Origin of the sequence: Paenibacillus sp. USHLN196 (genome assembly GCF_037144955.1) — a bacterium.
GTDB classification, from domain to species: Bacteria; Bacillota; Bacilli; order Paenibacillales; family Paenibacillaceae; genus Paenibacillus; species Paenibacillus xylanexedens_C.
The window spans coordinates 1-230,686 of the sequence record NZ_JBBCYH010000004.1; the positions used below are offsets into that span (position 1 = coordinate 1).

The following is a 230,686-nucleotide window of genomic DNA, read 5'->3' on the forward strand; positions in this document are numbered from 1 at the left end:
GGAGCGTTCGCTTCATTTAATCAACCATCGCCCCCGAAAATGTCTGGGCTGGAAGACCGCTCACGAATCTTTCACACAGGAACTGTCGCACTTGGCTTGACAATCCGTCTTAAGTTAAACATTAATGTTAAAGAATTTAATATAGCATTTGAACAAGTCATAGGAATAAACGAACCTTAAGGCTCATCAATATCGGATAACAAAGTGTTTATGATGTGGGAAAGGTATCCTTTTTGTTGAAAATAGTGGTGTTTTTCTTAAAGGAGGATCTTAAATAATGAGAAAACGACATTCTATTGAAAAAGCGGAGTGGTCAGAAACAAGAGAGAACCAGTATCACAAAGACTGCAAGGATATGGTATTTGCATTTGGCGATGGACTCATTGAAGTGGATGGAACGGTATATTTGAAACGAAAAGAAGTCGAGATTAAGGTAATAAAACCTCTTAAACGAAAAACATTCTGGTATGAAACTTGGCTAAAGATCAAAGAAATCTACAGTACATAGTCTAATGAAATTCAACATGATCGCTTAAGAGCCAGTGAAGGTTGATTAATCATTTTGTGAGTAATATTTGGAGGTAATTGAATGACGATAATTTGTCTCGAAGGTGCTAGTTCTGTAGGTAAAAGTACCACTTGTCAGCAGTTCGCTACACAATATGATGCATTTATTGTTCCAGAAACAGGGCTTCTTTTTGAATCTCCTCAACTTGACGGTAAGGAACTTATGATGTGGTTGCTGGAGAGACAAATCGATAGATGGCATATAGCATATGAGAAGAATCAACAACATGAGTATGTGATTTTGGATGGCGATGTATTTAAGATTTGGTACAGCTGGATATATGGTTATGAGCACCTATCTCTAGATGAAACAGCGAACTTTTAAGAGAGAAGTTATTGAAGAATGAAATATCATTACCGGATGCTTATGTACTATTCTGGGCTGAAGAAGATGAGCTGCGCAAGCGAAAGGAGATGGATCAGACAAGATCCAGAAGAAATTTTGACAAACATCTGCGCATGATTGAACCTCAAATGAGATACTTCCATTACCTTAATGAACTGGTACCAGGATATGTAGGGATTCATAAAGCAGAGACTGTAGCAGATAATATACATCATATTGTAAAGCATAGCGAGACATTACCGGACATAAAAAAACGAGAGAGCGAGATCTTTGATAAAATAATTGATTTCTATAAAAGTACTACTCCTTAATCTTAGTGTGATTTTAATAACAGATTCCAAAGCTACTCTAGTTGTGTCTTGGATAACTGACCAAATACTGCGATCAAAGAAAAAGAAATATACGAGGGTGCGTTATGGGCGTAAGAAAAAAATATAAACGTAAAATCGTTCGCTCCAATCGATTATTTTATTGGTATGTTGATCCGGATATTGACGATGAAGGGATAATCAAATTACATATTGTTTCTGAGGATAAAAAGTTAATCGTCACTTATGAAGTTGGACAACACAGTATTAAGAACAAGCCCCCATATATAGTCATCATTGGAGAAGAATTCGAAGGCTGGACAACAGAATATATAGGATACAGAAGAGTATTAACACCGCAATGGAGCGATGAGATCATCACGCCAAAATTGATAGGTGAAATCATTGATTGGTGCCTCTTGAAAGATAAAGAAATAAACATCGTGAATTGGAAAGGTGAACTTCTCCGACATCTCTCCTAAATGGAGTGTAATTGCATTGGAGAAATAACTTAGATTCGTGTGGACTCTTTTGAAAACGCATACGTGAAAACAAGAGAATGTAATTAACATTTAAAATAAAAGGAGAGAAGCAAATGCAGATGAATTGTAGACATCACACGGTAAACAAAGTAATCACTTGTGTTCTGTCATTCATATTTATCATTATGGCAATAGCGGTACCTGCCCACGCTGAAGAGAAACAGGTGGAGACTACACCATCCAGGATTCCTTTATCCAAGTTAGAGGAAACGATTGATGCTTATGTTGCCTCGTATGAGAAGTATACCGCTGCCGTTTCGGTTGTGGCTATCAAAGACGGTGAAACCATTGTGAATAAGGCATATGGTTACGCAGATATTGAGAATCAGCGAAAGGCGGATACCTCTACTGTGTTTGAATGGGCTTCCATCTCTAAACTGTTGGTCTATACGAGTGTGATGCAGCTTGTCGAACAAGGAAAGCTTGATTTGGAGACGGATATCCAAGAATATCTGCCAGAGGGATTTTTCAAAAAGTTGAAATATGATGATCCGATTACGCTAATGAACCTGATGCATCACAATGCCGGTTGGGAAGATCAAACAGCGGCTGAGGTATTTTATTACTCCAAGAATGAAACGTTAGAATTGGGAGGAACGTTGCGTAAAAATGAGCCGAAACAGATATTTAAACCAAATAGTATAGTCGGTTATTCGAACTATGGCGTTGGTCTAGCCGGTTACATCGTGGAAGAGATAAGTGGCCAACCTTTTTATGAGTATGTCAACCAACATATCTTCGAACCGCTTCATATGAACGACACTTCAATTCATCCAACGGGGCAAGATCATCCAGACCTAGCACAAAGAAGAAATGAGATTGAAGGGTATACAAAAGATTTGAAACTGATCCCTGAGAACAGAGTATACGTAACGTTTTATCCTACAGGGGCAGCGATTGGGACAGCAGAAGATTTAGGCAAATTCCTTGCAGCACTGATGCCAGTAGATGATAGCAATGTATTATTTAAGAACAGGGATACGTTAAACGAAATGTTGTCAACAAGTCTATATTATGAAGGTACTTCTACTCCGCGATTTGCGCATGGGTTCGTTGAGATGGAATACTGGGTGCCTACACTGATGCATGAGGGGAATCTGAAAGGGTTCTCAAGTAAAGTTGTCTTTGATCCCGCATCTAAATTTGGGATGGTCGTCATGACAAACCAGTCTTTTGAGGAAATTTATTATTATGGACTTATTAAAGAAATTTTCGGTGATAACGTCAATTCTAATAGAGTTACTTCGGAGGGGGGAGGATTTTTTCAATCCGCACGACGGCCTGCCTCTAGATTTACCGATTTATTCAGGCAACTTGATATAACAAAATTTTCAAAAGCTGAGTTAAGTAGTCTTTATAATGTGGTCGAGCATAATGGCGTTGTTGAGAAAATTTCCTTCACTCCTTACATGGATTACTTGCCTGTATCGAAATGGAAGGTGAACTTAATTGTAATATCTTTTATTCCTGTCATACTAGCCATCCTTTTCAGTGTGACTGCTTTGCTCGTCTATTGTATCCGGATGCTACTTTACAAACTAAATAAACGAGGAAATCCTCGGATAGATTTTAATAAATATCATCTTGCAATTAATGTTGCAGGTGCGGTACTTCCTCTTAACCTTTTAATCATACACACAAGACTTCCAAATTATCCCGCTCATTCTTCGATAAGAATTAATTTAATGTTTAACCTACTTTATGTGGCTCTAGCAGTCGCGTATCTTGGCTTGCTTATGTTCAAACTGCGGGAGAGCAGTTACAGCAAAAAGCAAAAGGTGATGTACATTATGTCTGGCATCTCGGCTGCTATCTTGGCTGCTTTTATAGTGGGATGGAATTTGTATGTTTAGAACGGTAAACGCTGAATGTAGATATTTCAAACATTACAAAGGCTAGCGGATGACTACATCATTGATATATTAAGTGGGATCAATTAGAAGGAGTAAAGGCAGCAGTTCCTTATCGAGGACTGCTGTCTTTGTGTTAGTACGTCCGTCTTTTGGCAACTTGTGCCTCGGCATATTAAAGGAGGGATCAAGATCATCCTATTTTTTGTCTCTCAAAAAAAACATTCTAAAGAAACTGTAAAAAGTCTAAGTTTTCAATAGCATAGTAGGAAATTAGATTTCCTATATGAAGGTCTTTCTTTTTTGCTTTTATAGTGTAGGCACACCGCGTATTTAATCCAAACAAAGGAGATTTTGCGATAGACACTATTGAAACCATCGCCCCCTACATCATCGGGCTGTATGAGAGTTCACGAGCCAGTTTAATTTAGAGCATAATAAGGTTACCCAGGAGTACGGTGCTACAAGGTGGCGGCATAGTGTTAATATATTTCAAGTCTGTTTAGGAATTAAGAACTAAACTTGGTTCCTGAGTCATATAAATTCCTTTCGCATATACCACAATATGGGTTATTATGTATGTAGTTTAGAAAAACACAGTATTAAGCGGTAAATGCATAGATCGTGTACAAGATTTTATAATAAACTTGTAGAAAAATATGGTGGTGTACATAATTATGTAAATGTATGGTGATTAAAGAATGGAGTATTACAACAGATATGTGACCTTTCTTAATTTATCTTACAAAACCCACTAAGTATCAACTACCTTACACATTTGTGTAGCAGGTCTATTATAGAGGAGCCTTTTATTAGATCTTGACAGAAAAAATTGATATTAACATAAGTGTAGATTTAAGGGATTAGTCAAAAGAAATATCGAATGAGGTGGGTGAGAAGTTTGATAAGAATTGAAATGTTTCCTGCATCTTATGGTGATAGCTTCTTAGTGACATGTGTAGGCAACGAAAATACTTATGTTCTTATAGATATGGGATTTATGTCAACGTACTCAAATAGCATTAAAGATAAATTAGTAGAGATAAATAATAATAATGAGAGTTTGGCTTTATTAGTCCTCACTCATGTTGATGATGATCATATTAGTGGGGCAATAAGATTCTTTGCTGAGAATGGAAATTCAAAAAAGCCTTCTATTATAAAAGTCAACAACATTTGGTACAACAGTTATAGACACTTACAATTTGATAAAAGAAAAGCTAGTTTTTCACATGATGCAGCGTATGAATTAGTCAATATTGAAAAGAATAAGGAAATTTTAGAAAGGATGAAAAAAAACCGGCCTAGAGAGCGAGGGGCTGTAGAGAAATTGAATATTAGCACCTTGCAAGGTTCAACTATAGCATCTTTACTGTTCTTCTATGATTATATGGATTGTTGGAATTCTCACTTTAATCATGAAGCCGTAATTACAGAGGAAATGCAAGATAATGACGGGATTCTCCAATTAAGACAAATTAAACTGAGTGAAGATGTAAATGTTACAATTCTATCGCCTAATCTGAGTAAGCTTCGCTTGCTGCATGATCTGTGGAGAGAAAAGCTAATCTCGGAAGGATATGAAGGAGTAATAATAAATGATGAATGGATGGACGATGCCTATGAAGTATTTATGGCGAACATGAAGGAGGAGAAAACAAAAACCAGAAAATTATATAAGATTGCAACCGAGAACAATATTACGGGGTTAATGAATGAGGAATTTGAAGCTGACAGTGCACCTGTAAATGGAAGCTCTATTGCATTTATTTTAGAGTTTAAGAAAAAGAGAATTTTATTTTTGGCAGATGCCCATACAGACATACTAATTGAGAGCTTAAAAAAACTAGCTAAAAAAGAGGGGAACACGAGAATTTATTTTGATGCAGTTAAAATTTCGCATCATGGAAGTAAACATAATACTAGCAAAGAACTACTAGAAATTATTGATACAGAAAGATATATTTTTTCTACTAATGGAAGAGGAAAGGGATTCATACATCCTGATATTGAGACTATCTTTAGAATAATTACAACTAATACGGAGAGAAAGAAGACTTTGATTTTTAATTATAAACCCTTGCATATCATAAAAATGATAAACAATGAAGAATTAAAAACAAAATATAATTATGACATTGAATATTCAAACGACTTATCTGGAAGAAAATTAAACGATATAACTACGGTTGAAATTTGATATCAAAAGGAGGGAGTTCTTATAAATACCGTCAAGAAGATTTATAACATAACATCTATTGTATCCTGTGGGGTTAAAGGCACTGCTTTTTTCATTGATGAAGATCATGCCATAACAGCTAAACACTGTGTGGAAAAGAATCTTTCTAGTGGAGAAGACATTATATTATTCTTCTACGATGAGTTTAGGACATCTAGGAGTACACACGCTAAAATTGTAGACTTTGATGATAATTTGGATATTGCTTTGCTAAAATTGCATAATCCTGTGTCTCACATACAAGATTGGATCGAAGTGTGTAATGATTTGGTTGCTCAAGGCGATAATTGGGAAACAGTTGGTTATCCAGAGGACTGGAATGAGGCCGAGGAAGGTACAGGACATTGCTATATCAATGGAGATATCCATTATATTGATAATTTTGAAGGGAAAACATTATATGATATCCACCTTCATAGTGAACTCATCAAAGAAGATTGGCCTTATTCGTTAGGTGGACTATCGGGTTCGCCTTTAATTGTTAACGGTAAAATTACTGGATTCATTACACGGGAAGAAAATAGTGTAATCAAATCGCAGCTAAAGGCTGTCAGCTTTAGTAAAGCAGAATCTTTTCTAGTTAAAAATAAGACCCAAATAAATTCATCTTATATTAGTAATCACTATTTGATCAACGGACGAATGAAAAAACAAAAATTAAATTGCAATAATCTATTTCAGAGAATTGAAACTCCTTTATTAAATCAGAATTCCAGTTTAAGTATTGATTCTTATTATTTGAAATATAGTGAGCAGGGAGAAAGTAAAATTAGTGAACTAGCTAAATACTTAGCAGAGGCACTAAACCAATATGTTTGTGAATTGAGTGAGATTAAGGAACTGACTATAGAACCAACAAAGTTAAATGAAATTTATAGGAAAACTAAAATTGCTGTTCAAGAAATCTATAAAAAAGGTAAACTTGGATCAATTATTTTATGGATGATTTTGGAGGGAGTATTAGAAACCCCGAAGTTCTTCAAGAGAATTAGTTTAAGTAGTAGCAGTGAAGATTTTGGTGAAGTGCATATTGGTATGCGTAACAGTAAATTATTATTTTATTTAGGTGAAGGAAAACTTGCAAATGATTTTAAAGAATGCGTTAAAGTGTCAATTAAGCAGTTAGAGGATTTTGGGGATTTTAAAGAAGATATCTTTACCTCTGATGAAGAGATGTATAAGGATTGAAGGTCAGGACATTTCAAATCATTAATAGACAAATTTATAAATAACGAAACCAGAGAATGGGATGATGTGACCATAGAATTAACTATTTTCACTGGATATAATTCGCTTCAATTAAAAAGTTTTGAGAGCGCAAATCATCAAAAAAGGATTGAAAATATTGTTAAACAATATTTTCCAAAGGAATTCAAGAGTAACAATGATTTTATTATTGATGAATTACAGAACCCATTTAACGAAAATATCAGTAAAATTAACTGGTTTATACTTCCTTTTAACGATATAGATGATTTTGAGAAATTAGTACTAAAAGAATTCGATTAGTGTTTGTGAGACTCCTCTTTATTTGAGAACAAGTGTTTGGTATAATTTAATAGGAACTAGTGTTCTTGTTATATGGTGTGAAGGGGGACGGATATGGAAACTATAATTACTAGAGTACAATCTAAAGAGATGATTAACGAACTTCTCAAAAAAATCAAAATTATTGAAGTGCATAGTGAGTTTTTTCAACAATCAATACCAAAAACTGAAGAGGTTACCTTGAGTGAAATCAAAGTATTATTAGAGGTTGCAAATATATTAGCTTCTTCTTCATATGTTGAGAATAGGAAAAAAGCATTACAAATTGCTACGACTTTACCTTTAATTAATCATTCTAAGGGAGTCAGCTTAAGTTCTTTTTTGATATTAAGAAAACTGGGCAATTACCCTGCAATTTCACTGCTGCAAAAAAGAAAAGAAATATCAGATTATAAAAGTTTATTAAGCGGTTTATCTACCCTTGAGGCTTTTGTATTAGAAAGTACAAATACTAAGGTTTTTTTTGAAAAAGAATACTTACTAACTAATTTCCAAAAAAAAATAACTGATTTAGTTGATAAAGGGAACGGAATTAGTGTATCTGCACCAACCTCTGCAGGTAAGTCTTTTATTTTTTTGAAAATTCTATTGGACAAAATCATCAAAAAACCAGGCACTACCGCAATATATATAGTACCTACAAGAGCCTTAAGACAAGTTATGAATGATTTTTTAGAATATATTCAGGATTTAGGGCTCAGAAACTTAAATGTAAGCTGCTCATCTGAAACAGAAGTTTTAATAAAGAACAATGAACGTTCAAATATCCTCGTGTTAACACAAGAAAGGCTATATCACTTATGTGCTGATTTAGAATCTTCAAAGAAACTGAGAACATCAATAATTGTTGTTGATGAAGCACATAATATACAAAGTGGAGGTAGAGGGGTTTTACTGGAGAATGCTATTAAATTTGCACAAACAATATGGCCTTCAGCAAAAGTTCTATTTTCTAGTCCTTTGGTTGAGAATCCCGAAAAATTGTTGGAGACTTTTGAAATAGAAGATGGTATTAAAGAAAATGAAATGTTTCCTCTTGTAAGACAGAACCTAATAAAAGTAAACTTAACTAGAGGGAAATTAATAGTAAACACTTTTTTCGAAGAAGATGAAGATGAGCGGGAAGTAGGTCGAATTGATTTTTCGAGAGATGGAAGTGCTGAATATAAATTGCTTGCTGACATTACTTCAGCTCTATGGAACAATCAGACTTCTATTGTTTATGCAAATGAGCCAATGAGGTCTACAGATATAACACGAGTTCTTGCTAATAAAAGAGGGTTTGATAAATTAAATAATGAAAAATTAGATGAATTTGCAGATTTCATTGAAGAATATATCTCAAAAGACTATGAATTAGCCGATTTTGTGCGCAGAGGTCTAGCATTCCACTTCGGCTCATTACCTCCAATAATTAGATCGGGTATTGAAGATTTATTTAAATCGGGGGATCTGAAAATTGTAAGTTGTACATCTACTTTACTCGAAGGAATGAATATGCCTGCAAAAAATATTTTCACTTATAAGCCTGAAAAAGGAAATAACGAACCCATTGATAAGTTGAATTTCTGGAATCTAGCTGGTAGAGCAGGAAGAATGGGAAATGATTTCTCTGGAAATATTATTTGTATTGAAATGAGTAAGTGGAAAAGTAATCCTATAGAAGGAGATAGAACACAGAAAATCGTTCCTTCAACCGAGAAGAAATTGAAAACAGAGAGTAATGATTTTAAAGAATATTTATTAAATAGTACTTCTGCATCAAAATTAGATGATTATAATGAGCAAATGATCTCTGTTATATTGAATGATAGAGTAAGAGGGAAAAAGTTAGCAGGATCAATATATGAAGATGAAACTAACGTAAATACTTTATTAGAGATTGATAAAATTGCTGAATCTATGTTGAATAGTTTCCTACCACCTGTGGGATTAATTCAAAAAATCCCAGGTATAATGCCAGAGAGAATTAATAAATTGTGGAATTATTTTCAGTCAACTAATTCTATTGAAGAGTTATTTCCATTGTATCCTCTACGCACATATGGAGAAACTTATACTCGATTCAAAGAGATTGTTCGTATTTGTGGGGAATATTTTGAAAATAACGGATGGAATGAGGCCTTTATAAAGAAAATATCAATTAATGCTTTTAAATGGATGCTAGGTGATCCACTCTCCACTATTATCTTCTATGACTCTAACTCATTGTCAAAGAAAGATAAGCAATTGACCAGTTTAGTTAAATCACAAGTTGAATTTTTGAATAATACAATAAGATATAAAATTGTGAAATACACTCAGGTATACACTGAAGTTTTAAGAGAGTATTTACTTTCAATAAATAAGAATGATGAGGCTGATAAACTTATAAATCTACCTGCATATTTAGAATATGGAGCGAGCACGGTACCTGCTCTTGAGTTTATGGCAATTGGCCTACCTAGGGAGGCTGCTTTAGTATTATCTAATAAACTTGGATACTTAGAAAATTATACAGCAGAAATCTGTCTAGAATGGTTAAGAAAACTTGATGTTGAATCTCTTAATACAACTACGTACTTAAAAAAACAAATTAGCAAGGTTCAAAGTGGTATATAATTCATTCTTTGAAATCGAGCGTTAAGCTGTTTCAAGAACAAGAATTATTGCATTATAGTGAGGAAAAATAATCGTTCATATGAAAGGGACAAGGCAGGGGACACTGACTTGTCCCTTTTTTTTGAAATTTATTGGTTGTATTACTTAGTTTTGCACTGAAGATTTATCTTCTACTTTACGGTCGCTCGCAAATTTCCACGATAATTTTAGTACCTCATCTATCATAGATCGAACGGACGTTTGATAAGGCCTATAACTTTTGAATTGAAATATTTTTAGGTAGTTTATTCTTTTTAATGCGATTTACGCATTAATAGGAACATATTTTCTCGTATAATTTAAGAAGAAGTGAGAAGGTACACATTATTAAGAAAGATAAATTTATCGTAAATTAAGATCACATCTAACATTAACAGAACATGATCAGTTTAGACCCATCAGAGAGGTGGATGTATGAGCCGGTTGCTTGACTTATTGGAAAAGGAACGGCGCAAGCTTAATCAGCTTGGAGAGGCATCCTTGAAGCAAGCGATTCCGTTGTGGGACAACCCTGAGGTTCAGGAACAGAGCCGAAGAGTGGATGAACTGGTAGCCCAAGTGAGTGAAATGAAGGCGAGACATGGCCCAGTGATAAGATGATGAGTGGGGTACATAACGTGTAGGGGAGGAGAAGCTATGGACTTTCCACCGTGGTTGGAACAAGCGATTCAGGTGAGGCTAGATGAGGTGACTGCCCAAATCGAGCATGATCCTAAACTGAGTCGTGTACGTGAGGAAACAGACGAAGCATTTGAAGCTTTGTTTGAAGGAGAGGATGTCGAACAGACACCTGAATATGCTGAATGGGAGAATCGTTATATTGTCAGCAAAGGCATAGAGAATGAGCGGTTGTACATGCAAGGACTGAGGGACGGCATTCAGTTCACTGTTTCCTTGCTGGGTCAGTTGATGTCGGAGGAGACCAATACAAAGACTGATCAAACCATTAACGCGAACCCATAAGTCAGGGGGAGCGACCTTATTCTCTACCTAAATAAAACCAGCCGAAGCTTATATCTATCGCTTCGGCTGGTTTTTTAACGCTCTACTTTTCCCAAAATCCAATTCTTACTTCGCACTTACCGATTTAAACCAATCATTCACTTCTTGCGTGATCTGATCTCCGCCATTGGATTTCCAGTTAGCGACGAATTGGTCAAAGGCATCAATAGGCAGTTTGCCGTAGATGATTTTGTTGAAGGTTTCCATCTCGGACTGGCGGAGCAGGTTCCATTTGGATACCATGGTTGGTGTGGCTGCGCCAGTAAAGTAGTTTTGTTTACGAATGTCGATCTGGGACATAACGACTTTACCTGCATACCAGTTTTCCGGTTTGCGGAATTCGGCCATTTGTTTCTCGTAAGGTGTTTCAGGCTTCTCGCCGTTGGCCAGCTTCACGAGTGTTTTCATGTACAGATCCGGGATACGTGCTGGGCCGGTCAGGAAAGGGAATTCGTTGGAGAAGTCTTTGATCTTCTCTTTGTCACTGGTCGGTTGTCCGTCAATGATATCCCAGTCGTAACCTTTGGCGAAGCCGTATTCATACTCACTGCCCGCTTTCGGGTTCGCAAGGTTATCCAGCAGGTAGTTGTAGTACAGGAAGATGGCTTCTGGATGCTTCGCATCCTTGTTAATCATGATACTTGCGTTGACACCAGAGTTCTGCCACTTCGTACCGATCTTGCCGTCTGGGCCAGCTGGAACAGGGTAAGCTTTATACTTTGAGCCAGGTACGTTCTTCAGCAGGTCAGGTGCAGGCCAGTCCGGTACCCAGTTTGCGCCAGGCAGAATGCCTGCTTTGCCAGCTGTCCAGCTTTCAGCGGATTTGCCTTCGTCCCACAGAGCGGAGTCAGCGTGGATATAACCTTTATCCATCCATTCAGCCAGCTTGGCAAGGGCTTGTTTGGCACCCGGGTTAACGGAGCCGTACTCGAGGTTGCCGTTTGCGTCTTTGTTCCATTGCTCCTCGATTGTGCCGTATGCACCGAACAACCAGTCGAGCTGACCCATCCAGGTGTTGGTGTTATTTTTCAGCGAGATCGCCAGCGGGAATACTTTGTCTGGAGACAGACCGTCCGGGTTCTCGTTCTTGAATTTGTCCATGATGTTCTCAAGGTCTGCAATGGTTTTCGGAGCTTCCAGGTTCAGCTTCTCCATCCAGTCCTCGCGGAGCCAGAGCAGTGTATCATCGTTATCGGTGTACTCCATGATCGGCATGTTGTATTTCTTGCCGTCCTTGGTGAACGGATACCACAGTTCAGGATGTGCTGCTGCGTGATCTTTCAGAGTCTGACTCGCGTACTTGTCGAACAACTCATCGATGGCGATGAATTGACCGGAGTCGATCAGCTGATTGGTTAGTACCGCATTGGTGGGTACGGATACAAAATCAGGCAGCTTTTCGCCAGAGGCGATAGCCAGTTGCAGCTTTTGTCTGTATTGATCGTCATTGGCCGGATACCAAGTATCTTTATGCTTCATACCCAGCGTTTCGAGCATCCAGCGATCGTGCACGTTATTTTCTTTGGTATCTCCTTGCACGTATTTCTTAGGCATTAATACCGAACTGAACTCGATGGGTGGATCATATTTTCCTTTAGCAAAAGCAGCTTCTGCTTCAGCTGAGCCGACAGTTCCCGGCGTATTATTGGTACCATTGTCACTGGCTGTCTCGCCACTGCCGCACGCAGTGATCGTGATGAGCGCGATAACCATGAGCAGTGACCACCATGTTTTGAATTTGATCATTGTTCAATCCCCCTACGGTGTATGATCTTTACAATGTAACTGTACCAATTTGTGCGGGAGTGCATCTATATGAGTTTTTTAGTTTTGATAGGACTCTATTAGTGAATGTTCAAAAAGGTCGGTTTTCAGTCATGTTATTTATGCTGGTCTCTGTATTCTTGCGGTGTAACGCCAAATTGGCGTTTGAACACTTTGATAAAATAAGCCGGGTCCATATAACCAATCTCCATGCTGATTTCATACACTTTTTTGGTGGTCGTGACCAGCTTGTGACAGGCCCGATCCATGCGCAGGCGCGAGATATAATCACTGATGCCTTCGCCTGTTTCGATCTTATAGATTTTGGACAAATGGGTCGGGTGCAGATTGACATGGTCAGCAAGCACACGCAAAGACACATCCAGATGTAGGTTCTTATCCGTAAAATCTTGAATCTTCTTCACATACTCGGAACGGATGTCCTTGATCTCGTTGGACGTGCCTTCCTTGAGTTTGCCCAGCACACTGAGCGACCATTTCCGCAATTTACTGATGGTAGCGAAAACTTCCCCACTTTGCAAATCCTCGACATCATTGCCCATTAAAGTGGTCAGAGTTAGCTTGTTCCGATGGGCGATGTTGGTGAACGAAGCCGTGATAAGAAAACCTGCCTCCATGCAGTGCTCCCAGGATTCGGACCATTTTTCATCCAACTCCGCGCAGACCGCGAGGATTTTCTCTTCCGCGGCATCCCACTGTCCGCTCTCTAGCAAACTAATAAAGGTGGGCGGGGTGTAAAGGACATCCAAGGGGCCTTGCGCCGCAGGTGTCTCGACATCGCTGACACGCATGACAAATTCGCGTTCGTCTCCGACGATCTGCCGGAAATAGGCTGAAGCCTGACGGAAACGATCGTAAAGCTGATCCGGAAAGGTGAACCACTCGGTGATAACGATGGAGAGGGAGCCTTTCAGAAATTGTTTTACTTTGGATTGAAGCTGAATGGACAGCTTCTCCAGAATGGTTTCTTTACCAATATCGCTTTTCCGTTCTTTCAACTGAAGTAAAAACACCAGATATCCGTGCTCCTCCTTGACGCCCCACACTTCCATAAACTCACCCATAATCTCTTCCGCCATGTTGATGATTGCATATTCGATCAGGGTCTGATCATTGCTGTCATAGTGTCCGAATTCTTCTTCCAGCCGTACCAGCATTAAAGCAGCATCCCCGGTATGAAAGGGCAGAACGTAATTAGCGAGCTTCCGATCCCATTCCGCAGCGGCGATTCGTTGTCCCTGTAAAGCTCCTAGGAGCAATCGTCCCCGCAAATGGGGGAGATTCTCTCGCAAGGTAAACTGCGTTCGTGTCAGTGAACTGACAAGTTCCCATTCGTTATTCAATTGATCGATGGCCTTCTGAACAGCACCCATTAATTCATCGTCAGTGGGGGGCTTCAGCAAATAGTCTACGGCTTCGAACTGGATGGCTTTTTTGGCGTAATCAAATTCGGAATACCCGGATAACAGAATACATTTTATCTTTTTGTCCCGGATGCGGATGCGTTCGATCAGTTCAATGCCTGTCATTTCGGGCATCTGAATGTCCGAGATCACGATATCGATGGGGTGGGTGTCGATCATTTGTAGTGCTTCGTGTGCCGAGTATGCTTTATGCACATGTTCGATCCCCAGCGTGTGCCATGGCTTGGTCATGGACAGGTTATCGACCCAGTGTGCTTCGTCGTCAACGATCATCATTTGCATTATAATGTCTCCCTTGGTGGTTGAACTAAGGCATATTTACACTTGCCACTCCGATGACAGAACAACCTTCCGATCGCTGTTCAAGCCCCATTTTCTGACTTAGATGATTATAAGGTTAAAATGGTGCTTGAAAGGCGAACACTTCGTTTCTTCAGGTTTTTTCTGTCCTCTGCGTTCACGTGTAAATGGTTCGTTCAAAATCAAATGTCAACTTATCGTTAGTAACAATATCAATTCGTATCGGTATTACCTTTATCGGAATCGGTGTCCTCTTTCGGTAACTCCCAGATGATTTCGGTTCGGAATCCGCCTAGTGGCGATGGGCCGAATAGGAGGTAGGAATGACTGCCGAACAGGTGCGTGATTCGTTGGTGCGTATTCCAAAGGCCGCAGCCCATTTCTTCTTGTAAAGGTTCCTGCATCTTCAAGTTTAGCGCTTCGTACTGTTCCGGGCTTAGGCCTGGACCATCGTCGTCGATGTATATTCTGCCAAAACCATTCAAGCGCTCCCCGGTAATTCGGATTTCCCCGGATGAATAGGACTTCGCCACGCCGTGTATCACGGAATTCTCGACCATCGGTTGAAGCATTAATCGTGGCACCGACTGGGCAAGCATATCTTCAGGGATATCGATGTGATACTCAATGCGACCATTGCGCAGCTTCTGGATATCCAGATAGTTGATCAGCAGCTTGATCTCTTCTTGTAGCGACGACGTCTCCCGTTCCATACGGGTGGTGTAGCGATAATACGCACTTAGGTTATGCGCCATGGAGACGACGGCTTGCTCGTCCTTCATTTGGGCCATGTTGATGATATAACCAAGACAATTATATAGGAAATGCGGATTGATCTGCGCCTGTAATTGCTTCAGCGTAGCTTCCCTGGCTCTAATTTTCTCATGGAATACATTTTCGATCAGATCTTGAATCTGATGGGACATATCGTTGAATCGGCGGAACAGGAATGAGAACTCATTCTGGTTTTTGCTATGCAATCGGACAGAATAATCGCCTTGCTCCACGCGGCGTAAGCCTTTGATCAGCTGTTTGATCGGATATTGCACATTCCGGTACAGCAGGATGGAAGCCGAAATGCCCACCACCAGCAGCAAGATCATACTGGTGTAGAACAGATTTTGACTAAGCGAGATAGGTTTCAAAATCTGATACAGCGGGATCACATCAACCAGATGCCAATCCAGATAGGTGGACTTCACGGAGCTAACCAGATATTTCTTTCCGTTCAGATCGACCACGTCCTGTGTGGTATCTTCGGGAGAATTCGTATCCAAGTACTGAATGAGTTCTGCGGATAACTGCTTGTCTGCGCTGCGATTCAGAATGGGTGAATTTCCTTTGTGATATAAGAAAGGATCGCCTTGTCCGCCTGCTTTATACGTATCCAACATATTCTGAATGTTCTCATAGCTGAAGCTCGCTTCAATCACCAGATTGCTTCCAGTGAGCATTCCTGGTTGGGCAAGGGAGTCCGTAAAGAACCAATAGAAGGATTTCATCTCATCTTGTGATTCCGCACTTTGGTCCCCATAGGTCCATTGTCCGCTCATATTTTTTTTCAAATACGCCTCATCATATCCTGTAGTTCGGTTGTAGTTGGCGATGACATCCTCATTCTGCTGTGAATACACCGCATATCGGGTAGGCCATATATCGGTAACGCTCGTCTGAAGCGTCATTTTCTCCTGAATTACATAACGGGTCTGCATCCGGTCATATCGATCATCCCACATGTTCAGGCCGTTGAAGGCTCTGACATTCGGATCACGGGAGAGAATCAGGCTGAAATCCATCATCTGATTGATACGGGAGTCGATCTGACTGGACAAGAACGTGAGCTGCTTCGTGTTGGAGATTTGCAATTCTTTGCTGACGACATCATAAGTGACGTTGTTGGAGTAGGTGTACATGATCAGAATGGGGATGAACAAGACCACAATTAACAGATTTATTTTGGCGAATAGACTGAATCGGGATGTGGTTTTATTTTGAAAAGGCATTAAGCGCTTCCATATATACATGAAAAGTCTCCTTCTAATTCGTGTGTAAACAACTTCTTCTAGGATGGCCCTAACAAAACACTATCAAGCCTAACAATGTTATATAGCAGACCTCAGTATGGCTTGATACTATTTATATCAGAGAACCCCATCACACACAAAAACTTTTTTTGGGAACAGGAGCAGTGCTATGGAGGCTAAATTGGAGGGTAAGCGGGTCCCGCAGGCAAACGTTGGGAACAAGCTGGAAAAAAAGAGAAAAAAACGCTACAAACAGCCATGGATTCTGCACTTCATGGTGTTGCCGGCGGCCATTATGGTCTTTATATTTTCATACATTCCGATGTCCGGGATTTTGATGGCATTTCAGGATTATAAACCTGCACTGGGATTTTTCAATTCCGAATGGGTAGGACTGAAGCACTTCAGGTACATGTGGGAAAATGATTATTTCCTGCAAATTACGTGGAACACGTTGTTCTTTGCCTGTTCTAAGATTGTCATGAACCTGATTATTCCGTTTGTATTCGCCTTATTACTTAATGAGGTACGGAAGATGGCGCTGAAAAGAACGATTCAAACGCTCGTGTATCTACCACACTTTCTGTCATGGGTAACGTTATCCGGTATCCTGATCGATATTCTGGCCCAGACGGGTATTGTCAATCAGTTCCTGGTCTCGGTATTCGGTATCAAGCCGATCTTCTTCCTGGGGGATGGCAGCTGGTTCCGATTCACGATTATTGCGAGTGATGTCTGGAAAGAGTTTGGATTCAACACGATCATCTTCCTTGCGGCATTGTCCGGCATTAACCCGGCACTTTATGAAGCGGCTGAGGTGGACGGCGCAGGACGCTGGAAGCAAACGATGTATATTACCATCCCGGCTCTTATTCCGATTGGGATCGTCATTGCAACCTTGGCACTGGGGAATGTGCTTAACGCCAACTTTGACCAGATCTTTAACTTATATAGTCCGTTGATTTACCAACAAGGAGATATTATCGATACGTTTGTGTATAGAGAAGGTCTGCTTAGTGGACAGTTCAGTTTCGCTACCGCTGTGAATCTGTTCAAATCGGTCATCAGCCTGATCCTGATTGTGATCTCGTACCGACTGGCTTACCGATTCGCCGGATACCGAATTTTCTAGAGAGGAGGACGAACAAATGTATCATAAAACGATGCCTTACCGCATATTTAGCATATTCAACAATGTATTTCTGACCATTCTTTCACTGCTCTGCTTGCTGCCTTTGTATCACTTGCTCATGGTATCTCTTAGCGCATCTGCACCTGCGAATGCTGGTCTCGTCACGTTCTGGCCGATTGGATTTACACTGGAGGCGTATGCGAAAACATTTGCCAATACCAACTTCCTCTCCTCCTTATGGGTATCCGTGGAGCGGACGGTACTGGGTACAGGACTTGCGTTAATCGTTAATACGATTGCAGCCTATGCGCTCTCCAAGGAGACGCGGGTGTTCCGTGCACGTAACATCTATCTGTGGTATTTTGTCATCACGATGTTGTTCAGCGGTGGCCTCATTCCGGGGTATATCCTGATTCTGAAGCTGGGACTGATGAACACATTGCTGGCTTTGATCTTGCCAGGATTGGTTGCGGTGTTCAACATCATTCTGTTGCTGAATTTCTTCCGTACCGTTCCAAAGGATCTGGAGGAAGCTGCATTTATCGATGGCGCAGGACATTTCCAGACGTTTATCAAAATCTATCTGCCGGTCTCCGTACCTGTTATTGCAACGGTTTCACTCTTCATGATGGTTGGGCATTGGAACGCATACTTTGATGGGATTATCTACATCCGTGATGCGGAAAAGCTGCCACTTGCGACTTTCATGCAGACGATCATCGTGCAGGCCGACATGTCGAAGCTTGATCCAGAAGCGGTGAAGAACCTGTCCCAACGGACCATTCGGGCTTCGCAGATCTTTATTAGCGCACTGCCGATCCTGCTTGTATATCCGTTCCTGCAACGGTATTTTGTAACCGGGATCGTGGTTGGTGCTGTTAAGGAGTAGTTGAATGTAGGGGTTAGAATAGGGTTGTGAAAAAGGAGTCACTGAACTGGGGAAGGCCAGGGAGGTGGCTTCTTTTTTGTTATGGAATAGAAGTATATTACCTTTAATTGAATAAAATGGTACTATGAGAGTTGATTAAGAGCATGAGTCATTTACCAATAGGAGGATGTGGACAAAGTGAAGAAGATTATGGTTGTTACCCTTGCTTTGACGTTTTTGAGCGTATTCATGACTTTTACAGCCACAAGCGCACCGAAAAAGATCAATATATTACTTAATGAAAAAGAACTAAAGACTCAAGCAGGCGCTGAAGCTCCCAAGAAATCAATTGAAGTTATGGTTAACTTGGAAACATTTCAATTAGTAGAGGCAAATGATTATATCATCTCTGACGGCCACATACTCGTTTCGCCAGCCTATATTACGAATGTACTAGATTTCGATGTGCCTGGTAAAGGGATATGGTGGGATAACGAAGCCAAAAGTGTAATATTTGCATATGTCGACAAAGATGATTATCCAAAACCAAGGTTAACTTTTAAGGTGGGGGAAAGCTCTTTTACCGAGTTCGACAAGCAAATTGAACTAAAGAGTAAAGTATTAATGGTAGATGGAAGAGTTTATTTGCCGTTAAGAGCAATTAGTGAAGCATATGGTAAGGAGGTTCATTGGGAATCCAATAACAGCAAGAACATGGTTCGAATAACTGCGAAGATTAACTTGCCATGACTTTTATGCAGAACAACAGGTTTTGAAACGATTTCGTTAAACTGGAAACATCCAGGCTCGATCTCAAATATTCGTTGAAGGGTAGGAGGGTATATGGGTTCAAGAATAATGCATCTGATAATTGCAAATAGAATTGCTGATAGCCTATCAATCAAAGATAAGACGCCTTTTTTACTTGGAAGTATCGCTCCGGATGCTGTTTCATCAAAAGATTCGTCACATTTCTTTGCTGGTGAAGTACAAGACTTTTCAAGAAACGTTGACTACAAAGGCTTTATACATAAATATAGATCGCAAGCAGAAGACTTATATGTACTTGGTTATTTTACACATTTGATTGCTGATGATATTTGGTTGAAAGGTTTTAATCTGCCTTGGTTAAAAAACAGAATGGATGCAGACGCTGGATTATATAAACTGTATCATAATGATTTCAGAATATTGAATGTGAAGTTATTAAAGCATTATGGATACACAGATGAATTAAGAAGGTCGCTGAATTACATTTCTACATTGCCTGAATTAGATGAGGTTAAATCAAAAGATGTTGAAAAATTCGTTCCATATGTATTGGGTGATATGGAATATGATAACGCAATATTGGATGAAAATCTTAATGTTTTTACGTTTAACCAGATCGTTGGATACTTAGAGACATCAGTCGATATGGGATTATTGAATATGAGGTATGTAAAGATAAAGTATAATTTGTAGGCTATATTTCTGAAAAGTGGAGATCGGAACGAAGCCCGTTGCCCATACACTCCCAATCCTGTTATAATTCCGGTATATCTATCGTATTGGGGGTTATGACGTGGCAATATGGATGATGCCGGATTGCTCGTTCGCTAGAAAGCCTTACGCAAAGCCTGAATAGGGGCGGACTTTGTGTAGGGCGCGACAAAATGAGATCGTATGCCCTGGAATCAACATAATGGTTCAACCCGCAGGCTTTGCACCTTACTTTATTTTCCTAATAAAAATAAGGGGCTGAAAGCCATGCAAACACCATTTATTTATAATCATCAATTTAATTATATTCAAAAACAAGCTGATTTCCTGCTCAAAACGCTGCGCTCGGTCGTGGACCCCAAAGTGTTGGATACGGTCCGTTATACCGTCAGCACGAATGCCGTTGGCATCTTCAATGATCTGACGCCGGAACAAAAGCAACTGCTGGAGCAGTTATCCACGTATGAGAAGACAAATGAGTTGCAGACCTATCTGAACCAGCTGGAAGCATATCTGATTCCATTTCCGCAAGTATCCGCGAAGCAGATTCAGAAGCTGTTTCCCAAGGTAAAGAAGCTCAAAGTGCCGGATCTGGAATCCATCGATTACGCACGTACAACTTATCTGAGATGGACCGACATTGCTACCGATCGCTTGTTCATCGTGTATCCGCACGAAGGCAGATTCCTCGGAATTGAGGGGCGGCTTACAGCCACGAACAAGAAAGGGTATTGCATGTTCTGTCATCGCCATCAGGAGCTCGGATTCTTCAACGTGAAGACCAAGAGTTATACGCCGGACAACATTTCTTCCGTGGCCCAGTACGTATGCATGGATAACACAGCTTGTAACCATAGCATCACCGATACTAGTATGTTGGAGAAGTTTCTTCTCTCGACCGTAAAATAATTGAATCTAAACAAACAGGGTCGCTCTTTGGAGCGACCTTTTTGCTGTGTTCAAGCGGAATTGGGACGTCATAACCATGCAGCGCTATTAATATCTTTATAGCGTCGAAGGATCGTTGGCATAGTTCAGTCCCAGGTTATGCGCATGGTTCAGCAATGCCTCATAATGCTCAGGCTTGGATTCCAACGTTTCATATAAAAACTCAACCCTGGATCGGGACACGCCGCAATAATCGGCAATTCCCACATTGAGCAGATTGGCGATTGATTCACCATAGTTGCGCTTATGCATCTGTTCTTCCGTCACGCCCGAAAGAGCGATCCACAATATCTGCTGGTGAGGAAGTTTGTTCGTGCCGTAGGCAAACCCGTTGTTCATGACACGATCCACATAGCCTTTCAGCATGGCTGGCAGATGCCACCACCAGAGAGGAAACACAAAAGCTACAGCATCGTGTTTCTTCAATCGCTCCATCTCTGTTTCAACCTCAGGCGAGAACACCTGATTTTCTTGAGTATAGTCTGGTTCATCCATCTCTCGGAGAATTGGGTCGAAGCCAATCCCATGCAAATCCAATATCTCATAACCGTGACCGGCATCGGTAAGACCCTGTGCAAAACGTTGAGCTACCTGAAAGGTCAAGGAGTCTTTTCTTGGGTGGGATACTACAACGAGTACGTTCATCTTATCTTTCACTACCTTTCTGGATTGCAGTCTTGTAGCCATAAATCAGTGGCTGATGCTATTATAAACAGGTATGAAAACATCTGGAAGTACGCACTTTGATGTTCTATAGGAAGAATGAAGTACCATAGGAACATCAAAGTACCCTAAATGGATGCCTCGAAATGGGCTTAAATAATAGAAAGAAGAGCAGCAAAAAGTTTATATTTTCACTTGGGATACAGCCTGATTATGGAGGGGTTCAAAAATGACAGAACATGGAGAAACGAGTGCTCCAAAAAAATATAAAGTAGGCGTGGAAGCTGCCTTGGAAGTAATGGGTGGGAAGTGGAAGCCTTTGATTATTTATCACTTGATGACAGGACGGAAACGCACGTCGGAGCTTCGACGATTAATCCCCGACATTACGCAGAAGATGCTGACAACACAGCTTAGAGGTCTGGAAAAGGATGAGATCGTACAGCGTAAGGTATATTCGGAGGTACCTCCCAAAGTGGAATATGAGTTAACGGACTACGGTTGGGGATTAAAACCTGCTCTGGACCATTTGTGCTATTGGGGAGAGGAGCATCTGGAGAAGGTGCACGGGGATAAGTTCAAGGTTCTGGAGGACTTCGATTCTGAAGAAAAGGGGGCGAGAAGTTGAATGGTGCAGAGCACGTGAAACAGGCAGTTCCCATTCGTTGTGAAGGCGTGGCTGTAGTTCTATTGAAGAAAAGCCTCGATCAATACCGTGTACTGATGCTAAAGCGGGCTGGTCGTATGTTGCATAACGAGTGGTGTTATGTTGGCGGCGGGATAGAAAAGGGCGAGAAGGCATGGGAAGCTGCACTCAGAGAAGTTCATGAGGAAACAGGTATTACGGAAGTCCGGTTGTATTCTGCCAATCAATTCGAACAATATTATTCACCCATGGGGGAGTATATCTATACCGCTCCCGTATTCGCAGGATATGTGGACGAAAGCCAGGTTGTCCGGTTAAATCATGAACATATCGAGTACCAATGGATGACGTTTGACGAAGCCAAAGAAAATGCTGCTTTGCCCGGGATTGATGACATTTTGGATTTTGTTGAAAAGCATTTTGCCAGAAAAGCCCCTTCCGAGTGGCTTCGGATTAATGGAGAGAATGATTAGGAGGTGGAACTCATCACATACAAGACGATTTATCCAAGAGCATGGTTGAGCCTACTATGTATGTTGGTCATTGAAGCTATGTTTTTCAGAAATATTATTTATGATGAAAATGGTATTATGAAGTACTTCCTGATCGTTATATTGACCTTTATTCTCGGTTATATCGTTTTTCTGCTCTGGCGTTTGTTTTTCACTAAACCCAGTATTACGCTGGAAAGCGATCATGTGATTTCTATGAAACATCAGAGATATGATGCATCTCAGATTGAGTGTATTTATATGAATTACAGACGGATTGGCATCAAACTCTATGGTAAACGTTTAGTGCCGATGGATCTATGTTTTTATTTTCAACGAGGTCAGGAGTCTGCAGGCGTAGAAGCTGTGCATGAATGGGCGGCGCGAAACGACAAAGAGATCAAACATAAATTGTTTCAAACCGTGGGGTAGAACAGTACGCCTGTTGAATATAAGGAATCGTTGAGTCTGAAATTTTTGGAGGAGTAGCGATGAAAACAATAGAGCAATTCCTAACGAGATCGATCTGAAGTGGTCGAGGTGCTAGGCTTTACGAGATCTGTTATCGCTAACACGATCATTGAATATGATATTGTCAAAAATCATCCTAAACAATTAACAGCATATTTTAAACGTACACAAATTCCAGATGCAGCTAAATTCTCGTCACAAATTAAAGCTCTATGCTTCAATAGCATAGTAGATTCTAAAAATTAGCAGGAGAGATGCATATGAGATATCTAACGAAAGAATGGTATGAGATGTGTCAGCAGACACATCTTCATTTTGGTTTAAGAGTACATAGCGGAGCTAACGAGTTCGATGAGAATCTATTTCTAAGGCTGTATAAAAGAAAGGAAAAAGCGCATGTGAAGCAGGAGCGAGAGTTATATAACTTGGACCCACGTTTCATGCTGGAGCATGATGGTCAAGTGCTTACTCGCGTAGACAAAGCTTTCAGTGGGGAAGAAGTGTCAGATGAGGATCAGATCGTATATCACATGCCCCCAGAAGAACGAGCGCATATCGAGAAACTCATTGCAGAATATGATGTTCGTCCTCCTTTTGACGAGAAGAAATGCAAGGAAGAGTACAAAGAATCGATGGAGTGGAATATCCAATACAAGGCGGAGAATTTGCCACAGGAAATCGTTGAACAAATTGCGGATATTCGTGTGTTTACGCTGGGATATTGCACGAGAGAAGTTATGCTCCAGCTGAAGAAACAGAGTGCGGAAAATAGGAGATATGTGGTTCACACATCGAAAGAATTTAGAGAAGTGATGATGGCACAGGATATCCCCGATGAAATACATAGCCGGGTTCAATATCATGATTGTACAGTGACGGAACTACTGACGGGAGATGAAGTGGTCATTCGTTTTGACACTCGTGGGGGCTTCACCAATATAAAGAGACTTACGCTGGTTGCACCCGAAATCATCAAGCAAGAGGGTGATATTGTAGGCAGTTACTGGCTGTATCAAGAGTTGTATCGAATCGATAACGGATATGAACTTCATGTTCTATTTGGTGGGGAGAATATGCCTGAACTGATTGTTCGCTGTGCTGATATTCTGGTGGAGGAAGAATGAGAGAGAGGATGATGTTGTGATCTGGAGAGACTTCCTATTGAATGACAAGGAATTACAGGTAGGCCCGTTTTATTTTGGGTGGGAAAATTATAAACAGGTGATTGAAAATACGTTTGGTACGGCGGGAATTCAGTAAGGAAAAAGGGGTTGGACAACAATATGGAATTTATCTGGGCTTTAGTCATATCACTTATATGTTTAATTTTCGTTCTTATCTTTGCTGCAATTGTACGTTATGCGATAGATTCATCTAAAACATCGCAAAAGCTGGATGTACTAATCAAAGAAGTACACTATCTGAAAACTGAAATTAAAAAATTGCAACACCATAAGCAGCAAGATGGTAGCAAGCATAATATTGATGAGAAAGTTTAGATGAACGACACGACTTGAAATTTTTCTAAGAAGGGAACAGACCATGATGAAACCACAGGGAAACGTACAAGCTGTTTTTATAGACAGAGATGGAACCATCGGTGGTACAGGTCATTTTATTCATCCGAGAGATTTCAGATTATACCCAAATGCTCAAGAAGCAATTATGCATTTAAAACGAGAAGGAATTATGGTACTGGCTTTTACGAATCAATATCGAATCTCACGTGGAGAAGCCAGTCTTGAGGATTTTGAAGAGCAATTTCGGGAGTTCGGATTCGATCACTCCTATATATGTCCGCATGAGCAAGAATGCAGCTGCAGAAAGCCTAAACCCGGAATGTTATTACAGGCCTCAGAGGAACACGATCTGGATTTATCCAAATGCATAGTTATTGGAGATGTAGGAGATACAGACATGCTTGCTGCCCATGCTGTAGGAGCGACCAAGATCATGGTGAGAACAGGCTGGGGGGAATCTTCATTAACCAAATTCAGAGACAAATGGACGGAGACCGAACCTGATTATATCGCAGAGGATATTTGGGATGCCGTACAATGGATCCTTCATGGAAGGGAATTCAGAAAATAAAAGACAGGAGGTAACTGTGTATGGGCATGTCAGACTATTACAAAAACCTCAGGGAAAAGATCGGAAACGAGCTTATTTTTATGCCGGGTGTAGCTGGGATTATCCGAAATGAACAAGGGGAGATCCTGTTCGGTCGTAAACATAACGAATCAACCTGGGGGCTGATTGCTGGAGCAATTGAGCTTGGTGAGACACCGGCTCAAGCGATGGCAAGAGAGGCACTCGAAGAGACAGGTCTGGTTGTAGAACCGGAGAAGATTATCGGAGTATACGGGGGTGAAGCAAGACGGTTTACATACAGTAATGGTCATCAGGTTGAATATTTGACTATCGTATTTGAATGCAGGATCAAATCTGGGCAGCTCACGCCCGATAATGAAGAAATGAAGGATCTACAGTTTTTCTCCGAGGATCAGCTTCCACCCATGGCAAACCAGTATCCAGACTATATTTTTAGTTCCAATCAAGAAGAACGAGCCCATTTTGAAAGATAAGCCACTGTGCAATTTGAATCTAAAACTTAACTTATGCTTACCAAATGAATCAAGATCCTAGTTATATGAGGAGAACCATATGTTAATTAACCCAACGATAAATGAGATAAATAATCTTTTCAAGGTGCATCATATCAACGAAGAAATATCTGAAATTCAAAGTTTGTCAGGTACCACCGCTGGACGTGTTTATCGGTTGAGTACGAATCTGAATAAGCATTATATTCTGAAATCGGATGAACCTGAGCAGATTCACATCGCCCAGCAGTTTTTGGACACGTATAAGAATTCTCCGTTATTGCCTGAGGTTCTGTTGACTGATCCGGACAACGCTTATTTTATTTATACGTATATGGAGGGCACGACCCATTTCAACCGGGGACTGAAAAGAGAATGGTTAACTCATCTGGTGAAAGAGCTATTCAATACATATGTGCGTTCTTCAGATACGAAATCATGGGGCAGAATAGAGTTCCCACAGAGGACCTGGAAAGAATTCAATCAGATTAGTATTCAAGAAGCAAAGATGAATATTGGAAGTGTTTTAACAACAGATGATTATAATCTGGTTCAATCCAAAGTGGATCGTCTCTTTCATGAAGAAGAAGAGAAGTTTCTTTTACATGGGGATACGGGGGTTCATAATTTTGTATATGATCAAAATGAACTCATCGGTGTTATTGACCCATCTCCAATGGTTGGACCTATCCTCTATGATTTCTTGTATGCGTTTAGCTCCTCGCCAGATGATATCAACACCGAAACATTATTTGCTACATTGGAACTTCTGGAACAGGTGGAAATGGAAAAATCCAGATTAATAGAGGAAGCTCTGGTCCATCTATATTGCCGAATTGGGCTTAGTAACAAGCATCATCCGGATGATCTGCCTGAATACTTAAAGGCATGGCAGGAATGGAAGCGATTATGTCAGGAACTTTGAACTAGCAAAGTATTTACAGCTATTGCAAATGCCTTAGTTCAGACTGTACAAGACAGGAGAGATATCACAAGTTGGATAACAAAAGTTTTTTGAATCGTCCGAATGCTTGGACGATCACCGATGTACTTCATGGCGACTTACTTGCCATTAAAGAACTTATCTATGACAAGTGTGGCTTTGGTTGCTCTCAACCGCATGAAGAAGCACAAAATGCTGAATATGGGGCATATGTGTTCACCTTACATTCTCTGTCCATTCGATTTCGCGTTGCCAAAACCACCCCAACTAAGATTGGACAATTTGTTACCCTGTGGCAGCGGGGTGGGGATGGATCGTCACAGCCATATGATGTATCAGATCCAGCAGATATGTATGTCATTAGTACGCGCACAGGTAGCCACTTTGGGCAGTTTGTGTTTCCAAAGCATGTATTGTTACAGCGAGATATCGTATCGGATCAAGGCAAAGGTGGCAAGCGCGCAATACGTGTATATCCGCCTTGGGACAAACCAACAAGTAAACAGGCTCTAAAAACGCAACAATGGCAGCTGGAATACTTCCTGGAAGTACCTTTTACCGAACCATTGAATTGTGATCAAGCCCGAGTACTTTATGGCACTCAACGATTGATGTAAGCGAAACAGTAGTCGGCATCTCCAAACTCTTCTCCTCTGAATATCAGCTTTTCACCGATCTTTTTGGCATACCTCCTCTATTCGTTATTTCTCAGTACTGAAGCGTGTGCTATGTCCTCCATTTGTTAAAAAATAGTGAACGTTAGTTCATTTCATTTTTTTGAAATTTGTGCTTGCCTTAATGTGAACATTAAGCCTTAGGATGTAAAAGAACCAGCTAAATGCATCCAAAAATGAACATAAAGGAGGAGTCAGCAGTATGGCTTTCTCGATAAAAGAAGCTTCGGAGCGGCTGGGTTGTCCTGCACATAAAATTCGTTACTACGAGAAGGAGGGACTGCTCCCTTACATTCAACGGGATCAACATGGAAATCGGATGTTCGAGGAAGAACATCTGGATTGGATGAGACTGATGTCCTGTTTCCGGGCAACGGGTATGAAGGTATCTACACTGAAACATATGGTTAGTTTGGCGATGGGTGGTGATTCAACGATTCCACAACGGAAAGCGATCCTTCACGAATATAAAGAAGAATTACATCGCCGCCAACTTGAAATTGCCGAAGCACTTGCAGCGGTGAATAACAAATTGACCATCTATGAAGACATAGAGACAGGAAAGCTTCCTTCAGAAAGCAAGTTGCTAGACCAAATGGAAAGCATCGGCAAAGACTAATATTAACGGATGGAGAGATGGAGATATGAAGCAAAGAGTGCTGGGAAATAGCGATATCGTCGTATCTTCAATTGGATTGGGAATTATGGGCATGTCTCCAGGGATGTACGGGGAAACCAATGATGAGGAGTCAATGAAGACGATCCATCACGCGCTGGAGATTGGTGTTACACTGCTAGATACAGCTGATGTGTATGGTAATGGTCATAATGAAGAACTACTGGGGAAAGCGCTGAAGGGACGTCGGGATCGGGCCATTATTGCTACCAAATTCGCGTATACCCCAAACTATGAGACGTTGAATGGTCATCCGGATTACGTGAAAAAGGCTGTAGAAGCAAGTCTACGCAGGCTGGACACCGACTATATTGATCTATACTACCAACATAGGGTAGATCCTCAGATTCCGATTGAGGAAACTGTTGGCGCGATGGCTGACTTGGTTAAAGAGGGGAAAGTCCGCTGCCTTGGCTTGTCGGAAGCATCGGCTTCCACTTTACGCCGTGCAAACGCCGTTCATCCAATCTCTGCGTTGCAGAGCGAATATTCCCTGTGGAGCCGGGATATTGAGGACGAGATTCTACCGACTGCGAGAGAATTGAATATTACTCATATTGCATACAGCCCATTAAGCAGAGGGTTTATCTCAGGTGAGATACGGAAATTCGAAGATTTGGATGTTAATGATCTGCGCAGATATATGCCGAGGTTCCAAGGAGATAATTTCGCCAAAAATATAGAAGTTGTGGATAAAATCAAAGAGATTGCAATGGAGAAGAGTTGCACGCCTGCACAATTGGCTTTAGCTTGGACAATGGCTAATAACGCATTGCCGATTCCGGGAACGAAACGAATCAAATATTTGGAGGAAAACGCGAAGGCTGCAACGATTGAACTGACTCCTGATGACTTAGCCCGCATTGAAAAGGTAAGTCCCCAAAATGAGGTCCATGGAACACGTTATATGAAAGAAATGATGACTCAGCTTAACGGGTAAAAATGAGGCAAAAAAGGAAGTATGATTTAGTGGCATATCCTGTATAATTTAGAGAACAATCAGGTTTGTATTTCTATTGAGAATGAAGGATATACGATTGGAAAATAAGGTATCCCTATTATGGGAGTGATTCTACTGCCACTTTGAATACTGGAGTGTGGTCATGATTGTATTGACATCGGCAATCGTATTCACCGTCTTGATTCTGATCGTTATTCTGTTTCAGGTTGCGTTGGCTGTAGGTGTGCCCTGGGGAGAGTACGCCATGGGTGGGAAGTTTCCCGGGAAATACCCCCTATCCATGCGTTTTGCCTGCATAGTTCAGATCGCAATATTGGCATTCATGGCGATCATTGTTCTGAGTAAAGCAGGATTGCTTTTGCCTGGATGGTCTTCGTTCTCAGATATCGCAATTTGGTTTATCGTTGGGTATTTGGTGTTGGGGGCGATTTTGAATCTGATCACGAGAAGTGTATGGGAACGAAGAATCTGGGCGCCTGTAACGTTGTTGATGCTGATAACCAGTATAATCATTGCCATTTCATAACAATGAGCACAACGAAATATACAAAACTAGAGCCCTGGCATGTATGCCAAAGGGCTCTATGAATCACTGCCGTTCCTCATTTATACTAATGATAGTTTAATCCTTACATAGAGAAGATCAACGGAGAGGAGCGGTTTTATTATGCCGATCTACTACTACCTTGCGGCAGTTTTATTAGTTGTAACAGCCTATTTGGTTCGACGTAAGTTCAAGATTTTCCGTCCAGCAGGAAGACGCAGAAAACAGACGAAAGTTACGTACAGACGAAAAAAAGCACCATTGAATCTTGGACTTCGAGAAGAAGTCTCCTATCAGCAAACCATTCTTCAATTGGAGAAGAGTTACAATAAGCATTTTGCCAATAAACTCAAGATCCGAATTCAACAAGAATATCCTCACATGAAAACGCTGGAGTATCGGTGGAAATTGATAGAGCTTAAGCGATATTTCATTATGGCTTCGTTACTTAAGCAGGTGCCCATGTTCAGTGATGAAGTTGATGATTTGTGGCATGAGATGCTGATGTTTACGAAATCTTACGCTGATTTTTGTGCAGAATTCATGGGTTCCACGGTACACCATGAGCCGGCAATCACCCGCCGCGAAACGCCAGGAGCGCGTGCATGGTTTGACTGGGTGTACTGTCAATTATTCGAGTTTACCCCCTACAGTGCTGCAATCTGGGGTGATTTTTTCACTTACCCATTATCCAGTGATGTACAGAAGCTGATCGCACAAGGAGACCAATCTGAACTGGTGAATGAACTGTTTCATGCCAGACGCATGCAGGAGGATCCTGAAGCTGCTCAGGTGATTGCCTACTTGATTGATCAACTACGTAGATCGGCAACGCTAAGTGAAGAAGAGCTATCTCCAGCATCTTCCGGAAGTAGCGATGTAGCTCTCGTCATGGCTAGCGCCATGGTGTATTACTCCATGCATAACGAGGCGACATATGGGTTACACATGGGGCGGCTGGAACAGGAAATTCTTCCACAGGAAAAGGCAGCTTATGGTTCCTCGTCAAGCAGTGGCTGCACGAGCAGTTCCAGCTGTTATGCGGACCAATGTACCGACAGTAGTAGTTCCTCGGGAGAATCCGGATCATCCTCGGGGTCATCTTCCGACTCTTCTTGCAGCTCATCCAGCTGTTCATCTTGTGGTGGTGGCGGAGATTAATGAAGTTGAGTATTTGGGCTACAGTGACTCTGTAATCTTGAATGAAACAGCCACTAGACCAATGGAGATTGCCGGAAAGGAAGATCATATGCGAAGCGACAAATTTACACCGTATTTAAGTTTTATAGGTTTTGGTTTAGTCATTCTGACCCTGAGTGTGCATATAAGTTTCAAATTAGGAATTGAGAAAGGCTTGGATGAAGTCCAAGCTGGAACGCGGAAAAATGAATAAAGATGAGTACTTGGATCAGATCAAGAAAGTTAAGACCAGTTTGGGAATCAACATCAGTTATATTGTTATCCTGCTGTTCCAGCTGGGATACGTCATAGTGAACTGGGACGAGGTTAATATTTAGTGTTCTGACCGACCTTTCCTGATTTTGAATAGCAACGTACATAATCTCTAGGAGGAACATTCATTGAAAGCATTATCGATCATCAGTCTTATTTGGTACGTACTTAATTTTTTCTTTTTAGTAGCTTTCTTGGAAAGTTCGGAAGCCGCAGCAGGAATGGGAATTTTGGCTGTCCTGTATGGTCTGCTTTTCTCAATTCTAGCTCTAATCATATCTAGCAAGAAAAAAAAGCCCCCTGTGAATGTGCATGAACAACTGCTACAGTTAGGTGAATTAAAAGAGAAAAATATCATATCAGAATATGAATTCGATCAGAAGAAAGAGAAGTTACTCTCCAGATACAGGTAGTCCAAAGCCTGCTGCGATAAGGTAAAGGTCATTCCATTTTCTATTCATGCAAAAAATGAAATTCTCTAAACAAAAAAACAGGGCGTTCCCTTTAACGGGAATCTGCCCTGTTTTTGTTATAACTATATTTTATTACCCATCTCAATGGTGATGATGCGCATGAGCATCGGGTGCGTCGCCTTTGACCGTACATAATACTGAGGTGTCATGCAGATGTTTCTCAGACTCTACTTGGAGCGTTACATGTTTGATTTCTTTATGCTCCAGCATATGTTCAATTTTTTGAACCAGGATCTCGGATGCATAAACATCCATCGTTCCATCCACCACAATATGAGCGGTCAGCGCATTCAGGTTACTGGTGATGGACCAGACATGCACATCGTGAACACCTTTGACGCCATCAACTTGTTTAATAGTCTGCACCAGTTCATTCACATCCACATTGGCTGGAGTGCCTTCCATCAAGATATGCAGGGAGGATTTGGTGACATAGAAACCACTTCGCAATACCAGTGCCGCGACAATTACACTCGCAAGTGGATCGGCCCAACCCCAGCCAAAAAACATCATAAGCAGGGCTGCCGCAATAGCCCCAACGGATCCCAGCATGTCGCTGATGACATGGAGATAAGCACCGCGCATATTCAGATTATTTTCCGTATCGCTACCACGCATCATGATCCAGGCCACCAGAATATTGATGAGTAATCCAACGATGCTGATGATTAACATACCTACGGTTGCAACTTCCGGCGGATTGATAAAACGCCCAATCGCTTCGTAGAAAATGTAGAGCGCAATGGCGATTAACGTAATTCCGTTTAACGTAGCGGCTAAAATTTCAAATCTTCTGTAGCCGTACGTTTTGCCGGTATTCACCGCTTTTTCACCAAAGGTGAACGCCAGCAGAGCGATCCCGAGTGCAATGGAGTCAGACAGCATATGGCCTGCATCCGAGATAAGTGCGAGACTGTTGGTGATGAATCCACCAATGGCTTCGACGATCATATAAATGGTAATAATAATGAAGGAAAACAACAGGACTTTCTTGTTATTGGTGGTGTGAGCGTGGTTGTGTCCATGATCGTGCCCATGGTTGTGACTGTGATGATGTCCGGACATTTAAATCCTCTCCTTTGGAGCGAGGCTCCCTTATGTAATATGATTTCTAGTGTGACTATAAATGAGCTTAAGCAATGTTTAATCGCCTACAAATGAATATATGAGCGCTTGTTCATATGTTATGGTTTTATTATAGTTGCGCCACATAATAGTGTCAACCAGATTTAAGAAAATATAAACATGTCCAAGGTGTCTCCATGCATGTGCTGGCGAATGAGATTGCTTTTATGCTACCATCTGTGCAGGATCAAAGTGAGATGTACTCGCTACATAGAAGGGCGGACAACGATATGAAACATCTGTTGCTAGCAGACGATGATGCGAATATTCGAGCACTCCTGCGGCATGTCATGACCAAGGAAGGGTATCGGGTTCATGAAGCGCAGGATGGATTGGAAGCGGTCAGACTGATGCAAGAAACGCCGATCGATCTGGCGATCCTCGATGTGATGATGCCGGGCATGGACGGACTGGAGTTATGTGATTTCATTCGGCAGCACTACGATATTCCCATTATGCTACTGACGGCACGTGATCAGCTATCTGATAAGAGAGATGGTTATTTGAAAGGAACGGATGAATATGTGACCAAGCCATTTGAACCGGAAGAGTTAGTCTATCGGGTAAAGGCGTTATTTCGTCGGTACCATCGCACATCCAGCGATATTATCCGTATGAACCGGATCGTCATTGACCGTAACAATGTAGAGGTTACCGATGGGCAATCCATTCTCTTTTTGCCGATGAAAGAATTTGAATTACTCTCACAGCTTGCCCAGTATCCGGGCCGTTTGTTCTCGCGAGATGAACTCATTCGGCTTGTATGGGGGGCAGATTATGAAGGAGATGACCGTACCGTTGATGTACATATCAAGCGGCTACGTGATCGGTTTGCTGATTATACGGATGATTTCGTTATTCAGACTGTCCGGGGCATTGGTTACAAGATGGAGGTGAAAACGCCTTGAGGACCTTGTATGTCCGGGTATTCCTCATTACGGTTGGAGTAATTATGGTCAGTGGCATATTGGGTTTTCTTATGTCGAATATCTACTATCATACGAAGCTCAAGGATTTTAATGATGAGAAGCTGGTAGGTATCGCGACGCAAATGAAGCAATTTGTGGAACAGCAACCCGGCACGATGGAGGATTATCTGAACAATGCCGCCGCACTCGGGTATGAAATCTATGTGACGGATGGAAAAGGCAGCGACCGATTCTATGGCCGCGAATTCCGTGAGAAAGATCTGGACAAGCAAGCTGTAGAACTGGTGCTGAATGGTGAGGTATACCATGGAGTCGCCCAGTTTCCAAGCAAACCGTTTATTACCGGGTTCTTCGATAATCAATTAAGCAATACCGTGGGTGTTCATCTACATTTGGGCAATGCCAATTACGCTCTCTTTATGCGCCCGGATGTAATTCTGCAATTCGGTGAGCTGCGCATCTTTTTTGCATTGATTGGAGCATTGACGATAGGCATTAGTATCCTGATCTTTCTGATCAGTACCCGCTATCTGGTCAATCCCATTGAACGTCTGTCCGAGGCGACCAAGCGCATTGCTCAAGGAAAATATAATCTGAAATTGCCTACCGCAAGGCGGGATGAGATTGGACAACTGGCACAGCATTTCATGACCATGAGTCGTGAATTGGAAAGGGTAGATCAGGCGCGACAGCAGTTTGTATCGAACGTATCCCATGAGATTCAATCACCGCTGACCTCGATTCAGGGTTTTGCCCAATTGGTGGCGGATCGGGATCTGCCTGAACAAGAACGGGAGCACTATGCATCGATCATTGAGGAGGAGAGCCGCCATCTCTCCTTGCTCAGCAAACAACTGCTTCTACTGTCCTCCCTTGAACAAGGCAACGAAGATCTGTCCAAAGTAAAGTTCTCTTTGCGAGATCAATTCCGGCAAGCAGTTCAGGTGCTGCAATGGCAATTGGAAGAAAAAGAACTGTTGCTTCGGATTTCGGTGCCCGAATCCATCCAGCTGATTGGCAATGAAGTGCTGCTCATGCAAGTTTGGATGAATCTACTGGGCAATGCAGTGAATCATCTGCCACAGGGAAGAAGCATCGAGATTCATGCCGAGCAGACAGATAACCAGTGTGTGATTCAGATTCGGGATACAGGAGACGGGATTGCTGCGGAGCATCTGCCTTTCCTGTTTGATCGATTCTATCGGGTGGATCGTGCGAGGGAACGTTCTTCTGGACGAACCGGACTTGGACTTGCCATTGTGCAGAAAATTATCCGAATTCATGACGGTACAATCGAGGTTTCCAGTTCACCTGAGGGTACGGTCTTTATCGTGACACTTCCGCAGATGTAATCTGTTATTCATTTGCCGTTCATTTTCGCCTCCTATACTTGGGTTATCAAGAGGGAGGTCACAGAACATGTACTTGGCTATTCGGGAAATGAGGTATGCCAAAGGGCGGTATGCCTTAATTGCTACAATCATGGTGCTGGTTTCATTTCTGGTACTGTTTGTTACAGGTCTTGCACAGGGGCTCGCTTATGATAACGCAGCTTCGGTCAAAAATATGGCAGCAACCCACTTTGTGTTGGAGCAGGATTCGAATCATCGGTTTACCCGGTCACAAGTGGATCAGGATCAACTTAATCAAGCTCGCTCCGTAGTGGGGCAAGAGAACGCTGAGCCACTCGGTGTGAAAATGACAACCGTCAGTCCAACCGGCGACACAAAAAAGATCGATGTCACGTTGTTCATGGTTAATCCGGAAGGTTGGCTTGCTCCAACCGTTACCGAAGGGTCTCCGATTACGGATCAGACGAACGGGCAGGTTGTGGTGGACCATAAGCTGTCTGAATCTGGTGTCACAATTGGCACCGTCTTGGTCGATCAAGCTTCGGGAGCGGAGTGGACCGTTGGTGGATTTGTACAAAATGAATCATTCAGTCACTCCCCAGTAGTGTTCTTGAATGAACAGGAATGGCTTACGCTTCAAGGAGGTTCACGAACTTCGCAAGGTTCAGCCGACACCAATGCTAATGCTCCGATATACAATGCCATTGCGATCAAAGGTGCAGGCGAGCAGGTGGACGAACTTAGTACTGCATTACCTAATACGGAAGTTATTACGAAGTCGGATGCCGTATCGGCCATTCCTGGATATAAGGAAGAGCAGGGATCGTTGCTCATGATGATCGCTTTTCTATATGTTATTTCGGCGTTTGTGCTTGCGGTATTCTTCTATGTCATTACAATTCAGAAAACGAGTCAATTCGGTATATTGAAAGCCATCGGAACCCGGAATGCTTATCTGGCGGGTAGTGTTTCGTTACAAGTCTTGGTCCTGTCGGTAGGCAGTCTGGTGATTAGCGTACTATTGGTTCGACTGTTCGAGTCTATCTTGCCAGCATCGATGCCGTTTCAATTAGGCTTATCCACCCTCGCGCTGACCTGTGTGTTATTCATACTCATGTCTGTGGCGGGTTCATTATTCTCTGTGTGGAAGGTTACCAAAATTGATGCACTTGATGCGATTGGGAGGACTGCAGCATGAGAAACCGATTGGTATTGCAGGGAATTACACAGACCTTTGAAGATGGCGGCAGCAAACGCACGATTTTGGACAAACTAGACCTTGAGGTAACAGAAGGGGAACTTGTCGCTGTAATGGGGCCTTCCGGCTCGGGTAAAAGCACATTCCTGTCCATTGCTGGCGCACTTCTTGAACCTACGGAGGGGCAGGTTTTACTGGATGGGGCTTCTATTATGGGCAAAAGCAAACAGGATATATCCGATATGCGGCTTCAGCAGCTTGGTTTTATATTTCAAAGTGCCAACCTCATTCCGTATTTGAAAGTAGAAGAGCAACTCATGGTGGTTGCGAAGCTCGCCGGAACGGATAAAAACAAGGCGGAGAAGAGAGTGGATGAGCTATTAGACACGGTGGGGTTGACCCATCGACGGAAGGCATATGCGGAGAAGCTGTCTGGTGGGGAACGACAGCGGGTCGCCATTGCAAGGGCGTTGATGAATGATCCCGCTGTTCTGCTCGCGGATGAACCGACAGCTAGCCTGGATGCGGAGCGTGGGCTGGATATTGTGGGCATGATTGCACGGCTCGTAAAAGAGCAGGGCAAGAGTGCAGTGATGGTTACGCATGATGAGCGGATTTTGCCGCTCTGTAGCCGGGTTCTTTTTTTGGAAAAGGGGAAGCTGGTGCAGCATTAGAAGGAGCATGGTCTGAGAGTCTGGAGAGAACACTGATCCAAGGCTTAAGGGCAGAGAGTATAAGATGAGGGTCACATATTCCCGGTGGGAAGGTGGCCTTCTTTCTGTGTTTTCGACTATAATTGGAAGAATAGTGGAATTAGATAGAGAGGATCGGGTGCGGATGAGCAGCTTGAGTGCGGAATTATTTCCGGCGTTGAGTACGTCGATTCATTGGGGAATTATTGAGGCAGAGTTCAGATTAAACGACATTGTGGATGAAACGTTGGTGAGCAATATTAGCATCATTCCGTTTGTCGGGGATCAATGTGTTGTATTCCAACTGGATAATGGAGCTTGGGAGCTTCCTGGGGGTACGCTTGAAGCGGGTGAGCATTACATGGATGGACTGAAGCGCGAATTGATGGAGGAACTTGGGGCTGAAATGCGGTCCTATCAGATTTTTGGCCAATTCTATTGCACATCCAGTGCGTTGGAACCGTATCGACCGCATATCCCGCATCCCCATTTTGTACGAATCATCGGATATGGAGACGTTGAACTTGTTGGTGATCCGCTGAATCCGGAGGATGGAGAGCAGGTGGTTGCGGTGGAAGTGGTAGAGATTGATGAGGCGATCCGAAGATTCCAGGAACAGAACAGATATGACATTGCGGAGATGTACAAACTGGCTTATGTACTGCGAGATGAAGCGAAACAGTGAGAGGTGATGGTTAGGTATTCTAATTCCAGATAGCCTACGGAGGTAATGATGGTTCGAGATAAAATTAATGAGTTGCTGGATACTTTACCCGAATTGGAACTGAACCGAGCATATTGGGGGATTGAGCGTATCCATCAGGAATATATGTTCAAGAAGAACTTGCAGGATAAGGGAGTTATCGTGTCCGAACTGTACGACGAATCCGAAGGGATTGTACAGCAATGGGACAGCGTATTTGCCCATAATATCGATGATGTGGTCAAAGAGTCTATCCATTATAGCCAGTATAAGTGGCATTTGTTCAGTTATGAACAACAGAAATGTCGGACACATGATGAAGCACGAGATGCTTTCAATGCCGAGCCGAAAGATGAAGTATATGTGATGTATGAAAGTGGTGGTTGGGTGCTTTTATACGAAAACGCGAATCGGATTATTGCAGCGGATTTTGATTCGGAGCAGGATATCTACATATTCAACAGAGGGTTTACATGGACGTACGTGCATACACACGAATCCATGTGTGGTCCTTATTTTTATAAAATAGAACAAGCATGATTCTGAACAAAAAAGGGTAACAACGAATTAAATAAACTTTGCCTTGGGAGTGATATCTAATGCAGGAACTTTTTAAGAAGATCATCAGTACAGAAGTCAAACCCGTATTTGCCAAACACGGCTATTCGAAGAAAAATCTGAATTTCTACAAAGCGGATGGAAACCTCGCATATAAGTTCAACATTCAAAGAGCAAAGTATAACACCAGTAGTCAAGTCCAGTTTTATGTTAATTGTGGTGTTCATTCCAACGAACTTGCGGAGTTGCATTCCGTTGGATTGAATGGAGACATATTGGAGTTCGTATCTCATTTCACCTGCCGAATCAGAGAAATAGCCCCTGCCGCTCCGGCCCACTATACCTTAACGCCTGATATCGATCCAGACGCTTTATCGAAAGAACTGGTGTCACATTTGGAAGAGGGCATGTCATTCCTACACTCGCTAACAGGGGCCAGAGATATAGTCCATTATTATATGGACAAGACAGCGCTACATTTAAGCGAAGTAACCTTCCGCTTCCTGCTAAAAGCCGGCGATACGGAAGAAGCCAAGCATTATTTACAGCAGCTGCACGCCAAATACGGAGCCGAAAAGCGCTGGACGATATTAGAAAAGAAATATGCAGCCGTTTTTGCCGAGTACGGAATGTAATCTTTGATTCAGGAGTGATGCCCATATGGCCAACGATAAAGGAACACTCAGAACATGCGAACAAGGACATTCGTATTATAAAAAAAGTGATTGCCTAACCTGTCCGACGTGCGAAGCTGAACGTAAACCGACAGAAGGATTTCTAGCCTTGCTGTCAGCTCCCGCCAGACGTGCCTTGGAGAATGAAGGCATTACGACACTACTGCAACTTGCGGATTACACAGAGAAAGAAATCCTGAAACTGCACGGAATCGGACCATCTGCCATGCCTAAACTTCGAAACGCATTGGAAGAAGAGGGATTGTCTTTTAAGAAATAACCCTCTTCATGTGGTTTCACTAATCCAAACCAGAAGCAGAAGTAATCTCCTCCATCGTTACCCGATACAACAAGTTACCTTCACTAAGTAGCAGACGATGTTGACGAAAATCCTGCCGTGCCTGCTTGAAGGGCTGATCATCTTCATTTAATAAATCAATCTTCTGCCCCTTGCTTAATCTTCCGGGCTTCTCCAATTTCTTAAGCACAAACGTCCCATGTTTACCGTACCCGCCATCGAACAAGTAATGATAACCATCTGTACTGAAGCCTGAGGAACCGGAGATGTTCGGGTTCATGAATTTAACGTTGGCTTCGCTGGTGCCCCCTGTGATACAACCCAGTTCAAAATCGGTATAGAAGTAGAACCAGACCTGGTTATCATTTACGACATTGAGTGCGTAACAATCCGCAATGTCTGCTGCATGGTTTTCGTACACTTTATTACCGTGCTTATCCCAGGCCAACAGACCGCTTGATCCAACCGGATTGCTCCATCCGTAGTTACCAAATATCCCTTCATCAAAGTAGCTGGTCCAAATCGTTCCCTTCTCTGTGACCTGTACACTCTGAATACCGTCTCCCAGCAGAAACTCGCGAATTGTATTTCCGTCTAAATCACACACTTTGGCGTTTAGATCATACTTTTCATTCCCGTAATTGGCACATCGTGCTCCGACGAGCAGCAGATGATCATGCAATGGTTGTACGTAATGATAATTGAACGTCTGTCCCCAGATGACAACTTCCTCGATATTTTGATCTGTCACAATGAGAACTTTGTACGTATAGCTTTGCTTCAATTTACTCTGAACGAACATACCTCGTTTTCTTTCGGGGATCTGATTCATCAGCAGCACATAGACAAGGCCATCACCGCCCCACTGGGTGGAAACGATATCGAAGCCCTCGACATAATTTGAAATGTCGGCGAAAGGCAAAAGTTTTACTTTGGGATTGGGCATATCCATATCCTCCTTCGTAGTCGAATACAGTGTCACCATCTGCATCTGTATAAGAGGATTATGACGTACGTGTACTTTGCTGAACATGGCGGAAGTATAGCGAAAGCCTTATTTGGTTTTTACTGTATGAGTATGATTTGAAATGGCTGCTTCGTCCTTGACATATGTAGTACAATAAGGAAGTTGTGTAAAATTCCATATAATAGGAAGGCGGAGAGATCGCTATAAGGAGAGTATGAAAATACATACAACGCACGTGAAGTAAGGGGTGAGAATCACCCATAGGTTCAATGTGTAATATTAAGATGAAGACTCATCTCAGAAAAACAAAACTGGCTAAGGAAGTGTTACGAAATGGAACCACATATTCAAGAGCAAAAGGCAGATTACCGTCCACTAGGCGTCTCGGGATTGGGTGGTTGGCTTATTCTCATCCAGATTGGATTATTTCTAACGGTAATACTGCTTGTAGTGCAATTATTTCAACAGATAATACCCACATTCACAACGGAGACTTGGGAAATGCTAACCTCCAAACAATCGGACTACTATCACCCGTTATGGGGTCCGGTACTTATTTTTGAGATGGTGTACAATACGCTGTTTTTATTATTCAGCGTCTACACAATTTTTGCGTTTTATAGCAAGAAGGCAATATTACCCCGTCTGATGATCATATTCTATGGTCTCAGTCTAGCTGTTGGTATCATTGATTACCTATTATTACTCCAGATTCCGTTAGCAAAAGAATTGGAAGATGGAAGCTCGATCAGAGAAATTGCTAAATCTGTAATCACTTGTGCCATCTGGATTCCTTATTTTATCAAATCAGAGCGAGTTCATAACACATTTGTGAGATAAATGGTAAGCAGGAAATACTCGTTCTTGGATAGAAGCTATCTGAGGTCGGGTTTATTTTATATATGCCGGGCTGTCATACAGTGTAAAGGATATTGTTCATTATAGAAGTGAAAAGGAGGAGAGATCTTGAAAATTTACCTCGTAAGGCATGGGATGGATGAGGGAGGGTATCGAGGCGGATGGAGCGATCGTGGACTTACGGAGCAGGGAATCAATCAATCCAGGAAATTGGGAGAGCATTTGCATCATCATGCTGAGGAGTACAACATACATACGATTATTAGCAGTGATCTGCCTCGTGCAGTGCAGACTACACGGGAAATGGAGAAGAGATTAAACATGCAGGCTAGCCTAATGAAAGATTGGCGGGAGATGAATAACGGAGATTTGGCAGGCATGCTCCATAAGGATGCTGAGGAGCATTACCCAGGGATTTATTTCAATACTCTTGAGATGGACTCCCCGTTTCCGGGAGGAGAAAGCCCAAGGGATTTTTATAGCCGGATAAGTACAGCTTTCGAGAGTCTATTCAGGGGTTTAGAGGAGAAAACAGTAGAGTCCAATGTTCTATTAATTACTCACGGCGGAGTGATTAATATTCTGTATTATCTGCTTGAGAAGAATGAATGGAGCAATAAGTCCAGCTTCTATCCCATGGACAACACCAGTGTACATACCGTTGAAAAGGGAAGGCATGGTTGGAAACTTAGCAGCGTAAATGTGTTAAGTCATCTAGATTAGTTGTTTTTCCATGTTAAAGAGAAGATGGAGCGATGACATGAGTGATAAACCCATTGAACTGCTACAACGTTTGAAGTCTTTATCCGGCCCATTTCCAACGTGGGATATGGGGCAGTTACCGGATCGGCCCGGGAAGCTATTTTTGGAGTGGTTGAGATTGGCGGTTGAGAATGAAGTGAAAGAACCTCATGCCATGACGATTTCAACCGTGGATCAAGACGGTTATCCTGATGCGAGAGTATTGATTTTGAAAAACGTAATCGACGAAACGTTTTATTTTGCCTCCAGTTCGGAGAGTCGCAAAGGGCAGCAGTTGAAGGAGAATCCTCATGTCGCTCTGACATTCTACTGGCCTTCCCTTGGAAGACAGATTCGGATAAGGGGAATTGCCGAGGATAGGGGAGATGAAGCGGGCGCTGATGATTTCCGCAAACGTTCAGCTGGAGCAAGAGCAGTTGCTATGACAGGGCATCAGAGTGAGGTTTTGGATAGCGAGGAATTACTGAATAGTTCCATTAAAGCTCAGAAAGAAAAGATAAGACGTGACCCTAGTGTTGTTACACCTCATTGGCGTTTATATGCCGTGAATGCACAAGAGGTGGAGTTTTGGCAGGGAGATTCGGAGCGCAAGCATGTACGAGTTCAATATGTAAAGCAAGATGGGCAGCAGTGGAAGACACTCAAATTGTGGCCTTGATTTTACAACAGATGAGCTAGGTAATACGGACCGAACCGCTGTGTGTTTCTTTTTCCTAACAATCTGAGGGAGGATAAATCTATGAAAACGATTGAAAGCTTCTTCGAACCATTTCCGATATTAGAAACCGAACGAACGCTGCTCCGACCGCTTAGCTATGATGATCTGGAGGATATGTACAGCTACTGCGCTGTACCTGCTGTCTCGGAGTTCACCACCTGGGACGCGCATCAGAGCAAAGAAGACACCAAAGCTTTTTTAGATTTTGTCATGAGTCGGTATGAGGCGGATCTGATAGGCCCATGGGGGATTGAAGATAAACAAACGAAGAGGCTGATTGGTAGTTGTAACTATTTAGGGTGTGATAGCGATAACAGGAGAGTTGAGCTGGGATATGTGTTATCTGACCAATATTGGAATCAAGGCATCATGACCGAAGTCGTGAAACGAATTATCCAATTTGGGTTTGACGAAGTGGGGCTTGAGCGAATCCAAGCCAGATGTTTGGTGAATAACACAGGCTCTGCCAAGGTCATGGAGAAGGCAGGCATGCAATTTGAAGGTATGCTAAGGAAATACATGAAGGTAAAAAATGAGCTTCAGGATCTGAAGATGTATGCTATCGTAAAAGAAGACTTCTACTCGTGTTAAATAAAGAACGTGTTATTGAAAAGTCGTGTGTCATTTATCATGCTGGAGAGCCATGGATTTTCCTATAATCCTGAATTTATCAGTGTACACAATAAAAGCAGAAGTAAGAAAGAGCTTGAATTGCTGCATCAAAAGGTCAAAGGTATCGTATTTTATATTGTCTAATTCATAATTCAATAATCATATGCCAAGCTTTGGCCCATTCCCGATCATTAAAGAAATGGGTTTTGTTTTTGTTTTCAGCAACCAACGTACATAATGTCATATCGTCAACCTGGTGCCATCCGCTATAATCTTCAAGTTATCCAAATGTGGATTGAATGAAGGAACCAGGAGGTACAACGAATTGATAGCCAAAAACAGATATAAATCACTCGAACTGGAGACCCTCGGCGTATATGAGCTGGAAGGGCTTGAGGTGGGAGTGACATCGAACTGCAATTATAAATGCGACTATTGCTGCGCCTACAATCGGGATGATGGAGCGTGCATCAATAGTCAGGAAGTTATCCGTATTATTAGTGAGCTTCCTCGTCTCAAGAGAGTGCGATTGTCAGGGGGAGAAGTTACTCTGAAATATCAGGATTGCCTGGAGATTGTGACGTACTGTGCGGCACATGGCATCGATACACAATTGAACAGTAATGCCAGCCTGCTGACAGAAGAACGGATTCTTGCGTTGCGTGATGCTGGCTTGTCCAATATTCATATCTCGTTCAATTATACAGATGCGGAGGCCTATGCTGCGTACTACCGTGTGCATCCTCGCATGTATGAGAGACTGGAGCAGAATATCCGTTTGTGTACGGAAGCCGGTCTGGAGACGGTATTGGAAACGTTACTGTTTGAAGGTAACCAGGCGAACATGCAGGCCATTAGCGATAAGGTGTATGATCTGGGTGTGCGCATCCATGAGATCCAGAACAGCATTAAGATGCCACATACGGATTGGAGTCAGATTGTATCCAGAGAGTCGCTTATTCGATCTGTAACGGAGCTGATTGAACATAAAAAGCCGGATACAACGCTCTATTTTACCTGTATGGATCGGTTTGCTGAACAGTTGAATTTGCGCTCTCAACCTGGGGTGTATTTCTCTAATTGTGTGGATGGGACGAAACAGCTGCACTTGCACGGCAACGGGGATATTCTTATCTGTGAGTTATGCCACCCTGTTGTGATAGGTAACATCTATAATGGAACGTCGTTGAAGGATATCTACGCTCAGCAGCCACCGGCGTTAACAGAATTCCTGGAAAAGCGGCCTTGTCCCGCGTACGATGCTCTTTTTGTAGACGCATAACAGGAAGACCTGTTGAAGATATGTGATATGTATGTTGAACGAAATATGTACACGGTAATAGTGACCTTTAAGGTTGTATAGATTGAAATCAAGGTGATCTGATTTCCTCAATGGGAAAACGGATGGCCTTTTTTGCATTTACACAATAACGGAGAGGACAGAAAAAACCTGAAAAAGCGAAGCGTTCGCCTGAAAGCTTTCTGAGAGAAAGCTGCATCGGAAGCATACGCTATCCCCGGATTTTCCCCTCTAGAAAAGGGAATCAAAAAAATCTGGGGGTAACAGCGATTGGAAGGTTGTTCTGTCATCGGAGTGGCTAGTGTAAATAATCTTTAGTCCAATTGATATGGTTTCAGATTCATTTAAGCTACTCAGCCTAATATGGCCTTAAGAACTTAGATGAAGAGGTGAGCTTCACATGATGAAGATCTATGAGAAACCAACCCGGAAAGAACCACATAAACGACCGATCTCTCCAAGAAAGCGCCAATGGCTCATCATCTCACTTGTCATCGTGCTTGCGGTAGGTGGAATCCTGTACAGCCTTGCGGACCGTTACCTGATCCGGCATGTGCAGGTGGTTGTAGCAGATGAGAACACGGCAACGACAGCAGCGGGCAACGTCAATGATTCCAGCAGTACTTCGACCATTACGACTGAAGTGAATGCAACGTCAGATGATTGGAATTACTCGAGTGATGATATGAAGGTCAGTATTGAAAAGGTACAGACCGGTTCTGGCTCAGATCAGATTACGTATTATGTCGCCGATGTTCAGCTAACAGACACAAGCAGCCTGCGAACCGCGCTGGCGGACAATAGTTTTGGAACGAACATTACCGAAAATACGTCAGAGATTGCTGCTGCAAATCATGCGATCTTTGCCATTAATGGTGACTACTACGGATTCCGTGAAGATGGTGTCATTATCCGAAATGGGACTTTGTATCGAGACAGTCCGACGCGGGACGCACTTGCCCTGTTCAACGACGGTACGATGAAAACATATAACGAGAACGAGATTTCTTCCTCGGAACTGCTGGCCGAAGGTGCAACCAATACACTATCCTTTGGACCGATCCTGATTCAGAATGGCGAGATCGTCAGTGATTTTAGCAGTGTGAAAATCGATAACAACTTCGGTAACCGATCCATCCAGGATGCGAATCCAAGAACAGCGATCGGCATGATTGCTCCGAATCATTATGTCTTCATGGTGGTGGACGGACGGCAGGATGACAGCCGTGGTATGACCTTGGCAGAACTGGCCGATGTCATGAAAGGCCTCGGAGCAACCGAAGCCTACAATCTGGACGGTGGCGGTTCATCCACGATGTATTTTATGGGCAGAGTCGTCAATAACCCGCTGGGGCGTAGCCAGGAACGTGGCGTAAGTGACATTCTATATCTGACGGAGGGACAAGGATCATGACGATATTAATTCCATCATATGAACCCGATGTACGTTTACTGAATCTCGTTATGCAACTGCAAACATTTAAACTTGGTCCCATTGTGATTGTGAATGATGGCAGTGGCCCAGGGTATCGTGGGATTTTTGAAACGGCAGAAGCCTATGGCTGTACGATCCTCACACATCCCGTCAATCTGGGCAAGGGAAGGGCCTTGAAGACTGGCTTTCAGTATATTAAAGAGTATGGACCTCAGGGTGGTGTGGTGTGCGCAGACAGTGACGGACAGCATCTGCCACATGATATTAAGCGTATCTTCGAAGTGCTTCTCGCACAAGCGACACCAGGAATTGTACTCGGCAGCCGTCGCTTCAGCGGGAAAATCCCAGCACGCAGCCGTTTTGGCAACACAATCACACGGGCGGTCTTTTCCCTCACAACAGGTACCCAAGTATATGACACACAGACGGGTCTACGCGGTTTTCCATACTCCATGCTGGACTGGCTGAACCAGATTCCCGGGGATCGGTTTGAATACGAGATGAACATGCTGTTAACGGCACACAAGGAAGGGTATGAGATTACGGAGGAGTTTATTGATACGGTATATCTGGATCACAATGAGTCGTCTCATTTTCGTCCGCTGGTGGATTCATTCCGGATCTATATGCCAATCCTGATGTTCAGCACATCTTCGGTGCTGTCCGCTCTGATTGATTTTGGATTACTGTTCATTATCCAGTATTTCACGCATAATCTGTTTTTGTCGGTTGTTGCGGCAAGACTATGCAGCTCCATCTTCAACTATACGATTAATCGGAAGTACGTATTCTCTGCTGGACAGGCCTCGAAGGTTCGGCAGTCTTTGCCCAAATACTTCTCACTTGTTCTACTGGTGCTGCTATTAAACTACGGTTTATTGTATTTTTATAATGAAAAACTGATTATCCCGCTGCTCGCAGCCAAGCTGTTGACCGAGGTATCCATATTCCTGTTCAGCTATTGGGCGCAGCGCAGATTTGTCTATTAACACAGAGAGAGTGGGCATATAGCTTGCTCTCTTACTTTCAATCAAAACCGTTTCAAAAGAATATCCTGTACTTCTTGGTTAACAAAAAAGGTCGAGAACAGGGGTAAGCATACCCTTGCTCTCGGCCTTTTAAACTCACAGGAGAACGAGCGTTACATCAGCTTCTTAATCTCATCCTTGAGGATTTCGGACTGGGTGCCGAAGATGACCTGCACAGCTCCACCACCGAGCCTCATGACACCGGAAGCGCCAAGCTGTTTGAGCGCCCGATCGTTGACGGCTTTGTCGTCCCTGACAACTAGCCGGAGGCGAGTGATGCAGGCGTCAATGCTCTCGATATTATCTGTTCCCCCGATCTCGGCGAGCACTTTGCCAGCCTTGGTGTCGGCAGACGCTGCCATGGCTGAAGTATTAGTGGGGGTATCGGCATCATAAGTGTCATCCTCGCGCCCCGGCGTTTTCAGGTTGAACTTGATAATCATGAACCGGAACAGGAAATAATAGACGACCGCAAATGCGAGTCCGACCGGGATCATGAGCAGCGGATTGGTCGACAGCTTCATGTTCACGAGGTAATCGATCAGACCTGCCGAGAAGGCGAAGCCCAGCTTAACATTCAGCAGGTACATGATCAGGGCCGCCGCACCGGTAAGAATAGCGTGCACCACATACAGCAGAGGCGCCGCGAACATGAAGGAGAACTCGAGCGGCTCGGTAATACCCGTTAAGAACGAAGCCACCGCTGCGCCGATAAAGATCGAAGCGACCATTTTGCGCTTTTCAGGCCGGGCTGTATGAATCAAGGCTAGCGCCGCCGCCGGAAGAGCGAACATCATAATCGGGAAGAAGCCAGACATGAACATGCCTGCTGTAGGATCTCCGTTGAAGAAGCGGGTCAGGTCGCCGTGCACGACTTCCCCGGCTGCATTGGTATAATCTCCGATCTGGAACCAGGCGATGGAGTTGAGGACATGATGCAGACCGAGCGGGATGAGCAGGCGGTTGGCGATCATAAACACCATGGAGCCAACGCCGCCAAAACCTACAATCCAGGCGCCAAAAGCGCCGATGGCATCCTGAATCGGGCTCCAGACCATGCCGAACAGGATGGCCAACACCAGCATGGAGCCGGCGGTGACCATCGGCACAAAGCGTTTGCCGGAGAAGAAGCCGAGCCAGTCAGGAAGCTTGATATTATGGTATTTTTTATACATATAGGCTGCAAGCAGTCCGGCAAATATCCCGCCCAATACGCCCATATCCAGCTTGACATCGTCAGGAATATAGCCGAATACACCTGGAACGGCTCCCAGAATCCGCGTCAGCACCATATAAGCGATCAGGGCGGAAAGCGCGGCGACCGCATCCCCCGCCAGTCCGATTGCCACCCCAATGGCGAAGATGAGCGCAAGGTTGCCGAAGATCGCCCCCGCTCCCTCATTCAGGAATGGAACTACATACTGATTAAGAAATCCCCCGATCACGGGACCGAGCGGAATGTCCTTTTCATAATTAAGAAGACCGAGGCCTTGAAGAATACCTGCCGCAGGCAGGGTTGCTACAGGAAGCATCAGGGATTTCCCCAGCTTTTGCAGTGATTTCAGCATATTGTTCTTCCTTTCTTTTTTTGATTTAGGTTATTTGGACAAGCTGACTTTCATGATAGTTCCCTTGCCTGCTTCTACGCTGCCATACTCCGGGTGCGACTCCCACGGCTGTTCTGCCGCATTCGCAACGATGACAGGGGTGATGACCGGATAACCGGCCGAAGTGATCGCATTCAGGTCAAATTCAATCAGGGTCTGACCGATAGTGACCTGATCCCCGGTCTGCACTTGGGGGGTGAAGCCCTGTCCTTTCAGGCTGACAGTATTCATACCGATATGCAGCAGCAGCTGCAGCCCGGAAGCATGCTCAATCATTACGGCATGGTGCGATTTGATCAGGTGCACCACAGTGCCGTCGATAGGGGCGACCAGCCTGCCCTCCTGGGGAATCATTGCAACTCCCGGTCCCATAAGTCCTTGCGCGAACGCTTCGTCAGGCACTTCTTCCAAACTGACGCAGGTTCCGGTGAGCGGGGAGGCGACGGATATTGTTTCAGATGTTTTGGCAGATTTGTTGTTTTTCCATTTCCAGATCATTGTGTGTTGTCCTTTCTGTTGTTGGTTTTGGCATGGGTTTGAAAAAGCCGGTATAAATGCATTGCGAGAAAAGCCGTTTCTTCCTCGGGTACTTCTGTACCCAAATCCTCGGCCATTACAGCGCTCAGTTTTCTGGCCAGCTGGTATTCGGACGGATATTCATTTTTCACATATTGTGCGAAGGTGGGGGCCGTCATCGACTGCTGATACAGGCGTTCCATGGAGAAGCGCAGGTGTATCATGAGTCTTGCCTGGCTAAGGCTGCCCTGATCAAAGCGAACGCCGCCCTCCTCTTCAATAATCGACTGAAGCTTGCTGATCACATTGGATACCTTAACCAACTGTCCGACAGGGACGTGATTTACGGAGGAGTACACATGGTAAGTCAGGAACCCGGCCTCATCCTCCGGTACCTCTACGCCAAAGGCCTCTCCGATCATGGCCGCCGCTTCCGAGGCGATTTCGAATTCTTTCGGAAAGCTGAGCTTTGTCTCCGTAAGGAAGGGATTCAGAATCTCCATCCCGTTGCGGATACGATATAAGGTGAACTGAATATGACTCGGAAGAGCAAGGTAGATCTTGTCATTCAGCTTGCCGGGAAACTGATCAGCGATGAGGTGGATAATTCGGTCAGAGATGTCGATGACATTGGGATCCAAGTCTTTCATCAGCTCCTGAGCCTGCCCCCATTCCTCCCGGTCTTCCAGCCGGAACCTTTTCTCAATCCGCGGATCATCGGACTGAATGGTGCTTTCCACCTTGAACGCAAATCCCAACCCTTTGCCAATCAGTACGTACTCCTTGGTATTCTGGTGCGACCGGGCCAGAACAATATTGCTGCCGACGACCCGCTCCACCTGCAGAATCATTCCTTTACTCACGGTTCACCGCCTCCTCGTTTCTAAAGTTAACGCTTTCATGCCGCCGGAACGCAAAAAGAGCCAAGAAGCGAGTATAGTCTCATGTTCGCTTCTTGGCTCATGCCCTCTGGGGTGGTAACACGCCAATTCATTTTATGTTTTTATCAGAACGTTCTTCCTACATAATATATAAGCTGATCTGTCACCGTCAACCATAATTTTGTCATCCACCTGTTCGTCGTTTAATATAGGGAATGTGTAAACGAAAAGGTACCTGTCATAGATGGAGCCAAATCTAACATGAATAGGAGTATGCCTATGTATCTTCGAAGTGTGGAACTCTTGTCGTCTAAGATCGAGAATCGGGACCTATATCCTTTTGACATCCCCTCGATCCGGTCCTTGGAACGGTTGGAGCTCACGAATAACGTTACTTTTTTTGTAGGTGAAAATGGTTCAGGGAAATCTACGCTGCTGGAAGGCATTGCTCATCAATGTGGATTCAATACCGCAGGGGGCGGCAGGAATAATACCTATGAGACACATGCTTCGGAATCCTCGCTCGGGAATTATCTCAGGCTGGCCTGGTTGCCCAAAATAACGAATGGCTTCTTCATGCGCTCTGAATCGTTCTATCAATTCGCATCGCATGTCGATGAGATGCCGGCATCGCTTCCATATTATGGCGGGCGTTCATTGCATGAACAATCGCATGGGGAGTCTTTTCTCAGTCTGTTCGTCAACCGCTTCAGTTCCAAAGGCATCTATCTGCTCGACGAGCCCGAAGCCGCATTGTCCCCAGCAAGGCAGCTCTCTTTATTGCGGATTCTTCATGATCTGTCAGGCACTTCACAATTCATTATTGCGACGCACTCACCTATTCTGCTCGGGTATCCGGGGGCGGAGATTTTAAGTTTTGACGATAACCATATTCAAAAGGTAGTCTATGAGGATACCGATCACTACCAGATTACCCGCAGCTTTCTGGAAAACCGTGACCGGATGCTGAATGAATTGTTTAAAGACTAAATTGAATTTTGTGATACCAAGATTAAAACTACATTTTGTATGAGGAGAGATTGGATGAAAGTAGGATTCATAATCATTGATATGCAAGAGAGTATTGTGCGGAAAAAGATGGATCAGAGCTCGATAGACCATGCTTGCGAGTACATTAACCATGTAGCTAACGTGCTGCGCTTGAATGATCATGTGGTCGTTCACGTCCAGGATGTGGAGGGCATGGAGGAGACACCACCGGAAGAATATCGTATTATTCCCGAGGTAGATGTGAATGAGAAGGATATCTTAGTTACCAAGGAAGCTTCCAATGCTTTCTGGCAGACGAACCTGGAGCAGGTGATGAAGAGTCACGGAATTGAATTAGTGATTATTGCCGGGTTTGCCGCAGAGGAATGTGTTCTATTCACCTACAACGGTGCGATGGAGCGAGGTTTCCGGCCGGTGATGTTGCAAAACGGAATTCTCAGCACTCATCATGAAGCGGTAACTTCAACGTACAGAGATCGCAATGTGATCTCATATCCTGTGGTTGATTATCTATATAAGTTCAACTAAAGAGGTTTACACTGAGCACTCCAATGACAGAACAACCTTCCGATCGCTGTTATCCCCAGATTTTTTTGATTCCCTTTTTAAAGGGAAAATCCGGTGATAAAGGCGAACGCTCCGCTTCTTCAGGTTATTTCTGTCCTCTCCGTTTTTGTGTAAAAAGTTTAGTTGAACCTATATAATTCAATAATTATTAGCTAAGTGCTAATGGATACTTGGTGAAAAGTGAAAATAAGACCAATAATCGGACTCTGTATGGAGTCTTTTTTTTGCACAAATGTACATCTCACTCGAGAGTTAAGGTTACTTCACGATTTAAATCAAACTTTGCCTATATCTGCCGTGTTTGAAACGATATATTGAGATCAGATTACAGCAAGTGCGCTATAGACATTGGTAAGGTCTTGTATGGATCACTAACTAACTAATTAACTAAGGGAGATGTGCAATGAAGATGAACGTACAAATCACGAGTATTTTGGCAGAACAGAAGGAACTGTTCCTCAACCTGTATAACTTGTATTTATATGACCTGTCCGAATTTTCGGGTGAGGATCTGCTGGAGGCGGGCACATATGATCCAACGAATACGTATCTCTATCTGGAACGCGATGAATTACATCCATTTTTGATTCAATATGATGGGGAAGTTATTGGATTCGTGTTGGTGTGCTCGCCCCCATATGTGCCAGAAGCTGTGGATTACACGGTGCAGGAGCTGTTCCTGATCAAAAAGTATCGCGGACAGGGGCTAGCAGCACAAGCGATTGACTTGGTGTTTGCTCAATTTCGGGGTACATTCAAAGTGGGACAGCTCGCTAACAATGCGGCAGCTGTTTCGTTCTGGAAAAGATATTATGAGCAACATCAGATTGAATATACTGAGTCTGAATATAACATTGAGATTGACAACATCGCTGGCAGCCACCGGATTTTGTCTCAGACTTTTGTGCGTGAAAGAGAGAAATAATATTTAAATTAGAAGGTGATTAGTATGTTCATTATCTTAGTAACCAAGGGGAGTATGAAGTGGGTCTCAGGTGTATTTCAGGCAGAAGAGGTAGCTAGAAAGTATATGGATCTCATACCTGATGAGCTTAAGGTGTACCAGGAATTGATTCAGATCGAGAACATCACATATCCTTTTTATATTATAGAGCGTCAGGATTCTCCATTTAGGTTTCTTGGTAAAGATGAAGTGATTTCACTTTTTGATAAAACAGATGTGTCAGAGGATGAAGATGAGGTGCACTTCAATATCTACACGATTGATTCAGATTATAGACCGAAGAAACCAGGTACAGATTATATGGGTATATTGCGGCATGCTCATGTGACCAATGACGTTATAGAGAAGTACCGAGAAGAAGGAACATCATTTCTGAATAACGAAGATTTTTTAATATAACGAATGTATTATCAAGATTTTATTTGCTTCTCCTGAGTTAGGAGGTGGATAGGATCTTTTTCAATTTCCATTTACCAATACATGGGTTATGATGAATTAAGAGGATTGAACAGATATTGAAGCATGGGTAAGTGTAACGGAGGTGCGGGTGTTGCCGAAGCATCATTTTGTTATCGAAAACAAATCGCAAGTAGACGGGAATATTCATACCTCCTACTCATGGGATTCAAAAGGGAGAATACATCGAAGTGGATTAACCACAGAGAATCATGCGACCTTGGAAGACGAATTCATTGCGTACATCTATGATTCCCTTTGCTGGTTGGATACATGGAATCCATCTACCTGTATGAGATGTAGTGGACTGAACAACTATGGAATAACCGTTATTGAAGAGCAGGATGCTTTGTTGAAGTTTCATCAACTGATTCGAGCCTGGATGGATCTATTTAGCCATGCGACGGATCCGATCGTTCTTACAGGGAATTACAGCATTGCTGGAGGCGAACAGAAGGGCTACTACGAGAAACTCGTATACAACAAAGTCGAAATAATCAACGAATTAAACAAGCTTGCGAACATGGCAAAGTACGCTGAGGTAAATGGGAAATGCATTGTGCATTTTGGGATATAAATCAATAGAGAAGTTTCCTGATAAAAATTATGATCTGTTGAGAAGCAACCTAACAGAAAGGAGCAAGAGTAATGACTAGTCGTATTGTAGTTACGGGTGGAGCTATTATTCGAGATCATATGGGGAGGGTTCTGCTGCAAAAGAGATCAGATTATGGAGATTGGGGGTTACCCGGTGGAGGTATGGAGCCAGGTGAACGAATTGAAGAAACCATGATTAGAGAAGTGAAAGAGGAAACAGGGCTTGAGGTGAGTTCTTATGAATTGGCCTCCATATACACGGGCGAGAGGATGCACTATACGTATCCGGATGGAAATGAAGTAGTATTTGTAATGTTTTTATTTGACGTTATTGCGGAGTTGGAAGGAAAACTCTGTGATGATCAGGTAACTCTTTTATTTGAAGATGAACAAAAGGAGTCATTACAGCTTGTTTTTAAAAGTCTGGATGAGATTGATATTTCCACAATTAACAATGTGCAGAAGCCTATATTTTTAGACTTGAAGCAAGGAGAGTCTAAATTGCTACGCGAGTGACAGCATTAATAGAATAGCTCAAAATGAATAGAGGTAGATCATGATGAAAAACATGGACTTAATTCAACCTTTTATTCCAGCATTTTCTGTTCAAAATTTGGAGTGGGTTGCTGGGTTGAATCTGTATATAAAACAAGACAAATATTATGACAATATTTCGATAGCAGATATTACATTTTTAATGAAATACTCCAATGTTACATATGAATTACTTTTTAGATTCACCAATATTGAAAGTTTTCATTATAAGCCTCATGGTGTTTTAGTTAAGATAATTGGGTTTAATATTAAAGATTTAAAAGATCACGGATATCATCCGATGAAATATTTCGTTGAGGACTACGAGAACGGAATATTAGGATTTTATTGTGAGGATATTGAATTGATTCATGTACAAGAGAGTGAGCACTTAGCTTTGTAAATCATAGAACATCATAGTTGAGCCTTTTAATAAAGAAAGGAGTTTTTATATTGCCTTGGCCGATGGTTCATTTTGCAATTGCATCCGAATTGATATCCAAGCCATCCCCTGAGTTGTTACTGGGAAGCCTCGCTCCTGATTCCATTCACGTAAGAACTAATCTTCGTACTGAGAAGGCAAAAACCCACCTCATGCCAGAGGCAGGAAGGTTCGCAACAGACGAAGAACTTAAAGAATTTTTTGAGTCCAACAAGAAGTTAGCTTATAGGGATCCCAAATTCATGCAATATCTGTGCGGATACATCGCCCATATCTATACGGATCGCGTGTGGACTTTCGATATTTATCCTGCATATGAAGTCCACCCCAATGGAAGAAGCGTGTATACACAGGATGTCACGAAGCTGGAGTTTATGATTCTACGGAATTGGAACGGGGCCCATGAATGTTTAAATGAGCTGAACGTGGGAAAAGCATATGGTTTAGGTGGATTGCTGGAATCTGAGGTGTATCAGTATAGGGAAGAGAAGCTTGAGTTTTTAGCTAATCCTGACAACGAAACCTTAGGTGACTTAAATATTTTATCCATGGAAGCTATGGACAAGTTCATACATACAACAGGATTAGCGCTAAAACAATTGTATACAGAATGGAATGTGTATAAAGATTTACGCAGCAGTGTGTAAGTAAGGGAGGGATTTACCTGAAGGTATACAGGAAAAAAGTCCGCAAAATTGTAGTGAATGATACACTGTTCTTATATGTTGTGGATGAGCAAGCATACGATATTGTTATTCGGATTTATTCCAATACACATAAATCTACATTTATAGAGTTCGATGTTGCTTGGGAAGATACATGGGATATATTTGTCTATGAACCAAAACTGATATCCAACCTTATTCAATATGCTATAAAACAAGAGTGGGACTACCAAGAGAAGAATAACAAAATGAAATTTAACAATGCGACCAGCATTGTAAGAATTCTAATGGCAGAGAAACAAACACGATCATAAGGAACTTGAACACAAATTGAAAGCAGGTCTACTGCTCTACAACTCAAATTAGAAGATATATGTACTGAAAGGCATAATTTCCAGTTAATCTTGCATCATAGAATCACATAAAGGAGGAAGGACATGGACATCGTTATGACGCTTGAACCGCACGGATGGCTGGATATCCTGGTTAAACCTAATCAAGGAGGACAGATAGAGATTCCGGTTTCTTTTTTGTCGGATGCGGTTGAGGAGATAGCACGTCAATTCGTTGCGTTGCACAAGGGAGCCACAGAGGTAACCATGACCATGCAGACCGAACCTGGAGAATATCGTTTCTGGATCAAGAAACGTTCACAGGTAATCGTTCAATTTATGGTGTATGAGATGAGTGATAACTTTAGCACGGAAGCCGTTACAGAGGGCCGTTTACTTATGTCCGAGGAGTTAACCTTGGTCAAGTTGACTAAGCTGTTCTACAGAGAGCTAAGCAAATTGAAGGAAATGGGACTGGAGGAATATCACAAACGGTGGAGTTTTGATTTTCCTCTGGATGCCTATGAGCGGATAGGAAGGGTTGTCCAGATCCGATGAAATCGATTGTTTTTGTCGAGAAGGAGGGGTGATGTGGCAAACATATATAAGGGAAGATATTCAGCTCAAATTGAGGGAGAATTTGTTGTGTTTATCATCGGAATGAGGGTCAATCGTTTGTGGGCTATACACAAATGGCTGCCTGTCTTTAAGTCCATGGGCCCGATGATTAAAGAACTGTATACGAATCCGGAGACCGGATTTCTGAGTACAGAGTATTTTATAAGCTGGCGCGGGGTGACGTTACTACAATACTGGCGCTCTTACGATGAATTGGAGAAATACGCACGAGGTGGACTGCACTTGGAAGCTTGGAAAAGATTCAACCGCTCCATTGGTTCCGATGGAACTGTGGGGATCTACCATGAGACATACAAAGCTCAGTCAGGTTCCTTCGAGACCATATATGCCAATATGCCAAAGTTCGGATTAGCTAAAGCGTCTGAACATGTGCCAGCGACAGGCAGGATGGAAACATCCAGACGCAGAATGGGCGGAGAGAATGACCCGGCAGTGGAAGCACCAGAGAATCCTTAAAGCGTTGAACAGAGAGGGGAATGTTATGAAGGCTAGAGTGCGAGCAGAAGATATACATTCAAAGCAACTTAGCTGGTTGTGTATTGAACCCATGCTTGTTTCTGTACGGGGCAGAGATATGGCGGCCAAAACAGAGATATACCGACAGTTAAATGAAGGGCAACAAGCCTTATTTCTGTTCTATTCCTATCATAATCACACAAAGAGTCTGGCAGAATTTTATTGGTTTTCGGCGTATAACATCATCGAGATCAAGAGTTGGAATGGGATTAAAAAAGGGATGCACTTTTTTCATTTAGATGAGATGGTGACTGTATTGGACCAGATTGAAAGTCTCATTACGGACAAAAATAAAGTGGGTGAAGAGTGGCGTGAGGTGTTAGCAACGGATCTGGAGAAGGACCCGATGTTACTCCAGAGAACAGAGGCATTGTATGCTGCATATCAGACTGCGGCAGAAGCAGCTATAACACACATGAACAAGATGATCCTGCAAAATCAGGAGATGTATCTGGAGGTTGAGTAGGTTAAGGCAGCACCTTGATAAAAAAGAATAGCTCATGCCTTGAATACCCTGGATGAGTACATAGAAGAACTGCTCCTATGGAGTGGTTTTTTTATTGTCTACGTAGTGCCGATGCAACAAACCTGCAAAATCATGCAACAAAACGCAATACAGTGGGATAGTCATAACTATGCTTGTAATATGAGTTGTGAGAGGAGGGCAACACGTGAAAGTCATTTTTGAAGAGAACACAGCAATTGAAAAAAGGGTGGTCAAAGTCGTTACTCATCCGGAGGAGAGGTCGAAGTGGGATCGTATTGAAAAAGCGATTGGCCAATCGGAAACCCAACTAACGGTCATCCATGCCAAGAACAACCGCAACGTACAGATTCAATTGAGCTCGGTGGTCGCCATTGAGTCAGAGGATCGGATGTGTTGTGTACGTGTGGTTACAGGCGAGAGGTACCTGCTTAACAAACGCTTGAAATTTGTGGAAGAAGACCTGGATGACATTCATTTTGTGAAAATTAATAATCAAACGATCATCAACACACGGTATATCACCGCATTCTCTGCAACAGACCATGCTCGGATTAAGGTAGATCTGAGCGATAGCTCCAGTTACTTTGTCAGTCGATTTTATATTAAAAACTTTAGGGGGAAATTATCATGATGATGCAGCTTAGGCTTTCCTTTTTTCAAGTATTCACCGTTACTTCACTCTGGGTGACCTTGCTATTGACCCTATTCTATAATGATCAACCCATCGAAATGGGCTATTTGTGGAATATTGCCGGCATTTCAGCAATTGCCGCTGTATTATTTGGTGTGATGTACAACGTACTTTGGAACTATTTTACGTTGAAACCGATGTGGAATATTGTTATATCTTCTACCTTTAGCATTACAGGAGGCATGGGGATCGTATGGTTATTCTCCACGGATATGTTCCATTTGATTGCTCCCTGGTTCCCCGGCATGTGGTTGTTATCCATTGTGCTGCACATCATCGCTTTCTATTTTTATGCTAGAATGGATAGCAGGAAAAAAGCGGAAGAGTTAAATAACATTCTCAAGTAGGTAAGGAGAACAAGTATGAACGAGGAAGAACTGCTGCAGTTGTACGGATTGGAGCATAGAGCCATATGATTTTGTTGATTTCTCCAAAGAGGAATGGGTCGCAAACTATAAACAATATTACGGTGTTTGATATATGAGCATACGGCATACTGAAGGAGTGGTACTATGCCAAGTTTGCATGACAACATCATATTAAGCTACGAAGTCGATTTAGAGAACGAAAGGATCAGGATGCGGACTCGTTCAAGTCATGATGTGCCGAAAAATATGGATGTTTTATTCTCTGGTGTAATGGCGCATTCGTTTGATACACCGCTAAATGGTAGCATTATTTTGGATCTGGATGAGTGGGATATAGAGCATTTTATTCCTTATAATCGAGAGTTGTTAGAGTCGGGAGTGGGTCAGGGATGGCCTGTCAATTATGATTCGTATGGCGAATTACAAACGCGGCTGATAGAGGAGAAATACAAGTACATGGTGATCTCATCCTCGTATGGATTGAGTGGTTGGGTTTTGGCGAAGAACGTAGAGATTTCTGTTCAAGAAACGGGTGAACAGGATGGAAGGATGAGAACCCACAGCATGGTGGCAAGAGTGGGGCAGGACTAAGAACGGGCATTGTTGTGTTTGTTGTTCTGTTCGTTATTCTGGTCATGACCAATCCAAACGAAGAGAAATTTGTTGCATGGCTCGCAAGTAAACATGAGATCCATTCTTCGTATAATGTAAATGAAGGCAGGACGTTTACACAAACGATCGAAGGTGCGGAAAAGACACTTCACTATAAAGGTGGACATATACAGCATAGGGGGATCTTTTCAACATATAGTTACCTTTTTTCGGATAATGAAGAAAAAGAGATCCAGAATGAAGCGGTCGGCATAATGAATATGCTATTTAGTAGATAGCTAGATTGATTGTGGACGGTTACAAACGTTAGATGAAAGTTCTGCTGATATCCGCGCTCTTTGCATGATGTAACTCGTGCAGAGAAGCGTGTTTTTTGCATGAAAAGCGATAGAAACAGAGATGGTTTACTTCGTTTATTCGCAAATTCCACATTATGGGTTATGATGTACCTTGAGAGAAAATTTTACATACATAGGAAGTCTTCGTTCTAAATTAAAGGCATTTAAGGCCTCTACCAGTGGAGTGTTATCGATGATTAAATGGAGGGCTGACTTTGAAAAAGTTAACCGTAGTTTCATTATTATTTCTACTTCTGGTGGCCTGTCAGAACCAGGAAAACACTGAAAACGCACAGCAATCAATAGCCCAAGAGAAGGAAGTCATCCCACCAGAGTATCTCGATGAAACAAACTATACCGGTGACAAATTGGAAATCGTCAAACTTATGAATGCCCGTATGCGTTATTTATACGAAGAGGATGAAAAGCGATATATGAATCTTTTTGATCCAAAATCTCCTATATCAGGTATGGGAAGATACAAAGTTCTCAAGGTTACTTCCATGAGCAACATAACTATACAGGAGCAAAGGAAGCTCTATCAGGCAGTGGTGACGGTTAACGAGTTAAAAGAGAATGACGAAGAGTATAGCAATACGATGGTGTTTTGGAAAAAGAAAGCGGATGGCGATAACGCGCAATGGATTATTGCAGATATTGATTGATAACATAGTTTCTGATACATGGAAAATCCATAACATCACACAAAATAAAGAATAAGGATGATGTAATGATGGCAAGGCGATTAATACTCATTGAAGGATTGCCAGGTTCGGGCAAGTCTACGATTGCCAAGATGGTATCCGAAATCCTGATAGGTCAAGGCAAGCAGGTACAACTATTTCAGGAAGGAAACCTGGATCACCCTGCTGATTACGAAGGCGTTGCTTTTTATCATGCTGAAGACTTCGAGGCCCTACTAACCACGTATGAAGATTACAGAGAGATTCTGGAAAGTAATGCGATTGCCTATGATCAAGGTGTTCTGATCCCATACCGTAAGATGAAAGAACAACGGGGAATAGAGCTTCCCGATCAGGTGGTGGGGGATATATTTAGCCGAGATATTTACGAAATTTCTTTTGCACAAAATGTTAAACTGATCACCGAGAAGTGGCAGAATTTCACCAAGAACGTGTTAAGCACGAATGATGACTCCATTACGATATTTGAATGTTGTTTTATCCAGAATCCACTGACCATGGGCCTTGTTAAATGTAATCGATCCAAAGAGCAGAACGTGCAGTATGTATGGGGCCTGGGGCGTATCATTCATGCTCTGAATCCGCTTCTCATCTATATCGATCAGAAGGATATATCATATACCTTTGATAAGGCGATCAGTGAAAGACCAAAAGAATGGTCAGAGGGCTTCATTAATTATTATACGAATCAGGGCTTTGGGCAAGCGCAGGGTTATCAGGGTGTTCAGGGTACGGTACAGATTTTGCAGGAAAGAAAGAAGCTGGAGTCCGAAATCTATGGCTTACTTGAGATGGATAAGGTATGGCTGGATAATTCGGATTATGACCTCGAGGCTTGTAGGCGCAAACTAGAAAAGATTCTGTAATAACCTTAATGAAATACGAATACATACCGGAGGTCAGTTTTATGACATTTTATGAAGTAGCCTTAATTGCAACAACCGCAATCTTAATTATTATAGGTGTTCGAAGCAAACGGAAAGTAATTCTTAGATGTGGCATAGCCAGTTTAATTTTATTGCTCGTACTCATCATTCCGTCATTCATCATGGGATTCATGGATGGATTGTCCGATGGATGGTCAGCGAGATGAGTAATTCAGAAAACAAAAATATATCGTATGAGCAAAATAACAACAAATTCAACTTTCGTGTGGCTGGTATTGTGATAGACAAAGGAAGAGTTCTTTTGCATACGACTGAACAGGACGATTTCTGGAATCTGCCCGGAGGGCGGGTGGAATTGAACGAGACAACAGAAGCGGCTATTGTGCGAGAGATGGCGGAGGAACTGGGTGTTCATGTAGAAGCGCAAAGGCTCGCATTTGTTAGTGAAGATTTCTTTGAATATGATGGCCTGAAATATCATGAAGTTGGTTTTTATTATATCATCACATTGCCGGAAGCCCATAAGCTATATAGTGAAATTGAATTCAAAGGTCTAGAAGATAACGGTAAGTTAATTTTCAAATGGTTTTACTTGGACGAACTAGAGCAGATGGAAGTTTATCCTGTGTTTTTGAAAAAGGAACTGAGTAACCTTCTTGATGCAAAAGGCATCAGACACTTCATTCAGAAATAGAGGGCGTATGAACATTACATTTATTCGTCATGGTCATGGTGAACACTTGATAGATTACCCTAACCGATTAAATTGCCTGCACCCTGGCCTCACTGAATTGGGAAAAAGTCAGGTTATAGCATTGCGTAAACAAGTCGTTTTTGCGCCTGAAGACGTCATTTTGGTTAGTCCAACGAAACGTACGATCGAAACAGCACTCCTTCTAATCCCTAACAAAAATCTTGCATTCTTCAGTCCGCTGGTTGGGCCAAGAATGTTTCCTCAGAATCCGGAGTTTGTTCCTTTCGTCTGCGATCAGATCTATACGAAGGAAGAACTCAGCAATCAGTATACTGACATAAGAATGGTTGAATTGGGATTGGACTGTTGGGAAGAAAGTATTAATCAGATGAATGCACAACGATTCGGGATATTAGCTGAACAGCTTCTTGAATGGTGCAGGAAACAGAGTGGCAATACGTTTATCATTTCACATGACGGTACGATATCGAACTACAGGATTTTACTCGGAGAAAAAGGGTTACCAAAAGTGATTTTCTTGGTGAAGCAGGACAGTACACGATCAGGAACTTTTAATGATTAAAGGAGAGCCCGTCATGACTCATTTTCCTAATTTAGAGACTGAACGATTGTACCTCAGAGAGTTAACCCTAGCAGATCGTCAGGTTGTTTTTGAGCATTTCGCTGAACCAGATGTAACCCGGTTTATGGATATTGAGCCTTGTCGTGACGTAAAAAAGCAGAAGGAATCTGTTTTGTAAGGAACTATAACTGTACTCAGGGGGACTTTCAATGAAGTTATCGGATTATGAATATTTAACTTTGGCTCTGGAAGAAGCAGAACAATCACTTGTTGAAGGCACGTATCCGATTGGTGCGATAATTGTGGATGTGGATGGGAATGTCGTGAGTAAAGGCCGGAACCGAGTCTTCTCGGATTGCGACCCCACCGCACATGCTGAGGTGGATGCCATTCGTCAGGTAGGAAAACATTTGCTGGATGTAGACAATAAGAAGAGATTCACGAAGAAAGACCTGACGCTCTACACTACCTGTGAGCCTTGTCCCATGTGTTCTGGTACCATTTTAATGTCGGGGATTAAAAATATTGTATGGGCAGCGGATGATGAAGAGTATGGAGGGCTTCGACGTTTCAAGGAAGGACCTCATTTTATTCATATGTTTGACACGTTATCCTGTGTTGCAGCACCGTATCTTGATCTGGAAAACAGACAGAGAGCTTTGCTTGCCAAATGGAACATTGGTAGAGGTTTGCATGATACAGAGTGGGAGATTCCTAAACAATGAAATCTATTCCGTTTTCCATACTTTTAGCCAGTGTCATTTTGTGTATCTCGTTTATTATTGGCTGCATATTGTTAACGACTCAGGAGAGAAATAGTAAACTGACTCAGGCAGTAGAACAAGAAGTACCGAACGATAAAGTATTATTGACGATTCAAGAAACTGCCGAGTATCTGAGTATGACTGAAGAACAGGTGATGAGTATTATTAAGGCTGAACAAGGGAGTTTCACGGTGTCAGGTTTCTTTGATGGGAGAATGTTTCCGTTCATTAAGGTTCAGGATAAATTTTTTGTTAGTAGAGTGGAGTTGGATTTGTGGGTTCAGGAAGCATCTGCAAGTCACAGAAGATATATTAATGGGCAAATGCAGTAGTTTATGGGAACGATGGCATAATCCAAAGGGGATGAATTCACATGGAATTCGTGGGACAGAAAATTAAAATAACAACAGTCACAGAGCAGGACCTCGACTTCATATGTCAACTTGAATGTGACACAAACATTTGGAGCTTTGAGGAAACTGTTGAAACGGATGAGGAAAAGGTCCGTGAGAAATATCGCAGTCATTTTGCTGTCGCAGATGAGAAACCGTATGCCTATGATTTCGTTATACGCCGCTTGAGCGATCCGGAAAATACACCGATTGGTATCGTTCAAATGTGGAGTTATGTGGATTACCGAAAAAGCTGGGAACTTGGATTCGCAGTACTTTCCGAATATGCAGGGAGAGGATACGGGAGTGAAGCCACCCGACTTTTATTACAATTTGCGTTTCAAGAATTACAAGCTCATAAGGTCGTCGGCATGTGCAATTCACAAAACGTTCGCTCAGCCGGACTGATGCAGCATGTGGGTATGACACGGGAGGCTGTCTTCAGTGAAGAACTATGGTGGAACAACCAGTGGACAGACCAGTATTTTTTCTCGATTTTGGATAAAGAGTTTAAGCTAGTCTGACATATACGGAGGAAATAAGATGACTACGTTGGTTCTGCTAAGTGATTTGGTTTTCCAATCTAACGAAAAATTAGATCAGAGAATAATAAGCTTGAATGATATGAAAGCGCTGGGGCTCGTAAATTTTGAATTTGCACCGCACTGGGACGGTTCGGAAGAGACTCTGAATTCATTAAGAGAATACACGCTCGTTAACAGTAAGACGGTCTATGCGTGCCAAGATGGTGGCGGGATTGTAATTGACAGTGAAAGTGTAGAGTTATATGGAAATGTGCATCTCGTAGATTACAAAGAAAGTGGGCCTTTTGATGAGTGATATTACGGTATATCATTATGATGCTTTCTCTACAGTTCCCGGCCAAGGTAACCCGGCAGGAGTGGTTTTTAATGCTGATCATTTCAGTGAGACGGCGATGCAGCAGATCGCTTATCAAGTTGGATTTAATGAGACGGTATTTGTGTTGAACTCTGAAATAGCTGACGTCAGATTACGTTATTTTACGCCAGGACATGAGATTAATCTGTGTGGTCATGCCACAATGGCATCACTGTATGGTTTGAAGACACGTGGTATGTTGGGTGACAAAGAGTTGATCACGATTGAAACCAATGTAGGCGTATTACCTATTCAATTTGAGCGAAATGGAGACACCATTTACATGGAGATGAAGCAAGATCAGCCGCGGTTTAACCCGTTCCAGGGTGATATCGAGAAGCTGCTAAGTACAATAAACTTAACTCTGGATGATATGGACCTCTCTATTCCGATCGTTTATGGAAGCACTGGAACCTGGACGCTATTAATCCCAATCCGTGAACTGAACTCTTTTGTTAAAATGAAACCGGATTCTTCTTTATTCCCTGGTGTTTTGCTTGAGAATCCTAAAGCTTCGCTACATCCCTTTTGTTTTGAAACCCGTGATACCGATGCGATGATGCATGCTAGACATTTCTCCTCACCATATTCAGGTACTACGGAAGATCCAGTGACTGGAACAGCTTCGGGGGTGATGGGTGCATATTATTTAACCTATGTGAAACCGGAGATGGATGAGGTACAGTTTGTGGTAGAACAAGGGCATGAGATTGGAAGAGATGGAAAAGTTCAAGTGAGTGTGATTCGGGATGGTGAGGATATGGATGTCAGAATTAAGGGGACAGCTGTTTTTGTGCGTGAAATGAACGTTGCATTGGAAACCTGATCTTCTACATAAAGGAGAGACTCTTGTTGAATGAAAAAACTGTTTTAGATAGCGTTACTCGTATGTTGAAAGAAGAATTAACGGATGCCTTGGTGGGAATCTATTTACACGGTTCTATGGCCATGGGATGCTTTCATCCGAATCAGAGTGATATTGATATATTGGTCGTTAGCCGGGAAAAGCGATCTGCCGATACCTATCGAAGGATTGCAAAAAAGCTAATGCATATTGAAGATGAGATGCACATTACGAAAGGCTTTGAACTCAGTATTGTACTGGAATCTACGATTGTTGCCATGGCATACCCTACTCCTTTCGAATTTCATTACTCTGCGTATCACCGGGAGAAATATCGAACGGATGAGCAATATCTCTGTGGCGGATATGAAGATCCGGATCTGGTAGCACATATGGCGGTCATCTATGATCGAGGTATTGTGCTGGATGGTAAACCAATTAAAGATCTGTTCCAACCGGAAAATCGTGAACATATGATTGCCTCAATTACATCGGATACGAGTTCAGCTATGGACGAAATTGTGGACAACCCAGTCTACTATGTATTGAATCTGTCCCGGGTTCTCTTGTATGTGAAAGATTCAGTCATTCACTCCAAGCGAGAAGCAGGAGCATGGGCGCTCACAGAGCTACCCGCTAAATACACGGACGTCATCTCACAATGTCTTGCACAGTACAATGGTGAACTGGAGAATGTGAATTTGAGTGAAGCATTACTTCTGGATTATGCGGAATATATGTTGAATCAGATCCAAGTGAAGGGAGAATAACATTTTGCAAATTATTGATATTCGGCAGAAGCCGGACGTGCTGCAAGAAGCAGTACAGTATTTCTGGAAACAATGGGGCTCAGAATCAAGCTTCCATTTCTATCGGGATTGTATAGAGCGTTCTGTGGATACAGAGAGTGATGTGCCAAGATTTTATGTGATGTTGGACGGAGACCGAATTATCGGTGGGTACGCTTTGTTGCGAAGCGATCTGAATAGCAGGCAGGATCTCTTTCCCTGGTTTGCGTGTCTTCATGTTGATCCAGAATATCGGGGCCAGAACCTGGGTGGACAACTTCAGACTCATGCGATGAATGAGGTGAAAGCAAAAGGGTATGACAAGCTGTACCTATGTACGGATCTGAACGATTATTATGAAAAAAGTAATTGGACTTATATCGGTAAAGGATACCTGCTTGATGATGAAGAGACGAGAATCTATGAATATCAGATTTGATTGAGATCATCCATGCTTTAGGGCTCTGTCTCGAATTTGGGAGGAATGAACCAATGATAACCGAGATTGATAAACATGACTTCCACAAAGTAAAGCATCTCACGGATTCGTGTCAGAATATTGAAGTTAAGGCTGTGGTATCTGGCTTGAATCCGGGACGGATCTATGTCGATGATGCAGAGAATATAACTGCAGCTTTAATTTGGGTACAGGGACAATCTGGTTTTCAGTTGATTGGAGACTCTCGAAGTGGCCCCTTTCTGAATGAATTGAAAGAGTTCATGCAGGAACATATTGAACCTGAGTTATTGAACTTACATATTCATGCCGTTGAGATTGGTGTGGTGGACGAAGCCTGGGAAGATGTTCTTCAGCATATCTCCGGGAAAAGAGAGATCTCCAGTGATATTCAACATGTATTCCAATTGAATCCAGATCCTATAAGTCATCAAGTACCTATCGATATATATGCTTTTCAGGACGAGGAAGTCAGAATTCTCAGAATAGATCAAGTGCTATTAGGAGAGAAAAGGTATAACAATTCCTCTTTTCTGAAAGATAAAATCTCTCACTTTTGGACGACAATAGATGATTTTTTACAACATGGCTTTGGCTACATTGCAGTGCATAACGATGATATCGCGAGTGTTTGCTTTTCGGCATTTATTGCAGATCAGACACATGCGGTTGATATTGAAACGGTTGAAGTCTACAGAAGAAGAAATTATGGTGCGATGGTGGCAAAAGCATTTGTAGAAGAATGCAGTCGCGTAGACAAACATCCGTATTGGGATTGTTCTCCGGACAATGAAGGCTCAATTCGTCTGGCACAGGGTGTGGGCATGTCACTGGACTTTAACTATAAAGTCTACTGGTATGACCTCTCTATATAGATTCGGTATCGAATATGAAGGAGGATATACTGTTGAACGACTCATTACAGGATCAGATTCATTTTCTCATTGAAATTGATAAACTAAAAACGATTGAACGGAGAACAAGAATCATCCATGGGGATAGACTTGAAAATGATGCGGAGCATTCCTGGCATCTGGCGATGATGGCTTTGGTTCTACAGAGTCACGCCAACAAGGATGTGGATATCCTCAAAGTCATTAAGATGCTTCTTGTTCATGATCTGGTCGAGATTGATGCCGGAGATACATTCGCTTACGATACGGTGGGACACACGGATAAATATGATCGTGAAATCAAAGCGGCTCATCGGCTGTTTGGTATGTTGCCTAAGGAACAGGCTGAAGAACTACTCCAATTATGGTTGGAGTTTGAATCAAAGCAGACGCCTGAAGCACAATTTGCTTCATCTCTCGACCGGTTGCAGCCTCTAATCCACAATCATCAGAATGAGGGAGATACGTGGCAGAAATATAACATTACAAGTGATCAGGTATTAAACAGAAACCGTGAGATTGCGAACGGTTCCGAAACATTGTGGGAGTATACGCAGCAACTTATTCAGAAATCCGTGGATGAGGGAATCCTGACCAAATCATAAGGAACGTTTTAACGTATGCAATTTGAAGATGGGAGAGGAGCATGTATGGGATATATCATGGAACTAAGAAAACTGGTGGGCCCTCGTCCTCTAATTATGGCGGGCTCATGTGTACTCGTGTTCAATGAGGAAGGCCACCTGCTGCTGCAAAAACGTACAGATAGCTTGGATTGGGGGACACTTGGGGGTTCAATGGAGCCCGGGGAGTCACTGGAGGAAGCAGCTGCGCGGGAATTGTATGAAGAAGCCGGACTGAGAGCGGAATCGTACAAACTCATTAGCGTTTTTTCTGGTGAGGACATGTACTATCAGTATCCACATGGTGATGAAGTTTACAACGTCATGGCTGTTTATGAAGCTGCAGGCATCAAGGGCAGCCCAACCATTATGGATGATGAAGGGCTGGAGCTCCGATATTTTGATCTGAATCAGCCGACCCCTGATATCAATCCGTTTACGGAATATGTATTGAAGAAGGCAGGGTATATCAGAACTAACTAGTAAGAGGAGGGATGTTATGACGGAGGACTTTTATTGTGATGAGGTGCTGAGTGGTAAAACTCAAGTCAACGTTGTCATGGAAACAAATAACGTTATGGCTTACCATCACACTCGGCCATACTACAAGCATCACATTGTTGTGATTCCCAAGATTCATATTCAGTCCTTCATTTCAGAAGAAGAAGAGAATAATGATGAGCTACTCTTAGAAATGATGCAGGTCATTAAAAAAGTAGCTGCTGACTTGTTAGCTCAGACAGGAGCATCCAAGATTGTGACGAACCTGGGCAACTATCAAGACTCGAAGCATCAACATTGGCACATAGTCAGTGGTGAACGAACTTAGGAAACTGTATACCGGATTATAAATCTTCCACCTTTCTCGTACGGGTGTGGAAGATTTTTCGTTTTTCGACCGATAAGCACGCTAAATGCCTCTTACATCTACCAGAAAAGTTAACTGAGGAAAAATATGCTAAAATAGGGAGTGATAATTCTATCATTACAATATTAGCAATGTTGATTAATGTATTGTTATATGGACTGGGTGTGTATGCGCTGATCCTGTTTATTAAGCTTGCCCAACGTGGGATTCAGGCACTGGATATCTACCTGTATGAGAAACGCGGAGAGCGATTCTAACGTTCACCATTTCATACTCGAACAGAATTATCATTTTTCTCTCAGTGTTTTATCTTTCCTGTTCTAGTATGATTAACGCATCATCCCAGTAAAGAGAGGGTTAATAACATGGAAGCTTTTTTAGAGCAAATTAACGAGTTAAACGAGCTTCAGAAAGATTTGGTCAGCATACATCCTTTATTTGCAGAACATTATCCAGTGGTTGTAGCCTATGAGGCTTTATTATATATCTATGATTATTCGTCCAAAACACAACAATATGAGTGGGTGAAGACGGTTCCAGATGATTTATATATTCCAGATGAATGCCTTGCTGCGATGCCTGTGCATCATATGGATGGACGAATGTGCGCGATTGTAACGGATGCAGCTTTTAAAGATCTGGAGCAGAAAGTCTATCTATTCCACGAATATGTTCATTGTTATGTATATGAGAAATATGATGAACGGATCGTGAACCGTCTCCAGATTAAGCATAAAATGGACCAACTGAAGCGTGTAACATGGGAACTGGATTATGAGTTTCCGTATGAAGATGAAATCGTTGTGGAGCGGATTAACTCATTATTGTCTGCGTTGAAGAGTAAGGACCTAACGGAAGTGCAAACAGCTAGAAAGGCACTGTTCGGTTCATTAAATGAAGAACAAGCCGAGTACTGGAGCTGGCTGGAATGGAACGAAGGTTTCGCAAGGTATGTTGAGAATCTGATTCGTGGAAAATTTGGACAGGAAAGCAATCATTTTGGAGATACAGCTCCGTTTAATCGTCTGGTATTCTATGAGTGTGGGTCGGAATATATTAGTCTGCTCGCACAGGAACAGCCGGAGTACCATACGGATCTGGAGCAGCTGTTTGACCGGATGCAATTGGAGAGAATCAAGGGTTAATTACTTTTTCCTAAGTATAGTAGAATATTCCCGATAAAAGGAGATCATCTCTATGCCGCTACCTATGGTTCATCTCAATATTGCTAATCGAATTGCAGACTCTCTGCAAGTGCAGACTGATCGAGGTTCATTCTATCTGGGGAATATCGCCCCGGATTCCATACATATGCGTGAAGGCACAACCAGAGACGATAAGGAGTACACCCATTTCAACCCAAAGGATGAAGGAGATCACGTTGGTCGACTGCAGGAACTCTACTCATCCTATATGCAACAACTCATCGATGAAGGATGGAAGTGGTTTGTGCGTGGGTACTTTATGCATGTGCTGACAGACTATTACTGGTTCCGAAGTGTGCATCCTGAATTCGTCGAACGGGTCAACAAGGTAGACCAACATAGAGGCATTAGCAGATCGAAGGATGAACTGGCGCGATTATATTACCAGGAGACGGACCAGATCGATTTCAATCTTTATCAAGGTTCAAGTTGGAGTGAAGAGGTATGGCATGTGCTCAACAGTTCACCAGGTTATGACATGACGGATCGTTTAACTGCTGACGAGATTATTCGCTGGCGGGACCACACGTTTTCTTTTCTGAATGGGGAAGAACCGGGAATTACTCCTGAGTTCATCACGGGTGCTAGGGTTCAAGTATTTGTGGAAGAGACCGTACAGAGACTGACCGCTCTGTTGTCTTCGTGGGACCCAGAGTTACGTAACTTGACATGACTACTGATAAATAGTTCAGTTTGGTCACTAGATGCTGTAATCATTACGTCTCTATCCAGTACGTCTCTATTCATTACGAAGTCAGGGAGGCAGGTGGTATGGTGAAATATGTAGGTTTCTTGATGGTACTCGTCATTGCTACGTTCATGACAGGATGCAGTCAACCGAATGAACCGGAATCGGAAGAAGGGCTTCCTGTGCTGATCACCTTAACCTGTAATCCAGACTTCACTTTTGAACCATGCCAAGATGTTATGTTTGATCGATCTGACGAGATACGGCACATGATGGAGGCCATACATAAGGCAGAGCGTTTGCCGGGCAATCTGAATTATGGCACACAGTACAAGATGAGTATAACGAATGCGGATGGCTCGGTAACGCGGTACGATTTTTCATTAGGAATGGACTCCGAGATGCAAGGTCTGTTAGTAAACCAGGAAGACACCTCAACGGGATATAGCATATCTCTTGAGGATTCGAATCAATTAAGAAGATTGATCCAGCGACGTACAGATTAAGAAGGTATATGGAATGGAGAAGAACCTGTGGATGACAGAATGATCATTAAACCTTTGACGCAATCGGATGCAGAGGGAGCGTATCAGGTGTTCGAGACAACCATCCCCGCGGCATTCAAACAGGAGGGTATAGGCTCCCTTAAGGATGATATCCAGGATGAAATAGCGCATAAGAAAGCATTGATTCACACTGCATTGCAGTCAGATCACAACAAGGAAGCAAGGGTATTTTTCCTCGTGGCCAAAATGGGTAAGTCCATTGTAGGCACAATCTCGTATGGACCTTGTGGTGAGGAGATACGAGAATGTACAGATCACCGGCTGAACGATATCGGAGAACTGGGTAGCTTGTACGTTTTGCCCGAGGTTCAAGGTCAGGGGATTGGTTCGGCGCTTATTCTCGCACTGGTTACTGAACTGCAGCGGCTGGGAATCCAGCAATTCTGCCTGGATAGCGGCTATCGAATCGCACAGAAGAAGTGGCAACGCAAATTCGGTGAACCCTATGTCGTGGCGAAGAACTACTGGGGCGAAGGAACTGACCATATGGTTTGGCTGTGTGAAGTACACGATTTTATAGTAAAATAAACAATAGAGATGACGACCTGTATCACACAGGGGTCATCTCTTTTACTAACTAACGGAATCTTTCTGCATCGATCGTGGACGATTGTTCGTAGAGTGTATTATGTGTGTTTTTATGTACCCGAGGAAAAAAGGAGTGAACATATGTCAATCCAGTGGAATACACCCGAGCAACGGCTCTCCCCTCATGCGGTAAACTTGTGGAGAATTAGCGCCATCATATGGAATGTGATAGGCTTTCTGATACTTGCCGTACTGTTAATACTCGACTCCATCTATGGATGGAAGACGTGGATTGGTTGGATTTTGTGGGGCGTTACGGCCATATCTGTGCCTTATGCGGTGTGGGATATCTTCATCCAGCCTTCATGGTTATACAAGCATTGGTACTATGATGTGAATGAGGAGTTCCTGCAACTGAAGCATGGGGCGCTAACCAAGGTACATCAGATCATCCCCATGGCGAAAGTGCAATCGGTTACAACGAATCAGGGACCTTTGATGCGAAAATATGGACTCTATTCCGTATCGGTGGGCACGATGGGTTCATCGCATGACATCCCGGCATTGCCAGAGGAAGTAGCGCTTTCACTCCGTCATCAGATTGCGTCCTATGCGCGGATTAATGAGGTGGATGAATGATCGATATGAAGCGACATCATCCATTAACCATGCTGTGGAGTTTGTGGAAACTGGTGAAAAATTCGTTTGCGATCATCCTGTTTTTGTTTATTTTCCGTCAGGGCTCAGAGTCCCAATGGGTTTTCTATGGAAGAATCGCCTTTTACATCGGGATATCCATCAGTATTATTTCGATTATCTTGAAGTGGTTCACCTCGCGTTACACAGCAGATGATACAGCCTTTCATATCTATAGTGGTGTGTTCAACCGTACTCGAAGAACGATACCTTATACCAAGGTCCAGAATGTGAATCGTCATACGGCGCTGTTTCATCGTTTGTTCCGGGTGACGTCAATTCGATTCGAGACCGGAATTAAGGGAGAAGATGCTACCTTTCAGTTACACGTTGTTTCACTTTCCGGAGCGGAACAGCTGGAGAAAATTGTAGCAGGTCACATGGCTGAAGAAGCAGAGGAACATGTTACGATAGATGTAGATGAGTCCATCGAAGAGGGAGAGGAGCAATCTGAACCTGTTGTAACGGATGAAGTCATGTCACTACCTGCCAAAGAAAAACAGGAACGGGTTGTTCATTATCATTCCACTCGCAGGGACATATTGAAAGCATCCTTTACGTCGCTTAGTTTTCTCGTACTGATTCCGGTCCTGGCTACGCTCTATTCGTGGGTGAAGGACTTCTTCCCAGATGAGGAAGTAACGGAAAGTTTGTTATTAACCTGGCTCGATTCCTGGTGGATTGCCGGTTTAATGATTGTAGTTTTATTGATCATATCTATTGCTCTGGGCATTGTCAGAACGTTTGTGAAATATGGAAACTTCCAGATTACCTCGGATGCCAAGCGGATCTATATTACGAAAGGCATGATGGAGCAAACGTCATTTTCAATCCTGAAAGAGCGAGTCCAAGCCGTGAAAATTACACAGTCTCCGATGAAAAGGCTGCTTGGATTAGCCGAAGTAGAATTGACTACTGCAGGTAGTTTGGGAGAATCCGATCATGAGGTGAACTCGCTCTATCCATTCTTGCCTGTGAAGCAAGCCTATACCATGATAGAGGAGATTCTACCATCCTATCGGGTCACACAGGAGATGGAAAAACTTCCGAGAATATCATTATGGCTGCGCCTGCTCAAACCAAGTTGGGGATGGATCATTATCACGGGTTTACTGTGGTATTTCAAACCATTCGTGTTAGGACAGAAGCATGCCTGGTGGATGATTTCGGCGATTCTTTTAGTGTGGATTGCAACATGCAGAGTGGTGGACTTTTTCCATACCAGATACACTCTGAATCAGAATTTCATTCAACTTCGGAGCGGCGCGCTCACGTCAACCCTCTTCATCTCCAAACGTGAGAAAGTCATCGAAGTGCAGATCACCCGTAATGTGTTACAGCGATGGTTCGGTGTTGCGTCCATTCATACGGTAAACCGCGCCAAACCTGTTCTGCATCATCGCGCACATGACATCCCCTTGGATACGGCGGAATCATTTCAATCATGGTACATGGGACGTACCCAAGATGTTCAGACCCGTTAATCACAAGAGCAAGTGCAGGAAGACCGCATCAGGTTATTCTGTACTTGCTCTTTTTACTTGAAGAAAGAGGAGGAAGAATATATTGATTAAAGCTGTGTTCTTTGATGTGGACGGTACATTGCTGAGCGAAGTGGATCGGAGTTTATCACCTCATACAGCAGAGTCGATCAAGGACTTGATTCGTAATGGTATTCACGTCGTACTCGTCACAGGCAGACCCCTTAATTTATGTGAAGAATTCCGGAGTCTCGGAATCGATATAATCATTTCGGCCAACGGAGCATTGATCAAAGCAGGTGATGAAGTGATACATAAGTCAGTTCTTTCTGCACAGATGGTTAGAGAATTTAGCGAGTTTGCCGAATTGCAAGGGCGTAGTATTTCATATTTTACCGAGTCCTTCGAGATGAACGGGTTGTGTACAGCAGATGGTCGTGTTGCTGATGCATTGAGAGATACGCTTGGACTGGCGGATTCCCCACAGAAAATCAGCACGTTAGAACAGGACGTATATTGCATCTGCTTATATGCTGATGAGGCAGAGACGGAGAAATTTCAATCCAGATTTCCTTCCTTACGATTCGTGAGATTCCATCCGTATGTAGTGAATGTGCTGGAAGCGAGTGAAGTCAGCAAATCTATAGCAGCAGGGAAAGTTCTCGATTATCTGAAGATATCCAGAGATGAGACGATGGCCTTTGGCGATGGGGAGAATGATGTGGATCTGCTACTGTATGCGCGAATCGGAATTGCGATGGGAAATGGCGGAGAACGAATTAAACAAAGCGCCGATTATGTTACCCTGCGGGCAAGTGAAGACGGAGTCACCCATGCGTTGAAGCAATTTAAGATTTTATGAGAATGTACGGATAAAAAAAGATGAAGGATATCCCAATTGTGGATTTTCATGTAGAATGATATAGCACGTATTAAGCCCTAAAGCATAGGGTGTTTATCGAAGGGTGACTTATGAAAAAGGTTGTTATTGTAATCCTGTCTCTTGTCGTGCTTGTGGGTGTATCCTCTTCCGCTTATGCTCATCCAGGCAGACTGGATAAGAACGGTGGACATAACTGTTCAGCCAAATCCAAGCAAAAGGGTCTATGCACGGGTTATCATTATCACAAAAAGAAAAAATAAGCACGGCTTCTCATTATTGGACTGGGGGAAAGAAGCGATGGATCATATTAAAGCGGTTATTTTTGATTTGGACAATACAATCCTGAACAGAACGATGACCTTTGACGTATTCACGCAGAGCTTGATTAAGACTTATTTTGGTCATCTAGAATCAACCGAAGATATCAGCAAGCGGATTATTGAACTCGACCAGGATGGTTATAAGGACAAACCCCTTCTTTTCAACGAGTTACTACATGAACTTCCTTGGGCAGAGCATCCGCCACATGCAGAACTGATGGAGTTCTATGGCAGAGAGTATGTGCGAAGTTCAGTTCTGATGGAACAGGCGCGAGAAGTTGTTCAGCATCTCAGAGGAAAATATCAAACCGGGTTAATCACCAATGGGCAAACCGATATTCAGTATGGGAAAATCGATCAACTCGGTATCCGGGAGGATTACGACCATATTATTGTTTCAGAAGAGGCTGGAGTCAAAAAGCCCGATCCTCGGATCTTTCAGCTTGCGCTCGATCATTTCGGTCTCACTCCCGAGCAGTGCATCTACATTGGCGATCATCCGGTGAACGATATTCAAGGAGCGGCAAGCGTTGGCATGAGTACGATCTGGATGAAGGTTAACCAGCCATGGCAGGACACCATTACGACTGGTCCTTTACATACGATTGAGCATCTAAGTGAGCTAAAGGAATTGCTTTAGAAACGGTTATATAAATTGAATATAACATTTACACCAAACGGAGAGGACAGAAAGAACCTGAAGAAGCATAAACCTCGCCTTTATCCCCGGATTTACCCTTTAGGAAAGGAATCAAAAAAATCTGGGGATAACAGTGATCGGAAGGTTGTTCTGTCATCGGAGTGTCTAGTGTAAATATTCTTTAGTTCAGTTTATATAGACAAGTAGATTACTATAGTCACAGTTTGGAAAGCGAGGTACATATGGAGATTAGACAGATGGCTACAGCATTTTTGAGCAATGGCTCAGACATGCTGATGATGAAGAAGGCGGGTAGCAGATTGTTTGATTTTGAATTCTGGGGTGGCATTGGCGGACATTTGGAACAAGGGGAACTGAACACGCCCATGACCGCCAGCTATCGGGAGATTGAAGAAGAGACCGGATTCAAGCAAGCGGATGTCGAATACTTTCGGCTTCGATATATTCTGTTGGAAGTTAACGGTGGTGAGATTTGGCAGCAGTTTGTATATTTCGGAGAGACGAGCCATCGACATTTTGTGCCCTCCGATGAAGGAGAGTTATTCTGGATACCACTGGATGAGGTGCTGGACTTACATTCGTCTATTCTGATTAAAGCAACGCTCAGGCACTATTTACAACACCCGGGAGCAGAAGACATCTGGATTGGCAACGTTCAGAGCGGAACAGACCTAAAGGGCACTCCACAGGTAATATGGAACAGAATGCAGGAAACGAAATCATTTGAGCCAAAGGGGGTTATCAATAATGTTGAAATATAGAACTGGAATAAAAAAATTGAGATGGATAAATTACCTGTTGATCACTGTACTGATTGCTATCATTCTTCCGATTAATCATGTAGAGGCAGCAAGCACGATTACAGTGAAAACGAAGATCCAGTATTACAAAGGACAGCAATACATACATCTTACAGGTGGTAAGAAATCTGTGACGGATAAGCTGAACAAGACATTTAAACTCCACGCAGTCAAGGCAGCTAGCCTGGACAAAGAAGACAAGAAATTAAACAAGAATTATTCCTTCACTACCATGGCCAGTGTAAAATACAATGCAAAAGAAAAGATATCTGTGGTGTATGAAGATCATATGTACGCTGGGGGAGCGCATGGAATGGATGCGACAAGGTCATATAACTATGACTTAAGAACGGGGAAAGAACTGAAGCTAAGCGAGTATGTTAAAGATGATATACAGATGAAAAAGGTAGAAAAATCAATCTCAAACAGTCTATTAGCCATGTATAATGCAGGAGTTTCTATTTTTGAAGAAAATATTTATGATTTTCAGCTTGATCAAACATCTGAATTTTTTTTATATGATAAAGGGATTGTCATCCGATTCCACCCTTATGAGGTTGCACCTTACGCTAAAGGATTTGTAGATATCAAAGTCCCGTTCAGTAAATTCAACACATAGATCGTATGCAATAAAAGGCATGATTCAGTTCAAGGAGTCATGTCTTTTTTCTATATGACGGATTGTAATATGAAGTGCGACACCTTACTGAAATAAAAAAATGGCTCACAGCCTGATTCGTGTAGAATGAAAGTTACCACACCAGCATTCACACAAGGAGAATCAGTCCATGAGTTATTCACATCTTAGCATAATCGAACGCAGCAAGCTAGAAATCCTCCACAGACAAGGCAAAAGCTCAAGAGCTATTGCAAAAGAACTGAGGAGACATTCGTCCACGATTTGCCGCGAACTAGATCGTGCTAATTCATCTATCCCTATCAGGCAGAACACGCTCAGAACGCTTATGAGAAGCGTCGTCAATCCTCTGTTTCTTCAGGTAAATGGTCAAGCACCTTAGCTGCTTCACTGGAGGAAAAACTGAAGGCAACGTGGTCTCCGGAACAGATCAATCAACGCTTCCGTACCGAAGGCTTGCCAGCAGTATCCTTCAAAACGATCTATCGCTGGATCTACGCAGGTCGACTGGTTCAAGGCACGTTACAGGTTCTTCGGCACAAAGGAAAGCGTCAGAAACCCGCAGAAACTCGCGGTAAATTTGCCATTGGCAGATCCATTTCGGATCGTCCCCAAGAGGTTCGTTCTCGTGAAACGTTTGGGCAATGGGAACTGGATACCGTCGTATCTAGTCGTGGGAAAAGTAAAGGATGCATAGCCACGCTCATTGAACGCAAAACCCGTCTATATACCGCCATTCTCATGCCTGATCGCACTGCTCTGTCTATGGAAATTGCGCTTGGTGTAGCCATCTCACAGTATCCCACAGGCACTTTCCTCACAGCCACGGCTGACCGGGGAAAGGAGTTTGCATGCTATGCCAATCTGGAAACAAGCCATGACCTGCACGTTTATTTTGCTGATCCATATTCGTCTTGGCAACGCGGTTCCAATGAGAATGCGAATGGATTGCTTCGAGAGTTTTTCCCGAAAGGCACCGATCTCGCTCAAGTCGAGGATGAAGATCTTGCCAGTTCACTAGATCTAATAAACCACAGACCACGAAAATGCTTGGGTTGGAGAACCGCTCACGAATCTTTCACAGAGGAACTGTCGCACTTGGTTTGATAATCTGTCGTAAGTATAGTTTAAATTAAATTGTTTATTACATATTTCCAAGCTTTTACTATCGTTATAATAACATATAAGAGAAGTAGTTAATTTACTTCATAAAAATTGCAGGGGGATAACAAATGAATGATTTTTTTAGATTTGATACTGATGAAGAACGGCGGGCGTTATTAATCAGAGCAAGGAAAGTCGCTTTATCTGCAATTCGAAAGTATGACGTAGAATGGGATAACATCCAGTTTATTCAACTATCCGGCGATACGATCACGTATAAAATTGAAACCAGTACAGATAACAATTATTTACTTCGCATTCATTCGGACCGATTAAGCAGAGAGGAAATTCGTTCGGAACTCCTACTGTTACAAGCACTGAACAAATCGAAAGATCTAAAAGTACCAGAAGGGATGGCAAATTGTGATAGTATTTATGTATTGGACATCGAAACAGAGACAGGATATAGGCGCCCTTATATAACGATGATGCGATGGATAGAGGGTGAAAAAGTTGTAGGTGAATTTACAGATAGTCAAGCATATAATATAGGTGTATTGATGAGCAGGCTCCATGAAGCAGCAAAGGATTTCAATCCACCTTCTGATTTTGTAAGACCTACTTGGGGAGTAGAAAGTTTTAAACGTGAAATGGCTAAGTTGGAACGTTACTATGAGCGTTTTTTATCCGAAGAGGGATGGAGGCTGTATCAAGATGCAGCTGAGAAGGTTGTATCCCAACTTACCACGATGCATTTAAGTGAACATAACTATGGGCTCATTCATGCTGATTTACATACCGGTAATATGGTTTTTGAGGATAATCAACCCTATCCGATTGATTTTGGAAGATGTGGGTACGGATATTATCTCTACGATATGGCAGGCACCATATTGGAGCTTTGGCCAAAGCATCGATGGATGCTTATCCAAGGTTATGAGAGTATTAGGAAGTTGGAAACCGACTATATTCGGGATCTGGAATGTTTTTTTGTCATGTTCATGATCGAGAACTGCTGCCATCACGCCTCTGATCCAAGAGAAACAACCAGTTTAATCGATGAACAAAAGTATGCCCAAGCATACATAAGAGAATATTTAAATGGTAATCCATTTTTATTCGAAGTGATCGAGCCTGTAAATGTGGATTAATACTAACCGATACCGGGCTAAAATAATGATATCTTATGGTGATGATTTACAATAGGTCGCTGTTTAGAGTGTTTGTTCATAACATGCTATGCCAATCTGGAAACAAGCCATGACCTGCACGTTTATTTTGCTGATCCATATTCGTCTTGGCAACGCGGTTCCAATGAGAATGCGAATGGATTGCTTCGAGAGTTTTTCCCGAAAGGCACCGATCTCGCTCAAGTCGAGGATGAAGATCTTGCCAGTTCACTAGATCTAATAAACCACAGACCACGAAAATGCTTGGGTTGGAGAACCGCTCACGAATCTTTCACAGAGGAACTGTCGCACTTGGTTTGACAATCTGTCATATACAATCATTCAAAATATTTTAAATAATTCCAATAACTGCGGCTCTATGTGTCTACATACCGTGTAATAGCTCAACCCATTCCAAGATGCAGGTTTTGTTATGAAGTGTATTGGAAACATGTTTCAGGCCGACTGTAGTAGCGTGCACATGCTGCTACGGTCGGCCTGAACGGGGCGAACCAGTTTAACTTAACAGAGGGCAGAGGCGGTTATTATGGGTTGTTGGAAGAAGCTGATTTCATCAGACTACGCTGTAATAATTCGATCTTTCGTTCGTCTGTTCCGATGTTCGATAGCCTCCTCATAATCCCCGATCAGTGTATCAAAAATATGCTCCCACGACCGCTGCTCAGCCAGCTTTCTGCCTTCCAATCCCATCATTCTTAATTGGTTCCCGTGATCTCCCCAGAGACAGATCTCCCGAATCAATGCATGGGCCTGACCTGGCTCAAATAACACACCATTACGGTGATGGGCTACCAGATCCTTTACACCTCCGGCATTGGCCGCCACCACAGGAAGTCCTGAAGCCATCGCTTCCAGCACCACATTTCCAAATGTCTCCGTAGAGGAAGGAAACACAAACAGATCTGCCGAAGCATACATAACAGCAAGTTCTTCGCCATGCATATATCCTGTAAAGGTGACATTCGGTGGGGATTGCAGACGCATTTTGGGGAGAGAGGGACCATCGCCAACAATAATCCAGTGTACACGGGACTGCATTTCCTGTGGCAATTGCTGCATGGTAGTTGTGAGCGTAGCGATATCTTTTTCTGGGGCAATGCGTCCAACGTAGAGAAAAATAAGGGGAGCAGTGATGTGGTATCGTTCACGGATATCCGAGCTGCGTTTATCAGGAGAGTACAGGTTGCAATCAATCCCGCGAGACCAGAGCTTCAGACGCTGAATGCCTTGGGCTTGCAGGGTGTTTAACGTTTCCTGCGATGGAGTCAGTGTTGCATCACAGGCACGGTGGAACCATTGGATATATTTCCAGTAGAGCGGAATCATGCTTTTCAACCGGTAATATTCGAGATAACGATCGAAGTGGGTATGGTAGGAGACAACATGCGTAAGATGATGTTTGAGCGCATACCTCAGGCCAAGCAGCCCCATATTAAAAGGCGTAGCGATGTGCAGCAGATCGGGCTGAAAGGCTTGTAGCTGTTTGTGTGTGTTTGCTCTGTTAGGTAGAGCAATGCGGCATTCGGGATACAGAAAAAAAGGAATGTTAGCAACCGATCTGACTAGAGTCTCATGGCTTCCTTCAATGACGGAGTTCGGAGTAAACAGCAGATGTTCAATTCTTCTTCGGTTCAGATGGTTACTCAAGCGGTGGAGCGTGCCAGCAACGCCATTGGTTTCCGGAAGATAGGTGTCTGTGAACAAGGCCAGGCGCATCATTACCCCTCCCAAGACTCGTGATGCCAAGATCATAACAGCGGAACATTTTCCAGAGGTCAAGTGCACGTTAACTTGACGATATTCCCTGTAAATTTGATAACAGGATACACAATACCAACTTCTATATGTTCAACTTATATAGCGTATTCTGCTATGATGTAATAACGTGTCGGCGTAGTGAACTGGAAATTTACACGATAACGGAGAGGGCAGAAAAAAACTGAAGAAGCGAAGCTAAAAGCTTTCTGCAAGAAAGCTGCTACGGAAGCATACACTTCGCCTTTATCACCGGATTTTCCCCTTTAATAAAGGGATTGAAAAATCTGGGGATAACAGCGATCGGAAGTTTATTCTGACCGCGTAGTGGTCCAGTGTAAAAACATTCGTTCAAACTATTCAGATAGAGAGATACAGGAGGCAGAGAAAGATGAACAAGTTACAAGAAGAACTGCAGGAATTGTTACCACTTGGTCAGCTTGAAGAGATGTCGGGTGAAGAAGTGGTGGGCAGTATTGCCATGGACCTTTATCGAGCTGAATTTGCCACGATTCGAGAAAGCGGACCGGAACTTCCACAAGTACTGCGAGATACCATTCTAATCATCGATTTGGATACTGAACTGTCCATGAACGGCATGACCGGTTTCCTTGAGAATACCAGCGGGCAGTATCTGGGTGAGACAATAGCAGCGATGGAGCGGATCGGCAATGACGGAGATACCGTGATCCTGAAAAAGATAGAGCAGATATTGTCCGAAAGCGGGGTAACGCACGGACAATTACGAGATAATGTGAATGGCCTGTCTGAAGATGACATCACGACAACCCTGCAAACACATGGGGAACAGATTCATGAGGTATTGCAGCAGATTGAACTGGAAGCCGCGAATTTGAGCATGCAATCGGATAACGAAGAAAGCTTCGACATGCTGTATCAATATGTGGATGAAAATAAAGATCGTTTAAAACAGGAAATGCAGCACATCTTGTCTAATTGAATGGGAAGAGACTTCGTATAAAGTAATTCTTCACAACCACAATTAAGGAGGCAAAATGGCGAGCATGAACAAACGATTAGCGATGGAATCCGTTCTGGTTACCCTGTTATTCATCATTGGTTATGCAGCTTGGAACGTCGTTCAAGGCATGATCATGACTATGAATTACGTACCTGATCTGACGAATACCGCTTCTTCCGGTACCCCATTTCAATCCAAGGTTGCTTTTGGAACTATTGTTCGATGGAATTCTTCCATGGTAATCGTTGGCATAGGCGCAGTTATCCTGTTTGCAACTGCTTATTATGTTATCCGCTCACAATTCCAGCAACGGAAGCAGCGCCCCTAGTCGATAGTAATCTCGTAACACATGTTTCTTTATACACTAAAAAGAGCCCTTATTGTCAGATCACTGATAATAGGGCTGCTTTTCGTTAGCCTCATATATTAAGAATGCCGGCCGCAGCCTTCTGACCAGATATCACAGCACCTTCCATTGTGGTGAACATGGGCTGTTTAGTGTAATCCCCAGCGAGGTATAACCCTTGAATTGGAGTCACTTGTTCGGGTCGCTTGGGCTCATTGCCTGGTGAGATCCGATAAAAGTTTTCATTCCCCCGAACAATCCGGTAATCCGTTACGGAAGACACACCTTCGGCAAGTCCGATATCGACCAACCCTTGTTTGGTACGCTCCCATACTTCCTCATCGGGCAGATCAATGAGTTCGTCGGGATTAACCAGAATGATTGAAGCTCTGCCAGGACGCCCGCGAAACGTTGTTCGGGATTGCTCCCCAAATGAACCGATGTCGGTGCCTGGCCCAAAGGTTGTACGGTCCTCGGGAAGGAGCGGCAGCTCTGATTCGAACTGTGCTGTAACGTGTGGCATGGAATCCAGACTCAAAAAGGGCTGAAACCATTCATGTTCACTGAAGTGCTCTTCAAGTAATTGTTGGGAACGTCGGATATTGGTAGCTACAACAACACGTGTAGCGGAGAGCTGTTCACCATTTTCCAGTTCAACACCCTTCAGACCCTCCGAATCATAGAGTAGTCGGATTACTGGGGCGTTGATTCGTACTTGTCCCCCTTTTTGCGTGATGGCAGCAGCCAAAGGTGCACACATGACATCCGTCATACCGCCAGTAAAGGCACCAATGCGCATTTTATGAATCCGAGGAATACCCGGCAGGAACAGGCCAAAGAAGGCATACGCAGAATATTTTTCAAGTGGCATGAAAAAAATGCCTGAAGATAACGGTTCAACGATTCGTTGCAGAGCCTGTTCGCTTACCCCGTGCTGATTCGCAAAATCAAGCACCGATATTGAATCGAGTTCCTCGGGGCTGGATACACACTCCTTGAAGCCAGCAGTTAAAAAAGGAATAAGTGAAGCCTTGTCGGCTGGCGTGATGAAATTATTGTTTCCCAGCACACCTGATAGTGTTTTGAGTGGAGCATGAATAACATCAAGTCCAAATTCACCATGCTCATCGGCATCAGGGTGACGAACCTCCATCGTGGTTTCCCATACCAACATATCATCCAGGTCAATGCCAGCACGTTCAAGCAGATCTGGCAGTGCTTTGTAATATCCAATGAATTTGTGGAACCCGGACTCCACCTCCATTCCCCGCTCATTCCAGTTCCCTGTGCGTCCGCCTACATAGGGGGCAGCTTCGAGGACCAGTACAGACTTCCCCTGTTCTACAAGTTCAAAGGCACAACTCAAACCGGCGAGCCCTGCACCAATGACAATGACTCGATCTTCGTTCATCTGAGAATTGTTGGGTTGTGTAGACAATCATATTCCCTCCTTTTATATCTAATATACCCATTAATTCCTGTCCAAAAGCTTCTATACATGATTGAGATTGAGTTATCGTAGTACAAAAAAACAGCTCTTTGACACGGATGTGCCAAAGAGCTGTTGGGTACAGATAACAATCAGATATGTTTGGATATAACTTCTTCCAGTCCTTGTGCAACAGAATGCGCACCCCGCGCCAGATGTCTTTCATACAGATGCAGGCGGACGAAACTCTCATCCGTGCCCATCGCTTCCGAGAACATTCCACTGAGTCCGCGAGCGCGGCGATCAATCTGTAATAGTAGCTCCAGTGAATCGCCCATCGGATAGAACATGACTTCCAGCTCATCCAGATGCCCACGGAATTTGTTGGTTGGCACATATTCGAATTCCTGAACAAATGGCAGATTGCCGCCCAGTTTCGGTGCATAATCGTTGGTCACTTCACGCAGTTTGAAGCCGAGGATATCCATTGCATCGAGCACGGTGTTCATGTCTTTGGTAGGAACGACATGCAGTCTGTCCCGGTCTGAGGGGTCCACGGCGCTTGAGATATCGAGGCCCGTTTCTACCCACACCTCTGCACGATGTAGCGTAATAGGCAGGTTTTCTGGCAGGTCAAATGAGAAGTCTTTCTCCAATTTGGCTCCAGGCTGCAATGTGAAACCTTCGGTGAGCAAATATTTGGCTATAACGGCTGTTTCTTTTACTTTGCGATCATCGCGCTCCCGTATGTAATGGGTTTTGATTGAAAGATAGATTCGATCTACGTTCTGTTCCACATCCCCACCTTCAATGTACACGACCCCCGAGATGATTCCTCCAGGCGTGACCTCAGGTGTATGCAATTCTGTATTCACTTTGGCTGCTCCAACACCTACACTGGCTAACATTTTCTTGAAAAATGACATGCGCTCGACCTCCAGATCAGATGGTTTACTATTGGGGATAAATATGACTTCGACCTTAATACGGGAATTGGAAGAGATGCGTTTCAAATTTTAGTAAAGATATATCGCGAATTAAACAGGAGAATCGACTTGTTTATGTCGAATGTTTTAAGTTAAGGAAGTTTTTGTCAGGAGGACCTCTAGACACAAGTATATTTTGCAGGCCATAAGGAGCTGAAGGCGATTGAACACAAAATCTTCGGAACATAAAACTGGTGAGACTGGTGTCAAAACCAGCTTTGAACAGATGGCGAACGGGGAACAGAAATATAAAATGACAGCCGAGGATGGCAGTTATTATTGCAGAACGGTTGCCTTATCTCAGGGAGCTTGGCAAAACAGTCATGTACATGCCAATGTAACGGAGTTTTATGTGGTGCAAACCGGATGGATTGCTTATGCCAGTTATGGAGATGATCAGATGCTTTCCATTCGAGTGATACGTGAAGGAGAGCACATTATTGTCCTGCCGGGAGTTCATCACAATATATATATGTCTGCCAATAGTGTCATTCATACGATCAAGTATGGAGCAGATACCTCCAATGATTGGATGCCATCACCTGAGTTGGATAGGTTAACTCAATCTTTAACGGAGAAGGTACTATTTCAAAAGTATGGTTAAGGAGTATGCAGAATGATGAATGTATATGAATCGAATGAAATCGTCGTACGCCTCTTGGAGATTGAAGATGAACATCATCTGGTGAAGTGGCTGTCTGATCCGGAAGTCCTTCAATACTATGAAGGCCGTGATCGGCCGCATGATCTGGATATGGTGAGAGAACATTTTTACAATCAGGATGATGATGCTACTCGTTGTATCGTTGAGTACGGAGGAAATCCGATTGGATACATTCAGTTCTATGAGCTTGAGGATCAAGAACGATCGGAGTATGGTTATGGAGACACGGATGAGATCATTTATGGAACGGACCAGTTTATTGGTGAGATAGACTACTGGAATAAAGGGATTGGAACACAGTTGATGCAGTCCATGCTGGCTTATCTGATTAATCAACAGCAAGCCAGTAAAGTGGTTATGGACCCTCAGGCTTGGAATCATCGAGCGATATCCTGTTATGAGAAATGTGGTTTCCAAAAGATCAAACTGTTGGAGAAACACGAGCAGCATGAAGGACAGATGAGAGATTGCTGGCTCATGGAATATACTTCCTCGAGCAGCTTAAGTTATAGTGAATAACACACACAAGGAGGAATAATGGATGGATGAAAGATTTCCGATAGGAACATTTGAACACACAGGCGAGGTTACGCCTGCACAGAGAGAGCAGTGGATTCAGGACATTGCTGAGTTGCCTGAACGCGCCCGAGATGCGGTTAAAGGACTGAGTGAAGAGCAATTAAGTCTACCGTATCGAGAAGGTGGATGGATGCTCAAACAGGTCATTCACCACATGGCAGACAGCCACATGAACAGTATGATTCGTTTCAAGCTGGCGCTGACAGAGGATACACCTACGATTCGGCCTTATTATGAAGAACGCTGGGCTGAATTGAGTGATTCAAGAGACCTGGATATCGAATTCTCGCTGCAAATTCTGGATGCGCTGCATCGTCGCTGGGTGTTTCTGTTAAACGCGTTGACGGATGCAGATTATGCCAAACAATTCTATCATCCCTCATCGCAAGAAACGACGAGACTGGATTACAATCTGGGCATGTATGCTTGGCATGGCAAACATCATGTTGCCCACATCACATCGCTTAGAGAAAAACTAGGAATATAAAGAATCAACAAACCTGTTGTAAAGGGAGAGTGCTGTGATGAAAATACATATACGCCTCTTGAATGAGAATGATCCACTTGTAATCTCGCAGGCTTTTCAAGCGCAGGGATGGCAAAAATCTGCCGAGCAGTATCTTCATTACCTGACCGAACAGCAGAATGGGGAACGTGTGACCTTGGTTGCGGAGTTGAATGGAGAATTTGCCGGTTACGTCAATGTATTATGGGCATCATATTATCCAGCATTCAGGGAGCAGGGGATTCCTGAAATCAACGATTTTAATGTGCTGAAGAAGTACCAGCGTCAAGGTATTGGTTCACGGCTTATGGACCGAGCAGAGGAAGTTATTCTGGAACGAACAGATGTGGCAGGCATTGGTGTAGGCGTGTTTTCCGACTATGGCAAAGCGCAAATTCTATATGCCCATCGCGGATACATACCAGACGGTCACGGGGTTCACAAGCACGATCATTACATTCAGCCGGGTGAAGAAACGATAATGGACGATGATGTTGTACTTTATCTTACGAAGAAGGTAAAAGCCGCGCAAGAAATGTAAAGTGTACATGCTAAAAAAGATGATAAAAAAGCCGTCCTGCATGTTATACTCTATTGGAATTAAAGGAATGATCAGCAGAATGTTGGGAGATTACTTAATTAGAGGAGTGAATGATGCATGTTTAGCAAAGTCGGCCAGATAATGTTGTATGTCAACAATCAAGATGAATCACTGGCATTTTGGACGGAAGTTGCGGGATTCCATATTGTGGATGAAGTAAACCTGGATGAGGGCATGAGATGGATTGAGATTGCGCCTACCCCAGATTCGCAGACGAGTATTATTCTCCATGACAAGGAGTTCGTGGCGCGGATGTCAGCAGGTGTAAATCTGGGCACACCTTCGTTAATGTTCTTCACTGAAAATCTGGATCAATTATATGCCGACTTATCTAGTAAACATGTAACGTTGGGAGAGATTGTCGAGATGCCAACCGGGCGTGTCTTCAACTTTGCTGATAACGAAGGGAATTACTTCGCCGTCCTGGAACGGGCAAAGTAAATTACAACTGAAAACAGATACTATTTCAAGCGATCGACATCCCATGTCGGTCGTTTTTTTGTTGAGAGTATACCTGTATTTATGAGTGAAAAAGCACAAGAAAAATAGAGAACTACTGGGTAAAAATGTTATAATTGAGTGTGGCTGATTTCATGCAAATAACGAGGAATGAATAGTTAGAAATGAAGATTGGGATGCAGAACTTAAGGAGGAATGTGGTTGTGGAAAAGACGATTAAAAGTGTACAGGATCTATATGATATGCTCGATGCGGACTTCAGATCTGCCAAGCAGTTTTGGGAACCTTTCTATGAGGATCGGAACAGACCTATTCCCTTTTTTCCAAACAAACCGGATGAGAATCTGGTAGCACATGTGAACGCAAGTTTGTTACGTGGTGGCAAAGCACTGGAACTGGGGTGTGGGCCGGGCAGAAATGCGCTGTATCTGACCCGCCAAGGATATCAGGTTGATGCTTATGATCTTTCGGAGACAGCTATTGCCTGGGCTAAAGAGAGGGCTGCAGAAGAGCAGCTGGACGTGCATTTTGAATGTCGATCGGTGTTCGAACTGGCTCCGGAGCAAGAATATGATCTTGTCTACGACTCGGGTTGTCTGCACCATCTACTACCACATCAGCGTATTCCCTACATAGAGATGATCCACAATGCACTCCGGCCTGGAGGATACTTTGGAATGACTTGTTTCGCTCCGGGTTTTGGTGATATTGGTGGGCCGGAGATCGTTATGAATGATTGGCAGGTGTATCAAGAGAAGTCGATGCGAGGTGGTCTGGCGTTCACGGAGGAGAAGCTACGATATATGTTGGAAGATGGCTTCGAATGCGTAGAGTTCCGTGCAATGAAGGCGATGAAGCAGCATGAACCGTATTTTGGTGTACCGTTTCTATGGGCTACGTTGTGGAGAAAGAAAGATTCGTAAGCTTATATGGTATGGCGATATGATCGATTGAAAATAGAGGAGGCATGGTATCGGAATGGGAACAGGAAAAAGACACTTTATCATTACAGGTACATCGAAAGGAATCGGTCTACAGCTTGCAGAGTTGTTATTAGCCAAGGGTGACTGGGTCTACGGTATTTCACGCGGGAGCTCGGATCTGTTGCAATCAAGCGAGGAATGGAGCGGGCGTTATCAACATATTCAGTACGATCTTGCCGACCTGACCGGGATTGACGATTTGATTACACGCATATTGGACCAAATACCGCTTCAGGAAGCTGAATTCATTGGACTCATTAATAATGCAGCGATGCTGGAGCCACTAAGACCTATAGATCAATGCAGTGCGGCAGAGATAAGTCAGAGTCTTAACATCAGTCTTGCAGCCCCAATGATATTAAGTTCCTCTTTTATTCAACACACGAATCACCTGTCCGCTAGACGTAAAATTGTTAATCTCTCTTCAGGTTCAGGAAGTTATCCCGCGCCTTCCATGACAGCGTACTGTACATCCAAGGCAGGCATGAACATGTTCACTCAATGTGTATCCTTGGAGCAAACGGGAAAGCTGAATCCTGTTGAGATTATTGCTTTTGATCCGGGCATGGTCGACACAGAGTTACAGGCTGTTGCACGCGGAAAGAGTGCAGAGGAATTTGCGCTATCCGGGCTATTCAGTCAGGTATATGAGGCTGGCCAATTAAGATCGCCACAAGATGTAGCGAAGCAGTTGATCGAGCGGATCGACGAACACAGTGATGCAAGCCATGTTATACACTCCACCGAGAGTTAATATCGTATACTTCATTTTGCTCGTTTTCTTGTGGATTTCCCTGTACACTGGTAACAGCGATCGGAAGAACGATTCATAACGATATCGGTCACCCGTAATAACGGAGTCTAATGACTTATTCAACCTTAGAAGATCAGAAACGTAGGTGAAATCTTTTGTTTAAAATTATGCTCATTGAAGACGATGAATCGTTATTCAGTGAAATCAAGGAACGTTTGTCCCAGTGGTCGTATGACGTGTACGGTGTGCAGGACTTTGGCAAGGTATTGCAAGAGTACAGCAGGATTCAGCCGCAATTGGTCATTATTGATATTCAGTTACCTCAATATGACGGATTTCATTGGTGCCGGATTATTCGTTCGCACTCCAATGTGCCGATTATCTTTTTGTCCTCACGGGATCATCCCGCGGATATGGTCATGTCCATGCATTTGGGTGCAGACGATTTTATCCAGAAGCCTTTTCACTTCGATGTATTGATTGCCAAGATCCAAGCGACTTTGCGGAGGGTGTACAACTATAACACAGAGCATACTGAACTCCGAACCTGGCGCGGTGCTGCTATTGAATATGTGAAAAATACGTTGACCTGCGGGGATGAATCTGTCCTGTTGACCAAAAATGAGATGTTCATCCTTAAAGTGCTGGTCGAGCACAAAAATCAGATTGTTACCCGTGAAGATCTCATCCGGAGTTTGTGGGATCACGAGCATTTTGTAAGTGACAACACGCTGACGGTTAACGTTAATCGGTTACGGAAGAAACTTGAACCCATTGGATTGGACGGTTACATTGAAACCAAAATAGGTCAGGGCTACATGGCAACGGAAGAGGCGGAAGCATGATCGGCAAGTACATACGAGAAAAGGCTAGTTGGTTGGGGCTACTGGTAAGCATGCAGCTTATTATCTTATTTGTGGCCTACATGGACTCGTCCATTCCATTCAGATCTGTAGCGTATATCGTAGTACTCAATGTGGTGGTATGTCTTGTTTTTATCTGGGCGAGATACCCGAAAGAGTCCCGTTTCTATAAAAAGTTAAATACCTGGGATCATACCTATGATCTTGGGGAGCTTGACATCGCCGAGAGTCCGTATGAACTCATCGTACACGAGGCGATTACCTCCCAGACGCAGCGTTATCATAAGGAGTCATCACATCATTTTATCGCTCTGGAACAGGAGAAGGATGAGATGTTGTCCTGGATTCATGAGGTGAAGACACCCCTGACTGCGCTGCAACTCATGATCGAGCGTTTGCCAGATGACAAGCTACAGAGCCAAATGACATATGAATGGCTACGAATCCATCAGTTGCTGGATCAGCAGCTTCACCAGAAGCGGATTCCATTTATGCACAATGACTTGTTCATCGAAGAGACGGAACTTGAACCGGTGCTGAAGGGCGAGATTCGAGCCCTGAGATCGTGGTGCATTTCCAAAGGCATTGGCTTTGATGTCTCGCTCACGGATACTCGCGTGCTGACAGACAGCAAATGGTTAGGATTTATTATCCGGCAGTTGCTGAGCAATGCGGTGAAGTATAGTGATTCATCCGATATTCTTATTGAAACGCGGGAACAGGATGGACATATTGTACTGATCATTCAGGATCACGGGCGAGGGATTGAGACGCAAGATCTACCACGTATATTTGATAAAGGATTTACGTCCACCCGAGGCAGAATGGATGGGGCGGCTACCGGGATGGGGCTATATTTGGTTCGTCAGGTGGTCCAGACGCTTCATATGAACATTCATGTAGAATCTTCTCCTGGCGAGGGCACAACCGTCACACTTACTTTTCCGCGAAAAAACGACATGGTGCATCTTGCAAGCGTGTGACAACAATGTCACATGCTTTTTGGTTTTGTTCGGTGAATCGCACGATAACACTGCACATCCCGATTATGATATAGACATGAGCATTTTGCAGAAGATCAAAGAGGAGTGAGTGGGATATGTGGATACTGGAAGCCAAAAAAATTCATAAAGTCTACGGTAATAAATTAAATAAACAGGAAGTGCTGAAGGGGATTGATCTCGGGGTAAGCAAGGGAGAGTTTGTCGGTATCATGGGGCCTTCGGGTTCAGGCAAAACAACACTGCTTAATGTACTTTCTTCCATCGATCGGGTGAGCCAGGGCACGATTGATATTGAGGGCAAGGAATTTACCGGAATGAAGGAGAAACAGCTGGCTGAATTTCGCAAGCATCATCTGGGCTTTATTTTTCAGGAATACAATCTGCTGGATACGCTAACGGTGAAGGAAAATGTATTATTGCCGCTCTCCATCACGAACATTCCAAAGCAGGAGGCACACCGGAAGTTTGAACAGATCGCCCGTGAACTGGGAATCTACGAACTGAAAGACAAGTATCCATCTGAGATTTCAGGGGGTCAGAAGCAGCGGACTTCGGCAGCACGAGCATTTGTCCACGAACCAAGTATCATTTTTGCGGATGAGCCGACAGGAGCGCTGGATTCCAAGTCCGCTTCGGATCTGCTCGGCAAGTTAAGTGATATGAACAGTGCACGAAAGGCAACCATTATTATGGTTACCCATGATCCGGTTGCCGCAAGTTACTGCAGCAGAGTGATCTTCATTCGTGATGGTCAGATCTATACCCAACTGAATAAAGGAGACGAGTCCAGGCAATCGTTCTTCAACGACATTATCAAAACCCAGGGCGTGTTGGGTGGTGTGCAGCAATGAGCTTGAGTTATATCATCTTCCGCAATCTCAGGAAAAATCTAAAGAATTATTATCTATATGTATTTGCACTTGTGTTCAGTGTGGCCTTGTATTTCTCCTTTGTGACGTTACAGTATGATCCTTCCATGGATGAGGTGGCTGCTTCAACGAAAGGTGCGGCGGCTATAGGTGCATCTTCAGTACTGTTAATCGTCATTGTCGGCATCTTTTTGCTCTATGCCAATACGATCTTTATCAAGCGGCGCAGCAAAGAAATTGGATTATTTCAATTGATCGGACTGACGAAGGGCAGAATTTTTGGCATTTTGAGTGCGGAGAACAGTATTCTCTATTTTGGCTCCATGGCCATTGGTGTGTTGATTGGGTTCCTTGCGTCCAAGCTCGTATTGATGATATTGTTCAAAATTCTCGGTGTAGACGCGATTACGAAACTGTATTTCTCTCCGATGGCGCTGATGCAAACGGTGATTGTCTTTACGATGATATATCTGCTCATCATGCTGATGAACTACACCTTTATTAAGAGACAGAGCATTCTCTCGCTCTTTCGGGTATCGGCCACTTCGGAGCAGCAGGTACAGAAGATGTCTGTCGGACAGATGATTATTGGCGTCTTGGGCATTGCCCTCATTGTGTATGGATACTTCTTGTCTGCACGGTTATTCAGTGGTGAGGCAATGGATATGCAGCAGTTGATGTATACGATGATCCTGATTCTCTTCTCGGTCATACTGGGGACATACCTGTTCTATAAGGGTTCGGTAAGTTTTATTTTTAATCTGATTCGCAAAAGTAAAAACGGATACCTTACCATTCATGAGGTGTTGTCTTTATCTTCAATCATGTTCCGCATGAAGTCCAATGCATTGCTGCTTACAATTATTACAACCGTGTCGGCGCTTGCTATTGGCATGCTGTCACTCAGTTACATTTCGTATTATTCGGCAGAGGCTCAGGCCAAGGAAAGCTTGCCGGAGGATTTCTCTTTTGCTCAGGCGGAGGTGAAAAATCGCTTTGTAGCGGAGTTGGAACACAAACAGATTCCATATGAAGAGAAGCATAGACAGCCCATTTACATTGAAATTGATGCACAAGCAGTGATGGATGAGTCCATGACGGAACAATACCTGTTCAGTAGTGTAGTCAGTGACAATATGGTAGATAACATCGATCTGCAACCAGGTGAAGTGGTCTTCATGGGATACGGAAATGCCATTCAGCAGTTGATTTCCATTCAGGAGACAGGTTCAATCGTCTTGCATGGGTTGAAGCAAACGTTGGACCAACAACTGATCGGAACCACCAAACAGGGAGTGCTTCCTTCGTACTACACTGGGGGTACGCCAGTTGCGGTAGTGGATGAAACGGTATATCAGCAGCTGCGACAGGATATCGATCCCAAGCTGCAGAAACCCGAGCGGATTGACTACTATGGTGTGCGTATTCTGAACGAGGGGCAGGCTGAAGCGGCGTATGCCGTATATAAGAAACTGGAGTTGGAAGCGCCAAGCTTCTCCCAGATTGAGTTCAAAAACAATCAACGTAACAATATGGGCTTGATTATGTTCATTGTTGGTTTCCTTGGTCTAACATTCTTAATCACATCTGGATGTATCCTGTACTTTAAGCAAATGAATGAGAGTGAAGAGGAGAAGGACAATTATACTATTTTGCGAAAGCTCGGATTTACGCAAGGTAATCTGTTGCGGGGAATTCAGATCAAGCAATTGTTCAACTTCGGTATTCCGCTTGTGGTGGGACTGACCCATAGTTACTTTGCCGTGAAATCAGGTTGGTTCTTCTTTGGTACGGAGCTGGCGACACCCACGGTCATTGTCATGATAGTCTATACATTGTTATATTCGATTTTTGGCCTGTTGTCTGTGTGGTACTATAAGCGGGTGATTAAGGAAGCCTTGTAGAATTGGGTTCAGGAACATACTGATATAGCAAAATAGGTTGAGTAAAGGGCATCTGTATTGTTTACAGACTGCCCTTTTTCTTACAGAAATGAATAGCGCAAACTGAAAAAAAAGGATGATTATGGAATCAAGTCGAAATGATGATAGAGTCCATGATTCTGATTCATGTATAACGGTGAAACGAGGGGAGTGAAGTAGCGTGCCTGGAGTTCTTTATGCATCGAAGAATGAGTTAAGTGAGACGATTCGACGCACCTATGTATTGTTTGAGGGTGAATTCAATGACATCCATAACAGTGACAAAGATAAGCGGGTTGAAGGTGTGGATAAGACCCCTGCCCAGATGATTGCCTACCAGCTGGGATGGATGAACCTGGTGATGGACTGGGAGCGCAATGAACAGTTGGGACATGAAAGTCATATGCCGGCACCAGGGTATAAATGGAACCAATTGGGGCCGTTAAATGAATCATTTTACGAAAAGTATTCAGGCTATACGCTGGAGGAGCTGCGCTCTTTGTTTCGGGAGACAGAACAACAGTGGCAGAACTGGATTGACTCACTGAGTGAAGAGGAATTATTTGTACAAGGGATGAGGCAGTGGACGGGAACGAAGCCCGGGTGGGCTATGGTGAAGTGGATCCAGATTAATTCGGTAGCCCCTTTTAAATCTTTTCGGACCCGAATTCGTAAATGGAAAAAAGGTTAGTTAGCCAACATGGATGTGAGGAGTGGAGATATCTAATGAATCTGGCAAATAAAATCACGTTGGCTAGAATCGCGTTGATTCCATTGTTTATGATCTGTTTTCTCAATCAGCAAAGCGTGATGATTGCACTAATTATATTTGCAGTAGCGGCAGGTACGGATAAATTGGATGGATATGTGGCGAGAAAATATAATCAGATCACGAATCTGGGAAAGCTTCTTGATCCGTTAGCAGACAAATTATTGATTGCGGTCGCGCTGGTCATCATGGTTCAGGAGAATATGATCAGTTCATGGATTGCTGTAATCATTATTGGACGTGAAATTGTCATTACAGCGTTACGGATGGTAGCGACAGAGCAGGGCATTGCTCTCGCAGCCGATCGGTATGGTAAGATCAAAATGGTGCTTCAGGTGGCAGCCATCATTGCGATTTTGTTGAACCATGTTCCGTTTAGTTTGCTAACTGATATCAGGGTGGACTTGGCATTATTATGGATTGCAACGTGTGTTACTCTCCTATCGGGGATGAATTATATTATCTTAAATTATAAACTACTTAGATAAAAGGAGTGTAGGAGATGTTTAAAGGGAATATAGCGCCAAGTACAGCGCAAGATTCGGAATATGTTCGCCAGCAATTAGTCGCATACAATGCGACCCATGTGAGTGAGGAATTAAGGAATCGGTACGAAGAATTGAATTTTAATATCAAAAATGAGGCTGGCGAAATTGTTGCAGGAGTGCTCAGTACACTTTGCTGGAACTGGATCGAACTTGATATTCTCTGGGTAGATTCTGATCAGCGGCATCGGGGTTACGGCTCCCAATTGCTACATGAGGTCGAACGTCTTGCGCACGAGAAATCCTGTGATTTTGTTATGTTGAACACCTTCTCGTACCAGGCACCAGAATTCTACAAGAAGCACGGATACCAATTGATCACAACGATAGAGAATGCACCAAGAGGGCATCATCACTACTATTTCAAGAAGGACCTCACTTAAGATAGAATAATAGAACACCAATTAGATAGAACGTCAGGGGGAGAGGTTATGGTTACAATCAAGGCCATTGAACTGCAGGATTTATCGGCTTTAAGCAAACTATATCATGAGTTAATAGGAACGCCGTCGAACGAGCAGCAGATGCAGAAAATGTTTCATTACATACAGCAGAATGGTCATTATCACGTTCTGGGTGCATTTTACAATGGCGAACTTGTCGGGTCTGTTATGGGGATTGAGTGTATGGATCTGGTAGGCCAATGTAAACCGTTCATGGTTGTGGAGAATGTGATTGTATCGGATCAGGTACGAAGACAGGGAATCGGTCAGAAGCTTATGCTCCAGATTGAGCGGATTGCGAGAGATCTCGAATGTGAATACATGATTTTGGTGTCTGGCGATCAGCGTAAGGAAGCGCATATTTTCTATGAGAAACTCGGTTTCAAGGATGAGAAGGTTCAGGGGTACCGGAAGCATCTTAATTGACCATTCTTTCTGTTTTCGTGACCGAAAACAGCGATTGTTATTAGCTAACACATCGACGTGGAGTTATGGTGCAGTTGACCAAGGTAAATAGAGACACGTAAGTTGGAAAACAAAAAAAAGAGAGCTGGCAGCTCTCTTTTTATATTTATTCCTTGCTTTGTTCTTTGGAGCCGGATGAGGATGATCGAATATATTGCGGTGGATGAACATCATCAATCATTAAAATGCCGTCATACTGATCGCGTGGGACAAAACTCTCAGGGATCATGCCCCAGCTGTATGCAAATCGTGGTTCGAACATCCATGAGTTGCCTGTTTCCCTGTTCTGATACCGCAGGTCCAGAAAACTGTAGGGTGTATTCGTTGCTGACATGATGCCTTCAATGGAACCGGGTTTTGCCGGCTCAACGGCATGAAGTCCGCCGGAATTATCGGCCGTTTGACCGCTGGATGCATACAATCCCAAAACATAACTTGATTTTTTCATTTCTTCCGAAAGTTTTTCTCCCATCATGGTTATGGGATAGGGCGAGCCCATGACTTCGCTATGCGCCTTTCTTATGTGATCGTTATGTCCCCATACAATAAATTTTTCGTTGGGATACACTTCGGTAGCGAGCCACATGAGATTGTCATGCATCGCCTGATCACGCCACTCCATGGAATCAAAAAACGACTCATATTTTCCTTCATTCATTTCAGCCGTTGCACGGATCGAAAGATCGACATATTCCCTTGCTACACGAATTCGATCACTGAGGCTTCGCTCCAGCAGCATGGAAAGTTTCGGTTGATCCGGGTATTCTTTTTGCAGATAGGCCTGGTTAGATTTGGATTTCAGGGATTGAAGGACATCTTTGTATACCTTGATAATTTCATTTTTCTCAGCGCGATAGGCTTTCAGATCCGTTCCGGCAGAGAAATTGGACATCTTTTGTTCCGTTTGTGTGAGTCGCTTGGCGAGCTCTTTATCCTTCAGCCAGTTACCGTCCAACAGTGGGAATTGCAGTTGCATGTCGAAAACGGTTAGAATCAGGGGTCGTTCAGTCTGTGCGCTCGTTTTGAGATAATCGAATAAAGGCATGATTTCCTTGGACCACCAGACGCCGAAGATGGAGTTTTTCATCGTTTGTTCGGGAAGTTGCTGTTTTACCATGGCATTAGCAAGCGATGTGTTGGAAAGACCGCTTTCAAAGGCAAGAATGTTGTATCCCATTTCCTGATGCAAAAACTGGATCAGCCGGGTCTTCGCCAGATTAAATTCGGCAACCCCATGGGAGCTTTCACCCAGAAACACAATTCGCTTGTCATAGAGTAGAGGTTTCAGCATCTCCAGATCCGAGAAGGAATCGGGCTCCTGACCTGTCTTCACAGGCTGGATGCTATCCAGTCGATATGCGTGATCTCTAGCCCATTCGTTCCATTCTGCAATTTTCTCATCCGACGTTTTCGCGGATTGCACCTGGGTTACCTGCCCCTGAATGGTCTCCATGGTAGCTGATGCTGCAGCACCTGCATGTCCGGCTGGATAGAGTGAATTGGCCAGTATGGCGGTAGTCAGAGCAAGTACAGCACCCGTTTTTCTTTTCCTGAAATAGTTCAAAATAATGCCTCCTTCATCATATGCGTGATAATAAATGATTTCGTAATGGAACCATCCGGCTTATGTCTGCTCTTCGTCCCAGAACAGGTCATTCAGTGTTCTTGAGAGTGCCTTGCATATGGCAATACATAAGCTGAGGGACGGATTATACTTTCCCAGTTCAATGAGACCAATGGTTTGCCTCGATACACCAACGATCCGTGCCAGATCGTCCTGCGATAGATCCTTTTCGACCCGGGCGACTTTCAATCGTATATTTTTCATGCTCATTCACCCTTGTATCCTTTCTATGAATCCCACTGATCTTTTCGAGCGGCTTTTTGACTCGCCTTGTTTGCGAAGTGATGAACGATGACATTGAATCCTGCAAAGAGCGGAATATAAAGCAGCAGTGAAATAATAAAAACGAGGAAGAAAAACCACCACTTCTCATTCGCTGTTTCGGCAAACAAAACGGAACTTCGTATGCCCAGGAACAAGGCCATAGAAAAACCGATAATCAGACCCGTAATTATGTTGCGCAGGCTATATGAAATTTTGCTCGTCTGGTCATGGACCTCAACTTCATCCGAATAAATGCCCAGCATGACGGAACGAACCCCGAAAAAGATACTTCCTGCGAGAAGGATGATCACTTCCGTCAGCATGGAGTAAGTCTCCCAACTGAGAAAGCTTTTGATCAGGATGGAGATGCCGCAGATCCACATGATTAAAGTGTAAGCTTCCTTATACACCTTGTTTTTCAGATTGACGATACGCTCATCCTGATTGCCATTTGTTTTAAACCATTTCATGATTGACCTCTCCTTCATAGAGATTGAAAATAATGTGGTAAATATTTCTTATGAGCTTCATGATAATATTATTTGAGTCTTTTTGCAATATATATATGTCATTTTGTTTGGTATAAAATACAATCTGTGAAAATAAAACAAATCTAAAGTTACACAATAACGTACAGCGACTGGTAGAGGACACTGCAATCGAAGTGGCATTGTGTATCATCCGGCAGGAATTGATTTACTGCCCATACGGCATAATTTTTGGTAATATATACAAAGTGTTTGATAAGACAGGAGGTTTATATAGAGTATGAGAATCGTGGATAACATTAAAGTCTGGGGGGAGCCGCTGGAGAACGCCGTAAGTCAGGCGGTGACTTGCTCGCAATATGGAGATGTACTGGGTGTGGCTCTGATGGCCGACCATCACAAAGGCTACTCACAGCCCATCGGTGGTGTGGTCGCTTACCGGAATATGATCAGTCCGTCAGGTGTCGGATACGATATTGCCTGTGGCAACAAGGCTGTGCGCACGAATCTAATGTGGGACGATATTCGAAATCAGATCGCAGAGATCATGGATGACATCAATTCGACCATTTCTTTCGGCGTGGGCCGCAATAATCCAACTCCCGTGGATCATGAATTGTTTGATGATGCGAGCTGGAAGTTGTTGGATACCATTGAACCGGGATTACAGCATAAGCTGAAGACACTAGTACGCAACCAGCTTGGGACTGTAGGCAGTGGCAATCATTTTGTGGATATTTTTGTAGAAGAGGCAACGGGAAAGGTATGGATCGCGAATCATTTTGGCAGCCGCGGGTTCGGTCATAAAGTGGCGAGTGGGTTCCTTAACCTTGCCGCAGGGCGTCAGTTCAGTGGCAAAGCTCCTGGCGAATCGATGGATCAACCGCCAACGTTGTTTGACCTGAACAGCGAAATGGGTGATATGTATTGGGACGCAATGACTTTGGCGGGCCGGTATGCCTATGCAGGACGAGACTATGTCATTGAACAGGTGCTTGGAATTCTCGGGGCAAGTGCTGAATATGCCGTTCATAACCATCACAACTTTGCCTGGAAAGAACAGCATATGGGTGAAGAGGTAGTCGTGGTCCGCAAAGGCGCAACGCCGCTGGCACCCGGGCAGCTCGGTTTTGTCGGTGGAAGCATGGGAGATATCTCGGTAATTGTGGAGGGGATCCACAGCGAAGAGAATACCGAATCATTCCGCAGCACTGTGCACGGAGCAGGGCGTACGATGAGCCGAACGCAGGCGGCTGGCAAAATGAACTACAAGCTGCGCACACGCATGGGTGGTGAGATTAGTGAAGCACAGATGAATGAAGCAATTCGTGCCTATGGCGTTGAGCTCCGGGGAGCGGGCACGGACGAAAGTCCGTTTGTGTACAAGAAACTGCAAGACGTACTGAACGCACATGCGAATACACTGAAAATCAACCATGTGCTGCGTCCGGTAGGTGTTGCCATGGCTGGAGGTAATGAATTCGATCCATACAAGGATTAGTCAGAGAAGAGGGTGAACTTCATGAGAAATTGTGCGATATATAGCTCTCAGTTTGACCTGGATCAGCTGTTTGAAGTGGTTCAATCCATTTATCCAGAGGGTACCATTGAGCGTAAGGAAGACAAGACTCACATTCAAGTGACTCAGAAGAAGTGGTTCAGTAAGAAATCAAAGGGTTTCAATATCATGACCAGCCAGACACATCCAGAGGAATTTACGACAATGATTCAAGGGATGCTTGGTTTTTTGAGTCAGATTGAAGGGCACAATGCTGCGCTCCAGGAAAAGGTACTGATCAAATGTTCCACACTGAACATGGTGATTGGTATTGAGACGGAAGAAGATATCTCGGAAGAATTCTATGACGAGTTATTGCGTATAGCTGATGCGCTGGATGCCGTCATCTTCTGGGGAGGTGGATCTCTGCTCAATGCACAAGGCCAGCTATTGCTGGATGTGAATGGAGATTCTGAGGTGGAGGATTACACCGTGACAGCACACACCAGTTTCTTGGATGGCGATACACCCCAGTCCAAGTCTGCAATTCAACGTAAAGCGCGATCAGAGCAACGCTTAACCGAACAAGGGGTTCCGTTTAATGCGAACTTGCCCGCAAGAGCCGGAGACGAGCACACGACGATTCGGAGTGAAGCGGAGGTCGCGCGCCGTGCGGTTTCGTTGTGTCTTGCTGCGCTTAAAGGAGAGTGTCTGGGAGCTGGCGAAAGTACGGAAGATACCGCAGCACTGGTTCAGGAAGTGATTGACAAGTATGAGGCTGAATCCTTTTTCTCACCCGTAGAGAAGAGGTTTATCGATCAGCACGGAGCAGAGCAGCAGGAGATCATAGCCTTCTCCTGGGGATATGAAGCGTACCACGTGATGTTGTGGGCGCTTGGTTATGTGAAGGAACTAGGCGCACCAACGGAGTTGTGTAACGTAGGGAAGGATGTCGGTTATTTGCAGCAGAAGGATAGCTTTACGGACTTTCTCACGGATGCATCTCTGCGTAGCAAGAGCGAGATTCTGGATGAAGCAGATATAATCTACCGTTACAACTGGGTGTGTGTGGATAGTCGGGTAAATGACAGAACACCTCCCGCTGGTTTGAATGGTGGGGTGGCCTATGAACGTCACCGTGCATTGAACTGGCTGATCTGTTACCTGGATCAGGACTGGGATGATGTGCGCACGGATACGTAGAACGGCCCAACATAAAATAATGCAAACCAAATACCCCCAAAGCCGCATGATTACACGGTTAAAGGGGTATTTGGTTTGCTGTTCTCTGTGGCATAAGTGTTATTCCATATATGATTTTCAGTATGTACACTCACATATGTACCACCATGTACCACCATGTACCCTATCTTATTAGCCGCTATGCCTGCTGAACTGTTCACGAATTATAACGTCAGCAAGAATCAGCTTTCTCTCTACGCTGCTCTCTGGGTTCGCAATGCGCCATAACATCTGATCCACTGCACGTGACCCCAGCAATTCCTTGTTCACATTGACTGTGGCCAGTAAGGGAATATTGTCGTATAGATTATCAAATCCAGTCACAACACACTGATCGGGCACACGAATGCCCATACTCTCAAGAGCTTCTATGGTGTATAGCCCATAGAAATCATTCGCACATACAAACACTTCAGGCAGGTTATCCTCATGGATCACTGAAGTGAACGTCTGGCGGAACTCATCCAATGCCTGATTACTTAGCTCGGGAATCTGGTGTATCTCCATTCCATGGCCCATGAGCACAGAAGTATAAGCAATCCAGCGTTCATAGAAGCTATGAGCATCACTGATATTGCCGACGAACTGGAAGGTTTTGAAGCCCTTGCGGAGCAAATAGAGCATGATCTCGCGCATGGATGCAAAGTTATCGGTAAATATACTGTCACTGTGGAAAACAGGGTCCAGATGATCTACCATCACAACCGGAATGCCCAGACGCTTGATTTCAAGTAGAATCGGCGTCGAGATGGAACCTACGGTAATAATTCCCCGAATAGCATCCGGATTCAACAGCGTGAACAACTGATCTGCTGAAGGTTCCGTCAAGGTCAGGATATTTATACCTTTCTGGTTCAGCTTGGACGAGATTCCGTTAAAGACAGGTCCCCAGTATACGGACTCTTGATTTTGATAACGAACATTGGGAAACAAAATCAAGATGGTACCGCTTGAACGTGTGTTCTTCGGGTCATGTGATTCACTGCTGTGAGACAGTTCACCAGACAAGATGCTGTTATCTTTGAAATATCCAAGTTTGCCGGCGGCCTTGAGAATAACATCCCTCGTCTGATCGCTAACTCCCGATTTTCCAGACAAAGCTCGTGACACCGCGAATTTCGACAAACCCGTAAAATGTGCAATTTCCTGAATTGTTACCTTTGTTTTCATCATACCATCCTTACACTCGTAGTTCTGCCGTATTCCTTATTTGGAGCGATATCCAACTGATTCTAGTATAGCATGATGTATTTCTCTTAATCTAATAACGGATAGAGAATTCAAAATGTTAGTGATACGCAGCATTTTACGATAGCCATCCAACGTGAAGGTAAGCACATTTTCAGATAGTATGACGAATTTTGTCTCAGGGATTATTATTTTGTTATTTAAATAAAATAACAAATGATTAAAATGTAGTACTGGTTATAACAAGTGTGTACTTAGGGACTGACCTGTAGAATAAGCTGTAATACAGCTAAAATATAGATTTATCAGCATTTTATCAGAATAAATAGAAAATGTTAACAACAAAAATGTTGACGCTTACATTTTGCTGTGTTAAATTTTGTTTGTCAAAAACAAACAAGAAAATAACAAATGGTGGTGGTCGTTTATTTTCGATTGGTTGATGAGCGGGGTTAATGATTTAGGGTGGACCATGATTGGCATACACATTCGGGGAGGTTGTTAAAATCATGATTAGAAGATGGAATGTTCTACCTCTGATGTTATTGGCTGTGATTCTTTTTGTATCCGCTTGCAGTGGTGGGGGGACAACGCAGACGGGGACTGATGCTGAGGGAACAACGAATTCAGGCAACAGCACCGAAGTCGCTGAAACAGAGAAAGAAGACGTTGCGGAAGAAGCTGTGGCAAATGTGCCTGATCTGGGTGGACGTGTCATCAAGGTTGCGGCCTGGTGGGATCTGAAACCGGCGGGAGAGACGGCCTCGGATAAGGCCAGACTCGATAAAATTGCAGAGGTAGAGAAGAAATACAACGTAAAACTGGAGTTCGTCAACGTACCTTTCGAAGAATACATGAACAAATTCACAACGTCTGCACTAGCCGGCGAACCATTCGCTGACATCGTTCAGATGGAATACAAATCCGCACTACCAGCCATCCTCAAAGGGCAATTGTTGCCCATCTCCGAATTCACTACACCTGAGAACAACATCAACCAAGAGGCAAACCTGATTGCTAAATTCCCTGCCATTGCAGGCAACGAATACGCCTTCGAATCTCCAACCAGCATCGGTCTGGGACTTCACTATAATCGTGACTTGTTCAAAAAACTGTCATTACCTGATCCACAGGAACTGTATAGCCAAGGTGAATGGAATTGGGATAAATTCTTGGAACTCGCCAAACAGGCAACCAAAGATACGGATAATGACGGCAAAACAGATGTATACGGATTTTCTGGCTGGGCCCTTGATGTCGTTCGTCATTTTACTGCAGCCAACGGTGGAACCATCGTCGATGATACCAATAGCAAAGAAGGATTATCCGATCCGAAAACGATTGAAGCTGCTGAGTTCGTCAAACGCCTGTATAACGTGGAGAATGTCGTGAAGGTCAAAACCGGCGACAAAACCAACTGGGAGGAAAGCAATACGTTCAAGGATGGAGACGTAGCTCTGTTCACTGCTGCTGAATGGCAGTTGGGCGATCTCACCTTTGCTGTCGGCGTTGTACCGATTCCGAATGGGCCACAGGGTAGCAAAGAGGTAACGTATGCAAACAACGCGGCATCGGCGAAGTTCATTCCGAAAGGTGTGGAGGATCCGAAGATCGTCTACCAAATCTATGAAGAGACCTTCGACATCCCGCAGATCGAAGAGTATCCAGGTCAAGATTATCTGGAGAGTCGTTATACCGATGAGAAGGATATTGCGATCATTCGCGAGCACATCGCTGGAACGGGCCGCATTTTACTGGATGATGCTTACACGGGTTACCCATTTGGAGATTACGTGAACGATATCATCAAAAACAACGCTTCCGTGACAGCAACAGCCGAGAAATACAAAGCACAGGCACAAGCTGCCATTGATAAACTCGGAAAACAATAATCACACTTATCACCAGCAAACGATTCAGGCAGGGGCTCGTGTCGGCAAAGTTGCACGGAGCCCCTTTTTCCTGAACCACCAAATCGGCATTGCTGGCATCAGCCTTGATGAGGAGGACTCGTAGGATGGCTGGAATTCTACAACGTAAGAAATGGATATTGTCCACAGTAATCATCGTGGCGGCAGCCTGCATCATTCTATATGTAACTTCCGGCGCTGATGTGAAGAGTGCAAACATTCCGCCTGGCAGTCTGCCTGCCATTGAAGTGGATGTAGTCTTGCAGCAGACCCGGCAGAAAAAGGGGTACGAACAGTATCGATCCGGAACGGATCAGGCTACACAGCCGAATGTGGACATCACCATTGAAGCAGGAGATTACATAAAAGCCGAAGGTGAAGACGTCCGCAAACTAACTAATTATGAGGGAATGGATGGTGTATCTCTCCATACCGGAGAGACCGGACAAGTCGATTGGACCATTAACGTGCCGGAGACCGGGCTGTATAACCTGTCCGCCATCTATTATCCCGTTGAAGGCAAGAGCTCAGCCATTGAGCGTGCATTGTACATTGATGGTGAACTTCCTTTTGCGGAAGCCGCCTATTTGCAGTTTGACCGGGTGTGGGAGAATGAAAAAGATGTCGTGGAGCAGGACAATCAAGGCAATGACCTACGCCCGAGACAAGTGGAGCAACCACGCTGGATGGAAGAAACGTTTCAGGACTCCGACGGGTACGAACAGACTCCATTCAAGTTTTATTTGGAAAAAGGGGAGCACACGCTAACGCTAAAATCATCGCGTGAACCCATGGTGATTCGGTCCATTCGTCTTTTCAATGAGAAGACAGCTGTTCCTTACGCGGAAACTGCAGGTGCACAACAGTCGGATTCCTCCGGGCAGCCAAAGGATGTACTTATTCGCATTGAAGGAGAAGCCGCGATTGCCAAATCTTCACCTACGTTATACCCGACCAGCGAAAGGTCAAGTTCTGCTGTATCTCCTTACAGCGCTTCCCAGGTACGCATTAATACGATTGGCGGCTTTAACTGGCGTCTGCCAGGACAATGGATTGAATGGGAAGTGGATGTGCCGGAGAGGGGACTTTATCATATCGGTTTTACCGGACAGCAGAATTTTGTCAAAGGCATCTATTCCACACGCAAGCTCACCATTGATGGTGAAGTTCCGTTTGCAGAGATGGCCAAAGCCCCTTTCCGTTATCAGAGTGACTATCGCATTGACGTCATGGGCGGCAAGGAAGCATACAAGTTTCACTTGGAAAAAGGAAAGCATGTACTACGGCTGGAGAACAGCCTCGGAGATTTTGCACCTCTTATCCGCAATGTGGAGGACAGTCTGTACAACTTGAACTCCATGTACCGACGAATTCTGATGATTACAGGTACGAAGCCTGATGAATTCCGGGATTACCGGGTGGAGAAACAGATTCCGAACCTGCTGGAAGTGTTCAGTGGGGAAAGTAAACGACTCAAAGACGTGGCCGCACAGCTTCGTCTTCTGTCAGGACAGTCCAGCGATCAGGAAGCGCTGATCAAGACGATGGCGTTGCAACTAGACGAGATGATCGACAAGCCGGATACCATTCCAAGACGGCTTGCGGCTTATAAAACCAACACGGGTGGTCTCGGAACATGGGTGCAGCAGGCACGAGAGCAACCCCTTGAGATCGATGCACTGTACGTCGCTTCGATCGACCGTGATATTCCCGGAGCAGGCATGGGACCACTCGCGAAGCTCGGTCATGAAGCCAAGATATTCTATCATTCGTTCTTCATTGATTATAACCAGATCGGCAATGTAGCCACTTCAGAAGATCAGCGCACGGTAACGGTCTGGATTGGTAGCGGACGAGATCAGGCGAATACGATGAAGGCGATGATTGACAAGACCTTCACACCAGACAGTGGCATTAACGTGAATCTGAAGCTGGTCAACATGGGAACCTTGCTGCCAGCGACGTTGTCCGGTGAAGGACCCGATGTTGCCATGCAGATCGGTAATGACCTGCCCGTGAACTTTGCGATGCGGAACTCGGCTGTAGATCTGACGCAATTCAGCGATTATAGCACCGTAGAACAGGAGTTCAGGGAAAGTGCAATTGTACCGTATGCCTATGATTCGGGCGTATATGCCCTACCGGAAACACAGACCTTTAACATGCTGTTTTATCGTAAAGACGTTCTCGAAGAACTCGGACTTGAAGTGCCTCAGAACTGGGAGGATGTCGAGGCTCTACTCGCGATTTTGAGCAAGAATCACATGGAATTCGGCATGCCGGTTGTGACCCAGGCGAATATGCAGGGTGTCAATATTCCGCCGAACTCGCAGTATGCAACGATGCTGCTCCAGAACGGCGGCGCCTTCTATCGTAACGATGACAAGGAATCGGATCTGGATTCCCGGATCGGAATCGAGACCTTTAAGCAGTGGACGGAATTCTATACCGATTACAAGCTGGAGCGGGAATATGATTTTGCCAACCGTTTCCGTACAGGACAGATGCCTATTGGACTAACGGATTACACCATGTACAACCAGCTGTCTGTATTTGCACCGGAGATTCGGGGACTGTGGGGATTTGTTCCTGTCCCAGGAACCGTTCAGGCAGATGGTACCTTGAATCGTGACGTCCCGGGTGGAGGCAGCGCGGTCATGATGCTGGAGAGTGCCAAGGATCAGGACGCGGCCTGGGAGTTCATGAAGTGGTGGACCAGTACGCCGATTCAGGCTGAATTCGGACGGGAGATGGAAGGACTGATGGGTGCCGCTGCACGTTATCCAACGGCCAACATCAAGGCGCTGGATTCCCTGCCTTGGCCTGCGGAGGATTATGCGAATCTCAAAGCCCAATTCGAAACCGTGAAGGGTATTCCCGAAGTACCTGGTGGTTATTTTACAGGCCGCCATCTGTTCAATGCATTTTACAAAACCGTTGTTGGCCAAGTGGAAGCCAGGGAATCCATCATGGATTATACCCAATATATTCAGGACGAGATTCGCGTCAAGCGTAATGAATTTGGTCTTCCGTAAGCAGAGGGAGGGTTAATCGTGCCACAAATATCACTCCGAGACGGACAAAAAAGTCCTCCTGAGAAAGCGTCAAGGATGGGCATGAAATCGTGGTGGAGCTGGAAGCTCCAGGAAATGAAGGCCAGCAAACATTCCTATGTTCTGCTTGCACCTTATATGCTCCTGTTCCTCATGTTTACCGTGATTCCAGTTGTCATCTCGATCATACTCAGCTTCACCTACTTTAACATGCTTGAATTCCCGCGGTTTATTGGCTGGCAGAACTACACCCGCCTGTTTCTGGAGGATGATGTATTCCTGATTGCGATCAAGAATACGCTGCTGTTTGCCATCATTACCGGACCGATCAGTTATATTGCCTGTTTCGTCTTCGCGTGGATCATTAATGAGTTAACACCGAAATGGAGAGCGTTCATGACGCTGATCTTCTACGCGCCCTCCATTTCGGGCAATGTGTATTTTATCTGGCTGATGATCTTCTCGGGAGATCGTTATGGTATTGCTAATGGGCTGTTGATCAAATGGGGTTTTCTGCTGGAGCCGATCCAGTGGCTGAAGACAGAAGCTTACATTATGCCCATCCTCATTCTCGTGCAGCTGTGGCTGAGTCTCGGAACCGGATTTCTGGCGTTTATCGCTGGTTTGCAGACGGTGGACCGGACATTGTACGAAGCGGGAGCGGTGGATGGGATTAAAAATCGATGGCAGGAACTATGGTACATTACCCTGCCTTCGATGCGTCCACAGTTGATGTTCGGCGCAGTCATTCAGCTTACAACCTCGTTTGCCGTGGCCGATGTGTCGATCGCGCTGGCCGGGTTCCCGAGCGTGAACTATGCAGCAGAGACTGTGGTGACCCATTTGATCGACTTTGGTACAACGCGGTTTGAGATGGGATACGCATCGGCGATTGCCACCGTGCTGTTCATGATTATGGTGGGCACCAACTTGCTGGTACAGAAACTGCTTCGAAGGGTGGGAGAATAGCTATGGCTGCAATTGCGACAGGCAAAAAGCGGGTGAATCGCTCGCTATCGGGAAGCCTCTCCCTGTTTGCCCTTCTGCTCGTATTCGGTGCTTTCATGGTACTGCCGTTGATCTATGCGATCAACAATGCATTCAAACCTTTGGATGAGATTTTCACTTTTCCACCAACGCTATTTGTCAAAAATCCCACGTTCAGCAACTTTACGGATCTGCTGAATCTGCTGAGTGACTCGTGGGTGCCGTTCTCACGTTATATATTCAACACGGTATTTATTACAGGTATCGGAATTGTAGGCCATGTGCTACTAGCTTCCGCAGCGGCCTACCCGCTTGCCAAACACAAGTTTCCAGGCAAAGTATTCATGTTCCAGGTGGTCGTACTCTCACTGATGTTCACACCAGCGGTGACAGCCATTCCGAACTATATGATCATGTCATGGCTCGGATGGATCGACACGTACTGGGCTGTTATTATTCCGGCATTTGCCTATTCACTGGGGTTGTATCTGATGAAACAGTTCATGGAGCAGATCCCGGATGCACTGCTGGAAGCAGCCAAAATTGATGGCGCCAGTGAATACCGGATCTTCTGGTCCATCGTCATGCCTAATGTGAAGCCAGCCTGGCTTACATTGATCATTCTGCTGTTCCAGATGTTGTGGGGCAGTGATGGCAATGGATACATCTACAGCGAGCAGCTCAAGACCTTGCATTATGCAGCAGGGCAGATTATTCAGGGCGGCATATCCCGGGCAGGAGCGGGTGCTGCGGTAGCACTGATTTTGATGAGTGTGCCGATCACGCTATTTATTTTCTCTCAGAGCCGAATCATTGAGACGATGGCGAGCTCGGGCATGAAGGATTAAGGGGGAACGATATGGCACGCACAGTGAAAAGATGGCTTGTTCTCCTGGCGGCAGTATCTCTGCTGCTGGTGAATGCCGTGCCTGCGGCGGCCTCCCCGGCGCCGTATGAGAGTTACAATTACAACTATTGGAAAGAGGCTGTTCCCTCACCGGATGCCTATCTGCCCGAGCGTACCCTATCAGGTCGTGACCTCGGCATTAGTGAGTTCAAAGACCCCGGTGATGTGAACGTTTCTCCTTCCGGGTTGATCTATATTTTGGATAGCGGCAACAGCCGAATTATCGTATTGGACACCAGTTTTAAGCTGCTGCGCGTCATTGATGGATTCATGATGGGTGGCAGCAAGGAGACGTTCAACCTTCCGGGCGGATTGTTTGTGGATGAAGAAGAACACATCTATGTTGCCGATACGGGCAACAGTCGTGTGGTTGTCCTGGATGGAGAAGGAGCGCTGATTCATACGATCACGAAGCCAGAATCGGATATCCTGTCGACCCAATTCCAGTTCCAGCCCTTGAAGCTGACGGTTGACCATGTGGGCCGGGTGTACGTTGTGGCACAGGGGGTCTACGAGGGCATTATGCAGTTTGACGAGAGCGGAAAATTTATCGGATACGTCGGTACGAACAAAGTGGAGCGGGACTACGGCGAATATATCTGGCGCATGTTATCGACCAAAGCCCAGCGCGCACAGATGGTCCTGTTTGTCCCAACGGAGTTCTCCAATGCGGATATCGACCACAAAGGATTTGTGTATGCGACGAATATTGATCCTGGCTCGAATGAACCGATCAAACGTCTCAACCCGTCTGGCGAAGATGTACTGAAGCGGTTTGGTTATGTTGACGTCAAAGGCGATATCCGGTTTCGCAACAATCCCGGTCCATCCAAACTGATTGATGTGAAAGTGCTGGGTAACGGCCTGTACAGTGTACTGGATGCGACACAAAACCGGGTGTTCACATACGACGATGAAGGTCATCTGCTCTACATATACGGTGGCAAAGGAAATCAGGTGGGTACCCTCAAAACGCCTGTCGCGATTGAACAATCCGGTGAGCGCCACTTGGTTCTGGATCGGGGGAAGAACAATCTTGTCGTCTATGAGCCAACCCGTTTTGGTTCCCGTGTGAACGAAGCGGTGGCACTCCACTATCGCGGAGAGGACACGGAGGCCGTGAATATTTGGAGAGAAGTGCTGAAGCTGAATGCCAACTATGACATCGCCTATATTGGTATCGGCAAGTCCCTATTAATGGAGAAGAAAAACGAGGAAGCGCTGGGTTACTTCGAACTTGGGATGGACCGCAAGAGTTATTCTGTCGCGTTCAAGAGGCATCGGCGGGAGATGATGAAGGAACACTTCGGTACATTCCTGACCGCTGCGATCGCGCTGATTTTCATTCTGATCCTGACCCGAGTGGCGGTTAAATGGAGACGGAGGAGGCAGGTTGATCGTGAAGCAGGATTTCATTAAGTTTCCGCTGCATCTCATTTTTCACCCCATTGATGCATTCTGGGACCTCAAGTCGGATAACCGGGGACGGCTGCTCGTTGCTTTTGCAGCGCTCGTGCTCACCATCATCATGATGATTTTGCAGAAGCAGTATGCAGGATTTCTCGTCAATTACATCGATCCTCGTACGATTAACAGCATCATCGATATCGCCACAGTTGCTATCCCGTTCTTTCTATGGTGCACAGCCAATTGGGCAGTAACGACCTTGATGGAAGGGGAAGGGAAATTCAGAGAAATCGTTCTGGCGACAGGATACTCGCTCATTCCGGTTATTCTGATCTATGCCCCGATGATCGTGATCAGCCGCTTCATGGTGCAGGAGGAGACTGCTTTTTATTATCTTTTTAATAGCATCGCGTTCTTCTGGTTTGTGTTGCTTCTGTTCATTGGCATGATGACGGTTCACCAGTACACCGTGATTAAAACAATCATTACGATGGTGCTAACGCTCATTGTGATGGGCATTATCGTATTCCTTGGTGCCCTCGTCTTCAGCATGCTGCAACAGTTGTACGAATTCGGTTATAACATTTACCGTGAGTTGATTTTTCGGACCTAAAGGAGGCGGCATCCGTGAACAAAAGGCAACGACTATATACGGTGCTGGCTGGTGGTGCAGCTGTAATCATGATTGCAGCCGGGCTGCTGTATATAAACAACAGGGGGGTTCCTGCTGTAGAAGCCGCGGCTTATCTGGATACAACAACCCAGGCCATGCCCGTCACGGAGGAACCGTTGCAGTTCCTTGGCGACTCTTCGCAGGGGGTGCCTGGTATGCAACTGGTCGCCGAAGATCAGGGATTGGCCCTGTACTACAACGAGGAGACAACAGAAATTGCAGTACGTGACGGAAAAAGTGGAGAGATCTGGTATAGCAACCCGAAAGAACGGGATGGGGACAGTCTCGCTTCCGCATATGAAAAAGAAGTGCTGTCCTCCCAGCTGAACGTGTCTTTCCGGGATGCGATGGGAACACTAGAGAACTTTCCGAATTTCAGTTCCAGCATCAGCAACAAGCAATTCACTGTGGGGCAGATCGATCAGGGGATTCGGGTGAACTATACGCTTGGTGATACGTCGCTTGGCATTGACGCGCTGCCCAAACTGATTAGCAAGCAGCGCCTGGAGGAGAAAGTGCTTTCCAAACTGGACGCTACTGTCGCAAGATACACATCTGCCCGTTATTATCCAACCAAGAACAATCCGGATATTCTGGAGCGGCTGGATGGACAGATCTCGAAGCAGCTTGTGCTGAACAAGATGTTGGGAGCCTTTGAGACGGCGGGTTACACGGCGGACGATCTGGCTTTTGACAATCAGGAGAACGGTGTCGAAGGCGGAGGTGTATCGGATAAACCCAGCTTCGTGATTCCTGTGGAATACCGGTTGGATCAGGGCGCACTTGTCGTAACCGTTCCTTTGAGTCAAGTTCAGGAAAGTGGGCAATATCGCATTCGGAATGTTGATTTGCTCGCTTACTTTGGTGCTGCGGATACGAAGGGTGAGGGCTACATGCTCGTACCTGACGGTTCAGGCAGCCTGATCCACCTGAACAACGGAAAAACCCAAGAAGAACAGTATGTACAGCGCGTTTATGGCGCAGACCCAAATGATAATTCGCTTAGTCGTCCTCAGGTTAGTGAATCAGCGTATATGCCTGTGTTTGGTCTGAAGAACGGGGAGAATGCCTGGTTTGCGGTGATTGAAAAAGGGGACGGCATAGCCAGTATCACTGCAGATATTGGAGGCAGGCAGAACAGTTACAATCATGTGCATGCGACCTTCTCCCTGCGGGGTGAGGATGAATTGGAGATGTACACCTCGCAGAAAATGCAGGAGATTCAGCTGCTTAGCGAAGAGCCTTTCCGTGGAGATATTCAGGTGCGTTATCATTTCCTTCATGGAGAAGATGCCAGTTACTCGGGTATGGCCCGCCTGTATCAGCAGCAATTGATAGAGGAGGATGTATTGAAGCCACTCGCAGAACAGACGGAGTTGCCGTTCTATGTAGATGTACTTGGTGCGGTGGACAAAGAGGCTTCGTTCCTGGGCGTGCCATATCGTTCCACCTTAGCTATGACCACGTACGAACAGGCTACTGAAATCGCGGCGAAGTTGCAGCAGGAAGGTGTAAACCGAGTGCAAATGCGGTATCAGGGATGGTTCGGCGGTGGGATCAGTCATCATATGCCAACCCAGGTAAAGTTGGACAGTGAGGTAGGCAGTCGTTCCGAACTTCAGGCGTTGTCCGCTAAGCTTGGGCAGTCTGGCGGAGCCTTGTTCCCGGATGTGGCATTCCAGCACATTTATCACGATGATATGCGCTTTGCTCCCTCTTCGGATGCGGCACGCTTTGTAACGAAAGAGACAGCGGAACTGTATCCATACAGTCCTGCCCTTAATCGCATGGATCAGAGCAAGGACAGCTATTATCTGCTCTCAGCTGCCAAGCTTCCATATGTGGTGACTGAGTTTGCCGATAAATTCAATAAACTGGACCTCGGCGGATTATCCCTCCGTGATCTTGGGCAAGTCCTGACTTCCGATTATCGGGATAGTCGGGTGATTCATCGGGAGACGGCGAAGAACATTGTGAAGGAACAGTTGGGACAGCTGAAACAGTCCTATCCCAACTTGATGATATCTGCAGCAAACAGCTACGCTTGGGGAAGTGCACAACATGTTGTGAATGTACCCGCAGGGTCAAGTCGGTTCAATATTGCCGATGAAGAAGTTCCTTTTTATGCGATGGTTATTCATGGATACATGAACTATGCTGCATCTCCGATGAACACTTCGGGGGATCAGGATCTCCGCAAACAATTGCTGCGCAGCCTGGAGCTTGGGGCAGCTCCGTATTTTCAATGGACATATGAACCATCTTCCCGGCTGAAACTTACGAATTATGATTCGGCCTACGCGACCGAGTATGGCTATTGGGTGGATGACGCTGTTGCCTTGTATAAGCAGGCCAACGAAGTGCTGGGAGAACTGGAGAATGAGCAGATCCTGAAGCATGAACGCATCCAGGATGGCGTGGTCCGGATCACTTATACGGGCGGTACATCCATTCTTGTGAATTACAATGTGGATTCAGTTACTGTTGGTGGAACAACAGTTGGCGGGACGGACTATGTGGTGGAAGGAGTGAGCCGATGAGAACCATTCGATTATCGCTGAAGTCACGGAGAGCGCTGCTTGGACTTGCCTTTATATCGCCGTGGCTGGTCGGCTTCATTTTCCTCTTTGCCACGCCACTCCTGCAATCCATCCGGTTCAGCCTGAGCAACCTGTCTGTTGCTCCGGGCGGATACGTCCTAGAGTACGTTGGATTTAAAAATTTCAAGGATGCGCTTCTGGTTGACGCGACGTTCAACCGGATTCTGGTTGACTCGGTTGGAGCAATGCTGCTGAATGTGCCAATGATACTGTTTTTCAGTTTGTTCACGGCGACACTGCTTAACCAGAAGTTCAGAGGCAGAACGATGGCGCGTGCAATCTTCTTCTTGCCGGTTATTCTGGCTTCCAGTGCAGTTGCAGCAGCTGAGTCTGCGGGATTAATTAATCTGATGGGAGATGCGAGTGCGGTCGATGCATCTGCCGATGGCGGGGCTTCGTTCAACGTGGTATCCATTGTGCGAATGCTGGCGGATGTGGGATTGCCGATGGCCTATGTGGATTACATTGTAGAAGCCATCATGCGGATCTATGAGATTATTAGCAGCTCTGGTGTCCAGATTCTGATCTTCCTCGCCGCGCTGCAATCGGTGCCGGGATCGATGTACGAGGTTGCGAAGATCGAAGGGGCGACAGCCTATGAATCATTCTGGAAAATTACATTTCCCATGGTGAGTCCGTTGATTCTGACGAATGTCATCTATACCATTATTGATTCATTTGCCGGAAGTCCGGTCACACAAGCTATCTATCAGACCGCATTCAAAACCCAGAACTTTGGCTTAAGCTCGGCGATGTCCTGGTTATATACCTTGGTGATTGGCCTTGTACTGATCGTAGTGGGCTGGGTGTTGTCACGGCGGGTTCATTACAACTGACGGTTAACGTTGAGGGAGGCTTCAGATTATGGCTGCGTCAGGAACAGATCGCATGGTAGTGGTTCCAAAACAGAATTACCACATGCAGCGGGTACGAAACAAGACATCGGACCTTCTCTATTCCATTTTCAGATATGCACTGGTCATCGGAATTTCATTTATTATTTTGTATCCGTTATTTCTCAAAGTTTCAGTCGCGTTCAAGGATAAGCAGGATATCTACAATCCGACGATCTATATGATTCCCCAGCATTTTACACTGGATAACATCCGGCTTGCAGCCCAAGTGATGGATTTTCTTCCCTTGCTGGCGAACACCTTACTCTTTGTTACCATCACAACGCTTCTGACAGCCATATCCTGTGCACTTGCCGGATACGGCTTCGCCCGGTTCTCGTTTCCGGGTAGCAATGTGCTATTCATCCTGGTGATTCTGACTATTCTGGTTCCGACAAGTACGCTTATGGTACCGATGTATCTGCATTTCCGCAGCTTCGACTTTATGGGCATCATGCAGTTGTTCACGGGAAAAAACGGGATTAACCTGCTCAATACGTACTGGCCTTCAATGATTACGGCTGCTACGGCAGGAGGACTGAAGGCGGGGTTATTCATCTATATCTTCCGGCAGTTTTTCAAGGGGATGCCGAAGGAAATCGAGGAGGCCGCACTGATTGACGGCGCAGGTGGATTCAAGACATTTGCCCGTATCATGTTACCCAATGCAATCTCGCCGCTGATTACGGTCATTCTGTTCTCGTTTGTCTGGCAGTACAATGATACGTTTTATTCGGCACTGTTCATGAGTGAAAGTCCACTGATTTCACTGAAGGTGGCTTCTTTACCGGCTCAGGCAAACCAATTGATTCCGCAACTGATGGGTTTTGGCTCGAACTCGGGCATCAAGGCCGATCCGAACTATGTGGCCATGATCGTGGATACAGGCATTTTGCTGGCGATTGCACCGCTGATAATTCTGTATCTGTTCGTGCAACGTTATTTCGTGGAGAGTATTGAACGTTCTGGTGTAGTGGGTTAACAAGGTAAATCCAATTGGAGGTGTAGAGATGACAGTGCGTGAGATCAGCAGAGTTCCGGTGAATAAAGCAGCGACACCCGAAGCGAGAGAGCTTATGGCGTTCCTGGTCGAGCGTTATCGAAAAGGGATGTTGTCAGGCCAACAGGATTACAGCAATCTTAACTGGATTAATGAAAATACAGGCCGGAAGCCAGCTGTGATTGGCTTTGATCTCATGGAATATTCGCCATCAAGAACAGAGCGTGGTGCGGTCTCCCAGGAGATTCGGGATGCGATAGACTGGCATAAGCAAGGCGGGATCGTGACGCTATGCTGGCACTGGAACGCACCGACGGATCTGATCGATGAACCAGGTAAAGAGTGGTGGCGGGGGTTCTATACGGATGCCACAACCTATGATCTTGCCTATGCGCTTGCTGATATTGAATCGGAAGCATATCAGTTATTGATCCGGGATATCGATGCGATTGCAGTTCACTTGCAAGAGTTGAAGGATGCGGGTGTACCTGTATTATTCCGACCGCTTCATGAAGCAGAAGGTGGGTGGTTCTGGTGGGGAGCGAAAGGCCCCGAACCTGCCAAACAGCTATATTGTTTGTTGTATGATCGATTGGTTCAAGAACATCAGCTGCACAACCTTATCTGGGTCTGGAACTCGGAAAAACCGGAATGGTATCCGGGTGATGATGTCGTGGATATTGTCAGTGTGGATGTATACCCGGAAGCAGGAGATCACAGCCCGTTGGCTGCGCGTTACGCCAACCTGCGTGAGCTTGTGAAGGATAGCAAAATCATTGCACTCGCCGAGAACGGCTCTATTCCGGACCCCAAGCAGATGAAGGAACAGGATGTACACTGGAGTTGGTTCTGTACCTGGACAGGTGGATTCCTGAGAGACGGTACGCATAATGATGTGGCATTTTTGAAGGAAGTGTACCATAGTGCAGCGGTTATTACGCTCGATCATTTACCGAAGTGGAGTTGGACATAGGGCTGTCATCTGAAAGGATACTCAACTTACAAAAAGCGTCAGCAAGGCATGAGAGAATTATGCCAATGCTGACGCTTTTTATATGAAACGATCTCTTGCGAATGGATGCAAGTTCGATGAATGAGCTAACTTACTGTGCTGGATACCAAATCACTAATTTTCGGAAACAATGCTTCGTTAGAAGTGAACAGAATGTAGGATTGATTGGTAGTACGAATCAGGATGGTTTCGGAGGCACCATACGCTGCTCCTATTCGAACGGCTGATAGTTCGCTGCCACCATATGTATCGTCAAGGGTAACTGACGTAATGTTGGAGATGGGAATTTCTACTTTGGAAAACTGCCAACGGATGACCAGTTGATCTTCTATTTTTTTCACGTTAACACCAAACATAATACGACCTCCTTTTAAGCCCGCTGAAGATAAATACTTTTTATTAGTCTACCACTTATTGGTTAATATTTCCTTGATAATAGTGGATTTCCCCCGTGCAAATTGAAGTGCCCAAGTGTAACTATATCCACAGGTAATATTTTGCTACAGATATTTCCATAAATGTTGGCATGATGTACACTATGACTAACGAATATGGATACGGAGCGATTTGTTGGAGGTGGAGATTCGTATGACGGATTGAACGCATATCATTATTTTGAGAAAAGTCTTGGTCCTTTCCTAAATCTCTCCAGCCTGTCTAATGAGGAAGCCGAAACAGTTACTCAACAAATCCGTGATCAAGGCCGGAATTTTGCCAGTCGGCGATCAGCGGATTATATGACCATCCGAAGAGCACTTGAACATAAAGCGTACGAGCAGTTTAAGGGCAAAGGCGGAACCCCGACCAATCCATATCCCCACTATCTGACCCTTGGTGCATGTGAATGGTTGTCATCCTGGTATACCGAACCGGATCAATTGATCATTCCGTGGGAAGATCTGTCTGCCGAAGTTGTGAGCTTCACGTATGGAGACCTCTTTCCAACCATGCGTTATTCGGATGATAAACCTTACCGTAAGCAGATCTACACCAAGGGCGAAATCCTGGAAGTTATTCAGGCCTATGGTTGGCCTCAAGAATGGAACCGTCTAGGCGATCAAGGCCCGGAACGATATATTGAAGTACAAGTATGGGATGAGCGCATTATCAGACCCTATCGTTGAAGTGAAAGGGTTCTTGGCGCATTTTCTAACGTATCTAACAGGTGCAAAAAAGTGCAATTGCAGGAAATACGGGTGTTCGTTATAGTGAGTGAAAGCTTTGACCGGTCAGGAAGAATCTTCTTCAAAGGCCTGTCAAAGCCCCTTTTTTAATCGTTAATCCGATTAAGACTATAGGTTTAAGAGACTAAGGAGGATGGGAAAGCCTATGCAAAAAGTGGGGAAACGTAACACCCGTAATCTGGCCTGGATCATATCGGTTGTCATGGTCATGTCCGTGGTGCTTAGTGCATGCGGAAGTAAAGAAGAAGGACAGGTAAGTGGCAACAGTGGCAATGCAGACGATCCATTGGAAGTCAGCATTATGACCATCACGCCGAGTGCCGTCCCCGCTGCTGATGATAATGTAATCAAACGCGCCATTGAAGAAGCGACTAACTCCAAAATGAATATCCAGTGGGTCTCCAACAATATCTATGGTGACAAGCTCAATCTGACCCTGGCTTCCGGGGATATACCTGATCTGATCATGATTAATGATCCGTTTGGAAGTACCTTCACCAAGATGGTCAAACAAGGTGCTTTCTGGGACATCACCCCTTATATCAAGGACTATCCGAATCTCAGTGGAGGCATTCCTGATATTGCATGGGATACGACCAAGGCAGCTGACGGCAACAATTATGGTATCCCGCGGCCTCGTCCAGTCACTGGAGATTCTTTTTTCATCATCCGCAAGGATTGGCTCGACCGATTGAATTTGCAGGTGCCAGAGACCACGGATGAGTTATTCAACGTGATGGAGGCTTTTGTAGAGCAGGACCCTGATGGTAACGGAACTAAAGATACCACAGCACTTGCCGCGTATATTAGTCCCGATGATCTCGGCTGGGGAGGTAATCTGGGCCCCGTTCTCGGTGCCATTGAGAATTCCTTTATCGGAACCAATAGCAGTTGGAAATGGGATGAGTCTCAGGGGAAGCTGGTCTACAGGGAGCTGTTACCCGAGGTGAAAGAATCCCTTCAATATCTAACCAAAGCCTATAGCAGCGGGATGATGCCGGAAGATCTGCTTTCGCTCAAGCTGACGCAGGCCAGAGAACTGTTCAAGCGCAATCAGGCGGGTATTATCGTGGACAAGACAGGTACGATGCGCAAAATCTATGCCGATGACCTGAAGAAGGTCGATCCTTCTTTTAAATATACGGATTTCTATCCCTTGACCAATCTGAATGGATATAATCCGAAAGGTTCGGGGTACAACGGTATTCTGGCGATCCCTGCCAGTGTGCCGGAAGAGAAGATGAAACGAATTCTCCAACTCGTCGATACCTGGATGAATCCGGAAGTGTTTGAAATCCAGCAGTTCGGGATTGAAGGTACACATTATGAAGTGGTCGATGGCAAAAAGGTAGCAAGTAGTGAAAAGTTGATGGCGGATAACGCGTCGGATTTCAATCATATCGTTAACGTCATCGACCTGCCTTGGGATACCACTGGTGAAACGGATGAAGAGACACAGGCCAATGAACTGTTCAAAAAAGTGGAGGCAGAGCGAGACAAAACGAGCGTGGCGGATCTGGCCGCTGGCCTTCAATCGGAGACCGGGCAGAAAGTGCTGCCTGAACTCAACAAGAAGATCCAGGATCTGAAAGCAAAGATTATTCTGGGCCGGGAGCCAATTGAAGCTTGGGATGCCTTTGTGGAAACCTTGCGGAATGATCCGAATTTCCAGGCCATGAGTGATGAGATGACCGAAGCATACAAGAAAAGAAATGGACAGTGAATCTGAGGGAAGGAGCTGCAAACCATGAGCACCCATGAGCAACGAATGAGTACGGTTAAGGGGAAGCAGACTTCAACCAAAAAGAAAGGATTAAACTTGCTGTCTGCACTTCGGCGTGACCGGTCGTTATATGTGCTTGCACTGCCGGGCATATTGTTCTTCCTCGTTTTCAAATACATCCCGATGTGGGGCATTATCATTGCGTTTCAGGATTACTCGCCCTTTCGGGGGATTCAGGGCAGTGAGTGGGTTGGTTTGCAGCACTTTACAGCACTCTTTGATAATCCGGACTTTGCCTTGTTGTTCCGAAATACGCTGGCGATCAGCCTGCTCAATCTGATATTGTTCTTTCCTTTTCCGATCCTGATCTCCCTGGGACTCAATGAACTGCGAAGTGTGGCGTATAAGAGACTCATTCAAACGATTATCTATATGCCGCATTTCCTCTCCTGGGTAATCATTGCTGGCTTAACGTTGCTGCTGTTCGCCAAAGGAACGGGACTGATTAACGAGTTATTCGCTTTATGGGGATGGCCCCGCGTGGATATCTTAACGAACCCGGACAGCTTCTGGATCATGGTCACCTTGCAAGCGATGTGGAAGGAAGCAGGTTGGGGCACGATTGTGTTTCTGGCGGCCATGGCGAGTGTGGATACTCAGCTGTATGAGGCGGCACGCATGGATGGAGCGGGACGATTGCGCCAGATCTGGCACATTACGCTGCCTGCCATCCGCAGTGTCATCATCGTACTCTTGATTTTAAGGCTGGGAGACATCATGGAAGTGGGGTTTGAGCAAATCTTCCTCATGTACAACGGCGCTGTATCTGAAGTGGCCGAAGTATTCGACACCTATGTATACCGCACAGGGATTGAGCAGGGAGATTTCAGCTACAGTACAGCGGTTGGACTGTTCAAATCCGTAATTGGTCTGGTGCTGGTCGTTGTCGCAAATCGTGTGGTAAAGCGCTTGGGTCAGGAAGGCGTCTATTAGTTAGTACCGGTACCCTACCCATATCCGTACCAGCCTTTGATCAATGGAGAGGAGGTTTCGAATGCATCGCATGAAATGGAGTGAGCGGATTGGACAGTCCCTGAATGTGGTTACGCTTGGACTATTGGCTGTGGTTATGTTTTTCCCGCTATATTATGTTTTCGTCGTTTCATTCACGGACCCCGGAGAGTATTTGCAAAAGAAAATCGTACTCTTCCCGGAACGCTGGTCTGTTGAAGCCTATACGTATTTGTTATCCACGCCTGCCTTTGCACGCTCGCTGGGAAACAGTGCATTTCTGGCAACCGTCGGTACGGTGTGCAGCCTGGCTGTATCATCCTCTCTGGCTTATGCACTGTCCCAGAAGCGATTCCAATTCAGAAAAATACTGATGTTCCTGATTGTACTAACCATCTTGTTTAGCCCGGGCATCATTCCAAATTACCTGCTGGTGCGGGAACTGGGGCTGATCAATAATATCTGGGCACTGATCCTGCCTGCGCTTGCCAATGGCTGGACGGTGTTGCTGATGAAAAATTTCTTCGACAGCCTGCCCGCAGAGATCAGCGAAGCAGCATCCATTGATGGCTGTAGTGCCATCCGAACCTGGTACACGATTGTGTTGCCCTTATCGATGCCTGCGCTTGCTGCCTTTGGATTGTTTTTTGCCGTAGGGTACTGGAATCAATTCTTCGCGGCACTGTTATATCTGAACGATTCTGCGAAATGGCCCATTCAAGTATTACTGCAAAATATGCTGCTGAATGCATCCAACATTGATCTGGTTGCGCCTGGACAGCAGGTGGAGACACCGCCGACAGAAATGTTGAAGATGGCCGCGATCATTGTAGCCATATTACCAGTGCTGGTGGTGTATCCGTTTATACAAAAGCATTTTGCCAAAGGAGCCCTGATCGGTTCGGTCAAAGGATAAGTCTGCATTCAGGCGGGTATTCCCGGAAAGGAGGTCCATACAGATGATATTCAAGCGCACAGCAGACCCACTACCCAAAGGGCGTTATTTCAGGCGCAGCCTGATGATGATTCTGTTTATCGCCTGCATTCCGGGAGTCATTACAGGGGTGTTGCTGTATGGCTGGGTCACCGTCAAAATGGAAAAGATTTTGCAGCAAACCCATCTGCATCAATTTGGACAACGCACCGTGTGGGTTGGCGAACAATTGGATGCGCTTGAATTGACCTTCTCGCAGTGGGCCTTCGATCCGGTTTTCGATAACCGTCTGAAAGAGCTCGATTTTGTATTCAAATATAAACAGGTTCATGAACTGTACCGATTGCTGCTGATGATTCAGAATTCCAATACACTGATCGGCAAAGTTCAGTTGTATCTGGGGGAACCCCGGGCCGTGAAGATGGATTCTGAACGATATGATTTTGTTAAAGACGCTGGGGAGATTGAGAAGTATGAACTGCTAACTCACCAGCCCCAGGCCACATATTGGTCCCGCTCCATGGATGGCATGTCCATGATGATGGTGAATCGACTTCCGGGTGGAAGCGACGATGCACTGGGTGCACTAACGATTACGCTGGATAACAAGCAACTGGTTAACATGTTGCAGACCTTGTCTCCGTATAATGGCGGGACGACATTCCTGCTGGATGAGCAGGGCAACCCCATGCTTCCGCAAGACCAAGCACTTGGTGGATTACAGCATGCTGTCCGTGAACATATGTTGAACCTGGAAGGGAATCTGTCTTCTTTCCTGATGGAATATGAGGGACTGACCTACTCGGTTCAATCGGGCACCTTCCGCAGACTGAGTACCGATTGGACTTATGTGTCCGCGGTGCCTCTCAATGAGATTGTAGCTCCGATTGTGTCTGTACCCCGAATCGTTCTTCTCGTCAACGGATCAGGACTCTTACTGGCTCTTATTCTGGCGTGGGTCGGCTCGCTCCAGCTCTATAAACCGTTTACGAAATTACTGCGAATATTTACCGTGACTGGAGCACCGGTCGACGCTATAGCGCCAGAAGTGTCATCCTCTCCCAAAGTGTTGTCTGCAGCGTCTACCCGCTCAAATGGGTCTGTACAACTGGATGAAATCAAGCATATTGAACAGCGCTGGATCGGCGTTAATCAGGAGAGAGAATCGTTGCAGCAACGGTTGGAAGAGCAGCTTCCACTTGCCCGGGAGAGCTTGCTGATTCAGCTCACGCTGGGTCATCTGTTACTGTCATCCGACCATGAATGGAAGGAACGTCTGGCACAGCTGGGCTGGGTCCTTCGGGATGAACGGTTCATCATCCTGTTTGCTCACATGCGTCCGAGTGGAGTTCTTCTATATGGGGCTAAGGAGCGAAATCAGAGCGAATCTCAGGAGTGGATCAGTTTTGCCGCAACGGACATGCTGAACAGGCAGTTGGAGGGACTTCCTTACCGGGCCGAGACGATCAATTACCATGACATGTCCATTGCGCTGTTGCTCGCTGTCCCTTCAGAGGTCCAGCCAGAGACACCTGAATTCAGGCAAGAATTATCTCGGATGGCCCAGCAATGGCTGGAAGCCGTGCAGTCGGAATGGAACGTTCGCATGACAGTCTCGATCAGCAAACTCACATCAGATGCCTCCCATATCCCACAGCTGGTCAGAGAATCGAGGGCTGTGTTGAGAAAAAGACAGTTCTCTTCCAATGTGACCATCATTGATATGAATGAGGAGGCAGAGCAGGATGTGAATGAACATGGAGCTTATCCGCTTGAGCTGGAACAGGCCATCATCTCGGCATTACGGAGTGGTGAACAGGACACTGCTCTGGAACAGTTCAGCCTATTTATAGGCACGTATGCCCGATCTGAAGCGCCAGAGAAGCGTGTCCGTCAGGCTTTATTCCAACTGCTGGCACGCATACAACATAACCTTTTGCAATTAGGGGAAGATCCGGTTGAACTGTTTGGTGTAGGGATGTATGAAGAGGTGCTGCAACTGCATGATCTGGATGAATTGTTCCTGTGGTTCAGGGAACGGGTTGTGCATGTATGTGTAGAGGAATTCACAGGCAAGGAAGAGAAGCAGATACAGATGGCTGTTCATCAGATGAAGGAGCATGCGCAGCAGCAGTATGCAGAAGCGTTATCGCTGGATGAATTGGCAGATCTTTACGGGGTTCATTCCTACACATTAAGTCGGGCATTCAAGCAGGCATTCAAGCAGAACTTTGTGGACTATCTGACTGAGATAAGGCTCCAACGGGCCAAGGAGCTGCTTGAATCGACAGACGTCAAGATCAGTGAAATTGCGGAGCAGGTGGGCTATCAGCCCAGTTACTTTAATCGTTTGTTCAAGAAAAGCGAGGGAACGACGCCAAGTCGTTACCGGGAAGACATTCACAAGCATACCGGGCACAATCGGGGTAACCGCTCCGTTTAAGACACGCCCTAGTTTTCAGCCCAAAGGAGAGTGGGATGTGACGTGTCACAGGACAAGCCAAATATTATTTTTCTCATGACGGATCAGCAGCGATGGGACTGTATTGGAACGTTCAATGAACATATTCATACACCGAATCTTGATAAACTTGCAGACGAGGGAATCACTTTCCGCGATGCGGTCTGCCAATCACCGATGTGTGCGCCGAGCCGAAGTTCCATGATGATGGGATATTATCCGTCACAGCTTGGGGTTCGAACGAATTATGGCGGATTGTTCGAGGAAGACAAGCTGCCTTCTGAACCTTTGCCGGAGTTAATGCACCGCGCAGGGTATCAGACAGCCGGATTCGGAAAAACGCATTGGAACCATAGCGAGGGCGTAGATGAGCCTTCCACGCGAGGGTTCGAAGTAAGATCCATCGGACTTTCTCGTCAAAGTGGCCATTATGAACAGGGAGCGACAATGATGGGCGACTCCCATCCTGAAGCGCTGGAAGCCTACCATCAGGAGACCAAGGATTTTGGAAGCGGTGAGGAAAATGTCAATGGCTATACAGGGCTTACAAGTCAGATTCCGATGAATCAGCATCGGGATGGCTGGGTAGCCGAGCAGGCGCTGCAATTTTTGGATGAAGGGATAGACCCGGAGCGGCCGTTATTTTTTTATCTGTCTTTCCTGAAGCCACATGCCGGGTTCAATGTGCCCAAAGCATTCGAAGACCTGTACAGGCTGGAAGATATTCCGCATATCCCGCAACCGCCGTGGGAGGATGAAGTGCAGACTCACCTGGCCGCTTCCGATGAATTGAATTCGAATAGTCGGCAGTCGTACCTCGACAAGAAGAAGGTATGGGACCAGCGCAGCTCGGAGGAGCGAAGGAGGACTACGCTTAGATACTGGGCGAATTGCTCCTGGCTCGATCATTACTTTGGACTCGCTTTGGAGAAGTTGGAGAACCAGGGGAGGCTGGATAACGCGCTGATTGTATTTGTCTCGGATCATGGAGAGATGCTGGGGGAACGACAGTTTCGCTTCACCAAATATAATCTGTATGACAGCAGTGTGAGGGTGCCGCTCATATTGTCCGGTACCCACATTCAGGAGCAGAAGCGCGGAACGATTGATCGGGGGCCTGCGGAATTGGTGGATCTGGTGCCGACATTGACACGTGCAGCTGGACTTGAAGCGAATCCGATGCTACCTGGTGTCGATCTGCTGGGCGATCTCCGGCATCGCGGAACGTTCTGTGAATTCCATGGAAAGGGAGTAACGGCACCTCATTCGGCTCCGGCCTATATGTGGCGGACTGCGGAGTGGAAGCTCATTCTGTACTTGGAAGGCTCTGTCGCGGAGTCTGCATCGAGAGTACATGAAACGAAGGGTGAATTGTATCACCTGACGTTTGACCCTCATGAGTGGACGAACCTGTATGATGGGGAGCAGCATGCTGTAATTCGGGAGCAATTAAAGACAGAACTGCTGATGCATCTGGCTGTCAGTTGGGCGAAAGGCCCCTTTTTCTATGATCGTGGAGGAACCAAGCCGTTAGAGCGGTAGATAGACCATGTTGACCGGGCATCCGGAGGCAAAGCAGTTATTGCTGAACCAGATCAGTCGATCTCATTAGATTGGCTCGTGGGGACAGAGATAACAGGCTTTGCCTTTTTTTACGCACACACTAATCATCGATGGAGGGGCATTGTAAATGAAAACCAAATCAACTGTGGCCAAAGGAACCAAAGTACTATTCACGTTACTGTTAAGTGGAGTTATTGGATGGACCGGCATTGCTTCACCGGGAGGGGGAGTACTCCAGGCAGATGCCGCAGAAGGGTCTGCACCGCGTCTGGTTGAAAATCTGGGACGAGGTCTTACTGCCGTATATCTGGGGGAGAACAAGGTATATCTGAGCTGGCGTCTGCTTGGGACCGAACCGCAGCAGGTTACATTTGATATCTATCGTCGGACGGGTACAGAAGAGGTGAAGCTGAACGCCCAGCCTTTGACGCAGGGAACCAATTATACGGATACGAATGTGGATGTAACCCTGAGCCACACGTATATCGTGAAGTCTTATGTGGACGGCGAGTTGCAGGATGCGAGTGCCGAGGTCGTATTGGCAGCCAATCCCGAGATCCGTAATTATTTCAGTATTCCGCTGCAAAATATAACATCCAATCCGTCCGATTATTTTGTGCAGCATGGCTGGCCTGGGGATCTGGACGGTGATGGGGAATATGAATATGTGGTCACCCGCATTCCGGTGAACGGAGGGAATAAATATGTGGAAGCCTACAGTCTGATCGAAGGTTTCCTGTGGCGGATCGATCTGGGTCCATACAGTGTCACAACGATAGATACATATAATGCGCCGCCTGCTTCCGTCAGTGAATTTGGAGTGCCGGGACTTGGAGGCTGGCGGGATAACGACAATATAACGGTATTTGATCTGGACAGTGACGGGAAGGCTGAAGTACTGCTGCGTACCTTTGAAGGAGTGAGGTTTGCAGATGGTCAGGTCGTTCCTGCGACAACGGAGCGTGCTCAATATGTGTCCGTCGTGGATGGACTGACTGGAACAGAAGCGGCACGCACAGCGATAACCAATGATTATGCAGCCGATGGTCCACTCAGTGGGCACTTTGGCATTGCTTATCTGGATGGTGAACATCCAAGCTTGATTACGGCGCTCAAGAATCGTGCGCTTAGCCGTAATTTTCAGTATGTGACCTCAGCCTATGATTATGCAGACGGTGCCCTGACCGAGCGTTGGAGACATGCTGGAGCGGACGGTGAGTTTTTCCACCAGATTCGTATATTGGATCTTGACGGGGATGGGAAGGATGAGGTGTCATTCGGAGGCTGGGCGCTGGATGATAACGGAGAGACCTTATACAGTCTGCCGGGCGTAGTCCATGGTGATCGATTCCACATTACAGACATTGATCCGGATCGACCGGGGCTGGAGCAATTCGGGGTTCAGCAGGCGGAGAATGGAAACGTCAATCAATTTCCTTGGTTTTATGCCGATGCGGCGACGGGCGAGATTATTCGTACAGGGGAAGTCCCACAGGACGTCGCACGGGGAACACTGGCGGATATTGATCCACGGCACAATGGGCTTGAGATGTGGTCCAGTTCAGGCAATATCTACAATGTGCACGGTGAAGTGATCAGCTCAGTCCAGCCCTCGACCAATTTCAGAATTTGGTGGGATGGTGATGTGCTCGGCGAGCTGTTGGATAAGAACTTTGTGGAAAAGTGGGATTGGGAGCAGAACACGACAACACGTCTGTTTACAGCCGATGATGTTCGCGTGAATTCCAGAAACGCCCCAGTACTTTATGGCGATCTGCTGGGGGATTGGAGAGAGGAAATTCTGTATGAAACGAGTGATTTCACAGAATTGCGTCTGTACACAACAACGATACCGTCGGATGTGCGCATCTACACAATGTTGCATAATCCGGCTTACCGCAATGGACTGGCGGTGAAAGGATATATGCAATCCTTGTTGACTGATTATTATCTGGGTGAAGGAATGACAACACCAACGGTTCCGAACATTCGTCCTGTCTTGTACAGTGGGGATCAGGAGTCTTAAAGCAGTGAAAGGGGATGTTTCAGATGCATGATCAGATACCCGAAAAGGGAGTTTCTTGCTGTTGTTCTGCAAGCCGGAGCGGCAGGCTTAAGGAGGAATTTCATTCAGTGGACACGCCTGAATCGACATCTTCCCGTGAGGTGAGTGCAGCGTCCGACCATGTATCTCCACTTTTCGTTGACCGTCTACCGCCTAATGCGCTGGCGGGAGACGATGAATACATCGCCGGACGAAACGACAGGAACAGCATATTAATTGAAGGTGGACGTTTCCTTATGGGCACCAATGACCCGGAAGCCTTTGCAGGAGATGGGGAAGGGCCTGTCAGGGAAACCCAGGTTGCCCCCTTTTATCTGGATGAATGCACGGTGACCAATGCGCAGTTTGGACAGTTTGTGCGGGAGACCGGGTATCGAACAGAGGCCGAGCGATTCGGCTGGTCCTTTGTTTTTCATGTATTCGTTTCTTCGCAAACGGCTGCGCATGTTCGTACCGTGGTGCAGCAAACGCCCTGGTGGTGGGTTGTCGAAGGTGCGGAATGGTCTCATCCGGAAGGACCTGACTCTGATGTGCACGACAGGGCTGACCATCCCGCTATTCATATCTCCTGGAACGATGCCAATGCGTATTGTGGCTGGGCGGGGAAGCGCCTGCCTACAGAAGCTGAGTGGGAATATGCAGCACGAGGTGGATTAATCCAGAAGAAATATCCCTGGGGCGACGTTCTGAGGCCGGATGGACAGCACCAGTGCAACATCTGGCAAGGTACCTTTCCAACTCAAAATAATGCCGCTGATGGTTATGCGGGCACGGCCCCATCCCGATCCTTTCCTGCTAACGGATATGGACTGTACAACATGTCAGGAAATGTATGGGAATGGTGCGCTGACAACTATGTTACGGATCATGAGAAGTCTATACTTGCTGAGACTGTTGCTTCTCCCGATGAAATTCGCAAGGTGTTAAAAGGTGGTTCCTACCTATGCCACCGTTCCTATTGCAATCGGTACAGAGTGGCAGCACGGATTTCCAATACGCCGGATACATCCACCGGACATATCGGGTTCAGATGTGCATCTGATGTATTGCCGGTATAGCGTGCTATTGATATGACATACCGAATACGATTATGTATATATGAAATACAAGCGACTCATGTGAGTCGCTTTTTTCCTTTTACTGATCCGAAAGGATAATTCCGTTATTTCACGAATACAACAGAGAACTCAGCGAATTCAAAATCACAGACAAAGGGTGTGCCACATGACGAATCTATTCGAACAATGTTCAGGACAAACATTATCTGCCAACCTGGGATGGCTGAACGAGCCAGCAGATTGGTCCATTGAAGACGGCAAAGTAACAATAACCGTTTCGCCGATCAGTGACTTTTTCATTGATCCGGGAGGTGAGCCGGTGAAAGCCTCAGCTCCATTTTTACATACGATAATCAAGGGAGATTTCAGCATCACCACTCAAGTACAGGTGGATATGAAAGAACAGTATGATTCGGGCTGCCTGATGGTGAGGGTGGACGATACGAATTGGGCTAAAGTTTGCTTTGAGTATTTCGAAGAACAGCCGTCCATTCTTAGTGTCGTTACTCGTGGTAACTCGGATGATTGTGTATCAGCACCTGTAGAGGTTAACAAGCCTTATTTACGTGTAGCCCGGGCAGGCAACAGCTTTGCTTTCCATTATTCTCAGAATGGAGAGAAGTGGAAGCTGGTACGTTATTTCGGCCTCGACTGCCCGGATGAGATCAAAGTTGGCATTGTGGCCCAGTCCCCAATTGGGCAAGGGACGACGGTTACTTTTACAGATGTACAGCTTCAACATGGAGTGACCGGAAGTGTACGCCGAGTAGAATAACACGATCAGAAGGTTGTTCTGTTAATCATTTCACTCGAATTAGCAATCCGAACAGGCCAAGTATAGCAAAGGACAGGAATGCCGTTGTATTGGAAAACATTTCAATTGTGTAACCTGCTATGGAAGAGCCGAGAAATTGCCCGACACCCAGCGCGAGAAAGGCAAGGCTGATTCCGATGGATACATTCGGACTGAATAGTCTCGTCGCCCAAACGATAAATACACTGGTCAGGAAAATATACGTGCTGCCAAATATGATGGCAGAGATCAGACTGGCAGTCATCGATGGCAAAAGGATAACTCCGAGCGAAATAGCCAACAACAGTATGCCTATTCGGTAGGACCGCCCAATCTCGATACGTTCAATAATGCGACCAGCGCATCCGCCGAGTATCCCCATAACCCCCATCACAATCCAGAACAACACGGCTTCCGAATCGGAGGCCCCTTTCTCGTCCGTGAGGAAATTTCGGGCAAAGGTCCAATAGATTGCAGAACTGAAACCTGTCAACAGACAAGCCATGAGCAGAGCTGACCCTGGTCTGGTTGGTTTCATGCATGCCCAGAGAGATTTGGTACAAGGCAGTGTCTTGGTTGGCGGTATAACACGTCTGTTCCAAAACAGAACCACAACACCGATTACAGCAAACAGGATGTAGGTTAGACGCCAGTAATCCGTGAACAGCCAGTAGAGTGGACCTGAGATAACAATCCCGAAGCTGGTCCCTGTGTTAATCCAGCTGTTGCCTCTTGCTTGCAGATCGGGTGCAAGCTCAGCATTAACCGTGTTGCCGAGAGCTGGAGAGGCCCAGCCTGTACTCAAACCGGCTAGAAATACACTAAAGGCAAGAACCCATGCATTTTGAGAAAAGGCAATGCCGGTTAATCCGAGCACTGCGCTGATCCCTGCCAACTGAATGACATAATGATGTCCCCTGCGATTAATTAATAGTGGTGCAGTTAGAAGGGACAGGCAGTAGGCAATATACGTTCCTGAGTTAATCGCGCCAGAGGCTGCATCATTCAATTGTAAGGCTTCCGAAATTTCCGGCATAAACAATCCATAACTGAATCGCCCGAACGCATAACATACAGCGATAAGTGCAATGCCTGGAAAGATAATTTTTTTCATTAAATCCACCGCCTTTTAGATAGAACGATCATTATATTTCTTATAAAATAAAAAAGTGAGTTGAAATATTAACTCACCCGGAATAGCTTTATTTGAAACTGGTTTGCGTCATATGGATCAGTTCACGGCAGACGTCATTTACATTTTCTGTCTCAGCGAGTGCCGTGGAACCCTCCAGCAGCAGGGAGAATCGCAATAGATCTCGATCACTTGCAGCAGGCGCCAATGTTTGGATTAAAGTTCTCATATGTCTTTTATGCGCATTCACTGTCTGGACGATAATATGGTCTGCATGACCTCCGAATTCTTCTTTGGCGCGTAAAAATAAGCACCCTCTTGATTCGTGTTCCTTCAGCCAGCGTGCATGGCCTTCAGCCAGATTGAGGAACATGGGTTGTGCTTTATTGTCTGCATATTGCCTTAGCTGTTCTAAATAACGCTGTTCGCGCCGCAAGAGTACCTGGACAATGAGATCATCCTTGGACTCAAAGTGATTGTATAGCGTCATAATCGCGATCCCGGCATCCGTGATAATCCGCTTCAAGCCAATGGAATGGAAGCCGTGAAGGTAGAACAATTCTTCAGCCACGTTCAAAAGCATTTCCTTTTTGCTGCTCATGATCAGTGATACTCTCCCTTCAAAATAAGATAGAACGATCATTATACCCACAGGCTATAGTAAATCGTTTACATTGTCAAATTCTGTGAGTAGGGGTTATATGAACTACATCGCCTGCGCTTAAACCGGACAAATGAAAGCACAGTATGACAGGTTATTGGGGTGTTTATCCGTTATATTAGACATCAAGGAGTGATAATCACATGAACTGGATCAACTCATTACAGGTCGCTATTCAATATATAGAAGACCACTTGCTCGAAAATATGACGATGGAGCAGATTGCAGCTGAGGCTCATATCTCTCCTTTTCATTTTCAACGTACCTTTGCCTTATTAACTGATGTTACTGTAGCCGAATACATAAGACGAAGACGATTGACACTGGCGGCACATGAGCTTCTGCAAAGTGAACACAAAATCATTGATCTGGCGCTTAAATACGGTTATGAAACACCTGAATCTTTTTCCAAAGCATTTCGTAGACAACATGGTATCGCACCCCGTGAGGCTCGAAAGAACAGTAACGCTGTCCACTCGTATAATCGTCTGGTGATTCAAGTGAGTCTAAAAGGAGCAGAGCCGATGAAGTACAAAATTGTTGAGCAAGCTGAATTTATGTTGGTCGGAGTAAAACAAACGTTCTCATATGCAGATGGGGAACATCTGCAAGGGATCGGGAAGATGTGGCAGGAAGCGTGGACGAGCGGTACAGAAGATCGTTTATTTGAACTGAACAACGGGGATATTCCAGGATTACTCGGTGTCGTCGTGGATCAGAGCGAAATTCAGGAAAAGCAATTGGAATACTGGATTGCTACGGCTTACGATGGTGAGGTACCTGATGGATTATCAACCTTCACCATGCCTGCTTCCAAATGGAGTGTATTTGAAGTAGAGGGCCCGATGCCGGAGAGCATGCAGCTTCTGTGGAAACAGATTATTTCGCAATGGTTTCCATCGAACCCTTATGAGCACGCATATATGCCGGAGCTGGAAGTATACCCGGGTCCCAATCAGCCGCCAAAGATCTGGATCCCGATTAAATAAATTTTAACTGTTTCAACTCCATCATTGTAGCCCGTAAACACTCGGATAACCGAAGCTGTTTATGGGTTATTTGGATGTGATTGATCAAAGATTCGAAGTAGTTACAGAGGATGTTCAAGCGTTGTTCATTTTATTGCAGCTAGGTAAACATGATATATTGGAACGAGAGTTTACTCTCTATCAAGAGGACAATGAGGTAAACCGCAGGGGGAGGAGGAGGCAGACATGTTATATGAGGACCCATTCATCCAGACGATCATTAAGCACGAGGCATTAATGCATGACCTGCGGAGAGTTCGTAGTCTCCACTTGCCTCAAAGTTACATAGGTGCAGGATATATTCGTAATTATATCTGGGATGTTCTTCATGGATATGCTCTTCGTGACCTTCATAGCGATATTGATGTTGTCTATTATGATGCGCAAGACTTGCGTGAGGAGCGAGACATACAACTCGAACAACAGCTTCGTGAGGAGACTGGCAATCCAAAGTGGTCGGTCAAAAACCAGGCGAGAATGCATCTGCGCAATGGCACAGTTCCTTATCATTCTACTGAAGATGCTCTTCGTTATTGGCCAGAAGTTGTGACTGCCATAGGAGTACAGTTGGATGAAGAGGATCGTGTGAACATCTGTGCTCCGCATGGTTTGCATGATCTGTATCACCTCATGGTCCGCAAAAGTCCGTTCTTCACGGATACTGATGATTACAATCAGCGCGTACAGAAGAAGTGCTGGCAGGAACAATGGCCGAAACTAATGATAATAACTGCTTGAATAATAAGTGATTTGAGGAATTGTGGGTACAAGAAGGAGTGTCTACGGATTTGATAAAAAAGTTCTTACAAAAAAATGGGCTGATCATTGATCTTGTTCTGTTGGCATGTTTTGTGGCGTTTCTAACCTTCTGGGGCCAAAGATTCCCAGTCATGTTTTTCGGAATGATTACGGTGGCTTTTATCGTACTAAGGCGGATCGACTATCAGAAGCATGTTATTCTGAAACGGATTATCCTTACCGGATTTGGCGTGGCTGCCGTCTCTTTTGTCATTATTGAAGCACTTGTATTCACACAGCTCGGTGCGAATGATCCGGATGAGGCAGACTATGTTATCATTCTGGGTTCAGGCATCCGTGGAACGGAATTGTCATTGACCCTAAGGCAAAGGTTAGATGCCAGTCTGGACTACATCCGCAGTCACCCTCAGACACCTGTCATTGTATCGGGTGGGCAGGGACCCGGGGAATCGATTCCCGAAGCGCTCGCCATGAAAAACTATTTGATTGAACAGGGGATTAGCCCCGCCCAAGTCATTATGGAAGATCGTTCCACAAGTACACAGGAGAATTTGGCCTTTTCCAAAAAAATCATTCTTGAATCCGGGTTGGAACACCCCGAGATCATGATTGTCACCAGTGACTATCATATGTTTCGCTCCAAATATATTGCTGCCAAGAACGGTTATGCGGCAGAATACGGCATATCGGCCCCGTCACCGGGATATCTGAAACCCGTCAACATGATTCGTGAATATTTTGCTACGATCAAAACATTTATGTAATCGATTGGCATATATTCGAAAAGACAACGGTAGACTCTCCGAATAGAGTTTATGTTGTCTTTTTGTCATTGTCTCTGCACAAGTTGAACTGAATCAAATATTTGAATCTCAAACCATGCTATAATATACGTCATTAATAGAAGAACGATGTAGGAGTGAATGATCATTACAGCATATCAATTACCTGCTCTTTATGAGCAGCAGAAAGTTTCAATGCAAGAGATGGAAGAGATTGTACGCCTGCTGGCCCAAGCACCGCTACTATATGATGATGGACAGAGCATTCAGGTCCAGGATTACATGGGAGGATTGGAGATTGAACTTGAGCATGAGGTACGTCGTGCAGTGAACGAGTTGTATGAACTGGCTGTTCAGGCCTGCCGCGCCTTCGCTGATCCATTGGCGTACGAGCAACTTCAGGATGCGCTTGGGTTACAAGCCGAGTTATGGCAGGAGGAAGTGCTTACTCTTGCCAAGTGGATGGACTGGCTGAAGCAGGTCAGTGAAGGAAAGAGAACACTGCCGCAGTATAACTTTACAGCCATGCTTGGCAATTTGCCCGACGGATTCATGATCCATGATTTTTATGATGAACTCCGATATCAGCTGGAACAAAACCCTGCAAACACATGGGCTATCGAAGAGCGGGATCGCTTGTACGCAGCTCTGGGTGTGAAATAAACCAAACCAAAGGGTCAGCGACGGTGTTTAATCTAATATCTGCATTTTGCATGCATAGAAGTATTCAATCTATATCTTGCGAATTCTTTACCCAGTATGGGAAATGAGGGGATACCGTGAAGAAGGTTGTATTGGCTGGTGGAACGGGATTTGTAGGACAGGATTTTGCTCAAAGGTTCAAGAAGCTGGGTTATGAGGTATTGATTATCTCGCGTCAGCCCGGTCATATTGCCTGGGAAGATCGTGCAAGGATTATTGAGGCACTGGAAGAAGCAGAAATGCTGATTAACCTGGCGGGTAAATCGGTGAACTGCCGTTACACAGAGGTGAATCGCAAAGTCATTCTGGAATCCAGGACCCGTACAACACGTATTCTTGGCGAGTCCGTCTTGGCTTGTAACCACCCTCCTGAGCTATGGATTAATTCGAGTACGGCGACTATATACAGACATGCTGAAGATCGTCCCATGACGGAAAAAGAGGGCGAGATTGGCTCCGGATTCTCGGTCGACGTTGCCAAGGCATGGGAACAGGCTTTCTTTGAATTCAGTCTGCCGTCTACGCGTCAGATTGCACTGCGGATTGCGATTGTGCTTGGTGAGGGGGGCGTAATGGTGCCCATGACGAACCTGGTCCGTTTTGGCTTAGGTGGATCGCAAGGCGCAGGAACACAGCAGTTCAGCTGGATTCATATCGAGGATCTGTTCCGTATGATGAAATATTTGCAGGAGCATCCGCAATTGAATGGTGTATTCAATGCTTCCTCACCGCATCCGGTTACGAATCGGGAGCTGATGGCGAGCCTGAGAGAACATATGGGTGTTCGGATCGGACTGCCTTCTCCTCGCTGGATGCTTGAACTGGGTGCACGTTTCATTCAGACCGAGACGGAACTGGTTCTCAAAAGTCGTTGGGTCATTCCTGAGCGATTGGAGAGGGAAGGCTTCACTTTCACATACGGTACACTAGATGCGGCATTTGCCGAGATTTTGAATAAGAAGAAATGACAGTACTTAATAACAAAAGAAAACACAACAGGAAGGGCAGAGGCATCTGCCCTTTTATTATATATGTTCAAGGCTTCAACTATTAATCAGTCAGATGAACAGAAAGAGGTTGGGGAAATGCAACTTAGAAGAGTAAGGATCGCGGGAACAGGGAAGTACCTGCCTGTAAGGGAAGTCACCGATGAGGAACTGGATCGCCGCTTGGGCGTGCCTGCCGGATGGGTCAGCAAAGCAACAGGCGTAGGTGTACGCTATTATGCCTCTGGCGAAGAAACCTCCTCGTTCATGGGAGCGCGGGCTGCGGAAGCTGCACTTGCGGATGCAGGACTGCAATTCAGTGATATCGACTGTCTGGTGTGTACCAGTGGCACGAAGGAACAACCGTTGCCAAGTACGGCGGTATTTATCCAGCAGGCCATGGGGCAGCAAGATTCAGGTGTGCCTGCTTTTGATATGGATGCAACCTGCCTGAGTTTCCTGAACGGACTCGATGTGATCTCCTATATGGTAGATGCTGGACGTTACCAGCGAGTATTGCTCGTAGCCACCGAGATTGCCTCAGCCGGACTAAATTGGTCTGATAAAGAAAGTGCGGCCCTGTTCGGAGATGGAGCGGCCGCCGTCATTATTGAACGTTCGCCTGAAGGATCATCGTCGCAGATCGTACATGCTTCACTTCGAACTTACAGCCGCGGTGCTCGCTTCTCAGAGATTGCAGGTGGAGGTACACGGCTGCATGCTTCGAAGTACAAGGCGGATCAGCCGGAGCCCTACCTATTTCATATGGATGGACAGGCCATCTTCCGCATGGCTTCCAGACTCCTGCCCGGATTCATCGGCGATATGTTGCAAGTGACGGGGATTCAGATGGGGGATTTCCAATTGGTTATTCCTCATCAGGGGAGTGCCATGGCGATGAGGCTGATCCGTAAGAAGCTCGATATTGCTGAAGATCGATTTATGGATATCACACGAAATCACGGCAATACGATTGCTGCATCTATCCCAATGGGGCTACATGAAGCAATTAAGCAGCAGCGAATCCAGCGTGGGGATCGGGTGCTGATGATTGGCACGGCCGCCGGATTATCATTGGGAGGGCTTATTTTTGACTACTAGATCCGGGGAAACCGGACATCGCACAGCTGCTTCTCTCCGTGTGCTGCTTACCGGCGGAAGGGCTCCTGTAACGCTTGACCTGGCGCGTATGCTTCATCGGGCAGGTCACCAAGTGTATGTTGCTGAAAGTGCAGCACGGCATCTGACCCGATCATCAGGTGCAGTGGAACAGTGCGCTGAGGTTCCATCGCCGCGTCATGACACATGTGCATATCTGACGGAGCTGGAACGGTTGGTTCAGGATTGGCAGATCGACCTGTTGATTCCGATGTGTGAAGAAGTCTTCTATGTTGCTCAAGGGGCAGAAAGGCTGCGTGCACATTGCCGTGTGCTGGTTACGACTCTGGAGCAACTGCATGAACTGCACCATAAATACAACTTTATTCAGCTTGCAGGATCACTTGGTCTCTCAGTCCCGGATACACGCCTCATTAATAATAAGCAGGAATGGATTGAAACTCAGTCTGTTCTGCAAACGGTGGGGAATTGGGTATGGAAACCCGTGTATTCCCGCTTTGCCGCCAAAGTACGCATGCCGACACTCATAACCTATGACATTGGGACAGGCAGTGATCAGCAATGGGATGTAAGCCATAAAAATCATCGACATTTCCGAAACGACCCTCCAGACGAAGAAGAATTGTCTTCTGTTACACCGTGGGTTGCACAGGCCTACATTCCTGGTCAGATGTTATGTACATACAGCATAGCGCATGAAGGACAACTGATTTCACATGCCACCTACGACAGTCGCTATCGTACAGGAAGCGTGGGAGCCAGTGTCTTTTTTGAACAGGTGGAACATGAGGGTGCCCTTGCGTGGGTAAGACAATTTGTTGAGGCAACGGGTTTTAGTGGACAGATTGGGTTTGATTTTATAGAAGATCAGGATGGGCGAGTGTACGCGATTGAGTGTAATCCGAGGGCAACGAGTGGGATTCATCTGTTTCATCCCGGAGGTGACTTGGTGTATGCACTGACTGAACCGGAGACATTGGTCAAAGAAAGAAGAATGATCACGCCCGCACGAGGCAGCAAAGCCATGCTCATGCTTCCCATGCTGGGAAGCGGAGTACAGCAGATCTTCGGCAAAGGGAAGATCCGTGCATGGATAGCTGCGTGGCGTGGAACCAGGGATGTAGTCTATGTAGGGCAGGATATCCAGCCTGTATTTGAACAATTCGGAGTGGTGCTAGCCGCCTGGCATCTGGCAAGATCGCAGAAGATCTCGCTGACTGAAGCTTTGACTCACGACATAGAATGGAACGGTGAACAACAATGAATAGAGCATTGGTTACAGGTGCTACGGGATGTCTAGGCAGGCACCTCGCGATACGACTTGCCCAAGAGGGATGGGAAGTCACTGGCATGGGCCGACAGCCAAAGGTTGGTGCAGAACTTGAGTTGGCAGGAATTCGATTCCTGAGTGGAGATATACGGGATGAGGGAGTAGTAAACGAAGCGTTTGCAGGACAGGATATGGTGTTTCACTGTGCGGCACTATCATCGCCATGGGGTAAATATCGAGACTTTTATAGCAGTAATGTAATAGGGACACAGAATCTCGTAGATGGCTGTATACGTGGTAATGTACGGCGATTCATACATGTCTCAACTCCGAGTATATATTTTAACTACATACCACGATATAACGTACATGAGAATGATCCGTTGCCATCCAAACCAGCCAATCATTATGCAGCCACGAAGCTTCTCGCTGAGCAGGTTGTAATGGAGGGGCATGCGAAGGGGCTTCCGTCGATCATCATTCGACCGCGAGCTATCTTTGGTCCGTATGATCAGACGTTATTTCCCAGGATTGTCGCAGCAAACGCAAAATCAGGCGTGCCCATGATCGGTGGTGGACAGGCATTAATCGATCTGACATGTGTGGATAACGTGGTGGATGCCCTATTATTGTGCCGCGATGCCTCTACAGAAGCACTTGGTAGAGCCTACAATATCTCCAATGGCGATCCGAGGACGTTCAGTGAGTTGGTAAGCAGTCTGTTTGGCATGCTGGATATGCCTCTGCGTCGACGGAACATTCCTTATCGCACGGCATATGGTGTGGCAACATTGCTGGAGCGGGTTCATGGCTTTATTCCTGCGTTGGGTGAGCCTCCATTAACACGGTATACCGTTGGCTCCTTATCTATTCCACAGACGTTGGATATTACAGAGGCACGGGAGCAATTGGGGTACGTCCCTCGGGTGTCCATTGAAGAGGGTTTGCAACAATTTGCAGACTGGTGGAGGGCAGAATCATGCTGACGACAACTCCAGTAGAATTATATCTGGGTGCGGCGGGTTACTGCACACATCCAGAGTTTCTGACGCTGCGCGGTGGTCGATTGACCCCAGTGCCTTTCCCTGCAGGATTTGCCTGCATCATTCATCCTGTACATGGACCGATCCTACTGGATACGGGATATAGTTCCCTCTTTTTCGAGGAAACGGCTCATTTGCCTAACGCACTGTATCGTCATATTACACCTGTGGTCTATCGTGAAGAGGATAGTGCCGTTCATTTTTTGGCTCGAATTGGACTGAAAGCTTCGGATATTCGGTATATCATCCTCTCGCATTTTCATGGTGATCACATCGCGGGTGTGCGAGATTTCACAGAGGCCCAATTCATCTATCTGCCAAGAGCCTATGATGCTGTGCGCTCACTCGGTCCGATTGCGGCTGTAAGGGCAGGTTTTCTTGCTGGGCTGTTGCCCGAGGATTTTACGGCCAGATCATTGCCTGTTACGCATCAGCCTCAGCGTTGGACGAGAGCGGGGAAAGAGTTCCCTTTTGATGAAGTCTATGACATCTTTGGCGATGGCAGTCTGCTGGGGGTTGATGTATCTGGTCATGCGGAAGGAATGATGGGGCTCCTGCTGCGTACGGAAGAACATGACTATTTCCTATGCGCGGACGCGGTGTGGTCGAGTCGAGCTTTTCGTGAAAGGCGTAGACCGAATATACTCGCTGGAATCATTATGTCGGATCGATATGAATATGGACGAAACTTTGACCGACTAGTTCGGCTGCATCAGCAGTTTCCCCACATTCGTATTGTGCCAAGTCATTGCCGAGAGGTACTGGACGCTTGGGGTACAGGAGGGCAGAAACGATGAGCAATACCCTTCGTATTGTGGTTCATTATGCTCTCGCACGTGGACTGAGAAAGTGGAAAACACGAGAACAACTTGAGCGCTGGCAAGAACGACGGATTATTCGGCATGTGCATCAGGTCCGTGCCCGATCTCCGTTTTACCGGAAGTGGTGGGGGGACGTGGACGCATCCGACTGGAGAAGATTTCCGTTGATTGACAAATCGATCATGATGGAACATTTCGATACACTGAACACGGTGGGCATTACCAAGGATGAAGCGTTGGCTCTTGCAGGCGAAAGTGAAGAAACACGTGATTTCAAACCTTCCATTCAAGGGGTGACGGTTGGACTGTCTTCGGGTACGTCAGGGAACCGGGGGATATTTCTGGTGAGTGATCGGGAGCAGGACGCTTGGACCGGTACGGTGCTGGCTAAGTTGCTGCCTGGTGGACTGTGGAAACCTGCCAAGATTGCATTTTTCCTGCGGGCCAACAGTAATCTGTATGAATCGGTGCAGCGTGGCAAATTGCAGTTTCAGTACTTTGATCTGCTGGAGCGTGTGGAGACCTTGGTGAAGCGACTTGAAACGTACCAACCTACCGTGTGGGTGGCTCCTCCATCCATGCTGCGCATGTTGGCGGACGCTTATGTGGCAGGTCATTTGACCGCTGTACCGGATAAAATCATCTCGGTTGCCGAAGTATTGGACCCCCTGGATCGCAAGGTGCTGGAGCAGGTCTTCGAACAGACCGTCCATCAAGTCTACCAGTGTACAGAAGGATTTCTAGGTGCGACCTGTCGCTACGGCACACTGCATTTGAATGAAGACATCGTTCATATTGAAAAAGAGTTCATTGATCCCGCCACCCGGCGGTTCGTGCCCATTATTACGGACTTCTCCAGAACCTCACAGCCGATTATCCGATATCGGCTGAATGATATTCTGACCGAGGCGGCGCTACCATGTGCATGTGGTTCCCCGTTTACTGCCATTGAGCGGATTGAAGGCCGCTGTGATGACACGCTTTATTTTACACAACTACATACGGGTGAGGCGGTACCGGTCTTTCCGGATTTCGTTACCCGTTCGGTCATTGCGGCTTCGCTGGATATTGAACATTATCGTGTGGTGCAGCAAGGAGAAGGGACAATGGAAGTATCCCTTCGGCTTGGTGGGAGCGCAGTGCTGGAGCAGGTTGAGGCTGATGTACTGCGGGAACTGATGAAGCTGGGAGAGCGGCTCGAATGCACTTTGCCTGAGGTTAGATTCGTTCCGTATACGTTCGAACCGGGAATCACGAAGCTGCGCAGGGTAGAGAGACGGCATAATGGAGTGGCGGATTAAGCAGGAGTCGTGCGGTACAGGTCGGAACGGAAGTAAGCAATTTACCGAGGAAAGAAGGACACACCGTGACAGTAGAGGAACACTTAACAGAGGACGGGCAGGGACGAACCAACACGGGTCTTGATGAAGGGAAGAAGACCAAGGAAGGAGCGAACGCACCGGTGGCTTTAATTACGGGTACCTCCAGTGGTTTCGGTATGCTCACTGCAATTACTCTAGCCAAGCAGGGGTATCTTGTTGTTGCTACGATGCGTGACCTGAGTCGGAAAGAAGAATTGGCAAGGCTGGCTGAGCAGGCGGGGATATCCGAACGTTTGCAATATGTACAACTGGATGTAACCGATGCTGTATCGGTGCAGAAAGCTGTGGGGTCCGTACTTCTTAATAATGGCCGAATCGACATGCTGGTGAACAATGCGGGATTTGCGGTGGGCGGGTTCATTGAGGAAGTATCAATGGACGATTGGCGGCGCCAGATGGAAACGAATCTGTTTGGATTGATCGCTGTGACACGTGCCGTCCTTCCTATGATGCGTGAACAGAAGCAGGGGTTAATTGTTAACTTGTCCAGCGTCAGCGGTTTATCCGGTTTTCCAGGGTATGCGCCCTATGCTGCCTCCAAATTCGCTGTGGAGGGATTCACGGAAAGTCTGCGGCATGAGATGTCTTCGTTCGGCGTTCGCGTGGTATTGGTTGAACCAGGCGCTTATCGTACGCCAATCTGGAATAAAGGTCTGGGGGAAATTCACAGAAACGAGGATTCTCCGTATAAGCATAAACTGGATGCGGTTCTTCGCTATTCCAAGCATGCGAGCGAGACAGCACCTGATCCACAGGAAGTGGCAGATCTGATTGGCCGAATTGCACGGATGCGTGCACCTAGACTTCGATATGCGCTCGGAAAAGGTTCGCGTGTACTCATCATAGGCAAAGCACTGCTACCGTGGAAGTGGCTGGAGCGGATCATCGCCCGTGGATTAAGATAAAAGTAAGGAAGCAATGGAACGTGATAAGGTTCGTAAAGCAACGAAATAAAAATCACGGAGGTTTTTCATATGAAAATTGCATTCGTTTTGTTTGATGGACTGACTTTCCTTGACTTTGCAGGATTTTATGATGTGATCAATCGGTTGAATTTCTTTGAACCTACCAAGGGAACGACGTGGGAAACTTGTGCCATGACAGATCAGGTCACGGATGAGTCTGGTCTAACGTTGAAGGTGGATCGAGTGAAGCCTGACCTATCGGAATATGATCTCGTGTTTATCCCCGGAGGCATGGGAACGCGCAAGCTTCGATATGACGAGGCTTTTGTAGGTTGGCTGAAACAGGCTGAGTCTGTGCCTCTGAAGGTTTCGGTGTGCACAGGCTCTCTGCTGCTGGGTGCGGCTGGTTTTTTATCCGGCAAAAAAGCAACAACACATCCCCGTGCATATAATTTGCTTGAGCCGTATGTCACCGAGGTGATTCCGAAGCGGATTGTAAAAGATGGAAATGTAATTACAGCCGGTGGAGTAACCACGTCCATTGACCTGGGGATTTATGTTGTTGGGTTGCTTGCAGGACAGGAAGCGGCAGCGAATGTAAAACTTCAGATCGATTATCCTTATGAGATGCAGGGAGTGGTCGAAGAATGAATGAAGGCCGAAAGCAAGAGCACTATACCATTCGCAATATTCAGCGGGATGAAGCAGACATCTACTGGCCTTTGCGACTGGAAGCACTGAAAACACATCCTGAAGCCTTCGGGGCTTCGTTCGAGTTGTCCATTCAACTCCCCATGAGTGAAGTGCAGGGGCGCATACATAATGAACCGGATGATTATATTCTGGGAGCATACACAGCAGAAGGAACCTTGGCGGGAATGATGGGTTTCAAAAGAGAGTACGGCCTAAAACTCAGGCACAAAGGCATGATCTGGGGCGTCTATGTAGCTCCGCAATATCGGGGATGTGGGCTGGCTTCACGCTTGCTCCGTGAGGTATTGGATCGGGGAAGGCATCTGGAGGGCATCAAGCAGATTAATCTGAGTGTAGTGACAACGAATGAAGCAGCCAGACGTTTATATGAGCGATATGGATTTGAAGTTTACGGCATCGAGCGTAACGCCTTGGAAGTCCATGGCCAAGGATATGATGAGGCGCATATGAATTACTTTTATACAGAGCATTCAACATTGAATGAAGATATCACAGAAGGAGGGGTCCTATGACAGGTCAGATTGAACTTGAGATCGACGGTGTTTCGGTTGTCATAAAAGAAGCCCATTCTTTCGATTGGTTACAGCCCTTGGGTACGGTCTTTCGCGTATTCGATCAGCAGGATTCAGGGAATCTCTCCTTCGGTATCGTGCAAAAGGATGGAAAGAGATTGTTCGTTAAGTATGCGGGAGCACATACGATTCATGCGAATCATACGGGAAGTCCCCCGGAAGCCATTCGTAATCTGAAATCATCTGTTTTCGTCTATGAGGATCTGGCGCATGACACGTTGATTCGACTAACGGATCATTTTGCAACGAATGAGGGTTATGCCTGTGTCTTCGATTGGGTGGATGGGGAGTGTCTTCACTCGCACTGGTATTTCCCTCCTCCGGCCAAATATGAAGATCCGCGTTCGCCCTACTATCGGTTCAGACAACTCCCAGTGCAGACACGTATTCAGGCAATGGAGCAGATTTTGAATTTTCATATCGAGGTGGAACGGAGAGGTTATGTGGCTGTTGATTTGTATGACGGCAGTCTGATCTATGATTTTGACAAACACTTCATGAAAATTTGCGATATTGATCTGTATCGGAAGGGTTCTTTTACCAATACTATGGGACGTATGTGGGGATCTTCCCGCTTTATGTCTCCCGAAGAGTTTGAGCTAGGCGCACCCATAGATGCGGTTACCAATGTATTCAATATGGGAGCCATGGCGTTCGGATTGCTTGGCGGGGAGAAAGATCGTTCTTATGCGAGATGGGATGCTGGAGAAGCATTGTATCAGGTTGTGAAGTGTGCAGTGAGTGCGGATCGGTCCCAGCGGTACGCAACGATTGCGGAACTTGGTGAGGCCTGGAAACAAGCAGCGATGCAAGATGGATAAGTAGTGTGAAGGAATTGTTCGCAAATGTGCAAAATCAAGTCGTATCCGCACTGAAAATCCCGTATAATGGAAATTAATGAGGAGGTGCAGATGATGTGCAGATATGCCATGTCAGGACCATACAAGGACATCTATGCCTGTTTCAACTGTCGCAAATCATTTAAACAAGTTTCCAGACATGACCTGAGCCCTGAAGTGGTGGCAAAGCTTGAATATAAGTGCCCGCAATGTGCCGCATCTATGGTTAGCATGGGACAGGATTTCCAGGCTCCGAAACAAAATGATACCAAACAATGGACCAAAGTGATGATGCTGTATCGTCATGGCTTTACCTATCATAATTGCGGGTGCGGGGCTGGATATCGTCCGACTGATTTACGTGAATTGCCCGAATTTCTGGAGCAGCAGGAAACGGGTAAAAGCAGTGTAGGTGAACGATTATTGCAAAGGTTGACTTCATAGATATGGTTCCAAAATCGAACCTGTCGCCTATGGAGATGTTGAAGATACAGGCGAGCACGTTATATACGATCAACGAGCAACAACGTCTTCTAAGTATTAACGAGCCGGGTGGTGGGAAGGCTCCAGCCCTTTTTATCGGCATGACTTCGGCCGGTTCACTCACCTATTACCATGAACAGTTACCGCCGGATCTAATGGATGAGTTGAGTAAGGATTGCAAGCTTCCATTGGATATTCCCAAACTGATTCGTAAGGTGGAAACCTTTGAGCCAGTTAACCGTGTGTGGATGGGACCCGCCTATGCTTTTCCTGAGATATCTGACGAGTGGAATCTGAACGTACAACTAATTGGTCATGAGCAGCGTTACATGCTGGCAGAGCATTTCCCGGAATTAACGGATCACTTGCATGAAAAAAGCCCTGTTGCCGCTTATGTTATTGGGGATTCTGCTGTGGCAGTATGCTTCTCTGCAAGGGTCTCCATTCATGGTGCAGAGGCGAGCTTGTATACTGCACCGGGTTTTAGAGGGCGTGGGTATGCAGCAGAAACGGTGAAATGCTGGCAATATTATGTCAGGGAAAGTGGACGCATGCCGATCTACAGTACTTCGTTGGATAATCTTGCTTCACAGCATGTTGCCCGTAAACTGGGGTTGATTCAGTTTGGTGTGGATTTCAGTATTACGACCCTTGATATGAGGAGGGGTAGCAGATGATTCGCACGTTTGTAGAAAAGGATCTGCAATATGTCATTGAAGCGCATATCCGTATTTATCGAAAAGAGTATAATTATGATGATAGCTTTGCTGAATTTATCACGAATGCGGTGAATTCGTTTGGACTTACGGGCAATTACTCCAAGGAGATGTTATGGATTGTTGAGCTGAATCAGTCAACTTCCGGCTCCTTAGGTGTTACTCAGGTAAATGAAAATACGGCTCAACTGCGCTGGTTTCTGATTGAACCCACAGCACGAGGTGCAGGATGGGGGAGACAGCTTATTGAACAGGCCGTTCTTTTTGCAAAAGAAAAGGGCTATACATCCATGATCCTGTGGACCAACGAGTCCTTGGATGGTGCCCGCAGATTATATCAATCTGCGGGCTTTGAAGTGAAAGAAGTCCGCAAGCAGGTTTTGTCAGGTCAAGAGCTTACCGAGGAGAAATGGGAACTTGCTCTATAACTCTCTTTGTTGAAAGGAGTGGGACGGTGAATCGTAGAAGAGTGATTCTGGGTTTGTTATCAGTATGCACAGCATTGACAGTAGCAGCGTGTTCGACTCGGACGGAAGAACAAGTATTATCAGCAACAATTGAAAGCAACCTGCAGAAGATGGTTCACGACCCTGTCCTCATGACCAGCAGCAATCCCAAAGATTATATTGCTGGTAATCCGGAGGCTTACGAGGATATCCTCAACACGGGGGAAGCAGGGATGCACTTCCTGCTACAACAGCTCGAATCCAGTCCGGATAACGGTCTTAAGGAATGGATTATGGCTCAGGCAAGTACTGAATTGCTTGGAGTACATAACCCTGTAGAGGCGTGGCATAGTGGCAAGGACTGGCTTAGGCAGTATAAAATGAGCGTAGAATAATGGCTCATCATCCTAGTGGGTGATGAGCCGGAAGTACAAACCTCACCTCCAGTCAGCATGAGCAGCATTGAGAGGTTCTTGGAACCCGAAAGAATACATGATAGAGGTGAAATCCTTGACTAAGAAAATTGCATTTTTTGATTCAGGCATCGGTGGTTTAACCGTTTTGCATAAGGCCTTGCAACAATTCCCGGAAGAACAATTCCTGTATTATGCGGATACCAAACATGTTCCTTATGGAACCAAGTCTGCGGATGAGGTCAGAGGCCATATTTTTGATTGCGTGGAAGCAATCGTTCAGGAAGATGTTCAAGCCATTGTGATTGCTTGTAATACAGCGACCAGTCTGGCTGTTAAGGATCTGCGTGCCAAGTATGATATTCCGATCATTGGCATGGAGCCTGCAGTGAAACCAGCCGTGGAGATGAATCGCGATAGCGGGAAGAGGGTGCTTGTATTTGCTACGGCCCTCACCTTGAACCAATCCAAGTATAACGAGCTGGTATCGCGTGTTGATGATCACCATAGTGTGGATTCCATTGCACTGCCGGAACTTGTGGAGTGGTGTGAACAGCTGGATTTTGATCCGAGCAAAATTGCTGACTATTTCCGGTTGAAGCTGGCAGATCTCGATCTTAATGGGTATGGCACAGTGGTGCTTGGCTGCACGCATTATCCGTTTTATACGTCTATTCTGCGCACGGTTCTGCCAGATCATATACAGATTATTGATGGCAGTACAGGTACGGTCAACCACCTGAAGCAGCGGCTTCAATTGGTGGGTCAGCATGCAGGCAGAACAGGGGAACAAGTCACTTTCTTCAGTTCATCAGGCCGACCTGAAGAGCAGGAGAAGATGTACAGTGCACTCCAATATCTTGAGAAGAGTTCCATGTAGGTTACACCATAGGAGGTGACAGCCATGCAGTCCATTTATCTTATCCGTCACGCCAAAGCAACTGGGCAGGAACCCCATGCAGAGCTTACCGATGAAGGGCTCAGGCAGGCCGAGAAACTTGCCAATATGTTGGCCCATCATACCATAACGTACATTGTATCCAGTCCATGGAAAAGGGCCGTACAGACGGCTATGCCACTGGGCATAGCAACGCTGCAACATATACATACGGATGAACGTCTCCAGGAGAGAATACTCAGCTCCCTGGATCTGTCTAACTGGATGGATGTGCTGAAACGTACATATGACGATGTGGATTGGGTAGAAGAAGGCGGGGAATCTTCAAGGGCTGCAGCTGCAAGAGGGATGGTATTGCTGGAAGAGCTGTGGAGCAGACCGGAACAGCACGGAGCTGTGGTTACGCATGGGAACTTGTTATCCCTGCTTATCCGCCAATATGAACCATCCTTTGGCTATGAAGAGTGGACCAAACTTTCCAACCCGGATGTGTATGTGCTGGAGCGACAAAGGTCAGATGGAGAGCTGCCCACCATTCGCAGAATTTGGACAGATTGAAGAACAGCAAAAGAGTGCTCCAGCGATAGGATATCAGCCAGAACACTCTTTTCGTTTATCTATGGGGCATGTTTACAATGCGGCAATCATGATCATTACCCATCCAGCCAGAAATGCGACTCCGCCAAGTGGGGTAATGGCTCCCAATTTGCGAACACCCGTTACACTTAATGCGTACAGGCTGCCAGAGAACAGGATAATTCCCGCGAACAACAGCCATCCGGCAAGCATGACGAGTGAAGAGGATTCGAGACGGTCTGCCAGCAGTCCGATCAGGATGATCCCAAGTCCGTGAGCGATATGATACTGAACACCGGTTTCGTAGATTTTGATCATGTCAGCGGATAATTTGCGCTTGAGCGCGTGTGCTCCGAATGCACCCAAAGCGACAGCCAAGAACATCATAATACTGCCGAGTATAATTAGGGTTTGCAATGTGTTTTTCTCTCCTTTTAAGGGTAATTAGGTACAACACCACAGTGTTGTCCTCCCCGAATGCTGTTTACAATTTGCGTAATTGAATCTGCCCAATGGAGTGATCTGCTTCCTTTTTCAGGATCAATCTGGCCCGTCCTTTGGTGGGTAAAATGTTTTCATGCAGGTTTTTGGCATTGATATCCTGCCAGATCTGGTTGGCTGTCTGAACGGTTTCCTCTTCATCAATATTGGCGAATCGTTGATGGAAGAAGGAGTCCGTGTTCTGAAACGCTGTATTACGGAGCAACTTGAAACGCTCAACGTACCAGTGCCTTATATGTTCTTCTTCCGCATCAATGTAGATGGAGAAATCGAAGAAATCACTGACCAGCAAGGGTGTTTCCTTTTTGATCTGAAGCACATTGATGCCTTCAATAATGAGAATATCCGGTTGACATATCTGCTTCTCTTCCCCTTGAATGACATCGTAAGCGAGGTGTGAATAGACCGGTGCTTTCACTTCAGGTTTGCCTGATTTCACATCGCCCATGAATTGAATCAGAGATTTGATATCATAGCTTTCCGGGAACCCCTTGCGGTTCATGATGCCCTTCTCTTGCAGCACGGCATTGGGGTATAAGAAACCGTCGGTTGTGACCAGGTCAACCTTGGGTCTGTTTTTGCCTCTGGCGAGCAACGCCTGAAGCAAGCGGGCAGCAGTACTTTTGCCCACGGCAACACTTCCCCCGATTCCAATGATGTAAGGCGTGGGGGATGCTTCTTTTTTCATAAAGGAGGCCGTCAGTCGATTCAGCTCTCGTGAAACTCTTGCATATAGGTCAATAAAGTGGGTAAGAGGCAGATATATATCTTCGACTTCTTGAATCGATACCTCTTCATTCAATCCCTTTAACTGTTCTAATTCGGCTTCCGTCAGTGGAAGAGTGGTCTGATGTTCTTTAAGTTCAGCCCATTCCTTGCGGTTAAACTCGATGTAAGGAGAGTATGAATTCATGAGATCCCGCTTTCTGTATGTAATATTATCGTGGACACAACCTTTAGTGTACCAAATTTCAGGAAACTGACAACACATTTACATTGTCCATTCCATGAGGCCTTTCGTAAAATTGGATCGAAAAGCAACTTATAGGAAATTTTAACCCAATTTATGTTAAAGTCAACGTATACCATGCGGAAGGGTGACAGCAAATGATCGTATATGAGAGAGAGCATGATTTTGTTTTGACCGCACAGCATGAGCATGGATTAGTAGCCGGCGAGATGGCTTCTCACTGGAAAAATGAATTGCTTGCTGATGCCGCGCATCGGGATGAGTTAGTCCTGGCGGCCAAAGAACATGATCGGGGCTGGATCGAATTGGATTCGTCACCGTTCTGGAATGATTACAGTCAATCGCCATATTCGTTTCGTGATTTTCCGCTGCGTCCGCGTTTTGTATTCTACCATAAAGGCATTGAAGAGGTTCGGCAGAAAAACCTCTATGCCGGATTATTGTGCAGCTTGATGTATACGGAGCTGTTTCAGAAAAATCTGGGGGCCAATGCTCAGGATGATGATGACATCCGAGAGTATCTGCAGGAAGAACGCGAACGTCAGTTGAGTTTGGAGAATCAGCTGGGTGGCGATGCTGAAGCGCTGAAACGAAGGCTGCAAAGCGATGTGGAAATTATGCTTTTTTGTGATCAGCTCAGTCTGTTTCTCTGTATGGAGGAACCTGGAACACCTGCTGCGCGTTATGACTTTTTTGCAGAGGGACTTAGTTGTACGTTTGATGCTTGTTCCAGACAACCGATTCAGGCGGAGTGGTTATCCAATGAAAAAGTAGGCCTGTCGTTTTTCCCGTTTGATGAGGACTTTACAGTCGTTTTACCTTACAAATCGGTACCAAAGGCAAGTATCCGAAAATTCGGTATGCAACAGGCTTATCGCCGAGCTGAGTGGAAAGAACGTCGTGTGTTGATTACGGAATTGAGCTGAGAACGTCAACTTCCAAGCTTGAGGTATAAACAGCATAGAATATCATAAAACAGGCGGGCTTCTGATGTTACAGGGTGTCCGCCTTTCGTATGCATATATATTATCGTGGACGATACTGCGAGAACAGTGAAAATACCGATGAATCAGAGTGGAAATAAAGAAGGAAAACACATGTTATTCCCAGAAATGTTAGTGTACAACTTAGAAAAGCACTTAGCGGGAGGACGAATATGAATACCAGAATAGAGATATTAACGATGTGTATGGTCTGGGACAAAAAGAAAGATCAGGTGTTATTGATGAATCGGCCGGATCGCAAAGGTTTTCCGGGATACATCGCTCCTGGGGGGAAGGTAGATTTTCCAGAGAGTATCGTGGATGGTGCTGTGCGGGAGGTTCTGGAGGAGACAGGGCTGGCGGTGAATGAGATTACATATAAAGGACTTGATGAGTTCTGTGATCCCGAACAAGGATTGAGGTATATGGTATTCAACTATCTAGCAACTTCATTCGAGGGCGAGTTATTGCAAGATCCACCAGAAGGCGAACTTTTATGGGTGCCTATGAAGCAGGTGTTTGAGCTACCTATGCAGGATTGGTTTGCTGAACGTGTTCCCCGTTTTTTTCAAAAAGGCACTTTTGAGCGGAGCGTGATCTGGGAGAAGTCATCCGGACGTACCCTGCAAGAGACTTTTATGGTGTATAGCGATTCGGTTCTTGAACAGAGTGAAGTAAGATAAGTCAAAACGGCCAGGAGGGAAAAATCATGGGATACCAGCATGCCCTGGAAGGATACATTGCGGCGACGCTTGATGGGGAATGGAAATTAATCCATGAGCATTTAAGCTTGGTTTAGGAGTAACAATAATGCCTCATAATGTATCATCCATATCTATATATTTATATCCAGATATTATGATATAGTGAAGTTTACTATTTTTATAGGAGATGACTAGTCTGCAAGTAATATGTGGTTAATAGATTGAATGAACTAGTTTGCTGGATGAAGAATGATATATTTGTAGATTCGCCATACATAGGCTTCTGCAAACAGGACGTAAATGAATATTGTACGATGAAAAGGTGGAGATTGGCGTGAAATTGTCGTTCCGGATTTTGGACTGGGAAGAAGAGAGACCGTATGAACTCTTATTGATGGCTGATCCTTCAAAAGCAATTGTGGATGAATACTTGAGCCGGGGTGTTTGTTTTATTGCCGAGTATGAAGGAGAGATGGTTGGGGAGTTCGTGTTGTTGAAGACTCGTCCGGAGACTGCGGAGATTGTTAATATTGCCGTACAGGAAGAATTGCAGGGACAAGGTGTAGGCAAACATATGATTAAGGAAGCGATGGAAGCTGCACGTAGACTGGGTTGCCGGATTCTCGAGATTGGTACGGGCAATTCAAGCTTTCACCAATTGAAGTTATATCAACGTTGCGGTTTCCGCATTATCGGGGTCGACCGTGACTTCTTTGTGAGGCATTATGAGGAAGAGATTATAGAGGACGGTATCCCCTGTGTGGATATGATCCGTATGGCCATAGATCTGGATGCTGTTACAGAGGATGAAAAGAAATAGGAAGTATTCGCTGGAAGTAAGGTACATCTTACGGACGAGAGGAAGAGATGTAAGTGGATCGATATACACATATTGGGGTATATGGCTTGGTCGCTTGGGAGCACAAATTCCTGTTGATTCATAAGGCTCGCGGAGCATATCAGGGGCAATGGGATTTACCAGGCGGAAGGCTGGAATTTGGTGAGCAGCCAGAGGATGCTCTTCATCGTGAGATTGAAGAAGAGACGGGCCTGACCCATCTACAATTGGTGATTAATTCTGCGGAGTCTAGTCTATTGGAATGGGTGCATCAAGGTGAGCCGGAAGAGCTGCACCATATCGGGATATTGTATGATGTTGTTTTGACCACAGCCAGTCAGCCGGATCATATCAAAAAAGAACCCGATGGTGAAGATTCGTTAGGCGCGGACTGGTTTACACTGGAGCAGGTTAGAGAACTGTCTCTAACGCCGTTTGCAGAGTATATGATTAGTCAAAGTAGAGCTTGAGGCGTATATTGTTAACTCAACTTGTTGTTTCCAAATAAGCTGCTCGGATAGTTTATGTCTGGGCCAGCTTTTTTCTAATGTTCTCCTGAAGAAAAATCCAATGATTTGTTGAATGTGATGCCAATTGGTTAATATTTAACTTGACGGTTTGTTTTTGCCCACAATGGACCACAATTCAATAAAGGAGGTAAAATGGGGAGCCTATGCCTATTTTGATGTAATTAAGTGTTCATTGTTCTGCTCAAATTGCTCGATTTATTCGATTCATCTAATTTATGCATCAATTGGACTAAAAATAGGAAATGCTCCTGAGCGTAAAAGTTTATAGAATAGATATTAGAACACGGACTTCACTTGAAAAAGAGGAGAAGGTGTAACCTTCGAACGGATCAGGACAGTATTCGACATCTGTGCGACGGTATATACAATCATTTTTTTACTATGATTTTGAAAACGCAGACAAACCTTGACGGGAGCGTCGGACTAACGTTACTACCACCAACAGCACGATTATTGGACTTCATGAAAAATTTCGCTTAAAATGTTGAACGAACGCAAATTACGGCTTAGTCAATGATTTCCGTCAAAAACTTATGACTAAATCAAGACGGAGGGAACGTCGATGACGATCGTGGAAGGCAACAAGAAGCCCTGGGAAAGTTACTATGGCCCCAATATGGGATACGTACAGGAACAATATGAATTATTCACTCAAGACCCTGGTTCGGTTACACCGGCCTATCGGGAACTATTTGAACAATGGGGTGCACCGCCGATGTCTGGCAGGGATGCACGCACAACTTCGAATTCCGGCAACGCCCAATCTGCTTCCGGAAACGTAGACATTCAACTATTACAGAAAGCGGTTACAGCGGGAAAACTGGTATGGAATATCCGTACGTATGGTCATCTTGCTGCAGACATAGATCCGCTTGGAATCAGTGAAGATACAGATACATCTTTGCTGGAACCTCAGCATTTTGAATTAAACGAAGAAGATCTGAAAGCTCTACCTGCTTCCCTGATCTGGGAAGGAGCAGATGGGCAGACAGCAACCGGATGGGATGCAATCCAACGCTTGCGTCAGATCTACACTGGTCCTATGGCCTATGAATTCAGTCATGTGCACGAAGTTCAAGAGCGTGAGTGGCTGAACCGTCGTGCGGAATCTCGGACATCACCGGCCCCGCTTACGCCGAAGGAACGCAAGAAGTTGCTGGAACGGTTAGTTGAAGTTGAGCAATTCGAAGATTACCTTCACAAAACATTTGTTGGTCAGAAACGTTTCTCCATCGAAGGTAATGATGTGCTTGTACCGATGCTGGATGAAGCAGTTCGCATCATGGCAGAAGCGGGATCAAGCCACATACTGATGGGGATGGCCCACCGTGGGCGGTTGAATGTACTGGCACATGTTTTGGGTAAACCGTACAGCAAAATTTTCTCTGAATTTCATCATGCTCCGAACAAAGACATGGTTCCATCGGAAGGTTCGACCGGAATCAACTACGGTTGGACGGGGGATGTCAAATATCACATGGGTGCCAACCGTTTTGTAAAAGACGGTGAAACCGTACAGGCCCGCCTTACCCTCGCCAATAACCCGAGCCATCTGGAGTATGTTAATCCGGTTGTACAAGGGTTTGCGCGTGCGGCTCAGGATGACCGTCGTGACCCTGGATATCCGAAACAGGACGTAACGAAAGCAGCCACCATTTTGATGCATGGTGATGCAGCATTCCCTGGAGAAGGGATCGTTGCAGAGACGCTTAACTTCAAGGCTTTGCCAGGTTATCAGAATGGCGGAACCATCCATATTATCGTCAACAATCGTCTGGGCTTCACTACAGATAGCAGTGATTCCCGTTCGACGTACTACGCAAGTGACCTTGCTAAAGGGTACGAAATTCCGATTGTACACGTGAATGCGGACAATCCGGAAGCTTGTATTGCAGCCATTCGCATGGCAGCAGAGTATCGCAATCGTTTCAAAAAGGATTTCCTGATCGACTTGATCGGTTACCGTCGTTACGGCCATAATGAAACCGATGATCCCGAAACGACGCAGCCTACCGTCTATGACAAGGTGAAGAGCCATCCAACGGTAAGTCACTTGTATCAGGATCAGTTGAAGCAGGAATCCGTTATCGATGATGCTTCCATTACGAGCATTCGTGATGGAGTAATGAACAAGCTAAAAGAAGCATATGACCAGATGAAGAAAAATGAAGTACATGAATATTACCAGCGGAAAATCAGTGAGCCGGAAGCGGTTACGATTACGCCTACTGCGGTACCGCTTGAGAATCTGCGCAGCATTAATGCTAATCTGCTGAAATGGCCTGAGAATTTCAATGTGTATCCGAAGTTGCAGCGGATTTTGCAGCGCCGGAGCACTTCCCTGAATGAAGGCGAAAAAGTGGATTGGAGCCTTGCAGAGACACTTGCATTCGCAACCATTCTGGCAGATGGCAAACCGATTCGGATTAGTGGACAGGATGCCGAGCGCGCTACATTTGCTCATCGGAATTTGGTACTGCATGACTCGGAGAACGGAGCAAAGTTCTGTCCGTTGCATCACTTGCCACAGGCAAAAGCATCCTTTGCGATCTATAACAGTCCGTTGTCTGAAGAATCCGTCGTTGGATTCGAATACGGCTATAACGTATATTCACCAGATACATTGGTCATTTGGGAAGCTCAATTCGGAGACTTTGCCAACTGTGCACAGGTTATATTTGACCAGTTTGTATCAGCGGGCCGCGCCAAGTGGTCTCAGAAGTCCAGTCTGGTGATGTTGTTACCACATGCGAATGAGGGTCAAGGGCCTGAGCATACAAGTGCTCGTCTGGAACGCTTCCTGCAATTGTGTGCAGAAGATAATATGACGGTTGCCAACTTGTCGAGTGCTTCCCAGTACTTCCACTTGTTGCGTCGTCAAGCCTCGTTGACTGAAACGGAAGATGCTCGACCACTTGTGATGATGTCACCGAAAAGTCTCATTCGTAACCCGCGTGTTGCATCACCGGCAGTCGAATTCAGTGAAGGCAAGTTTGAACTTGTACTGGAGCAAGCTGGACTGGGGACACAGCCGGATCGCGTAGAGCGCATTATTCTGTGCAGTGGCAAGATTGCCATCGACCTGGAAGATGCTATTGAAAAAGATAAAGCAGATTGGTCATGGCTTCACATCATTCGTGTGGAACAGTTGTATCCGTTCCCGGCAGAAGAGATCAAACGTGTACTTGCACGTTTCAGTAATGTAAAAGAGTTGGTATGGGTACAGGAAGAGAACAAAAACATGGGTGCCTGGACATACATGGAGCCTCGTCTTCGTGAAGTCGCCCCGGAAGGCACAACGGTTAGATACGAAGGTCGCCCGGAACATGCAAGTCCTTCCAGCGGTTATCAGCTTGTGCATAGTATGGAACAGCAACAGATTATTACATCTGCGTTGAAGCAAACGGCGAAGAATAATATTCCACTGGGGAGGTAACAGCTGTGAGTGAAATTAAAGTACCTGCAATGGGTGAGTCTATAACTGAGGGAACTGTATCCAGATGGATGGTCAAAGAAGGAGAAACCGTTAATCAGGGCGATGTGCTTCTTGAACTGGAAACGGATAAAGTAAATATCGAGATCAGCGCAGAAGAAAGTGGTGTGCTGGAGAAAATTATTCGTCAGGAAGGAGAGACCGTAGAGATCGGTGAAACGATCGGTACACTCTCCGCTGGATCGGGAGGAGGAAGCGGTGCACCCGCTTCCGAACCGGCAGCAACGGAAGAGAAAAAGGCTGCTACACCTGCACCTGAAGCTCCAACACCATCGGCACCTGTTGCCGCAGCGCCAGAGTCATCTGATAGTGCCAAGACGGCTTCGCCGTCCGCTCGCAAGCTTGCACGTGAGCGTGGTATCGAGCTGGATCAGGTTCAGAGCAAAGATCCGATTGGACGGGTATACCAGGATGATGTGAAGAGCCACAGTAATCAGGCACCTGCTCCTGCTGCTCCACCTGCAACTAAAGCTCCAGCCGCACCAAGTGCTCCGGCAGCTGGAAGTTCCACCTATACCAAGCCGGTAGAGCGTCAGCGGATGTCTCGCCGCCGTGCTACGATTGCCAAACGTCTGGTAGAGGCTCAGCAGACTGCAGCCATGCTGACTACGTTTAATGAAGTAGATATGACAGCTATCATGGATGTACGTAAACGCCGTAAGGACAAGTTCAAAGAGAAACATGAGATTAACCTGGGCTTCATGTCCTTCTTCACCAAAGCGGTTGTGGGTGCTCTGAAAAAGTTCCCAACCATCAACGCAGAGATTGATGGCGAAGATGTTGTGCTCAAAAAGTATTATGATATCGGTATCGCCGTATCTGCGAAGGAAGGACTGGTTGTACCGGTTGTACGTGATGCTGACCGTCTGGGCTTTGCCGAGATCGAGAAGAGCATTGCGGACCTGGCATCCAAAGCTCGTTCCAACACACTGGCGTTGTCTGATCTTCAAGGCGGAACGTTCACCATTACCAATGGCGGAACATTTGGTTCCTTGTTGTCTACGCCAATCCTGAATACACCTCAAGTGGGTATTCTGGGGATGCATAAGATTCAGCTTCGTCCAGTGGCAATTGATGCAGAACGGATGGAGAACCGTCCGATGATGTACATCGCGTTGTCCTATGATCACCGGATTATCGACGGTAGTGAAGCGGTACGTTTCCTTGTGACCGTGAAAGAACTGCTTGAAGACCCGGAATCCCTGTTGATTGAAGGATAATCCATAAGTTATAACCTAGCTATTATTCATATCGTTTAACGAGAAAGCCCCTGAACTGGAGCGCAGCGTAAGCTGTACATCCAATTCAGGGGCTTCTTGTGTTTCGTTTTATTTGTTATGAAATGTCTACTTACATAGATTCAGATATCGCAGCAGGGCTGGCTGCACTGCTCACTGCACTGTGGTATTCACTAGAGTCAGGTGTATTCCGCTCTAGCCAGTTCAGAACGTGCTGGGCCACTTCGGTCCGATTCGTCTCATGCAACATTTCGTGGCGTCCACCCGGATACAGGTGATACTCAATATGCTCCAGGTGAAGCTTCTTATACTGAGAGATCAGATTAAGAACGCCTTTGCCATGAAGTCCAACAGGGTCTTTCTCGCCTGAGAACAGATATACGGGTTTATGTTTGGGTATACGCTCCATATTGTGTGGGAGATGGACTTCGAGCAGCAATTTGAAGAAGTCGCGGAAAAATCCTGCTGTACAGACCGCTCCGCACAAGGGATCATCAATGAACCGTTGAACTTCTTGCGAATCCCGTGACAGCCAATCAAACGGTGTCGTCGCAGGGCGAAAAGAGCGATTGAATCCACCGAATACGATCGCGTTGAGCAGCATGCTGGGATGACTGGCCCCCTGAATGCCACACTGCAAGAATGCCAGTTTTTCTCCAAATCGTAGGAGACCGCGTCTGCCATTCGTTCCGGATAAAATAAAGGCATGGTACTGCTCATGACCAGCGTACATGAGATGCTGTACCAAGAACGAGCCCATACTGTGTCCCATTAGAAACAGGGGCACTCTGGGATTCTCTTTGACAGCAACTTCGCCCAGATTGATCATATCACTTGCCATCCAGCGGAAGGCATCGATGCCAGCATTACCGAGCAGAGCGGTATTCTCCACGGTTTTGCCATGACCCCGATGGTCATTGGCATAGACCGCGTAGCCGTGTCTAGTGAGAAATTCGGCAAATTCGGCGTATCGGGCCGCGGTCTCACCCATGCCATGTGCAATCTGAACTACGCCCTTAACGTTACATTCCGGATCGGGAAGCCAGCGGTACACATGAATACGGGTACCTTCACTACCGACCAAGGCAAAGGTAGATTCCTGCATCTCGTGTAATTCCTCCTTCACAGGTTACATATAAAGTTGATTTATGGCAGATAAGAGCGAAGAACAGTCGTATTTCCATCTAATGTATAAGAACCCAGATTGGCTGGCAAGAGATAACATTGTCCAGCCTTCAATTCAATGTTATCTGATTCAGCATCAGCCCACGAGAGTGTTCCAGCGCCTTCACAGACAACAAGAATCGTGAAGCTGTCAGGACTTGTGGAGAGTTCCCAGCGTTCCGTTACAATCCCTTTTTCCACCACAAAATAAGGGCATTCCGCAAGTTTGAGCCATTCACCGGGAGTGGCGTTATTTGTTTTCATCGTTGAAGCACCTGCACCCTCATAGGCCGTTACATTCAACGAATCTTCAACATGCAGTTCACGTGGCTTGCCATCCAGCCCCGGACGATTGTAATCGTAGATCCGGTACGTCGTATCCGAGTTTTGCTGGATCTCAGCGACTACTACACCCGCACAGAGCGCATGTACTGTTCCCGCAGGAATAAAGAACGTATCTCCAGCTTCAACAGGGACCTGACGGAGGGTATCCATCACTGTACCGTTCTCCAGTGCTTCTTTCAATGTTGTACGATCCACGCCGTCATTTAAGCCATAGATGATGTGTGCGCCCGGTTTCGCGTCGAGTACATACCACATTTCTGTTTTGCCAAGCTCACCAGGAGGAAGTGCCTCGTACTCATCTGTTGGATGAACCTGAACGGACAGATCATCATTACAGTCGAGCAACTTAATCAAAAGGGGGAAACGCCCACCTTTCTCAGAAACACCTTTCGTTCCGAGCCATTCGGTGCCCAGTTGTTCGCGAACTTCATCCAGACCTTTGCCAGCAAGTGCTCCATTTAATACCTTGGTTGTACCGTTGGGATGATCTGCAATCATCCATCCTTCACCAATATGTCCTTCAGGGGGCGTAAGGCCGAATTGCTCCAGAGCACGACCGCCCCACACACGTTCTTTGAATTCAGGTTGGAATTGTAATGGATATGGCGTAGACATCAGTAATCTCTCCTCTAGTATATGAAATGGTGGATCGCTTTAATCAGTCATGGGCAAGTAGTCCCCATGTACAAACAAGTGAATACGTTTGCATATGTTTATGTAGAACACAGATCGCAGTAAGAGAAAGTCAATAATGGCTCGTCTTGCGATTGTGTCTAGTTTATTGTATTTGGTGAACAAAGGAAATTATTTTTTCTCGATTCCGATCAGGAAAGGCGAAGTTTCTCGCTGTAACTGGCGATAGATCACGACCTGTGCCTGTTCTACCGGCAGGGCAGAGGACCATTTCAATACGGCTTCCGCTTCCTGTGAGCCTCCATCATGACCGGGGTAGAGCACAACCGTAATGATTCCGCGAGGACGTAATAGTGCCAGTGCAGCCTCAAGTGCAGCAATTGTGCTGTCTGTCTCGGTTATAATGGAGGAATCAGCGCTCTCTGAAGGCAGGTACCCCAGATTGAACATAACTGCGCCCACCGCACCAACCCATGATTCAGGCACAGCTTCTGCCATTCGGTCATGGCTTAGTTGAAGCATGGAAATGGAGCCAAGCTTGGCTTCGTCATCTTGTTTTCGAATACGGGCCTGTGCCAGGGTGAGGGCTTCATTTTGAATATCGAATCCGATCACTTGACCACGTCTACCTACTTTTTGTGCCAAAAATAGCGTGTCTGCACCTGTGCCGACTGTTGCATCTATTGCCAGATCACCAGGTTGCAGACGGGAGGCAATCCACTGATGAGCACAGCTGAGAACCGAAAGAAATCCCATCTATGCTCGCCTCCAATACTTCCCTTGCCATGAATCCCGCTCTCGCAGCTCACGATCAATGGAGTTCAACACTTCCCATTTGTTCAGGGACCACATCGGTCCAATCAGCAGATTACGCGGTGCATCGCCTGTAAGGCGGTGTACGATCATTTCCGGTGGAAGCATCTCCAGTGTATCTACAATCAGCCTGATATACTCGTCCTGATCCAGAAAACGTAGAAGACCGGCTTCGTATTGCTTCACCATTGGTGTTTTACGCATGAGATGCAGCAGGTGAATCTTGATGCCCTGTACATCCATATTGGCGACTGCCCGACCGGTGTCCAGCATCATCTCATGCGTTTCTTGAGGCAGACCATATATGATATGTGTGCACACGCGTATATTCCGTTTGCGCAGTTTCTCAACCGCTTCTTCGTAGCACTTCGTGTCGTGCGCCCGATTAATCAAGGTTGATGTGGAATCATGGATGGTTTGAAGCCCCATCTCAACCCACAGATAGGTGCGCTCGTTCAGTTCAGCCAGATAATCCACAACATCATCTGGTAAACAATCCGGGCGAGTGGCGATAGATAATCCAACAACACCTGGTTGCTCTAGAATTTCTTCAAAATATTCGCGTAACTCCTCAACCGGAGCATACGTGTTCGTATAGGCTTGGAAGTAGCCAATATAATGGGCTGTAGGCCACTTTAGGTGCTGTTTATCTCGAATCGTATTGAACTGGGTGACCAGATCTTCACGTCTGCTGCCAGCAAAATCGCCTGATCCACGCGCACTGCAGAAGGTGCAGCCACCTTTCGCAATGGAACCGTCACGGTTGGGACAGGTGAATCCAGCATCCAGCATCACTTTGAAAACCTTATTGTTAAATTGATCTCGCATCTCATAATTCCAGGTATGGAATCGTTTATCTCCCCACAACAGAGGGGGCTGTAATGCAGGTGCATTCATCTTCAGGGTACTCCTTTGACTGTCGAATTACAGTAATCATACGTGAACAAAAATAGAAGCGCTATGCGATTTCCCTCAATGAGGATCGATAGCGATTTTAGGTGTCTTCATGAACTTTTATCATTGTATCAAAAAACTGAAAAAAAAGGGAATCGAAACGCAAAAATAGGCTGTAAAATCAAGGTTTTCTCCTTGCTATAGTTTACACCTTGTGTTATATTTAAATCAACGTCAGACACCATCTAATGGGTATTATTCATCATAGCATTTGCATCAATGTTGACGTCATGGACCATACTATACCGTGAGGTGATATGAATGAATTCCCAAGTTAAAAACAAAGAACTGAATCATGTGTCTGTTGAACTGACGGCAGAAGAAGCATTGGCCTTAACAGGTGTTCGTTTTAATGGAAATCCGAAAGTGAAAGCGGCTGCAAGACAAAAAGTTCGCGATGCTTTCGAAAAGACATTTGATTTTTCACACCAAGATAAGGTAGACTATGAACTACTAAAGTAGTTGGACCCCAATTCCAAATAAATCGAAAAGGGAATCTTTGAGATTTGCCCAAAGTGGCAGATCCGAAGATTCCCTTTTCATTGCTCTTTACAATTTGCCAGTTCTTCGGCAAAATAAGTTTGAGACAAGTATGGGACAAACGGAGGAATAAAATGCGTTTACGTGGCAGAAAAGGGATAAGAGAAAATCTGGAGCAGCAAGTCGATCTTGTTGTACTGGACCCCAAGCAGCACAAAGGAAAATGGTCTGAACTGTTTGGCAATGACCATCCGATCTTCGTGGAATTTGGTATGGGTAAAGGTCAATTTATCAGCCAAATGAGTTATAAATATCCGCAATTTAATTTTATCGGAATTGATATGTATGATGAGCTGGTGCGTCGTGCCAGTGAGAAGGCTCGTAATGCATGGAGTCAGGCTGATGTGGAGACACCACCGAACCTGAAGCTTGCGCTGGCAAATATTGAACAGATTGAGGAAGTTTTTGAACCGGAAGAACTGGAACGCATTTATTTGAACTTCAGTGATCCTTGGCCAAAAGCCAAACATGCGCGCCGTCGGTTGACGCATCCACGCTTCCTGAAAAAATATACGGAATTGCTTAATGCAAGAGGACAGATTCATTTTAAAACCGATTCGGAGACGCTGTTCGATTTCTCACTCAACGCTATTGCCGACTTCGGCCTGCAAATGACCAACCTGTCTTTGAACCTGCATCGTGATGGCTTGAACGAAGAGCATGTGATGACAGAGTACGAGCAGAAATTCATGGGTAAAGGGATGAATATTCACCGAGTTGAAGTAATTGTTGGTGAAGAGGCTTTGCGTGAGTATCAACAGACACGTCTGGACAAGTATAAAGTTCGTGAAGCTTCGGATGAGTCTGACGAAGATCAGGAACAGGAATAAAAGTAACTTCATACAAAAAAGAGCGACCTATGAGAATGAACCATTCATCTCATCAGTCGCTTTTTTTCATTGACGCTCGTTGCACAATGAACCTTTAAACTCATGTCTTTTATGTTTTCAAAAGTTCTCTGAATGGAACTCTTTGCGGCGATAATCGTTCGGTGTAACGCCGTTGAACTTCTTGAACATGCGGTAGAAATAGGAACTGTTGGTGAATCCGGTTCTCTCGGCAATATCGGCAACGGAGTTCTCCGTCTCCACTAATAGATGCTGAGCCTTGGCTATACGCGTTTCGTTAATCACATCGGTGAGCCCTTTCAGGGTGAGTTGTTTGTAGAGCCTGCTCACATAGATTGGCGACATGCCCAGTTCATCTGCAATCGAGGTTAGACAGAGATTAGGGTCTGCATAGTCCCGTTCAATAATGCCATTGATTCTGCGAATTAACTCTTCATGCTTCAGTGTACGTTTCTCCTCAACTTTGGAACCAAGCTCATCAAACATCCGATAGAAATGTTCATGTACCTCACTGATGTCCTCAGCGTCCTTAACAGGCAGCATTAGACCATCGGAGACTGAATCAAGCGTAAGCTGATTATTCTTCTTGAGCGTATTTCGTACATGATTTAGTGTCATCGTCAGATGGGATAAGGCTAGTTGGAAGACAGTGAATGGATATGCGGCTGTTTCGCCGACAATCTCTGCATAGACTTGTTTGGCTTCTCGTGTCTTGCCTGTCATTAGATAATCGATAAGTTGTCTTTCCTTACCTGCGGGGAATGCGTATTCTTTGGTGTGATAAGCCATGATGTCAGAGGTATAGATCAGACAGCTCGCTCCCATGAACAAACGATGGAGTGAAGCTTCGGCTGATCTGGTGTAAGATGCAATACTGTCTTCCAAGGAATCTTCTTCCGTGCCGATGGTAAAGGAGATGGAGCATTTCAAATGGGTCATTACAGCAGCCTGCATCATACGCAGCAGCTCTTCAATCCGGTTAGAAGCAGGTTGCCCAAGTTCATGGCTTTCCGCTTTTTCATTAAAAATGAGTGTGATCAGGTCGCCGCCCATGTCCACAGCTTCTGCGTTGTAGTGGAGATCCGCTGTTTCGGTGCAGATGTTCATCATGGCGTATTTTACAAGCTGGGTCTCGTCACGATACGTTTCATTGAATTCGGTAAAATGGTCAATACGCAACAATACCAGCCTGGATGCACGCTGAACAGCAATCGAGGAACCGTAAAACTTCATTCGTTCTTCCAGCATGCCGCCAGTCACTGTTTCACGGCCCTGCAGTGCCCCTCGCAGAAAATCCTGCCGCAAAAGATGTAGACTGCCACGACGCTCCGCTTCCATCACACGCAAACGAACCAGCACTTTATCAATGGGATGATATAGTTTTCGGGAGACGAGGTAAGAGAGCAGCACGCCTGCAATGAGAAGTGCGACACAAAATAGAACAGTATGTGTGCGCATACTCCGTATATCTGAGGTGATCAGATCATAGGGCGTTATTCTTACATAGCGCCAACCCAGGTTATCGGGAGCGGTGTAGGTAATGAGGGATTTTTCTCCATCGACCTCCTCAGTAAAGTAAGCGGACTGTTTTGTATCCTGCATAATCGGCTGCATAAAAGCTTCGTTGGAGAGATTTTTCATTAATGTACGGTCGCCAAAGTCAGATAACAGATCTCCGTTCTCGTTCACGATAAAGGTCTTGCCTGGTTGATCCACAGCATTCATATTCGGGCTGAGCCAGTCATCCTTGATATTCACAATGACCGCATAGTTTAGTTTGGCGTTGTCGTTAATGGTGTCATAACAGAGGTAGGTATAACTGCTAACTTCTGTTGCTTCGGTCGAGCCGACCTGGTATGTACGCGGGATTGGAACAAAAGGTTTATAGTCATGGAAGCGCTGGAGGATCCCTGTAATGCCCTGGTCGTCAATCTCCGAGATGGACTGCTGCCCATTGCGCACTTCGTTGGAGCTGATAAAGAATTCATTGCTTTTGGAGTTATACACATAGATGGATTCAATAAAGGGAAGGGACATACGGTAGTTATCGAGCTGTTTCATCGCCGATGTGATTTCATAGATATCTGGTTTGGAGTAGAGCAACAATGCAGAGATGGTGTAGTCCTGATAAATCTGATATGACAATGATTTTGCAGTCTCGGTCATTTTGGCCACTTCACGGCTGGCTTGTGTAAGACTGTTCATATCTGTTCGATATACCTGACGAAGAGCGATCCGATTATAGTTGACGTACAAAATGGAAGAAGCCACAAGCAAGGTAGCGACGGTACTGATAATAATACCAATCAGAATCCGTGTGAAGACCTTTTGACTGTCCTCTGAACGTTTAAGCATTGCCTTCCCCTCCTCGGACCTTCCTGTATAGGTGAACAATGGATAACTTCATAACCTAAATCAGACTTCATATACGATGATCAGAAGAGCAAGAGTATCTTGAATTATATATTATGTATGCGTTTACATCAATGCTGGACAGGTGGTTTTGCCTGCTTTCTCCACATAAAGTTCAACTTTCGCTGAATTGTTCACTGGGTTTAGCCTATGCACGATATCAACATTTGTGAACGGATGTGTGTGGATGTCTATTCATTTCATGGTTCGTTCGGTTTGTTCATATTCCATTTCGCAGAATCGTTCATTTTCTGACGGGAAGCTTCAGTATTCGGGAGCGAAGCGAGCATCTACAATAAAAAGAGAGCTCCACCACGCAGCGCTGCAAGAAATTCGGGAGGGATCGAACCATGCTCAAGGAATTGAACAAGAACAAAATCATGTTTCTGATGCTGTTGCCCACGCTGATCTTTTTTCTGATTAACTCGTATTTTCCGATGGTCGGTATCTATTATGCGTTCACCCGGTATGATTTTGAAGGAGGATTATTTGGCAGTCCATTTGTCGGTCTGGAGAACTTTAAGTTCCTATGGCAATCCGGAATGCTGCTGAAGCTCACAACGAACACCGTGGGTTACAATCTCGCCTTCATTATATTAGGAAACGGTCTGGCAATCTTCTGTGCAATCATGCTTAGCGAAATCCGGGGCAGGTTATTCAAAAAAATTACGCAGTCCGTCATGTTCTTGCCGTATTTCATCTCATTTGTACTCCTAAGTGTAATCGCTTACAACATGTTCAACTATGAGTCGGGTTTTGTGAACACGTTGCTCAAACGTTTCGAGGCGGGCCCGGTTGACATTTATAACACACCGTGGATCTGGGTGTTTCTGATCATCATCTTTTATCTGTGGAAAAATCTTGGATACAGCATGGTCATCTATCTGGCCGCCATAACTGGGATAAGTGATGAGTACTATGAAGCTGCCCGGATGGACGGGGCCAATATTTTTCAGCGAATCTGGTACATTACGGTACCGATGCTGAAGCCAACGTTTGTCATACTGCTACTATTCTCGCTTGGCAGCATTATGAAGGGTCAATTCGACCTTTTCTATCAACTGATTGGAAACAACGGGGTGCTGTACAATGCTACGGATATCATCGATACGTATGTGTATCGTTCACTGAAAGTAACGTTTGATATCGGAATGGCCACTGCTGCCGGCTTGTATCAGTCGTTATTCGGCTTCATTCTGATCATGACCGTCAACTATATTATCCGCAAAGTAAATGAGGACTACGCCTTGTTCTAGAACGCCCGCAGGGCAGGAGGGAGAACGATCATGAACACGCCCATGAATACGCACACTCGTACGAATACTCGTCTCAGAGATTCGGAATTCACCTTGATGTTTCAACTGATTGCTTACAGCGTCATCATTATTTTATCGATCATGTGCCTGCTGCCGTTTCTGCTCATTCTATCCGGTTCGTTCAGCAGCAACGAGTCCATTGTGAGGGATGGCTATCACCTCTTTCCGACGGACTTTTCGCTGGAAGGTTACAAAATGGTGTTCAAATTCCCGACCCAGGTACTCAAAGCTTATGGAGTAACGGTGTTTACAACGGTGGTGGGGACTACGCTTGGACTTTTCCTGATCACGATGGCCGGGTTTGTGCTCCAACGCAAGGACTTCAAATATCGGAACACGTTCTCATTTTTTATCTACTTCACAACGTTGTTTGGTGGGGGGCTCGTGCCTTGGTACATTATGCTGGCGAATTACTTCAATCTCACAGATACGTATACTGTACTGATTTTCCCGGGGTTAATGACGCCATTTCTCATTATCCTGATGAAAAACTTCATTCGTTCGGCTGTGCCGGATGAGTTGATCGAGTCTGCCAAAATTGATGGAGCCAATGACTTCCGCATCTATATCAGCATTGTGTTGAAACTGGCGATGCCTGGTATCGCAACTGTAGGTCTGTTTCTGGCACTGGGTTACTGGAATGACTGGTTTACTTCATCTCTCTTCATTAACAATCCGGATATGTACCAGCTGCAATTTTATCTCTATAACACGATGAATACGATTACCTTCATTGACCAAATGGCGATCGGCACAGGGATTACGCTCAGCCAGGATGTACCAACTGAATCAACCAAGATGGCGATGGCAATCGTTGTGACGGGGCCGATTTTGTTCCTGTATCCGTTTGTACAACGTTATTTTGTCAAAGGACTTACCATAGGTGCAGTGAAAGGTTAGAACGTGAACACGCTGTGGGTATCAGGCCATTGGCATCATTTTCGGTCTGAAGCATGGCGAGTCTGCGCTAACATATAAAGGTTCAACACAAAAAGGGAGGATGCGTATGCGTAACAAAACAATTCGGCACCTGTCTCTGGTACTTGCCCTGATGTTGTTCGCCGGGGTGCTTGCCGCATGTAATAACGGTTCGGGGGGATCGACGCAAGGAAGCGAGCAGGGAGGAGCGTCCGAGAACAAAGGCGAGAAAGTAACGCTTCAATTTTACATGCTTGGGGATGCTCCCAAAGATCTGCCTGTCATTGAATCCGAGATCAATAAGCTGGCTGAGACTGATCTGAACGTCAATGTAAAATTCAACTACACCTCATGGACCGACTGGGATCAAAAATATAAACTGCTGCTGTCTTCCGGACAGCCGATCGATCTGATCTTCACAGCGGATTGGACATTCTATCAGTCTTATGCGAAGAAGGGCGCGTTTCTGCCACTGGATGAAATGCTGCCTACAGCAGCACCAGCACTGAAAGCCCATGTCCCTGATGACATGTGGAATGCAGTCAAAATCAATGACAAAATATATACCGTTCCATCGACATGGATTGAGTATGTAACAGAGGGAATTGCGTACCGTGAGGACTTGCGCGAGAAGTACAATCTTCCGAAGCCGGAATCGTTGGAGACACTCGAAGCGTATCTGGAGGGCATCAAAGCCAACGAACCGAATATGATTCCGATTGCGGATAGCAATGCCAACCATACCCATGGTATTCGTCAATTGACATCCAAGCTGGTGAATACAGCAGGTCAACTTCCATATGGACTGGATATTATGTATGATACACCATCAACTGTGACGTCTTATTGGGGATCGGCGCAACATCTCGAAGACCTGAAAACATACAAGCGGTGGATGGACAAAGGCTTTTTCCCGAAAAACGTACTGAATGTAAAGGATACTTCCAACTCATTGCTGCAAAATGGAAAAGCAGCTGTTGTTCTGTCTGGAGAGAACCCGAACAAATTTAATGCAGATGTCATCAAGGTGCAGTCTACGCATCCTGATTGGAAACTGGCTTATTTCCCGTACCCGAATGCGAAAGGGTTTGCACAGCCGGTTCACCCGATTCACAACGGTTTTGCGATTCCGCGCAGCAGCAAAAATCCTGAAAAAGCCTTGGCCTTTTATGAGAAGCTAGTGACTGACAAACGATACAACTGGTTGACTGAATACGGCATTGAGGGCAAAAACTTCGAGGTAGATAATGGATACTACAAGATGGTAGGCGATGCACAGACGAATGGCTTCCCGCGTGAGGGCATGAATGGTTGGGCATGGCGTAATCCGGAATTCATGCTCTATGACAAAACCTTTGATGACGTGCTGACCATGTTTGAAGATCTCGACAAAATCAAAAAGCCTGATATTTATACCGGATTTGCTGAAGACTGGACACCGTACCAAGCCGAGAAGGCTGCATTGGAACAAGTGGAAAAACAATATTTGTATCCGCTTAATGTAGGTTTGGTGGCAGACGTAGAGGCTGGACTGAACACGTTCATGGAGAAGGCAAAACAAGCAGGTTTGGAAAAAATTCAGGCGGAGTACACCAAGCAGTGGCAGGAGTACTTGAAGTTAGCTGGCATTCAATAGTTTGTACTTTCCTTCATAAGAAAAGGTGCCTTCCAATTCGAAGGCACCTTTTCGATGTGGTTGCAGGCTTGTTTGAAGCCGTTGATTAGAGGCTTGATTGGATAAAATTATAAACGGGCCTCTTCTGCGGATGAAGGACGAACGTCCTCCAACAGGTCAATAATACTTTGAGCGCTCTCCATCGGATGAACTTTGGCGATCTCCACCAGATGGCGTTTGCGTTTACGTACGATATCCGGATAGTGATTCAGCAACTTATTCATCCATTTGATCACTACATCGAGCGAAGTTATGGGTTCTCCCAAACCTCTTGCGGTAAAATAATGAACGTTCTCTTCTTCCTGACCTGGTATAGGATTATGGAACAACATTGGAATTCCCTTGGCCAATCCTTCGCTGCAAGTCATGCCGCCAGGCTTGGTGATCAGCAGGTCGGATACTTCCATCAATTTGTCGACTTCGTTGGTGTAACCGATAATATGAATGTTTTCTTTGCGATACATCGAGTTCTGTTCCATGCTGATCCGTGCTTTATCATTGCGTCCGAAACAGAAAATGATCTGAATATCTTCATGCCAGCGTGTCAGTAACGGATGAACTAACTTGTCACTGAGCATTCCCCAACCCCCGCCCATTACCAGTACAGTGGGCATGTTTTTGAGATTAAATCTGCTTCGGATCTCATCTCGACCGGGATGCTCCCAGAAGTTTGGATGTACGGGAATGCCTGTGACTCGAATTTTGTCTTGAGGTACGCCACGCAACATTAGTTTGGACTTAACCTCATCTGAAGAAACCAGGTAAAGGTCTACTTCACGGTTAATCCATGTCCCATGTGCATCATAATCGGTAATGACTGTGCAAAGGGGAACCTGTACACCCAGTCGCTTCAGTCTGGATATGACAGCACTTGGGATCGGGTGGGTGCAGACAATCGCATCGGGACGTAACTGACGCACGACGCTGCGTGTATGTGTATAGAACAGTTTATGCAGCGCCAGCGTTGTGAGCCGGTTCAATGATTTTTTATATTGATGCCTGTATACGTACCCGACGAGTTTGGGCTGGTTAGTCACCGTTTTTTTGTATGCCGTTATAATAAGAGGTGCAACCTTGGGATTTAAGAAACTTCCCAGTTCAAGCACTTTCGTCTGCACGTCTGGCGACAGCTTTCGCAAATGGCTGGACAGTGCATAGGCGGCTTGAGTATGACCCGTACCAAAGCCTTCAGATAATAGTAATACTCTTTTTTTCTCCACGCTTGCTTCACCTGTTCCTGCTAGGTTTTCTGAGTCTAACATATCGGCTTTAAGACCAGAATGCAACTGTTGCAAGTGCGACTAAAGTACCTATTGTGGCACCTGCCAGAACATCGGAAGGATAGTGTAATCCCAGATAAATTCGAGAGAATCCGACAATAAGAGCCACAGGCAACAATATTAGCAATAAGATTGGATCAGTGGTCATAAATGGAACCGTGACCGAAAAAATGGCAGTTGTGTGTCCTGAAGGAAACGAGTGGTCCGTCAGGGGATTACGAAACGTAATGGTATCCGGCAAGGCCAGATAAGGCCGAATGCGAGGATACAATTTTTTCGCGATGGCTACAGGAATATGGCTGACCGTAAGAGCGATACAAGCCTGAAGTCCTGTTGTGCTCCATGGAGCTGGAGCAAGCAGCCAGATTAACAAGGATACTGCAATAGAAGAAGTTGCCCCACCCAGATGAGTGAAATAATACAGCCAAAAATTCATAAAACGATTATGAAGTCGGCCGTTGATCCACATAAAAACATTTCGATCATAATCTTGAAACTTTAAGAAAAAACGGCTCATATTGGCCTCCTGCCAGTCAGGCCGCCCGTAATGGCGGCAGTATTTCCGGTGAATTTCTGCATCCGGTTTCGTCCTGATTAGTATATAACCGTTTTTCGCGAACTTGAGGTTATTTCAGGTATATGTTTATCATATTTTTAAATGTTGTCCTTTTCAAGACGAACACATGTAAAGAACGTAAAATTCATGTTAAAGAGTGGATAGATATCCATCTTAACTTTTTGACTTGAGTAAGCCAAAAAAGATACAATGATTCAACATGGCTGAAATGAGGTAAAAAAATGTGAGTTTTGTTTTAAACTTTTTGAGGTCTGTTTGCGTTATTTGTTATAGAGCCTCTGACGAAGAATAACATGCTGATGAAAAAAGCAGGGACTTTAGAAATAAAAATCAAGTAAACGGCTGAAAATAAGATATAACAGGCATGAATGCGAGGTTGTGGTATCACGAAGTGTCTATTCAGCCTTTAAAGATCACATTTCTGCTTTAGAAAGTGGAATTGGGGTTTTGACAAATGACTGAAAAGAATACAGAATCGATAAAGCAGCCAACTGATAGCAACCAAGCTTTGAAACATTGCCTGATATATTCGCGTAGTACACAAAAGAACAGGGTCATATTCTGCAGATCAAAAAAAAATAACTTGCAGAATCAGGAAGAGAAAATGCTTTAGTAAACTGGGTTTCGAAAAAAAGGGGGTAACAGAGAACGATGTTGGACGCTATATTCGTCACGATGCAGGTCATTCTGGCACTGCTAGCCGTGTACCAATTCACGTTTTCGCTGTTCGGTCTGATTAAGAAAAAGAAAAAGAAACATTATCCGGCGACAAAATCTTTCGCTGTACTCGTCGCAGCACACAATGAGGAACAGGTCATTGGTGCCTTGATGGAGAACCTCAAACAACTTGATTATCCGGAAGATCTGTATGATGTGTTTGTCATCTGTGACAACTGTACGGATGGAACGGCACAGATTGTCAGAGAACATGGGTTAAATGCCTGTGTGCGTACCAATGCCGATCTAAGAGGCAAAGGGTATGCCATCGAATGGATGCTTAAGTACCTGTGGAAATTGCCGCGTCAGTATGACGCAGTTGTCATGTTTGACGCGGATAACCTGGTTGACCGTAACTTCTTGCTTGAGATGAATGATGACTTGAACAATGGTTCGCGTGTTATCCAAGGATACATTGATACGAAAAATCCGGAGGATTCCTGGATTACTGCAGCATACGGTGTATCTTACTGGTACATCAACCGTCTGTGGCAGTTGTCTCGTCATAACTTGAATATGGCGAACTTCCTCGGAGGTACGGGGATGTGCTTCGAGACCAACCTGCTGAAGGAAATTGGCTGGGGCGCAACAAGTCTGGTTGAGGATCTGGAGTTTACGATGCGTAGTGTGCAACGTAATGTATATCCTGTTTTCAACTACGATGCCAAAGTATTTGATGAGAAGCCATTAACATTCAAAGCTTCAGCGAGACAGCGTCTCCGCTGGATGCAAGGTCACTTTACAGTTGCTCGTAGATACTTCTTCCCACTGCTCTGGCAGTCCATTAAGGAAAGAAGCTTGGTGAAATTTGACCTTGCTATCTATGGAGCCAATGTCTATGTTGTATTGCTTACATTCCTGATGACTGCTGCGATGTGGGTAGACATGGCTATATTCAAGGGTCCGCACATTGCAAATATCTATGGATACTTCCCGCTATGGGTTGGATTTATGGCTATTGGCTTGAACATCCTGACGTTCCTGTTGTCGATGGCGTTAGAGAAGGTTACCTTTGCCAAAGTTTATCTATATCTGATCCTGTTCCCGATTTATCTGTTGTCATGGTACCCGATCACGTTCTACGCTTTCTTCACGCAGAACAACAAACAGTGGAGCCACACGCAGCACACGCGTGTTGTTCGGTTGGATGAAGTACAGAGCAAACAAGGGTAAGGAACAGGAATGCATGAGTTGTTGCATCTGATATAACAAATGTATAATTACAAAAAAAGTTGTGACGATGTTTGACAATGTGTTTCGTGGATGTTATAGTATTCAAGTGCGTTAAAACGAATAGCAATGGAATCACAAGTAGAAGTCCGACTTCTCACCTGATCAACACTATGTTGGCTGGTCAACGATCCCAATAATTTATGAAGTGTATACTCATGAAGAATTGTGTTGATTACAGGGATGTCGGTAGCTTGACCGGCATCCCTTTTATTTTTGTGTAACAGGATATTCAAAATGACCTGGAGGTGGACGGTTATTAGTAAAGATCACATGATTAATGATGAGATTCGGGCGAAGGAAGTGCGCCTTGTCGGAGCTGAAGGAGAACAAATTGGGATTACGCCCATTCGCGAAGCACTGCAAATGGCAATTGATCTGAATTTGGATCTGGTCAATGTGGCACCACAGGCTAAACCGCCGGTGTGTCGCATCATGGACTATGGCAAATTCCGCTATGAGCAACAAAAGAAAGATAAAGAAGCCCGTAAGAACCAGAAAATTGTTGACATTAAAGAAGTATGGTTCCGTTCCAATATTGAGGAGCACGATTATCAAACGAAGCTTCGTAATGTAGTTAAGTTTTTGAACGAAGGCGACAAAGTGAAATGTTCTGTTCGTTACCGCGGACGTGAAATTGCACATGCCGCGATTGGTCAACGAATTTTGGAGCGCGTTAAGGTAGAAGTTGCAGAACTTTGTACTATTGAACGTCAACCGAAATTGGAAGGCCGCAGTATGATCATGATTTTGGCTCCTAAAGCCTGATAACATTGGAGGAGGAAACACAAAATGCCTAAAATGAAAACACACAGCAGTTTGAAAGGACGCTTCAAAATTACCGGTTCCGGTAAAGTCCTTCGTTACAAAGCTCACAAAAACCACTTGCTTTCTCACAAATCCAAACGTGCTAAGCGCGTTCTGAACGGTAACCCAGTTATGGCTGCCGGGGATGTTAGACGTTTGAAACAAGGTTTGGCTAACTTGAAAGGCTAATTAAACATTAGTACATTCCGTATGGGGGATCGGCTACGGCCGTACACATACAACGGATACATTTATATTTATTTGGGAGGTTCTTTAATATGGCAAGAGTAAAAGGCGGTTTTGTAGTACGTCGTCGTCATAAAAAGGTTTTGAAACTGGCAAGAGGTTATTTCGGTTCCAAACACCGTATCTTTAAAACAGCAAACGAGCAAGTAATGAAATCCCTGGTATACGCATACCGTGACCGTCGCAACACGAAACGTAACTTCCGCAGACTGTGGATCGTTCGTATCAATGCAGCAGCACGTATGAATGGTTTGTCTTACAACAAACTGATCCATGGTTTGAAACTTGCTGGTGTAGACATGAACCGCAAAATGTTGGCTGATCTGGCCGTTAATGACATCAATGCGTTCAACTCTTTGGCTACTGTAGCTAAAGGCAAAATCAACGCTTAAATTGTATGATACAAGCCGCCGTACCTATATGGCGGCTTTTTTACGGCTTTGAGGGGATTCGGAGATGAATCTCTGAAGGAATAGAACGAATAGGCTATAGTCTGGAAGGGAACAATGAGACCAGACAACGAATGAATAACAGACCAGGGGAATACATAAAATACGAACGGTGAAATAGTGCAAAAGAAAACAGGTGAATTCCACATATCACTAAAGTTCGCGGTATGTTTTTGTTACATAACATCACATCGTTGTAACGTTAGTGTGTTAAAACGCTAAATTATTAAGCGTTTTCAATAAAAAAAGAACAAAAATATGTGATATTTGGTGATGAAACATCTGGATTTTAACACTGGTTGATTGTATAATCACCTCTAGTAGGCTAGTCCTAATTTTTCTCTCCATGTCGTAATGTTCGGTTTTTCGACAGATGATTGGATGCTTCAAGGGTGAGAATGTGCTTTTAATGTCGAAGAAACCATACATTCTGCATAAAAGTCATTCCTGCTATCTGTTGATCCGTTCAATGTAGGCTGGATTGGAATGAAGGATATATCATTAAGGGGGAAAAAGAGAAATGAAAAAGATGCTCAGCTTGTCTTTGGTAATGTTGCTGGCGGTATCGGTTATGCTCGCAGGTTGCGGTAGCAAACCGAAAGAAGAAACAAATGCCGGAGGAGATACAGGTGGCACATCCACTGAAGCAAAATCCGATCTTAAAATCGGTATGGTTACTGACGTAGGTGGAGTTAATGACAAATCCTTTAACCAATCCGCTTGGGAAGCTCTGCAAGCGACTGAAACAGAAACAGGTACTGCAGTTAAATACCTGCAAAGTAAATCCGATGAAGAGTATATTCCGAACCTGAACGAATTCGTTAAAGGCGGATATGACCTGACTTGGGGTATCGGTTTCCAATTGGCTGATGCAATCAAGACTGTTGCTGAGCAAAACACAGATGCTAAACTTGCGATCATTGACAGTGTAGTTGATGTTCCTAACGTTAAATCCGTAACATTTGCTGAAGAAGAAGGATCTTACCTGGTTGGTGTTGTAGCTGGTCTGACAACGAAATCCAACAAAGTTGGTTTTGTAGGCGGTATGGATAGCCCACTGATCAAAAAGTTTGAAGTAGGTTTCAGAGAAGGCGTTAAAGCAGTAAATCCTGATGCTGAGTTTATCTCCAACTATACAGGTGCTTTTGATAAACCTGACCTTGGTAAAGCAGCAGCTGCTACAATGTACAACCAAGGCGTAGACATTATTTTCCACGCTTCCGGTGCTACAGGTAACGGTGTGTTCAACGAAGCAATCGCTCGTAAGAAACAAGGACAAGAAGTATGGGTTATTGGTGTTGATAAAGACCAATCCCTGGAGTTTGGTGATGAAGTAACACTGACTTCCATGATTAAAAAAGTTGACGAAGCCGTTAAACGCGTTAACCAAGAAGTAATCGACGGTACATTTGCTGGCGGTTCCGAGAACCTGACTTTGAAAGAAAACGGCGTAGGTATTGCTGATACTTCTACTGCCAATGTATCTGCTGAAACACTTGCAAAAGTGGACGAGTACAAAGAAAAAATCATCAGCGGCGAAATCAAAGTACCTACTGAGTAATTTGATCCTAGTTGCATAAGAATAAATCATCAGGGCCGGTCTTGACCGGCCTTATGATTGCAAGAACAGGAACATTTGATCAAGTTATCATAACAATTGTACAAGGTCATTGTGCATAACGCTCCGGTAGGAGCTTTTCTTTCGTTTGCGGAACCACACTATATCAGTTATAAGGGTGATTACATGGGTGCAGCAACCCCCGTCGTTGAGTTAAAACAAATAACGAAGCGTTTCCCAGGCATTGTTGCCAACGACGCCATCAGCCTTCAGCTTCGTAAAGGCGAGATTCATGCGCTACTGGGCGAAAACGGCGCTGGTAAGTCAACGTTGATGAATATTGTTTTTGGTCTCTATCAGCCGGATGAAGGTTCCATTGAAGTGAATGGCAAGCCTGTCATCATCGACAGCCCTAACCGCGCGATCGATCTTGGCATCGGCATGGTGCATCAGCACTTTAAGCTTGTACAGCCGTTCACGGTAACAGAGAACATTATTTTGGGATCTGAACCAACGAAGGGTCTCAATATTAACTATAAAAAAGCAGCCGCTGAAGTGCAGCGTCTGTCCGAACAGTATGGACTCAAGGTGAATCCGCATGCCAAGATTCATGATATCTCTGTCGGAATGCAGCAACGTGTGGAGATCGTTAAAACCTTGTATCGCGGTGCAGACATTCTAATTTTTGACGAGCCTACAGCCGTATTGACTCCTCAAGAGATCAAAGAATTGATGATCATCATGAAGAAGCTCGTAGCAGAAGGCAAGTCGATTATTTTGATCACGCACAAACTGAAAGAGATCATGGAGATCTCCGACACGGTAACGATTATCCGTCGGGGTAAAGTCATTGATTCGGTCAAAACATCGGAAACCAATCCGAATGAACTGGCAGAGAAAATGGTAGGCCGGAATGTCACATTCAAAGTGGACAAAAAACCGGCTACACCTGGAGCCAATGTGCTTGAAGTTAGTAAATTGACTGCGAAGAATAAAGAAGGTATTTCGGTTCTAAACCAACTTAACCTGAATGTGCGTGCAGGAGAGATTGTCGGAATCGCAGGCGTGGATGGTAACGGTCAAAGTGAACTCATTGAAGCTCTTACCGGACTTCGTAAAGTCGAGAGCGGTTCGATTCGTTTGGAAGGCAAGGAGCTGTCCAATCATTCTCCGCGCCATATTTCGGAATCGGGCGTAGCCCATATCCCGGAAGATCGACACAAACATGGACTTGTCCTTGATTTTTCAGTGAGTGAAAATATTGTTCTGGAATCGTATTATAAAGCACCATACACCCGTAAAGGGTTCCTTAACTTCGATGCGATCAAAAAGCAGGCGAAGCGGCTTGTGGAGGCATTTGACGTGCGTACACCAAGCATCGAGACCAAAGCTCGCTCCTTGTCCGGAGGAAACCAGCAGAAGGCCATTATCGCCCGTGAGGTGGATAAAAACCCTGAATTGCTTATTGCTGCCCAACCAACACGTGGTCTGGACGTAGGGGCGATTGAGTTCGTGCAAAAGCAACTGATAGCACAACGCGATCAAGGTAAGGCTGTTCTGCTGATTTCATTTGAGCTTGATGAGATTATCAATGTATCTGACCGAATTGCTGTTATCTATGAAGGCCAGATCGTTGGCGAGGTGCTGCCGGAAGAAACCAATGACAGGGAGCTCGGCTTGATGATGGCGGGCAGCACCCAAAAGAGAGGTACTGCGCATGAATAACGTATTGAAATGGTTTACCCGAGATTCATTTATTTTGCCTGTCGTCGCCATTGTTATGGGTCTGATTCTCGGTGGGGTTGTCATGCTGATTGGTGGTTACAATCCGGTTGAAGCTTATGGCGCATTGTTCACCAAGGTATTTGGAGACATGTACAACTTTGGTGAAGCGGTACGTGAAATGACGCCACTGATCATGACTGGACTTGCATTTGCATTTGCATCACGTGCAGGGCTGTTCAACATCGGGGGAGAAGGACAATTTCTCGTCGGTATGACAGCTGCAACATTTGTTGGTGTTAAGTTTGCGGGTTTGCCGATCTACCTCCATGCGCCACTGGCTTTGATTGCCGGTGCATTGTTTGGTGGTCTTTGGGCCGCGATTGCTGGTTATCTGAAAGCGGCACGTGGGGTCAATGAAGTTATCAGCAGTATCATGTTGAACTGGATTGGTCTGTATCTGGCTAACCTTATCGTTCGCCAATTCTTGCTGTTAAAAGGCGAGAATCGTTCCGTGGATATCAGTGAATCGGCTTCGATTAGTTTGACATGGCTCTCTGAACTGATGGGCAACTCCCGTGTACACATGGGGACGTTGATTGCCATTGTGATGGCTGTGCTCTTTTATATCTATATGTGGAAAACAAAACAGGGTTATGAAATCCGCGCTGTAGGCTACAACCCTAATGCGGCTGAATATGCAGGTATGCATGTTAACCGGAATATCGTAAAAGCGATGTTCATCAGTGGTATGCTTGCAGGTCTTGGTGGTGCATTCCAGGTGCTCGGGGTGTTCCAGTACCAGACTGTCATGTCGGGTTCGCCGGGAACAGGTTTTGACGGAATTGCGGTTGCCCTGATTGGTTTGAATCATCCGTTTGGGGTGTTATTGGGGGCAGTGCTGTTCGGTACCCTCACGTACGGATCTGCAGGTATGAGTTTTGCTGCGGATGTTCCGCCTGAGATTATTCGGATTGTGATCGGTTCGATTATCTTCTTCATTGCGGCACAGGGCATCGTGCGCTGGATACTTAAACCGTTCTATTCGAAGCGCAAGAAAGAGAAGGTGTTGTAGATGGACTTGTTGACAATTGGGCAAATTATCAATACGACGCTTGTCTTTGCTACGGCATTGATTTTTGCATCCCTCGGCGGAATTTTTTCGGAAAAATCAGGTGTAACAAACCTTGGACTTGAAGGCTTTATGGTCTTTGGTGCCTTTGCAGCTGGAATCGGGGCGCATTATGCTCAAGAAGCGGGCATGGGTGGAACCACATCGGCCTGGATGGGTATTTTGCTTGCGATTGTATTAGGCGTACTCGTGTCGCTGATTCATGCCGTTGCGTCTATTACATTTAAGGCAGACCAGATTATCAGTGGTATCGTCATTAACTTTTTGGCAGCAGGAAGTACGTTGTACCTGGTTAAACTGTTGTTTGAAGGTTCTGGTGATTCACCGTTGGTTTCAGGGTTCAGCAAGTTTGATGTGCCGTTCTTGAAAGACATTCCTTTGCTTGGAGAAGCCTTCTTCAAGAATGTATATCCAACGACATATCTGGCCATTCTGTTCGTATTCCTGACGTATTACATAATGTTCAAAACGCCATTTGGTCTGCGCCTGCGTTCTGTAGGTGAACATCCAAGTGCGGCAGATACGGTCGGTATTAAGGTGCGTCGTTATCGCTATGTTGCCGTTATGATCAGTGGTGCGCTTGCGGCCATTGGTGGAGCTGCGATTACATTGACGACTACAGGTACATTCTCACACAATACGGTTTCCGGCCAAGGTTATATTGCCATTGCAGCTATGATCTTTGGTAAGTGGAATCCTATTGGTGCCTTTGGTGCGGCTGTGTTCTTCGGATTCTCTCAAGCGATCCGGAACTATGTACAGTTGTTCGAATGGTCACAGAGTATTCCCCAGGAAATTATTTATATGCTGCCTTACCTGCTTACCATTATCGTTCTCGTTGCAGCGGTTGGTCGTTCTTCGGCTCCGTCTGCTCTCGGTGAAGCGTACGATCCGGGTAAAAGGTAACAATCTTCAGCATATCAAGTTAGCTATCCAATGCTTTGTTTTAAAAGGGTCCGCCTTGTGCGGGCCTTTTTTGTTTTCTTGAATGCTCATCCATTTTTGCATACTCTCCCTGGTTCTCGTTCAGATACCCATATTTTCAGGTAGGGACAAAGAAACAGGCGAATTCGGTCATGGACGAATACACTGTTTTGAACGATCCGAGGAGGAGGGGAAAGTATGAAACAACAAGTTACGCGTGATGAAGCGATGAAATTAATAGGCAAAAATATTGTGGCAATCAAAAAAGACGGCACTCGGGTTACGGGAAAGCTGTTGAAAGTATCGGGCAACAAACTGGTACTGAAGCGTCTGAATGGCAAAAAAGTACGTACAAAAGCGATTCTGCCACTGGTGTTGTTTGATCTGCTCGCTATTGCCACACTGCCTTACGCTTATGGCCCTGGCCCCGGCTTCGGTCCCGGATATGGATCTGGACCGAAACCAGGCCCTGGATATGGTCCAGGTTACGGACCGGGATATGGACCTGGAGGACCTGGTGGCGGTTATGGCCCTGGCCCTGGTTTCGGCCCATATGGCCCGGGGCCACGTCCACCAGGATTTTTCTAGGTCATTCTATAATGTTTTTTCCATTTCGTAGCAGCGGCTTATCATAATGTATCGAATCGCACTATATCCATTTTTTTGATAAAACTGAAGCCCTTTGGTATTGCCTTCATCCACCATGACTTTCGATCTTTTACAACCCCGAGATGCCGCAAAGCTCTCTGCTTTGAGCAACAAAGTCTGCCCGTAACGTTTGCGTTGCTCTTTCGGACTAACGGCCATCATATCGACATAGAGCAGTTCACCATGCATGAGAAAATGGATGAATGCAACAGCAGCTTTGTCTGGCTCTGGCGAGACAACAAAGGTCATGCCCCTGTTCATTCGCAGGGGTATTTCTTTGCGGATTTTATTAATTTCTTTTTCACTCATATGAGATAGAGGAACAAGTTGAGTGTCAATCAGCTTCATGATGGCGCCATCATCCAGCTTGGATGTGCGTTGCCGAATCACCATGCGGAGTCTCCTTTCAGGACCAGTCGTGCTGCTCGTATATTCTATGCCCGAAGCAAGATAAAAGGTGACTGAATGAAGTGCGGGGAGTAGGGCAACCTTATAGGCTGAACAGGGAGGAAGGAAGGTTCTCTGAATTTTTATGCAAAACAGGTATTGACTTATCGGTTGGAGGAATCATATAATGTTCCTAACATTTAACGAGAATATTTCATCGGCTATGAAGAGGACGAAGTTTTAAGGGCTCTTTTGCTCAGAGAGTGGCTGGAATTGCTGAAACCACCACCATAACCCCTTATATACGAGCTCACCTCGGAGCTGTTTTCCTGAAAAGCACTGGATGTCACTCCTTTCGCGTATTAGGGGAAATCGTATGTCTGCGTTACAGACAACAGGTATGGGAAACGACTATGTTCGTTTGAGCTATCGTTTTGTTGTACCTGGTAAGGTCCGTTATTGCGAAATTTCGGACAAAGTTGGGTGGTACCACGGAAGCGATAACCTTTCGTCCCTCGCAAGCATGAACTTGTTTGCAGGGATGGAAGGTTTTTTTTGTAACTTTAAATGTCAGAATGATGTAAATTCCGAGAGGAGGATGACTGATGGGAGCTCAAATTCCAGAAGTACGGTCAACAGATGAATTACGCGAAAAATGGATGAAGCCGGAGGTCATTAGCGGATCAGAAATTCTGCTGAGAAGCTTGTTGCTTGAAGGTGTAGATTGTGTATTTGGTTACCCGGGCGGTGCAGTGTTGTACATTTACGATGCAATGTATGGTTTCGAGGACTTTAAGCACGTCTTAACCCGTCACGAACAAGGTGCAATTCACGCGGCTGACGGATATGCACGGGCAAGCGGAAAAGTGGGTGTATGTATTGCTACCTCCGGACCAGGAGCAACGAATCTGGTTACCGGTATTGCAACAGCATATATGGATTCAGTACCACTCGTAGTCATTACGGGGAACGTAATCTCGAGCCTAATCGGTTCAGATGCTTTCCAGGAAGCGGACATTACCGGGATTACAATGCCAATTACCAAACACAGTTACTTGGTGAAGGATGTAAAAGACCTGTCCAGTGTAATTCATGAGGCATTCCATATTGCCAATACCGGTCGTAAAGGTCCTGTACTGATCGACATCCCAAAAGATGTATCAGCCAACAAAACATTGTTTGAACCGACAACTGAACCTGTTATATTGAGAGGGTACAATCCACGGACAGTACCGAACAAACTGCAGGTTGACCGTTTGGCTCAGGCCATTCAGGAAGCAGAACGTCCAATGATTCTGGCCGGTGGCGGTGTGGTATACTCGGGTGGACATGAAGAACTGTTCGAGTTTGTTGAGAAGACAGGCATTCCAATTACAACTACACTTCTTGGTCTTGGCGCATTCCCGAGTGGTCATGAATTATGGACGGGTATGCCAGGTATGCACGGAACGTACACTTCCAATCAAGCCATTCAAAAAGCGGATCTGCTGATTAACATCGGCGCACGATTCGATGATCGGGTAACAGGCAAGCTGGATGGATTCGCTCCACATGCCAAGATCGTTCATATCGATATTGATCCGGCTGAGATTGGTAAAAACATCGCAACGGATATTCCAATTGTTGGTGATGTGAAAACGGTACTGGAAATTGCAAACAAAGAAGTTAAGCGTGCAGAGCGTGCAGATGCATGGAGAGACCAGATCAAACAGTGGAAACAAGAGAAGCCTTACAGCTATACGGATTCAGACGAAGTGCTGAAACCTCAGTGGGTTGTAGAAATGCTGAATGATACAACCAAAGGTGAAGCGATTGTGACGACGGATGTGGGACAACATCAGATGTGGGCAGCACAATATTATAAGTTTAATCAACCACGTTCATGGGTAACTTCGGGTGGTCTCGGAACGATGGGCTTTGGATTCCCTTCTGCAATTGGTGCTCAGATGGCCAATCCGGACAGACTCGTTATCTCCATTAACGGTGATGGCGGAATGCAGATGTGTTCCCAAGAACTAGCGATCTGTGCCATTAACAATATACCGGTAAAAATTGTTATCATTAACAATCAGGTACTTGGAATGGTTCGCCAATGGCAGGAACTCATCTATGAGAACCGTTACAGCCACATTGATCTGGCAGGAAGTCCGGATTTTGTAAAACTGGCTGAAGCATATGGCGTGAAAGGATTGCGTGCAACGAATAAAGAAGAAGCGGAGCGGGCTTGGCAGGAAGCTCTGGATACACCAGGACCAGTCGTTGTAGAATTCGTGGTACGCAAGGAAGAAAATGTGTATCCAATGGTTCCACAGGGAGCAACAATTGATCAAATGCTGATGGGGGATGCTGAGGAATGATTAGACATACGATTTCAATATTGGTTAACGATCAGCCAGGCGTCCTTCAGCGGGTATCAGGGTTGTTCGGTCGACGCGGATTTAACATTGAAAGTATTACAGTGGGTCAATCGGAAGAACCCGGACTCTCCCGGATGGTTATTGTCACCATTGGTGACGATAAAACACTGGAGCAGATTGAGAAACAATTGTACAAAATCATCGATGTCATTAAAGTGGTTGATTTCAGCCTGAAACCGATGGTAGCCCGTGAACTCGCGCTGATCAAAGTGAAAGCAGAGCCTTCCGAGCGTCCTGAAATTCTGGGTGTGGTGGAAACTTTCCGCGCATCCGTTGTAGATGTTGGTCCAGGCAGCCTGATTGTGCAGGTGGTCGGAGATACGGACAAAATTGATGCGATGATTGAATTGCTCAAGCCATACGGCATTCGCGAATTGTCCCGTACAGGCATAACTGCATTGGTACGCGGCAACGTATAAGGCTATAATGAATGAAGAGGGGACGACGGTTAGCTAACATATACAGTTGATCTTATGTGAGAGTGTCAGTCCCTTAACAGTTATAAGGTAACATTTTAGTGATGTAACGCTTGAAAAGATAGCCACACTCCCGCATTAATGGGCGGGTGTCTGAACGGATCGGATCAGACCAGAGACGCTTTCAATACTTTAAGCGAGCCGGTCCCTTGAGACACCCGCTCATTAATGAAGGGTTCTTTACAATACAAAGGAGGACTAATAAACATGCCAGTAACTACTTATTATGAACAGGACGCAGAGCTTAACGTATTGAAAGGAAAAACGATCGCGGTAATCGGTTATGGTAGCCAGGGCCACGCCCAAGCTCAAAACCTTCGTGATAGCGGATTGAACGTAGTCATCGGACTTCGTGAAGGTAAATCCTTCGACACTGCAAAAAATGACGGATTTGAAGTTCTGTCCCCGGCTGAAGCAACAAGCCGCGCAGATGTAGTTCAAATCTTGCTCCCTGACGAAACTCAAGCTTCTGTATACAAAAACGAAATCGAACCAAACCTGAAAGAAGGCGCTGCATTGCTCTTCTCACACGGTTTCAACGTTCATTTCGGTCAAATCGTTGCTCCAAAAAACAGCGATGTATTGCTGGTAGCTCCTAAATCCCCTGGTCACATGGTACGTCGTACTTATGTAGAAGGTTTTGGTGTACCGGGCCTGATCGCAATCGAGCAAGATGCAACAGGTAAAGCGAAAGAAATCGGTTTGGCTTATGCAAAAGGTATCGGTTGTACTCGCGCAGGGGTTATCGAAACTTCCTTCCGTGAAGAAACAGAAACAGATCTGTTCGGAGAGCAAGCTGTTCTGTGTGGTGGTGTAAGTGCTTTGGTAAAAGCTGGATTCGAAACATTGACAGAAGCAGGTTACGCTCCTGAAATGGCATACTTCGAATGTCTGCACGAACTGAAGCTGATCGTTGACATGATGTATGAAGGCGGACTTGCAAGTATGCGTGATTCCATCAGTAACACAGCTGAGTACGGTGACTATGTAACTGGACCTCGCGTTGTAACTGAAGATACGAAGAAAGCAATGAAAGAAGTCCTGACGGATATCCAACAAGGTAAATTCGCACGCGACTTCATTCTGGAGAACCAATCCGGACGTGCATTCTTGACAGCAACTCGTCGTAACGAAGCTGAACACCCAATCGAAGTGGTTGGCGGACAATTGCGTGAGATGATGCACTGGATCAAGAAGTAAGCATTAACTTTCAGAACATGCACTTATAAGGTATTCAAGTAAACTTAGAGCTTTAACTGGGAATAGCGGCCGTGCTTATGCGTGAGCCGCTATTGCTGGTTCAGAGAAACATAATATTACAAGTACAGGAGGTGCGAAGCGTGCGTAAAATCTATGTATTTGACACAACACTGCGTGATGGAGAGCAATCCCCGGGAGTCAATCTGAACACTCGTGAAAAGGTGGAAATTGCCCATCAGCTCGAGCGGCTTGGCATTGACCGGATGGAAGCTGGTTTCCCGGCGGCATCTCCAGGTGACCTGGCCGCTGTCAATGCAGTAGCAAAAGCGGTCAAAAATGTGACCGTAATTGGCTTGTCCCGTTCCAGAGAGCAAGACATTGATGCGGTTAAGGAAGCACTTAAAGGTGCACAGGACCCATGCATTCACGTTTTCCTGGCAACTTCGCCTATTCACCGCCAACATAAATTGCGTATGGATAAAGGGCAAGTCCTGGATACGGCTCGTTCCGCGATTCGTTATGCGAAGAAAACATTTTCAAAGATTGAATTCTCGCTGGAGGATGCAGGTCGTACGGAGTATGATTTCCTTGTGGAAATGGTGAATATGGCTGTCGAAGAGGGTGCGTCCGTCGTGAATATACCGGATACAGTCGGCTACCTGAGCCCATATGAATACGGAAACATTTTCAAACATCTCAAGGAGAATGTTCACGGTATTGAGAAGGTACAGCTAAGTGCCCACTGTCATAATGACCTGGGTATGGCGACAGCCAATACACTTGCAGCCATTCTGAACGGAGCCGATCAGATCGAAGGAACGATCAATGGCATCGGTGAACGTGCAGGCAACACGGCGATCGAGGAGATTGCTATGGCGCTGGAGACGCGTCAGGAATTTTTCCAGGCGAAGACATCGCTGCAGTTGTCTGAGATTGCACGGACCAGTCGTTTGGTTAGCCGTTTGACAGGTATGGTTGTGCCCGGCAACAAAGCCATTGTTGGAGCGAACGCATTTGCACATGAGTCCGGAATTCACCAAGATGGTATGCTGAAGGAAAAAACAACGTACGAAATCATGACTCCAGAGTCCATCGGTTTGAAGGAAAGTAAGCTCGTATTGGGTAAACATTCCGGTCGTCATGCCTTCCGTGAGCGTTTGATTGATCTGGGATATGAGCTGGAAGAAGAAGCGTTAAATCGTGCTTTTGCCCAGTTCAAAGATCTGGCTGATAAGAAGAAAGAAGTGACTGATGAAGATCTGCTCGCGGTCATTGAAGAGAAATTGCAGGATGCACCTGAGGTGTATAAACTGGAATCGATCTTTGTTACGTACGGGGATGAATCGGTACCAACAGCCAAAGTCCGCATTGCGACGCTTGACGGGGATACGGTTGAGAAGCAAGCAGAGGGTAATGGATCGGTAGATGCAATCTACAATGCGATTGACCAGGTGAGTGGGGAAGAGGTAACGTTGTCTGACTATTCCATCAAATCGGTAACGCATGGTAAGGATGCATTGGGTGAGGTACATGTTGTGCTGACTCAAAATCAGGTTTCGGTACAAGGACGTGGCGTAAGCACGGATATACTGGGTGCAAGTGCACGTGCCTATGTGGACGGTCTGAATCAATTGATTGAGAAACGCAAAACATACACGAATCGTGTAAATGTGAATCTGTAGGTCTCCGTGCAGTAAGCACGAACTCTTAATTAAACTAGGAGTTGGAGCTCAAGGAACTTATTTAAGTCATTAGAATGATCTGTCTTTATCTGAATTGATATAGAAGTTCGTTTGGCTTTCATTGCTCCGTTCAGTGAGGTACGTAAAGAGTCTGACTCTCTTGTGAGGGTCAGACTCTTTTGCCTTTTATTTATGTGATTATGACAGTAAAACACAGTGCAAGTTGCACGCTTAACTCTCGAATTGGCTTACGCTATCAAGCTTTTACCACGCATAAGCATTAGGTGCATGTCCACCTGGACCCGGGAAAATCTCATCCAGACGTTTGAGCACAGCTTCATCCAACGTCACATCAAGACATTTGAGTGCGGTTTCAAACTGCTCCAGTGTACGCGGTCCGATAATCGGGGCAGTTACTGCCGGGTTGGCAGCAACCCAGGCCAAAGCCACCGTATCCTGTGGTTCACCGAGATCACGACAGAGTGCCGCAAAGTCTTCGAGTTGAGTTTGCTGTTGCTCGATCCGCCCAGCGATGCCTCCGCTGCGTGTTCCTTCCAGCTTCTGAAGCGCATTACGTCCCAGTAACCCACCATCCAATGGACTCCATGGAATGACACCTAGGCCCAGTTCTTTGGCAGCAGGCAGCACTTCCAGTTCAGGTAAACGACAGTTCAGACTATATTTATGTTGTTCGGAAACCAGGCCGAGGAAATGGCGATTCTTGGCTTCGCTTTGTGCAATTGCAATCTGCCATGCAGCAAAGTTGCTTGACCCTACATAACCGATTTTACCCTGGTGAACGGCATTCTCGAATGCGCCCCACAGCTCGTTCCACGATATGGCAGGGTCCACATGGTGCATCTGGTACAGCTCGATATGATCCGTCTGCAAGCGGCGGAGGGAACCTTCGAGATGACGTCTGATTTTGTATGCAGAGAGGCCGGCTTCGTTGTTGGGGCCGTCTGTATCATCATGCATGGAGCCATAGACTTTGGTGGCCAGAACTACTTTTTCACGTCTGCCACCGCCCTGATTGAACCAGCGTCCGATAATTTCTTCGGTAAGACCGGAATTCTCACCCCAGCCGTAGATGTTAGCGGTATCAAAAAAGTTCACGCCTGCATCGAGTGCTGCGTCCATAATGCGGAAAGCCTCTTTCTCATCTGTAGCAGGCCCGAAATTCATGGTACCGAGACAGATTCGGCTGACCTTGAGGCCTGATTTACCCAAATACGAATATTGCATGTTACTTATCCCTCCTGCGTACCTGATTTGAATTCAGCTATATTTTACCCCACCGGGAGGGTCAGGAACAACTTGTGCAGGCTAATCTCTATTAGCTTATAGGTAAAATCTATTAATGTCATAGATTGTATATCTTGGTCAAATGACCTTGGAATATGATACAAAAGAGAGAGTTAATATGAGACGTTACTTTATGAATAAATAATGAATGAAATATAAGGAGTGGACAACCCATGGCAGACGTGAAAAAAATTGCAGTTATTGCAGGTGACGGAATCGGTCCTGAAGTCGTAGCGGAGGCTGAGAAAGTTCTTAAACGTACGGAGGAAGTATTCGGTTATCGTTTTGAGACAGAGCATGCGCTGTTCGGCGGAATCGCGATCGATGAGAAGGGTACACCTCTTCCTGAAGAAACGCTGACGGTATGTAAAAGTGCAGATGCGGTCCTGCTTGGAGCGGTTGGCGGTCCAAAATGGGATAACAACAGCAAGGAGCTTCGTCCGGAAACGGGCCTGCTGGGTATTCGTAAAGCACTCGGATTGTTCTCCAACCTTCGTCCAGCTGTCGTATTTGATTGCCTGAAGGATGCTTCAACTTTGAAGCCTGAAGTCCTTGAAGGTACAGATCTGATGGTGGTACGTGAGCTGACAGGTGGTATCTACTTCGGAGAGAAGTTCAGACGTGAAAGTGCACAGGGCGAAGAGGCAGTAGATACATGCGCATATAATGTTACAGAAGTGGAGCGGATCGTTCGTCAGGCATTCGAAATTGCGCAAGGACGTCGCAAAAAGCTGGCTTCTGTAGACAAAGCCAACGTATTGGAAACATCCCGTCTCTGGCGCGAAGTTGTAAACCGGGTAGCACCGGATTATCCGGATGTTGAACTGGAGCATGTGCTTGTAGACAACTGCGCGATGCAATTGTTGCGTCGTCCATCCAGCTTCGATGTCATCGTAACAGAAAACATGTTTGGGGATATCTTGAGTGATGAAGCAGCGATGCTGACGGGTTCCATCGGTATGCTCGCATCTGCATCACTGGGAGAGGGCAGCTTCGGACTCTATGAGCCGGTACACGGTTCTGCACCGGATATCGCAGGTCAAGGCTTGGCCAATCCAATTGCAACAATTCTCTCGCTGGCGCTGATGTTCCGCACAACCTTTGGTTATACAGAAGGTGCAGATGCCATTGAGGCAGCTGTGTCTGATGTGTTGAACGCAGGACACCGCACGAGTGATATTGCTGTAGACAAGACCACAGCGATCAGCACAACTGAAATGGGCGATTTGATCGTCGCTGCTATTCAAAAACAGGCGTAATTATATTACCAACAACATGGCAGCCCTTTGTTTCCAATTATGGAATGTACAGAGGGCTGTTCCTTTGTAAATTTGGCACGAAAAATCCTTATTTATAATGATTATAAAAAAATAATGTTTATAATCTTGACTTTGGGAAGTCCGGATGATAACATTTTACTTGTACTTGTTATCAAGTATCAAATCATTTTAATTACAGGAAAAGCGTTCGCGTTTTTCTTGATGATGAGCAATCCGTATGGATGCTTACATAATCCCAAAGGAGGAATTTTTAGTTATGGCAGAACGTTTGGTAGGTAGACCAGCACCGGATTTCGCAATGGAAACAGTATCGGGAGACGGACAAGATTTTGGTTCCGTTAAACTGTCCGATTATCGTGGCAAATGGCTCGTATTCTTCTTTTATCCTTTGGACTTCACATTTGTGTGCCCAACTGAAATTACAGCTTTGAGCGTTGCTTCTGAGCAATTCAAAGCTTTGGATACTGAAATCCTTGGCGTAAGTGTAGACTCCGTACACAGCCACAAAGCATGGATCAACACACCTGTAGACAGCAATGGTCTGGGTCAATTGAACTTCCCACTGGCTTCCGATATCACGAAGCAAGTGGCTAAAGATTACGGCGTTCTGATCGAAGAAGAAGGCGTAGCATTGCGCGGTCTGTTCATCATCGATCCAGAAGGCGAACTGAAATATCAAGTGGTTAACCACAACGATGTAGGCCGTAGTGTTGAAGAAACACTTCGTGTACTGCAAGCACTGCAATCCGGCGGATTGTGTGCAATGAACTGGAAACCAGGCGACACTAACCTGTAAGCCAAGTCAACTTGAACGGTTATTGTTCAAGCCCTCATCCCGTTAGGGATTGAGGGCTTTTTGCACCCTTTTGCCGGAAGTTAATCAAAAGTGTTTGAACAAGCAGCTAAACGTGTTAATGATGTAATAGAAGAAAGTCTTCTTTTTATCTGTTGAAAGAGGAATTGATGGCCTTCAAGGCGAATAGGGTATGGAAACCCGGTAAATATTCCGGTGCTCTGCATTTATAATCTGTACATGAATGTGATACACTGATGGAACTATTCCTTTTCGGAAGTGCTGGAAGTGTACGGGATTGAATGTTTAACAAAAAAGTCCCGGCACGAATAAGGAGGGTGAACAAAAATGAGTTACTGTTGTGGGGCAAGTATGGTTGGAACGAAGGGCACGCTGAAGCATTACCGCACCCAGGTTCATAATGTTCCCCTGCTGTTTTGCCCGGTATGTCATCGGGTTGAGGTGCATTATAAAGTGGAAAATGAATATGAAATTCTCGCTGAATATGCGCATGGAGACGGTGCATCCGAGATCGATTTTCAGGATTATGTAACAGAAGACGAGGATGCTATCTTCGAAAACTGTGTAAACCGTGAGAGTGAGGATGCCATGGTCATTGTGCAGCGTCAGATTGATATGGCTCTGGATTTGCTCAGGCTCGCAAAAGAAACAAAAGACGAGAAGTGGGAAAGTGAACTTAAACGTCGATTAGCTGTGATGAGTCAGCGCAGACTGAAAATTCAGCATAATAAGACCGGACTATAGATGACCTCGGATATATCATAAAGTAAAGATAATAAAAATGAAGCTGAATTACCTGTTGGGTGAATCGGCTTCGTTTTTGTGCTTTCTTTCGAAACTAATTCGAGGTTTTTTTAAAAATAATTTCCATTCGACACTTTCTCCGATTGACTCCCTTCTATAAACTTGGCTATGATAAAAACAGACTTGCAAAAGAGGCGGAGCAAAAAAAGTTCGTGTTTGGGAATAGGAGAAGGTCACAATGGAACAAACGTATATGATTTTCCGGATCAACTGTTGGTTACCGGGAATAGACCAGCTTGAGTTCCGGACATGCCATCCATATTTTCGGCTCAGCCCCCCAACGAAAGGGCACCGGTAATGAACAATAAAATCGGCCCTTCCTGTTTCTGTGATGATATGATGTCCGAATGGCAAGTTTATCATTTACGTGAAAAGGAGGAACCTGACATGATTAGTGAATTTCAGGATACAGTGCCTCAACCAACGGATGGATTCCCGCCTGTGCATCTGGATAACAACAAGTATGAGAATGTACTGGAGCATCTAGATAGCGGTATTATGTTGTTTGACAGTCACGGTGTATTGACGTTTATTAACGTTCAGATGGCAAAGTTGTTGGAGCTTCCCAGAAGTTTGCTCAGCGGCTGCACCCTGATGCAAATGCTGCGTCATCCACAGATGAGCCGATTCAAGAAAAAGAAAATTTTACGTATCTATCGGGAAACCATCTTCCACCGTAAGCGCTATCATGAGTTAATTGATGAATATGGGAGGCATTGGCTGGTTACGGTGACGTACGGCGATCAGATGGACGGGGACTTCTTGTTTAGTGTCAAGGATGTATCTGATTATAAACAGATTGAGCAGACCGCTTATCAAAATGACAAACTTGCGATGCTGGGGCGCATTTCAGCATCTATTGCTCATGAAATTCGTAATCCGTTGACAGCAATCCGCGGGTTTATTCAATTGCTGCGGCCTCATCTACTGCAACTTGGCAAAGATGAGTACGCTCGCATCATACTGACGGAGATTGATCGAGCGAATGACATCATCTACGAATTTTTGAATTCTTCCAAACCGTCAGCACCACAGAAGACGGTCATGTCCGTTGACTCTTTGCTCAAAGAAGTGGTCTTGCTGACAGAGAGCGAGGGGTTGATGAAGGGATGCGAGATCACGCTGGATGAAGGGGATGCCCCGCTGAATGTGTCCATTGATGTCAAACAGATTAAGCAGGTTATTTTGAATATGGTGAAAAATGCGATGGATGCTATTGAAGAAGTTGGCGAAGAGCATACCGGTCTGATTCGAATATCAACTTCCACGGAAAACAAGTTCGTGGAGATCTCCATCGCCGATAATGGTCATGGGATGGACCATAACACGCTTGTGCGTCTGTTTGATCCATTCTTTACGACCAAGGAGAGTGGAACGGGGCTCGGACTCTCGGTGAGTTATCGCATTATCAAGAACCACGGTGGTACCATCTCGGTAGATAGCAAAAAAAGCGAAGGTACACGGTTTAAGATTATGTTACCCTTGGTTTTTTGAGAATAATGATGATTAAAGGAGTCGGCAAATGGCCGATTCCTTTGTTTTTTGTTGGCAATAAGGGTTATAGTTAGTAATGAATGCGAATACATAAGCACCATTAACGGAAGGATGGGAATGCGATGGATATCCAAGGAATGGAACAAATGAATCAACAATTGATGAATCATGTGGGAAAAGTCATTGTGGGGAAAGAGCATACCATAGAGCTGGTCATGACAGCGATCATAGCGTCAGGACATGTCCTGCTGGAGGATGTGCCAGGTACCGGAAAAACGATGCTTGCCAAATCGGTAGCCTCTTCATTGGACTGTACATTCCAGCGTATACAGTTTACACCGGACTTGCTTCCATCTGATTTGACAGGTATTCATTTCTTTAATCAAAAAGATGGAGATTTTGAATTCCGACCTGGCCCATTGTTCGCCAATCTTGTACTGGCCGATGAGATTAACCGGGCTACGCCGCGTACGCAATCAAGCTTGCTGGAGTGCATGGAAGAGCGTCAGATCAGTATCGATGGTTCAACGCGACAGCTGGAACGGCCATTTATCGTCATAGCCACTCAGAATCCCATAGATAACCAGGGAACTTTTCCGCTTCCTGAGGCACAGATGGATCGCTTTATGATGAAGATTCGTATGGGCTATCCAAGCAGCGAAGAGAGTGTAGAAATTCTGAGACGCACGGTGGCAAGTCGCTCTGTTGACGATTTGTCGGCGGTGATCAGCCGTGAAGAACTTTTGAAGGCACAGGATACGTATAAAACAGTGCAAATCAATGAAGATTTGCTACGATATATCATTCAGTTAACCGAAGCGACAAGGAAACATCCGGAGCTCTCGCTTGGCGTAAGTCCACGAGGGGCTCAGGCATTACTCAAGGCAAGTCAGGCTTGGGCCGCACTGCATGGCAGAGACTTTGTTTTGCCGGATGATATTAAAGTTCTGGCGGAACCTGTGCTGGCCCACCGACTTGTATTCCGTAACCGGGTCAGACAACAAGAAGGCTTGGCGGAGCGTATCATTCAGGAGCTTCTGAATCAGATAGAAGTACCCACAGAGAACCTCGCTACAAGCGGGCGCTAGTCTTATGGCATTATTATGGCTTGTCCTTGTTGGAGGCATTGTCGTTGGCATACACGGTGTATGGTTCGGACGACCTGCACTACGAAAGCTCAAGTACAGCAGACAATTCAGCAAGCTGCGTTGTTACGCTGGAGATGAACTTGAGATGGTGGAGACAATATCAAATGAAAAACGAGTCTCCGTTCCGTGGCTCAGACTTGAATCGATGATGCCTGTGTCGTTTGTATTTCGTTCCGGCTCGGGTATGGATATTAGCCAAGGCGAAATTTATCAGAATCATAAGAGCATTTTCACACTGAAACCTTTTACTCGTATTACACGCAAGCATCCGTTCGTATGTACTCAGCGTGGGATCTACCCACTCAATACAGCAAGTATGACAGGTGGAGATCTCTTTGGCATATGGCGCTCCACCAAACCGATTCCTTTGCACATGTCCATGGTCGTGTATCCTTCATTAATGAATACAGAGGATCTTCCGGCGATCTATCAAGTGTGGCAGGGGGAAGTGGAAGTATCACGATGGATCGTCGAAGATCCGTTCCTCATTCTGGGAGTTCGACCCTATGGTTCAGGCGACCCCATGAATCGCATTCACTGGAAGGCGAGCGCACGTACGGGTGAATTACAAGTCTACAAGCAAGGATGGACAGCAGATCCGCAATCCTGGATTGTAGTCAACATTCAGGAGTCAGCAGATATGTGGAGTGTGGTTACTCGTCCGGAAAAGATTGAACGGGCACTTCGTTACGCCGCCACGGCTGCAGTGGATGCCATCGGAAGAGGGCTACCTGCAGGTTTCGCCCATAATGGTTATCATGTGGGTGGAGGTCGGGATGCACTTCGAATTGAGCCGGATTATGGTACACCTCATCTGGAGAGGCTGCTGGAGGCTATGGCAGAGACAGAGTTGAAATGTATGGTGCCGATGGAGCAATTCCTGAATGATGAAGTACGTCTGAATGAAGAAGCGCAGCAAATCCGCAGCTATCTGTTGATTACATCCTATGTATCTGCCGCTATGGAGCATGAGATTGCACGTCTGCACGAACAAGGACATCGCGTGACGATTCTGCCCGTACAGGACATGAAGGGCGATACGAAGGCGGTGAGTGCATGAGGGACAGACATACAGCAACGATCAAGGCGCTCATAGCGATGTTGGCTGTCATGATGGCGGGCATATACCTTTTTCCGATATTTACGCTCGCTTCATTCTACGCAATGGAACATTTGCCGTACACATTATTCATCCTGGTTGTTCTCACGGGTTGGTTGGGGCAATTCATTCAGTATAAAATTCCGGGTTATCGCGAGAAAAGTACATTCATTCGTGGAGTAACAGCACTCGTCATAGGCCTTCTCTTCGCACTCTTTATCGGGATGATTCTTATTCTCCCGTTGCCGGATATCATCACACTGGCACTGTGCGGAGTCATCTCAGCTTATGCAGGCCTGACCTTTGAGCCAGCCTTTCATTCTGTTTTGTTATGGCGTTTGCAGATTATGGGGATAATCAGTGCGATCGTGCTTATGGTTGCTTCGAGCCAATTTGCATTCATGCAGCCATTGCAAGACTACACGATATGGATCTATATTGCTGGAGTGATCAGCTTTGCCTTCTGGCTGCTTGGACGATATATGCTACAACTGGACCGGGCAATACTCAATGACGGCAAGCGAAAATTAGTACTGCGCGATTTTGCGCGTGCGAATCATCAGCGGTTCATGTGGATGTTTATTGTCATCGTCGCCATCGGTGCTTTCCCAAGTTTGGCTGCGTGGTTGAGACCGCTACGCGACCGTTTGCTCGCATGGATCAGGGGATGGTTTGGCCCGATTTCCAGCGAGGAGCCACGACTACCCATGGACGACCCCAATCAGCCGTTAAATATACCGCAGGAATGGAGAGAGCCACCTTCCGAGCCCTCGGTCTTTTGGAACATTCTCGGATGGGTAGTGATGTGTGCTGTAGCAGGAGCAATCCTGTGGCTGCTTCTCAGGTTGGGGAAAAAGGCGATAAACAGACTTATGGATCGATTCAAGGGAATATTGCAACCCGGTGAAATGAAGCTAGAACCACGGACGGAATATATGGATGTCAGTGAGACACTTGAGGCGCCGGCAAAAATCCGAAAACCTTGGTTTCGGAAGAAAGAAGCGCCACCAGTACAGGATGCAGAACGTATCCGATATTACTATCGGACATGGATGGACAGGGCTGCTCACCGAGGCGTGGGAATACAGGCGACGCAGACTCCGCTGGAGGCTGCACAAACCATTATTCAGAATGGTGTGAAGCCGGAAGAAGATGAGCTGTCCAAGAGACTGCCAGATACGTATAATACCATTCGTTACGGAGAGAAAGCTCCTGATGGGGACGATATGGTTGAGATTGATCGAATCTGGAAATCTTATCGAAGTAAATAAGCCCGGAATCCCTTTACTTTTCTTGTCACGTTCAAGTATCATGAGAGGAATACACAAGTTGGTCAGAAAAGGAGCAGACATTAATGAAGACAAATCATTGCAAAATAGTAGATTGTACGATCCGTGATGGCGGATTGGTGAATAATTGGGACTTTAGCGTGGACTTTGTTCAACAGCTGTATGCTGGATTGAATGAAGCTGGCGTTGATTATATGGAAATTGGATATAAAAACTCTCCGAAATTGCTTAAAGGTGCCGAGGAAGCAGGACCATGGCGTTTCCTGAACGATGATTTCCTGCGTAAAGTTATTCCTCAAAAGGGCAATACCAAACTGTCTGCACTGGTTGACGTAGGACGGGTGGACGAGAATGATATCTTGCCTCGCAGTGAGAGCATGCTGGATCTGATCCGGGTTGCCTGCTACAGCAAAGATGTAGACAAGGCACTTGCACTGGTTCAAACATTCCATGATCGTGGATATGAAACAACATTGAATATTATGGCCCTCTCCAATGTTATGGAGAATGAGTTGCTGGAAGCATTTGAATTGATCAAAGAAAGCGCTGTGGATGTTGTCTACATTGTAGATTCCTACGGTAGCCTGGACCATAATGATGTGAAATACCTGGTAGAGAAGTTCAAGACCCACTTGCCTAACAAGCGTCTTGGCGTTCACACACATAACAACATGCAGCTCGCGTTCTCCAACACATTGGTTGCGGCAGAACTCGGAGTCGAACTGCTTGATGCTTCTGTATATGGTATGGGACGTGCGGCAGGTAACTGCCCAACGGAATTGCTCGTAGCTCATCTGAAAGGTACGAAATACAATCTGCGCCCAGTACTCGGTGTATTGGAACAGTTAATGGTACCCCTCAGAGAAAAAGAAGAATGGGGCTACATTCTTCCATACATGATTACAGGTACATTGGACGAGCATCCACGTTCGGCCATGGCGCTTCGTTCATCGGAAGACAAGGACAAGGTTGTTGATTTCTATGATAAATTAACAACACCTGAAGTGAATTTCGATAAGTAATATAGTCTTAAATACAGTTGTAAACTAGGAAAACATGGACTCCACCTGGAGGTCCATGTTTTTTTAGTTCTTAATGCCTTGTTTTTCTCCAATTTTATGAATAAATATTCCTAGGAGTAACTATTTTTTAGTTCACGTATACAGAATTAAATGTTATTATGTACCAGATAGCATGTGTGTGCATGTGAATTGAACGTTGGTAAATATGTTTTTGTCGAATTGTGTAGCAGGCTTGGCAAGTTTGGTTAATGTAATTCAGGATAGGTGATCCCGGGAAGGAAAACACGGCATGAAGGTTAATCTGCAAGATCAGAGAAAAATTGGTTGGGTCGCTGTATGCGGCATATTGTGTTTCCTCGCAAGTCAATGGTTTCGTTCTTCTTCAAGCTCTGATCTGATCATATCGGGTTACCCTGTTTTGACACTCTTGGGTGGATTCGCTGCGGCGGCGGCTTGTATCGGGATTTATAATCAAAGCTGGTTGTTTCGGACACAGAAGCTGACCCTTCGAAGAGTGTTATTAACAACACTCTTTTTATTGATTGGTCTATTTGAGCTGGTTCATATCGTGTCATTTGCAGAAGAGATTCCCAACGGGGCAATGATGGAATCAGAATTCTCCTTGATGATGTCAACGATGGGATCTTTGGTATGTTCAGTAGGTTTGCTGCTCGTGTATACCTTAAATGAGAAGGAAATTGCATTACCACGCAAATTTTTACTGTTCAGTGGGACATTGGGTACCTTTGTTATTTTATACATACTGGCTATTCAGGAATGGAGCATGTTGCCGAACATGCTTGAGGGTGAAGTTCTCGGTGGAATTTTCACCCGGGTTCATTTTATGGTCGGATTACTGTATGGCCTTATTGCCGTTATTTTGTTTGTCCAGTGGAAAAAAAACAAAGATGGTGACTTGCCATCCATTCTATGCGGCATCCTGTGTTTCTTCTTTGGGGAATGTTATTTTGTTTTCGCAACAGGGGTGAACGATCTCAATCTACTATTGGGATTGCTCAGTAACTGTATGGCCTATTTCTTCATCCAAAAAGGGCTGTATACGTCCGTAGTGGATACGCCGTTCCTGCAACAGCAGGTTGCCGAAGCCAAGATGAACTATATTGCTCATCATGATGATGTGACGGGGCTTCCAAACCGTCGTCGCCTTTCACAGCGGTTAAAAATGATGATGGATGATGCCGTGGTGCAGGAACAGCTTGTTGGTGTGCTGGTCCTGAATATTAATCGGTTCAAGACGATCAATGATTCGCTCGGACAGCAAGCGGCCAACCGGGTTCTGCGTCAGGTAGGTCAACGCCTGAAACATTCATCACTTCCAGGGGAAGAAGTATTCGGCTTGGGAAGAGATGAATTTGCATTAACGATGACAGATTTCAGTACAACGGATACAGCGTTACGGCGCACAAGATCCATACTGCAACTTTTTGAGAAACCGGTCCTGGTTGACGGTAATGAGTATCATCTTACACTTGGAATCGGTATGGCGATTTTCCCACACGATGGTGAGTCACCACAAGAGATTATTCAGAATGCCGATACAGCGCTACATAATGCCAAAGAACAGGGCATGGAATTAAATCGTTATGCCCATGCGATGCAGATGAAAGCTCAGGAGCGTTTGCAGCTTGAGAACGATCTGCGCAAGGCGTTGGATCGAGGTCAGTTCTACCTGGTCTATCAGCCGCAGGTAAATCTGCAAAGTGGGCTGATTGTCGGCATGGAAGCACTCGTACGCTGGCAGCACCCGCAACGGGGCTCGGTGTCTCCAGCGGAATTCATTCCCTTGGCAGAAGAGAGTGGGCTGATTGTGCCGCTTGGCGAATGGGTGCTTCGTGAAGCTTGTGCCCAGAACAAACTATGGCAGGAAGCCGGTTATCGTAAACTGTGTGTATCGGTGAATCTGTCCATGAGACAGTTCAGGCATTCTCATCTATTGGACAATATCAATGGCATTCTCAAGGAGACAGGGCTTGAGCCTGTATGGCTAGAACTGGAGATCACGGAGAGTATGACATTTGATAAAGATCGGGCATTCGAGCAGTTGCGTAAAATTAAAGAAATTGGTGTGCATATCAGTATTGATGATTTTGGAACGGGATACAGCTCGTTGCATTATCTGAAGGACCTGCCGATTGATCGGCTCAAGATTGACCGTTCATTCGTTAATGAAGTCATGGAGGACAGCAATAACGCTGCGATTGTATCCACCATTACTTCAATGGCGCATCATTTACATCTGAAAGTGACAGCGGAGGGTGTGGAGAACGAAGAACAGATGGTCTTTCTTCGCAATCAACATTGTCATGAGGCTCAGGGGTATTTTTTCAGCAAACCGATTGAGGCCGCAGATTTTGAAAAGCAGTTCTTAAGAGATGTGGATAAACCCACAGGTTAGCGAACAGCAGGGGCGCGTGAGTACTCCTGCTTTTTTGTGTGGATGCATAATGAAAAAAATGGTAAATATGACTTGCATGCTATGGAGGTTCATGGTATATTATTATTTGTAAAATCAATGTTAACTTCCTAATGGGGCTTAACTACGAATCGTCATTCATGCGGGTGTAGTTCAATGGTAGAACTTTAGCCTTCCAAGCTAATAGCGTGGGTTCGATTCCCATCACCCGCTTCATTAAGCAGTACCAAAGCCCTTGCGATGCAGGGGCTTTTTCTTTTGCCCTAAAAGAATCTGGGTGTAATAGCGATCAGCATGTTGTTCTGTCATTGGAGTGACGAGTAGTAAGTATTCTTTAGTTTAATTTATATAACCTTTGCTTTTTTACAATGATCTGGTACAATAACGGAGAAATTGATACTACACATGAATGAGAGGTAACCATACGTCCCATGAAGTAAAACACATGAATTGAACCCCAGTTAACTGCAGACGGTTTTATAACGCAGTCAGCCAGAGCGGCTGAGCAATGAGGGGATTCGTGTGTCCAAATTCAGCTATGGGATAAGGTGTGGAACCAGTAAGCCTTTGAGGTTTACGTGTACCCTGTATTTTGGGTTTCTTTGTTCATGCCGTAGCTTACCTTAGATCTGTCTTTGAATGCTTGATCCAACCCTGAATTGCCAAACCGCCGGCTGATGCCAGCGGTTTTTTTGTTCAGCAAAAAGGATGCAGGAAGGATGAGGTCTCATGATGACATTGGTACGCTTACATGAAGTATCAAAAGAGTGGAACGGTATTGAATTGTTTACAGGATTGAATTTGGAGATTAATGAGGGCGAACGACTCGCCATTTTGGGTCGCAACGGATGCGGCAAGACAACATTGTTACGCATCATTTTGGGTGAGGAGCATGGTGGTGGACGGATTGAACGTCATATTCCTCAGCAGGAATGGGGGTTCATGCGCCAGCGCTCGGAGATTGAGACCGGGATGAATGTACTGGATGCGGTCCGGCGTGAGAGCGGTCAGATCTATGAAGTGAAACGGAACTTGGAAGAACTGGAACAACGGTTGAGCATGAGCACTGAAGCGGATGAAGAGCTGCTTGCAGCTTATACACAAGTGATGGAGCAATACGAACAGTTGAACGGTTATATGTGGGAGACTGAGGTAGAGAAAGTACTGACCCGCCTTGGATTATCCGCAGAGCATTGGAATAGACCCTATCATTCCTTGAGTGGTGGACAAAAAACAAAGACTCGTTTGGCGGGGCTGCTTGTCAGCAAACCAAAGTTCCTGATTCTGGATGAACCGACGAATCATCTGGATGAGGGAAGCATGCGTTGGCTGGAAGAGTGGTTATCCTCATATGAAGGTACGCTGTTATTTGTATCACATGATCGTACATTTATTGATCAGGTAGCAACAGGAGTCATTGAGTTCAGTCCAGATACCCTGACCAAATACAAGGGCGGATACTCCGACTACAAGATCCACAAAGAGCGTGAATTACGTGAACAGGAAACGATCTACCGCAGGCAGGAATTGGAGCGTAAGGCGCTGGAAGAAACGATTCGAAATTATCAGGAGTGGTTCCATAAAGCGCATAATTCAGCGACTGATGTGGAGGTGAAGATCACCCAGAGCTTTTACAAAGCCAAAGCTAATAAAAATATTTCACGTTACCATGCGAAACAAAAACAGCTGGAGCGTTTGGAGCGGGAACGGGTGGATAAACCTCGTGAAGCCGCCAAGTTGAACATGGAATTACAGATGAATCCACTGGCTGCACGCCAGCTGCTTGCGCTGGAAGAGGTGAGTTTTTCATATACGGGAGACAAACCATTGCTGCGCGATCTTCGGATTGCTGTGGAACGCGGCGATCGGCTTGCTGTACGAGGTCCTAATGGAACGGGCAAGACAACACTGCTGAAGTTGATGATTGGTGAACTGGAACCTTCCCAAGGCAAGGTCACACGGCATCCACAGCTGAAAATCGGTTACTTTTCACAGGAGCTGGAAGGGCTTCCCGAAAATCTGACGCTGCTGGACAGCTTGCTTACCCTTCCATCCATGACACAAAGTGCGGCACGTACCATTCTGGGATGTTTCCTATTTTCCAGAGATGATGTGTTCAAGCACATTGGGGATTTGAGCATGGGGGAAAAGTGCAGAGTGGCATTTCTGAGACTGTACTTTGGCGGAGCAAATCTGCTGGTGCTGGACGAACCGACGAACTATCTGGACATCGATACCCAGGAAGTCATGGAAAATGTATTAAAGCAGGCTTCAGGTGCTTTGGTACTTGTATCCCATGACCGGATGCTGACGAAGTCACTTGCGAATCGATTATGCGATCTGGAGGCTGGTGGCACAGCAACTCTGTTTGAAGGAGGTGTGTCGGATTGGGAGCAGTCCACCAAACTTCGGGAGGTGGCGCTGGAGACCCGGGAATCCGATGACGAGCGGTTACGATTGGAGATGCGACTATCGGAGTTGCTGTCTCCTGTGAGCACTGCTGGAAAAGACAGTCTGACACAGCCCGAGCATTCGAATGAGCGAGCAGTCGAGGCAGTTGAGATTCGTGAAATCCAGCAGCGCCTGAAACAATTGAAAGATAAGGGTGCAAGCATTAATTAGAACATGGACGGCTTGCTATTTCGATCTATTTTGCATATAATTATGAACGATCATCGATGATTACATCGATATAGGTAAGTGTTCAAAAAGATCGGTTTTCAGTACCAAGAAGATGGGATGAAGATAGAAATGGAGTAGCGGAGCTTAGGAAAACTACGTGAGCAACTACAATGTTTCCGAAGGAAACATACTTCGTAAGCATCTGCTTATTCGGCTGAATTCCATATTCGACACTGATCATGCCGCTAGGCATCATTCGTAATCAAAAGCGGACTTTTTGACAACCTCTAGAGGTTTAACTTAAAAGCAAACGTGATGATGGAGATAAGTAAGCAGTGCCTCTGGACAGGGAGGAAGCGCCGTAGATTGAGAGCGTTTCTGTAGAACAAGGCTGCCGAAATTCACTCCGAAGCGGTTCCCTGAACCTGTTTGTGTGCAGACACAGAGGCAACAGTAGGGGCAAACGGTTAACGGTCGTTATTCCGTACAAAGTGAGACAGAACCAGTTGCAGCCAGAAGGCCACGCAGCAATGGACGTCTAACAAGGGTGGTACCACGGTCTTTTCGTCCCTTCAGGGGAGAGAAGGCCTTTTTTTGTTGCAAAAACACCACAAAAAGGGGGCAATTACACATGAAAGAACGTTTAGAGGCATTGAAGATCGAAGCGCTGGAGCAGTTGTCTGGTGTGAATGATCCGCAGACGCTCGGTGATCTGCGTGTAAAGTATTTGGGGAAAAAGGGTGCATTAACTGAGATTTTGCGTGGTATGGGTGCACTTAGTGCGGAGGAACGTCCAGTTATTGGTCAAGTAGCCAATGATGTTCGGGCTGCCATTGAGGAAGTTATCGACAGCAAGCAGGACCAGTTCCAGAAGGAAGAGACGGCGAAGCGTCTGCAATCCGAGAAAATTGATGTAACCCTGCCAGGACGTCGTGGGCGTCAAGGCGGACTGCATCCGCTGACCAAAGTGGTACAGGAGATCGAAGATATTTTTATCGGTATGGGATACCGCGTTGCGGAAGGTCCTGAAGTCGAAATGGATTATTACAACTTTGAAGCATTGAATCTGCCAAAGAATCACCCGGCGCGCGATATGCAGGACTCCTTCTACGTTACAGAAGACTTGTTGATGCGTACCCACACATCTCCGGTTCAAGTACGTACCATGCAGAGCATGAAGGGCGAAGTACCTGTCAAAGTCATCTGCCCAGGTAAAGTATACCGCCGTGATGACGACGATGCGACGCACTCTTTCCAATTCAATCAGGTTGAAGGATTGGTCATTAGCGAAAACATTCGTATGAGCGATCTGAAAGGAACCCTGCTGCAATTCGTGCGCGAAATGTTCGGTTCCCACACAGAAATTCGTCTGCGTCCAAGCTTCTTCCCGTTCACAGAGCCAAGTGCGGAAGTGGATGTAACTTGTGTACAATGTGGCGGCAGTGGCTGTCGCGTATGTAAGCAAACAGGCTGGCTTGAAATTTTGGGCGGCGGTATGGTTCACCCGAAAGTACTGGAGATGGGTGGATACGATCCGGAGAAATACAGTGGTTTTGCATTTGGAATGGGCGTAGAACGTATCGCGATGCTGAAATATGGTGTTGATGACATCCGTCACTTCTACAACAGTGATCTGACCTTCCTGAAGCAATTCGGACGGCTGTAACTTTACAATAAATAGATCTGCATTCATAGAGCAAGCGTTAGGAACGGCAACACCAATTTATAGATGAAGGAAGTGAACGTCCATGAGAGTATCGACAGATTGGCTGTCTGATTATATTTCCCTTGAAGGTGTGACGCCACAGGAATTGGCGGAGAAAATCACCCGTGCGGGTGTCGAAATTGATGTAGTGGAGAACCGCAACAAGGGCGTGAATAAAGTTGTTGTAGGTTATGTGAAGAGCAAGGAGAAACACCCCGATGCAGACAAACTGAATGTATGTGTCATTGATGCTGGCCAGGAAGAAGATCTGCAGATCGTGTGTGGTGCAAAAAATGTGGATGCAGGCCAAAAAGTAGTCGTAGCCCTGGTTGGAGCGAAGCTCCCTGGTGGATTGGATATCAAAAAAGCCAAACTGCGCGGTGTTGTCTCCCTTGGCATGATCTGTTCCGCCAAAGAGCTGGGCATGAACGATAAATTGTTGCCCAAAGATCAGCAGGAAGGTATTCTCGTTCTGCCAGAACAAACAGAGGTTGGCACGCCAATTAGTCAGGTTCTTGGTCTTGACGATCATGTGCTTGAACTGGACCTGACACCGAACCGTTCCGACTGTCTCAGCATGCGTGGTGCGGCTTATGAAGTGGGTGCCATTCTGGGTCGTGAAGTGAAGCTGCCAAGTCCCAAAGACCAACTGGTTGAAATTGGTGATGCAGCCGCGAATCATATCTCTGTAGAGATTAAGGCACAGGAGCAATGCAGTCACTATGCAGCTCGTTATGTAACTGGCATTAAACTGGGTGCTTCTCCGCTGTGGATGCAAAACCGTCTCATGGCTGCGGGTGTTCGCCCAATCAATAACATCGTTGATATCACGAACTATGTCATGCTGGAATACGGTCAACCGTTACATGCATTCGATGCGGATAAGCTGGAAAAGGGCCATATTGAAGTGCGGATGGCTAAAGAAGGCGAAACGATTGTTACACTGGATGGACAGGAGCGCAAGCTGGAGCCGCACATGTTGCTCATCACGGACGGCGTGAAACCTGTAGCCATTGCTGGGGTTATGGGTGGCGAGAATTCCGAGGTATCGGAAGGCACGGTGAATCTGTTGCTGGAGTCCGCCAAGTTCGACGGCGGAACCGTTCGGAAAACGTCGCGCCAACTGGGGCTGCGTTCCGAAGCAAGCATGCGTTTTGAGAAGGAAGTAGATCCGGGTGCAGTCATTACAGCTTTGGATCGTGCGGCTGAACTAATTCAGCGTTATGCTGAAGGTGAAGTGCATCAGGGAATCGTGGAAGCTGGAGCAGAAGCTGCGGAGAAACGTGTGATTCAATTGTCGCTGGACAGACTGAATCGTTATCTGGGAACCGATCTGTCTTTGCTTGAGGTAAAAACCATCTTCGCTCGTTTGCACTTTGCATGTGGTGATGCTGATCAAGGATTGCTGGATGTGGAAGTGCCAACACGCAGAGGGGATATTACGCTTGATGTAGACTTGTTTGAAGAGATTGCACGCCTGTACGGATATGACAACATTCCGACCACATGGATTGAAGGACCGACGACACCGGGAGCATATACACGCTCTCAAGCGATGCGTCGCACGATTCGTGGATTGCTCTCAGGCAGTGGCTGGCAGGAAATGATCAGTTACTCCTTTGTACACCCGGATAAAGCGACATTGTTCCCGGCATTGACACAAGGCAGTAAAGCTGTGAAACTCGCGATGCCTATGAGTGAGGACCGCAGTGTGCTTCGTACGAGTATTTTGCCGCAAATGCTGGATGCAGCGGTGTATAACATGAACCGTAAACAGGATTCACTGGCTGTATTTGAAGTGGGCAATGTGTTCTTCACTGAAGAAGACCAGTTGACCAAGCAACCACATGAGATTCCGGTACTGGGCTTGTTGCTCACTGGGAATCGTGCAACCCAGCAGTGGAATGTTGGAGCGGAGAAAGTGGACTTCTTCGATCTGAAAGGTGCGCTTGAGCATCTGTTCGCCTATGTGGGTCTGGAACAACGCATTCGCTTGGTAGCGAACAGCCCTGAAGGATTCCATCCGGGACGTTCCGCATCGGTTTATCTCGAAGGGAAGGATGGCGGGGAAGGTAGATTGATTGGTACGCTGGGTCAATTACATCCGGAACTGCAACAACAGTATGATCTGAATGATGTATACATCGCAGAGATTGCGCTCGAATCAATCTACAGTGAAGCGGACGCTGATATTCGTTATCGTGAACTTCCGCGTTTCCCGGCCATGGAACGTGATATCGCGGTTGTTGTGAATGAGGATATCGAAGCAGGAGATATGCTGCGCGCCATTCGTGAATCTGCAGGTGAATTGTTACAAACCGTACAGGTATTCGATGTGTTTACTGGGAGCAAACTGGGTGAAAACAAGAAGAGCGTGGCGATGGCACTGGTGTACCGGAATCGTGAACGTACACTGACTGATGAGGAAGTTACTGAAGTTCACGCCCGTGTAGTAGCTCGTCTGGAAGAGCAATTTGGAGCGGAATTGCGTAAATAGGACAGAAGAAGATTTTTTGAACAAAGATTAGCAGGAATTGTTTGAAGTCACATCGAATCCTTAGCATTAGAGGATCGATGTGACTTTTTTGTGATTACAGCTTAGAATCAACATACAGACTTGAAGGAGGGCACAACTGTGACTACACCTGATCGTACACGCGTCACCGTAGAGATCTACGGGACTTCCTATAAACTGGTTGGCAGCAGTGCCGACTATATGAAACAAGTAGCTAACCTGGTAGATGAGCGTATGAGCGCGATCTCCAAGCAAAATTCCCGTCTGGATACTCCGCGTATTGCGGTACTGGCGGCTGTACATATGGCTGAACAGTCTCTTCAGACTCATGAAATCCGGAATGAACTGAAGATGCTTACTGGAGAACGTACAGAACTGAGAAACGAATTGAATCGGTTAAACGCCATACAAAATGAACATCAACAAGAATTGGAACGTCGTGATCAGTCTCTTGCTGAATTGCAGAAGCTAAAGCTCGAAGCAGAGCAGGCGTTGCAAAAGTCCGAAACGGACAAAAATTCAGAGATAGCCAAGTTGAATAAGCTGCTGGAGCAAGAACGCGCTCAAGCAACGGAGCGAGTGCAGAAATTGCAGGCCCAAGCGACGGCCCAACTGAAGGAAGCAGAAGCTAAGGGAACGAAACAGCTGAAGGAAATGGAAGAGAACGTGACTAACCAACTTAAAAATGCACAGGCACAGGCTGCTTCCCAGCTCAAAGAAGCTCAGAACCGTTCTGCAGCTGAATTGCAGCAGGCGCAGGCCAAAGCTGCGGCGCAATATAAAGAGTTGCAGGACAAGACTGCAGCTCAATTGAAAGAAGCCGAAAGCCGTGCCGTTGCAGAACGTCAACAGATTGAAGCCAAGGCTGCGCAACAGGTTCAGACAGCCAAGGAAGAAGCCGAGTCGGCCATTTTGTCCGAGTTGGAGCAGGCAGAGAGCAATCTGAAGAAAGCTCAGGAAGAAGCGGCACTGCGATATCATGAACTTCAGCAACAGATGGAACTTCGTCTTCAACAGGCTGAAGAAAAAGCGCTGAAACAGACACAAGAGCTCATGGATCAGGCGAATCAGGAACGGGCTGACTTGCAGGAACAAGCGGAGCAGAAGCGCCTCACTGAGATAAATCAGTTGAATGCGGAGTTCAAGGCGTTATCCGAGCAGTTGGAACTCGAATGGATGGAGAAAGAAGCAGCCCTCGAGGAACAATTGCAGCAAGCCAAGGAAGCAGCAGCATCCCAGGCAACAGAAGCCGCAACGGCTGCAGAGGCCATACTGCAAGAAGAACGGGGCAAGCTTAAGCAGCAACTTGAGGAACAACGTAAACAGGCGGAGACTCGACTATTAGATGTCGAAGAGCAATTGGAAGAAGTGATGACCCAGCTCATCAGTGCACAGGATGTGGTTGCGGAGCAAGAACAGCAGCTTCAGCACGAGCGTGATCAATTGGAAACGTTGCGTCATGAATATGAGGGTCGTAAACAGGAGCAGGAAGTTCAGGCTCGTCGAATCACGGAACTGGAGCAGCAACTGGAACAGTTGAAAGAGGATCGTTCCCAGTTACAGGAGCTTCTCCGTGAAACGGAGCAGGCTGCTCAGCAATCTCGTGATGCACAGCAACAATGGAAGCAGAAGTATAATGAAACTGTTGATAGAGAAGCCTCTCTCACAGCCCAGCTACGCAAACTTCAGGAGCAACACGCACAGCTTGAACAGGAAGCCCAAAAGCTTCGTGAGGCTGAAGTGAAGTCGGAAGAGGAACAGCGTAGGCTGCATAAGGTGCTTGAACAGGCTCATGCTGCGGTGCGTACATTACAGCATGAGATCAGCACACTCACGGAACGTGAGCAGTCCTGGAAAGACCTTGCAGAGCAGCGATTGGCTGAGATCGGTGACCTGGAGAATCAGATTCTCGAAGTTGCTGAACAAAATGAAACGCTGGAGTCTGGTGTGCAATCTCTTCATGATGAATTGTCCGTGGTGAAGGAAGAATCTCGTTTCAATCATGAGGAGGCTGTGCATTATCAGAAGGATGCAGAGCTTTTGGAAGGGAAGTGCAAACAGCTTGAAGTTGAGCTAAATGGGGTCCGGGAAGAGCTGAACCGACTTCAGGATAACTATAAACAAATCCGTAATGATTACAGTGATGCACTACAACGGGAAGAGAATTACAGTTCCAAGCTGGATGAATTGAGTAAGGAGAAACAAGAGATTGTAAGTGCGCTTGAAGAAGCAAAACAGTCTTCAGCGAAACTGTCCGAGCGCTACTCGGAGCAAGAGAGCCGGCTAGCCCAGACCGAAGAAGAAGCGTTGGAGTGGCAGATCAAACACGAAGAGTTGTCAGTCAAACAGGCCGAGTTGTCATCCCGCCTAGAGCAGTTGACGAGACGTGAAGAAGAACTCCGCTCAAGCGTTGAACAAGCAGAGCAGAACGACCAGGTGTGGCAACGCCGTGCAGAAGAATGGGCGGCTCAGGAACAATCCTGGCAGGAACGCTGGGCTGCGCTTGAGAATGAACTGACGGTATGGAAGAGAGAAAGTGCGGCAAGTAGCGAGTTGCTGGAGGGACTGGAGCAAGAACGACAGCAGCTGGACCAGTTACGGGCAGAAGCGACCCAGGAGAAACAGATCATGGAAAATGAACTGCTAGAGATGGGGGAGCGTTACGAACTAGCGGCCAATCAATTACGTTTGTTACAGGTTGAACGCGAAATGGAGCAGGAAAAGGCAGAGCAGCTGAATACGGAATATCGTCAGTTGCATGATGAATATACGAAATTGCAGACGGAATATAACGAATGGATTGAATTGATTGAACAGGACCAGACCTAGCGGATTGATTGTAGCAGAACTGGCTCGTGTGCAACGCACTCTGGTACAATTTGTTATACTAAAGAAGGAGCTCCCGTCGCTGCGGGGGCTCCTTGTCTTGAATACTATTCTTCAACGATAATTTTGGAGATCATGCTGCTGTGTCCGGAACCACAGAAGACCGAACAGGACATTTCAAATTCACCGACTTTGTCCGGGGTGATCACTTTGGAACTATTTCTGGTGTCGAGCGTAAGATTCAGCTCAGGCACGAGAATACCGTGGTTTCCGTTTACATTTTCATAAACAATCTTAACCGGGACACCTTTTTTAAGATGGTACTCGGGTTGATCAAATTTGTAGTTGCTTGCCTTGATGACCAGTTCTTCACTGGCTGTAACGCCAGCATCCGATCCGTTACTGTCAGAGTCTGCGGACTGATTCGCTCCTCCGCATGCAGCGAGGACCAGAATTAACATACAGGCAGCAAGCCATGCTATGCCTTTCTTCATCATGTGCCTCCTTAGGGTAATATGGGTAAAATGTGAATGATTGCTCCAGTCATCATACCGCAATATGTGGATGCCTGTACACGTGGCGTATGTCGTTTTTTTGAAAACTGTATGTGTTTGTTGCACTATCGTTATGGCCCGAATGAAATAAACCTCTTCCGGCACAGGCCTTCAGAGGTTTAGGAGTATTCATGTACACGAAAAGGAGAAACTGATATTAGCTTTTGGAGCTTCGTCCGGCATCAAAAGGGGTGGAAACCGGAATGAAGAGATCGATAATCCCGATAACCAGGGCGGCCAAGATGGCACCGAGCAGGCTGACCTCAACATGATCGACAACATATTGACCTAGCCAAATCACCAGTGCGCTAACGATAAATCCGACAATACCGCGACCAAAGGGGTTGACCCTTTTGCCGAAGATACCTTCAACGATCCAGCCGAGCAGGGCAATAACGAGAGCAAGCAACAGAGCGCTCCAGAAGCCTCCAACGGCGAATCCGGGAACGATCCAGCTGACCACCATTAAAACAATTGCGGCGATAACAAATCGCACAACATGTCCCAGAAAATTCATGGTGTTTACCTCCTTTTATTCGGATTGAACTGAGCAGGGTATCTCTAAGGCTTTGGAGAGGTTGCACAATCCTGACACCTGTAGTTTGTGGTGCTATGGTTGAAGTTATGTGTGGAAGGATTCGTTAAATAGCGCAAGAAAGTTTCTTTCGATATAATACAGATATAGTTTGGAAGGAGTTGTACACTTGGACACGAAAATTTTACACACACTGGAATATCACAAGATTTTAAATACATTGCTTAGCTTTGCCCAAACTACAATGGGCAAAAAGAAAGCGGAGCAACTTGAACCGATCAGTGAACTTGAAGAAGTAAAACGGTTGCTGCAGCAAACCGATGAAGCATTCACATTTGATCGTCTGAAAGGTTCGCCGTCTTTTGGAGGGATTGTAGATATTACGGCCTCGATCAAACGTGCTGAAATTGGAGGAACGCTTAATCCTCACGAACTTTTGGGAATATCCAATACAACCTTTGCTGCACGACGATTGAAACGCCTGATTGCCACAGTGCATGAAGATGAGACGATTGATTCCTTGTTTTATATCAGTGATCAATTGTCAGAGCAAAAAGCGCTTGAGGATACCATCAAAATCTGTATCGACGATAATGCAGAAGTTGCCGACAGTGCAAGCGTAACGCTAGCGCAGATTCGTCGTGAGCTGAGAGGCGGAGAAGCACGGATTCGCGAGAAACTGGATTCCATGATTCGATCCTCTACCGTATCCAAGATGTTGCAGGATCAGCTCATTACGATCAGGGGAGACCGTTTTGTTATCCCGGTGAAAGCCGAATATCGTTCGTACTTCGGAGGGATTGTGCATGATCAATCCGGTTCAGGTGCGACATTGTTCATTGAGCCTGAATCCATTGTTGCGATGAACAACAAATTGCGCGAGACCCGGATTCGGGAGGAGCGCGAAATAGAAATTATTTTGCAGAAATTGACGGCACTTGTTAGTGAACAGGGAGAATGGCTGCTGTATGATGTCGACTTGCTGGGCTCTCTTGATTTTATCTTTGCCAAGGCACGCCTGGCTCGTGAGCTGAAAGCAACGTTGCCACGCATGAATGACCGCGGATTCCTGAAGCTCAAGAAAGGCCGTCATCCGCTGATTCCGATTGAAAATGTGGTCCCAATTGACATAGAGCTAGGCAATGATTACACATCCATCATCGTGACAGGTCCAAATACCGGTGGTAAGACGGTAACGCTCAAAACAATTGGATTGCTGAGCCTGATGGCAATGTCCGGCCTATTCGTTCCGGCAGAGGATGGCAGTCAGCTATGTGTATTTGATGCGATCTACGCCGATATTGGTGACGAGCAGAGTATTGAGCAGAACCTGAGTACCTTCTCCAGTCATATGACGAACATCATTCGTATTCTGAAGAATATGACACCGAAAAGCTTGGTATTGCTCGATGAACTTGGAGCAGGAACAGATCCGGCTGAAGGTTCCGCACTGGCGATCTCTATGCTGGAGCATATGCACCGGACGGGATGTCGCATGGTTGCAACTACCCATTACAGTGAACTGAAAGCATACGCATATGAGCGTAAGGGCGTCATTAATGCCAGCATGGAATTTGACATTAATACATTGAGTCCAACCTATCGCCTTCTGGTGGGTGTACCTGGGCGAAGTAATGCATTTGCCATTGCAGAGCGTCTGGGGCTGCCGGGTTATATTCTCGACTACGCTCGTGGCGAAGTGAAGGAAGAGGATCAACGGATCGAGCATATGATTGCTTCTCTTGAAGAGAACCGACTTACGGCAGAGCAAGAGCGTGAGAAGGCGGAGAGCTTGCGTCAGGATATGGAGAAATTACGCAGTCGTCACCAGTCTGAACTGGAAAAGCTGGAACAGCAGCGTGATCGTCGGATTGAAAAAGCGGAAGAAGATGCACGGAGCATTGTGGACAAGGCTCGTGCGGAAGCGGAGAAGATTATAGCAGACCTTCGCCAATTGGCTATGGAGGAAGGTGCTTCCGTGAAGGAGCACAAACTCATTGCTGCCCGCAAACAGCTGGATGAAGCTGAACCGGAGAAACGCAGAAAAACCGTCAAGAAGACGGCATCAGCACCGAAGACTCGTGCCATCGGTCCTGGTGATGAAGTGCTGGTCTATAGTTTGAATCAAAAAGGCCATGTTGTGGAGATGTCGGGTAGCAAAGACGCGATGGTGCAGCTGGGGATTATGAAAATGAAAGTATCCCTGGATGATTTGGAATTGCAGCAATCGGCTCCCGCAGCCAAACCGAAACAAAAACCGGTAACTGGCATGAAACGCACGCGTGATGACAATGTGAAGAGTGAACTGGATCTGCGTGGTACCAACCTGGAAGAAGCCCTGATGGAAACAGATCGTTTCATTGATGAAGCTTTCCTCGCCAACCTGGGCCAGGTGTATATTATTCATGGTAAAGGTACAGGGATTTTGCGTTCCGGTATTCAGGATTACCTGCGTAAGCATAAACATATTAAAAGTTACCGGCTGGGCAATTACGGAGAAGGCGGGAACGGTGTGACCGTCGCAGAATTGGAATAGCCGGACCATGAATCAATGATATTCTGCGGCCTTATTCATGAAGGTCGCAGATGGGGAAAGGGGAACGGTGCGTGAAAGAAAGCATTGACCAATTGCTGTCTCATCCCTTGGGGATGGTACTCGGTTTTTTCTCGGTAGCGATTATGGAGCTGCTTGTATTTCTGGCTTGCTTCGAACTGGTGACCAAATATAAATGCTGGACAGAGATCAAGAAGGGCAATGCGGCCGTTGCCATGGCAACAGGAGGCAAGATCTTCGGGATTTGTAACGTACTTCGTTTCTGCATACAGGCTAAATCTTCGGTATATGAAGCCATGACGTGGTCGTTTGTCGGATTCATCCTTCTGCTCGTTGCCTATTTTTTGTTCGAATTCCTGACGCCCGTGTTCTCCATTGATAAGGAGATCGAAGCGGATAACCGAGCTGTTGGATTGATATCCATGATTATTTCCGTCTCATTGTCGTTTGTTATTGGCGCGAGTATTATCTAGGGGGACCGGTCATGAAGATATTGATACGGATTCTGTTTGCGGCATCAATTGTGTTCTTTGCCATCGGTGTCATCTATGTGATGAATACATGATTATTTGAAAGAGAAAGGTTGATTTAATATGGAAACAACAGTATGCCCTTGGTGTCACACGGAGATTGTATGGGATGAGGAACTCGGTCCTGAAGAAGAGTGTCCATACTGCCACAATGAATTGAAGGGATATCGTACGCTCAACATTGACATCGGAGATGAAGAGCAAGATGAAGTTGAAGACGACATTTATGATGTGGATCAGGCAAACGATGATAAACAGACTACGGATCTTTCAGATCTGTGGGGGGATGAAGTCGAGCTTAAACTTCCTGAGTTGCGAACGTTAACCAAATACGCGGATGAAGGTAATGACCTGATTCAATATGAACAAGGTGTTCAGAAGCAACTTGATCATCAGGAAGAAGTACCGGAGTGCCCGAATTGTCGGGAATTCATGATTCTCGCTGGCACTCAAGCTGCAACGGAGGATAACTTTACTTCAGTTGCTAACGCAGCTTCGGGTGAAGGCTCCTTACTGTCACCACCATTCACGGTACAAACTTATGTGTGCTCGGGATGTTTCCAAGTTCAATATAGTCTGTCTGAGAATGACCGCTTGCGTCTGATTAAGAACCTGAGTGCGCATAAATAGATAGCATTCGGAAATGCATACCAATTTCAAAGTAATCCTGAAGATTCATCATGTTTTCCTCCAGCTTGGGGCACGTTAACCCTAAGACCTACCTGTAAACAGTTCACTTCAGGTGGATAAGGAGGAGCAGATGAAGATTACTTTAGGCCGACAATCCATTCTGCTTTTGGGCGTGAATGGATTGTTTGCGTTAGCCGGAGCGCTGTCGGGAACCTTTTTGAATGTGTTTCTGTGGAAAAGCCGTCCGGATTATGCCATGTTGGGTTGGTTCACAATCAGTCAGCAATTGGCCATTGGACTCACGTTCTGGCTTGCTGGCAAATGGGTCAAGGAACACAATAAAATGAGTGCTTTACGACTGGGTACTGCGCTGTCCGGCCTTTTCTATATGGTTGTCCTCTGGGCTGGTTCCAGAGCTGTAGACTGGATTTGGCCTCTGGGCATACTCCTGGGGTGTTCTCTGGGGCTATTCTGGATCGCATTTAATGTCGTGTATTTTGAAATAACGGATCGGGAAAACAGAGATCTATTCAATGGCTGGGTCGGATTACTTGGCTCGATGACAGGAATTATAGGTCCATGGTTCTCCGGTCTGATTATTACCCGAATGGCGGATAATACAGGGTATCGACTCATATTTACGGTATCACTCGTCATTTATGTTATCGCGGTAGTCTTTAGTTTTTTTCTCAAAAAGAGAAAGGTAAGCGGAACATACCGCTGGTCCGAGCCTTGGATACAGTTATCCAAACCGGATAGTCCCTGGAGGACCTTGGCTTTGGGTTTGTTCGCTCAGGGTGCGCGTGAAGGTGTTTTTGCCTTTTTGATTGCACTGCTTGTATACGTGGCCACTGCACAGGAGTATAAATTGGGACAGTTCTCACTCATCACTTCTGCTGTAGCATTACTAAGTTATTGGGCAGTGGGGAAATGGTTTAAACCACAGTATAGATCAAGAGGCATGTTCATTGGAGCTCTGATTCTGCTGATTGTGCTGATTCCTCTTCTGTGGAAAGTGACCTATGTTACGCTGTTAATCGTGGGGATTGGAAGTGCAGTCGCGATGCCATTGTATATTTTACCTATGATATCAGCGGGATTCGACATGATGGGTACAAGTGGCGAAAATGTGGAGAAAAGGGTTGAACTTGTCGTATTGAGAGAGTTATGTCTGATGGGTGGCCGACTTTTCGGGTTGACCATATTTATTGTAACGGTCATGAATACTCCGTCCCTGCGCATGTTAACTTGGCTTATTATCGTTCTGGGTGCGTTCCCGCTGATCGGCTGGTTCTTTATGCGTAAATTATTGAAGCGGCCGGAAGGTCAAGAGTCGGCGGGCTAGAAGCCTTTCAATATATAAACAGGGTACAATGCAGGGAAAGAGAGAACTTTCCTTGTACTGTACCCTGTTTGTATTTGTATTGGTTCATATAGTTGGTTATGCAGGAGATGGTTTACTTGTACGTGTAAGTGAGAATAGATCCATATCAGGGTTCTGCTTGCCCGTAATGGCATCCACAATCAGAGAGGCAGCAATCATACTGTACACGGTACCGTTGCCTCCATACCCTTCAACAAAGTACGAATTCGGATAATCTGGATGTGGACCGATAAACGGAAGACCATCATGGGTACTGCCAAATACAGCTTCCCAAGCGTAATCGACTTCGAGATCAGGTAATGGAAAATACTCGGCAATCTTCTGTAACAAAATCTCACCTTTATGAACCGCCTTGATCGCCCGTTGTTCTTCTCGAGGACGATTCTCATCAAGTCCACCAGCCATTATTCTTCCGTCTGGAGTCGTACGCATATATAGATAAGGTCGTTCGGTCTCCCATATCATGCACTGCTTATACCAGCTGCTTAGATCCTGTACTGGCTTGGTAGCTATAGCATATGTGCTTATCAGGTATGCGCCTCTGTCTTTTTTGATTTCTTGTGTTTCATAGCCTGTTGAGAAAATAACATGTTTGGCACGTACAGTGCCATGAGGTGTGTAACATAGGACACCATTTCCATCGTAATCACAGTGGGTGAATTCACTATGAGCATAGACTTTAGCTCCTTGACGTGAGGCTGAGTGGAATAGTGAATGAACCAAACGATAAGGATTTACCTCAGCATCCCCGCTTGTGTATAGTGCAGCGCGTCTGCTGAACGGGAACAGTGCACTGATTTTTTCCTGATCCCACAGCTCTACATCAAATCCATAATGTTTCAGGTTACGATATTCTTCCTCCAGCAACGGTACATCTTCCTCGTGACTGGCGCAATACAGACTTGTGCGAGGCACAAACCAAGGATCAATCTCAAGCTTCGATGAAATTTTTTCGAGATGTTGCATGGCATCACGGCATAATTCGTAGAATCGAACACCGCGTTCTTCTCCAAATGTCTGGATACAAGAGGTGAGCGTTTTGTCGTTCGCATATTGGAGCAGGCCCATATTTGCCATGCTGCTGCCATGACCGATATCTCTTTTGTCAATAACAACGGTATCAATCCCCTGATCTATCAGAAGCTTGGCAGAGAGTGCGCCTCCTATTCCACCGCCGATGATTAGGCAATCACAGGACAGATTTTCTTTCAAAACAGGATAATGGGGATGGGAATCAAAGGTGGTTGGCCAAAACGTTTCCCCGTTAATAAGTTCCACAATTAATCACCTCTGTAGAATGTAGTTGAAGTATACTTTTTCAGGTTAGGGTAACAATAAATTCGCAATAACTTTAGGTTAAGGAGGTCAGACATACATGCAAAATTCACAAATGCAAGCACTGAGCCCCAAGGAACTGAACTATATCGCGGATTCAATTTCCAATGAGGAAATGTTAATTAAACAATGTGCAGCTACAGCCTCCATCACACATAATCCGCAAATTCAACAGGCGCTGAATCATTATGTTCGCTCACATGAGCAGCATCTGAATACTCTTGTCAATGCGTTACAGCAACATCAATCTCTTGCACCAGCGCAATCCCAGTAAAGCTCAAAACACGACAAGTTATTCCAAAGCATAGGAGGAAAATAAGTGTACACTCAATCTTTGTCATCTGGTGGGAATTTTATGCAAGAACAAGATTTGTTGAAGTCGATTCTTGCAGATTTAAGACGAACCTCACGTGAATATACAACAGCAACTACTGAATCTTCCTGTCCCACAACTCGTAGAATGTTCAATGAGTTAACGAACGATACATTAAGATTGCAAGGTGAATTGTTCAATCTGATGCAACAAAACAACATGTATTCCGCTTCATCCAAAGCACTTCGTCAGGATGTGGACAAACAAATCCAGTTTGCACAACAGACCCAACAGAAGTGTCAGCAATTCATTCAAGAAAAGAACACGCAGAACAGTTCATATAGCCAAGCTCCTAATGTGCCTCAGCATCAGCCGAATTACGGTAACCCTTATTACATGTAACCCGTGTATAAGAGGTTTGAGCACCTACGATCCAGGACCATACCACCGCTTGCCTGAATTCAGGGCAGGCGGTCTTTTGTCTTTGCATCAACGTTAAATTCATGTAATATAAGTATTAATTCATTTTCAGGAACCTGGATGACGCTGGAGGGAAAACCATGAAAGATTTGAACGATCTGCAATTAAAAGTTCTGGATCTTCTAAAGGAAGACGCGAGAAGGACTCCCGCACTGCTGTCGACGCTGCTGGGGGAGTCGGAAGACAAGATCAAGAACGCCGTGGCACAGCTTGAACAAGACCACGTCATCGTGAAATACGCAACCGTCGTGAACTGGAGTAAAATAGATGATGAGAAAGTAACGGCCCTGATTGAGGTGCAGATTACGCCGGAGCGTGGTCGTGGCTTTGAAGGAATTGCTGAGCGCATTTATCTATACCCGCAAGTGAAGTCCGTATATCTCATGTCAGGCGCATACGATCTGCTCGTTGAAGTGGAAGGTGGCAACCTGCGTGAAGTCGCTAATTTCGTGTCGGAGAAACTGTCTCCGATTGACTCTGTACTTTCAACCAAAACGAATTTTATTCTTAAAAAATATAAGCAGGACGGGATTATCTTTGAAGACCATCAGGAAGACAACCGTCTCATGATCTCGCCGTAAAGGAAGATGTGTCATGATAGTGAATGAACAGACAACCGGGAACAACAAGAATATGACATCTTATCTGGCACCTCTCGTGCAGCAGATACCTCCATCCGGAATTCGCAAATTTTTCGATCTGGTTGGTGACAACAAGGATATTATCACATTGGGCGTGGGTGAACCTGACTTTGTTACACCTTGGCATATGCGTGAAGCTTGTGTATACTCGCTGGAAAGAGGTATGACCAGCTATACATCCAACGCCGGCATGCCGAAGCTGAGAGAAGCCATCAGCGATTATCTGGATACGCAGTTTGATACCAAATATGATCCCAAGGATGAGATTATTGTTACCGTGGGTGGCAGTGAAGCGATTGATCTGGCTTTGCGCGCATTAATTGTACCTGGCGACGAAATTCTCATTCCTGAACCTTCGTACGTAGCTTATTCACCAATCGCTTCGATCGGTGGAGGAATACCGGTCGGTGTTGAAACCTATGCGAAAGATCAGTTCAAGCTAACGGCTGAAGCACTTGAAGCAGGCATCACACCGAAGTCGAAAGTGGTTATTCTGTGTTATCCGAGTAATCCAACAGGGGCCATCATGACCTATGAAGAGTGGCTGCCCATTGCTGAAGTGATCAAAAAGCATGATCTGATCGTGATTGCGGATGAAATATATGCTGAATTGACCTATACGCAAAAGCATGTCAGCTTTGCTGCTATTCCTGATATGAAGGAGCGGACCATTCTGGTAAGCGGATTTTCCAAAGCTTTTGCAATGACAGGCTGGCGGATTGGGTATATGTGTGGTCACCCTGAACTTATTGCAGCCATGCTTAAAATCCATCAGTATACGGTAATGTGTGCGCCGGCCATGGGCCAGGTTGCTGCACTTGAGGCATTGACGAATGGTTTGGGTGAGAAAGACCGGATGGTAGAATCGTATAATCAACGCAGACGTTTGATTGTGCAGGGATTCCGGGATATTGGACTTGACTGTCACGAACCTCAGGGAGCATTCTATGCATTCCCGAGTATTCAAAAGACAGGCATGAGTTCCGACCTGTTTGCCGAGCGATTGTTAACGGAGAATAAAGTTGCTGCTGTTCCTGGGAATGTTTTTGGTCCTCAGGGTGAAGGCTTCTTGCGTTGCTCGTATGCTACTTCCGTAACCCAATTGAATGAAGCATTGGAACGAATCGGAAACTTTGTTTACAAATTGCAAAAAGAGGGTTAATACTTTTTACACAGATATACATTTTATCATTGTAAAAAAATAACTTTCTTTTACAAAATATTGTGATATAATTTCAATTTGAAATAAGTTTTCATAATTTGGAAACCATTTTTCCAAGGAGGGGTTGGCTTTGTTTTGTGTTGAATATGATTTACCGACTAATCGTGGGCACTATCTGGCAGAAGGCGATCATGGCGACCGATGGTCGGTGAAACCTGATCACGCATCTTTGCATGACATTTCCTTGGAAGATGAGATTCATATGCTTCGTCGCAAGATGGAACAGATCTTCCTTGAAGAGAAATCATTCACATCCGATATTGTAATTGAAATCAGCAGTTTGCTGGATCTAAAGATTAATGAATACATGAAGGCTAACCCGATTAAAGGGAAATAACGTTTTCGCTGGATTTGAAACGTTTCGTTAATGGAGTTAGAAAAGGAGACCTGAGAGGGTCTTCTTTTTTGTGTGTAGAGCAAAGGATATCCCCCGATAAGCCAGGTTATTTTTTTGCGTGGAACAATTGTGATATATTGGACATAGGAGACTAAAGGGGGAACTGGAATGAAGAGATTTTGGGGGCTTACTGCGATCATTTCTGTTATTTTTTTGTTGGCTGGTTGTGGGGGGAAGGATGGATTTTCCGTTTTTATCATTGATAACCAAGGGAATCCATCTGTAATCTCGGAGCAGTTGCAGGCCAATCTGCAACAGAAACTGGGCGAGGAGCCCAAGGTGGAAGTGATCACCAGTGCGATGTATGATGTTCAGAAAATTATGGTAGAGTATGCGGCTGGGGGACATGATATCTTCATATTGCCTGAATCCGACATGAAACAATACGGAAGTAATGGTTCCAATGTTCCGCTTGATGATACCTTTGATCCCAAGAAGTATGAACGTGGTGTATTTGAAGGTGGGGTCTTAGTGGAGCAAGGTGAAGGAGAAGCAGGTTCAGATCTCAAGCAAGAATCACATCTTTACGGCATTCCACTCGAAGACATGAAGATGTTTAAAGATGTAGAATATGCTGCAAGTAATCTATTTGCCACCATTCCGGTATCAGCTTCCAATGTCGAAGAATCCAAAAAAGTGCTGAAGGCGCTAACAGAGTAAACGAAATACAGAATGGCTACGGAAGGAGGGAAGCGGATTGTTGATTACGGTCACAGGCGGCATAGGTAGTGGTAAAACCCGGTTTGCCCTCAAGTACGCAGCCGGGATTAGCCGGGAGGGCGTATATTTATCCACTGGTGATCATGATCCCGTTATTCCCGAATTGCCATCCGCTCATTATCGTGCCATTCATGCCGGGAACGGTCAGCATCTGACAGAGGTGATCACCCAGATTAATCGGGAATCCAATCTGTTTTTGGCGGATCAGCGAATTGTAATTGTAGACAGTCTTACCTCCTGGATGGCTGCCGGCTTCAGGGCCACAAAGGATCTGAATCAACAGCGTGCAGAGACACAGCTTTTGCTTGATGCATTATTGTCTTATCAGGGGAAGTTGCTTGTGATTACCAATGAAATGCATGGCACGTTGCATCCTACAGAGGAAGAACGAATATTTACAGCGAGAATGGCTTCGGTTAACCGGATGCTGCAGACACGTGCTGAAAAGATGTACATGCTGGTATCCGGTCTGGCTATCGATCTTAAGCGTCAGGGAATGCGAGATGAAGATGAACGGTAGCGAGATGAAGATGAACGGTAGCGAGATGACATAAACGGGTGATATGAAGAAGCCTCCTCGACCACGAAATGGTGGCAAGGAGGCTTTATTTATTGAGTCTGACATTATTTATTTCAGCTTTTTGCTACGTCTGATCCACCAGATAATACATCCGATAACAATGATGGCCAAAATAACATACACGATAATGGAATAGACGTCCATAAAGTGCAAAATGCTCTCCCATGATGCGCCGAGCGCAGCGCCAACAGAGACAAGAATAATATTCCATACCAATGTACCAATGGTTGTAAAGAGAAGGAATAAACCAAATTTCATGTTGGACATGCCTGCAGGAATGGAGATGAGACTACGGACAAGGGGAACCATTCGACAGAACAATACGGTCCACATGCCATATTTGTCAAACCATGCATCGACACGGTGAATATCCTCTTTTTTGATGCGCAGAACATGTCCCCAGCGTTCCACAATTTTTTCAAGGCGTTCGACGTCAATGAGTAGTCCAATGCCATACAGGAGCACAGCGCCAAGGACCGAGCCGATGGTAGCAGCAATAATAACACCTGGAAGGGTGAGACTGGTATAAGTGGTCATGAATCCGCCAAACGGCAAGATGATTTCAGATGGAATTGGGGGAAATACGTTCTCAAGAGCAATAATGAGTGCAATGCCTATGTAGCCGTATTGTTCCATGAAATCGGTTATCCAGTTTTGCATAATCGTCTCCTTTACTTTTGGTTTCCTTCGATTTGTCGTATACTCGGCAGAGCACACCAATTCTTATATACGTGTAAAGCGATAGACTGGTTTCTGAAAAAAAGGCATTCTCGTATTCATGATTAAATTAACAATTGGAGGGATCACGATGGGTATATATACACGAACAGGTGACGAAGGACAGACTTCGGTCATCGGTGGACGCGTCATCAAGGATGATGATCGAGTTGAGGCCTACGGTACGATTGATGAACTGAACTGTTTTGTCGGTCAGGCGATCAGTCTCATTGATTCTGCTCAAGGACAATTCGAAGATCTGCGTGAACACCTGCTGGAAGTTCAGCAGGAATTATTTGATTGCGGGTCCGATCTGGCCTTCGTGAAGATTAGTGAGACCAAATATAAGGTGAGAGATGAGATGGTCACACGTCTGGAACAATGGATTGACCAGTATGATGCAGAGAATCCAAAAGTGGAACGATTCATTATTCCTGGTGGCAGCCCGCTGTCTTCCGCCCTTCATGTGTGCCGTACCGTATGTCGCCGCGCAGAACGTCGCACGGTAACACTGGGACAACATACGGATATTAACCCGTCTGTCCGACGGTATCTAAACCGACTGTCTGATTATTTCTTTGTGGTTGCACGGACGGCCAATGCGAGACAACAGGTGGCCGATATTGAATATGTGCGGAGCAAAAAAGTATTCCGCCGCAAAGAATGAGCCACTACTATTCGCCGATTGTCTACACGGTGACCGAACAAGAGGATGGCTGGCTGCTGAAGACCGTGCTTCAGCGCCGGTTGCTGGTGTCGCGCAAGCTTTTATCCAAAATCAAGCTGACCGAGCAAGGTGTCATGCTTAATGGAGAACGTGTATACATTAGCGTCAAGGTAGCTGCGGGCGATGTCGTTGAAGTTCGGATGGAGCAAGAGGAATCAGATGATATATTGCCTGAACCTATTCCTTTTACCATTCTGTATGAAGACGAACACTTGCTTGTTGTAAACAAGGATGCGGGCATCATCGTTCATCCGACACATGGACACTATACAGGTACTTTGGCAAATGGCGTTGTTCATTACTGGAAATCCAAGAGCGAGCGCTTCCGGTTCAGACCGATTCATCGGCTTGATCAAGAGACGTCAGGAGTGCTAGCGATAGCCAAGAATCCCTATGTGCATCAGCATGTGTCTGAACAGATGATCGCGGGTACAGTAGACAAGAAATATATTGCACTTGTTCACGGCAGTCCTGTCCCGGAACAGGGAGCAGTGGATGGACCGATTGACCGCGATCCTGAAGAGCCACACCGCCGAATCGTAACACCTGATGGCTATGCTGCAAGAACGTTGTACACAACCTTAACACGTTGGTCAGGGGGCAGCGCCAGTGCGATAAGCCTCAAGCTGGAAAGCGGCAGAACCCATCAGATCCGGGTACATATGACGTCCATCGGCTGCCCATTGATCGGTGATCGAATGTACAAGACACTACCGGTGCACGAGATCGATGAGCAGACCATGGCTGTTCGGGAGGGACGGGATAGCTGGATTGCACGTCAGGCATTGCATGCTTGTGAACTGACGTTTGAACATCCCATTCTACAGGAACGCATGACGTTCCAGGCTCCTTTTCCACCAGATATGGCCGCGCTTGAGAAGCGTTTGAATGATGAGGCAGCTCCCAGAGAAGAACTGTAGGAAGCTGCGATGAGGGACTTAGATCTGCACCTTGTGTCGCAGCTTTCTGCACGGCCTTTCCTGTTTGGAGTTCAACGCTGTTTGTCTTACCCTTGTGAGGGATGCTTAATGCACCCGAACAACATGCCGTATGCTAATCATTATGGTTTAATGTATTGATGTTTACCAATTTCATAATAAATCTGTTAACGTGTCCAAACTTTAAAATGCTTTTAAAGTGATTAAAGCAAAGTAGTAAAGTCTTGGTCCAAAAAATATAGCGAATGTGTGTTTTTGATCTCATTCGCCAAAGTCAGTAAAGTTGCATGGCGATGGTATCGATTTGGAGCGACTTTTGGATTTGCGAAGCAAACCAAGGGAAGCGAGAAGTCGAAACCGGAGCCACACGAAACCGGAGGCACACTAGGAGGACACAACATGAGTAACTTAAAAGTATATCAATATGCCAAATGCGGCACATGCCGCAAAGCTGTAAAATGGCTTGAAGCTCAAGGACACGAACTGGAGCTAATTCCTATTTTTGATACACCGCCATCGGAAGCGGAATTAACCGAGCTGATCCAACAGAGCGGACTGGAAGTGAAGAAGTTCTTTAATACGAGCGGGGAAGTATATAAAGAACAACAATTGAAGGACAAGCTGCCAGGCATGTCAGCTGATGAACAGATTCGTTTACTGGCTTCGAATGGTCGTCTGATCAAACGTCCAATCGTTACGGATGGAGAAAAGGTGACGGTTGGATTCAAGGAAGAAACGTATGAGCAGGAATGGAATAACGCATAAACTTGGTGATTATCGGCCTTGAATTGTTCAAAATTCAGGGCTTTTTTGGCTGAACGATGGTTGGCGGAACTATGCTATAATGATAGAATTAGTTTCGATATTTATATGCTAGATTTAGATAGGAGAGAACAAATTCAAGTGAATCAACGTAATGAACCTACTTTGTTGCTGGTAGACGGTATGGCGGTGTTGTTCCGTGCTTTTTATGCGACATCAGCAAGCGGATATATCAGACGTACAAAGGCAGGATTGCCTACCAACGCAGTCTACGGATTTATCCGTTATTTCTGGGATGCGGTTCAGACTTTTGGGCCAAGTCATGTTGTATGTTGTTGGGATATGGGCGGTAAGACGTTCCGCGGTGAAGAGTATGCAGCTTACAAAGGCAACCGGGCCGAAGCTCCGGATGACCTGATTCCCCAGTTTGCCCTGATCCGTGAAGTGATGGATAGCCTGGGTATTCCGAATATAGGTGCACAAGGATTCGAAGCCGACGATTGCATCGGAACGCTTGCGAAGTATTACACCGAAGAGACAGATATGAATGTAATGGTACTGACGGGTGACCATGACATGCTGCAACTGATTAATGACCGCACGAGTATCATTATTATGAAAAAAGGCCATGGCAACTACATGGTTTATAACCCTGAAACGCTCATGGCAGAGAAACAACTTACCCCTCGTCAAGTCATTGACATGAAGGGTCTAATGGGAGATGCCAGCGACAATTATCCCGGAGTACGGGGAATTGGTGAGAAAACAGCGTTGAAGCTTGTACAGGAGTACGGCTCTATCGAAGGGATTCTGAGCAACATGGACAAGCTTACCCCTTCCGTCCGTAACAAGATTGAGAATGATCTGGACATGCTTCATCTGTCCCGCAAACTGGCAGAAATTCATTGTGCTGTTCCGGTTGCCTGTGCACTGGATATCTGTGAATTGCGTCTTGATCCGGATATGGTGATGGACAAGTTTGAACAACTTGAGATGAAGAGCCTTGGCTCTTGGATGGGAGTGGCAATAGGGTGAGCAACAAGCAGAATGTACGAACAGGCAAAAAGTGGTGGACAGGGGCTATGGCCCTCGTCCTAGCCTTGCCCGTGATTCTTTCGGGAGCAGTAAGTGCGCCACAGACAGTGGATGCCAAAGCAGCAATTAGCACCAAAGTACAGAAAGTAAAAGCAGCAGGTCGCAATTTTACCGTGCAGACGGTTACGATTCCAAAAGGAACACCGGTTACTGTGGGACTGGCGAAGAAACAAGTTGGCCAGACGGCAACACTGCCATCGATTGTGAAAGCCTATGGCGCACAAGCAGCCATTAACGGAGCATTTTTTGAAGCATATAATGGAGCACCAGATCCATATGGCATGTTAATAGCAAATGGCAAGGTCATACATATTGGAAGATACGGAACATCCATCGGATTTAAGGAAGATGGCTCGGCGATTATGGATTCACTTCAGGTGAGCCTGACTGGTAAAGTGACAGATACGAAAGGCAAATCACGCAGTTGGTATGCGACCTTTATTAATCGAACACCTTCAGCGAATGCTAGCATTACAATGTTGTATACGCCTGAACGAGGTGCCACAGTCGGTTTCAAAGGTGGTACTGCGGTTGTCATGGAGAAGGGGATTGTGACCAAAAAGGTGCCAAACACCAATGTAGCGATTCCTAAGAATGGCTCGGTATTGGTCTTCACCGGCAATCAGAAGTCTTCTTCGGATCGTTTCACCGTTGGTTCAACCGTAGAAATGAATTATAAGTATACGAACGCAGCAGGCAAAGAGATCCCGTGGCAAGATGTAGTGACCGCTGTTGGAGCAGGACCACGTCTAGTGAAAGACGGTAAGGTAGCTGTAAATCCGGCGAGCGAAGGTTTCAAGGATGCCAAGATTCTTACCGCGTCCGGAGCCAGAAGTGGTATCGCCATCATGGCGGATGGTTCCGTAATGCTGGCTACTGTTTCCGGAGCGACAGTTAAGGAGTGGGCAGCGGTGATGCAGAAACTTGGTGCCAAACAGGCCATGAATCTGGATGGAGGTGCATCCTCAGGCATGTATGCCGGAGGTAAAATGCTGACTTCTCCGGGCCGACTCTTGAGTAATACGCTGGTATTTGGTGGCTCTGTGCGTTAAAAGAAAGGGATTATGGGAGGTATGATGCAAATGACACTCACATCTGATCAAAAGCGGGGGGAAGGCAACACAGCTGTTCTGGCCATTAATGTCGGAATGCCGCGGCCGCTCCCTGGGCAAAAGCGTGAAGTGATGAGCGGCATTGTGAAACATCCTGTATTCGGCGCGGTTTTCCTGTCATTCACTGGGATGACAGGGGATGCGCAGGCGGATCTGGTGCATCATGGCGGACCTGACAAGGCCGTTTGTGTATACGATTACAGTCGTTATCCGGCGCTGGAACAGCTGATGGATCGCAAGCTGGACTGGGGAGCTTGTGGTGAAAATTTGACGGTTGAGGGCTGTGCCGAAGAAGATGTGCGGATTGGTGATGTGTATGAGTTGGGCGAAGCTACCGTGCAGGTCAGTCAGCCCAGACAACCATGCTTCAAGCTGGGTGCGCGGTATGATTATAAGGAGCTACCTGTTTATTTTCAGGAGAGTGGACATACCGGCTTTTACTTTCGTGTACTGCAAGAAGGGGAGGTTCGGCCTTCATCGATATTTCGACGAATCAGCACCGATCCTTCATCCATGACGGTTCTTGAAGCTAATCGAATTATGCATCAGGGGAAAGAAGATGTGGAAGGTATTCAGGCACTGCTGGCCATTTCTGCACTGTCAGACAGCTGGAGGCAGACGTTAATGAAACGACTGTCCAAGCTGGAGATTGAGTAGCAGGGTAATTATAGTGTCATCCAGTGAGGAACGATCAATCCTTTTTTAAACTAACTTGGGAGTGTGACTAACATGACGATCTTAGGCGCGATTGAAGCAGGCGGAACCAAATTTGTATGTGGTATTGGCACTGAAAATGGAGAAGTTCTTGAGCGCGTAAGTTTTCCAACGACAACACCGGAAGAGACAATGGCTCAAGTGATTTCTTTTTTTGAAGGCAAAGGCATTGAAGCGCTAGGCGTAGGTTCATTTGGCCCGATTGACCCGATTGAAGGAAGCCCAACGTATGGTTATATCACAACAACACCCAAACCACATTGGGGACAGTATAACCTGATTGGCAAGCTCAAGGAGCATTTTGATGTACCGATGACATTTGATACGGATGTGAATGGTGCGGCACTTGGAGAAGCAACCTGGGGCGCTGCACAAGGTCTTGAGAGCTGTCTGTATATCACTGTGGGCACAGGTATTGGTGCAGGCGCTGTGGTCGGCGGTAAAATGGTCCATGGATTGTCTCATCCAGAGATGGGACATATCATTGTACGCAGACATCCGGAGGATACATACGAGGGTTTCTGTCCGTATCATGGGGATTGCCTCGAAGGTCTTGCAGCTGGCCCGGCCATTAACAAACGTTGGGAGCAACCGGCTTATGAGCTGCCTGCAGATCATAAAGCATGGGAGATCGAAGCACATTACCTGGCACATGCACTGATGAATTATGTTCTAATTCTCTCTCCGCAGAAAATCGTAATGGGTGGCGGAGTAATGAAGCAGGAGCATCTGTTCCCGATGGTTCGTAGCAAACTGCAGGAGTTGCTTGCTGGATACGTTCAGCATCCAGCACTTCAATCTGACATTGACCAGTATGTTGTTTCACCAGGACTTGGTGACAATGCAGGGCTGTGTGGTTCGCTAGCACTTGCTAAGTTGGCATTGAATATCTAGAACAATAAAAGATTGACGAAATTTACCATTGTGGTATGATATGGGCAACAGCATAGCACGGTTAATGAGGAAGCACCTCTCTTGCATGGATTTTGCAGGAGAGGTGTTTTTTGTGCTGCCTGTAGGTAGCATATCTAACTCGTATAGGCTGAATATTCAAAGGGAGGGAACGGAAATGGAAGTCATTTTTATGAACAGATTGTCCAGAATGTCAGATCAGAACGCAGAGTATGCGCAGCTATGGATTGGGGAAGAGGAAGATGGCTGGCAGCTGGGATGGAGCCGCTATGAGGAAGGGGAGCGAGAGGACAGCATCTGGTACGAAGGAACTTCTTGGGAGGAACTGCTTCATATCTACCGTCATCAGCTTGCCATACAGATGAGCGAAGGATACCGACCGCAGCTGCAGGGTTTATTTCACGAGAATGATGATCTGAAGTCACGCAGTTATGGTGGTCAGCGGCTCCATTGCTACAGTGAACTATACGGCAATGAGCAGTTATATACGGATCTGTGCACGTGGCGCAGGAAGAGAGCTGTATCTGACCGGAAGGCACCCTATTTTATTGCAACGAACCGTCTGCTGCGTTTGATCAGTGCCTTTGTTCCGCAATCGATGGATGAACTCATGCAACTGCCTGGCGTAGGGGAGAGCAAAGCGACCGAGTATGGTATGGAGTGGATGGAGATTACGAATGGGTTGGAGCGTTCAACTACGTTCCCGCTGGACTGGGTATACACGGCTCTGAAGGAAGAAGAATATGAAAGCTGGTTATACAAGCAGAGAGAGCAGAAGTACAAGCAGGAACTCGACAAGTTCACCACGCGTAAGCAGGTGCTTGAGGGCATGAAGGACGGGCATACGTTAGAAGAGATTGTTAATCGATCCGGATTATCCCGACGTGAATTGATTGAGCTGTTGGAGACACTGGATCTTGAAGGTTATGACACCGATTGTCTTCTGGATGTGGAGCTGGCAGTTATGCCAGAGAACGAACAAGAGGCCGTGTGGAGTGCGTATGAGGAGCTGGGAGATACGTTCCTGAAGCCGGTATTACATAAAGTGTATGGAGGAGAGAAGCCCGACGGAGGAAGTCTGGAGCAGGTCTATGAAAGACTGCGCATGATTCGAATCCGCTTTCGTCGGCACGCAGAGACAGAGCGGCATGTTGGTTAATGATCGGAAATGAAAAAAAGACGAGGCGTTCCTCCAGAAGGAGCGCTTCGTCTTCGTTATTTCATAGAAGTTCATACCCAGTCTTTTTTACGGAAAATAAAGAACATGCTCAGGCCCAGTGTTACCATCAGGCCAATCACAACAAAATAGCTGTATTTCCAGTTAAGTTCTGGCATATTCGTAAAGTTCATACCGTATATACCGGTAATGACCGTCAGCGGCATGAAAACCGTAGTAATCGCGGTAAACACGCGCATGATCTCATTCGCCCGGTTCGCAATACTGGATTGATAGGCTTCTCGCAAGTTACCCATCAGGTCGCGGTAGGTTTCAAAGGTTTCAGATATTTTTACGGCATTCTCATAGATGTCACTGAAATATTTTTGCAGTTGATCATCAATGAGACGCAGATCTTTTTTGTTAAGGGTGTTAATGACCTCTTTCTGAGGTCCAAGCACTTTTTTCAGCCACAGAATCTCACTGCGCAGCCCGATGATTTCATTCAGATGAGACTTTTTGGTGTGCATCAGAATATCTTCCTCAAGCTTCTCGATCCGAGCTTCAATTCGGTCACCTACGGTGAAATAATTGTCAACAATCAAGTCAACCAGCAGATACAGGAGACGATCGGGTGTACTGATTTCCTGTTCCCACAGGATGGGTTTTAATGTGCGTAATTCGCTGACCTTCTGTTTTGTAACACTAATAATGAAATGTCTGCCGAGAAACAGGTTGACCGCACGTAGAAATATCTCTTCATCATCGAAACGGATGCTATTAATCACAATAAAATAATGATTCTCATAGATTTCAATCTTCGGACGTTGTTCTTCGTCACTAAGACAGTCTTCCACAGCCAGATCATGCATCAAGAACAGCGGCTGAAGTACCGCCAAATCGTCTACGTCTGCATCAATCCAGTAAAATCCTTCCGCTGGTGGAGTCAGCGCCTGCTGAATGTCGTCCACCGGAATAAATACACCGTTGTTTACCAACCGGATTTTCATCGTTAATCTACTCCTTCTGCACCCGCCAACTTGGCGGATATTATCATTATGGGCGCAAAAAGAACAAATCAGCCGGTCGGCAGCGGAGCCTGGAGATCAGGGCTGCGTTCACTATATACTCAAACGGAAGTCACGTCCCGCTGCCGGCATTCTGATGTCAATTCTCTATGCAGTTTGTCGGAATTCGGCTGCCAGTCAGGCCTCGGGTCGCCATCCATTTAATATGTCACCTCTCACATAAGGGTTTATAACACCTTGTTTAGTATACCGCTGGTACAAGGTGCTTTCAAGCGCAAAAATGTGTCTATTTCGCGCCCTGAGGCAGTGTATGACAACGGATGATGAACGGTTCCGATCTGGGAAGCAGACATCGAACTGCATCTTGACGTGAGGGCATTAATGTAATAAAGTAGACGGTGAACCATATTTAATTACAATCTAATACAGCGAAATCTTATCAAGAGTAGGTGGAGGGACTGGCCCGATGAAACCCGGCAACCGGCGGTATACCGCACGGTGCTAATTCTTGCAGCGACTAAGTGTCAAGTGGCACTGTTGTAACTGAGAGATGAGAGAGGCGCATATCTTTTTTACATATGACCTTTCTCGAAATCCGAGGAAGGTCTTTGTTATATGCCCCGACTTCTCAGCAGTGATTTTCGCTAAGGAACTTGAGGTTGTTTGTAACGTTGGATGAAAGAGCAATTCAATGTTTTTACAAGCTCAAGGCAGTCTATAACTGTATTGATGTGAAGACATCAAGCCAGGGGTTGCTGCATCTATCTATGCACAAGGAGGAGTTAGATTTACCATGCCAATCAAAATACCTGATACTCTGCCAGCAAAAGAAGTACTTGAAGGAGAGAATATCTTCGTCATGGATGAAACTTCTGCATACCAGCAGGATATTCGTCCACTCCGTATCGCTATATTAAACCTGATGCCCACAAAGGAAACGACCGAAACACAATTGCTTCGTCTGGTGGGAAACACGCCTATTCAGGTGGATGTCGTTCTTGTACATCCCAAATCCCATACGTCGAAGAATACGTCTCAGGAGTATTTGGATCTGTTCTATAAAACCTT

The 230,686-nt window shown here is 45.4% G+C and carries 240 protein-coding genes, 1 tRNA gene, 3 pseudogenes and 1 riboswitch (1 of these 245 cut by a window edge); of the genes and pseudogenes, 209 read left to right on the forward strand and 35 right to left on the reverse strand.

Annotated features, from left to right (window positions below; genetic code table 11):
• From WFI24_RS34500 to WFI24_RS09795, 12 genes and pseudogenes are all read left to right on the forward strand, one after another.
• Positions 1–100: pseudogene (locus WFI24_RS34500) on the forward strand (IS30 family transposase); the annotation flags it as partial.
• Between the two features lie 177 nt (positions 101–277).
• Positions 278–508 carry a hypothetical protein gene (locus WFI24_RS09745; protein WP_336760297.1) on the forward strand — a complete coding sequence of 77 codons (231 nt, stop codon included), beginning with the start codon at positions 278–280 and terminating at the stop codon, positions 506–508.
• An 81-nt stretch (positions 509–589) separates the two neighbouring features.
• Positions 590–892 (forward strand): hypothetical protein, encoded by a 303-nt coding sequence (locus WFI24_RS09750; RefSeq protein ID WP_336760299.1) that lies wholly within the window; start codon positions 590–592, stop codon positions 890–892.
• 11 nt (positions 893–903) lie between these two features.
• On the forward strand, positions 904–1,224 hold the full coding sequence (locus WFI24_RS09755; protein ID WP_336760301.1) for a hypothetical protein: 321 nt from the start codon (positions 904–906) through the stop codon (positions 1,222–1,224).
• Positions 1,225–1,328: 104 nt separating this feature from the next.
• Positions 1,329–1,703 (forward strand): hypothetical protein, encoded by a 375-nt coding sequence (locus tag WFI24_RS09760; protein WP_336760302.1) that lies wholly within the window; start codon positions 1,329–1,331, stop codon positions 1,701–1,703.
• Between the two features lie 113 nt (positions 1,704–1,816).
• Positions 1,817–3,616, forward strand: coding sequence for a serine hydrolase domain-containing protein (locus tag WFI24_RS09765; protein ID WP_336760303.1), 1,800 nt, complete (start codon positions 1,817–1,819; stop codon positions 3,614–3,616).
• An 898-nt stretch (positions 3,617–4,514) separates the two neighbouring features.
• Complete coding sequence (locus WFI24_RS09770; protein ID WP_442956208.1) at positions 4,515–5,813, forward strand: MBL fold metallo-hydrolase; 1,299 nt, start codon at positions 4,515–4,517, stop codon at positions 5,811–5,813.
• Between the two features lie 57 nt (positions 5,814–5,870).
• Positions 5,871–7,040 carry a Hachiman antiphage defense system protein HamA gene (locus WFI24_RS09775; RefSeq protein ID WP_336761234.1) on the forward strand — a complete coding sequence of 390 codons (1,170 nt, stop codon included), beginning with the start codon at positions 5,871–5,873 and terminating at the stop codon, positions 7,038–7,040.
• 66 nt (positions 7,041–7,106) lie between these two features.
• Positions 7,107–7,361 carry a hypothetical protein gene (locus WFI24_RS09780; protein WP_336760307.1) on the forward strand — a complete coding sequence of 85 codons (255 nt, stop codon included), beginning with the start codon at positions 7,107–7,109 and terminating at the stop codon, positions 7,359–7,361.
• Between the two features lie 93 nt (positions 7,362–7,454).
• The gene (locus WFI24_RS09785; RefSeq protein ID WP_336760309.1) at positions 7,455–10,001 is read left to right on the forward strand and encodes a DEAD/DEAH box helicase; all 2,547 of its coding nucleotides are present in this window, start codon (positions 7,455–7,457) and stop codon (positions 9,999–10,001) included.
• A gap of 453 nt (positions 10,002–10,454) precedes the next feature.
• Positions 10,455–10,640, forward strand: a complete 186-nt coding sequence (locus WFI24_RS09790) for an aspartyl-phosphate phosphatase Spo0E family protein (protein WP_336760311.1) — start codon at positions 10,455–10,457, stop codon at positions 10,638–10,640.
• A 36-nt stretch (positions 10,641–10,676) separates the two neighbouring features.
• Positions 10,677–11,003 (forward strand): hypothetical protein, encoded by a 327-nt coding sequence (locus WFI24_RS09795; RefSeq protein WP_336760312.1) that lies wholly within the window; start codon positions 10,677–10,679, stop codon positions 11,001–11,003.
• A 105-nt stretch (positions 11,004–11,108) separates the two neighbouring features.
• Here WFI24_RS09795 and WFI24_RS09800 read toward each other — a convergent pair whose 3' ends face one another.
• The 3 genes from WFI24_RS09800 to WFI24_RS09810 all read right to left on the reverse strand — a co-directional run bounded on the left by WFI24_RS09800 (position 11,109) and on the right by WFI24_RS09810 (position 16,575).
• The gene (locus WFI24_RS09800; protein WP_336760315.1) at positions 11,109–12,788 is read right to left on the reverse strand and encodes an ABC transporter substrate-binding protein; all 1,680 of its coding nucleotides are present in this window, start codon (positions 12,786–12,788) and stop codon (positions 11,109–11,111) included.
• Positions 12,789–12,922: 134 nt separating this feature from the next.
• On the reverse strand, positions 12,923–14,533 hold the full coding sequence (locus tag WFI24_RS09805) for a response regulator transcription factor (RefSeq protein WP_336760317.1): 1,611 nt from the start codon (positions 14,531–14,533) through the stop codon (positions 12,923–12,925).
• A 230-nt stretch (positions 14,534–14,763) separates the two neighbouring features.
• The gene (locus WFI24_RS09810) at positions 14,764–16,575 is read right to left on the reverse strand and encodes a sensor histidine kinase (RefSeq protein WP_336760319.1); all 1,812 of its coding nucleotides are present in this window, start codon (positions 16,573–16,575) and stop codon (positions 14,764–14,766) included.
• 274 nt (positions 16,576–16,849) lie between these two features.
• Here WFI24_RS09810 and WFI24_RS09815 point away from each other — a divergent pair, with 274 nt between their 5' ends.
• From WFI24_RS09815 to WFI24_RS09835, 5 genes are all read left to right on the forward strand, one after another.
• Complete coding sequence (locus WFI24_RS09815) at positions 16,850–17,707, forward strand: ABC transporter permease (protein WP_179087181.1); 858 nt, start codon at positions 16,850–16,852, stop codon at positions 17,705–17,707.
• 16 nt (positions 17,708–17,723) lie between these two features.
• Entirely contained in the window at positions 17,724–18,596 is an 873-nt protein-coding gene (locus WFI24_RS09820; protein WP_264930476.1) for a carbohydrate ABC transporter permease, read from the forward strand.
• Positions 18,597–18,773: 177 nt separating this feature from the next.
• Positions 18,774–19,325, forward strand: coding sequence for a copper amine oxidase N-terminal domain-containing protein (locus tag WFI24_RS09825; protein ID WP_307414449.1), 552 nt, complete (start codon positions 18,774–18,776; stop codon positions 19,323–19,325).
• Between the two features lie 93 nt (positions 19,326–19,418).
• Positions 19,419–20,039 carry a zinc dependent phospholipase C family protein gene (locus tag WFI24_RS09830; RefSeq protein ID WP_307414448.1) on the forward strand — a complete coding sequence of 207 codons (621 nt, stop codon included), beginning with the start codon at positions 19,419–19,421 and terminating at the stop codon, positions 20,037–20,039.
• A 285-nt stretch (positions 20,040–20,324) separates the two neighbouring features.
• Positions 20,325–20,966 carry a FusB/FusC family EF-G-binding protein gene (locus WFI24_RS09835; RefSeq protein ID WP_307414447.1) on the forward strand — a complete coding sequence of 214 codons (642 nt, stop codon included), beginning with the start codon at positions 20,325–20,327 and terminating at the stop codon, positions 20,964–20,966.
• Between the two features lie 96 nt (positions 20,967–21,062).
• Here WFI24_RS09835 and WFI24_RS09840 read toward each other — a convergent pair whose 3' ends face one another.
• Entirely contained in the window at positions 21,063–21,650 is a 588-nt protein-coding gene (locus WFI24_RS09840) for an NAD(P)H oxidoreductase (RefSeq protein WP_336761238.1), read from the reverse strand.
• Between the two features lie 247 nt (positions 21,651–21,897).
• Between WFI24_RS09840 and WFI24_RS09845 the strand changes: the two genes are divergently transcribed.
• The 15 genes from WFI24_RS09845 (at position 21,898) to WFI24_RS09915 (ending at position 31,542) form a co-directional block, all read left to right on the forward strand.
• Positions 21,898–22,296 carry a winged helix-turn-helix transcriptional regulator gene (locus WFI24_RS09845; protein ID WP_336760324.1) on the forward strand — a complete coding sequence of 133 codons (399 nt, stop codon included), beginning with the start codon at positions 21,898–21,900 and terminating at the stop codon, positions 22,294–22,296.
• A complete protein-coding gene (locus tag WFI24_RS09850) occupies positions 22,293–22,787 on the forward strand; it encodes an NUDIX hydrolase (protein WP_336760325.1) in 495 nt (164 codons plus the stop codon). Before WFI24_RS09845 ends, WFI24_RS09850 begins: the two co-directional genes overlap by 4 nt.
• 60 nt (positions 22,788–22,847) lie before the next feature.
• The gene (locus WFI24_RS09855) at positions 22,848–23,237 is read left to right on the forward strand and encodes a hypothetical protein (protein WP_307414443.1); all 390 of its coding nucleotides are present in this window, start codon (positions 22,848–22,850) and stop codon (positions 23,235–23,237) included.
• A gap of 299 nt (positions 23,238–23,536) precedes the next feature.
• Positions 23,537–24,400 carry a DUF4085 family protein gene (locus WFI24_RS09860; protein WP_336760327.1) on the forward strand — a complete coding sequence of 288 codons (864 nt, stop codon included), beginning with the start codon at positions 23,537–23,539 and terminating at the stop codon, positions 24,398–24,400.
• 159 nt (positions 24,401–24,559) lie between these two features.
• Positions 24,560–24,775: a hypothetical protein gene (locus tag WFI24_RS09865; RefSeq protein ID WP_336760329.1), complete on the forward strand. Its 216-nt coding sequence runs from the start codon at positions 24,560–24,562 to the stop codon at positions 24,773–24,775.
• A gap of 43 nt (positions 24,776–24,818) precedes the next feature.
• Positions 24,819–25,367: an HAD-IIIA family hydrolase gene (locus WFI24_RS09870; protein ID WP_336760330.1), complete on the forward strand. Its 549-nt coding sequence runs from the start codon at positions 24,819–24,821 to the stop codon at positions 25,365–25,367.
• Positions 25,368–25,387: 20 nt separating this feature from the next.
• Positions 25,388–25,861 carry an NUDIX domain-containing protein gene (locus WFI24_RS09875; protein WP_336760332.1) on the forward strand — a complete coding sequence of 158 codons (474 nt, stop codon included), beginning with the start codon at positions 25,388–25,390 and terminating at the stop codon, positions 25,859–25,861.
• A gap of 79 nt (positions 25,862–25,940) precedes the next feature.
• The gene (locus tag WFI24_RS09880; protein WP_336760334.1) at positions 25,941–26,804 is read left to right on the forward strand and encodes a phosphotransferase; all 864 of its coding nucleotides are present in this window, start codon (positions 25,941–25,943) and stop codon (positions 26,802–26,804) included.
• 71 nt (positions 26,805–26,875) lie between these two features.
• A complete protein-coding gene (locus WFI24_RS09885) occupies positions 26,876–27,439 on the forward strand; it encodes a MepB family protein (protein ID WP_336760335.1) in 564 nt (187 codons plus the stop codon).
• 259 nt (positions 27,440–27,698) lie between these two features.
• Complete coding sequence (locus WFI24_RS09890) at positions 27,699–28,115, forward strand: MerR family transcriptional regulator (protein ID WP_336760337.1); 417 nt, start codon at positions 27,699–27,701, stop codon at positions 28,113–28,115.
• Positions 28,116–28,140: 25 nt separating this feature from the next.
• Positions 28,141–29,112, forward strand: coding sequence for an aldo/keto reductase (locus WFI24_RS09895; protein ID WP_336760338.1), 972 nt, complete (start codon positions 28,141–28,143; stop codon positions 29,110–29,112).
• A 163-nt stretch (positions 29,113–29,275) separates the two neighbouring features.
• Entirely contained in the window at positions 29,276–29,659 is a 384-nt protein-coding gene (locus WFI24_RS09900) for a hypothetical protein (RefSeq protein ID WP_336760340.1), read from the forward strand.
• A 141-nt stretch (positions 29,660–29,800) separates the two neighbouring features.
• Entirely contained in the window at positions 29,801–30,838 is a 1,038-nt protein-coding gene (locus WFI24_RS09905) for a hypothetical protein (protein ID WP_336760342.1), read from the forward strand.
• A gap of 197 nt (positions 30,839–31,035) precedes the next feature.
• Entirely contained in the window at positions 31,036–31,194 is a 159-nt protein-coding gene (locus WFI24_RS09910) for a hypothetical protein (RefSeq protein WP_336760344.1), read from the forward strand.
• Positions 31,195–31,257: 63 nt separating this feature from the next.
• Positions 31,258–31,542, forward strand: a complete 285-nt coding sequence (locus WFI24_RS09915; protein ID WP_336760346.1) for an SHOCT domain-containing protein — start codon at positions 31,258–31,260, stop codon at positions 31,540–31,542.
• Positions 31,543–31,683: 141 nt separating this feature from the next.
• Here WFI24_RS09915 and WFI24_RS09920 read toward each other — a convergent pair whose 3' ends face one another.
• The gene (locus WFI24_RS09920) at positions 31,684–32,667 is read right to left on the reverse strand and encodes a cation diffusion facilitator family transporter (RefSeq protein ID WP_336760348.1); all 984 of its coding nucleotides are present in this window, start codon (positions 32,665–32,667) and stop codon (positions 31,684–31,686) included.
• A gap of 290 nt (positions 32,668–32,957) precedes the next feature.
• Between WFI24_RS09920 and WFI24_RS09925 the strand changes: the two genes are divergently transcribed.
• The 8 genes from WFI24_RS09925 (at position 32,958) to WFI24_RS09960 (ending at position 39,113) form a co-directional block, all read left to right on the forward strand.
• Positions 32,958–33,635: a response regulator transcription factor gene (locus tag WFI24_RS09925; RefSeq protein WP_336761239.1), complete on the forward strand. Its 678-nt coding sequence runs from the start codon at positions 32,958–32,960 to the stop codon at positions 33,633–33,635.
• Positions 33,632–35,008 carry a sensor histidine kinase gene (locus WFI24_RS09930; RefSeq protein ID WP_336760350.1) on the forward strand — a complete coding sequence of 459 codons (1,377 nt, stop codon included), beginning with the start codon at positions 33,632–33,634 and terminating at the stop codon, positions 35,006–35,008. The genes WFI24_RS09925 and WFI24_RS09930 overlap by 4 nt, the downstream gene beginning before the upstream one ends.
• Before the next feature lie 67 nt (positions 35,009–35,075).
• On the forward strand, positions 35,076–36,206 hold the full coding sequence (locus WFI24_RS09935) for an ABC transporter permease (RefSeq protein ID WP_336760352.1): 1,131 nt from the start codon (positions 35,076–35,078) through the stop codon (positions 36,204–36,206).
• A complete protein-coding gene (locus WFI24_RS09940) occupies positions 36,203–36,880 on the forward strand; it encodes an ABC transporter ATP-binding protein (protein WP_336760354.1) in 678 nt (225 codons plus the stop codon). Before WFI24_RS09935 ends, WFI24_RS09940 begins: the two co-directional genes overlap by 4 nt.
• Positions 36,881–37,013: 133 nt before the next feature.
• The gene (locus tag WFI24_RS09945) at positions 37,014–37,583 is read left to right on the forward strand and encodes an NUDIX hydrolase (RefSeq protein WP_336760356.1); all 570 of its coding nucleotides are present in this window, start codon (positions 37,014–37,016) and stop codon (positions 37,581–37,583) included.
• A gap of 45 nt (positions 37,584–37,628) precedes the next feature.
• Positions 37,629–38,141, forward strand: a complete 513-nt coding sequence (locus tag WFI24_RS09950; protein WP_336760358.1) for a DUF4275 family protein — start codon at positions 37,629–37,631, stop codon at positions 38,139–38,141.
• A gap of 59 nt (positions 38,142–38,200) precedes the next feature.
• Positions 38,201–38,794: a DUF4304 domain-containing protein gene (locus WFI24_RS09955; RefSeq protein ID WP_336760360.1), complete on the forward strand. Its 594-nt coding sequence runs from the start codon at positions 38,201–38,203 to the stop codon at positions 38,792–38,794.
• 25 nt (positions 38,795–38,819) lie between these two features.
• Positions 38,820–39,113 carry an RNA polymerase alpha subunit C-terminal domain-containing protein gene (locus tag WFI24_RS09960; RefSeq protein ID WP_221822667.1) on the forward strand — a complete coding sequence of 98 codons (294 nt, stop codon included), beginning with the start codon at positions 38,820–38,822 and terminating at the stop codon, positions 39,111–39,113.
• A gap of 19 nt (positions 39,114–39,132) precedes the next feature.
• On the opposite strand, the gene WFI24_RS09965 is transcribed toward WFI24_RS09960, so the two are convergent.
• Positions 39,133–40,077, reverse strand: coding sequence for a hypothetical protein (locus WFI24_RS09965; protein ID WP_336760363.1), 945 nt, complete (start codon positions 40,075–40,077; stop codon positions 39,133–39,135).
• A gap of 354 nt (positions 40,078–40,431) precedes the next feature.
• Between WFI24_RS09965 and WFI24_RS09970 the strand changes: the two genes are divergently transcribed.
• The 7 genes from WFI24_RS09970 (at position 40,432) to WFI24_RS10000 (ending at position 46,772) form a co-directional block, all read left to right on the forward strand.
• Positions 40,432–40,938, forward strand: coding sequence for a DUF2569 domain-containing protein (locus WFI24_RS09970; RefSeq protein WP_221822669.1), 507 nt, complete (start codon positions 40,432–40,434; stop codon positions 40,936–40,938).
• Positions 40,939–41,064: 126 nt separating this feature from the next.
• Complete coding sequence (locus WFI24_RS09975) at positions 41,065–41,679, forward strand: histidine phosphatase family protein (RefSeq protein ID WP_336760366.1); 615 nt, start codon at positions 41,065–41,067, stop codon at positions 41,677–41,679.
• A gap of 37 nt (positions 41,680–41,716) precedes the next feature.
• Positions 41,717–42,376, forward strand: coding sequence for a pyridoxine/pyridoxamine 5'-phosphate oxidase (locus tag WFI24_RS09980; RefSeq protein WP_336760368.1), 660 nt, complete (start codon positions 41,717–41,719; stop codon positions 42,374–42,376).
• A gap of 81 nt (positions 42,377–42,457) precedes the next feature.
• A complete protein-coding gene (locus WFI24_RS09985; RefSeq protein ID WP_336760370.1) occupies positions 42,458–43,027 on the forward strand; it encodes a GNAT family N-acetyltransferase in 570 nt (189 codons plus the stop codon).
• Between the two features lie 346 nt (positions 43,028–43,373).
• Positions 43,374–44,330 carry a radical SAM protein gene (locus WFI24_RS09990; RefSeq protein ID WP_336760372.1) on the forward strand — a complete coding sequence of 319 codons (957 nt, stop codon included), beginning with the start codon at positions 43,374–43,376 and terminating at the stop codon, positions 44,328–44,330.
• Positions 44,331–44,748: 418 nt separating this feature from the next.
• Positions 44,749–45,762 (forward strand): phosphodiester glycosidase family protein, encoded by a 1,014-nt coding sequence (locus WFI24_RS09995; protein ID WP_336760373.1) that lies wholly within the window; start codon positions 44,749–44,751, stop codon positions 45,760–45,762.
• Positions 45,759–46,772, forward strand: coding sequence for a bifunctional glycosyltransferase family 2/GtrA family protein (locus WFI24_RS10000; protein ID WP_336760375.1), 1,014 nt, complete (start codon positions 45,759–45,761; stop codon positions 46,770–46,772). Before WFI24_RS09995 ends, WFI24_RS10000 begins: the two co-directional genes overlap by 4 nt.
• Before the next feature lie 152 nt (positions 46,773–46,924).
• On the opposite strand, the gene WFI24_RS10005 is transcribed toward WFI24_RS10000, so the two are convergent.
• Genes WFI24_RS10005 through WFI24_RS10015 form a run of 3 tightly spaced genes read right to left on the reverse strand, consistent with a single transcriptional unit; the run spans position 46,925 to position 49,797 of the window.
• Positions 46,925–48,379 carry a PTS transporter subunit EIIC gene (locus WFI24_RS10005; protein WP_336760377.1) on the reverse strand — a complete coding sequence of 485 codons (1,455 nt, stop codon included), beginning with the start codon at positions 48,377–48,379 and terminating at the stop codon, positions 46,925–46,927.
• A 30-nt stretch (positions 48,380–48,409) separates the two neighbouring features.
• Positions 48,410–48,916: a PTS sugar transporter subunit IIA gene (locus tag WFI24_RS10010; RefSeq protein ID WP_336760379.1), complete on the reverse strand. Its 507-nt coding sequence runs from the start codon at positions 48,914–48,916 to the stop codon at positions 48,410–48,412.
• The gene (locus tag WFI24_RS10015) at positions 48,913–49,797 is read right to left on the reverse strand and encodes a PRD domain-containing protein (protein ID WP_336760381.1); all 885 of its coding nucleotides are present in this window, start codon (positions 49,795–49,797) and stop codon (positions 48,913–48,915) included. The genes WFI24_RS10010 and WFI24_RS10015 overlap by 4 nt, the downstream gene beginning before the upstream one ends.
• A gap of 297 nt (positions 49,798–50,094) precedes the next feature.
• On the opposite strand from WFI24_RS10015, the gene WFI24_RS10020 reads away from it, so the two are divergent.
• From WFI24_RS10020 to WFI24_RS10245, 46 genes and pseudogenes are all read left to right on the forward strand, one after another.
• Positions 50,095–50,805: an AAA family ATPase gene (locus WFI24_RS10020; RefSeq protein ID WP_336760383.1), complete on the forward strand. Its 711-nt coding sequence runs from the start codon at positions 50,095–50,097 to the stop codon at positions 50,803–50,805.
• Positions 50,806–50,859: 54 nt separating this feature from the next.
• On the forward strand, positions 50,860–51,354 hold the full coding sequence (locus tag WFI24_RS10025; RefSeq protein WP_336760385.1) for an isochorismatase family protein: 495 nt from the start codon (positions 50,860–50,862) through the stop codon (positions 51,352–51,354).
• Between the two features lie 442 nt (positions 51,355–51,796).
• Complete coding sequence (locus WFI24_RS10030; RefSeq protein ID WP_336760387.1) at positions 51,797–52,318, forward strand: GNAT family N-acetyltransferase; 522 nt, start codon at positions 51,797–51,799, stop codon at positions 52,316–52,318.
• 24 nt (positions 52,319–52,342) lie between these two features.
• The gene (locus WFI24_RS10035) at positions 52,343–52,756 is read left to right on the forward strand and encodes a hypothetical protein (protein WP_336760389.1); all 414 of its coding nucleotides are present in this window, start codon (positions 52,343–52,345) and stop codon (positions 52,754–52,756) included.
• A 151-nt stretch (positions 52,757–52,907) separates the two neighbouring features.
• Positions 52,908–53,390, forward strand: a complete 483-nt coding sequence (locus WFI24_RS10040; protein ID WP_336760390.1) for a hypothetical protein — start codon at positions 52,908–52,910, stop codon at positions 53,388–53,390.
• 71 nt (positions 53,391–53,461) lie between these two features.
• Entirely contained in the window at positions 53,462–53,926 is a 465-nt protein-coding gene (locus tag WFI24_RS10045; RefSeq protein ID WP_336760392.1) for an NUDIX domain-containing protein, read from the forward strand.
• A 40-nt stretch (positions 53,927–53,966) separates the two neighbouring features.
• Entirely contained in the window at positions 53,967–54,347 is a 381-nt protein-coding gene (locus tag WFI24_RS10050) for a hypothetical protein (protein WP_336760394.1), read from the forward strand.
• A gap of 17 nt (positions 54,348–54,364) precedes the next feature.
• Positions 54,365–55,033, forward strand: a complete 669-nt coding sequence (locus WFI24_RS10055) for a hypothetical protein (RefSeq protein WP_336760396.1) — start codon at positions 54,365–54,367, stop codon at positions 55,031–55,033.
• Between the two features lie 455 nt (positions 55,034–55,488).
• Positions 55,489–55,941 carry a hypothetical protein gene (locus tag WFI24_RS10060; protein WP_336760398.1) on the forward strand — a complete coding sequence of 151 codons (453 nt, stop codon included), beginning with the start codon at positions 55,489–55,491 and terminating at the stop codon, positions 55,939–55,941.
• 33 nt (positions 55,942–55,974) lie between these two features.
• A complete protein-coding gene (locus WFI24_RS10065) occupies positions 55,975–56,478 on the forward strand; it encodes a DUF4188 domain-containing protein (RefSeq protein WP_076209318.1) in 504 nt (167 codons plus the stop codon).
• 25 nt (positions 56,479–56,503) lie between these two features.
• Entirely contained in the window at positions 56,504–57,004 is a 501-nt protein-coding gene (locus WFI24_RS10070; RefSeq protein WP_336760402.1) for a hypothetical protein, read from the forward strand.
• Between the two features lie 205 nt (positions 57,005–57,209).
• Positions 57,210–57,656, forward strand: a complete 447-nt coding sequence (locus WFI24_RS10075) for a LytTR family DNA-binding domain-containing protein (protein WP_336760404.1) — start codon at positions 57,210–57,212, stop codon at positions 57,654–57,656.
• Complete coding sequence (locus tag WFI24_RS10080) at positions 57,653–58,063, forward strand: hypothetical protein (RefSeq protein WP_145320067.1); 411 nt, start codon at positions 57,653–57,655, stop codon at positions 58,061–58,063. The genes WFI24_RS10075 and WFI24_RS10080 overlap by 4 nt, the downstream gene beginning before the upstream one ends.
• Positions 58,064–58,228: 165 nt before the next feature.
• Positions 58,229–58,675 carry a hypothetical protein gene (locus WFI24_RS10085; protein ID WP_336760406.1) on the forward strand — a complete coding sequence of 149 codons (447 nt, stop codon included), beginning with the start codon at positions 58,229–58,231 and terminating at the stop codon, positions 58,673–58,675.
• 574 nt (positions 58,676–59,249) lie between these two features.
• The gene (locus tag WFI24_RS10090) at positions 59,250–59,699 is read left to right on the forward strand and encodes a hypothetical protein (protein ID WP_336760408.1); all 450 of its coding nucleotides are present in this window, start codon (positions 59,250–59,252) and stop codon (positions 59,697–59,699) included.
• A 65-nt stretch (positions 59,700–59,764) separates the two neighbouring features.
• Positions 59,765–60,604 (forward strand): adenylyl-sulfate kinase, encoded by an 840-nt coding sequence (locus WFI24_RS10095; RefSeq protein WP_336760410.1) that lies wholly within the window; start codon positions 59,765–59,767, stop codon positions 60,602–60,604.
• Between the two features lie 41 nt (positions 60,605–60,645).
• A complete protein-coding gene (locus WFI24_RS10100; RefSeq protein ID WP_336760411.1) occupies positions 60,646–60,831 on the forward strand; it encodes a hypothetical protein in 186 nt (61 codons plus the stop codon).
• A complete protein-coding gene (locus WFI24_RS10105) occupies positions 60,828–61,319 on the forward strand; it encodes an NUDIX hydrolase (RefSeq protein WP_336760412.1) in 492 nt (163 codons plus the stop codon). The genes WFI24_RS10100 and WFI24_RS10105 overlap by 4 nt, the downstream gene beginning before the upstream one ends.
• Positions 61,320–61,326: 7 nt before the next feature.
• Positions 61,327–61,902, forward strand: coding sequence for a phosphoglycerate mutase family protein (locus WFI24_RS10110; RefSeq protein WP_336760414.1), 576 nt, complete (start codon positions 61,327–61,329; stop codon positions 61,900–61,902).
• Positions 61,903–61,915: 13 nt separating this feature from the next.
• Entirely contained in the window at positions 61,916–62,080 is a 165-nt protein-coding gene (locus WFI24_RS10115; protein ID WP_336760416.1) for a GNAT family N-acetyltransferase, read from the forward strand.
• A gap of 31 nt (positions 62,081–62,111) precedes the next feature.
• A complete protein-coding gene (locus WFI24_RS10120) occupies positions 62,112–62,627 on the forward strand; it encodes a nucleoside deaminase (protein WP_336760418.1) in 516 nt (171 codons plus the stop codon).
• Positions 62,624–62,998: a hypothetical protein gene (locus tag WFI24_RS10125; RefSeq protein WP_336760419.1), complete on the forward strand. Its 375-nt coding sequence runs from the start codon at positions 62,624–62,626 to the stop codon at positions 62,996–62,998. The genes WFI24_RS10120 and WFI24_RS10125 overlap by 4 nt, the downstream gene beginning before the upstream one ends.
• A gap of 41 nt (positions 62,999–63,039) precedes the next feature.
• The gene (locus WFI24_RS10130) at positions 63,040–63,582 is read left to right on the forward strand and encodes a GNAT family N-acetyltransferase (RefSeq protein ID WP_336760421.1); all 543 of its coding nucleotides are present in this window, start codon (positions 63,040–63,042) and stop codon (positions 63,580–63,582) included.
• A 19-nt stretch (positions 63,583–63,601) separates the two neighbouring features.
• A complete protein-coding gene (locus WFI24_RS10135; protein WP_336760423.1) occupies positions 63,602–63,898 on the forward strand; it encodes a Type 1 glutamine amidotransferase-like domain-containing protein in 297 nt (98 codons plus the stop codon).
• Positions 63,891–64,784, forward strand: a complete 894-nt coding sequence (locus WFI24_RS10140) for a PhzF family phenazine biosynthesis protein (protein ID WP_336760425.1) — start codon at positions 63,891–63,893, stop codon at positions 64,782–64,784. The genes WFI24_RS10135 and WFI24_RS10140 overlap by 8 nt, the downstream gene beginning before the upstream one ends.
• A 26-nt stretch (positions 64,785–64,810) precedes the next feature.
• Entirely contained in the window at positions 64,811–65,572 is a 762-nt protein-coding gene (locus WFI24_RS10145; protein ID WP_336760427.1) for an aminoglycoside adenylyltransferase domain-containing protein, read from the forward strand.
• 4 nt (positions 65,573–65,576) lie between these two features.
• Complete coding sequence (locus WFI24_RS10150) at positions 65,577–66,029, forward strand: GNAT family N-acetyltransferase (protein WP_336760429.1); 453 nt, start codon at positions 65,577–65,579, stop codon at positions 66,027–66,029.
• Positions 66,030–66,082: 53 nt separating this feature from the next.
• On the forward strand, positions 66,083–66,922 hold the full coding sequence (locus WFI24_RS10155) for a GNAT family N-acetyltransferase (RefSeq protein WP_336760431.1): 840 nt from the start codon (positions 66,083–66,085) through the stop codon (positions 66,920–66,922).
• Between the two features lie 32 nt (positions 66,923–66,954).
• Positions 66,955–67,545 (forward strand): HD domain-containing protein, encoded by a 591-nt coding sequence (locus WFI24_RS10160; RefSeq protein WP_336760433.1) that lies wholly within the window; start codon positions 66,955–66,957, stop codon positions 67,543–67,545.
• Positions 67,546–67,590: 45 nt separating this feature from the next.
• Positions 67,591–68,046: an NUDIX hydrolase gene (locus tag WFI24_RS10165; RefSeq protein WP_336760436.1), complete on the forward strand. Its 456-nt coding sequence runs from the start codon at positions 67,591–67,593 to the stop codon at positions 68,044–68,046.
• 16 nt (positions 68,047–68,062) lie between these two features.
• The gene (locus WFI24_RS10170; RefSeq protein WP_336760438.1) at positions 68,063–68,392 is read left to right on the forward strand and encodes an HIT family protein; all 330 of its coding nucleotides are present in this window, start codon (positions 68,063–68,065) and stop codon (positions 68,390–68,392) included.
• A gap of 170 nt (positions 68,393–68,562) precedes the next feature.
• Positions 68,563–68,688: a hypothetical protein gene (locus tag WFI24_RS10175; protein ID WP_336760439.1), complete on the forward strand. Its 126-nt coding sequence runs from the start codon at positions 68,563–68,565 to the stop codon at positions 68,686–68,688.
• 108 nt (positions 68,689–68,796) lie between these two features.
• The gene (locus WFI24_RS10180) at positions 68,797–69,576 is read left to right on the forward strand and encodes a hypothetical protein (RefSeq protein WP_336760440.1); all 780 of its coding nucleotides are present in this window, start codon (positions 68,797–68,799) and stop codon (positions 69,574–69,576) included.
• A 52-nt stretch (positions 69,577–69,628) separates the two neighbouring features.
• Positions 69,629–70,309 (forward strand): zinc dependent phospholipase C family protein, encoded by a 681-nt coding sequence (locus WFI24_RS10185; RefSeq protein WP_336760441.1) that lies wholly within the window; start codon positions 69,629–69,631, stop codon positions 70,307–70,309.
• Between the two features lie 98 nt (positions 70,310–70,407).
• Positions 70,408–70,830: a hypothetical protein gene (locus WFI24_RS10190; protein WP_336760443.1), complete on the forward strand. Its 423-nt coding sequence runs from the start codon at positions 70,408–70,410 to the stop codon at positions 70,828–70,830.
• Positions 70,831–70,857: 27 nt separating this feature from the next.
• Positions 70,858–71,418: a GNAT family N-acetyltransferase gene (locus WFI24_RS10195; protein WP_336760444.1), complete on the forward strand. Its 561-nt coding sequence runs from the start codon at positions 70,858–70,860 to the stop codon at positions 71,416–71,418.
• A 141-nt stretch (positions 71,419–71,559) separates the two neighbouring features.
• Positions 71,560–72,057: a PH domain-containing protein gene (locus tag WFI24_RS10200; RefSeq protein ID WP_336760445.1), complete on the forward strand. Its 498-nt coding sequence runs from the start codon at positions 71,560–71,562 to the stop codon at positions 72,055–72,057.
• On the forward strand, positions 72,054–73,598 hold the full coding sequence (locus WFI24_RS10205; protein ID WP_336760446.1) for a PH domain-containing protein: 1,545 nt from the start codon (positions 72,054–72,056) through the stop codon (positions 73,596–73,598). Before WFI24_RS10200 ends, WFI24_RS10205 begins: the two co-directional genes overlap by 4 nt.
• An 82-nt stretch (positions 73,599–73,680) precedes the next feature.
• Positions 73,681–74,457, forward strand: a complete 777-nt coding sequence (locus WFI24_RS10210) for a Cof-type HAD-IIB family hydrolase (RefSeq protein WP_336760448.1) — start codon at positions 73,681–73,683, stop codon at positions 74,455–74,457.
• A 110-nt stretch (positions 74,458–74,567) separates the two neighbouring features.
• A complete protein-coding gene (locus WFI24_RS10215) occupies positions 74,568–74,738 on the forward strand; it encodes a YHYH domain-containing protein (RefSeq protein ID WP_094030640.1) in 171 nt (56 codons plus the stop codon).
• Positions 74,739–74,775: 37 nt separating this feature from the next.
• Positions 74,776–75,438, forward strand: coding sequence for an HAD family hydrolase (locus tag WFI24_RS10220; RefSeq protein WP_336760452.1), 663 nt, complete (start codon positions 74,776–74,778; stop codon positions 75,436–75,438).
• A 257-nt stretch (positions 75,439–75,695) separates the two neighbouring features.
• Positions 75,696–76,220 carry an NUDIX domain-containing protein gene (locus WFI24_RS10225; protein WP_336760454.1) on the forward strand — a complete coding sequence of 175 codons (525 nt, stop codon included), beginning with the start codon at positions 75,696–75,698 and terminating at the stop codon, positions 76,218–76,220.
• Positions 76,207–76,878: a DUF3298 and DUF4163 domain-containing protein gene (locus tag WFI24_RS10230; protein ID WP_336760455.1), complete on the forward strand. Its 672-nt coding sequence runs from the start codon at positions 76,207–76,209 to the stop codon at positions 76,876–76,878. The genes WFI24_RS10225 and WFI24_RS10230 overlap by 14 nt, the downstream gene beginning before the upstream one ends.
• A gap of 169 nt (positions 76,879–77,047) precedes the next feature.
• Positions 77,048–78,003: pseudogene (locus WFI24_RS10235) on the forward strand (IS30 family transposase).
• A gap of 125 nt (positions 78,004–78,128) precedes the next feature.
• Complete coding sequence (locus WFI24_RS10240; RefSeq protein WP_336760457.1) at positions 78,129–79,151, forward strand: phosphotransferase enzyme family protein; 1,023 nt, start codon at positions 78,129–78,131, stop codon at positions 79,149–79,151.
• 81 nt (positions 79,152–79,232) lie between these two features.
• Positions 79,233–79,490: pseudogene (locus WFI24_RS10245) on the forward strand (IS30 family transposase); the annotation flags it as partial.
• Positions 79,491–79,748: 258 nt separating this feature from the next.
• On the opposite strand, the gene WFI24_RS10250 reads toward WFI24_RS10245, so the two are convergent.
• The gene (locus WFI24_RS10250; RefSeq protein ID WP_336760458.1) at positions 79,749–80,909 is read right to left on the reverse strand and encodes a glycosyltransferase family 4 protein; all 1,161 of its coding nucleotides are present in this window, start codon (positions 80,907–80,909) and stop codon (positions 79,749–79,751) included.
• 427 nt (positions 80,910–81,336) lie between these two features.
• On the opposite strand from WFI24_RS10250, the gene WFI24_RS10255 reads away from it, so the two are divergent.
• A complete protein-coding gene (locus WFI24_RS10255) occupies positions 81,337–81,906 on the forward strand; it encodes a DMP19 family protein (RefSeq protein WP_336760460.1) in 570 nt (189 codons plus the stop codon).
• A gap of 64 nt (positions 81,907–81,970) precedes the next feature.
• Complete coding sequence (locus WFI24_RS10260) at positions 81,971–82,255, forward strand: hypothetical protein (RefSeq protein ID WP_336760461.1); 285 nt, start codon at positions 81,971–81,973, stop codon at positions 82,253–82,255.
• A gap of 91 nt (positions 82,256–82,346) precedes the next feature.
• Here WFI24_RS10260 and WFI24_RS10265 read toward each other — a convergent pair whose 3' ends face one another.
• A complete protein-coding gene (locus tag WFI24_RS10265; RefSeq protein ID WP_336760463.1) occupies positions 82,347–83,711 on the reverse strand; it encodes a hydroxysqualene dehydroxylase in 1,365 nt (454 codons plus the stop codon).
• 143 nt (positions 83,712–83,854) lie between these two features.
• Positions 83,855–84,628 carry a sporulation protein gene (locus tag WFI24_RS10270; protein WP_145320007.1) on the reverse strand — a complete coding sequence of 258 codons (774 nt, stop codon included), beginning with the start codon at positions 84,626–84,628 and terminating at the stop codon, positions 83,855–83,857.
• 223 nt (positions 84,629–84,851) lie between these two features.
• On the opposite strand from WFI24_RS10270, the gene WFI24_RS10275 reads away from it, so the two are divergent.
• The 15 genes from WFI24_RS10275 (at position 84,852) to WFI24_RS10345 (ending at position 96,074) form a co-directional block, all read left to right on the forward strand.
• Complete coding sequence (locus WFI24_RS10275; protein WP_336760467.1) at positions 84,852–85,292, forward strand: hypothetical protein; 441 nt, start codon at positions 84,852–84,854, stop codon at positions 85,290–85,292.
• 15 nt (positions 85,293–85,307) lie between these two features.
• Positions 85,308–85,871 (forward strand): GNAT family N-acetyltransferase, encoded by a 564-nt coding sequence (locus WFI24_RS10280; protein WP_336761241.1) that lies wholly within the window; start codon positions 85,308–85,310, stop codon positions 85,869–85,871.
• A 22-nt stretch (positions 85,872–85,893) separates the two neighbouring features.
• Complete coding sequence (locus WFI24_RS10285; protein WP_336760469.1) at positions 85,894–86,418, forward strand: YfiT family bacillithiol transferase; 525 nt, start codon at positions 85,894–85,896, stop codon at positions 86,416–86,418.
• Positions 86,419–86,455: 37 nt separating this feature from the next.
• Positions 86,456–86,977 (forward strand): GNAT family N-acetyltransferase, encoded by a 522-nt coding sequence (locus tag WFI24_RS10290; RefSeq protein ID WP_336760471.1) that lies wholly within the window; start codon positions 86,456–86,458, stop codon positions 86,975–86,977.
• A gap of 117 nt (positions 86,978–87,094) precedes the next feature.
• Positions 87,095–87,478, forward strand: coding sequence for a VOC family protein (locus WFI24_RS10295; protein WP_336760473.1), 384 nt, complete (start codon positions 87,095–87,097; stop codon positions 87,476–87,478).
• 221 nt (positions 87,479–87,699) lie between these two features.
• The gene (locus WFI24_RS10300) at positions 87,700–88,419 is read left to right on the forward strand and encodes a class I SAM-dependent methyltransferase (protein ID WP_442956209.1); all 720 of its coding nucleotides are present in this window, start codon (positions 87,700–87,702) and stop codon (positions 88,417–88,419) included.
• Positions 88,420–88,474: 55 nt separating this feature from the next.
• On the forward strand, positions 88,475–89,233 hold the full coding sequence (locus WFI24_RS10305; protein ID WP_336760476.1) for an SDR family NAD(P)-dependent oxidoreductase: 759 nt from the start codon (positions 88,475–88,477) through the stop codon (positions 89,231–89,233).
• Positions 89,234–89,388: 155 nt separating this feature from the next.
• The gene (locus tag WFI24_RS10310) at positions 89,389–90,078 is read left to right on the forward strand and encodes a response regulator transcription factor (RefSeq protein ID WP_336760477.1); all 690 of its coding nucleotides are present in this window, start codon (positions 89,389–89,391) and stop codon (positions 90,076–90,078) included.
• Positions 90,075–91,079, forward strand: coding sequence for a sensor histidine kinase (locus tag WFI24_RS10315; protein ID WP_336760479.1), 1,005 nt, complete (start codon positions 90,075–90,077; stop codon positions 91,077–91,079). The genes WFI24_RS10310 and WFI24_RS10315 overlap by 4 nt, the downstream gene beginning before the upstream one ends.
• Before the next feature lie 116 nt (positions 91,080–91,195).
• The gene (locus WFI24_RS10320; protein ID WP_169478920.1) at positions 91,196–91,951 is read left to right on the forward strand and encodes an ABC transporter ATP-binding protein; all 756 of its coding nucleotides are present in this window, start codon (positions 91,196–91,198) and stop codon (positions 91,949–91,951) included.
• Positions 91,948–93,873, forward strand: coding sequence for an ABC transporter permease (locus WFI24_RS10325; RefSeq protein ID WP_336760482.1), 1,926 nt, complete (start codon positions 91,948–91,950; stop codon positions 93,871–93,873). The genes WFI24_RS10320 and WFI24_RS10325 overlap by 4 nt, the downstream gene beginning before the upstream one ends.
• Positions 93,874–94,072: 199 nt before the next feature.
• Positions 94,073–94,582 (forward strand): ClbS/DfsB family four-helix bundle protein, encoded by a 510-nt coding sequence (locus WFI24_RS10330; RefSeq protein ID WP_336760484.1) that lies wholly within the window; start codon positions 94,073–94,075, stop codon positions 94,580–94,582.
• Positions 94,583–94,617: 35 nt separating this feature from the next.
• Positions 94,618–95,148, forward strand: coding sequence for a CDP-diacylglycerol--glycerol-3-phosphate 3-phosphatidyltransferase (gene pgsA, locus WFI24_RS10335; RefSeq protein ID WP_336760486.1), 531 nt, complete (start codon positions 94,618–94,620; stop codon positions 95,146–95,148).
• A gap of 14 nt (positions 95,149–95,162) precedes the next feature.
• Complete coding sequence (locus tag WFI24_RS10340) at positions 95,163–95,588, forward strand: GNAT family N-acetyltransferase (RefSeq protein WP_336760487.1); 426 nt, start codon at positions 95,163–95,165, stop codon at positions 95,586–95,588.
• 48 nt (positions 95,589–95,636) lie between these two features.
• Positions 95,637–96,074, forward strand: coding sequence for a GNAT family N-acetyltransferase (locus WFI24_RS10345; RefSeq protein WP_336760489.1), 438 nt, complete (start codon positions 95,637–95,639; stop codon positions 96,072–96,074).
• A 145-nt stretch (positions 96,075–96,219) separates the two neighbouring features.
• Here the strand turns inward: WFI24_RS10345 and WFI24_RS10350 are convergent, their stop codons facing one another.
• Genes WFI24_RS10350 through WFI24_RS10360 form a run of 3 tightly spaced genes read right to left on the reverse strand, consistent with a single transcriptional unit; the run spans position 96,220 to position 98,471 of the window.
• Positions 96,220–97,677 (reverse strand): erythromycin esterase family protein, encoded by a 1,458-nt coding sequence (locus WFI24_RS10350; protein ID WP_336760491.1) that lies wholly within the window; start codon positions 97,675–97,677, stop codon positions 96,220–96,222.
• A gap of 60 nt (positions 97,678–97,737) precedes the next feature.
• The gene (locus WFI24_RS10355; RefSeq protein ID WP_175399435.1) at positions 97,738–97,941 is read right to left on the reverse strand and encodes a helix-turn-helix transcriptional regulator; all 204 of its coding nucleotides are present in this window, start codon (positions 97,939–97,941) and stop codon (positions 97,738–97,740) included.
• A 23-nt stretch (positions 97,942–97,964) separates the two neighbouring features.
• Positions 97,965–98,471 (reverse strand): DUF6773 family protein, encoded by a 507-nt coding sequence (locus WFI24_RS10360; RefSeq protein WP_336760493.1) that lies wholly within the window; start codon positions 98,469–98,471, stop codon positions 97,965–97,967.
• Between the two features lie 298 nt (positions 98,472–98,769).
• Between WFI24_RS10360 and WFI24_RS10365 the strand changes: the two genes are divergently transcribed.
• On the forward strand, positions 98,770–99,990 hold the full coding sequence (locus tag WFI24_RS10365) for an RtcB family protein (RefSeq protein ID WP_336760495.1): 1,221 nt from the start codon (positions 98,770–98,772) through the stop codon (positions 99,988–99,990).
• Positions 99,991–100,011: 21 nt separating this feature from the next.
• On the forward strand, positions 100,012–101,190 hold the full coding sequence (locus WFI24_RS10370) for a DUF4272 domain-containing protein (RefSeq protein WP_336760497.1): 1,179 nt from the start codon (positions 100,012–100,014) through the stop codon (positions 101,188–101,190).
• Between the two features lie 171 nt (positions 101,191–101,361).
• Here WFI24_RS10370 and WFI24_RS10375 read toward each other — a convergent pair whose 3' ends face one another.
• Positions 101,362–102,399, reverse strand: coding sequence for a LacI family DNA-binding transcriptional regulator (locus tag WFI24_RS10375; protein ID WP_442956220.1), 1,038 nt, complete (start codon positions 102,397–102,399; stop codon positions 101,362–101,364).
• Positions 102,400–102,926: 527 nt separating this feature from the next.
• On the opposite strand from WFI24_RS10375, the gene WFI24_RS10380 reads away from it, so the two are divergent.
• The 10 genes from WFI24_RS10380 to WFI24_RS10425 all read left to right on the forward strand — a co-directional run bounded on the left by WFI24_RS10380 (position 102,927) and on the right by WFI24_RS10425 (position 116,820).
• On the forward strand, positions 102,927–104,309 hold the full coding sequence (locus tag WFI24_RS10380) for an ABC transporter substrate-binding protein (protein ID WP_186327719.1): 1,383 nt from the start codon (positions 102,927–102,929) through the stop codon (positions 104,307–104,309).
• Between the two features lie 125 nt (positions 104,310–104,434).
• The gene (locus WFI24_RS10385) at positions 104,435–107,362 is read left to right on the forward strand and encodes an extracellular solute-binding protein (RefSeq protein ID WP_336760501.1); all 2,928 of its coding nucleotides are present in this window, start codon (positions 104,435–104,437) and stop codon (positions 107,360–107,362) included.
• A gap of 75 nt (positions 107,363–107,437) precedes the next feature.
• Positions 107,438–108,349: a carbohydrate ABC transporter permease gene (locus WFI24_RS10390; protein WP_047842211.1), complete on the forward strand. Its 912-nt coding sequence runs from the start codon at positions 107,438–107,440 to the stop codon at positions 108,347–108,349.
• Between the two features lie 2 nt (positions 108,350–108,351).
• Positions 108,352–109,215, forward strand: coding sequence for a carbohydrate ABC transporter permease (locus tag WFI24_RS10395; protein ID WP_017689719.1), 864 nt, complete (start codon positions 108,352–108,354; stop codon positions 109,213–109,215).
• A gap of 11 nt (positions 109,216–109,226) precedes the next feature.
• The gene (locus WFI24_RS10400; protein WP_336760507.1) at positions 109,227–110,693 is read left to right on the forward strand and encodes an NHL repeat-containing protein; all 1,467 of its coding nucleotides are present in this window, start codon (positions 109,227–109,229) and stop codon (positions 110,691–110,693) included.
• Positions 110,674–111,294: a YIP1 family protein gene (locus WFI24_RS10405; RefSeq protein WP_336760508.1), complete on the forward strand. Its 621-nt coding sequence runs from the start codon at positions 110,674–110,676 to the stop codon at positions 111,292–111,294. Before WFI24_RS10400 ends, WFI24_RS10405 begins: the two co-directional genes overlap by 20 nt.
• Before the next feature lie 14 nt (positions 111,295–111,308).
• Positions 111,309–113,894, forward strand: a complete 2,586-nt coding sequence (locus tag WFI24_RS10410) for a DUF5696 domain-containing protein (RefSeq protein ID WP_336760510.1) — start codon at positions 111,309–111,311, stop codon at positions 113,892–113,894.
• On the forward strand, positions 113,891–114,790 hold the full coding sequence (locus WFI24_RS10415; RefSeq protein ID WP_076327086.1) for a carbohydrate ABC transporter permease: 900 nt from the start codon (positions 113,891–113,893) through the stop codon (positions 114,788–114,790). Before WFI24_RS10410 ends, WFI24_RS10415 begins: the two co-directional genes overlap by 4 nt.
• 28 nt (positions 114,791–114,818) lie before the next feature.
• Positions 114,819–115,829, forward strand: coding sequence for a carbohydrate ABC transporter permease (locus WFI24_RS10420; protein ID WP_336760513.1), 1,011 nt, complete (start codon positions 114,819–114,821; stop codon positions 115,827–115,829).
• Between the two features lie 28 nt (positions 115,830–115,857).
• Positions 115,858–116,820 carry a glycosyl hydrolase gene (locus WFI24_RS10425; RefSeq protein WP_336760515.1) on the forward strand — a complete coding sequence of 321 codons (963 nt, stop codon included), beginning with the start codon at positions 115,858–115,860 and terminating at the stop codon, positions 116,818–116,820.
• 125 nt (positions 116,821–116,945) lie between these two features.
• Here the strand turns inward: WFI24_RS10425 and WFI24_RS10430 are convergent, their stop codons facing one another.
• Positions 116,946–117,215: a SunI/YnzG family protein gene (locus WFI24_RS10430; RefSeq protein WP_336760516.1), complete on the reverse strand. Its 270-nt coding sequence runs from the start codon at positions 117,213–117,215 to the stop codon at positions 116,946–116,948.
• Positions 117,216–117,410: 195 nt separating this feature from the next.
• Between WFI24_RS10430 and WFI24_RS10435 the strand changes: the two genes are divergently transcribed.
• The 9 genes from WFI24_RS10435 (at position 117,411) to WFI24_RS10475 (ending at position 129,633) form a co-directional block, all read left to right on the forward strand.
• Positions 117,411–117,983 carry a hypothetical protein gene (locus WFI24_RS10435; RefSeq protein WP_336760518.1) on the forward strand — a complete coding sequence of 191 codons (573 nt, stop codon included), beginning with the start codon at positions 117,411–117,413 and terminating at the stop codon, positions 117,981–117,983.
• Positions 117,984–118,188: 205 nt separating this feature from the next.
• Complete coding sequence (locus WFI24_RS10440; protein WP_336760520.1) at positions 118,189–119,766, forward strand: extracellular solute-binding protein; 1,578 nt, start codon at positions 118,189–118,191, stop codon at positions 119,764–119,766.
• 45 nt (positions 119,767–119,811) lie between these two features.
• Positions 119,812–120,759, forward strand: a complete 948-nt coding sequence (locus WFI24_RS10445) for an ABC transporter permease (RefSeq protein ID WP_222125209.1) — start codon at positions 119,812–119,814, stop codon at positions 120,757–120,759.
• A gap of 61 nt (positions 120,760–120,820) precedes the next feature.
• Entirely contained in the window at positions 120,821–121,693 is an 873-nt protein-coding gene (locus WFI24_RS10450) for a carbohydrate ABC transporter permease (RefSeq protein WP_442956210.1), read from the forward strand.
• A 43-nt stretch (positions 121,694–121,736) separates the two neighbouring features.
• Positions 121,737–124,154 carry a helix-turn-helix domain-containing protein gene (locus WFI24_RS10455; protein WP_336760521.1) on the forward strand — a complete coding sequence of 806 codons (2,418 nt, stop codon included), beginning with the start codon at positions 121,737–121,739 and terminating at the stop codon, positions 124,152–124,154.
• A 42-nt stretch (positions 124,155–124,196) separates the two neighbouring features.
• Positions 124,197–125,714 (forward strand): sulfatase family protein, encoded by a 1,518-nt coding sequence (locus WFI24_RS10460; RefSeq protein ID WP_336760522.1) that lies wholly within the window; start codon positions 124,197–124,199, stop codon positions 125,712–125,714.
• Between the two features lie 148 nt (positions 125,715–125,862).
• Positions 125,863–127,761 carry a rhamnogalacturonan lyase family protein gene (locus WFI24_RS10465; protein WP_336760524.1) on the forward strand — a complete coding sequence of 633 codons (1,899 nt, stop codon included), beginning with the start codon at positions 125,863–125,865 and terminating at the stop codon, positions 127,759–127,761.
• Between the two features lie 23 nt (positions 127,762–127,784).
• Positions 127,785–128,858 carry a formylglycine-generating enzyme family protein gene (locus WFI24_RS10470; RefSeq protein ID WP_442956211.1) on the forward strand — a complete coding sequence of 358 codons (1,074 nt, stop codon included), beginning with the start codon at positions 127,785–127,787 and terminating at the stop codon, positions 128,856–128,858.
• A 166-nt stretch (positions 128,859–129,024) separates the two neighbouring features.
• Positions 129,025–129,633 (forward strand): DUF1349 domain-containing protein, encoded by a 609-nt coding sequence (locus WFI24_RS10475; protein WP_336760528.1) that lies wholly within the window; start codon positions 129,025–129,027, stop codon positions 129,631–129,633.
• 25 nt (positions 129,634–129,658) lie between these two features.
• Here WFI24_RS10475 and WFI24_RS10480 read toward each other — a convergent pair whose 3' ends face one another.
• Together WFI24_RS10480 and WFI24_RS10485 are read right to left on the reverse strand one after the other, a co-directional pair.
• The gene (locus WFI24_RS10480; RefSeq protein ID WP_336760530.1) at positions 129,659–130,765 is read right to left on the reverse strand and encodes an MFS transporter; all 1,107 of its coding nucleotides are present in this window, start codon (positions 130,763–130,765) and stop codon (positions 129,659–129,661) included.
• Positions 130,766–130,853: 88 nt separating this feature from the next.
• Positions 130,854–131,384 carry a TetR/AcrR family transcriptional regulator gene (locus WFI24_RS10485; RefSeq protein WP_336760531.1) on the reverse strand — a complete coding sequence of 177 codons (531 nt, stop codon included), beginning with the start codon at positions 131,382–131,384 and terminating at the stop codon, positions 130,854–130,856.
• Between the two features lie 203 nt (positions 131,385–131,587).
• On the opposite strand from WFI24_RS10485, the gene WFI24_RS10490 reads away from it, so the two are divergent.
• The 20 genes from WFI24_RS10490 to WFI24_RS10585 all read left to right on the forward strand — a co-directional run bounded on the left by WFI24_RS10490 (position 131,588) and on the right by WFI24_RS10585 (position 147,880).
• A complete protein-coding gene (locus WFI24_RS10490) occupies positions 131,588–132,433 on the forward strand; it encodes an AraC family transcriptional regulator (RefSeq protein ID WP_336760532.1) in 846 nt (281 codons plus the stop codon).
• 225 nt (positions 132,434–132,658) lie between these two features.
• Complete coding sequence (locus WFI24_RS10495) at positions 132,659–133,210, forward strand: nucleotidyltransferase family protein (protein ID WP_336760533.1); 552 nt, start codon at positions 132,659–132,661, stop codon at positions 133,208–133,210.
• A 50-nt stretch (positions 133,211–133,260) separates the two neighbouring features.
• Positions 133,261–133,995, forward strand: a complete 735-nt coding sequence (locus WFI24_RS10500) for a YdcF family protein (RefSeq protein WP_336760535.1) — start codon at positions 133,261–133,263, stop codon at positions 133,993–133,995.
• A gap of 159 nt (positions 133,996–134,154) precedes the next feature.
• Positions 134,155–134,676 carry a hypothetical protein gene (locus WFI24_RS10505; RefSeq protein ID WP_336760537.1) on the forward strand — a complete coding sequence of 174 codons (522 nt, stop codon included), beginning with the start codon at positions 134,155–134,157 and terminating at the stop codon, positions 134,674–134,676.
• A 116-nt stretch (positions 134,677–134,792) separates the two neighbouring features.
• Positions 134,793–135,683, forward strand: a complete 891-nt coding sequence (locus WFI24_RS10510; RefSeq protein ID WP_336760539.1) for a TIGR01777 family oxidoreductase — start codon at positions 134,793–134,795, stop codon at positions 135,681–135,683.
• Positions 135,684–135,800: 117 nt separating this feature from the next.
• On the forward strand, positions 135,801–136,802 hold the full coding sequence (locus tag WFI24_RS10515; protein ID WP_336760541.1) for a beta-ketoacyl-ACP synthase III: 1,002 nt from the start codon (positions 135,801–135,803) through the stop codon (positions 136,800–136,802).
• Positions 136,792–138,084, forward strand: coding sequence for an ATP-grasp domain-containing protein (locus tag WFI24_RS10520; RefSeq protein WP_336760542.1), 1,293 nt, complete (start codon positions 136,792–136,794; stop codon positions 138,082–138,084). Before WFI24_RS10515 ends, WFI24_RS10520 begins: the two co-directional genes overlap by 11 nt.
• Positions 138,081–139,076 carry an NAD-dependent epimerase/dehydratase family protein gene (locus tag WFI24_RS10525; RefSeq protein ID WP_336760545.1) on the forward strand — a complete coding sequence of 332 codons (996 nt, stop codon included), beginning with the start codon at positions 138,081–138,083 and terminating at the stop codon, positions 139,074–139,076. The genes WFI24_RS10520 and WFI24_RS10525 overlap by 4 nt, the downstream gene beginning before the upstream one ends.
• A complete protein-coding gene (locus WFI24_RS10530) occupies positions 139,070–139,930 on the forward strand; it encodes an MBL fold metallo-hydrolase (RefSeq protein ID WP_336760547.1) in 861 nt (286 codons plus the stop codon). The genes WFI24_RS10525 and WFI24_RS10530 overlap by 7 nt, the downstream gene beginning before the upstream one ends.
• The gene (locus WFI24_RS10535; protein WP_336760549.1) at positions 139,927–141,255 is read left to right on the forward strand and encodes a F390 synthetase-related protein; all 1,329 of its coding nucleotides are present in this window, start codon (positions 139,927–139,929) and stop codon (positions 141,253–141,255) included. The genes WFI24_RS10530 and WFI24_RS10535 overlap by 4 nt, the downstream gene beginning before the upstream one ends.
• A 65-nt stretch (positions 141,256–141,320) precedes the next feature.
• Positions 141,321–142,241: an SDR family oxidoreductase gene (locus WFI24_RS10540; RefSeq protein WP_336760550.1), complete on the forward strand. Its 921-nt coding sequence runs from the start codon at positions 141,321–141,323 to the stop codon at positions 142,239–142,241.
• 69 nt (positions 142,242–142,310) lie between these two features.
• Entirely contained in the window at positions 142,311–142,892 is a 582-nt protein-coding gene (locus WFI24_RS10545) for a DJ-1/PfpI family protein (RefSeq protein ID WP_336760552.1), read from the forward strand.
• A complete protein-coding gene (locus WFI24_RS10550; RefSeq protein ID WP_336760554.1) occupies positions 142,889–143,467 on the forward strand; it encodes a GNAT family N-acetyltransferase in 579 nt (192 codons plus the stop codon). The genes WFI24_RS10545 and WFI24_RS10550 overlap by 4 nt, the downstream gene beginning before the upstream one ends.
• Positions 143,464–144,348, forward strand: coding sequence for a serine/threonine-protein kinase (locus WFI24_RS10555; protein WP_336760556.1), 885 nt, complete (start codon positions 143,464–143,466; stop codon positions 144,346–144,348). Before WFI24_RS10550 ends, WFI24_RS10555 begins: the two co-directional genes overlap by 4 nt.
• Positions 144,349–144,438: 90 nt before the next feature.
• Positions 144,439–144,810 carry a hypothetical protein gene (locus tag WFI24_RS10560; RefSeq protein ID WP_336760557.1) on the forward strand — a complete coding sequence of 124 codons (372 nt, stop codon included), beginning with the start codon at positions 144,439–144,441 and terminating at the stop codon, positions 144,808–144,810.
• 2 nt (positions 144,811–144,812) lie between these two features.
• Positions 144,813–145,526 carry a GNAT family N-acetyltransferase gene (locus WFI24_RS10565; protein ID WP_336760559.1) on the forward strand — a complete coding sequence of 238 codons (714 nt, stop codon included), beginning with the start codon at positions 144,813–144,815 and terminating at the stop codon, positions 145,524–145,526.
• Complete coding sequence (locus WFI24_RS10570) at positions 145,523–145,993, forward strand: GNAT family N-acetyltransferase (RefSeq protein WP_336760561.1); 471 nt, start codon at positions 145,523–145,525, stop codon at positions 145,991–145,993. Before WFI24_RS10565 ends, WFI24_RS10570 begins: the two co-directional genes overlap by 4 nt.
• 26 nt (positions 145,994–146,019) lie before the next feature.
• Complete coding sequence (locus tag WFI24_RS10575) at positions 146,020–146,406, forward strand: hypothetical protein (protein WP_336760563.1); 387 nt, start codon at positions 146,020–146,022, stop codon at positions 146,404–146,406.
• A 97-nt stretch (positions 146,407–146,503) separates the two neighbouring features.
• Complete coding sequence (murI, locus tag WFI24_RS10580; protein WP_336761245.1) at positions 146,504–147,304, forward strand: glutamate racemase; 801 nt, start codon at positions 146,504–146,506, stop codon at positions 147,302–147,304.
• 24 nt (positions 147,305–147,328) lie between these two features.
• Complete coding sequence (locus WFI24_RS10585) at positions 147,329–147,880, forward strand: histidine phosphatase family protein (RefSeq protein ID WP_145319903.1); 552 nt, start codon at positions 147,329–147,331, stop codon at positions 147,878–147,880.
• Positions 147,881–147,952: 72 nt separating this feature from the next.
• Here WFI24_RS10585 and WFI24_RS10590 read toward each other — a convergent pair whose 3' ends face one another.
• Entirely contained in the window at positions 147,953–148,315 is a 363-nt protein-coding gene (locus WFI24_RS10590; RefSeq protein WP_145319901.1) for a DUF423 domain-containing protein, read from the reverse strand.
• A 67-nt stretch (positions 148,316–148,382) separates the two neighbouring features.
• Positions 148,383–149,312, reverse strand: a complete 930-nt coding sequence (gene coaA / locus WFI24_RS10595; RefSeq protein ID WP_336760566.1) for a type I pantothenate kinase — start codon at positions 149,310–149,312, stop codon at positions 148,383–148,385.
• Positions 149,313–149,506: 194 nt separating this feature from the next.
• Here coaA and WFI24_RS10600 point away from each other — a divergent pair, with 194 nt between their 5' ends.
• The 6 genes from WFI24_RS10600 to odhB all read left to right on the forward strand — a co-directional run bounded on the left by WFI24_RS10600 (position 149,507) and on the right by odhB (position 157,137).
• Complete coding sequence (locus WFI24_RS10600) at positions 149,507–150,295, forward strand: DUF3891 family protein (RefSeq protein ID WP_145319897.1); 789 nt, start codon at positions 149,507–149,509, stop codon at positions 150,293–150,295.
• Positions 150,296–150,525: 230 nt separating this feature from the next.
• The gene (locus tag WFI24_RS10605) at positions 150,526–151,035 is read left to right on the forward strand and encodes an 8-oxo-dGTP diphosphatase (RefSeq protein ID WP_336760568.1); all 510 of its coding nucleotides are present in this window, start codon (positions 150,526–150,528) and stop codon (positions 151,033–151,035) included.
• A gap of 355 nt (positions 151,036–151,390) precedes the next feature.
• Complete coding sequence (locus WFI24_RS10610; RefSeq protein WP_145319893.1) at positions 151,391–151,876, forward strand: GNAT family N-acetyltransferase; 486 nt, start codon at positions 151,391–151,393, stop codon at positions 151,874–151,876.
• 53 nt (positions 151,877–151,929) lie between these two features.
• Positions 151,930–152,364, forward strand: coding sequence for an NUDIX domain-containing protein (locus tag WFI24_RS10615; RefSeq protein WP_336760570.1), 435 nt, complete (start codon positions 151,930–151,932; stop codon positions 152,362–152,364).
• Between the two features lie 622 nt (positions 152,365–152,986).
• Positions 152,987–155,860, forward strand: coding sequence for a 2-oxoglutarate dehydrogenase E1 component (locus WFI24_RS10620; RefSeq protein ID WP_336760571.1), 2,874 nt, complete (start codon positions 152,987–152,989; stop codon positions 155,858–155,860).
• A 5-nt stretch (positions 155,861–155,865) separates the two neighbouring features.
• The gene (gene odhB, locus WFI24_RS10625) at positions 155,866–157,137 is read left to right on the forward strand and encodes a 2-oxoglutarate dehydrogenase complex dihydrolipoyllysine-residue succinyltransferase (protein WP_336760573.1); all 1,272 of its coding nucleotides are present in this window, start codon (positions 155,866–155,868) and stop codon (positions 157,135–157,137) included.
• 130 nt (positions 157,138–157,267) lie between these two features.
• Here the strand turns inward: odhB and WFI24_RS10630 are convergent, their stop codons facing one another.
• From WFI24_RS10630 to WFI24_RS10645, 4 genes are all read right to left on the reverse strand, one after another.
• The gene (locus tag WFI24_RS10630; protein ID WP_336760574.1) at positions 157,268–158,260 is read right to left on the reverse strand and encodes an alpha/beta fold hydrolase; all 993 of its coding nucleotides are present in this window, start codon (positions 158,258–158,260) and stop codon (positions 157,268–157,270) included.
• Between the two features lie 41 nt (positions 158,261–158,301).
• A complete protein-coding gene (locus WFI24_RS10635) occupies positions 158,302–159,279 on the reverse strand; it encodes a type I phosphomannose isomerase catalytic subunit (RefSeq protein ID WP_336760576.1) in 978 nt (325 codons plus the stop codon).
• 189 nt (positions 159,280–159,468) lie between these two features.
• Complete coding sequence (locus WFI24_RS10640) at positions 159,469–160,053, reverse strand: class I SAM-dependent methyltransferase (RefSeq protein ID WP_336760578.1); 585 nt, start codon at positions 160,051–160,053, stop codon at positions 159,469–159,471.
• Positions 160,054–161,007, reverse strand: coding sequence for a TIGR01212 family radical SAM protein (locus tag WFI24_RS10645; protein ID WP_336760580.1), 954 nt, complete (start codon positions 161,005–161,007; stop codon positions 160,054–160,056).
• A gap of 318 nt (positions 161,008–161,325) precedes the next feature.
• On the opposite strand from WFI24_RS10645, the gene WFI24_RS10650 reads away from it, so the two are divergent.
• Positions 161,326–161,526: a hypothetical protein gene (locus tag WFI24_RS10650; protein WP_017689675.1), complete on the forward strand. Its 201-nt coding sequence runs from the start codon at positions 161,326–161,328 to the stop codon at positions 161,524–161,526.
• Positions 161,527–161,678: 152 nt separating this feature from the next.
• Positions 161,679–162,434: a tRNA (guanosine(46)-N7)-methyltransferase TrmB gene (gene trmB, locus WFI24_RS10655; protein ID WP_336760583.1), complete on the forward strand. Its 756-nt coding sequence runs from the start codon at positions 161,679–161,681 to the stop codon at positions 162,432–162,434.
• 117 nt (positions 162,435–162,551) lie between these two features.
• Here trmB and WFI24_RS10660 read toward each other — a convergent pair whose 3' ends face one another.
• Positions 162,552–164,807 carry an AraC family transcriptional regulator gene (locus tag WFI24_RS10660; RefSeq protein ID WP_336760585.1) on the reverse strand — a complete coding sequence of 752 codons (2,256 nt, stop codon included), beginning with the start codon at positions 164,805–164,807 and terminating at the stop codon, positions 162,552–162,554.
• A gap of 407 nt (positions 164,808–165,214) precedes the next feature.
• On the opposite strand from WFI24_RS10660, the gene WFI24_RS10665 reads away from it, so the two are divergent.
• From WFI24_RS10665 to WFI24_RS10675, 3 genes are all read left to right on the forward strand, one after another.
• Positions 165,215–166,120 carry an ABC transporter permease gene (locus WFI24_RS10665; protein ID WP_336760586.1) on the forward strand — a complete coding sequence of 302 codons (906 nt, stop codon included), beginning with the start codon at positions 165,215–165,217 and terminating at the stop codon, positions 166,118–166,120.
• A 96-nt stretch (positions 166,121–166,216) separates the two neighbouring features.
• Positions 166,217–167,080: a carbohydrate ABC transporter permease gene (locus tag WFI24_RS10670; RefSeq protein WP_442956221.1), complete on the forward strand. Its 864-nt coding sequence runs from the start codon at positions 166,217–166,219 to the stop codon at positions 167,078–167,080.
• A 100-nt stretch (positions 167,081–167,180) separates the two neighbouring features.
• Positions 167,181–168,734 carry an ABC transporter substrate-binding protein gene (locus tag WFI24_RS10675; protein WP_442956212.1) on the forward strand — a complete coding sequence of 518 codons (1,554 nt, stop codon included), beginning with the start codon at positions 167,181–167,183 and terminating at the stop codon, positions 168,732–168,734.
• Positions 168,735–168,841: 107 nt separating this feature from the next.
• Here the strand turns inward: WFI24_RS10675 and WFI24_RS10680 are convergent, their stop codons facing one another.
• Complete coding sequence (locus WFI24_RS10680; RefSeq protein ID WP_336760591.1) at positions 168,842–169,993, reverse strand: MGDG synthase family glycosyltransferase; 1,152 nt, start codon at positions 169,991–169,993, stop codon at positions 168,842–168,844.
• 49 nt (positions 169,994–170,042) lie between these two features.
• Positions 170,043–170,570, reverse strand: coding sequence for a phosphatase PAP2 family protein (locus tag WFI24_RS10685; RefSeq protein ID WP_336760592.1), 528 nt, complete (start codon positions 170,568–170,570; stop codon positions 170,043–170,045).
• 711 nt (positions 170,571–171,281) lie between these two features.
• Here WFI24_RS10685 and WFI24_RS10690 point away from each other — a divergent pair.
• The 9 genes from WFI24_RS10690 to WFI24_RS10730 all read left to right on the forward strand — a co-directional run bounded on the left by WFI24_RS10690 (position 171,282) and on the right by WFI24_RS10730 (position 180,003).
• Positions 171,282–172,520 carry a glycosyltransferase family 2 protein gene (locus WFI24_RS10690; protein WP_336760594.1) on the forward strand — a complete coding sequence of 413 codons (1,239 nt, stop codon included), beginning with the start codon at positions 171,282–171,284 and terminating at the stop codon, positions 172,518–172,520.
• Between the two features lie 330 nt (positions 172,521–172,850).
• Complete coding sequence (gene infC / locus WFI24_RS10695; protein ID WP_145321407.1) at positions 172,851–173,345, forward strand: translation initiation factor IF-3; 495 nt, start codon at positions 172,851–172,853, stop codon at positions 173,343–173,345.
• A 24-nt stretch (positions 173,346–173,369) separates the two neighbouring features.
• Positions 173,370–173,573 carry a 50S ribosomal protein L35 gene (gene rpmI, locus WFI24_RS10700; RefSeq protein WP_017689665.1) on the forward strand — a complete coding sequence of 68 codons (204 nt, stop codon included), beginning with the start codon at positions 173,370–173,372 and terminating at the stop codon, positions 173,571–173,573.
• A gap of 89 nt (positions 173,574–173,662) precedes the next feature.
• Entirely contained in the window at positions 173,663–174,022 is a 360-nt protein-coding gene (rplT, locus tag WFI24_RS10705) for a 50S ribosomal protein L20 (protein WP_017689664.1), read from the forward strand.
• 577 nt (positions 174,023–174,599) lie between these two features.
• Positions 174,600–175,640 carry a BMP family lipoprotein gene (locus WFI24_RS10710; RefSeq protein WP_336760609.1) on the forward strand — a complete coding sequence of 347 codons (1,041 nt, stop codon included), beginning with the start codon at positions 174,600–174,602 and terminating at the stop codon, positions 175,638–175,640.
• 183 nt (positions 175,641–175,823) lie between these two features.
• Positions 175,824–177,362, forward strand: coding sequence for an ABC transporter ATP-binding protein (locus WFI24_RS10715; protein ID WP_336760611.1), 1,539 nt, complete (start codon positions 175,824–175,826; stop codon positions 177,360–177,362).
• Complete coding sequence (locus WFI24_RS10720) at positions 177,355–178,434, forward strand: ABC transporter permease (protein ID WP_145319862.1); 1,080 nt, start codon at positions 177,355–177,357, stop codon at positions 178,432–178,434. Before WFI24_RS10715 ends, WFI24_RS10720 begins: the two co-directional genes overlap by 8 nt.
• Entirely contained in the window at positions 178,435–179,397 is a 963-nt protein-coding gene (locus tag WFI24_RS10725) for an ABC transporter permease (RefSeq protein ID WP_145319860.1), read from the forward strand.
• Positions 179,398–179,613: 216 nt separating this feature from the next.
• On the forward strand, positions 179,614–180,003 hold the full coding sequence (locus tag WFI24_RS10730) for a hypothetical protein (RefSeq protein ID WP_336760615.1): 390 nt from the start codon (positions 179,614–179,616) through the stop codon (positions 180,001–180,003).
• A gap of 6 nt (positions 180,004–180,009) precedes the next feature.
• On the opposite strand, the gene WFI24_RS10735 is transcribed toward WFI24_RS10730, so the two are convergent.
• On the reverse strand, positions 180,010–180,453 hold the full coding sequence (locus tag WFI24_RS10735; RefSeq protein WP_397351990.1) for a GNAT family N-acetyltransferase: 444 nt from the start codon (positions 180,451–180,453) through the stop codon (positions 180,010–180,012).
• 602 nt (positions 180,454–181,055) lie between these two features.
• Between WFI24_RS10735 and ilvB the strand changes: the two genes are divergently transcribed.
• The 4 genes from ilvB to WFI24_RS10755 all read left to right on the forward strand — a co-directional run bounded on the left by ilvB (position 181,056) and on the right by WFI24_RS10755 (position 186,225).
• Positions 181,056–182,807 carry a biosynthetic-type acetolactate synthase large subunit gene (gene ilvB / locus WFI24_RS10740; RefSeq protein WP_336760619.1) on the forward strand — a complete coding sequence of 584 codons (1,752 nt, stop codon included), beginning with the start codon at positions 181,056–181,058 and terminating at the stop codon, positions 182,805–182,807.
• Positions 182,804–183,286 carry an acetolactate synthase small subunit gene (gene ilvN, locus WFI24_RS10745; RefSeq protein WP_024628317.1) on the forward strand — a complete coding sequence of 161 codons (483 nt, stop codon included), beginning with the start codon at positions 182,804–182,806 and terminating at the stop codon, positions 183,284–183,286. The genes ilvB and ilvN overlap by 4 nt, the downstream gene beginning before the upstream one ends.
• Positions 183,287–183,550: 264 nt before the next feature.
• Positions 183,551–184,543: a ketol-acid reductoisomerase gene (gene ilvC, locus WFI24_RS10750; RefSeq protein ID WP_062833429.1), complete on the forward strand. Its 993-nt coding sequence runs from the start codon at positions 183,551–183,553 to the stop codon at positions 184,541–184,543.
• A gap of 140 nt (positions 184,544–184,683) precedes the next feature.
• Complete coding sequence (locus WFI24_RS10755) at positions 184,684–186,225, forward strand: 2-isopropylmalate synthase (protein ID WP_145319856.1); 1,542 nt, start codon at positions 184,684–184,686, stop codon at positions 186,223–186,225.
• 264 nt (positions 186,226–186,489) lie between these two features.
• Here the strand turns inward: WFI24_RS10755 and WFI24_RS10760 are convergent, their stop codons facing one another.
• Positions 186,490–187,470: an aldo/keto reductase gene (locus WFI24_RS10760; protein ID WP_133384119.1), complete on the reverse strand. Its 981-nt coding sequence runs from the start codon at positions 187,468–187,470 to the stop codon at positions 186,490–186,492.
• Between the two features lie 233 nt (positions 187,471–187,703).
• On the opposite strand from WFI24_RS10760, the gene leuB reads away from it, so the two are divergent.
• The 14 genes from leuB to WFI24_RS10830 all read left to right on the forward strand — a co-directional run bounded on the left by leuB (position 187,704) and on the right by WFI24_RS10830 (position 208,585).
• Positions 187,704–188,789 carry a 3-isopropylmalate dehydrogenase gene (leuB, locus tag WFI24_RS10765; protein ID WP_336760627.1) on the forward strand — a complete coding sequence of 362 codons (1,086 nt, stop codon included), beginning with the start codon at positions 187,704–187,706 and terminating at the stop codon, positions 188,787–188,789.
• 277 nt (positions 188,790–189,066) lie between these two features.
• The gene (locus WFI24_RS10770) at positions 189,067–189,606 is read left to right on the forward strand and encodes a peroxiredoxin (RefSeq protein WP_036610146.1); all 540 of its coding nucleotides are present in this window, start codon (positions 189,067–189,069) and stop codon (positions 189,604–189,606) included.
• Between the two features lie 345 nt (positions 189,607–189,951).
• Positions 189,952–190,368 (forward strand): hypothetical protein, encoded by a 417-nt coding sequence (locus WFI24_RS10775; protein WP_017689649.1) that lies wholly within the window; start codon positions 189,952–189,954, stop codon positions 190,366–190,368.
• A 447-nt stretch (positions 190,369–190,815) separates the two neighbouring features.
• Entirely contained in the window at positions 190,816–191,922 is a 1,107-nt protein-coding gene (locus tag WFI24_RS10780) for an ATP-binding protein (RefSeq protein WP_336760633.1), read from the forward strand.
• A 122-nt stretch (positions 191,923–192,044) separates the two neighbouring features.
• Positions 192,045–193,010, forward strand: coding sequence for an AAA family ATPase (locus WFI24_RS10785; RefSeq protein ID WP_336760634.1), 966 nt, complete (start codon positions 192,045–192,047; stop codon positions 193,008–193,010).
• Positions 193,011–193,014: 4 nt separating this feature from the next.
• Positions 193,015–194,130 carry a DUF58 domain-containing protein gene (locus WFI24_RS10790; RefSeq protein ID WP_336760636.1) on the forward strand — a complete coding sequence of 372 codons (1,116 nt, stop codon included), beginning with the start codon at positions 193,015–193,017 and terminating at the stop codon, positions 194,128–194,130.
• Positions 194,127–195,440 carry a DUF4129 domain-containing protein gene (locus tag WFI24_RS10795; protein ID WP_336760638.1) on the forward strand — a complete coding sequence of 438 codons (1,314 nt, stop codon included), beginning with the start codon at positions 194,127–194,129 and terminating at the stop codon, positions 195,438–195,440. Before WFI24_RS10790 ends, WFI24_RS10795 begins: the two co-directional genes overlap by 4 nt.
• Positions 195,441–195,523: 83 nt before the next feature.
• Positions 195,524–196,480, forward strand: coding sequence for an aldolase catalytic domain-containing protein (locus WFI24_RS10800; protein WP_053780435.1), 957 nt, complete (start codon positions 195,524–195,526; stop codon positions 196,478–196,480).
• Between the two features lie 289 nt (positions 196,481–196,769).
• Positions 196,770–198,896, forward strand: a complete 2,127-nt coding sequence (locus WFI24_RS10805) for a bifunctional diguanylate cyclase/phosphodiesterase (RefSeq protein WP_336760641.1) — start codon at positions 196,770–196,772, stop codon at positions 198,894–198,896.
• A 160-nt stretch (positions 198,897–199,056) separates the two neighbouring features.
• Positions 199,057–199,127 (forward strand) — tRNA-Gly (locus tag WFI24_RS10810).
• A gap of 516 nt (positions 199,128–199,643) precedes the next feature.
• Positions 199,644–201,536, forward strand: coding sequence for a ribosomal protection-like ABC-F family protein (abc-f, locus tag WFI24_RS10815; protein ID WP_336760643.1), 1,893 nt, complete (start codon positions 199,644–199,646; stop codon positions 201,534–201,536).
• A gap of 631 nt (positions 201,537–202,167) precedes the next feature.
• Complete coding sequence (pheS, locus tag WFI24_RS10820; RefSeq protein WP_017689641.1) at positions 202,168–203,202, forward strand: phenylalanine--tRNA ligase subunit alpha; 1,035 nt, start codon at positions 202,168–202,170, stop codon at positions 203,200–203,202.
• Positions 203,203–203,284: 82 nt separating this feature from the next.
• Positions 203,285–205,738 carry a phenylalanine--tRNA ligase subunit beta gene (pheT, locus tag WFI24_RS10825; RefSeq protein WP_336760645.1) on the forward strand — a complete coding sequence of 818 codons (2,454 nt, stop codon included), beginning with the start codon at positions 203,285–203,287 and terminating at the stop codon, positions 205,736–205,738.
• A gap of 138 nt (positions 205,739–205,876) precedes the next feature.
• Positions 205,877–208,585 (forward strand): hypothetical protein, encoded by a 2,709-nt coding sequence (locus WFI24_RS10830; protein WP_336760646.1) that lies wholly within the window; start codon positions 205,877–205,879, stop codon positions 208,583–208,585.
• A 104-nt stretch (positions 208,586–208,689) separates the two neighbouring features.
• Here WFI24_RS10830 and WFI24_RS10835 read toward each other — a convergent pair whose 3' ends face one another.
• Positions 208,690–209,076: a cytochrome C oxidase subunit II gene (locus tag WFI24_RS10835; RefSeq protein WP_336760648.1), complete on the reverse strand. Its 387-nt coding sequence runs from the start codon at positions 209,074–209,076 to the stop codon at positions 208,690–208,692.
• 217 nt (positions 209,077–209,293) lie between these two features.
• On the reverse strand, positions 209,294–209,653 hold the full coding sequence (locus WFI24_RS10840; protein ID WP_036610114.1) for a phage holin family protein: 360 nt from the start codon (positions 209,651–209,653) through the stop codon (positions 209,294–209,296).
• A 187-nt stretch (positions 209,654–209,840) separates the two neighbouring features.
• Between WFI24_RS10840 and WFI24_RS10845 the strand changes: the two genes are divergently transcribed.
• The 4 genes from WFI24_RS10845 (at position 209,841) to WFI24_RS10860 (ending at position 214,730) form a co-directional block, all read left to right on the forward strand.
• A complete protein-coding gene (locus WFI24_RS10845; protein WP_336760651.1) occupies positions 209,841–212,207 on the forward strand; it encodes an endonuclease MutS2 in 2,367 nt (788 codons plus the stop codon).
• A gap of 50 nt (positions 212,208–212,257) precedes the next feature.
• Positions 212,258–212,698, forward strand: a complete 441-nt coding sequence (locus tag WFI24_RS10850; protein WP_336760652.1) for a DUF350 domain-containing protein — start codon at positions 212,258–212,260, stop codon at positions 212,696–212,698.
• Between the two features lie 120 nt (positions 212,699–212,818).
• A complete protein-coding gene (locus WFI24_RS10855) occupies positions 212,819–213,385 on the forward strand; it encodes a hypothetical protein (protein WP_336760654.1) in 567 nt (188 codons plus the stop codon).
• A gap of 130 nt (positions 213,386–213,515) precedes the next feature.
• On the forward strand, positions 213,516–214,730 hold the full coding sequence (locus tag WFI24_RS10860; protein WP_145319828.1) for an MFS transporter: 1,215 nt from the start codon (positions 213,516–213,518) through the stop codon (positions 214,728–214,730).
• A 96-nt stretch (positions 214,731–214,826) separates the two neighbouring features.
• On the opposite strand, the gene WFI24_RS10865 is transcribed toward WFI24_RS10860, so the two are convergent.
• Positions 214,827–216,047 (reverse strand): NAD(P)/FAD-dependent oxidoreductase, encoded by a 1,221-nt coding sequence (locus WFI24_RS10865; protein ID WP_336760657.1) that lies wholly within the window; start codon positions 216,045–216,047, stop codon positions 214,827–214,829.
• 97 nt (positions 216,048–216,144) lie between these two features.
• Here WFI24_RS10865 and WFI24_RS10870 point away from each other — a divergent pair, with 97 nt between their 5' ends.
• From WFI24_RS10870 to WFI24_RS10900, 7 genes are all read left to right on the forward strand, one after another.
• On the forward strand, positions 216,145–216,378 hold the full coding sequence (locus WFI24_RS10870; protein ID WP_047842262.1) for a hypothetical protein: 234 nt from the start codon (positions 216,145–216,147) through the stop codon (positions 216,376–216,378).
• Positions 216,379–216,423: 45 nt separating this feature from the next.
• A complete protein-coding gene (locus WFI24_RS10875) occupies positions 216,424–216,819 on the forward strand; it encodes a spore coat protein (RefSeq protein ID WP_336760661.1) in 396 nt (131 codons plus the stop codon).
• A 158-nt stretch (positions 216,820–216,977) separates the two neighbouring features.
• Positions 216,978–217,478 (forward strand): Lrp/AsnC family transcriptional regulator, encoded by a 501-nt coding sequence (locus tag WFI24_RS10880; protein ID WP_024628343.1) that lies wholly within the window; start codon positions 216,978–216,980, stop codon positions 217,476–217,478.
• A gap of 13 nt (positions 217,479–217,491) precedes the next feature.
• Positions 217,492–218,700 carry an aminotransferase class I/II-fold pyridoxal phosphate-dependent enzyme gene (locus WFI24_RS10885; RefSeq protein ID WP_169478824.1) on the forward strand — a complete coding sequence of 403 codons (1,209 nt, stop codon included), beginning with the start codon at positions 217,492–217,494 and terminating at the stop codon, positions 218,698–218,700.
• Positions 218,701–218,875: 175 nt separating this feature from the next.
• Complete coding sequence (locus WFI24_RS10890) at positions 218,876–219,097, forward strand: aspartyl-phosphate phosphatase Spo0E family protein (protein WP_186327769.1); 222 nt, start codon at positions 218,876–218,878, stop codon at positions 219,095–219,097.
• Between the two features lie 168 nt (positions 219,098–219,265).
• A complete protein-coding gene (locus WFI24_RS10895; RefSeq protein ID WP_336760665.1) occupies positions 219,266–219,817 on the forward strand; it encodes a hypothetical protein in 552 nt (183 codons plus the stop codon).
• A 37-nt stretch (positions 219,818–219,854) separates the two neighbouring features.
• Positions 219,855–220,397 (forward strand): bifunctional adenosylcobinamide kinase/adenosylcobinamide-phosphate guanylyltransferase, encoded by a 543-nt coding sequence (locus WFI24_RS10900; protein ID WP_336760666.1) that lies wholly within the window; start codon positions 219,855–219,857, stop codon positions 220,395–220,397.
• A 108-nt stretch (positions 220,398–220,505) separates the two neighbouring features.
• Here WFI24_RS10900 and WFI24_RS10905 read toward each other — a convergent pair whose 3' ends face one another.
• Entirely contained in the window at positions 220,506–221,117 is a 612-nt protein-coding gene (locus WFI24_RS10905) for a DedA family protein (RefSeq protein ID WP_336760667.1), read from the reverse strand.
• A 148-nt stretch (positions 221,118–221,265) separates the two neighbouring features.
• Between WFI24_RS10905 and WFI24_RS10910 the strand changes: the two genes are divergently transcribed.
• The 8 genes from WFI24_RS10910 (at position 221,266) to WFI24_RS10945 (ending at position 228,593) form a co-directional block, all read left to right on the forward strand.
• Complete coding sequence (locus WFI24_RS10910) at positions 221,266–221,841, forward strand: cob(I)yrinic acid a,c-diamide adenosyltransferase (RefSeq protein ID WP_336760669.1); 576 nt, start codon at positions 221,266–221,268, stop codon at positions 221,839–221,841.
• The gene (locus WFI24_RS10915) at positions 221,838–222,821 is read left to right on the forward strand and encodes an RluA family pseudouridine synthase (RefSeq protein WP_336760671.1); all 984 of its coding nucleotides are present in this window, start codon (positions 221,838–221,840) and stop codon (positions 222,819–222,821) included. Before WFI24_RS10910 ends, WFI24_RS10915 begins: the two co-directional genes overlap by 4 nt.
• A gap of 417 nt (positions 222,822–223,238) precedes the next feature.
• Positions 223,239–223,604 carry an arsenate reductase family protein gene (locus WFI24_RS10920; protein WP_145319805.1) on the forward strand — a complete coding sequence of 122 codons (366 nt, stop codon included), beginning with the start codon at positions 223,239–223,241 and terminating at the stop codon, positions 223,602–223,604.
• 138 nt (positions 223,605–223,742) lie between these two features.
• Positions 223,743–224,636 carry a 5'-3' exonuclease gene (locus WFI24_RS10925; RefSeq protein WP_017689620.1) on the forward strand — a complete coding sequence of 298 codons (894 nt, stop codon included), beginning with the start codon at positions 223,743–223,745 and terminating at the stop codon, positions 224,634–224,636.
• On the forward strand, positions 224,633–225,748 hold the full coding sequence (locus WFI24_RS10930; protein ID WP_336760674.1) for a phosphodiester glycosidase family protein: 1,116 nt from the start codon (positions 224,633–224,635) through the stop codon (positions 225,746–225,748). Before WFI24_RS10925 ends, WFI24_RS10930 begins: the two co-directional genes overlap by 4 nt.
• Positions 225,749–225,778: 30 nt before the next feature.
• The gene (locus tag WFI24_RS10935) at positions 225,779–226,465 is read left to right on the forward strand and encodes an MOSC domain-containing protein (RefSeq protein WP_336760676.1); all 687 of its coding nucleotides are present in this window, start codon (positions 225,779–225,781) and stop codon (positions 226,463–226,465) included.
• 72 nt (positions 226,466–226,537) lie between these two features.
• A complete protein-coding gene (locus WFI24_RS10940) occupies positions 226,538–227,416 on the forward strand; it encodes an ROK family protein (protein ID WP_336760678.1) in 879 nt (292 codons plus the stop codon).
• Positions 227,417–227,591: 175 nt separating this feature from the next.
• The gene (locus WFI24_RS10945) at positions 227,592–228,593 is read left to right on the forward strand and encodes an HRDC domain-containing protein (protein ID WP_336760680.1); all 1,002 of its coding nucleotides are present in this window, start codon (positions 227,592–227,594) and stop codon (positions 228,591–228,593) included.
• A gap of 71 nt (positions 228,594–228,664) precedes the next feature.
• Here the strand turns inward: WFI24_RS10945 and corA are convergent, their stop codons facing one another.
• The gene (gene corA / locus WFI24_RS10950) at positions 228,665–229,600 is read right to left on the reverse strand and encodes a magnesium/cobalt transporter CorA (RefSeq protein WP_062833460.1); all 936 of its coding nucleotides are present in this window, start codon (positions 229,598–229,600) and stop codon (positions 228,665–228,667) included.
• A 451-nt stretch (positions 229,601–230,051) separates the two neighbouring features.
• A riboswitch (SAM riboswitch) is annotated at positions 230,052–230,175 on the forward strand.
• A 236-nt stretch (positions 230,176–230,411) separates the two neighbouring features.
• Here corA and metA point away from each other — a divergent pair.
• Positions 230,412–230,686 carry the start of a homoserine O-acetyltransferase MetA gene (gene metA / locus WFI24_RS10955; protein ID WP_036610071.1) on the forward strand. The gene runs 643 nt beyond the window's last position, so only the first 275 of its 918 coding nucleotides appear in the window; it begins with the start codon at positions 230,412–230,414; its stop codon lies off the right edge, out of view.

Coding starts and splice junctions, on each gene's coding strand:
- WFI24_RS10345 (WP_336760489.1), top strand. CDS start 95,637: ATGGTTACAATCAAGGCCATTGAACTGCAGGATTTATCGGCTTTAAGC.
- WFI24_RS10465 (WP_336760524.1), top strand. CDS start 125,863: ATGAAAACCAAATCAACTGTGGCCAAAGGAACCAAAGTACTATTCACG.
- infC (WP_145321407.1), top strand. CDS start 172,851: ATGATTAATGATGAGATTCGGGCGAAGGAAGTGCGCCTTGTCGGAGCT.
- WFI24_RS10080 (WP_145320067.1), top strand. CDS start 57,653: ATGATGATGCAGCTTAGGCTTTCCTTTTTTCAAGTATTCACCGTTACT.
- WFI24_RS10785 (WP_336760634.1), top strand. CDS start 192,045: ATGGATATCCAAGGAATGGAACAAATGAATCAACAATTGATGAATCAT.
- WFI24_RS10770 (WP_036610146.1), top strand. CDS start 189,067: ATGGCAGAACGTTTGGTAGGTAGACCAGCACCGGATTTCGCAATGGAA.
- WFI24_RS09835 (WP_307414447.1), top strand. CDS start 20,325: ATGCAAACACCATTTATTTATAATCATCAATTTAATTATATTCAAAAA.
- WFI24_RS09960 (WP_221822667.1), top strand. CDS start 38,820: ATGGCCAACGATAAAGGAACACTCAGAACATGCGAACAAGGACATTCG.
- WFI24_RS10895 (WP_336760665.1), top strand. CDS start 219,266: ATGAAGAGATTTTGGGGGCTTACTGCGATCATTTCTGTTATTTTTTTG.
- WFI24_RS10135 (WP_336760423.1), top strand. CDS start 63,602: ATGACTACGTTGGTTCTGCTAAGTGATTTGGTTTTCCAATCTAACGAA.
- WFI24_RS10835 (WP_336760648.1), bottom strand. CDS start 209,076: ATGAAGAAAGGCATAGCATGGCTTGCTGCCTGTATGTTAATTCTGGTC.
- WFI24_RS10230 (WP_336760455.1), top strand. CDS start 76,207: ATGTTGAAATATAGAACTGGAATAAAAAAATTGAGATGGATAAATTAC.
- WFI24_RS09935 (WP_336760352.1), top strand. CDS start 35,076: ATGTACTTGGCTATTCGGGAAATGAGGTATGCCAAAGGGCGGTATGCC.
- WFI24_RS10945 (WP_336760680.1), top strand. CDS start 227,592: ATGGAAGTCATTTTTATGAACAGATTGTCCAGAATGTCAGATCAGAAC.
- WFI24_RS10435 (WP_336760518.1), top strand. CDS start 117,411: ATGGATACGGAGCGATTTGTTGGAGGTGGAGATTCGTATGACGGATTG.
- WFI24_RS09925 (WP_336761239.1), top strand. CDS start 32,958: ATGAAACATCTGTTGCTAGCAGACGATGATGCGAATATTCGAGCACTC.
- WFI24_RS10620 (WP_336760571.1), top strand. CDS start 152,987: ATGACGATCGTGGAAGGCAACAAGAAGCCCTGGGAAAGTTACTATGGC.
- WFI24_RS09910 (WP_336760344.1), top strand. CDS start 31,036: ATGAAGTCCAAGCTGGAACGCGGAAAAATGAATAAAGATGAGTACTTG.
- WFI24_RS10840 (WP_036610114.1), bottom strand. CDS start 209,653: ATGAATTTTCTGGGACATGTTGTGCGATTTGTTATCGCCGCAATTGTT.
- WFI24_RS09995 (WP_336760373.1), top strand. CDS start 44,749: ATGATGAAGATCTATGAGAAACCAACCCGGAAAGAACCACATAAACGA.
- WFI24_RS10050 (WP_336760394.1), top strand. CDS start 53,967: ATGATGAAAAACATGGACTTAATTCAACCTTTTATTCCAGCATTTTCT.
- WFI24_RS09760 (WP_336760302.1), top strand. CDS start 1,329: ATGGGCGTAAGAAAAAAATATAAACGTAAAATCGTTCGCTCCAATCGA.
- WFI24_RS10935 (WP_336760676.1), top strand. CDS start 225,779: ATGACACTCACATCTGATCAAAAGCGGGGGGAAGGCAACACAGCTGTT.
- WFI24_RS10070 (WP_336760402.1), top strand. CDS start 56,504: ATGAAGGCTAGAGTGCGAGCAGAAGATATACATTCAAAGCAACTTAGC.
- WFI24_RS10515 (WP_336760541.1), top strand. CDS start 135,801: ATGCAACTTAGAAGAGTAAGGATCGCGGGAACAGGGAAGTACCTGCCT.
- WFI24_RS10565 (WP_336760559.1), top strand. CDS start 144,813: ATGGTTCCAAAATCGAACCTGTCGCCTATGGAGATGTTGAAGATACAG.
- WFI24_RS10725 (WP_145319860.1), top strand. CDS start 178,435: ATGGACTTGTTGACAATTGGGCAAATTATCAATACGACGCTTGTCTTT.
- WFI24_RS09805 (WP_336760317.1), bottom strand. CDS start 14,533: ATGCAAATGATGATCGTTGACGACGAAGCACACTGGGTCGATAACCTG.
- WFI24_RS10910 (WP_336760669.1), top strand. CDS start 221,266: ATGGGTATATATACACGAACAGGTGACGAAGGACAGACTTCGGTCATC.
- WFI24_RS10650 (WP_017689675.1), top strand. CDS start 161,326: ATGAATTCCCAAGTTAAAAACAAAGAACTGAATCATGTGTCTGTTGAA.
- WFI24_RS10110 (WP_336760414.1), top strand. CDS start 61,327: ATGAACATTACATTTATTCGTCATGGTCATGGTGAACACTTGATAGAT.
- WFI24_RS10390 (WP_047842211.1), top strand. CDS start 107,438: ATGGGCATGAAATCGTGGTGGAGCTGGAAGCTCCAGGAAATGAAGGCC.
- WFI24_RS10475 (WP_336760528.1), top strand. CDS start 129,025: ATGACGAATCTATTCGAACAATGTTCAGGACAAACATTATCTGCCAAC.
- WFI24_RS09790 (WP_336760311.1), top strand. CDS start 10,455: ATGAGCCGGTTGCTTGACTTATTGGAAAAGGAACGGCGCAAGCTTAAT.
- abc-f (WP_336760643.1), top strand. CDS start 199,644: ATGATGACATTGGTACGCTTACATGAAGTATCAAAAGAGTGGAACGGT.
- WFI24_RS10550 (WP_336760554.1), top strand. CDS start 142,889: ATGAATGAAGGCCGAAAGCAAGAGCACTATACCATTCGCAATATTCAG.
- WFI24_RS10370 (WP_336760497.1), top strand. CDS start 100,012: ATGAGAAATTGTGCGATATATAGCTCTCAGTTTGACCTGGATCAGCTG.
- WFI24_RS10000 (WP_336760375.1), top strand. CDS start 45,759: ATGACGATATTAATTCCATCATATGAACCCGATGTACGTTTACTGAAT.
- WFI24_RS10870 (WP_047842262.1), top strand. CDS start 216,145: ATGCAAAATTCACAAATGCAAGCACTGAGCCCCAAGGAACTGAACTAT.
- WFI24_RS10555 (WP_336760556.1), top strand. CDS start 143,464: ATGACAGGTCAGATTGAACTTGAGATCGACGGTGTTTCGGTTGTCATA.
- coaA (WP_336760566.1), bottom strand. CDS start 149,312: ATGAATTCATACTCTCCTTACATCGAGTTTAACCGCAAGGAATGGGCT.
- trmB (WP_336760583.1), top strand. CDS start 161,679: ATGCGTTTACGTGGCAGAAAAGGGATAAGAGAAAATCTGGAGCAGCAA.
- leuB (WP_336760627.1), top strand. CDS start 187,704: ATGGCAGACGTGAAAAAAATTGCAGTTATTGCAGGTGACGGAATCGGT.
- WFI24_RS10645 (WP_336760580.1), bottom strand. CDS start 161,007: ATGAATGCACCTGCATTACAGCCCCCTCTGTTGTGGGGAGATAAACGA.
- WFI24_RS10415 (WP_076327086.1), top strand. CDS start 113,891: ATGAGAACCATTCGATTATCGCTGAAGTCACGGAGAGCGCTGCTTGGA.
- WFI24_RS10495 (WP_336760533.1), top strand. CDS start 132,659: ATGTTATATGAGGACCCATTCATCCAGACGATCATTAAGCACGAGGCA.
- WFI24_RS10155 (WP_336760431.1), top strand. CDS start 66,083: ATGATAACCGAGATTGATAAACATGACTTCCACAAAGTAAAGCATCTC.
- WFI24_RS09955 (WP_336760360.1), top strand. CDS start 38,201: ATGCAGGAACTTTTTAAGAAGATCATCAGTACAGAAGTCAAACCCGTA.
- WFI24_RS10215 (WP_094030640.1), top strand. CDS start 74,568: ATGAAAAAGGTTGTTATTGTAATCCTGTCTCTTGTCGTGCTTGTGGGT.
- WFI24_RS09880 (WP_336760334.1), top strand. CDS start 25,941: ATGTTAATTAACCCAACGATAAATGAGATAAATAATCTTTTCAAGGTG.
- WFI24_RS09985 (WP_336760370.1), top strand. CDS start 42,458: ATGAAAACGATTGAAAGCTTCTTCGAACCATTTCCGATATTAGAAACC.
- WFI24_RS10035 (WP_336760389.1), top strand. CDS start 52,343: ATGTTCATTATCTTAGTAACCAAGGGGAGTATGAAGTGGGTCTCAGGT.
- WFI24_RS09860 (WP_336760327.1), top strand. CDS start 23,537: ATGAGATATCTAACGAAAGAATGGTATGAGATGTGTCAGCAGACACAT.
- ilvC (WP_062833429.1), top strand. CDS start 183,551: ATGCCAGTAACTACTTATTATGAACAGGACGCAGAGCTTAACGTATTG.
- WFI24_RS09815 (WP_179087181.1), top strand. CDS start 16,850: ATGGTGTTGCCGGCGGCCATTATGGTCTTTATATTTTCATACATTCCG.
- WFI24_RS09970 (WP_221822669.1), top strand. CDS start 40,432: ATGGAACCACATATTCAAGAGCAAAAGGCAGATTACCGTCCACTAGGC.
- WFI24_RS10715 (WP_336760611.1), top strand. CDS start 175,824: ATGGGTGCAGCAACCCCCGTCGTTGAGTTAAAACAAATAACGAAGCGT.
- WFI24_RS10060 (WP_336760398.1), top strand. CDS start 55,489: ATGGACATCGTTATGACGCTTGAACCGCACGGATGGCTGGATATCCTG.
- WFI24_RS10710 (WP_336760609.1), top strand. CDS start 174,600: ATGAAAAAGATGCTCAGCTTGTCTTTGGTAATGTTGCTGGCGGTATCG.
- WFI24_RS10185 (WP_336760441.1), top strand. CDS start 69,629: ATGCCGCTACCTATGGTTCATCTCAATATTGCTAATCGAATTGCAGAC.
- WFI24_RS09980 (WP_336760368.1), top strand. CDS start 41,717: ATGAGTGATAAACCCATTGAACTGCTACAACGTTTGAAGTCTTTATCC.
- WFI24_RS10880 (WP_024628343.1), top strand. CDS start 216,978: ATGAAAGATTTGAACGATCTGCAATTAAAAGTTCTGGATCTTCTAAAG.
- WFI24_RS10560 (WP_336760557.1), top strand. CDS start 144,439: ATGATGTGCAGATATGCCATGTCAGGACCATACAAGGACATCTATGCC.
- WFI24_RS10855 (WP_336760654.1), top strand. CDS start 212,819: ATGGAAACAACAGTATGCCCTTGGTGTCACACGGAGATTGTATGGGAT.
- WFI24_RS10905 (WP_336760667.1), bottom strand. CDS start 221,117: ATGCAAAACTGGATAACCGATTTCATGGAACAATACGGCTACATAGGC.
- WFI24_RS10800 (WP_053780435.1), top strand. CDS start 195,524: ATGAAGACAAATCATTGCAAAATAGTAGATTGTACGATCCGTGATGGC.
- WFI24_RS10915 (WP_336760671.1), top strand. CDS start 221,838: ATGAGCCACTACTATTCGCCGATTGTCTACACGGTGACCGAACAAGAG.
- WFI24_RS10105 (WP_336760412.1), top strand. CDS start 60,828: ATGAGTAATTCAGAAAACAAAAATATATCGTATGAGCAAAATAACAAC.
- WFI24_RS09840 (WP_336761238.1), bottom strand. CDS start 21,650: ATGAACGTACTCGTTGTAGTATCCCACCCAAGAAAAGACTCCTTGACC.
- WFI24_RS10170 (WP_336760438.1), top strand. CDS start 68,063: ATGACGGAGGACTTTTATTGTGATGAGGTGCTGAGTGGTAAAACTCAA.
- WFI24_RS10640 (WP_336760578.1), bottom strand. CDS start 160,053: ATGGGATTTCTTTCGGTTCTCAGCTGTGCTCATCAGTGGATTGCCTCC.
- pheT (WP_336760645.1), top strand. CDS start 203,285: ATGAGAGTATCGACAGATTGGCTGTCTGATTATATTTCCCTTGAAGGT.
- WFI24_RS10760 (WP_133384119.1), bottom strand. CDS start 187,470: ATGCAATATTCGTATTTGGGTAAATCAGGCCTCAAGGTCAGCCGAATC.
- WFI24_RS09870 (WP_336760330.1), top strand. CDS start 24,819: ATGATGAAACCACAGGGAAACGTACAAGCTGTTTTTATAGACAGAGAT.
- WFI24_RS10305 (WP_336760476.1), top strand. CDS start 88,475: ATGGGAACAGGAAAAAGACACTTTATCATTACAGGTACATCGAAAGGA.
- WFI24_RS10180 (WP_336760440.1), top strand. CDS start 68,797: ATGGAAGCTTTTTTAGAGCAAATTAACGAGTTAAACGAGCTTCAGAAA.
- WFI24_RS10315 (WP_336760479.1), top strand. CDS start 90,075: ATGATCGGCAAGTACATACGAGAAAAGGCTAGTTGGTTGGGGCTACTG.
- WFI24_RS10445 (WP_222125209.1), top strand. CDS start 119,812: ATGAGTACGGTTAAGGGGAAGCAGACTTCAACCAAAAAGAAAGGATTA.
- WFI24_RS10120 (WP_336760418.1), top strand. CDS start 62,112: ATGAAGTTATCGGATTATGAATATTTAACTTTGGCTCTGGAAGAAGCA.
- WFI24_RS10675 (WP_442956212.1), top strand. CDS start 167,181: ATGCGTATGCGTAACAAAACAATTCGGCACCTGTCTCTGGTACTTGCC.
- WFI24_RS10425 (WP_336760515.1), top strand. CDS start 115,858: ATGACAGTGCGTGAGATCAGCAGAGTTCCGGTGAATAAAGCAGCGACA.
- WFI24_RS09845 (WP_336760324.1), top strand. CDS start 21,898: ATGACAGAACATGGAGAAACGAGTGCTCCAAAAAAATATAAAGTAGGC.
- WFI24_RS09940 (WP_336760354.1), top strand. CDS start 36,203: ATGAGAAACCGATTGGTATTGCAGGGAATTACACAGACCTTTGAAGAT.
- WFI24_RS10045 (WP_336760392.1), top strand. CDS start 53,462: ATGACTAGTCGTATTGTAGTTACGGGTGGAGCTATTATTCGAGATCAT.
- WFI24_RS10795 (WP_336760638.1), top strand. CDS start 194,127: ATGAGGGACAGACATACAGCAACGATCAAGGCGCTCATAGCGATGTTG.
- pgsA (WP_336760486.1), top strand. CDS start 94,618: ATGAATCTGGCAAATAAAATCACGTTGGCTAGAATCGCGTTGATTCCA.
- WFI24_RS10175 (WP_336760439.1), top strand. CDS start 68,563: ATGTTGATTAATGTATTGTTATATGGACTGGGTGTGTATGCGCTGATC.
- WFI24_RS10320 (WP_169478920.1), top strand. CDS start 91,196: ATGTGGATACTGGAAGCCAAAAAAATTCATAAAGTCTACGGTAATAAA.
- WFI24_RS10720 (WP_145319862.1), top strand. CDS start 177,355: ATGAATAACGTATTGAAATGGTTTACCCGAGATTCATTTATTTTGCCT.
- WFI24_RS10280 (WP_336761241.1), top strand. CDS start 85,308: ATGAATGTATATGAATCGAATGAAATCGTCGTACGCCTCTTGGAGATT.
- WFI24_RS10200 (WP_336760445.1), top strand. CDS start 71,560: ATGTCAATCCAGTGGAATACACCCGAGCAACGGCTCTCCCCTCATGCG.
- WFI24_RS09800 (WP_336760315.1), bottom strand. CDS start 12,788: ATGATCAAATTCAAAACATGGTGGTCACTGCTCATGGTTATCGCGCTC.
- WFI24_RS10730 (WP_336760615.1), top strand. CDS start 179,614: ATGAAACAACAAGTTACGCGTGATGAAGCGATGAAATTAATAGGCAAA.
- WFI24_RS10095 (WP_336760410.1), top strand. CDS start 59,765: ATGATGGCAAGGCGATTAATACTCATTGAAGGATTGCCAGGTTCGGGC.
- WFI24_RS10020 (WP_336760383.1), top strand. CDS start 50,095: ATGTATCTTCGAAGTGTGGAACTCTTGTCGTCTAAGATCGAGAATCGG.
- WFI24_RS09820 (WP_264930476.1), top strand. CDS start 17,724: ATGTATCATAAAACGATGCCTTACCGCATATTTAGCATATTCAACAAT.
- WFI24_RS09950 (WP_336760358.1), top strand. CDS start 37,629: ATGATGGTTCGAGATAAAATTAATGAGTTGCTGGATACTTTACCCGAA.
- WFI24_RS10295 (WP_336760473.1), top strand. CDS start 87,095: ATGTTTAGCAAAGTCGGCCAGATAATGTTGTATGTCAACAATCAAGAT.
- WFI24_RS10085 (WP_336760406.1), top strand. CDS start 58,229: ATGCCAAGTTTGCATGACAACATCATATTAAGCTACGAAGTCGATTTA.
- WFI24_RS10355 (WP_175399435.1), bottom strand. CDS start 97,941: ATGAAAAATATACGATTGAAAGTCGCCCGGGTCGAAAAGGATCTATCG.
- WFI24_RS10805 (WP_336760641.1), top strand. CDS start 196,770: ATGAAGGTTAATCTGCAAGATCAGAGAAAAATTGGTTGGGTCGCTGTA.
- pheS (WP_017689641.1), top strand. CDS start 202,168: ATGAAAGAACGTTTAGAGGCATTGAAGATCGAAGCGCTGGAGCAGTTG.
- WFI24_RS10395 (WP_017689719.1), top strand. CDS start 108,352: ATGGCTGCAATTGCGACAGGCAAAAAGCGGGTGAATCGCTCGCTATCG.
- WFI24_RS10115 (WP_336760416.1), top strand. CDS start 61,916: ATGACTCATTTTCCTAATTTAGAGACTGAACGATTGTACCTCAGAGAG.
- WFI24_RS10220 (WP_336760452.1), top strand. CDS start 74,776: ATGGATCATATTAAAGCGGTTATTTTTGATTTGGACAATACAATCCTG.
- WFI24_RS10285 (WP_336760469.1), top strand. CDS start 85,894: ATGGATGAAAGATTTCCGATAGGAACATTTGAACACACAGGCGAGGTT.
- WFI24_RS10005 (WP_336760377.1), bottom strand. CDS start 48,379: ATGCTGAAATCACTGCAAAAGCTGGGGAAATCCCTGATGCTTCCTGTA.
- WFI24_RS10190 (WP_336760443.1), top strand. CDS start 70,408: ATGGTGAAATATGTAGGTTTCTTGATGGTACTCGTCATTGCTACGTTC.
- WFI24_RS10665 (WP_336760586.1), top strand. CDS start 165,215: ATGCTCAAGGAATTGAACAAGAACAAAATCATGTTTCTGATGCTGTTG.
- WFI24_RS10450 (WP_442956210.1), top strand. CDS start 120,821: ATGCATCGCATGAAATGGAGTGAGCGGATTGGACAGTCCCTGAATGTG.
- WFI24_RS10290 (WP_336760471.1), top strand. CDS start 86,456: ATGAAAATACATATACGCCTCTTGAATGAGAATGATCCACTTGTAATC.
- WFI24_RS10205 (WP_336760446.1), top strand. CDS start 72,054: ATGATCGATATGAAGCGACATCATCCATTAACCATGCTGTGGAGTTTG.
- WFI24_RS10780 (WP_336760633.1), top strand. CDS start 190,816: ATGATTAGTGAATTTCAGGATACAGTGCCTCAACCAACGGATGGATTC.
- WFI24_RS10940 (WP_336760678.1), top strand. CDS start 226,538: ATGACGATCTTAGGCGCGATTGAAGCAGGCGGAACCAAATTTGTATGT.
- WFI24_RS10400 (WP_336760507.1), top strand. CDS start 109,227: ATGGCACGCACAGTGAAAAGATGGCTTGTTCTCCTGGCGGCAGTATCT.
- WFI24_RS10340 (WP_336760487.1), top strand. CDS start 95,163: ATGTTTAAAGGGAATATAGCGCCAAGTACAGCGCAAGATTCGGAATAT.
- WFI24_RS10420 (WP_336760513.1), top strand. CDS start 114,819: ATGGCTGCGTCAGGAACAGATCGCATGGTAGTGGTTCCAAAACAGAAT.
- WFI24_RS09855 (WP_307414443.1), top strand. CDS start 22,848: ATGTTGGTCATTGAAGCTATGTTTTTCAGAAATATTATTTATGATGAA.
- WFI24_RS09795 (WP_336760312.1), top strand. CDS start 10,677: ATGGACTTTCCACCGTGGTTGGAACAAGCGATTCAGGTGAGGCTAGAT.
- WFI24_RS10325 (WP_336760482.1), top strand. CDS start 91,948: ATGAGCTTGAGTTATATCATCTTCCGCAATCTCAGGAAAAATCTAAAG.
- murI (WP_336761245.1), top strand. CDS start 146,504: ATGATAGAGGTGAAATCCTTGACTAAGAAAATTGCATTTTTTGATTCA.
- WFI24_RS09895 (WP_336760338.1), top strand. CDS start 28,141: ATGAAGCAAAGAGTGCTGGGAAATAGCGATATCGTCGTATCTTCAATT.
- WFI24_RS09785 (WP_336760309.1), top strand. CDS start 7,455: ATGGAAACTATAATTACTAGAGTACAATCTAAAGAGATGATTAACGAA.
- WFI24_RS10525 (WP_336760545.1), top strand. CDS start 138,081: ATGAATAGAGCATTGGTTACAGGTGCTACGGGATGTCTAGGCAGGCAC.
- WFI24_RS10100 (WP_336760411.1), top strand. CDS start 60,646: ATGACATTTTATGAAGTAGCCTTAATTGCAACAACCGCAATCTTAATT.
- WFI24_RS10140 (WP_336760425.1), top strand. CDS start 63,891: ATGAGTGATATTACGGTATATCATTATGATGCTTTCTCTACAGTTCCC.
- WFI24_RS10860 (WP_145319828.1), top strand. CDS start 213,516: ATGAAGATTACTTTAGGCCGACAATCCATTCTGCTTTTGGGCGTGAAT.
- WFI24_RS10255 (WP_336760460.1), top strand. CDS start 81,337: ATGAACAAGTTACAAGAAGAACTGCAGGAATTGTTACCACTTGGTCAG.
- WFI24_RS10470 (WP_442956211.1), top strand. CDS start 127,785: ATGCATGATCAGATACCCGAAAAGGGAGTTTCTTGCTGTTGTTCTGCA.
- WFI24_RS10250 (WP_336760458.1), bottom strand. CDS start 80,909: ATGATGCGCCTGGCCTTGTTCACAGACACCTATCTTCCGGAAACCAAT.
- WFI24_RS10570 (WP_336760561.1), top strand. CDS start 145,523: ATGATTCGCACGTTTGTAGAAAAGGATCTGCAATATGTCATTGAAGCG.
- WFI24_RS09765 (WP_336760303.1), top strand. CDS start 1,817: ATGCAGATGAATTGTAGACATCACACGGTAAACAAAGTAATCACTTGT.
- WFI24_RS10130 (WP_336760421.1), top strand. CDS start 63,040: ATGGAATTCGTGGGACAGAAAATTAAAATAACAACAGTCACAGAGCAG.
- WFI24_RS10790 (WP_336760636.1), top strand. CDS start 193,015: ATGGCATTATTATGGCTTGTCCTTGTTGGAGGCATTGTCGTTGGCATA.
- WFI24_RS10165 (WP_336760436.1), top strand. CDS start 67,591: ATGGGATATATCATGGAACTAAGAAAACTGGTGGGCCCTCGTCCTCTA.
- WFI24_RS09965 (WP_336760363.1), bottom strand. CDS start 40,077: ATGCCCAATCCCAAAGTAAAACTTTTGCCTTTCGCCGACATTTCAAAT.
- WFI24_RS10630 (WP_336760574.1), bottom strand. CDS start 158,260: ATGCAGGAATCTACCTTTGCCTTGGTCGGTAGTGAAGGTACCCGTATT.
- WFI24_RS09920 (WP_336760348.1), bottom strand. CDS start 32,667: ATGTCCGGACATCATCACAGTCACAACCATGGGCACGATCATGGACAC.
- corA (WP_062833460.1), bottom strand. CDS start 229,600: ATGAAAATCCGGTTGGTAAACAACGGTGTATTTATTCCGGTGGACGAC.
- WFI24_RS10375 (WP_442956220.1), bottom strand. CDS start 102,399: ATGAAAACAAAGGTAACAATTCAGGAAATTGCACATTTTACGGGTTTG.
- WFI24_RS10440 (WP_336760520.1), top strand. CDS start 118,189: ATGCAAAAAGTGGGGAAACGTAACACCCGTAATCTGGCCTGGATCATA.
- WFI24_RS10775 (WP_017689649.1), top strand. CDS start 189,952: ATGAGTTACTGTTGTGGGGCAAGTATGGTTGGAACGAAGGGCACGCTG.
- WFI24_RS10365 (WP_336760495.1), top strand. CDS start 98,770: ATGAGAATCGTGGATAACATTAAAGTCTGGGGGGAGCCGCTGGAGAAC.
- WFI24_RS09875 (WP_336760332.1), top strand. CDS start 25,388: ATGGGCATGTCAGACTATTACAAAAACCTCAGGGAAAAGATCGGAAAC.
- WFI24_RS10025 (WP_336760385.1), top strand. CDS start 50,860: ATGAAAGTAGGATTCATAATCATTGATATGCAAGAGAGTATTGTGCGG.
- WFI24_RS09900 (WP_336760340.1), top strand. CDS start 29,276: ATGATTGTATTGACATCGGCAATCGTATTCACCGTCTTGATTCTGATC.
- WFI24_RS10380 (WP_186327719.1), top strand. CDS start 102,927: ATGATTAGAAGATGGAATGTTCTACCTCTGATGTTATTGGCTGTGATT.
- WFI24_RS10385 (WP_336760501.1), top strand. CDS start 104,435: ATGGCTGGAATTCTACAACGTAAGAAATGGATATTGTCCACAGTAATC.
- WFI24_RS10635 (WP_336760576.1), bottom strand. CDS start 159,279: ATGTCTACGCCATATCCATTACAATTCCAACCTGAATTCAAAGAACGT.
- WFI24_RS10690 (WP_336760594.1), top strand. CDS start 171,282: ATGTTGGACGCTATATTCGTCACGATGCAGGTCATTCTGGCACTGCTA.
- WFI24_RS10270 (WP_145320007.1), bottom strand. CDS start 84,628: ATGTCATTTTTCAAGAAAATGTTAGCCAGTGTAGGTGTTGGAGCAGCC.
- WFI24_RS10660 (WP_336760585.1), bottom strand. CDS start 164,807: ATGCTTAAACGTTCAGAGGACAGTCAAAAGGTCTTCACACGGATTCTG.
- WFI24_RS10885 (WP_169478824.1), top strand. CDS start 217,492: ATGATAGTGAATGAACAGACAACCGGGAACAACAAGAATATGACATCT.
- WFI24_RS09865 (WP_336760329.1), top strand. CDS start 24,560: ATGGAATTTATCTGGGCTTTAGTCATATCACTTATATGTTTAATTTTC.
- WFI24_RS09810 (WP_336760319.1), bottom strand. CDS start 16,575: ATGTATATATGGAAGCGCTTAATGCCTTTTCAAAATAAAACCACATCC.
- rpmI (WP_017689665.1), top strand. CDS start 173,370: ATGCCTAAAATGAAAACACACAGCAGTTTGAAAGGACGCTTCAAAATT.
- WFI24_RS10505 (WP_336760537.1), top strand. CDS start 134,155: ATGATCATTACAGCATATCAATTACCTGCTCTTTATGAGCAGCAGAAA.
- WFI24_RS10010 (WP_336760379.1), bottom strand. CDS start 48,916: ATGATCTGGAAATGGAAAAACAACAAATCTGCCAAAACATCTGAAACA.
- ilvB (WP_336760619.1), top strand. CDS start 181,056: ATGGGAGCTCAAATTCCAGAAGTACGGTCAACAGATGAATTACGCGAA.
- WFI24_RS10850 (WP_336760652.1), top strand. CDS start 212,258: ATGGGGAAAGGGGAACGGTGCGTGAAAGAAAGCATTGACCAATTGCTG.
- WFI24_RS09905 (WP_336760342.1), top strand. CDS start 29,801: ATGCCGATCTACTACTACCTTGCGGCAGTTTTATTAGTTGTAACAGCC.
- WFI24_RS10600 (WP_145319897.1), top strand. CDS start 149,507: ATGATCGTATATGAGAGAGAGCATGATTTTGTTTTGACCGCACAGCAT.
- WFI24_RS10030 (WP_336760387.1), top strand. CDS start 51,797: ATGAAGATGAACGTACAAATCACGAGTATTTTGGCAGAACAGAAGGAA.
- rplT (WP_017689664.1), top strand. CDS start 173,663: ATGGCAAGAGTAAAAGGCGGTTTTGTAGTACGTCGTCGTCATAAAAAG.
- WFI24_RS09745 (WP_336760297.1), top strand. CDS start 278: ATGAGAAAACGACATTCTATTGAAAAAGCGGAGTGGTCAGAAACAAGA.
- WFI24_RS10480 (WP_336760530.1), bottom strand. CDS start 130,765: ATGAAAAAAATTATCTTTCCAGGCATTGCACTTATCGCTGTATGTTAT.
- WFI24_RS09830 (WP_307414448.1), top strand. CDS start 19,419: ATGGGTTCAAGAATAATGCATCTGATAATTGCAAATAGAATTGCTGAT.
- WFI24_RS09750 (WP_336760299.1), top strand. CDS start 590: ATGACGATAATTTGTCTCGAAGGTGCTAGTTCTGTAGGTAAAAGTACC.
- WFI24_RS10545 (WP_336760552.1), top strand. CDS start 142,311: ATGAAAATTGCATTCGTTTTGTTTGATGGACTGACTTTCCTTGACTTT.
- WFI24_RS10125 (WP_336760419.1), top strand. CDS start 62,624: ATGAAATCTATTCCGTTTTCCATACTTTTAGCCAGTGTCATTTTGTGT.
- WFI24_RS10240 (WP_336760457.1), top strand. CDS start 78,129: ATGAATGATTTTTTTAGATTTGATACTGATGAAGAACGGCGGGCGTTA.
- WFI24_RS10225 (WP_336760454.1), top strand. CDS start 75,696: ATGGCTACAGCATTTTTGAGCAATGGCTCAGACATGCTGATGATGAAG.
- WFI24_RS10430 (WP_336760516.1), bottom strand. CDS start 117,215: ATGTTTGGTGTTAACGTGAAAAAAATAGAAGATCAACTGGTCATCCGT.
- WFI24_RS10585 (WP_145319903.1), top strand. CDS start 147,329: ATGCAGTCCATTTATCTTATCCGTCACGCCAAAGCAACTGGGCAGGAA.
- WFI24_RS10670 (WP_442956221.1), top strand. CDS start 166,217: ATGTTTCAACTGATTGCTTACAGCGTCATCATTATTTTATCGATCATG.
- WFI24_RS10605 (WP_336760568.1), top strand. CDS start 150,526: ATGAATACCAGAATAGAGATATTAACGATGTGTATGGTCTGGGACAAA.
- ilvN (WP_024628317.1), top strand. CDS start 182,804: ATGATTAGACATACGATTTCAATATTGGTTAACGATCAGCCAGGCGTC.
- WFI24_RS10485 (WP_336760531.1), bottom strand. CDS start 131,384: ATGAGCAGCAAAAAGGAAATGCTTTTGAACGTGGCTGAAGAATTGTTC.
- WFI24_RS10530 (WP_336760547.1), top strand. CDS start 139,070: ATGCTGACGACAACTCCAGTAGAATTATATCTGGGTGCGGCGGGTTAC.
- WFI24_RS10685 (WP_336760592.1), bottom strand. CDS start 170,570: ATGAGCCGTTTTTTCTTAAAGTTTCAAGATTATGATCGAAATGTTTTT.
- WFI24_RS10920 (WP_145319805.1), top strand. CDS start 223,239: ATGAGTAACTTAAAAGTATATCAATATGCCAAATGCGGCACATGCCGC.
- WFI24_RS10535 (WP_336760549.1), top strand. CDS start 139,927: ATGAGCAATACCCTTCGTATTGTGGTTCATTATGCTCTCGCACGTGGA.
- WFI24_RS09890 (WP_336760337.1), top strand. CDS start 27,699: ATGGCTTTCTCGATAAAAGAAGCTTCGGAGCGGCTGGGTTGTCCTGCA.
- WFI24_RS10455 (WP_336760521.1), top strand. CDS start 121,737: ATGATATTCAAGCGCACAGCAGACCCACTACCCAAAGGGCGTTATTTC.
- WFI24_RS10360 (WP_336760493.1), bottom strand. CDS start 98,471: ATGAAATGGTTTAAAACAAATGGCAATCAGGATGAGCGTATCGTCAAT.
- WFI24_RS10490 (WP_336760532.1), top strand. CDS start 131,588: ATGAACTGGATCAACTCATTACAGGTCGCTATTCAATATATAGAAGAC.
- WFI24_RS10260 (WP_336760461.1), top strand. CDS start 81,971: ATGAACAAACGATTAGCGATGGAATCCGTTCTGGTTACCCTGTTATTC.